The organism is Microbacterium resistens, assembly GCF_021172025.1.
In the GTDB taxonomy this organism is placed as follows: Bacteria; Actinomycetota; Actinomycetes; order Actinomycetales; family Microbacteriaceae; genus Microbacterium; species Microbacterium resistens.
Map to the genome: position 1 here is coordinate 2,373,014 of NZ_CP082781.1, position 229,700 is coordinate 2,602,713.

Annotated in this window: 195 protein-coding genes and 3 pseudogenes (2 of these 198 running past the window's edge); 82 read left to right on the forward strand and 116 right to left on the reverse strand. The window is 72.5% G+C overall.

The genetic code is table 11. The features are described 5' to 3' along the window. A protein-coding gene (locus K8F61_RS11305) for an aldehyde dehydrogenase family protein (RefSeq protein ID WP_231819186.1) crosses the window boundary here: on the forward strand, nt 1-53 show its 3' end. It extends 1,693 nt beyond the left edge of the window; the window shows 53 of its 1,746 coding nt (coding positions 1,694-1,746); its start codon lies off the left edge, out of view; it ends in the stop codon at nt 51-53. Between the two features lie 36 nt (nt 54-89). Here K8F61_RS11305 and K8F61_RS11310 read toward each other — a convergent pair whose 3' ends face one another. Continuing rightward, nucleotides 90-506: a VOC family protein gene (locus K8F61_RS11310; protein ID WP_067250813.1), complete on the reverse strand. Its 417-nt coding sequence runs from the start codon at nt 504-506 to the stop codon at nt 90-92. A 73-nt stretch (nt 507-579) separates the two neighbouring features. Between K8F61_RS11310 and K8F61_RS11315 the strand changes: the two genes are divergently transcribed. After that, a complete protein-coding gene (locus K8F61_RS11315; RefSeq protein WP_219085353.1) occupies nt 580-1,158 on the forward strand; it encodes a TetR/AcrR family transcriptional regulator in 579 nt (192 codons plus the stop codon). A gap of 3 nt (nt 1,159-1,161) precedes the next feature. Here K8F61_RS11315 and ypfJ read toward each other — a convergent pair whose 3' ends face one another. After that, a complete protein-coding gene (gene ypfJ / locus K8F61_RS11320; protein ID WP_067249883.1) occupies nt 1,162-2,061 on the reverse strand; it encodes a KPN_02809 family neutral zinc metallopeptidase in 900 nt (299 codons plus the stop codon). A 54-nt stretch (nt 2,062-2,115) separates the two neighbouring features. On the opposite strand from ypfJ, the gene K8F61_RS11325 reads away from it, so the two are divergent. The 3 genes from K8F61_RS11325 (at nt 2,116) to K8F61_RS11335 (ending at nt 4,886) form a co-directional block, all read left to right on the forward strand. Continuing rightward, a complete protein-coding gene (locus K8F61_RS11325; RefSeq protein WP_231819187.1) occupies nt 2,116-3,117 on the forward strand; it encodes a malate dehydrogenase in 1,002 nt (333 codons plus the stop codon). Between the two features lie 142 nt (nt 3,118-3,259). Continuing rightward, entirely contained in the window at nt 3,260-4,324 is a 1,065-nt protein-coding gene (locus K8F61_RS11330; protein ID WP_231819188.1) for an LmeA family phospholipid-binding protein, read from the forward strand. 88 nt (nt 4,325-4,412) lie between these two features. Then, nucleotides 4,413-4,886, forward strand: coding sequence for a recombinase family protein (locus K8F61_RS11335; RefSeq protein WP_067249889.1), 474 nt, complete (start codon nt 4,413-4,415; stop codon nt 4,884-4,886). 28 nt (nt 4,887-4,914) lie between these two features. On the opposite strand, the gene K8F61_RS11340 is transcribed toward K8F61_RS11335, so the two are convergent. The 17 genes from K8F61_RS11340 to K8F61_RS11425 form a co-directional block, all read right to left on the reverse strand. Continuing rightward, nucleotides 4,915-5,751, reverse strand: a complete 837-nt coding sequence (locus K8F61_RS11340) for a hypothetical protein (protein WP_418888089.1) — start codon at nt 5,749-5,751, stop codon at nt 4,915-4,917. Nucleotides 5,752-5,888: 137 nt separating this feature from the next. After that, nucleotides 5,889-7,508 (reverse strand): serine/threonine-protein kinase, encoded by a 1,620-nt coding sequence (locus tag K8F61_RS11345; RefSeq protein ID WP_231819189.1) that lies wholly within the window; start codon nt 7,506-7,508, stop codon nt 5,889-5,891. Continuing rightward, nucleotides 7,505-9,094, reverse strand: coding sequence for an FHA domain-containing protein (locus K8F61_RS11350; RefSeq protein WP_231819190.1), 1,590 nt, complete (start codon nt 9,092-9,094; stop codon nt 7,505-7,507). Before K8F61_RS11350 ends, K8F61_RS11345 begins: the two co-directional genes overlap by 4 nt. After that, nucleotides 9,094-9,909 (reverse strand): PP2C family protein-serine/threonine phosphatase, encoded by an 816-nt coding sequence (locus K8F61_RS11355; RefSeq protein WP_067249870.1) that lies wholly within the window; start codon nt 9,907-9,909, stop codon nt 9,094-9,096. Before K8F61_RS11355 ends, K8F61_RS11350 begins: the two co-directional genes overlap by 1 nt. Continuing rightward, nucleotides 9,906-11,222: an RDD family protein gene (locus K8F61_RS11360; RefSeq protein ID WP_231819191.1), complete on the reverse strand. Its 1,317-nt coding sequence runs from the start codon at nt 11,220-11,222 to the stop codon at nt 9,906-9,908. Before K8F61_RS11360 ends, K8F61_RS11355 begins: the two co-directional genes overlap by 4 nt. Next, nucleotides 11,219-13,693, reverse strand: coding sequence for a transglutaminase-like domain-containing protein (locus K8F61_RS11365; RefSeq protein WP_231819192.1), 2,475 nt, complete (start codon nt 13,691-13,693; stop codon nt 11,219-11,221). The genes K8F61_RS11360 and K8F61_RS11365 overlap by 4 nt, the downstream gene beginning before the upstream one ends. Next, on the reverse strand, nt 13,690-14,934 hold the full coding sequence (locus K8F61_RS11370) for a DUF58 domain-containing protein (RefSeq protein ID WP_219085347.1): 1,245 nt from the start codon (nt 14,932-14,934) through the stop codon (nt 13,690-13,692). Before K8F61_RS11370 ends, K8F61_RS11365 begins: the two co-directional genes overlap by 4 nt. A 35-nt stretch (nt 14,935-14,969) precedes the next feature. Next, nucleotides 14,970-15,941, reverse strand: coding sequence for an AAA family ATPase (locus K8F61_RS11375; RefSeq protein ID WP_067249895.1), 972 nt, complete (start codon nt 15,939-15,941; stop codon nt 14,970-14,972). Nucleotides 15,942-16,026: 85 nt separating this feature from the next. Continuing rightward, entirely contained in the window at nt 16,027-22,107 is a 6,081-nt protein-coding gene (locus tag K8F61_RS11380; protein ID WP_231819193.1) for an Ig-like domain-containing protein, read from the reverse strand. Between the two features lie 186 nt (nt 22,108-22,293). After that, complete coding sequence (gene eccCa / locus K8F61_RS11385) at nt 22,294-26,262, reverse strand: type VII secretion protein EccCa (RefSeq protein WP_231819194.1); 3,969 nt, start codon at nt 26,260-26,262, stop codon at nt 22,294-22,296. Further along, the gene (locus K8F61_RS11390) at nt 26,259-27,368 is read right to left on the reverse strand and encodes an RDD family protein (RefSeq protein ID WP_231819195.1); all 1,110 of its coding nucleotides are present in this window, start codon (nt 27,366-27,368) and stop codon (nt 26,259-26,261) included. Before K8F61_RS11390 ends, eccCa begins: the two co-directional genes overlap by 4 nt. 137 nt (nt 27,369-27,505) lie before the next feature. Continuing rightward, complete coding sequence (locus K8F61_RS11395; RefSeq protein ID WP_231819196.1) at nt 27,506-28,906, reverse strand: hypothetical protein; 1,401 nt, start codon at nt 28,904-28,906, stop codon at nt 27,506-27,508. Nucleotides 28,907-28,951: 45 nt separating this feature from the next. Continuing rightward, nucleotides 28,952-30,313 carry a WXG100 family type VII secretion target gene (locus K8F61_RS19055; RefSeq protein ID WP_269456622.1) on the reverse strand — a complete coding sequence of 454 codons (1,362 nt, stop codon included), beginning with the start codon at nt 30,311-30,313 and terminating at the stop codon, nt 28,952-28,954. Then, entirely contained in the window at nt 30,310-31,743 is a 1,434-nt protein-coding gene (locus K8F61_RS11410) for a S8 family peptidase (RefSeq protein WP_231819198.1), read from the reverse strand. The genes K8F61_RS19055 and K8F61_RS11410 overlap by 4 nt, the downstream gene beginning before the upstream one ends. Then, the gene (locus K8F61_RS11415) at nt 31,740-32,069 is read right to left on the reverse strand and encodes a hypothetical protein (protein ID WP_067250554.1); all 330 of its coding nucleotides are present in this window, start codon (nt 32,067-32,069) and stop codon (nt 31,740-31,742) included. The genes K8F61_RS11410 and K8F61_RS11415 overlap by 4 nt, the downstream gene beginning before the upstream one ends. A 135-nt stretch (nt 32,070-32,204) precedes the next feature. Next, nucleotides 32,205-32,492, reverse strand: a complete 288-nt coding sequence (locus K8F61_RS11420) for a WXG100 family type VII secretion target (protein ID WP_067250558.1) — start codon at nt 32,490-32,492, stop codon at nt 32,205-32,207. Nucleotides 32,493-32,517: 25 nt separating this feature from the next. Then, the gene (locus tag K8F61_RS11425; RefSeq protein WP_067250562.1) at nt 32,518-32,835 is read right to left on the reverse strand and encodes a WXG100 family type VII secretion target; all 318 of its coding nucleotides are present in this window, start codon (nt 32,833-32,835) and stop codon (nt 32,518-32,520) included. Nucleotides 32,836-33,061: 226 nt separating this feature from the next. Between K8F61_RS11425 and eccD the strand changes: the two genes are divergently transcribed. The 3 genes from eccD to K8F61_RS11440 are packed head-to-tail and all read left to right on the forward strand — an operon-like array spanning nt 33,062 to nt 37,083. Further along, nucleotides 33,062-34,393, forward strand: coding sequence for a type VII secretion integral membrane protein EccD (gene eccD / locus K8F61_RS11430; RefSeq protein WP_219085341.1), 1,332 nt, complete (start codon nt 33,062-33,064; stop codon nt 34,391-34,393). A 3-nt stretch (nt 34,394-34,396) separates the two neighbouring features. Beyond that, nucleotides 34,397-35,707 (forward strand): type VII secretion protein EccB, encoded by a 1,311-nt coding sequence (gene eccB, locus K8F61_RS11435; RefSeq protein ID WP_231819199.1) that lies wholly within the window; start codon nt 34,397-34,399, stop codon nt 35,705-35,707. Then, nucleotides 35,704-37,083: a S8 family serine peptidase gene (locus K8F61_RS11440; protein WP_231819200.1), complete on the forward strand. Its 1,380-nt coding sequence runs from the start codon at nt 35,704-35,706 to the stop codon at nt 37,081-37,083. The genes eccB and K8F61_RS11440 overlap by 4 nt, the downstream gene beginning before the upstream one ends. Before the next feature lie 277 nt (nt 37,084-37,360). Here K8F61_RS11440 and K8F61_RS11445 read toward each other — a convergent pair whose 3' ends face one another. From K8F61_RS11445 to K8F61_RS11485, 9 genes are all read right to left on the reverse strand, one after another. Continuing rightward, on the reverse strand, nt 37,361-37,822 hold the full coding sequence (locus K8F61_RS11445; protein ID WP_231819201.1) for a hypothetical protein: 462 nt from the start codon (nt 37,820-37,822) through the stop codon (nt 37,361-37,363). Then, nucleotides 37,819-38,514 carry a hypothetical protein gene (locus tag K8F61_RS11450; RefSeq protein WP_067248981.1) on the reverse strand — a complete coding sequence of 232 codons (696 nt, stop codon included), beginning with the start codon at nt 38,512-38,514 and terminating at the stop codon, nt 37,819-37,821. The genes K8F61_RS11445 and K8F61_RS11450 overlap by 4 nt, the downstream gene beginning before the upstream one ends. Nucleotides 38,515-38,548: 34 nt before the next feature. After that, on the reverse strand, nt 38,549-38,857 hold the full coding sequence (locus K8F61_RS11455; protein WP_231819202.1) for a hypothetical protein: 309 nt from the start codon (nt 38,855-38,857) through the stop codon (nt 38,549-38,551). A 73-nt stretch (nt 38,858-38,930) separates the two neighbouring features. Continuing rightward, on the reverse strand, nt 38,931-39,674 hold the full coding sequence (locus K8F61_RS11460) for a YbaB/EbfC family nucleoid-associated protein (protein WP_231819203.1): 744 nt from the start codon (nt 39,672-39,674) through the stop codon (nt 38,931-38,933). A 120-nt stretch (nt 39,675-39,794) separates the two neighbouring features. Beyond that, nucleotides 39,795-40,793, reverse strand: coding sequence for a DUF5684 domain-containing protein (locus K8F61_RS11465; protein WP_231819204.1), 999 nt, complete (start codon nt 40,791-40,793; stop codon nt 39,795-39,797). Then, a complete protein-coding gene (locus K8F61_RS11470; protein WP_219086850.1) occupies nt 40,786-41,229 on the reverse strand; it encodes a hypothetical protein in 444 nt (147 codons plus the stop codon). The genes K8F61_RS11465 and K8F61_RS11470 overlap by 8 nt, the downstream gene beginning before the upstream one ends. 101 nt (nt 41,230-41,330) lie before the next feature. Then, complete coding sequence (locus tag K8F61_RS11475) at nt 41,331-42,374, reverse strand: NAD(P)-dependent alcohol dehydrogenase (RefSeq protein WP_219086849.1); 1,044 nt, start codon at nt 42,372-42,374, stop codon at nt 41,331-41,333. A 50-nt stretch (nt 42,375-42,424) separates the two neighbouring features. Further along, the gene (locus tag K8F61_RS11480) at nt 42,425-42,988 is read right to left on the reverse strand and encodes a DNA-3-methyladenine glycosylase I (protein ID WP_067248998.1); all 564 of its coding nucleotides are present in this window, start codon (nt 42,986-42,988) and stop codon (nt 42,425-42,427) included. A gap of 55 nt (nt 42,989-43,043) precedes the next feature. After that, a complete protein-coding gene (locus K8F61_RS11485) occupies nt 43,044-43,823 on the reverse strand; it encodes a GntR family transcriptional regulator (protein WP_067249002.1) in 780 nt (259 codons plus the stop codon). A gap of 190 nt (nt 43,824-44,013) precedes the next feature. On the opposite strand from K8F61_RS11485, the gene K8F61_RS11490 reads away from it, so the two are divergent. Together K8F61_RS11490 and K8F61_RS11495 are read left to right on the forward strand one after the other, a co-directional pair. Further along, nucleotides 44,014-45,402 carry an MFS transporter gene (locus K8F61_RS11490; RefSeq protein WP_231819205.1) on the forward strand — a complete coding sequence of 463 codons (1,389 nt, stop codon included), beginning with the start codon at nt 44,014-44,016 and terminating at the stop codon, nt 45,400-45,402. 31 nt (nt 45,403-45,433) lie between these two features. After that, complete coding sequence (locus K8F61_RS11495) at nt 45,434-46,390, forward strand: nucleoside hydrolase (RefSeq protein WP_231819206.1); 957 nt, start codon at nt 45,434-45,436, stop codon at nt 46,388-46,390. Between the two features lie 164 nt (nt 46,391-46,554). On the opposite strand, the gene K8F61_RS11500 is transcribed toward K8F61_RS11495, so the two are convergent. After that, nucleotides 46,555-48,624 carry an acyl-CoA dehydrogenase family protein gene (locus tag K8F61_RS11500; RefSeq protein ID WP_231819207.1) on the reverse strand — a complete coding sequence of 690 codons (2,070 nt, stop codon included), beginning with the start codon at nt 48,622-48,624 and terminating at the stop codon, nt 46,555-46,557. 298 nt (nt 48,625-48,922) lie between these two features. On the opposite strand from K8F61_RS11500, the gene K8F61_RS11505 reads away from it, so the two are divergent. Next, entirely contained in the window at nt 48,923-49,567 is a 645-nt protein-coding gene (locus K8F61_RS11505; RefSeq protein ID WP_067249012.1) for a type IV toxin-antitoxin system AbiEi family antitoxin domain-containing protein, read from the forward strand. Next, nucleotides 49,560-50,327 carry a nucleotidyl transferase AbiEii/AbiGii toxin family protein gene (locus tag K8F61_RS11510; protein WP_231819208.1) on the forward strand — a complete coding sequence of 256 codons (768 nt, stop codon included), beginning with the start codon at nt 49,560-49,562 and terminating at the stop codon, nt 50,325-50,327. Before K8F61_RS11505 ends, K8F61_RS11510 begins: the two co-directional genes overlap by 8 nt. 22 nt (nt 50,328-50,349) lie before the next feature. Here the strand turns inward: K8F61_RS11510 and K8F61_RS11515 are convergent, their stop codons facing one another. The 4 genes from K8F61_RS11515 to recQ all read right to left on the reverse strand — a co-directional run bounded on the left by K8F61_RS11515 (nt 50,350) and on the right by recQ (nt 58,429). Then, nucleotides 50,350-51,666 (reverse strand): HTTM domain-containing protein, encoded by a 1,317-nt coding sequence (locus K8F61_RS11515; protein ID WP_231819209.1) that lies wholly within the window; start codon nt 51,664-51,666, stop codon nt 50,350-50,352. Next, nucleotides 51,663-52,463, reverse strand: a complete 801-nt coding sequence (locus K8F61_RS11520) for a DUF5819 family protein (RefSeq protein ID WP_067249019.1) — start codon at nt 52,461-52,463, stop codon at nt 51,663-51,665. Before K8F61_RS11520 ends, K8F61_RS11515 begins: the two co-directional genes overlap by 4 nt. 87 nt (nt 52,464-52,550) lie before the next feature. Then, a complete protein-coding gene (locus K8F61_RS19060) occupies nt 52,551-56,000 on the reverse strand; it encodes a choice-of-anchor G family protein (RefSeq protein WP_269456623.1) in 3,450 nt (1,149 codons plus the stop codon). Between the two features lie 389 nt (nt 56,001-56,389). Next, on the reverse strand, nt 56,390-58,429 hold the full coding sequence (gene recQ / locus K8F61_RS11530) for a DNA helicase RecQ (protein ID WP_231819210.1): 2,040 nt from the start codon (nt 58,427-58,429) through the stop codon (nt 56,390-56,392). A gap of 185 nt (nt 58,430-58,614) precedes the next feature. On the opposite strand from recQ, the gene K8F61_RS11535 reads away from it, so the two are divergent. Next, on the forward strand, nt 58,615-58,932 hold the full coding sequence (locus K8F61_RS11535; RefSeq protein WP_231819211.1) for a GNAT family N-acetyltransferase: 318 nt from the start codon (nt 58,615-58,617) through the stop codon (nt 58,930-58,932). Next, a complete protein-coding gene (locus K8F61_RS11540) occupies nt 58,929-59,873 on the forward strand; it encodes a pirin family protein (RefSeq protein WP_231819212.1) in 945 nt (314 codons plus the stop codon). Before K8F61_RS11535 ends, K8F61_RS11540 begins: the two co-directional genes overlap by 4 nt. Nucleotides 59,874-59,941: 68 nt before the next feature. On the opposite strand, the gene K8F61_RS11545 is transcribed toward K8F61_RS11540, so the two are convergent. Further along, entirely contained in the window at nt 59,942-62,971 is a 3,030-nt protein-coding gene (locus K8F61_RS11545) for a S8 family serine peptidase (protein ID WP_231819213.1), read from the reverse strand. A gap of 147 nt (nt 62,972-63,118) precedes the next feature. Between K8F61_RS11545 and K8F61_RS11550 the strand changes: the two genes are divergently transcribed. The 4 genes from K8F61_RS11550 to K8F61_RS11565 all read left to right on the forward strand — a co-directional run bounded on the left by K8F61_RS11550 (nt 63,119) and on the right by K8F61_RS11565 (nt 67,341). After that, entirely contained in the window at nt 63,119-63,661 is a 543-nt protein-coding gene (locus tag K8F61_RS11550; RefSeq protein WP_231819214.1) for an ECF transporter S component, read from the forward strand. 128 nt (nt 63,662-63,789) lie between these two features. Beyond that, nucleotides 63,790-65,592, forward strand: coding sequence for an ABC transporter ATP-binding protein (locus tag K8F61_RS11555; protein WP_231819215.1), 1,803 nt, complete (start codon nt 63,790-63,792; stop codon nt 65,590-65,592). Continuing rightward, nucleotides 65,589-66,446 (forward strand): energy-coupling factor transporter transmembrane component T family protein, encoded by an 858-nt coding sequence (locus tag K8F61_RS11560; protein WP_231819216.1) that lies wholly within the window; start codon nt 65,589-65,591, stop codon nt 66,444-66,446. The genes K8F61_RS11555 and K8F61_RS11560 overlap by 4 nt, the downstream gene beginning before the upstream one ends. A gap of 19 nt (nt 66,447-66,465) precedes the next feature. After that, nucleotides 66,466-67,341: a siderophore-interacting protein gene (locus K8F61_RS11565; RefSeq protein ID WP_067248113.1), complete on the forward strand. Its 876-nt coding sequence runs from the start codon at nt 66,466-66,468 to the stop codon at nt 67,339-67,341. 133 nt (nt 67,342-67,474) lie between these two features. Here the strand turns inward: K8F61_RS11565 and K8F61_RS11570 are convergent, their stop codons facing one another. Further along, nucleotides 67,475-68,638, reverse strand: coding sequence for an acyl-CoA dehydrogenase family protein (locus K8F61_RS11570; RefSeq protein WP_219087031.1), 1,164 nt, complete (start codon nt 68,636-68,638; stop codon nt 67,475-67,477). Between the two features lie 190 nt (nt 68,639-68,828). Further along, complete coding sequence (locus tag K8F61_RS11575; protein WP_231819217.1) at nt 68,829-69,794, reverse strand: M15 family metallopeptidase; 966 nt, start codon at nt 69,792-69,794, stop codon at nt 68,829-68,831. Nucleotides 69,795-69,891: 97 nt separating this feature from the next. Between K8F61_RS11575 and K8F61_RS11580 the strand changes: the two genes are divergently transcribed. Continuing rightward, nucleotides 69,892-72,003: an intein-containing Rv2578c family radical SAM protein gene (locus K8F61_RS11580; RefSeq protein WP_231819218.1), complete on the forward strand. Its 2,112-nt coding sequence runs from the start codon at nt 69,892-69,894 to the stop codon at nt 72,001-72,003. Nucleotides 72,004-72,053: 50 nt separating this feature from the next. Next, on the forward strand, nt 72,054-72,512 hold the full coding sequence (locus K8F61_RS11585; protein WP_231819219.1) for an ASCH domain-containing protein: 459 nt from the start codon (nt 72,054-72,056) through the stop codon (nt 72,510-72,512). Here the strand turns inward: K8F61_RS11585 and K8F61_RS11590 are convergent. Next, complete coding sequence (locus K8F61_RS11590) at nt 72,502-74,403, reverse strand: DEAD/DEAH box helicase (protein WP_231819220.1); 1,902 nt, start codon at nt 74,401-74,403, stop codon at nt 72,502-72,504. The genes K8F61_RS11585 and K8F61_RS11590 overlap by 11 nt on opposite strands. 326 nt (nt 74,404-74,729) lie before the next feature. On the opposite strand from K8F61_RS11590, the gene K8F61_RS11595 reads away from it, so the two are divergent. Next, entirely contained in the window at nt 74,730-75,632 is a 903-nt protein-coding gene (locus K8F61_RS11595; protein ID WP_231819221.1) for an aldose 1-epimerase family protein, read from the forward strand. 179 nt (nt 75,633-75,811) lie between these two features. Here the strand turns inward: K8F61_RS11595 and K8F61_RS11600 are convergent, their stop codons facing one another. Next, nucleotides 75,812-79,054: an efflux RND transporter permease subunit gene (locus tag K8F61_RS11600; RefSeq protein WP_231819222.1), complete on the reverse strand. Its 3,243-nt coding sequence runs from the start codon at nt 79,052-79,054 to the stop codon at nt 75,812-75,814. Nucleotides 79,055-79,069: 15 nt separating this feature from the next. Continuing rightward, the gene (locus tag K8F61_RS11605) at nt 79,070-79,678 is read right to left on the reverse strand and encodes a TetR/AcrR family transcriptional regulator (protein ID WP_231819223.1); all 609 of its coding nucleotides are present in this window, start codon (nt 79,676-79,678) and stop codon (nt 79,070-79,072) included. 205 nt (nt 79,679-79,883) lie between these two features. On the opposite strand from K8F61_RS11605, the gene K8F61_RS11610 reads away from it, so the two are divergent. Continuing rightward, nucleotides 79,884-80,267 carry a nucleoside deaminase gene (locus K8F61_RS11610; RefSeq protein WP_231819224.1) on the forward strand — a complete coding sequence of 128 codons (384 nt, stop codon included), beginning with the start codon at nt 79,884-79,886 and terminating at the stop codon, nt 80,265-80,267. Next, on the forward strand, nt 80,264-81,571 hold the full coding sequence (gene codB, locus K8F61_RS11615; protein ID WP_231819225.1) for a cytosine permease: 1,308 nt from the start codon (nt 80,264-80,266) through the stop codon (nt 81,569-81,571). The genes K8F61_RS11610 and codB overlap by 4 nt, the downstream gene beginning before the upstream one ends. 177 nt (nt 81,572-81,748) lie before the next feature. Here codB and K8F61_RS11620 read toward each other — a convergent pair whose 3' ends face one another. The 7 genes and pseudogenes from K8F61_RS11620 to K8F61_RS11645 all read right to left on the reverse strand — a co-directional run bounded on the left by K8F61_RS11620 (nt 81,749) and on the right by K8F61_RS11645 (nt 85,846). Then, a complete protein-coding gene (locus tag K8F61_RS11620; RefSeq protein WP_067245349.1) occupies nt 81,749-82,114 on the reverse strand; it encodes a fluoride efflux transporter FluC in 366 nt (121 codons plus the stop codon). After that, nucleotides 82,111-82,491, reverse strand: a complete 381-nt coding sequence (locus tag K8F61_RS11625; RefSeq protein WP_067245367.1) for a fluoride efflux transporter FluC — start codon at nt 82,489-82,491, stop codon at nt 82,111-82,113. The genes K8F61_RS11620 and K8F61_RS11625 overlap by 4 nt, the downstream gene beginning before the upstream one ends. A gap of 177 nt (nt 82,492-82,668) precedes the next feature. Further along, the gene (locus K8F61_RS11630) at nt 82,669-83,466 is read right to left on the reverse strand and encodes a MerR family transcriptional regulator (protein ID WP_067245346.1); all 798 of its coding nucleotides are present in this window, start codon (nt 83,464-83,466) and stop codon (nt 82,669-82,671) included. A 102-nt stretch (nt 83,467-83,568) separates the two neighbouring features. Beyond that, a complete protein-coding gene (locus K8F61_RS11635) occupies nt 83,569-84,027 on the reverse strand; it encodes a hypothetical protein (protein WP_231819226.1) in 459 nt (152 codons plus the stop codon). 259 nt (nt 84,028-84,286) lie between these two features. Further along, nucleotides 84,287-84,391 (reverse strand): annotated as a pseudogene (locus K8F61_RS19155) (J domain-containing protein); the annotation flags it as partial. A gap of 29 nt (nt 84,392-84,420) precedes the next feature. Beyond that, the gene (locus K8F61_RS11640; protein WP_231819227.1) at nt 84,421-85,104 is read right to left on the reverse strand and encodes a hypothetical protein; all 684 of its coding nucleotides are present in this window, start codon (nt 85,102-85,104) and stop codon (nt 84,421-84,423) included. A 25-nt stretch (nt 85,105-85,129) separates the two neighbouring features. Then, nucleotides 85,130-85,846 carry a hypothetical protein gene (locus K8F61_RS11645; protein WP_231819228.1) on the reverse strand — a complete coding sequence of 239 codons (717 nt, stop codon included), beginning with the start codon at nt 85,844-85,846 and terminating at the stop codon, nt 85,130-85,132. A 166-nt stretch (nt 85,847-86,012) separates the two neighbouring features. Here K8F61_RS11645 and K8F61_RS11650 point away from each other — a divergent pair, with 166 nt between their 5' ends. Continuing rightward, the gene (locus K8F61_RS11650) at nt 86,013-86,864 is read left to right on the forward strand and encodes a DUF4097 family beta strand repeat-containing protein (protein ID WP_231819229.1); all 852 of its coding nucleotides are present in this window, start codon (nt 86,013-86,015) and stop codon (nt 86,862-86,864) included. Further along, nucleotides 86,861-87,496, forward strand: coding sequence for a PadR family transcriptional regulator (locus K8F61_RS11655; RefSeq protein ID WP_231819230.1), 636 nt, complete (start codon nt 86,861-86,863; stop codon nt 87,494-87,496). The genes K8F61_RS11650 and K8F61_RS11655 overlap by 4 nt, the downstream gene beginning before the upstream one ends. A 38-nt stretch (nt 87,497-87,534) precedes the next feature. Here K8F61_RS11655 and K8F61_RS11660 read toward each other — a convergent pair whose 3' ends face one another. Next, entirely contained in the window at nt 87,535-88,002 is a 468-nt protein-coding gene (locus tag K8F61_RS11660; protein ID WP_067245364.1) for a universal stress protein, read from the reverse strand. Nucleotides 88,003-88,226: 224 nt separating this feature from the next. Between K8F61_RS11660 and K8F61_RS11665 the strand changes: the two genes are divergently transcribed. Next, complete coding sequence (locus tag K8F61_RS11665) at nt 88,227-88,415, forward strand: DUF3073 domain-containing protein (RefSeq protein ID WP_067245335.1); 189 nt, start codon at nt 88,227-88,229, stop codon at nt 88,413-88,415. A 122-nt stretch (nt 88,416-88,537) separates the two neighbouring features. Beyond that, nucleotides 88,538-89,392 carry an MOSC domain-containing protein gene (locus tag K8F61_RS11670; RefSeq protein WP_231819232.1) on the forward strand — a complete coding sequence of 285 codons (855 nt, stop codon included), beginning with the start codon at nt 88,538-88,540 and terminating at the stop codon, nt 89,390-89,392. Between the two features lie 127 nt (nt 89,393-89,519). Here the strand turns inward: K8F61_RS11670 and K8F61_RS11675 are convergent, their stop codons facing one another. The 3 genes from K8F61_RS11675 to purM are packed head-to-tail and all read right to left on the reverse strand — an operon-like array spanning nt 89,520 to nt 93,394. Then, nucleotides 89,520-90,857, reverse strand: a complete 1,338-nt coding sequence (locus tag K8F61_RS11675; RefSeq protein WP_067245328.1) for an MFS transporter — start codon at nt 90,855-90,857, stop codon at nt 89,520-89,522. A 10-nt stretch (nt 90,858-90,867) separates the two neighbouring features. Beyond that, nucleotides 90,868-92,346: an amidophosphoribosyltransferase gene (gene purF / locus K8F61_RS11680; RefSeq protein WP_067245325.1), complete on the reverse strand. Its 1,479-nt coding sequence runs from the start codon at nt 92,344-92,346 to the stop codon at nt 90,868-90,870. A 10-nt stretch (nt 92,347-92,356) separates the two neighbouring features. Then, a complete protein-coding gene (gene purM, locus K8F61_RS11685) occupies nt 92,357-93,394 on the reverse strand; it encodes a phosphoribosylformylglycinamidine cyclo-ligase (protein ID WP_231821548.1) in 1,038 nt (345 codons plus the stop codon). A gap of 147 nt (nt 93,395-93,541) precedes the next feature. On the opposite strand from purM, the gene K8F61_RS11690 reads away from it, so the two are divergent. Next, nucleotides 93,542-94,141 (forward strand): zinc-binding alcohol dehydrogenase, encoded by a 600-nt coding sequence (locus K8F61_RS11690; protein WP_067245319.1) that lies wholly within the window; start codon nt 93,542-93,544, stop codon nt 94,139-94,141. Nucleotides 94,142-94,498: 357 nt separating this feature from the next. Here K8F61_RS11690 and K8F61_RS11695 read toward each other — a convergent pair whose 3' ends face one another. Further along, on the reverse strand, nt 94,499-94,807 hold the full coding sequence (locus K8F61_RS11695) for a hypothetical protein (protein ID WP_067245316.1): 309 nt from the start codon (nt 94,805-94,807) through the stop codon (nt 94,499-94,501). 139 nt (nt 94,808-94,946) lie between these two features. Between K8F61_RS11695 and K8F61_RS11700 the strand changes: the two genes are divergently transcribed. After that, nucleotides 94,947-95,315, forward strand: coding sequence for an ArsR/SmtB family transcription factor (locus tag K8F61_RS11700; RefSeq protein WP_231819233.1), 369 nt, complete (start codon nt 94,947-94,949; stop codon nt 95,313-95,315). A 107-nt stretch (nt 95,316-95,422) separates the two neighbouring features. Next, on the forward strand, nt 95,423-96,085 hold the full coding sequence (locus K8F61_RS11705; protein WP_231819234.1) for an SRPBCC domain-containing protein: 663 nt from the start codon (nt 95,423-95,425) through the stop codon (nt 96,083-96,085). Nucleotides 96,086-96,128: 43 nt separating this feature from the next. Here K8F61_RS11705 and K8F61_RS11710 read toward each other — a convergent pair whose 3' ends face one another. Then, on the reverse strand, nt 96,129-96,497 hold the full coding sequence (locus K8F61_RS11710) for a sterol carrier family protein (RefSeq protein WP_231819235.1): 369 nt from the start codon (nt 96,495-96,497) through the stop codon (nt 96,129-96,131). Between the two features lie 65 nt (nt 96,498-96,562). Between K8F61_RS11710 and K8F61_RS11715 the strand changes: the two genes are divergently transcribed. Both K8F61_RS11715 and purD read left to right on the forward strand, forming a co-directional pair. After that, nucleotides 96,563-97,261, forward strand: coding sequence for an NUDIX hydrolase (locus K8F61_RS11715; protein WP_067245298.1), 699 nt, complete (start codon nt 96,563-96,565; stop codon nt 97,259-97,261). 117 nt (nt 97,262-97,378) lie between these two features. Next, nucleotides 97,379-98,656 carry a phosphoribosylamine--glycine ligase gene (gene purD, locus K8F61_RS11720; RefSeq protein ID WP_231819236.1) on the forward strand — a complete coding sequence of 426 codons (1,278 nt, stop codon included), beginning with the start codon at nt 97,379-97,381 and terminating at the stop codon, nt 98,654-98,656. A gap of 166 nt (nt 98,657-98,822) precedes the next feature. Here purD and K8F61_RS11725 read toward each other — a convergent pair whose 3' ends face one another. From K8F61_RS11725 to K8F61_RS11760, 8 genes are all read right to left on the reverse strand, one after another. After that, nucleotides 98,823-100,049, reverse strand: coding sequence for a saccharopine dehydrogenase family protein (locus K8F61_RS11725; protein ID WP_231819237.1), 1,227 nt, complete (start codon nt 100,047-100,049; stop codon nt 98,823-98,825). Next, nucleotides 100,049-101,587, reverse strand: a complete 1,539-nt coding sequence (locus K8F61_RS11730; RefSeq protein ID WP_067245362.1) for an APC family permease — start codon at nt 101,585-101,587, stop codon at nt 100,049-100,051. The genes K8F61_RS11725 and K8F61_RS11730 overlap by 1 nt, the downstream gene beginning before the upstream one ends. Nucleotides 101,588-101,764: 177 nt before the next feature. After that, the gene (locus K8F61_RS11735; RefSeq protein WP_418888048.1) at nt 101,765-103,306 is read right to left on the reverse strand and encodes a DHA2 family efflux MFS transporter permease subunit; all 1,542 of its coding nucleotides are present in this window, start codon (nt 103,304-103,306) and stop codon (nt 101,765-101,767) included. Then, nucleotides 103,303-103,905 (reverse strand): PadR family transcriptional regulator, encoded by a 603-nt coding sequence (locus tag K8F61_RS11740; RefSeq protein ID WP_231819238.1) that lies wholly within the window; start codon nt 103,903-103,905, stop codon nt 103,303-103,305. The genes K8F61_RS11735 and K8F61_RS11740 overlap by 4 nt, the downstream gene beginning before the upstream one ends. A gap of 188 nt (nt 103,906-104,093) precedes the next feature. After that, nucleotides 104,094-104,684, reverse strand: coding sequence for a TetR/AcrR family transcriptional regulator (locus K8F61_RS11745; RefSeq protein ID WP_067245282.1), 591 nt, complete (start codon nt 104,682-104,684; stop codon nt 104,094-104,096). Continuing rightward, nucleotides 104,681-105,223, reverse strand: a complete 543-nt coding sequence (locus K8F61_RS11750) for a TetR/AcrR family transcriptional regulator (RefSeq protein WP_231819239.1) — start codon at nt 105,221-105,223, stop codon at nt 104,681-104,683. The genes K8F61_RS11745 and K8F61_RS11750 overlap by 4 nt, the downstream gene beginning before the upstream one ends. 96 nt (nt 105,224-105,319) lie before the next feature. Beyond that, on the reverse strand, nt 105,320-107,125 hold the full coding sequence (locus tag K8F61_RS11755) for an amidohydrolase (protein ID WP_231819240.1): 1,806 nt from the start codon (nt 107,123-107,125) through the stop codon (nt 105,320-105,322). A gap of 115 nt (nt 107,126-107,240) precedes the next feature. Continuing rightward, nucleotides 107,241-107,798 carry an APC family permease gene (locus K8F61_RS11760; RefSeq protein ID WP_231819241.1) on the reverse strand — a complete coding sequence of 186 codons (558 nt, stop codon included), beginning with the start codon at nt 107,796-107,798 and terminating at the stop codon, nt 107,241-107,243. On the opposite strand from K8F61_RS11760, the pseudogene K8F61_RS11765 reads away from it, so the two are divergent. After that, nucleotides 107,761-108,666: pseudogene (locus K8F61_RS11765) on the forward strand (agmatine deiminase family protein); the annotation flags it as partial. The gene K8F61_RS11760 and the pseudogene K8F61_RS11765 overlap by 38 nt on opposite strands. Continuing rightward, nucleotides 108,630-110,351, forward strand: a pseudogene (locus tag K8F61_RS11770) (amidase); the annotation flags it as partial. The pseudogenes K8F61_RS11765 and K8F61_RS11770, both read left to right, overlap by 37 nt. A 481-nt stretch (nt 110,352-110,832) precedes the next feature. On the opposite strand, the gene K8F61_RS11775 reads toward K8F61_RS11770, so the two are convergent. Continuing rightward, nucleotides 110,833-111,396 (reverse strand): GNAT family N-acetyltransferase, encoded by a 564-nt coding sequence (locus K8F61_RS11775; RefSeq protein WP_067245267.1) that lies wholly within the window; start codon nt 111,394-111,396, stop codon nt 110,833-110,835. Between the two features lie 94 nt (nt 111,397-111,490). On the opposite strand from K8F61_RS11775, the gene K8F61_RS11780 reads away from it, so the two are divergent. The 3 genes from K8F61_RS11780 to K8F61_RS11790 all read left to right on the forward strand — a co-directional run bounded on the left by K8F61_RS11780 (nt 111,491) and on the right by K8F61_RS11790 (nt 114,924). After that, the gene (locus K8F61_RS11780) at nt 111,491-112,375 is read left to right on the forward strand and encodes a phosphoribosylaminoimidazolesuccinocarboxamide synthase (RefSeq protein ID WP_231819242.1); all 885 of its coding nucleotides are present in this window, start codon (nt 111,491-111,493) and stop codon (nt 112,373-112,375) included. Nucleotides 112,376-112,495: 120 nt separating this feature from the next. Further along, nucleotides 112,496-113,449, forward strand: a complete 954-nt coding sequence (locus tag K8F61_RS11785; protein ID WP_067245262.1) for an aldo/keto reductase — start codon at nt 112,496-112,498, stop codon at nt 113,447-113,449. A 128-nt stretch (nt 113,450-113,577) separates the two neighbouring features. Then, nucleotides 113,578-114,924: a uracil-xanthine permease family protein gene (locus K8F61_RS11790; RefSeq protein ID WP_231819243.1), complete on the forward strand. Its 1,347-nt coding sequence runs from the start codon at nt 113,578-113,580 to the stop codon at nt 114,922-114,924. A 223-nt stretch (nt 114,925-115,147) separates the two neighbouring features. Here the strand turns inward: K8F61_RS11790 and K8F61_RS11795 are convergent, their stop codons facing one another. Then, complete coding sequence (locus K8F61_RS11795) at nt 115,148-115,900, reverse strand: TetR/AcrR family transcriptional regulator (protein WP_231819244.1); 753 nt, start codon at nt 115,898-115,900, stop codon at nt 115,148-115,150. 125 nt (nt 115,901-116,025) lie between these two features. Between K8F61_RS11795 and K8F61_RS11800 the strand changes: the two genes are divergently transcribed. After that, nucleotides 116,026-116,571 (forward strand): hypothetical protein, encoded by a 546-nt coding sequence (locus K8F61_RS11800; RefSeq protein WP_231819245.1) that lies wholly within the window; start codon nt 116,026-116,028, stop codon nt 116,569-116,571. Nucleotides 116,572-116,631: 60 nt separating this feature from the next. Here K8F61_RS11800 and K8F61_RS11805 read toward each other — a convergent pair whose 3' ends face one another. From K8F61_RS11805 to K8F61_RS11820, 4 genes are read right to left on the reverse strand one after another with little or no spacing between them, the layout of a single operon-like run. Next, nucleotides 116,632-118,350 carry an acetyl/propionyl/methylcrotonyl-CoA carboxylase subunit alpha gene (locus K8F61_RS11805; protein WP_231819246.1) on the reverse strand — a complete coding sequence of 573 codons (1,719 nt, stop codon included), beginning with the start codon at nt 118,348-118,350 and terminating at the stop codon, nt 116,632-116,634. Then, nucleotides 118,347-119,996 carry a 5-oxoprolinase subunit B/C family protein gene (locus K8F61_RS11810; RefSeq protein WP_231819247.1) on the reverse strand — a complete coding sequence of 550 codons (1,650 nt, stop codon included), beginning with the start codon at nt 119,994-119,996 and terminating at the stop codon, nt 118,347-118,349. Before K8F61_RS11810 ends, K8F61_RS11805 begins: the two co-directional genes overlap by 4 nt. 57 nt (nt 119,997-120,053) lie before the next feature. After that, complete coding sequence (locus K8F61_RS11815; protein WP_067247934.1) at nt 120,054-120,824, reverse strand: LamB/YcsF family protein; 771 nt, start codon at nt 120,822-120,824, stop codon at nt 120,054-120,056. 1 nt (nt 120,825) lies between these two features. Further along, nucleotides 120,826-122,115 carry an NRAMP family divalent metal transporter gene (locus K8F61_RS11820; protein WP_231819248.1) on the reverse strand — a complete coding sequence of 430 codons (1,290 nt, stop codon included), beginning with the start codon at nt 122,113-122,115 and terminating at the stop codon, nt 120,826-120,828. Nucleotides 122,116-122,238: 123 nt separating this feature from the next. Between K8F61_RS11820 and K8F61_RS11825 the strand changes: the two genes are divergently transcribed. Further along, complete coding sequence (locus K8F61_RS11825) at nt 122,239-122,880, forward strand: GntR family transcriptional regulator (RefSeq protein ID WP_067247928.1); 642 nt, start codon at nt 122,239-122,241, stop codon at nt 122,878-122,880. Between the two features lie 10 nt (nt 122,881-122,890). Here the strand turns inward: K8F61_RS11825 and K8F61_RS11830 are convergent, their stop codons facing one another. Next, nucleotides 122,891-123,895 carry a LacI family DNA-binding transcriptional regulator gene (locus K8F61_RS11830; protein ID WP_231819249.1) on the reverse strand — a complete coding sequence of 335 codons (1,005 nt, stop codon included), beginning with the start codon at nt 123,893-123,895 and terminating at the stop codon, nt 122,891-122,893. A gap of 139 nt (nt 123,896-124,034) precedes the next feature. After that, the gene (locus K8F61_RS11835) at nt 124,035-125,483 is read right to left on the reverse strand and encodes a glycoside hydrolase family 1 protein (protein ID WP_231819250.1); all 1,449 of its coding nucleotides are present in this window, start codon (nt 125,481-125,483) and stop codon (nt 124,035-124,037) included. Between the two features lie 200 nt (nt 125,484-125,683). On the opposite strand from K8F61_RS11835, the gene K8F61_RS11840 reads away from it, so the two are divergent. The 6 genes from K8F61_RS11840 (at nt 125,684) to K8F61_RS11865 (ending at nt 131,588) form a co-directional block, all read left to right on the forward strand. Further along, complete coding sequence (locus K8F61_RS11840; RefSeq protein ID WP_231819251.1) at nt 125,684-126,220, forward strand: adenine phosphoribosyltransferase; 537 nt, start codon at nt 125,684-125,686, stop codon at nt 126,218-126,220. Between the two features lie 201 nt (nt 126,221-126,421). Next, entirely contained in the window at nt 126,422-126,670 is a 249-nt protein-coding gene (gene purS / locus K8F61_RS11845) for a phosphoribosylformylglycinamidine synthase subunit PurS (protein ID WP_231819252.1), read from the forward strand. Continuing rightward, complete coding sequence (gene purQ, locus K8F61_RS11850) at nt 126,667-127,374, forward strand: phosphoribosylformylglycinamidine synthase subunit PurQ (protein ID WP_231819253.1); 708 nt, start codon at nt 126,667-126,669, stop codon at nt 127,372-127,374. Before purS ends, purQ begins: the two co-directional genes overlap by 4 nt. Nucleotides 127,375-127,444: 70 nt before the next feature. Continuing rightward, nucleotides 127,445-128,392, forward strand: a complete 948-nt coding sequence (locus K8F61_RS11855) for a 2-hydroxyacid dehydrogenase (protein WP_231819254.1) — start codon at nt 127,445-127,447, stop codon at nt 128,390-128,392. 265 nt (nt 128,393-128,657) lie between these two features. After that, nucleotides 128,658-130,319 (forward strand): glycoside hydrolase family 13 protein, encoded by a 1,662-nt coding sequence (locus K8F61_RS11860; RefSeq protein ID WP_067247909.1) that lies wholly within the window; start codon nt 128,658-128,660, stop codon nt 130,317-130,319. Between the two features lie 267 nt (nt 130,320-130,586). Then, entirely contained in the window at nt 130,587-131,588 is a 1,002-nt protein-coding gene (locus K8F61_RS11865; protein WP_067247905.1) for a LacI family DNA-binding transcriptional regulator, read from the forward strand. Nucleotides 131,589-131,643: 55 nt separating this feature from the next. Here the strand turns inward: K8F61_RS11865 and K8F61_RS11870 are convergent, their stop codons facing one another. After that, on the reverse strand, nt 131,644-132,864 hold the full coding sequence (locus tag K8F61_RS11870) for an MFS transporter (RefSeq protein WP_231819255.1): 1,221 nt from the start codon (nt 132,862-132,864) through the stop codon (nt 131,644-131,646). Nucleotides 132,865-133,020: 156 nt separating this feature from the next. Here K8F61_RS11870 and K8F61_RS11875 point away from each other — a divergent pair, with 156 nt between their 5' ends. Further along, nucleotides 133,021-134,235 carry an amidohydrolase gene (locus tag K8F61_RS11875; RefSeq protein ID WP_231819256.1) on the forward strand — a complete coding sequence of 405 codons (1,215 nt, stop codon included), beginning with the start codon at nt 133,021-133,023 and terminating at the stop codon, nt 134,233-134,235. 21 nt (nt 134,236-134,256) lie between these two features. On the opposite strand, the gene K8F61_RS11880 is transcribed toward K8F61_RS11875, so the two are convergent. Continuing rightward, the gene (locus K8F61_RS11880) at nt 134,257-134,958 is read right to left on the reverse strand and encodes a GTP pyrophosphokinase (RefSeq protein WP_067247899.1); all 702 of its coding nucleotides are present in this window, start codon (nt 134,956-134,958) and stop codon (nt 134,257-134,259) included. 10 nt (nt 134,959-134,968) lie between these two features. Then, on the reverse strand, nt 134,969-136,069 hold the full coding sequence (locus K8F61_RS11885) for a VanZ family protein (protein ID WP_231819257.1): 1,101 nt from the start codon (nt 136,067-136,069) through the stop codon (nt 134,969-134,971). A gap of 131 nt (nt 136,070-136,200) precedes the next feature. Between K8F61_RS11885 and K8F61_RS11890 the strand changes: the two genes are divergently transcribed. After that, a complete protein-coding gene (locus K8F61_RS11890; RefSeq protein WP_231819258.1) occupies nt 136,201-138,285 on the forward strand; it encodes an APC family permease in 2,085 nt (694 codons plus the stop codon). A gap of 46 nt (nt 138,286-138,331) precedes the next feature. Here the strand turns inward: K8F61_RS11890 and K8F61_RS11895 are convergent, their stop codons facing one another. Continuing rightward, the gene (locus K8F61_RS11895; protein ID WP_231819259.1) at nt 138,332-139,132 is read right to left on the reverse strand and encodes a MerR family transcriptional regulator; all 801 of its coding nucleotides are present in this window, start codon (nt 139,130-139,132) and stop codon (nt 138,332-138,334) included. 61 nt (nt 139,133-139,193) lie between these two features. Between K8F61_RS11895 and K8F61_RS11900 the strand changes: the two genes are divergently transcribed. From K8F61_RS11900 to K8F61_RS11935, 8 genes are all read left to right on the forward strand, one after another. After that, nucleotides 139,194-139,790 carry a GNAT family N-acetyltransferase gene (locus K8F61_RS11900; RefSeq protein ID WP_231819260.1) on the forward strand — a complete coding sequence of 199 codons (597 nt, stop codon included), beginning with the start codon at nt 139,194-139,196 and terminating at the stop codon, nt 139,788-139,790. Nucleotides 139,791-139,930: 140 nt separating this feature from the next. Beyond that, nucleotides 139,931-140,071, forward strand: coding sequence for a hypothetical protein (locus tag K8F61_RS11905; protein WP_157518199.1), 141 nt, complete (start codon nt 139,931-139,933; stop codon nt 140,069-140,071). Further along, nucleotides 140,068-140,157 (forward strand): potassium-transporting ATPase subunit F, encoded by a 90-nt coding sequence (locus K8F61_RS11910; protein ID WP_067247885.1) that lies wholly within the window; start codon nt 140,068-140,070, stop codon nt 140,155-140,157. The genes K8F61_RS11905 and K8F61_RS11910 overlap by 4 nt, the downstream gene beginning before the upstream one ends. Beyond that, nucleotides 140,157-141,839, forward strand: coding sequence for a potassium-transporting ATPase subunit KdpA (gene kdpA, locus K8F61_RS11915; RefSeq protein WP_231819261.1), 1,683 nt, complete (start codon nt 140,157-140,159; stop codon nt 141,837-141,839). The genes K8F61_RS11910 and kdpA overlap by 1 nt, the downstream gene beginning before the upstream one ends. A 1-nt stretch (nt 141,840) precedes the next feature. Next, nucleotides 141,841-144,030, forward strand: coding sequence for a potassium-transporting ATPase subunit KdpB (gene kdpB / locus K8F61_RS11920; protein ID WP_231819262.1), 2,190 nt, complete (start codon nt 141,841-141,843; stop codon nt 144,028-144,030). Between the two features lie 21 nt (nt 144,031-144,051). Beyond that, nucleotides 144,052-144,684: a potassium-transporting ATPase subunit KdpC gene (kdpC, locus tag K8F61_RS11925; RefSeq protein ID WP_231819263.1), complete on the forward strand. Its 633-nt coding sequence runs from the start codon at nt 144,052-144,054 to the stop codon at nt 144,682-144,684. Then, nucleotides 144,681-147,368, forward strand: a complete 2,688-nt coding sequence (locus K8F61_RS11930; RefSeq protein ID WP_231819264.1) for a sensor histidine kinase — start codon at nt 144,681-144,683, stop codon at nt 147,366-147,368. Before kdpC ends, K8F61_RS11930 begins: the two co-directional genes overlap by 4 nt. Further along, nucleotides 147,365-148,045, forward strand: coding sequence for a response regulator (locus K8F61_RS11935; RefSeq protein ID WP_231819265.1), 681 nt, complete (start codon nt 147,365-147,367; stop codon nt 148,043-148,045). The genes K8F61_RS11930 and K8F61_RS11935 overlap by 4 nt, the downstream gene beginning before the upstream one ends. A 36-nt stretch (nt 148,046-148,081) precedes the next feature. Here the strand turns inward: K8F61_RS11935 and K8F61_RS11940 are convergent, their stop codons facing one another. The 3 genes from K8F61_RS11940 to K8F61_RS11950 all read right to left on the reverse strand — a co-directional run bounded on the left by K8F61_RS11940 (nt 148,082) and on the right by K8F61_RS11950 (nt 152,227). Continuing rightward, entirely contained in the window at nt 148,082-150,217 is a 2,136-nt protein-coding gene (locus K8F61_RS11940) for an iron ABC transporter permease (RefSeq protein ID WP_336246418.1), read from the reverse strand. Between the two features lie 7 nt (nt 150,218-150,224). Beyond that, nucleotides 150,225-151,253 (reverse strand): ABC transporter substrate-binding protein, encoded by a 1,029-nt coding sequence (locus tag K8F61_RS11945; protein ID WP_157518363.1) that lies wholly within the window; start codon nt 151,251-151,253, stop codon nt 150,225-150,227. A gap of 65 nt (nt 151,254-151,318) precedes the next feature. Then, the gene (locus K8F61_RS11950; RefSeq protein WP_372449963.1) at nt 151,319-152,227 is read right to left on the reverse strand and encodes an ABC transporter ATP-binding protein; all 909 of its coding nucleotides are present in this window, start codon (nt 152,225-152,227) and stop codon (nt 151,319-151,321) included. A gap of 48 nt (nt 152,228-152,275) precedes the next feature. On the opposite strand from K8F61_RS11950, the gene K8F61_RS11955 reads away from it, so the two are divergent. Then, nucleotides 152,276-153,250: a siderophore-interacting protein gene (locus tag K8F61_RS11955; RefSeq protein ID WP_231819266.1), complete on the forward strand. Its 975-nt coding sequence runs from the start codon at nt 152,276-152,278 to the stop codon at nt 153,248-153,250. Between the two features lie 237 nt (nt 153,251-153,487). Here the strand turns inward: K8F61_RS11955 and K8F61_RS19065 are convergent, their stop codons facing one another. After that, on the reverse strand, nt 153,488-156,370 hold the full coding sequence (locus K8F61_RS19065; RefSeq protein ID WP_269456624.1) for a helix-turn-helix transcriptional regulator: 2,883 nt from the start codon (nt 156,368-156,370) through the stop codon (nt 153,488-153,490). Between the two features lie 322 nt (nt 156,371-156,692). Continuing rightward, nucleotides 156,693-157,133: a hypothetical protein gene (locus K8F61_RS11970; protein WP_231819267.1), complete on the reverse strand. Its 441-nt coding sequence runs from the start codon at nt 157,131-157,133 to the stop codon at nt 156,693-156,695. Nucleotides 157,134-157,300: 167 nt separating this feature from the next. Between K8F61_RS11970 and K8F61_RS11975 the strand changes: the two genes are divergently transcribed. Then, nucleotides 157,301-158,335, forward strand: a complete 1,035-nt coding sequence (locus K8F61_RS11975) for an FUSC family protein (RefSeq protein ID WP_067247987.1) — start codon at nt 157,301-157,303, stop codon at nt 158,333-158,335. Nucleotides 158,336-158,341: 6 nt separating this feature from the next. Here K8F61_RS11975 and K8F61_RS11980 read toward each other — a convergent pair whose 3' ends face one another. Next, complete coding sequence (locus tag K8F61_RS11980; protein ID WP_231819268.1) at nt 158,342-158,899, reverse strand: nuclear transport factor 2 family protein; 558 nt, start codon at nt 158,897-158,899, stop codon at nt 158,342-158,344. Nucleotides 158,900-159,175: 276 nt separating this feature from the next. On the opposite strand from K8F61_RS11980, the gene K8F61_RS11985 reads away from it, so the two are divergent. Next, entirely contained in the window at nt 159,176-160,537 is a 1,362-nt protein-coding gene (locus K8F61_RS11985) for an MFS transporter (protein ID WP_231819269.1), read from the forward strand. Here the strand turns inward: K8F61_RS11985 and K8F61_RS11990 are convergent. Continuing rightward, nucleotides 160,479-161,567, reverse strand: coding sequence for a PucR family transcriptional regulator (locus K8F61_RS11990; RefSeq protein WP_231819270.1), 1,089 nt, complete (start codon nt 161,565-161,567; stop codon nt 160,479-160,481). The two genes, K8F61_RS11985 and K8F61_RS11990, sit on opposite strands and share 59 nt — an antisense overlap. 112 nt (nt 161,568-161,679) lie before the next feature. On the opposite strand from K8F61_RS11990, the gene K8F61_RS11995 reads away from it, so the two are divergent. Beyond that, entirely contained in the window at nt 161,680-162,252 is a 573-nt protein-coding gene (locus K8F61_RS11995) for a TetR/AcrR family transcriptional regulator (RefSeq protein ID WP_231819271.1), read from the forward strand. Here the strand turns inward: K8F61_RS11995 and K8F61_RS12000 are convergent. The 8 genes from K8F61_RS12000 to K8F61_RS12035 are packed head-to-tail and all read right to left on the reverse strand — an operon-like array spanning nt 162,249 to nt 170,335. Then, a complete protein-coding gene (locus tag K8F61_RS12000; RefSeq protein WP_231819272.1) occupies nt 162,249-163,436 on the reverse strand; it encodes a lipid-transfer protein in 1,188 nt (395 codons plus the stop codon). The genes K8F61_RS11995 and K8F61_RS12000 overlap by 4 nt on opposite strands. Continuing rightward, a complete protein-coding gene (locus K8F61_RS12005; RefSeq protein WP_231819273.1) occupies nt 163,433-163,909 on the reverse strand; it encodes a MaoC/PaaZ C-terminal domain-containing protein in 477 nt (158 codons plus the stop codon). Before K8F61_RS12005 ends, K8F61_RS12000 begins: the two co-directional genes overlap by 4 nt. Continuing rightward, a complete protein-coding gene (locus K8F61_RS12010) occupies nt 163,906-164,325 on the reverse strand; it encodes a Zn-ribbon domain-containing OB-fold protein (RefSeq protein ID WP_231819274.1) in 420 nt (139 codons plus the stop codon). Before K8F61_RS12010 ends, K8F61_RS12005 begins: the two co-directional genes overlap by 4 nt. Beyond that, nucleotides 164,322-164,855, reverse strand: a complete 534-nt coding sequence (locus K8F61_RS12015; RefSeq protein WP_231819275.1) for an FAS1-like dehydratase domain-containing protein — start codon at nt 164,853-164,855, stop codon at nt 164,322-164,324. Before K8F61_RS12015 ends, K8F61_RS12010 begins: the two co-directional genes overlap by 4 nt. Beyond that, entirely contained in the window at nt 164,852-166,537 is a 1,686-nt protein-coding gene (locus tag K8F61_RS12020; RefSeq protein ID WP_231819276.1) for an AMP-binding protein, read from the reverse strand. The genes K8F61_RS12015 and K8F61_RS12020 overlap by 4 nt, the downstream gene beginning before the upstream one ends. Continuing rightward, nucleotides 166,534-168,033 (reverse strand): MFS transporter, encoded by a 1,500-nt coding sequence (locus K8F61_RS12025; protein WP_231819277.1) that lies wholly within the window; start codon nt 168,031-168,033, stop codon nt 166,534-166,536. Before K8F61_RS12025 ends, K8F61_RS12020 begins: the two co-directional genes overlap by 4 nt. Further along, nucleotides 168,030-169,157, reverse strand: a complete 1,128-nt coding sequence (locus K8F61_RS12030; RefSeq protein WP_231819278.1) for an acyl-CoA dehydrogenase family protein — start codon at nt 169,155-169,157, stop codon at nt 168,030-168,032. The genes K8F61_RS12025 and K8F61_RS12030 overlap by 4 nt, the downstream gene beginning before the upstream one ends. After that, entirely contained in the window at nt 169,154-170,335 is a 1,182-nt protein-coding gene (locus K8F61_RS12035; protein ID WP_231819279.1) for an acyl-CoA dehydrogenase family protein, read from the reverse strand. The genes K8F61_RS12030 and K8F61_RS12035 overlap by 4 nt, the downstream gene beginning before the upstream one ends. Nucleotides 170,336-170,474: 139 nt before the next feature. Between K8F61_RS12035 and K8F61_RS12040 the strand changes: the two genes are divergently transcribed. Next, on the forward strand, nt 170,475-171,728 hold the full coding sequence (locus K8F61_RS12040; RefSeq protein WP_231819280.1) for a hypothetical protein: 1,254 nt from the start codon (nt 170,475-170,477) through the stop codon (nt 171,726-171,728). On the opposite strand, the gene K8F61_RS12045 is transcribed toward K8F61_RS12040, so the two are convergent. The 4 genes from K8F61_RS12045 to K8F61_RS12060 are packed head-to-tail and all read right to left on the reverse strand — an operon-like array spanning nt 171,648 to nt 175,181. Further along, the gene (locus K8F61_RS12045) at nt 171,648-172,139 is read right to left on the reverse strand and encodes a hypothetical protein (protein WP_231819281.1); all 492 of its coding nucleotides are present in this window, start codon (nt 172,137-172,139) and stop codon (nt 171,648-171,650) included. The two genes, K8F61_RS12040 and K8F61_RS12045, sit on opposite strands and share 81 nt — an antisense overlap. Beyond that, the gene (locus K8F61_RS12050; protein WP_231819282.1) at nt 172,136-172,696 is read right to left on the reverse strand and encodes a hypothetical protein; all 561 of its coding nucleotides are present in this window, start codon (nt 172,694-172,696) and stop codon (nt 172,136-172,138) included. Before K8F61_RS12050 ends, K8F61_RS12045 begins: the two co-directional genes overlap by 4 nt. Beyond that, complete coding sequence (locus K8F61_RS12055) at nt 172,693-173,349, reverse strand: hypothetical protein (RefSeq protein ID WP_231819283.1); 657 nt, start codon at nt 173,347-173,349, stop codon at nt 172,693-172,695. Before K8F61_RS12055 ends, K8F61_RS12050 begins: the two co-directional genes overlap by 4 nt. A gap of 53 nt (nt 173,350-173,402) precedes the next feature. After that, nucleotides 173,403-175,181: a glycoside hydrolase family 35 protein gene (locus K8F61_RS12060; protein WP_231819284.1), complete on the reverse strand. Its 1,779-nt coding sequence runs from the start codon at nt 175,179-175,181 to the stop codon at nt 173,403-173,405. 164 nt (nt 175,182-175,345) lie between these two features. Between K8F61_RS12060 and K8F61_RS12065 the strand changes: the two genes are divergently transcribed. Beyond that, entirely contained in the window at nt 175,346-176,023 is a 678-nt protein-coding gene (locus tag K8F61_RS12065; protein WP_067247993.1) for a DNA alkylation repair protein, read from the forward strand. A 138-nt stretch (nt 176,024-176,161) separates the two neighbouring features. Here the strand turns inward: K8F61_RS12065 and K8F61_RS12070 are convergent, their stop codons facing one another. Both K8F61_RS12070 and K8F61_RS12075 read right to left on the reverse strand, forming a co-directional pair. Next, the gene (locus K8F61_RS12070) at nt 176,162-177,790 is read right to left on the reverse strand and encodes a SulP family inorganic anion transporter (protein WP_231819285.1); all 1,629 of its coding nucleotides are present in this window, start codon (nt 177,788-177,790) and stop codon (nt 176,162-176,164) included. Next, entirely contained in the window at nt 177,787-178,149 is a 363-nt protein-coding gene (locus K8F61_RS12075) for an ArsR/SmtB family transcription factor (RefSeq protein WP_067247999.1), read from the reverse strand. The genes K8F61_RS12070 and K8F61_RS12075 overlap by 4 nt, the downstream gene beginning before the upstream one ends. A 62-nt stretch (nt 178,150-178,211) precedes the next feature. Here K8F61_RS12075 and K8F61_RS12080 point away from each other — a divergent pair, with 62 nt between their 5' ends. Next, on the forward strand, nt 178,212-178,565 hold the full coding sequence (locus K8F61_RS12080) for a zinc ribbon domain-containing protein YjdM (protein WP_067248002.1): 354 nt from the start codon (nt 178,212-178,214) through the stop codon (nt 178,563-178,565). Nucleotides 178,566-178,614: 49 nt separating this feature from the next. Next, on the forward strand, nt 178,615-181,137 hold the full coding sequence (locus K8F61_RS12085; RefSeq protein ID WP_231819286.1) for a DEAD/DEAH box helicase: 2,523 nt from the start codon (nt 178,615-178,617) through the stop codon (nt 181,135-181,137). Nucleotides 181,138-181,400: 263 nt separating this feature from the next. Here K8F61_RS12085 and K8F61_RS12090 read toward each other — a convergent pair whose 3' ends face one another. From K8F61_RS12090 to K8F61_RS12125, 8 genes are all read right to left on the reverse strand, one after another. Further along, nucleotides 181,401-182,510: a DUF998 domain-containing protein gene (locus K8F61_RS12090; protein ID WP_231819287.1), complete on the reverse strand. Its 1,110-nt coding sequence runs from the start codon at nt 182,508-182,510 to the stop codon at nt 181,401-181,403. Nucleotides 182,511-183,039: 529 nt separating this feature from the next. After that, on the reverse strand, nt 183,040-183,954 hold the full coding sequence (locus K8F61_RS12095; protein ID WP_231819288.1) for an ROK family protein: 915 nt from the start codon (nt 183,952-183,954) through the stop codon (nt 183,040-183,042). Beyond that, entirely contained in the window at nt 183,951-185,621 is a 1,671-nt protein-coding gene (locus tag K8F61_RS12100) for an ABC transporter ATP-binding protein (RefSeq protein WP_231819289.1), read from the reverse strand. The genes K8F61_RS12095 and K8F61_RS12100 overlap by 4 nt, the downstream gene beginning before the upstream one ends. Next, entirely contained in the window at nt 185,618-186,502 is an 885-nt protein-coding gene (locus tag K8F61_RS12105) for an ABC transporter permease (protein ID WP_231819290.1), read from the reverse strand. The genes K8F61_RS12100 and K8F61_RS12105 overlap by 4 nt, the downstream gene beginning before the upstream one ends. Next, a complete protein-coding gene (locus K8F61_RS12110; RefSeq protein WP_084344699.1) occupies nt 186,499-187,527 on the reverse strand; it encodes an ABC transporter permease in 1,029 nt (342 codons plus the stop codon). Before K8F61_RS12110 ends, K8F61_RS12105 begins: the two co-directional genes overlap by 4 nt. A 10-nt stretch (nt 187,528-187,537) precedes the next feature. Beyond that, nucleotides 187,538-189,349 carry a peptide ABC transporter substrate-binding protein gene (locus K8F61_RS12115; RefSeq protein WP_219086818.1) on the reverse strand — a complete coding sequence of 604 codons (1,812 nt, stop codon included), beginning with the start codon at nt 189,347-189,349 and terminating at the stop codon, nt 187,538-187,540. A gap of 385 nt (nt 189,350-189,734) precedes the next feature. Continuing rightward, nucleotides 189,735-191,180, reverse strand: a complete 1,446-nt coding sequence (locus K8F61_RS12120; protein WP_231821552.1) for a M81 family metallopeptidase — start codon at nt 191,178-191,180, stop codon at nt 189,735-189,737. Between the two features lie 228 nt (nt 191,181-191,408). Next, on the reverse strand, nt 191,409-192,572 hold the full coding sequence (locus K8F61_RS12125) for an ROK family transcriptional regulator (RefSeq protein ID WP_067248015.1): 1,164 nt from the start codon (nt 192,570-192,572) through the stop codon (nt 191,409-191,411). Nucleotides 192,573-192,697: 125 nt separating this feature from the next. Here K8F61_RS12125 and K8F61_RS12130 point away from each other — a divergent pair, with 125 nt between their 5' ends. The 3 genes from K8F61_RS12130 to K8F61_RS12140 are packed head-to-tail and all read left to right on the forward strand — an operon-like array spanning nt 192,698 to nt 194,592. After that, nucleotides 192,698-193,774, forward strand: a complete 1,077-nt coding sequence (locus K8F61_RS12130; protein ID WP_231819291.1) for a M4 family metallopeptidase — start codon at nt 192,698-192,700, stop codon at nt 193,772-193,774. After that, nucleotides 193,749-194,273 (forward strand): protealysin inhibitor emfourin, encoded by a 525-nt coding sequence (locus K8F61_RS12135; protein ID WP_231819292.1) that lies wholly within the window; start codon nt 193,749-193,751, stop codon nt 194,271-194,273. The genes K8F61_RS12130 and K8F61_RS12135 overlap by 26 nt, the downstream gene beginning before the upstream one ends. Nucleotides 194,274-194,310: 37 nt before the next feature. Beyond that, nucleotides 194,311-194,592, forward strand: a complete 282-nt coding sequence (locus K8F61_RS12140) for a hypothetical protein (RefSeq protein WP_174522547.1) — start codon at nt 194,311-194,313, stop codon at nt 194,590-194,592. 9 nt (nt 194,593-194,601) lie between these two features. On the opposite strand, the gene K8F61_RS12145 is transcribed toward K8F61_RS12140, so the two are convergent. Genes K8F61_RS12145 through K8F61_RS12165 form a run of 5 tightly spaced genes read right to left on the reverse strand, consistent with a single transcriptional unit; the run spans nt 194,602 to nt 199,383 of the window. Next, a complete protein-coding gene (locus tag K8F61_RS12145; protein ID WP_231819293.1) occupies nt 194,602-195,513 on the reverse strand; it encodes an ROK family protein in 912 nt (303 codons plus the stop codon). Further along, nucleotides 195,510-196,223, reverse strand: a complete 714-nt coding sequence (locus tag K8F61_RS12150) for an N-acetylmannosamine-6-phosphate 2-epimerase (protein ID WP_231819294.1) — start codon at nt 196,221-196,223, stop codon at nt 195,510-195,512. Before K8F61_RS12150 ends, K8F61_RS12145 begins: the two co-directional genes overlap by 4 nt. Further along, entirely contained in the window at nt 196,220-197,089 is an 870-nt protein-coding gene (locus K8F61_RS12155; RefSeq protein WP_067249031.1) for a carbohydrate ABC transporter permease, read from the reverse strand. Before K8F61_RS12155 ends, K8F61_RS12150 begins: the two co-directional genes overlap by 4 nt. Continuing rightward, the gene (locus K8F61_RS12160; protein WP_084344792.1) at nt 197,076-198,056 is read right to left on the reverse strand and encodes a carbohydrate ABC transporter permease; all 981 of its coding nucleotides are present in this window, start codon (nt 198,054-198,056) and stop codon (nt 197,076-197,078) included. Before K8F61_RS12160 ends, K8F61_RS12155 begins: the two co-directional genes overlap by 14 nt. A 10-nt stretch (nt 198,057-198,066) precedes the next feature. Beyond that, nucleotides 198,067-199,383, reverse strand: coding sequence for an ABC transporter substrate-binding protein (locus tag K8F61_RS12165; RefSeq protein ID WP_231819295.1), 1,317 nt, complete (start codon nt 199,381-199,383; stop codon nt 198,067-198,069). A gap of 94 nt (nt 199,384-199,477) precedes the next feature. Between K8F61_RS12165 and K8F61_RS12170 the strand changes: the two genes are divergently transcribed. Together K8F61_RS12170 and K8F61_RS12175 are read left to right on the forward strand one after the other, a co-directional pair. After that, nucleotides 199,478-200,194 (forward strand): GntR family transcriptional regulator, encoded by a 717-nt coding sequence (locus K8F61_RS12170; protein ID WP_067249035.1) that lies wholly within the window; start codon nt 199,478-199,480, stop codon nt 200,192-200,194. 66 nt (nt 200,195-200,260) lie between these two features. After that, nucleotides 200,261-201,772 (forward strand): DUF4127 family protein, encoded by a 1,512-nt coding sequence (locus K8F61_RS12175; protein ID WP_231819296.1) that lies wholly within the window; start codon nt 200,261-200,263, stop codon nt 201,770-201,772. Nucleotides 201,773-201,808: 36 nt separating this feature from the next. On the opposite strand, the gene K8F61_RS12180 is transcribed toward K8F61_RS12175, so the two are convergent. Next, on the reverse strand, nt 201,809-202,786 hold the full coding sequence (locus K8F61_RS12180) for a hypothetical protein (protein WP_231819297.1): 978 nt from the start codon (nt 202,784-202,786) through the stop codon (nt 201,809-201,811). 86 nt (nt 202,787-202,872) lie between these two features. On the opposite strand from K8F61_RS12180, the gene K8F61_RS12185 reads away from it, so the two are divergent. Beyond that, nucleotides 202,873-203,595 (forward strand): ribonuclease H family protein, encoded by a 723-nt coding sequence (locus tag K8F61_RS12185; protein ID WP_231819298.1) that lies wholly within the window; start codon nt 202,873-202,875, stop codon nt 203,593-203,595. A gap of 319 nt (nt 203,596-203,914) precedes the next feature. On the opposite strand, the gene K8F61_RS12190 is transcribed toward K8F61_RS12185, so the two are convergent. The 4 genes from K8F61_RS12190 to K8F61_RS12205 all read right to left on the reverse strand — a co-directional run bounded on the left by K8F61_RS12190 (nt 203,915) and on the right by K8F61_RS12205 (nt 208,691). After that, a complete protein-coding gene (locus K8F61_RS12190; RefSeq protein ID WP_231819299.1) occupies nt 203,915-205,795 on the reverse strand; it encodes a BCCT family transporter in 1,881 nt (626 codons plus the stop codon). A 401-nt stretch (nt 205,796-206,196) separates the two neighbouring features. Beyond that, entirely contained in the window at nt 206,197-207,180 is a 984-nt protein-coding gene (locus K8F61_RS12195) for an SRPBCC family protein (RefSeq protein WP_231819300.1), read from the reverse strand. 1 nt (nt 207,181) lies between these two features. Next, the gene (locus K8F61_RS12200; protein ID WP_231819301.1) at nt 207,182-207,583 is read right to left on the reverse strand and encodes an ArsR/SmtB family transcription factor; all 402 of its coding nucleotides are present in this window, start codon (nt 207,581-207,583) and stop codon (nt 207,182-207,184) included. A gap of 331 nt (nt 207,584-207,914) precedes the next feature. Continuing rightward, the gene (locus tag K8F61_RS12205) at nt 207,915-208,691 is read right to left on the reverse strand and encodes an alpha/beta fold hydrolase (protein ID WP_219085029.1); all 777 of its coding nucleotides are present in this window, start codon (nt 208,689-208,691) and stop codon (nt 207,915-207,917) included. A gap of 108 nt (nt 208,692-208,799) precedes the next feature. On the opposite strand from K8F61_RS12205, the gene K8F61_RS12210 reads away from it, so the two are divergent. After that, complete coding sequence (locus K8F61_RS12210; RefSeq protein WP_231819302.1) at nt 208,800-209,501, forward strand: hypothetical protein; 702 nt, start codon at nt 208,800-208,802, stop codon at nt 209,499-209,501. Here K8F61_RS12210 and K8F61_RS12215 read toward each other — a convergent pair. Both K8F61_RS12215 and K8F61_RS12220 read right to left on the reverse strand, forming a co-directional pair. Continuing rightward, the gene (locus K8F61_RS12215) at nt 209,498-211,234 is read right to left on the reverse strand and encodes an ABC1 kinase family protein (RefSeq protein ID WP_231819303.1); all 1,737 of its coding nucleotides are present in this window, start codon (nt 211,232-211,234) and stop codon (nt 209,498-209,500) included. The genes K8F61_RS12210 and K8F61_RS12215 overlap by 4 nt on opposite strands. Next, on the reverse strand, nt 211,234-211,824 hold the full coding sequence (locus K8F61_RS12220; protein ID WP_219085026.1) for a PadR family transcriptional regulator: 591 nt from the start codon (nt 211,822-211,824) through the stop codon (nt 211,234-211,236). Before K8F61_RS12220 ends, K8F61_RS12215 begins: the two co-directional genes overlap by 1 nt. A gap of 156 nt (nt 211,825-211,980) precedes the next feature. Here K8F61_RS12220 and K8F61_RS12225 point away from each other — a divergent pair, with 156 nt between their 5' ends. Next, on the forward strand, nt 211,981-212,811 hold the full coding sequence (locus K8F61_RS12225) for a G5 domain-containing protein (RefSeq protein WP_231819304.1): 831 nt from the start codon (nt 211,981-211,983) through the stop codon (nt 212,809-212,811). Nucleotides 212,812-212,932: 121 nt separating this feature from the next. Beyond that, nucleotides 212,933-214,942, forward strand: coding sequence for a DUF6541 family protein (locus K8F61_RS12230; protein WP_231819305.1), 2,010 nt, complete (start codon nt 212,933-212,935; stop codon nt 214,940-214,942). Between the two features lie 12 nt (nt 214,943-214,954). Here the strand turns inward: K8F61_RS12230 and K8F61_RS12235 are convergent, their stop codons facing one another. Next, complete coding sequence (locus K8F61_RS12235) at nt 214,955-216,325, reverse strand: polysaccharide deacetylase family protein (RefSeq protein WP_231819306.1); 1,371 nt, start codon at nt 216,323-216,325, stop codon at nt 214,955-214,957. Continuing rightward, nucleotides 216,322-217,410 carry a lysylphosphatidylglycerol synthase transmembrane domain-containing protein gene (locus K8F61_RS12240; protein WP_231819307.1) on the reverse strand — a complete coding sequence of 363 codons (1,089 nt, stop codon included), beginning with the start codon at nt 217,408-217,410 and terminating at the stop codon, nt 216,322-216,324. Before K8F61_RS12240 ends, K8F61_RS12235 begins: the two co-directional genes overlap by 4 nt. A 244-nt stretch (nt 217,411-217,654) precedes the next feature. On the opposite strand from K8F61_RS12240, the gene K8F61_RS12245 reads away from it, so the two are divergent. The 9 genes from K8F61_RS12245 to K8F61_RS12285 all read left to right on the forward strand — a co-directional run bounded on the left by K8F61_RS12245 (nt 217,655) and on the right by K8F61_RS12285 (nt 228,959). Further along, complete coding sequence (locus tag K8F61_RS12245; RefSeq protein ID WP_231819308.1) at nt 217,655-218,680, forward strand: LacI family DNA-binding transcriptional regulator; 1,026 nt, start codon at nt 217,655-217,657, stop codon at nt 218,678-218,680. 115 nt (nt 218,681-218,795) lie between these two features. Continuing rightward, entirely contained in the window at nt 218,796-219,686 is an 891-nt protein-coding gene (locus K8F61_RS12250; protein ID WP_231819309.1) for an ROK family protein, read from the forward strand. Next, nucleotides 219,683-221,548, forward strand: a complete 1,866-nt coding sequence (locus K8F61_RS12255; RefSeq protein WP_219085020.1) for a class I mannose-6-phosphate isomerase — start codon at nt 219,683-219,685, stop codon at nt 221,546-221,548. Before K8F61_RS12250 ends, K8F61_RS12255 begins: the two co-directional genes overlap by 4 nt. A 170-nt stretch (nt 221,549-221,718) precedes the next feature. Then, the gene (locus tag K8F61_RS12260; RefSeq protein ID WP_231819310.1) at nt 221,719-222,987 is read left to right on the forward strand and encodes an ABC transporter substrate-binding protein; all 1,269 of its coding nucleotides are present in this window, start codon (nt 221,719-221,721) and stop codon (nt 222,985-222,987) included. Nucleotides 222,988-222,995: 8 nt separating this feature from the next. Then, nucleotides 222,996-223,871, forward strand: a complete 876-nt coding sequence (locus K8F61_RS12265) for a carbohydrate ABC transporter permease (protein WP_231819311.1) — start codon at nt 222,996-222,998, stop codon at nt 223,869-223,871. Between the two features lies 1 nt (nt 223,872). After that, nucleotides 223,873-224,685: a carbohydrate ABC transporter permease gene (locus K8F61_RS12270; protein ID WP_067249828.1), complete on the forward strand. Its 813-nt coding sequence runs from the start codon at nt 223,873-223,875 to the stop codon at nt 224,683-224,685. 19 nt (nt 224,686-224,704) lie between these two features. After that, nucleotides 224,705-226,831 carry a hypothetical protein gene (locus tag K8F61_RS12275; RefSeq protein ID WP_231819312.1) on the forward strand — a complete coding sequence of 709 codons (2,127 nt, stop codon included), beginning with the start codon at nt 224,705-224,707 and terminating at the stop codon, nt 226,829-226,831. A gap of 236 nt (nt 226,832-227,067) precedes the next feature. Further along, the gene (locus K8F61_RS12280; protein WP_231819313.1) at nt 227,068-228,234 is read left to right on the forward strand and encodes a DUF4185 domain-containing protein; all 1,167 of its coding nucleotides are present in this window, start codon (nt 227,068-227,070) and stop codon (nt 228,232-228,234) included. Then, nucleotides 228,231-228,959 carry an SGNH/GDSL hydrolase family protein gene (locus tag K8F61_RS12285; protein WP_231819314.1) on the forward strand — a complete coding sequence of 243 codons (729 nt, stop codon included), beginning with the start codon at nt 228,231-228,233 and terminating at the stop codon, nt 228,957-228,959. The genes K8F61_RS12280 and K8F61_RS12285 overlap by 4 nt, the downstream gene beginning before the upstream one ends. 24 nt (nt 228,960-228,983) lie before the next feature. On the opposite strand, the gene K8F61_RS12290 is transcribed toward K8F61_RS12285, so the two are convergent. Then, complete coding sequence (locus K8F61_RS12290) at nt 228,984-229,439, reverse strand: VOC family protein (protein WP_231819315.1); 456 nt, start codon at nt 229,437-229,439, stop codon at nt 228,984-228,986. A 103-nt stretch (nt 229,440-229,542) separates the two neighbouring features. Here K8F61_RS12290 and K8F61_RS12295 point away from each other — a divergent pair, with 103 nt between their 5' ends. Further along, on the forward strand, nt 229,543-229,700 hold the 5' end (the start) of the coding sequence (locus tag K8F61_RS12295) for a helix-turn-helix transcriptional regulator (RefSeq protein WP_231819316.1). 781 nt of this gene lie beyond the right edge of the window; the window shows 158 of its 939 coding nt (coding positions 1-158); the start codon lies at nt 229,543-229,545; its stop codon lies beyond the right edge, outside the window.

Sequence of the window (229,700 nt, forward strand, 5' to 3'; positions counted from 1 at the left end):
GCGGCGGGGTGCTGGCGCTGCTGCGCACGCTCGTCCAGGCGATGCGCGCCTGAGCGCCCCGCTCGCCCGCTCGACGGGCGGGGCGGCGCTCACGCGTACGCCCCCGCGAACTCCGGGGCGGGCTCGATCGGCTGGATGACGTCGACGAGCACCCCGTCGGGCGCGATGACGATGAAGTGGCGCTGGCCGAAGGCCTCGTCCCGCAGCGGCAGCGCCACGTCGCATCCCCTCTCTCCCACGAGTCGCGCGTGCACGGCGTCCACATCGTCGACCTCGACGTTCACCAGCACGCCCTGCACGGCGGCGCGGAAGGAGGCCGGGATCGTCTCGTGCGCGCGGTCGAGGATCGCCAGCTCGAACACGGCGCCATCCCTCCCCGGCACACGCAGGCTCACGTACCAGTCGCTCTCGAAGGAGACCTCGAAGCCGAGCTCGTCGCGGTAGAACCGGGCGGCCACGGCGACGTCCGAGGACATGAGCACGGGGTACAGGCTGGTGACGGACACGTCTGCTCCTTTACGTACACTGAGTATGTATCACGCTCGAGTTTACATACACGCTGTACGTAAAGGAACCCCCATGCCCCGCGCCTCCGCCGACGACGCCGCACGCACGGCGCAGCAGATCCTGGACGCCGCCCGCGCGCTGTTCGCCGCGGACGGGTACGCCGCCGTCGCCGTGGAAGACGTCGCACGGCGGGTCGGAGCCACGCGCGGAGCCGTCTACCACCACTACGGGAACAAGGCCGGGCTGTTCGAGGCGGTCGCCGCTCGGCAGCAGGAGCTCGTGGCGGCGGCGGTGGTGGCGGCCGCCGACGCGGCCGGGGACGACCCCTCGGCGCAGCTCCGCGCCGGCAGCCACGCCTTCCTCGACGCGATCACCGACGACGCTGCGGTGCGCGTGCTTCTGATCGAAGCGCCGGCGGTGCTGGGGTGGCAGCGGTGGCGGCAGCTCGACGCGCAGCACTCGGGGGCCCATCTCGCGGAGGCGCTGGCCGCGGCGGGCGTGGAGCCCGCCCTCCGCGAGGCGATGACGGCGATGCTGTCCGGCGCGATGAACGAGGCGGCGCTGGGACTGGCCGCACGGCCCGGCGACGCCGCCGCGCGCACCGCCGCGCACGCCGCCTTGGACCGGCTCCTGGACGCCGCGCTCGGGTGAGGACTAGAGGTTCGCGTCGGGGACCGCGAAGGTGTCGCAGACCGCGAAGACGTCGCCGGCGGCGTTCTTGTAGCCCTGGGCGAACCATCCCTGGCGCTGCGCGCTGGATCCATGCGTCCAGCTCTCCGGGTTGGAGAAGCCCGACTGCTCCTGGATGTGGTCGTCGCCCACGGTGAACGCCGCATTCAGCGCGTCGTTGATCTGGGCGTCCGTGGGCTTCTCCAGGAACGGCACTCCGTTCTCGTCCGTCTGCTGCGTGATCGCGCCCAGCCAGGCGCCCGCGTAGCAGTCCGCCTGCAGCTCGATCCGCACGCCGTTGCTGTACGGACCGGTGCCGTTGTTCGGGTGCTCGGACATGACGCCCGTGATGTTCTGGATGTGGTGTCCCCACTCGTGGCCCACGATGTAGAGCTGAGCCAGCTCGCCGGCCGAGGCCCCGAACTGCTGACGCATCAGCTGGAAGAAGGTGGGGTCCAGGTAGACGCCCTCCTCGGGCGGGCAGTAGAACGGCCCCACCGCGTTCGACGCGGTGCCGCACTGCGTCGCGGTCTGGCCGTCCACGACGGTCATCTGCGGCGGCCGGTAGCCGTCGAGCTTCGCCGTCCAGTAGTCGTCCAGCACGACCTGCGCCCCCGCCATGCGGCAGTCGTCGTTCGTGTTCGCGTCCTGCCCGGTGTTGCACTCGTCCAGCAGCGCCCCCTCGGAGGACGACGGAGCCGTCCCGCCCGCCGGCGCCCCGGCCCCGCCGCCCAGCAGCCCGCTGAGATCCACCCCGGTGAACATGCTGATCAGCATCACGGCGAGCGCGCCGACGCCGACCACGCCGCCGCCCGCGATCGCAGCGGTGCGCCCGCGTCGTCGCGTCGTGTTGCCGCTGATGTCCGCATCGGGATTGAACGTCATGGCACGAGGGTACTCCGCGGATCGGTCGTCGTCCCGCGGTCGTAGGCTCGAGTCATGACGACGACGATCACGATCACCGGTGCCGGCGGACAGATCGGCTACGCCCTGCTGTTCCGCATCGCGGCCGGCGACATGCTCGGCCCGGACGAGCACGTGCGCCTGCGCCTCCTGGAGATCCCCGCGGGCCTCGGCGCCGCGGAGGGGGCGGCGCTGGAGCTCCAGGACGGCGCGTTCCCGCTGCTGGACGACGTGGAGGTCACCGACGACCCGGCGGTCGGCTTCGCGGGCGCCGACCACGCGCTGCTCGTCGGCGCCCGCCCTCGCGGCCCCGGGATGGAGCGCGCGGACCTGCTCGCCGCGAACGGCGGGATCTTCGGCCCGCAGGGAACGGCGATCGCCGCGAACGCCGCCGCCGGCGTCCGCGTCACCGTGGTCGGCAACCCCGCGAACACCAACGCGCTCATCGCCGCCGCCCACGCCGACGGGGTGCCCGCCGAGCGGTTCAGCGCGCTGACCCGCCTCGACGAGAACCGGGCGCGCGCGCAGCTCGCCGCGACCCTCGACGCGCCGGTCGCCGACGTCCGGCATGTGCCGATCTGGGGCAACCACTCCGCCACGCAGTTCCCGGACGTCTCCCGCGCCACCGTCGGCGGGCGCCCGGTCACGCAGGCCCTGGCCGAGCGGGTGGGCGACGTGCGCGCCTGGCTGGAGTCGACGTTCATCCCCCGCGTCGCCCGGCGCGGCGCCGAGATCATCGAGGTGCGCGGATCGTCTTCCGTCGCCTCCGCCGCGAGCGCGACGATCGACCACGTCCGCAGCTGGGCGCTGGGGACCGGGACGACCGACGCGGACGTGACCAGCGCCGGGGTCGTCTCCCGGGGCGAGTACGGCGTCCCCGAGGGACTGGTCAGCTCGTTCCCGGTGCACGCCGTGGACGGCGAATGGCGCGTCGTCGAGGGGATCGAGCTCGACGAGTGGGCACGATCGCGCGTCGACGCCTCCGTCGCGGAGCTCGCCGACGAGCGCGAGGCGGTGCGGGCGCTCGGCCTGCTCTGACCGCCGGGCGCCCCGCCCCGGAGAGGCGCACGCCCAGGCCGGAGCGGACACGGACGGCGTTCAGGCGGGAGACTTAGACTGATCCGGCCATGACGCCGGATGCCCTCCCTGCCGCCCCTCGCGCAGCGCGACGAGGAGGACGATGATGGCCCCGCACGAGCCGCGCATCCCCGAGGCGCACGGCGCCGAGGGGCAGGACGCGCCCACCGCGCCCATCGAGATGCGCGCCGACGGCCGCCCGGCGATCGACGACGCCGCCCGCTCGGACGCGCCCGCGCCGCGCCGCGAGGACGAGACGCCGACGCTGGAGATCCCGGTTCAGGCCCCGGCGCAGACCTCGCCGCCGACCCGCTCGCAGCAGTACGTCGTGGAAGGCGGGGGCGCGCTGTTCGCGCCGGAGCAGACTCCCGTCTCCGATCCCGGGGCCGGTGCGCCGGTCCCCGTCCCGCGTCGACGGCGTCGCCGGGGTCCCGTCATCGCCGCCGCCTCGCTCCTCCTGCTCGCGGGCCTGGCCGCCGGCGGCTGGTTCTTCGGCGAGAGCTGGGCGGAGGGAGAGGTCGTCCGCACCGCGCAGCAGGAGGCGCGGGCGGCGCTCGGCCTCCCGGACGACCATCCGGTCGACGTCGAGGTCCCGACGCCAGTCCTTCCCCAATACCTCGCCGGCGCGCTCTCCGCCCTCGACATCGCCGTCGCCGACGTTCCGGTCGGGGGCGTCCGCGGCGACCTCACCATGCATGCGGAGAACGTCGCCGTCCGCGGCGAGACCACGATGGGGGATGCCCGCGCAGAGGTCTCGCTCTCGCCGGATGCGGCGCGGCAGCTGCTGGCCACCAGCTCCGGACTCCCCACGGTGGGCCTGGAGCTGACGCCGCCGGGCGTGCGGGTCTCGCTGGATCCCGGGCTCTTCGACTCCGGCGTGGACGTCGACGTCGACCTGTCGCCCTCCGTCGGCTCCGGGGAGCTGCTGCTGAGCCCGCAGGCGTTCTCGGTCGGGGGCGCGGACATGTCGGCCGACCTGGTGCGCGACCGCTTCGGCGACTACGCCGAGCCCATGCTCTCGCCGCGCTCGGTGTGCCTGGCCGCCGCGCTGCCCCGGGCGTTCACGCTCACCGCCGTGGCCGTCGACGACGCCGGGCTGACCGCCCGCTTCGACGTGGACGGGGCGATCGCCGAGAACGAGGCGCTCCGGGCTCCCGGAGCCTGCTGACCGGTCCGGGCAGGATGTCCGTGGGCGGGGAGAGAATGGGCGGAACGGTCCTCGACAGGGCAGAATGATGGTGGACGGAGGTGCACGGATGAACGGCGCGCAGCAGGATCAGGTCTCGACGGCAGGGCCCGGCGAGGATGCGCTGACGAGCCCCCTGCACCTGCCCCATGCGGCGGCGGAGTGCCCCAAGTGCTTCACCGAGCTGCAGCAGAACCGCGACTGGTGGTCCGCGCGGCCGGACGGCTCGCGGCTCGTCGGCCTCGTGGTGGCCCGTGAGGGGATGCCCTCCGTGGTGCAGCAGCGCGAGGACCTGACCCGCTTCGGCGTTCCCATCGAGGGCTTCCGCCACCCGGCGCCGGACATCCTGGAGAGCTGGGGCGACCGCATCGCCCGCCTGATCGACACCCTCGGCCCCGGCGACGTGCTGGTCGTGGCCAACATCCACGCGCTCGGCCGGGACATCGACGAGGAGTCGCGGACGGTGGCGGAGCTGCGTCGGCGCGGAGTGATGGTCAAGGTGCTCAGCCACCACGCACGGCACCTCGCTGACGCGGGACGCTGATCCGGCGGGAGTCCGTCGGCGGCGGGCGTCAGTCGGCGCCGTTGTCCTCGCCCTGAGGCGCGTCCAGCAGCGCCAGGTCCTCCTTCGTCACGAGACGTGACGAGATCACGTGCTCCACGAGACGGGCGCGGCGGTTGGTCGCGAACGAGCGCGCGCCTCCGCGCATCCCGGGGACGCCGATCCGGTCGAACTTGTCGCACACGTTGTCGAGCTTGCGGTTGAACCGCGTGACGGTCCATCCCAGGCGCTCGGCCGCGGCCGCGCTGGTCGGGATCGCGCTCATCCCGGTGCCGTCGCGACGCAGCAGCGGCTCGGCGAGCGCGACGAGCAGCAGCTTCTGGCTCTCCGTGAGCGGCACCTCGCCGATGGTCGACACCCCGTCGCCGGCCAGATCGCGACGGGTCGCGTGGAACGTCGGGTTGGTCGCGTGGATCGTGAACTCGTAGGTGGTCGGGCCCGCCGAGAACACCACCGTCGTGATCTGGAACACGAGCGGCAGGCGTGCGCCCGGAGCCAGCCACGCCTGGACGCCCCCGGACACGTCCGTCACTGTGGCGGTGAGGCGCGAGCCGATGTTGGCCAGCCACCACAGTCCGTTCTCCTGCGCGATCTCCAGGAAGTGACGGTGCAGGAACAGGTTGTCGTCGATCGCGAGCTCGCCCTCCCGCCCGACCACGAACCGGCCGCCCTCGGCCACCGGGAAGTACTCCCCCGCGAACTCGACCGTGACCGTGCCGGTCGGCGCGGGAGCCGGCTCCTGCGCCCCCTCGCTCGCGGCGGGCTCCGCGTCATCCACCGCCGAGGAGTCGCCCGCGTCCGCCGGATCGCTCGGTTCCGCCCCTGCCGCCTCGCCGTCCCCGATCATCAGGTCGGCGACGCGGATCCGGCGGGCGGCGTCCTCGGGGTCGGGAGCCTGGCTCATCAGGTCGGCGATCCGCGCCGCCTGGTCCGGGAGCGCGTCGGCCGGAGTCTCGTCGGCCGGGGAGGACCGGCGCTCCCCGCTCACGGGGTGCACCCCCGTACCGCCTCGGAGGTGCGCCCGTCGGCGCGCCGCAGCATCACGTCGATGCAGGTCTGCGTGCCGGAGAACGGCACGGCGACCGTGGTCTCCGTCGTCATCGACAGCTCCTCCTCCCCCGACAGCGTGACGATGTTCCACACATAGCCGTCCCCCTCCTCCGGTGCGCGGTTGGTCCAGGTGAACGTCGCCTGATCGCCCGCGACGGTCGCGGACAGGTCCGCCACCCGGGGGACCGCTCCGCTGATGACGTCCTGCGGCACGACGTCCGCGCTCTCGCTCGGCGACGGCACGGGCGGCGCGGCGTTGAGCAGGTTCACGGCCACCACCGCTCCGGCCGCGAGCGCGATCACGGCGACGACAGCGAGCACGATCCACAGCGCGCGGCGTCCGCGGGGCCTCTCGTCCGGCGACGTCGGCGCGGGCTCCGCGACGACGGCGGACGGCGCGGACGACGCAGCGGTCCCCTCCGGCGCCACCACGCGCGGCGGGCTGACGACGGTGGCGTCGTCCTCGGGCACCGGCCGGGGCGTGCGGATCACGGTGTCGTCGGCGACCGGGACCCCGCCGGGGTCGAAGCGCGGACCGGGGGCGGCGGACGGCTCCGCGGTGACGGGACGCGTCTTCGCCGAGGGCCGGGTCGCTCCGGTGCCTCCCGGGCCGTCCTGCGCGATCGTGACGACCTGCCGGACCCGGGTGAGGCCGTCGTCGTCGTTCTCGGGCTCGTCGTCGACCGGGTGCTCGTCCACGATGTCGATGGGCGTCACCGAGTGCGCGAGCTCGATCTGCACTTTCTGCAGGGCGCGCGCGAACGAGACGGCGCTCGGGTAGCGCTGCGCCGGGTCCTTCGCCATGGCGCGCTCGAGCACGCCGCGCAGGCTCTCCGGCGCATCCGGACGGCCGAGCGGGGGCAGGGGCTCGCGCTCGATCCGCGCGATCAGGTCCGCGCCCCGGTTGCGCTCGCCCGTCTTCTCGAACGGCGAGCGCCCGGTCAGCAGCGTGTACACGGTCGCGCCGAGGGCGTACACGTCGGAGCGCACCCCGCTCGTGGGCGGGTCCGCGAACGACTCCGGCGGCGACCACGGGATCGACATGCCCGAGGCCTCGGAGACGGCCCCCGTCGTGGACGCGATCCCGAAGTCCGTCAGCGCGGGACGGTTGTACTCGGTCACGAGGATGTTGGCCGGCTTGATGTCCCGGTGCAGCACCCCGGCACGGTGGGCGGTCTCCACCGCCCCGGCCACCTGCACGCCGACGCGCAGCGCCTCGGCGACCGTGAAGGGCTCCTTGCGCGCGCGCTGCTGCAGATTCGGCCGCGGGCAGTACTCCATGACGAGGTACGGACGCCCGTCCTCGGCGACGCCGGCCTGGTGGATGGTGACGATGGCGGGGTGCGTGGAGAGCATCGCCATGACGTTGGCCTCGTCGGAGAACTCCTGCGCCGCGCCGCTGGCCAGCCGGTCAGCGAGCAGCACCTTCACCGCGACGCGGCGCCGCGGCAGCTCCTGCTCGTACAGGAACACGTCCGCGAACCCGCCCGTCCCGAGCGGCTCGACGTACGTGAACCCCGCGAGCCGCGGCGGCGGCGAGGGCGGTCTGCTCACGGAAGATCCTCGAAGCGGACCGTCACTCCGTCTCCGAGGTCGATCACGTCGCCGCTGACGACCACCGTCGGCTCCCCGGGATGCAGCCGCACCGGCTCGACGCCGGGCCGAAGCAGCGTCGAGCCGTTGGTGGCGTGCAGATCGACCACCACCACCGCGTCGGGCTCGGGACGCACCTCCAGGTGGCTGCGGGAGATGTCGTGCTGAGGGCTCTCGACGGCGATCAGGTGGGGCAGGGTCGCCCCGGTCGCCCGCGGCGAGCGCGGCCGTCGCCCGATCACAGCGGGGCGGTCCAGCGTCACGATCTGGCCGGTCGAGAGGACCAGGCGGGGCCCGGTCGCGGAGGTCGGGATGGCCTCCGTCGCCGCGTCCGACGGGGCCACCGGCGAGGACGGGGACGCGGTCCTCGGGTCGGGCAGCACCGCGGGGCTGAACGAGAAGACCGGGGCCGGGGCGGACACGACCGGGGCCGGCACCGCCGGGGCGGGCGGAACGGGCGCCTCCGCGCCCCGCAGCTCCCGCGCCTGCGCCACCGAGATGGTCGCGCCGTCGTGGTCTCCGGCCGGCTCCGGGTCGGCGGGCGGCGAGGACCCTTCCGGGTCGGCGACCGTCTCGGGATCGGCGACGGCGATCGTGTCGATCGGTGCGGACTCGACGCTCGAGAAGCCGCCGTGGGCCGTGTCGGTCGGCCCGTCCGCCGAGGCCACCGGTTCCCGGGGCTCGTCCTCCGGAACCGCGACCGGCTCGGGGAGCTCGTCCGCGGGGTCATCCGCCGGATCCACGGGCTCATCCGCCGGATCCACGGGCTCGTCCGCGGGCTCATCCGCCGGATCCGCGGGCTCGTCCACCGGATCCGCCGGCTCATCCGCCGGCTCGAACGCCGCAGTCGCAGAAGGCTCGGACCCAGGGACCTCCTCGTCCGCCGAGGCTCCGCCCGACGCACGGCCCTCCGCCATCGGCTCGGCCTCCGGCCCGGACTCCGGCTCCGGCTCCGGCTCCGGCTCCGGCTCCGGCTCCGGCTCCGGCTCCGGCTCCGGCTCCGGCTCCGGCTCCGGCTCGTCGAGCGGAGCCGGGTCCTGGGCGTCGATCGACCCGTCGGCCGGCACCGCGGCGTCGGCGTCGTCGGGTCGGGCGATCTCGCCGTGGCGGAACAGCGCGCCGCGCACGACACCGGCGACGATCGGCAGCGCCTCGTCCTCCGCTCCGGGCTCCTCGGCGGTGCGCAGCTCGAACCCGTGCACGCCGCCGGCCACCCGTTCGCTCCAGGTCGTCACCTCGGCGCCGCTCGCCTCCTGCTCGCCGTCGGCGTCGGCGAAGCGCACCGAGACCCGCCCCCGCACCGCGATGCGGATCGTCGCGTCCGTCCCCTCCAGGACGACGGCCCCGAACGGCGGGATCGCGGCGAAGGACCCGCCTCCGGCGGCGGTGAGCGCGTCCACGATGTCGGCGAAAGCGGCCTCCTCGCCCGAGGCGCGACGCCAGACCTCGGCGACGAGGCCCGCGTCCGCGTCCGGGGGAAGCGCGACGACGGCGCGCGGTCCGACGAGCAGGTACCAGGTCCCGGAGTGGTAAGCGGTGATGGGCATCAGCGGACTCCTCCCGTCGCTCCGGCACGCGGACGCGTGTCGGAATCGATGTCCGATTCGTCGTCGGCGGCGCCCAGGGCGCGCGCCGAGACATGGACGGCGTCGATCACGATCGCCGTGACGTTGTCGCGCCCGCCGCGCTCCAGCGCGAGGGCGATGAGCCGGTCGGCCGCGGCCTGCGCGTCCTCGGAGCGGCGCAGGACGTCGTGGATCAGGGCGTCGGGCACCTCGGAGCTCAGGCCGTCCGAGCAGACGAGCAGCCGATCCCCGGCCTCGGCGGGGATCATCCAATAGTCGGCCTCGCCGTCGCTGCCGGCGCCGAGGGCGCGGGTGATGATGTTGCGCCGTCGATCCCGCTGCGCGTCGTCGGAGAGCAGCTCGCCGGCGTCGATCAGCTCCTGCACGACCGAATGGTCCACCGAGATCTGCTCCAGCCGACCCTCCGCGAGACGATAGGTGCGCGAGTCCCCGATGTTGACCGCCAGCCAGTAGCCGACGCCGTCCACGGCGGTGATGGCCACGCCGCTCAGCGTCGTCCCGGCGCGCGAGGCGCCGTCCCCGGCGATCGCCTCGACGGCGCTCCGTGCCCGCGCGACCGCGAAGCCCACGTCGTCCACCGTCAGCACCGCACGGCCCGCCAGCGGACGGAAGACGTCGATCACCGCCGCGCTGGCGACGTCGCCCGCCTGGTGCCCGCCCATCCCGTCCGCGACGAGGAACAGCGGCGCCTGTGCGAGGAAGGAGTCCTCGTTGAGCCGTCGCCGCAGTCCGGTGTGCGTCGCCGCGCCCACCGAGACCACGACCGGCGCGATCATGCGTAGCCTCCGACGGTGACGATCCGCTCGCCGATCTGGATCGCATCCCCCAGCCGGATACGGACCCGCTCGCCGGGCGGGCACGCGATGCGTACGCCGTCGCGGACGATCGTCAGCCCGTTGGTCGAGTGCCGGTCGAGCACCCAGCCGCCGACGGCCTCCGCCGCCGCCTCGAAGTGCGTCTTCGACAGCGACAGCGTCTCGTCGCGCACCGCGACGAGCGTCGCCCCGTCGTCCTCGGCGGGGTTGCGGCCGAACACGGTGCGGCCGGAGACGAGCGAGCGGGTGCCGTCGTCCCACACGAAGACGAGCCGGTGACCGGGCACGCTCAGCCGCGTGTCCTCCAGGTCGTCCTCCTCGCCGGGGATCTGCGGCGCGGGAGCGGGCGGCGCCTCGTCGGACGGCGCGTCGTCGGTCGGCGGGATCGACGGCACGACGGGCGCGGGGGCGGGGATCGCCTCCGGTCCCGTCACCGGCGGCTCGGGGCGCGGGGCCACGGCCGGGCTGATCCCGGGGACCGTCGTGATCATGACGTCGGCCTCTGCCGGCGCGGCCGCCGCGGCGGCTCGGCCCGCATCGTCAGGAGCCGCAGGAACAGGAGCCGCAGGAACGGGAGTCGCAGGAACAGGATCGGCGGACTCGGCGACGGCGGGACCCGAGACGACCGTCTCGTCCGGGAACTCCGGATCCTCCGCCGGAACCGGCAGGGGCGGCCGCGGCGGCACGGGCGGCAGGCCCGGGATCGCCACGGTCTCCGTTCCCGGGGCTTCCGCGGGCACGACCGACGCGGCCTCCCCCGCCGCCGGTGTCGCCGCGGCGACGGCGGGGGATCGCAGCGAACGGACGTCGAGCATGAGCGCCCGTCCCGCCCGGTCGTGCCACCCCTGGAACCGCCCGCTGCCGTCGAACAGCGGCGTGAAGTAGCCGACGACGATCGCCGCCGTCACGGCGAACAGGAGGTTGCGCACCAGCGCCCGCCCGAAGCCGAGAGGCTCCGCGGGCGCCTCCTCCCGCACCAGCCGCAGTCCCAGCAGGCGCATGCCGACCGACCCGCCGGAGGAGCCCTGCAGGGCGGTGCAGACGAGGAACCAGGCCAGCAGCGCGAGACCGACGATGCCGAGCCCGAGGCTCATCGTCGCCAGCAGAGCCGTGAGGTCGGTCGCGCCGAGCACGGATGCCAGCGTGATCCCGTAGCCGACGCCGCCGATCACGGCGCCGATCCCGGCGTCGACGAGGTACGCGAGCGCCCGGCGGGACGGGGCGGCGACCGGCACCGCCGTCGCGGCGCCGGTCGGGGCGGCCGGGTTCGTCATGATGTCTCGCTCTCGCTGTCGCCGTCATCGCGGGCGGCGTCACCGGGTCGGGCGGCGGCGCCTCCCCCGATCGTGCCAGGTCTGCGGCGCACGCGCTCGGTCGCCGCGGCGCGCAGCGCGCCGACGCCCCGCGACAGCCGGGAGCCGCCCAGCAGCGAACGCAGGCTCAGCCGGGCGGCGAGTCTGCGCCGCAGGCCGGCCTGCCTCCCCATGCCGCCGACGATCTCGTCGACCTCGCCCCAGAACGCGTCGATGTCCTCGGGCGTCGGGTCCGTCGGACCGAACACGCTCGCATCGGCCCGGTCGGCGAGGACGGTGGCCGCAGGCAGCGTGAGCGACTGCGCCACGTGCTCCGCCTCCTCCGCCCTGGTCGCTCCGGCGGGGATCCGCGCTCCGTAGTCGACCGCGCGATCGGCCAGCTCGTCCCAGCCTCCGCTGATCCGGTCGGCGGCCGCCTCCGCCGTGCGCCGCTTGCGCCGACGGGCGGCCTTCCACGCCCCGATGACGATGAACGGCGCGAGCAGGATCGCAAGCAGCAGCAGGACGCCGCCGGCGACGGCCAGGATGATCCCGATGATGCCCAGGATCTCGGAGCTGCCGTCCTCGCCCTCGCGCTGGTCCGGAAGCGTCGGCGGGAGGTCCACCGGCTCCTGGGGCGGGGGCGGCGGCTGCAGGACCTGCGGCTTCGGGTTCACCTTCGGCTTGGTGGTCTGCTCGTTCGGGACCTGATCCTCCGGCGGCGTCGGATCGAACACGACCCATCCCGCACGATCGAAGTTCACCTCGACCCACGCGTGCACGTCGTCGCCCGTCGCGGCGAACGTGCCGCTCTCCTTGCCCTCCTCGGGGTAGAACCCCATGACGACGCGGGCCGGCATGCCGAGCTCGCGCGCGAACAGCGCCATCAGCGCGGCGTACTGCTCGTCGTCGCCGATCATCTGGTCCCCGGCGAGGAGAGTGCTCAGCCGCTCCGCGGTGTGCCCGGCGCGCGAGAGCACCTCGCCGTCGAGGCCGTGGCTGAAGAAGCCGCCCTCGTGGAAGTAGGTCTCCAGCGCCCTGACCTGCTCGATCGGCGTCTTCGCGTTCTCCACCGCCTCCGACGCGAGGGTCGCGACGTCGTCGGGGACGCCGCTCTGCTTCGGCATCACGACGTGGCCGAACCCCTGATCCGCCAGCTCCTCGTCGGAGAACTCGCGCGGCAGGATCGTCTCCACGGTGTAGGAGTCGCCCTCGCCGAGGCGAGCCGTCGTGACGGCGGTCCCGGTGGCGTCGTTGTAGTAGGTGCTGCGGCGAAGCTCCTCGCCGCGGGTGCCGCCATAGGCGATCTCGCGCACCGCGCCCGCGTCCGGGACCCAGACCCCGCGGTAGTCCTGGACCGAGAACCGCAGGGTCACCGGCGTCCCCTCGGCGTCGGCGGACATGTTGCCGCGCAGCGGGGTGAACCCGCCCGAGGAGCCGATGCCCCGATCCGAGACGTCGTAGACGACGCCGGTGTACTGGTCCATGGTGCCCAGGCGCACACGCGCACCTTCGGGCAGCCCCTCGACGGTGAAGAGCGTGTCCTCGCGATGGTCCTTCACGTAGCCGCGGAAGCCCTGCAGCGGGCTCGGGTACTGGTGCACGTCGAACGGCGGGATGACGACGTCGCGGAACACGTGTCGCGGCTCGGTCGGCGCCGCGACCGCCGCGGTGGCCGCGCCGACGCCGCCGGCCAGTGCCAGCACCGCCGCGCCCGCGATCAGGCGGCGACGACGGAGTGCGGAGCCGAGGACCCCTCGGCCCGGCTCGTCGGTGTCCGCAGCCGACGCGATCGGCACGGCCGCGCCCTCCCCGGAGGGGGCCTGACGCAGCGCGAGCCAGGTGATCGCCGTGATCGCGAACACCCCGCCCTGCACCACCGGGGCGGCCGGCTCCGGCGTGCCGAGAGCGAGGACCAGGAGGAGGTGCGCGCCGGCGGGGATCAGCGCCCAGCCCGCACGACGGCGGCGCAGCGCCAGGGATCCGGCCAGCACCGCCGCGACGAGCGCGAGCAGGAACGGCACGAGCAGGTGCCCGTCGGCCCCGGAGAGCGGCGCGACGGTCGTGAGCAGGCGCTTCCAGGCCGTGACCACGCCGACCACGAGCTCCTGGACCGTCCGCAGCGTCGGCACGACGCCGGCGATCATCGTCTGCGGCAGGGCGAGGGGGCCGCCGAGGACGAGGTAGGCGGCCGCCGTGAGTCCTGCCGCCGGAAGGACGCCCCACCGGCGCCACGCGCAGACGACCGCGATCGCGAGGCCGAGCACGGCGCCGCCGATCGCCGCGGGGAGGAACGCGGGGCCGCCGAAGGAGGGCCACCACCCGGCGATCCCGACGCCGAGCAGCAGGCCGACGGCGACGAGGTCGAGCACCAGGCGGCGGGTCGGCGGAAGCGCGCCGCGTCCGCGCGCGCCCCGGGCTCCGGCACGCGTCGTCGCTCCCGCGCCGCTCACGAGAGCACCTTCCCGAGCGCCAGCGGGAGCTCCTCGAGGGCCCCCACGGTCACCACGTCCGCGTCCGCGATCCGCCGCAGGGACGGCGCGGCGCCCGCGTCGGCCACGAGGACGAGCACGCGCGAGCCGTACGGCAGCCGCGCGCACGCCGCGCGCAGGTCCTCCGGATCCACGCGCCCGCCGCACACGAGCACGACGACGCTGGCGAGCGGCATGTTCGCCGCCACGACGCCGGCGAGCGTCGCGATGCCGCCCTCGCGCGGGCGGGACGACTCGACTCCGGCCAGGGAGTCCAGCAGCTGCTTGCCGGTGCCGGCGGGGAGGGCTCGCCCCTGCACCCGCAATTCGACGTGCTGGGAGTCGCGGATCGCGCGGAGCCCGACCGACCCGGCCAGCGACACGGCGAGCTCGAACTCGTCGGGGTCGGCGTAGTCGCCGGCGGACCGGCTCAGCCCGATGACGAAGTGCGACCGCCGGGTCTCCTCGTACTGGCGGACCATCAACGTGCCCGTGCGCGCCGTCGAGCGCCAGTGCACGCGACGGAGGTCGTCGCCGGGCTGGTACTCGTTGAGCGCGTGGAACGACACGTCGTCGCGCGAGAGGTCGGCGGCGGGGAGGCCGTCGAGATCCCGGAGGAAGCCGAGGGACTGGCCGTCGAAGAGGATGGTCCGCGGGTGCACGTACAGGTCCCGCGGCTCGTCGCGGCGATGCGCCCGCTCGAACAGGCCCAGCGGATCGCCGCGGACGATGCTGACCGGTCCGACCTGCACCACGCCGCGGCGCTGGGTCGGGATCGCGAACAGCTCCTCGGCCTCCTCCCCGGGCGCGAGCCGCTTGATGCCGAACTCGCCGCGACCGGCGCCGACGGGCAGCACCACGCGGGACGGCAGGATCGCGCGCGTCCCCGGATTGGACAGCAGGAGTCCGCCGTAGGCGCGCTCCCCGACCACGACACGCGTGCGGGCGAGGTCCAGGCGGATGTCGTACGTCGTCCGACCGATGAGGAACAGCGCGCACAGCGCGAGAGCGGCAGCGATCACCACGGCGGCGACGGTGAGCTCCGACCATCCGAGCACGCGGCCGAGGATCCAGAGCCCCAGCGCGAGGCCGACCAGCACCCAGGCGAGCGGCCGGAACACCGCCGTCACGGCACGCAGACGCGCGCCGACGCGCGCGAGGACGAGGGCGGCGACGTCGCGCCAGCCCGCCTCGCGTTCGGGGGCGGCGGTCTCGATGCTCACGGGGCTCCGTTCGGGGACTCGGGGACGGCCGGCGGTCAGGCCGCGGTGCGGGCCTGCGGCGCGGGGACCGCGTCGACGACCCGCGCGATCACGGTCTCGGCCGTGGTGCCGGAGAACTCCGCCTCCGCGTCCAGCAGGAGCCGGTGCATCCAGACCGGGCGGGCGAGCGCCTTGACGTCGTCGGGGAGGACGTAGTGACGCCCGTGCGCCGCCGCCCAGACCTTCGCGATCCGGGCCATCGCGAGCGCGCCTCGGACGGACACGCCCAGCCGGATCGCCCCGTCGGCGCGTGTGGCCTCGACGAGCTCGGCGATGTAGCGCAGCACCGCCGGCTCGACGTGCACGGAGGCGGCCAGGTCGGCCATGTCCGCGACGGCGTTCGTCGTGATGATCGGCGTCAGGTGCGCCGACGGGTTCCGGTCGGCGGAGCCGGCGAGGATCGCCGCGGTCACGTCGAGGTCGGGGTAGCCGATCGAGGTCTTGATGAGGAAACGGTCCAGCTGCGCCTCGGGCAGCTTGTAGGTGCCCGCCTGCTCGATGGGGTTCTGCGTCGCGATCACGAGGAACGGGCGCCCCGTCTCGTGGGCCGTGCCGTCCACGGTCACCCGGGACTCCTCCATGACCTCCAGCAGCGCCGACTGCGTCTTCGGCGAGGCGCGGTTGATCTCGTCCGCCAGCACGATCGAGGCGAACACCGGCCCGCGGTGGAAGGTGAAGGTGTGCGACTGCTGGTCGTAGATCGTCACGCCGGTCACGTCGGAGGGCAGCAGGTCCGGCGTGAATTGGATGCGCGTGCTCGTTCCCTGCACGGTGGCGGCGAGCGCCTTGGCGAGGCTCGTCTTGCCGGTGCCCGGCGCGTCCTCGAGCAGCACGTGGCCCTCGGCGAGCATCGAGGCCAGCACGAGGCTCACCACGTCGCGCTTGCCCTGGAGCGCGCGGTCGACGTTGTCGACGAGGCGCTGGAACGTGCCCTGGAACCAGGCGGCCTGTTCGGGGGTCATGGTCATCAGGAGGGGATTCCTCTCGTGTGCGTGGTGAAGCGCGTGGGCGTGGGGGAAGGAAGGCGCGGCGTCCGCGCGTCGCCGGGCGGGATCACGCCCATGGGACGTTCTTCCATTTGACGGGAGTGGTCTCGCCCCAGCCGTCGATCTTCACCGAGGCCATGGACTCGGGGAACCCCTGGTAGCAGGTGAGGTTGACCTTGCCGTCCGACGGGACGTACACCACGTCCGGCCGGTATCCGCCGCCCATCATCGCGCCGTCGATCATGCAGGTGACCAGGTAGTTGCCCGCGGGGAAGTTCTTCGTGTTCACGACGTAGAGGCCGCAGGAGGAGTTCCCGCAGTTCGGGGTGTCCCCCTTCCGACGGGTCAGCCAGGCCTCGGCGGGCGGAGGCGGAGGCGGAGGATCGTTCGTGACCGCGGACGCCGAGATCTCCCTGGACCACTGTCCCTCGGTGTCCATGGCCTTCACCGCGATCGTGTGGCGCTGCTGGTACCCGTTGCCGACGTCGCGGGAGCCGTCGCGCCCCACGTTCTCCCATGCGCCCCCGTCGATGCTGATCTGCATGACCTGGATGGTGCGGCCGTTGTCCGGCGGTGCCGACCAGGTCAGCCGGACCGACGTGCCGAGGTTCGTCGCCGTGGCGCCGGGGTCCTTCACCGGGCCGAACGGCCGGAGCGGCCCCGCCGCCGCGGACGGCTCCCCGGGCTGCGACTCCTGGCCGCCGACGGCGGAGTACGCGCGCACCTGCACGTAGTACTCGCCGTTGTTGGCGGCCGCGATGCGCGTGCCGTCCCAGTCCCGGCTCCACCCGTTTCCCAGGCTGTACTCGTAGTGGACCTCGCCTGGGTTCGCCCCGTTCGTGTTCTCCAGCGCGTACTGCACCTCCACGTACCCGTCGCGCTCCGCCGTCGCCGTGATCGTCGGCTGCCCCGGCGTGCCGAACGCGCGCTGCGGGTTCGAGGCGCCGGACAGCGCGCCCCACCCCGCCTTGTTGTGCGCGCGGACGCGGAAGGTGTAGTCGGTCGTCGAGGTGTCAACGGTCACCGTCTGCTGGAGGCCGGTGACGCGCGGCACGGTCTGCACGACGGTGCCGCCGCGGACCACCTGGACCTCGTACGAGTCGACGGCGTCGCCGTTGGCGAAGGCCGCCTCCCAGCTCACGGTCATCTGCGCCTGGGCGCCGACGGAGGGCGCGCTCTTCGCGGTCGGGGTGCCCGGCGCGCCCGGAGGGCCCGCGGGGATCTCGTCCGCCGACCACGCGCTCCAACTCGACGGCTCGGGGGCGCGGTTGTGGGCCCGCACGCGCACCTGGTAGGAAGCGCCGTTCTCCAGGCCCTCCCACGTGTAGGAGTTGCCCGTGATCCCCGTCTTCGTCGCGACGCCGTTCGGCGGCGCGGGAGAGATCTCCAGCGTGTAGGACGAGACCGGCGAGCCCGGGGTGGACGGCGTCGCCCACGAGATGCCGAGGGACTTGTCGCCGAACTTCAGCGCGGGCGGGTTCGGCGTGTCCGGCCGCGCGTCCGGACGCGCCACCTCGGACGGGCGCGAGGGCTCGCTGTCGCCCACGCGGTTCGTGGCGACGACCTGGAACGTGTACTCGACGTTGTTGGTCAGCCCGTCCAGCGTGCACGTCGTCGAGCCGCACGCCTTGGTGTAGTTCCCGGCGAGCGAGGTGACCGTGTAGCCGGTGATCTCGGCACCGTTGTTCGCCGGCGGGGACCAGGACAGCACGGCGGTGCGGTCCTGCACGCTCGTGACGCGCGGGGTGCTCGGGGCGTCGGGCACGCCCTGCACGGTGATCACGATGCGCCCGTCGACCTCGCGGTCTGGGTCCTTCGTGGCGTCCTGGATCCGGTAGCGCACGATCAGCGGCCCCACGTAGGTCGCTGCCGGCTGGACGACGATGTTGTCGCCGTCTCGCCGCACGGTGCCGCTGCCCGTCTCGGCGTTCGCCGCGGTGATCACCAGCGGTGTCTCCGGGAACGGGTTGACGTCGTTCGCGAGGACCGGGATCGAGATCTCCTTGCCCTGGTCCGCCTGGGGCACGGTGTCCTCGTTCGCCACCGGCAACGGCCGGGTCGAGGCCGAGACCGTGACCGAGATCGAGCCCTCGATCGGGTCGGTCGTGCCGTCGTCGACCCGGATGCGGACGGTCCCCGTCGTGCCCTTCGGCACGCTGGAGCCGGCCTCCACGGACAGCGTGGAGCCCTCGACGCGCGCGGTGATGCCGCCGCGGGGCTGACCGACCAGGGTGTACGCCATGCCCTTCATGTCGTCCGGGTCGGGGTCCTCGGTGAGGGCGGCCAGGTCCACCGTCACCGGCTGCTCGCCGGGGGCGACGGTGGCCTCGCCGTTGGTGAACGTCGGCGGCTGGTTGTCGGGCGGGAGGACCGAGATCGGGATCGTCAGCGTCGCCTTGCGTCCCTCCGGGTCGTCCGGCCCGGTGCCGTCGGTGACCTCGAAGGTCAGCGCGTCCCTGCCGAAATAGCGGTTCTTGGACGCGTACGTCAGGGTCGTCTCGTCCTTGATGAGCGACGAGCCGTCGGAGTTCACCGCGCTCACCTTGGCCGCCTCGGTGATCCGCGCGGTCCCGCCGCCGGCGACCGTGACGTACTCCGACAGCGGCAGGTCGACGCGCTCCCCGCTCTTGACCTCGACGGGCTTCGTCGAGGTCAGCGTCGGGCGCAGCTCGTCGCGGGCCGGGACGAAGATGAACGCCGAGGCCTGCTGGTCGTCGAGATCGGTCACGGTGTAGCGGATGAGCTGGCGCTCCTCGCCCACGGTGACCCGGATGGACCGGTCGCCCCGGATGACCCCTCCGTCCTCGACCTCGAGCTCGAGGTCGTCCACGACGCCGTCCGGGTCCTCGTCGTTGTCGAGGACCGCGACGTCGACGGTCAGGTCGTCGGTGACGTCCTCCACGAGCACGCGGTCGTCGCGGGCGATGGGCGCGACGAGCGGCACGTCCTCGGCCACGGTGATCTGCAGCGGCGCCGTGGCCGTCGCACCGCGCTCGTCCGCGATCGTGTACTGCACCGACGTCTCCATCGGGGAGTCGGGCGCGGTGACGAGCAGGCGGTCGCCGGAGACCTCGGCGGACAGCCCCGCCACGTCGGGCACCTCGACGCCGTCCGTCACGAGGCCGATCGGGTCGCCCTCGGGGTCGGAGTCGTTGGCCAGCACCGGCACCGCGACCGTGCGCCCCGGCCGGGTGACGATCGAGTCCTTGACGGCGTACGGCGCCTGGTTCGTGTCGGTCCCCGGGGCGATCCCCACGCGGATCGACGCCGTGCCCTCCTTGCCGAGCCGGTCCCGGACGCGGTAGGTGAACGTGTCCGCGCCCGCGGAGTCCGCGAACGCCTCGTAGACGAGGTAGTTGGTCCCGACCTCGGAGACCTCGCCCTTCTTCGGCGCCGACGCGAGGCCCAACAGCTCCACCGAGTCGCCGTCGGCGTCCAGCCCGTCCAGCGGCACCGCGACGCGGACGCTGGAGCCGCTCAGCGCACGGACCGTGATGTCCTTCGGGCGCGGGGCCGTGTTCTCCTCCGCGTCCAGGGGCAGGATCTGGATGGTCACGTACCCGGCGTCCTTCTGCCCCGTCGTGTCGATCGCCTCGTAGGTGGCGTAGACGGTCTTCGCCTCGGGCCCGGCCCGGAAGCGGAGCAGGTCCTGGGAGACGAACGCCTCGCCGTCCGCGGGGTCGACGAAGGGCTCCACGAGGTCCGGCGCGAGGTGCAGCGCGTCCCCGTTCGGGTGCGTGTCGTTGTCCAGCACGGGGATGTTGACGACGTCACCGGCGCGGACGACCACCTGGTCGTCGTTCGCGACCGGGGGCAGGAGCTTCTCCGGGGCCGGGATGGGGATGACGATCACGTCGCCCTCGGCCGTCTTCGAGCCGTTGGAGATGCGGTAGCTGATCCGCACCTGGTCCTCGAGGGCCCCCTGGTCGGTGATCCGCAGCGTCTCGTGGTTCAGCACGGACACGCTGATGCCGCTCTGCGGGGGCACGGTGACGGACTGCACCACGAGGATCCCGCCGGACGGCTCGGTGTCGTTGTTCAGCACGCCCACGAGCACGTCACCGCCGGTCGGCAGCAGCGCCACGTCGCGGACCGCCACGGGCGGCAGATCCTCCTGGGACTTGTCCAGCACGTCGACGCGGACCAGGCCCGGCACCGCGTTCGGGCCCGCGCTGACGAGGTACTGCGCGTAGTACACCCCGGGGGCGTCCGCCTGGAACGTGAACGTCTTGTTCGGGAAGTCCGGTGTGATCGTCGCGCCGGGGACCTCGTCGATCCGGGCGAGGCGCAGCGCCTCCCGGCCGGAGCTGGTGTCGTTGGTCAGCGGGGCCACCGTGACGGACTCCCCCGCACGCGTGACGACGTGGTCCGCGTTCGTCTTGGGCATGGTGGAGCCCGCGGGCCGGACGTCCAGGCGGAGCACGCCCACGGCCGACTCGTTCTGCCCGTCCGCGACGACGATCTCGATGTCCTTGCGCCCCTGCAGGCTCGCCACCGCGCGGTAGGTGATCTGCCCGTCCGTGGTGAAGTCCACCTCGTCGCCCTCGGCCGCGGTCACCGCCTTGAGGTAGACGTCGTCGCCGTCCGGGTCGATCCAGTCCGGCAGGACGTTGTACGAGACCGTGCCGCCCGTCTCGACCGCCAGGGACGTGGTCCGCTTCGGAGTGGGGGCGGCGTTGACACTCCAGTCGTGCACGGAGAGCTGGACGTTCGCCTGCGCCGTGCCCCCGCGCCCGTCGTCGATGCCGTAGCGGAAGGACCCGCCGCCCGTGGCGTCCTCGGGGACGGCGATCTGGAGGGCGCCGCCGTTGTTGATCGGCTCCACGCGGCCCAGGCCCGGCTGATCCCCCTCCAGGGCGGCGACGAGGACGTCCCCGTCCGCGTCGGTGTCATTGTCGAGCACCGGCAGGAGCGTGGTCCGGCCCGGGCGCACGCCGAACTCGTCGTCCGTCGCGATCGGCGGGGTGTTCTGCTCGCTGCGCTCGGGGAGCGTCGTCTCGACCGTCTCCTCCGAGGTCTCCTGGTTGTCCTCCGACTCGCCCTCGGGCGGAGTGATGACCTCCCAGTTGTCGACGCGCTGCAGGCTGTCGGCGGCGAGCCAGGCCGCGCCGCCGATGATGTCGTTGAGCACGACGACGTCGCGGTTCACGCGGAACGTGAGGGAGGTGCTGCCCTCGGCGCCCTCGATGGCCGCCTCGAGATCGGCGTCACCTCCTGCGCAGTCGCGGACGAACCGGGCGGAGCCGGCCCACGCACCGTAGGCGCAGCCCTTCACCACCGCGGGAACCGCCGGCGCCCCTTCGCCGCCGGCCTCCCGGACCACCGGCTCCGCGCCGTCGAAGGGCACCGTCACGAGACTCTTCGGGGTCGCGATCGTGACGCCCGGCGCGTCCGCGGACGGCCACTGCAGCACGGCGCCGTCGGCGTCCTCGATCTCCGCCTCGATCCCCGGGCCGCGCAGCGCGCCGGACGCGGCGTCCAGCACCACGGGACGGGTGCCGACCACGGTGATGCGCGGCTCGGCGTCCTTCGGGAGCTCGATCGGAGTGGAGGACGGCTTCTCCGCCTCGCCCTGCGGGCTCATGGCCACGGTCACGACCGTGCCGTCCTCGGCGGACACGCCGTACACGGTGCCGTCCTGCCCCACGGCCACGTCGGCGCCCTTGCCGAGGGTCGCGACCGGATCGCTGCCCGCCGCCTTGAAGGCGCCGAGGCCGCCGGCCTGCACCGCCCAGAGCTTGCCCTCCTTGGGCTCCAGGATCGCCACGGTCGTCCCGCCGAGCGCGATCTTCGCGCCGCCGGGGACCGGGACGGAGTCGTTCATCGCGACGCGCGCCGGGTCCACGGCGGTCAGCGTCGAGGCGCTCGTGTCCGAGACGAGGACCGTCCCGCCGTCCTGCAGCACGTCGTACTGGTCGCCGGCCGCGCGCAGACCGCCGTCGAGCACGCGGGACTCGTTGTTGAAGTGGCCCACGAGCATGCTGGAGCTCTTCGTGATCCAGACGCCGCCGTCGTGCAGATCGACCTCGGCGGTGGGGTTTCCCTCGTACGCGAGCGCCATGCCGGTGACCGCGACGGCGGCCACGGTGACGCCCGCGATCGACGCGATCGTCTTCGGGCGTGCACGGCCCCATCGCAACGACTTCACGACGCAATCCCCCTGCGCTCTGCTGATCTCCGGTCGGCATGGCGAGACCGCGCGATCGCTCCGCCGAGGATGGCGGAGGACGCGAGGACCCGGAGGACATCCTAACCGCCGCCTTAAGGGATGCCGATGGGGAGCTCTCCCCATCGGCATCCCTCATCGGGCGACGGCGCCCGCGCGGGAGCCTGCTCAGCCGTACTGCGGAGGCACCCAGAGCATCTGCGCGGCGATCACGCCGCGGTCCCGGCTGACGATCTGCGCGCGGCCCGGGATCGCCGGCACCGGCTTCACCTTGCCGATGAGCTGGCCCTCCTCGGGATTCCCGCTGAGGAGGATGCCGGTGGCGCCGAGATCGGTCATCCGCTGGATGATCGGATCGTACGCCGCGCGGCTCGCCCCGCCCGTGCGCCGGGTGAGGATGACGTGCAGGCCGAGGTCCCCCGCCTGCGCCAGCAGCGGCGCGAGGACCGCGATCGGGTTGCCCTGCGACGTGGCGACGAGGTCGTAGTCGTCCACGAGCACGAACCCCTCCGCCCCCGTCCACCACGACCGGCTGCGCAGCTGCTCGGGCGTGACGTCCGGCCCGGGCATGCGGCTGCGGAAGAACGCCGCCAGCTCGCCCATGCCGCCCTCGGCGAGCTCGTGCGAGGTGAGATAGGCCCCCAGGTAGTCCTCGGGGATCTCGCCGAGCAGCGCGCGCCGGTAGTCGACGACGAAGATCTTCGCCTCCTTCGGCCCGTACAGCCGCATGATCTCGTGGACGACGCCGCGCAGCATCGACGACTTCCCGGAGTCCGCGTCGCCGTACAGGTACAGCAGGGGCTCGGCGATCGGGTCGATCGAGACCGGGGCGAGATCGGCCTCGTCGATGCCCAGGAGCATCTCCCGCGGCTCCACGCCTCCGCCGCGCTCCGCGGCGAGAGCCCGCAGCTCGGCATGGGTGATGCGCTCCGGAAGCAGTCGCAGCTTGGGTCCCGCCGCGCCCGGCCATGCCGCGCCGACCCGCTCGACGAGCTGCGCGATGCCGTCGGCCAGGGTCGAGGCGTCCTCGACCCCGTCGACGCGGGGGATCGCGGTGAGCATCTGGAGCCCGCGGGCGTCGAGTCCCCGTCCGGGGAGGCTGGTGACGTTCGCCGCCGCCTTGCGGTCGACCTCGGAGTCGCTCGGGTCCCCCAGCCGGAGCTCGATGCGGGTGCCGATCAGGTCCTTGATGTTGGCGCGCACCTCCATCCACCGGGCGGCGGTGAGGATCACGTGCACGCCGTAGGTGAGGCCGCGGGCGGCGATGGCCTGGATCTGCGGCTCCAGCAGCTCGAACTCGGAGCGCAGGGTCCCCCACCCGTCCACGACGAGGAAGATGTCGCCGTAGCCGTCGTCGACGAGGCCCTGCGCCCGCCGCTGGCGGTAGGTGTCGATCGAGTCGATGCCGTTCTGCCGGAAGTACACCTCGCGCCGGTTGAGCAGGCCGGTGATCTCCGACACCGTCCGGCGCACCACATCGGGCTCGGACCGCGTCGCCAGGCCGCTCAGATGCGCGAAACGCTGCATGCCGGCGAAGCTGCCGCCGCCGAAGTCGATGACGAAGAACTGCACCTCCCGCGGCGTGTGGGTCAGCGCGAGGGCGGCGACGGTGGTGCGCGCCAGGGTGCTCTTGCCGCTCAACGGCGCCCCGACGATCGCCATGTGCCCGGCCGCGCCGCCCAGGGAGACGACGAGGTTCTCGCGGCGCTGCTCGAGCGGCACGTCGACGATGCCGAGCGGCACGGTGAGCCCGCCGACGGCGCGCCAGCGCGGCGAGACGAGCCCGAGCTGCGGGTCCTCGACGAGGTCGCCGAACAGCGCGTCCAGGGTGGTGGGCGTCTCCAGCGGGGGGAGCCACACCTGGTGCGCGGCCGGGCCGCGGCCGCTCATCCGCTCCACGGCGAGCTCGAACGTGCTGCGCTGGCTCTCGGGCTCGGCGGCGGGTGCCGGCTCCTCCGGCTGCGGGGCGGGGGTCTGCGGGACGCGCACGGGCGCGGCGGTGAACAGCTCGACGGCGGCGGCCTGCGCCCCGCGGCGGCTTCCCGGAGTCGCGCGGCGGCGCCGTGGCGGCGGGCCGGAGACGTAGGCCGCGCGGAACCGGGTCATCGACTCGGTGTCGGACTTGAGGAATCCCACGCCGGGCTGGGGCGGCAGGTGATAGGCGTCGGGGACGCCGAGGACGGCACGGGACTCGGAGGCGGAGAACGTGCGCAGGCCGATCCGGTACGACAGGTGCGAGTCGAGACCGCGGAGCTTGCCCTCCTCCAGACGCTGCGAGCTCAGGAGCAGGTGCACCTGCAACGACCGGCCCAGGCGTCCGATGTTCACGAACGTCTCCACGAACTCCGGCTTCGCGGCCAGGAGCTCCGAGAACTCGTCCGCGACGATGAGCAGCGCCGGCAGCGGCGCGAGATCCGTGCGCCCCGCACGGCGCGCCTTCTCGTAGTCGGCCACGTTCGCGAAGGGACCGGTGGCGCGCAGGAGCTCCTGGCGGCGGACCATCTCGCCCTGCAGGGCGTCCTGCATGCGATCGACCAGCGAGATCTCCTCGCCGAGGTTGGTGATGATCGCCGACACGTGCGGCATGCCCGCCATGCCCGCGAAGGTCGCCCCGCCCTTGAAGTCGACGAGCACGAAGTTCAGCTGCTCCGGCGAGTGGGTCAGCGCCAGTGCCAGCACGAGAGTCCGCAGGACCTCGGACTTGCCGGATCCCGTGGCGCCGATGATGAGGCCGTGCGGCCCCATGCCCTGCTGGGCGGACTCCTTGATGTCGAGGATCAGCGGCGTGCCGTCGTCGGCCTGGCCGATCGGGACGCGCAGGCGGTCGCGCTCCAGGCGGCCCGCCCACGCGGCGTCGAAGTCGATGTCCCGGACGTCGGGGAGACCGAGCAGGTCGACCAGCTCCGCCTGTCCCCGCGGGGTCGCCGACGCCTCCGCCGGGGAGTCCGAGGCGGCCTGCTGCACGGAGATGAGCCGGCGCGCTGTCGCCTCGGCCTCCACGATGCTGATCGCATCCGGCACGAACTCCCGCGCGGGCACCTGCCTGCTGACGAGCTCGGCGGCGCCGCCGGCGCCGGCGGCGAGCGCGACGCGCAGCGTGTTGTCGTCGTCCAGCTCGTCCCAGCTGTGGGGCAGATCGATGACGGTCACCCCGGTGACGCCGTCCGGGCTCAGCAGCGCGCCGGTCGCCGGCACGCCGTCCGTGAGGACGATGACGTGCGGCAGGGCCGGGGCGCCGGCGCTGCGCGTGAAGCGGGAGCGCTCACGGACCTCCGGGGAGAGCATCGCCTCCAGCTCCGCCAGGTCCGACCCGATCATCCGCGCCGCGCCCAGGGCGTCGCGGACCGTGCGCGAGTGCGTCTGCGGCAGCCACTTCGCCCACTCCCACTGCGGCAGGACCCCCGGCTCGGCGGCGATGACGATCTGCAGGTTCTCGGGGTCGTGGAGGGTGGCGGCGTGCAGGAGCATCGCCCGCGCGAGGCCCCGCGCCTCCTCCTCGTCGCCGGTGATCTCGACGCGCGCGTAGTCGCCGAGCGTGACGCCGAGCGGCAGCTGCTTCTGAGTCTCGTGCGTCAGCATGAACCGGTGCGCGGCGGAGGCGGCGACCGGATCGAGCTGCGCGAGCGGGGGCAGCTCCGGCGCCTCCAGCGTGATGCACAGCGGCTGATCGCTGATCCCCACGCGCACCGAGAGGAAGTCGGGATCGGTCGGGGCGCGCTCGCCCACGCGGGTGCGCTCCTCGGCGATGTACGGCAGGGCCGAGGGTGCGGGAAGCTGCCAGTTCGCGCCCCGGCGCTGCTGGTGGGCCGCCACCCGGATCGAGGTGCGGAGCTCGGTGAGATAGGCCAGATACTCCCGCCGCGCGGCGAGCGTCGCCGCCTGTCGCTGCGCCCGCTGCCGCCAACCGTTGACCACGACGAAGCCCAGGGACGAGACGAGCACCATGCCGCCGATGAGGAACCCGGTGGGCCCGGCGTTGGACATGCTGACCATCACGACGGCGCCGACGCTGCCGAGCATCGGCAGCATCGAGGCGAGCATGTTCGAGCCGCCCTCGCTGGGCTGCAGCTCGGGCGGCGCCTGGACGGTGAGCCGCCCCGAGGGGACGCGCGGCGGCGCGAGCCGTGGTCCGGTCATGGCTGTGCGCCCCTCTCCCGGTCGGCGGCGCGACCGCGTCGTGCGCCGCGCAGCGGCTGGTCCGCCGCGCCCTCCGCCTCGGGCATCAGCAGGTTGATCGTGAAGACCCGGTCGCCCACGCGCACCCGGTCGCCGTCGTCGAGCACGAGGCGCGTGCCCGCGGGGAGCTCGGTCCGGCCGCCCTGATCGGCGAGGATGTCGGATCCGTTGGTCGAGCCGAGGTCGGTCACCCAGGTGCGACCGCGCGAGTGCTCCAGGCGGAGGTGGCTCTTGGAGACCGTGCTGTCCGGGTCGTCGATCACGACGAGCACGTCGCCGGGCTCCGTCGGCGCCGGTCGGCGTCCGAGCGTGACGGCGGCGGGAAGGTCGATGCGCACCCGCTGCCCGGTGTCGAACACGAGGAGCAGGGCGCCCCGCGCCGGATCCGGGGATGCGGCGGGCGTCGCCGCGACGGGCGCGGACACAGCCGGCGAGGACATGGCGGGCGAGGACACGACGGGAGCCGGAGCGGCCGGGACGCCGGACGGCGCGGCGCGCAGCGGCGCGGGCTCGTCGTCCTCCTCCTCGTCCACCGCCGGGCGAGCCGACATGCTGATGAGCTGCGGCGGGGCCAGCGTCGCCCCGCCGCCCACGGCGGCCGGGGCGGAGGCGCCGCCGCGACGGGGCGCCGCGACGACCACGGTGTCTGCGGCGCGGTCCGCCCAGGAGCGGCGTCGCCCGAGCGGATCCCAGGCGCTGGAGGCGACGACGATCCAGGACCCGACGCCGACGACGAAGCCCGCCCCGGTGATGAGCGCGCGGACGAACGCGCGCCCTGCCCCCGGGGAGAAGGGCCCGTCACTGCGTGCGGCGCGCAGGCGCAGCAGCAGGTTGCCCGGGGTGGCGCCGGTGCGGGCGAGGGCGACCGCGAGCCCGACGGCGACCTGCAGGGCGACCACGACGGCGAGGGTCGGGCTGCGCGTCGCCCAGAGCACGCCGCCGGCGAGCAGGGCGACGAGCACGACGTCGATCGTGAAGGCCGCCAGCCGGGCACCGGTCGCCGCGGGGACGCCGGCGAACGCGGGTCCGAGGGCGCTCTCGCTCGCGGTGGGGCGGGGGCGGGGCACAGGCGCCGTTCCGCGGCGCCGGCGGGACCGCGCAGCACCGGGCGACGAGGCAGGCGGAGCGTCGGGGATGATCACGGAGACGGGTTCGGGGATCCCGGCTCCCCGGGCGCGGCCCCCCGGGGGCGTTCCGATTCCGCTCACGCTGCCATCATTCCACGCAGGAGAGTGAGTACATCCGCGTGCAGCAGGGCGGCGGGCAGGGCCAGCGCGACGGCGATCGCCTCGAACGCATCGCCCACCCGGGACCAGGCGAGCGAGCGAGCGCCGCGGGACACCGGCCGGATCACGAGGACGGCGAGGAGGGCGAGGAGGAACAGGCCGCTCGCGACGATCAGCAGCAGCGTCGGCGGGGGAACGGCGCCGGCCCCCGACCAGGGTCCTGTCCCGGCGGCGACGGCCGCCGCCGCGAGGACGAGCACGCCGACCGCCGACGCCCGCGGCGCCCAGCGCAGCAGGCGCGAGCCGGTGTGCCGCGGCACGAGCAGGAGGGACAGCACCAGGCAGACCAGCAGCGCGATGCCGCCGCCGACGACGAACGGGTCCGAACCCCAGGGCCGCAGCAGGACGACGGGAGCCAGCGCCAGGGCGACGAGGCTGAGCACGACCGTGCCCGACCCCAGCCGCGCCCAGGAGTCGGCCACCACCTCGCGTACGCCCAGGGCATCCACCGTCGTCGGGGACTCGGGGATCGCGCCGCGCACGGTCCAGCGGTTGCTCATGAAGTGCCGATAGTCGATGAACGCCCCGTCGGGGAGGTTCACCAGGGCGCTGGGGAGCGCGCGCAGCAGCAGGGGCACGAGGCCCAGGCAGATCGCGGCCGCGTCGGGCGGGGCCCAGCGCAGCAGCAGCGCGATCCCCCACACCGCGCCGAACACGACCAGCAGGATCGCCACGGTCCCCGCGGCCGCGCGGATCGCGCGCGTCCCGGTGAGCAGGGCGACGAGCGCCGTCCCGACGGCGGCGGCGAGGAAGCCGGAGGCGACCGACAGGTGCGCCGCTGCCTCGAGCGACGCCGGGATCAGCAGTGCTCCCGCGGCGAAGGACAACGCCGCCGGGGCGACCACGCCCCGCAGCGCCAGAGCGTCGGTGTCCGTGTCCGCAGTGCGGCCGGTCCAGGCCACCGCGGACACGAAGGCGCCCGCCGCGGCCACCAGACCGGCGATCAGGCGCAGCAGGGGGTCGATCGCGCTCGCTGCGCCGGCGGCCACGAGCAGCACCGCCGCGACCGCCAGCAGCACCCAGCGGGCGCCATGGTCCGCGCGCCCTTCGTCGGCCCGTCCCCGTGCGACGTCCGCATCGCCCGCGACCGCGTCGGGGTCGACCAGGGTGTACAGCCCGCCCTCGACGAGATCCTCGCCGAGGGTGTCCGCATCGATCTCGTACCCGTCCGGACCGAGCACCGTGGGACGGGCCGATCCGGCGAGACCGCTGACCCGCAGGGCCTGCGCCAGGCTCTCGTCGACGGGCAGCGCGAGGTCGGCGCGTCCCCGCCCGCCCGCCAGCGCGATGCGCCGCCGCTCGATCACTCCCCCGGACACAGCAGTACCCTACTCGTCCGGTGCGCGCCGACCGGCGGGCACGGCTCACTCCCGGTCGTCGCGTGAGCCCGCACGGGAGCCCTTCGACCGCGGCAGCGGCTCCTCGTCGTCCTCGATGCGCGGCGCGATCGGGCCCCCCAGCCCGGCGCGCGGACGCTTCTTCTCGTCCGATCCCGTCCCGCCGGCTCCCATGATCATCCCGCCGCGGGCGCCCGCTCCGGCTCCGGATCCCGTACCGGCAGCGCCGTTCGATCCGGTTCCGCCGAGGCCGAGCAGCCCGCCGGTCTTCGCACCGGCCAGGCCGCCGACACCGCCCACGCCACCGAGCTTCGCGCCGGCGCCGAGCGCGAGCGCTCCCGCACCGCCACCGCCGATCGCCCCGGGCAGCGCGCCGCCGCCGATGCCGCCGCCCCCGCCGGGGGCGTGACCGCCCGGCACGGATCCTCCGGGTCCCGTGCCTCCGGGTCGCAGACCGCCCGGCCCCTCGGGACCGCCGGGGACGCGTCCGGTCGGGTTCGGGTCGTCGACCGAAGGATCGTCGGGGACGTCGGGACCGTCCGGATAGTCCGGGTAGTCCGGATCCCGGGGGCCGTCCGGCTCGTCCGGGTAATCCGGGTAGTCAGGATCCTGCGGCCCGTCCGGGTCATCCGGGTGATCCGGGTCGCTCGGGCCGTCCGGCTCGTCCGGGAAGTCGGGGACATCCGGATCCCGGGGGCCGTCCGGGTAGTCCGGGACCGAGGGCGGCGGGACCCCGGGACCGCCGGTCCCTCCGGGGCCGCCGGTCCCACCGGGGCCGCCGGTCGGTCCGACGGGGACGCCGCCGGTGCCGCCCTCGTTCTCGGTGGTGCCGCCAGGGGGCGGCGGGGGCGGGGTCTTCCCCCCGCTCGAGCTGAAGTCGATCTGCGCGAGCCGGGCCCGGGCCTCGACGACCTTGCGCCGCGGCTCCTCGATCGCGGTCTCGACGCTCTTCACCGCCGCACGCGCCTGCTCCTCGCGCTGACCGCCGAGGAAGTCGCCGATGAGGTCGAGCGCCTTGTCCGCGGCCAGCGGGCCGAGGATGGGGTGCACCACGACCGACGCCCCCTTCACCGCGTTCGCCCAGAACGGGTCGACCTCCGCGCTCGGGAGCTCCGCCGACACCGCCGTCCGGCGCGCGGTGTTCGCCGCCTCGATGGACGAGGCGATCGTCGACACGAGTCCGTCGACCTCCGTGAACTTCGCCCGCAGCTGGGTCACCCGTGCCCGTACTGCCGCCCCCGACTCGCCCTCCCAGGCGCCCTCCGCCTCGGTGAGCGTCTTCAGCACGGCGTCCAGCGACTGCAACGACAGCCGCAACGCGCCCGCCTTGGGGATGCGCCAGTCCTCGATCGCGCGGATCCGGTTCAGTTCGTCCTCTGCCTCGCTCATCGCTTCCCTCCGTCGTGTCCTGCTCCGGCGTAGCCCCCCGGCACACCGTGGCTGTTCTCGTCCGCCGCCGTCGCGGCCGTCGGCGTCGGCGGCGTCGTGGCGGCCGCGGCCCGGCGGCGCCGCGACGCGCCGAGCCCCAGGACCAGCGCGAACGCGCCGCCCACGACCACGAGCGCGCCGCCCGCGACCGCCCACATCCCCCACGGCGCCGGCGCCGCCGTCTCGGCCGGCGCGGTCGTCGAGGCCGTCTCCGGTGCTGTGGCGGGTGCTTCTGCGCCCGCCGCCGCGACCTCGTCCGCCGTCGGCCCGTACGCCATGGCGAGCTCGAACTGCGGATTGTCGAAGAGCGGGTTGACGTCCGGATAGGACAGCGGGTCGTCCGCCAGCATGCCCGTGAGCGAGATCGGCCCGTAGCCGACGTCGTCCCGCCATGCCGGCTCGTGCCGGGATCCGCCGGTGGTGCCCAGCATCGTCTGGATCAGCTGGTTGCCGCTCGCCTCGGGGAACCTGCTCTTGAGCACCGCCAGGGAGCCGGCGACGATCGGCGTCGCCAGGGACGTGCCGTCCACCAGCGCCTGTGCCGTCCAGCCCTCGCCGGCGTCCGGCACCAGGATCCCGATGCCCGGCGCGGCGACGACGACCGACTCGCTCGTGTTCGGGGTGAGCGGCGCACCCTCGATGCCCTTGTCCCCGGCCATGATCTGCCCGGCCTCGTCGAGCGCCTGGACCGTGACGACGCCGTTGCGGCCCGCGGGGAAGGTCACCGCGCCCGTGTCGTTCGGCATCGCCGCCAGCACGACGACCCCCTCGGCGTGTGCGCGCGCGATCGCGTCCTGGAGGACGCCGGAGATCGGGCCGCTGAGCGAGATCGAGACGATGTCGGCTCCGGCGTCCAGCGCCGCCTCGAACGCGTGCCCGGCCCCGTCCAGACGGATGTTCGTCCCCTGGTCGTCGAGGCACTCCAGGCTCGCGGCGTCCGCATCCGCGGTCCTCCCGGTCATCCCGGCGTAGTACAGGACCGTCGCCTCCGGTGCGACCCCCCGCACCGGCCACTGTCCCTCCCCTGCGGCGCCGGTGCCGAGGATGGTCGACACGACCTGCGTGCCGTGATCGGCGACCTGGCCGTCGGTGGACACGGCCGGGATCTCAGCACCGCCGGCGCCGCGGCAGAACGCCGGCTCGGTCACCCGCAGGTCCGCGCCGCGCAGGGCGGGCACGTCGGGGTTGATCTGCGAGTCGATGACCGCGATCGTCACGCCCTGACCGCGAAAGCCCGCGGCGTGGGCCTCGGGCACGCCCCCCTGGTCGATGTACCACCCGCCGGGGACCGGCTGGTCCGCGGCGTGCGCGGGCGCGACGACCCCGACCGCGAGCACGGCGGCGACCGCCGCCAGACCCGCGGCCGTGCGACGCGCACGCGCGGAGGTCACGGACGGCTCCCCCCGCCCTGTTCGGCGGACTCCAGCAGCGCCAGCAGGCGGCGCCCCTCGTCGGCGAACTCGGCATCGGTCTCCATGAGCCTCTTCACGGCGGCACGGATCTCGTCCTGGGTCTCGTTCACGACCGTGATGATCTTCGCGGTGACATCGCTCATCTCCTGTGCGGCGTACCGGACCTCGTCGCGGAACGGCTTGGTGACCGTGCTCGTCCCGCCCTCGGAGATCGCCACCTCGACCGCGGCGGGGAACTCCTCCATCGCCTGGAGGATCTTGGTCAGGGCGCCGGTGACGCCCTCGACGAGGATGCTGATCGTCATGTCCGTGTCCGCCTCTCACTCATGTCCGTCGACTCGTGTCCGCTGCACGCCCCGGGGCCTCGCTCTGGCCGGGGCGTGCACCGGACACGCCACGGGTGCGGATCCCGAAGAGCCGCACCCGTGGACGTCGTCACCCTACGCGAAGCGACCCGCCGACGAGCGGTCGCGGGAGACGTACTCCTCGCTCATGCCCTGGGTCTTCGTCGCGATCTGCTCCAGCAGCTGCTGCAGCTCGGTGAGCTTGGCGTTCCACTCCCGCTGCGCCCGGTCATAGGCGGTCTGCGCCTCACCGTTCCAGGCGGCACGGAGCTTGCCGACCTCGCTCTCCAGGGTGTCCAGCTGCGAGCGGATGCCGTTCGCACCGCCGCGGATCTGATTCGCCAGAGCAGTGACCTGCTCCGGACGCACCGACATCGACTGCATCGTGATCTCCCTCGTTGTCTTTCGCTCAGGCGCCCGACATCATCGAGCCGAGGCCCGAGATGGTGGCACGGTGCTGCTCTTCGGTCGCGGCCTGGTCGCGCTCGGTGCCCGCCAGGGCCTCCTCGAGCGTCACCAGCACCTCGTTGAGCTGGCGGGTCTTCTGGTCCCACTGGTTCATCAGGCCCTGGAACGAGTCCGAGGCGCCGCCGGTCCAGTAGCCACGGACCTGCTCGATCTCGCCCCGGACCTTCTTGACCTGCTGGTCGATGCCCGCCTTGGCGGTGTTGACGGCCTGTGCGCCCTTCCTGAGCGCGCCTTCCTCTGCAGAGATGACCTCAGCCATTACTCACTCTCCTCCGGTTGGGTGCGGAAAGAGGACTCGAGGCCAGGTGTCCGAAGCGCCCGGTGATGTCCCCACGGAAGACAGTAGGCGCTGCCACGGACGGAATCCATGGGGAGAACTCCCCATGGATCCCCTCCGGCCTCCGGGCGTGCTCCTTATAGAGTTGTCGCTGTCCCCGGCGCGGTTTCCGCCGGGGCACAACGACCGCGTGGGGGAACCGGATCCAATGGACCAGGGCAGCAGCGCTGCGGGTGCCGTGCTGAGGCTGTCGATCGTCAGCGACGACCGGCGCCTCGACGCGGGCGTGCCCGCGCAGGTGCCGCTCGTCGAGATCATCCCGGGCTTCGCGCGGAGCCTCGGCGTCCTCGACCCCTCCCTCGCGCACGGCGGCTACGCCCTGCACCGCGCCGACGGGACGCCGCTGAACCCCGCTCTCGGCGCCTCCGCGCAGGGCGTGCACGACGGCGAGCTGCTCACCCTCGTGCGCGGCGGCCTCGTCTCCGAGCCTCGGGTGTACGACGACGTCGTCGAGGCCGTGATCGACGCGACCGCCGCGCAGCACGGGAGCTGGACGCCCAAGGACAGCGCCCGCACCGCGCTGGCGATCAGCCTCACGTTCCTGGCGCTGTGCGGCCTGCTGCTCGTGGCCAGCGGCGCCGGGCTCGTGCCGGCGATCGTCGCCGGCGCCGGAGCGGTCGTGCTCCTCGTCGTCGCCACGGTGCTCCTGCGCCTCGACCAGCCGGAGGCGGGCCATGCCCTCGGGCTCGCCGCCGCCGCGTACGGCGGGCTGGCCGGCTATCTCGCCGCCCCCGCGACGACCCTCTGGGGCTGGCCGCTGGCAGCCGCCGGGCTGGGTCTGCTCGTCGTGGGCGGAGTGAGCCTCGCTCTCGCGAAGGACAGACCCGAGATCCATCTCATCCCGATCGTGCTGGGCACCGTCATCGGGATCACCGCGGCGTCCGCCGCGCTGTTCGGCAGCGTCATCGCCCCCTATGCGCTGATGCTCGCCGTGAGCGCCACGCTGGCCAACGGGATCCCGTGGCTCGCCCTCGGCTCCACCCGCATCCGGGTCATCTCGCCGCAGAGCGACGCGGACGTCTTCAGCGTCCCCGAGCCGATCGACGGCGAGGACGTCAAGCGGCGCGCCGCGGCCGGGACGCGCACCCTCATCTCCCTGCGCGCCGCGCTCGGACTCGCCGCGCTCGCGGCCACGCCGCTGGTGGCCGCCGAGGGCTTGGCTGGTGCGCTGCTGTGCCTGCTCGCGTTCGTCGGGATGATGTTCCAGTCCCGTCAGATGCACGCGCGGCTCGGGGTGCTCGCGCTGATGATCCTCGGCGCGCTCGGGCTCGCCGCCGCCGGGCTCACCGTCGCGCTCACGCAGCCCGGGCTCCGCCTGGGCCTGCTGGTCGTGCTCATCGCCGCCACCGTGGTGCTCGTCGGCCTCACCCTGCTGAGCCCGCGCGCGCGGCTGCGGCTGGCCCGCCTCGCCGACACGGTCGAGATCCTCGCGATGGCGCTCGTGCTGCCGCTCGGCGTCGTGACGGCGGGACTGCTGTAGCCGATGGCGACGAAGAAGGAGCTCATCGAGGCGCAGGGCTTCAGCCGCCGCCGCCTGCTGTCGGCGTTCACCGGAGGGGCGCCCGGAGGCAAGGAGCTCGAGCCGGCCAAGCCGCTGCGGGCCGTCGCTGCCGGCATCGCCCTGACCGCGATGCTCCTGCTGGGCGGCCTGTTCTTCGGGATGCTCCGCCCGGGGCTCCCGCAGGGATGGGAGAACAACCGCCTGATCATCGCCACCGACACCGGCGCGCGCTACGTCTCCGTCGAGGGCGTGCTGCATCCGGTGATCAACACCGCCAGCGCGCGCCTGCTCATCCCGGCGAAAGAGTTCTCGGTGGTCAGCACGGACAAGGGCACGCTGGAGGGCATCGAGGTCGGGGCCCCGATCGGCATCCTCGGCGCCCCGGACGACCTTCCCGCGCCCGGCTCTCTGCACAACACCGGGTGGACCGCGTGCGTGGACCAGGACGCCGGCGCCGCGGTGTCCGTCGCCGCCTCGCCCATCGCGACCGCGCAGCCGGGCGCCGGCGTCGTCGTCCGCCGCGACGGCGACCTGTTCGTCATCGCCGGCGGACTGCGGTACGCCGTTCCCGCCGACGAGGCGGACGCCGTCCTGCGCGCCGCAGGGCTCGGCACCGCCGGGATCACGCGCGTGGACGGCCGCTGGCTGAATCTCTTCCCTCCCGGCAGGAACCTCTCCCCCATCGTCCTGCGGGACGTGGGGACGCGCATCCCGGACAGCGACCTCGTCGCGGGCGAGATCGTGCACGTGCAGGGACGGCCGGCGGACGAGCGCTACGTCATCACCAGCCGGGGCGAGGCCGCGCCCCTCACGCCGCTCGCGTTCCAGCTGTACCTGCTCGGGAGCGGGGCGACGGCGGGTCCCGAGCGCGAGGTGACCCCGGCGGAGCTGGCGGCACTGCCCACGGGCTCGCCCGCCGGCGGAGACGACTGGCCCGCGGAGCCGCTGACCGCGCTCGCGGAGCCGCTGGCCGCCTGCGCCCTCCTGGACGACGAGGGCCGCACCGTGCTCGCCGCGACCGGCGCCGAACTGCCGGCGGATCGGGCCCGGCCGGCGGTGGCGATCGGCTCGGGAGCCCTGGTCCGGGTGGGCGACGGCGAGGCGGCGGCGCATGTGCTGGTCGACGAGTCGGGGACCGCCTACGCGATCCCGGACGGCGCGGAGGCCGTCGACCGTCTCGGGTACACGACCGACCAGGCCGGCCCGGTCCCGGAGTCGTGGCTGGCGTACTTCGCGGGCGGCCCGGCCCTCGCCATCGACGCCGCAGGACGCACGCCCGCGAGCGACGGATGAGACGCTCGCCCGGCACGTTCGTCGCCGCGCTCCTCGCCGCCGGAGCGATCGTCGTCGGATCCGTTCCCGCCTCGGCATCGGCCGCGTCGCCGGTGCGGTCGGCGGCCCCCGTGACGGCCGCGGGCGACGCCTGCCGGCCCGGCGAGGTCGTGCTCACCCCGCAGACGCCGCCCGCGCTCCTCGCGCTGGAGGCCGAGCGGGTGGCGGAGCGGGCGACCGGCCGTGGCGTGACCGTCGCCGTCGTGGACTCCGGGATCGACGTGGCCAATCCGCATCTCGCGGACGCGGTCGCCGGCGGCGTGAACCTCGTCGGCGACGGCGAGCGCCCCGACGGTCTGAGCGACCCGCACGGGCACGGCACCGCGATCGCGGGCGAGATCGCCGCCCGGCGGATCGCCGGTTCCGGCGTGGTGGGTCTGGCCCCCGACGCCGTGCTGCTGTCGGTGCGCGTGTTCCGCAGCGACAGCGAGGAGGACCGGGACAAGGGGTTCGGCCCCACGCCCGAGCGCATCGCGGCCGGCATCCGCTGGGCCGCGGACAACGGCGCACGGGTGATCAACGTGTCCATGAGCATGCAGCAGGACGCCCCGGAGCTCCGCGCCGCCGTGGAGTATGCGGACGCCGTCGGCGCGCTGGTCGTCGCCAGCGCCGGGAACCGCGCTGCGACGCCGGACGCCCCCGACGATGTGCGCTACCCCGCGGGTTACCCGCAGGCGCTCGGGGTCACCGCCGCCGCCGCGAACGGCCGCGCCACCGACGATTCGGTGCACGGCCCGCAGGTGGACGTCTCGGCCCCCGGGTCCCACGTGCTGAGCACCGCGACCGGCGCGGGGGACTGCCAGTTCAGCGACGACGCGCCCTCCGCCAGCTTCGCGACCGGCTACGCGAGCGCCGCGGCGGCCCTCGTGGCACAGGCGCATCCGTCCGAGCCGCCCTCGGCGTGGGCGTACCGCCTCGCCGCCACCGCGGTGCGCACGGATCCCGACCGGCGCGACGATCGCGACGGGTGGGGATTCATCCGTCCGCTCGCCGCGATCGATCTCCTCCCCGACGCCAGCACGCGGGGGCCGGCGAGCCCGTTCTTCGACACCGGCGACAGCGCGGTCCGCCCGGAGCCGGCGGAGATCGGATCCGCCCCCACGGCGACGCCCTTCGCTCTCACCCGGGAGGCCGCGCTCCTCGTCGGCGTCGCCACGGCGGCGCTGCTCGCCGTCCTGGCCGCGCTCCTGCTGCTCCGCCGTCGCCCGAACACCTCCCGCCCCGCCACCGGGCCGGACGCCGCCGGACATCCCGCCGCCGGGCCGGACGGCGCCGGGCCGGAGCGCGCCGGCTACACGGGCGGCCTGCTCGAGCGCCCTCCCGTGTCCCCGTTCTGACGCCCTCCCGCGGATTCCACACCCTCCCCCGGAGGATGAGCAATCGATCGTCCGCACGAGCACGTGTTCTCCGCCCCCGCAGCCTCCACCGACGCGGACATCGTGCATTCCGGCGGAGACCACGCCCTCCCGGGGACAACGCACCCTCATGCGGACAACGCGCGCTCCTGCGGACAACGCACACTCGCGCGGAGGGTGGCCACCTCACACGTCCGCAGGAACAGGCATCGTCCGCCGCAACGGCGTCCGGGCATCGACCTCCGTGGGCCCGGTGGGCTCAGGCGCGAGGACCCGCGTTGCGTGCACGACGGACGTCGCGGTGGTTGGCGCGGACGTACACCGCGAGCTGGATCCCCAGGACGAGCATCAGGGCGGCGAGCACGAGCCCGAGCGTCAGCCGGGTGCCGTCGAGGAGGCAGAGCACCGCGCCCACGCCGGCGACCGCTCCGCCCAGGAGGCCGGCGAGGAGGTTGGGGCCGCTGATCGACGCGACGTCCGGATACCGGCGGCCGATGGTCCGCGCGAGCCCCGCCACGATCAGCGTGAGCACGCCGATGACCGCGCTCACGAGCGCGGTCGCGCGGATGGCGATGCCTCCGGGCCACCCGGCGAACGCGACGGCGGCGACGCCCAGGACGAGCACGCCGACGACGAATCCGCCCGCCGCGCGCCGCCGCGCGCCGCTCGCGACCCCGGCCGGATCGTCGGCGGGGTCGCGAGCGCCTCCGGCAGCGGTCATGCCGACGCGAACTTCGGCCAGGTCTGGATTCCGGACGAGGTCCCCTTCAGCGTGCTCCGCGCCGAGGCGGCCTTGCTGTACATGACGGCCAGCGCAGCGCCGAGCGCCCCCAGCGCGATGGCGATCGCACCGAGCGCCGTCGGCGGAGCCAGCGGGATCCCGACGACCGTGACGGCCTCCCCGGTCGCGGTGGTGAAGCCGACGATGACGGAGATGATCGCCGCCACGACGCCCGCCCAGAACGCGACGATCGCGACCTGCAGGTCGTCCATCATCGACGCGATCTTCTGCGCGTAATCGGTGTCGAGGGACTTCATCGCGGCCTGCTGGAGCGGGACGCGCTGGCGGTACTGCTCGGCCCCGAACTCCTGCCAGCGGTCGTCGGCGGCGAGCATGCCGCGGTCGACGTTGCGGCTGGCCTCGGTCGCCGGGCCCCCGACGCTCTCCTTCCATCCGTTGGCCGCCCCGCTCAGCATGAAGGGGTTGCCGACGTAGGAGAGCTTGTCGACGAACCAGTCCCAGAACTCCTGGACGCGCTCGACGAGCCAGTTCCAGCCCTCGATCACGCGGTCCACGACCCACTGGAAGACGCCGGGCACGTGCGACAGGGTGTCGTTGATGACGCGACGCAGCTCTTCGAACTGTCGCTGGAGCTGTTCGAGCAGTCTTCTCGCCTCGGCTGCGGGATCCATGTCCTTGTTCCTCTCTCCTGATGACGGTCGGGCGCTACTGCACCGGCGCCCACATGCCGCCGAACTCGTTGATCGCGGCGTTCTCGTCGGCCTCCAGGTCCGTGCGGATGCGGCGCAGCGCGGTGGCGGCGCCCGCCGTCTCGCCGGCGCCCTCACGAAGGAGGCGCAGCACGTGATCACGGACCTGCACGTACTCGTCGAAGACGTCCATCGCGGCGAACGAGAACGCCCCGCGGTACACGTCGATGCCGTTGAGCGCCGTCTCGATCGCGCCGAGCTGTTGCGCAGCCCCGTCCCATTTCGACGCGTCCTCCGTCAAGGCGTTGAACTCGACCAGTCCCATGTCCTGTCCTCCCTCTCCCTGCTGCCGATCTCGTGCTTCGTGCTTCGTGCCTGCGGGTGCCGCCGTGGTCCTGCTACCGTCCGAGCAGTCTCTTCACGAGTGCGTCCGGATCCTCCGCGAGCGCGGCGAACTCCGCCAGCGGCGTGCCCTCGAGCGCGCCCGCCGCCGTCGCCGGCGGGATCTGCTCGACCGCCGCGTCGATCGCGGCGTTGATCTCCGTCGCGATGCCGCTCGCCCTGGTCCGCCCGAGCCACTGCGGGCTCAGGACGAGCCGGACGAGGTGCCCGGCTCCATTGACGGTGGCGGTCACGTGCCCCCCGTAGGTGGATCCGTCGTACTCGGCCGTCGCCCGGTGCCCCACGGCCTCGGCGGCCTCGGCGAAGCCGGCGCTGAGCTGCTGCAGGATCTCGGTGACGTTGTGCATGACGGCGTGGATGTCAGGACGCTCCGCCCCGGCGGCGAACGCGTCCTCCACCCGGGAGGCGACCGAGGATCCGAGCGGCGGGAGCGGGGTCGCGCGCGTGGGCTCCGGCGCCTCGGCCACGCTCTCGCCCCAGGCGCCGAGCGCCGCGTACGCGATCTGCGCATAGGTCGCCACGATGGCGGCGCCGAGAGCCTCCGGCTCGTGCGCGTCCTCCCAGCGGTCGCCGAGGTGGACGCGGATGTGGTTCTCCGAGCGCCGGGCGACGACACGGATCGCACCGGACGGATCGCTGGCCTCGCCCTCGTCCTCCGGAGGCGTTCCCTGTGCGAACCGCTGCCTGCCGAGATCGATCTCGTCCCGGAGGTCGTACAGCCTGTCGATGTCGTCGGTCACGTGCGCCGCTCCCCTTCTCGCTGCCTCTGGCCGATCCTCTCCCGAGGACCGACGCCGCGTCGATGGGGCGAATTCCCCATCCGCGGCGTCGTCGCCGTGCGCAGCCGAGGGGAGGGGCGGTCACGCGCTCCGGATGAGTCGCAGGGTCAGGTCGCCGAGCCGGAACGCTCCGTCCACGACGACGCGTTCGCCCGCGCTCAGCGCCTGCCAACCGCCGGAGGCATCCTGGACGCCCGAGCCGTTCGTCGAGCTCAGGTCGGTGAGGTGCCAGCGCGTGCCGTCGTGCTCCAGGCGGGCGTGCGTCTTCGACACCGTCCGCGTGGCGTCGGGGACCGCCAGCGGCTGATCGCCCGCCGCGCCCGCCGGTGCGCGACCGAGCACGATCCGGGGCCCGGGGAGGGGCAGCCGGGTGCCGTCGTCGAGGACGAGGTGCCAGGACACCGGCGCGGGGTCCGGGACGACGGGAGCGCGGGCGGGGTCCGGGACAGCAGGAGCGGGCGCGGGGCCCGGGGCGGCAGGAGCGGGCGCGGGGTCCGGGTCCGGGGCCTGCTCCGGCGCGGCGGGCACGGAGGCGGACGCTCCGGGACGCTCGATCGGCACGTCGTCGATCAGCGTCGGCTCGAGCGGGGCGGGGATCGGGATCGCGTACCCGGAGGCGTCGCGGGCGAGCGTGGTCCGTCGCGGGTCCGGGAGCGTGCGGATCCCGCCCGTCCGCGGCTTCGCCGGGTCGTGGGGCGGCGCGGTCTCGGCGTCGGGAGCCTCCGCCCGGGCCAGCAGCGTCGCCCACAGCGGCGGGAGGAGCACGCCCAGGACCGTGAACCCCGCGCCCCGGCGAAAGCGCACCGTGATCCGGTGGACCGCGACGATCCTCAGGTACAGCCCGTAGAACTGCACCAGCGGGATGAAGAAGAACACCACCGACCAGGCCGGCACGCCGCCGCGGGCGAGGATCTCCGCCTCGTTGAGGACGGGGACCCATCCCTTCCATCCCTCGCCGCCCAAGCGCGGGAAGAGCCGGGAGAGCGCGACCGCGTACCAGACGAACAGCGCGGCGGCGACGAGGACGCCGACGGCCGCACCGGCGACGAGGGCGACCGGTGGGAGGCCGAGGTCAGGCATCCGGTCCCCGGCGCACGAGGACGCCGCCGACCGAGCCGGCGACGTTCGCCAGGAGGAGGGACATCAGCATCAGGGCGCCGGCGGAGAGCATGCCGATGACGCTGCCGCGCAGCCCCGCCAGCAGCAGCGCGACGCCGCCGCCGCCGATCCCGACGCCGAGCACGACGACCGTGAGGATCCGCACGGCGCGGCGCGTGGCCAGGGCCGCCGGGCGCAGACGCGGCAGCGGCACAGCGATCGCGCCGAGCAGGAACATCAGCACGGCCAGCACGCAGGACACGACGGCAGCGCCCAGGAACGCCGCATCCACCGTCACGCCCCAGAAGAACAGCGCGGCGACGATCGCCAGCGTGACCGTGCACACGAAGCAGGTCGCCCCCGTCGTCCGCGCCCGCGCCGCCAGGGACGACGACGCCGTCTCGCTCTCCTGCGACATCCGATCCCCTCCGTCGTCCTCCGCGTCGCCTCGACCCTAGCGAGGCCCGCGCCGCTCGCGCCGATGCCCCGCCGTGTCACGACGGCGAGGCGTCGCGGCGCTCAGCCGAGGGTGGCGGCGTCGATCACGAACCGAAAGCGCACGTCCGAGGCGAGGACGCGCTCATAGGCGTCGTTGACGTCGTCCGCGGCGATGAGCTCGATCTCGGCGGCGATGCCGTGCTCGGCGCAGAAGTCCAGCATCTCCTGGGTCTCGGCGATCCCGCCGATGTTCGAGCCGGCGAGCGAACGGCGCCCGGAGATGAGGTGGGACACGTCGAAGCTCATCGGCTCCGGCGGGGCGCCGACGCACACGAGCGTGCCGTTCGTGTCGAGCAGCCGCAGGTACGCGTCGATGTCGAGCGGCGCGCTGACCGTGTTGAGGATGACGTCGAACGAGCGGCGCAGGCCGCGGAAGGTCTCGGGATCGCTCGTGGCGAGGTAGCGGTCCGCGCCCAGGCGCAGCCCGTCGTCCTTCTTGCCGAGCGACTGGGACAGCACCGTGACCTCGGCGCCCAGCGCGTGCGCGATCTGCACGCCCATGTGGCCCAGTCCGCCCAGGCCGATCACGGCGACGCGGCTGCCGGGCCCGACGCGCCAGTGCCGCAGCGGCGAGTAGGTCGTGATGCCGGCGCACAGCAGCGGCGCGGCCCGATCGAGCGGGATCGCGTCCGGGATCCGGAGGACGAACGCCTCGGTCACGACGACCGACGTGGAGTACCCGCCCTGCGTGACGGTCCCGTCGCGGTCGATCGCGCCGTACGTGCCGACCGCGCCGCGGCGGCAGTTCTGCTCCTCGCCGCGCAGGCACCCGTCGCACTCGCCGCACGAGTTCACCAGGCAGCCCACGCCGACGCGGTCGCCCACGGCGAAGCGCGTCACGTCCGATCCCACGGCCGACACGACGCCCGCGATCTCGTGGCCGGGAGCGAGGGGGTACTGCTGGTCGCCCCAGTCGCCGCGGACGGTGTGGATGTCGGAGTGGCAGATGCCGGCGAAGGCGATCTCGATGACGACATCGAGCGGACCCGGTTCGCGGCGTTCGATCGTCGTGCGTTCCAGCGGAGCGCCCTCACGGGGCGCGGCGAATGCGGTGACCTGGGGCATGGCTCCACGTTAGCGGGCACGGCGCGCTCGGGACCCGGCGCGGCCGCGATTCAGTCCGCGGCGCGCCAGCAGCCCTCCAGATGGTCGTCCACCATCCCGGCGGACTGCATCAGGGCGTACATCGTCGTGGGCCCCACGAAGCGGAACCCCCGCGCGCGCAGGGCCTTGCTCATGGCCTCGGACTCGGGCGTCACCGCGGGCACGTCCGCCATCGTCCTCGGGCGCGCACGGGGCCCGGGGGCGAAGGACCACATGAGCGCGTCGAGCTCGCCGTCGGCCATGTCCCGGACGAGCGCGGCGTTCGCGATCGTCGCCTCGATCTTCGCGCGGTTGCGGATGATCCCGGGATCGGCCATCAGCCGCTCCACGTCGTCGGGGCCGAAGGACGCCACCGCCTCCGGTTCGAACCCGGCGAACACCTCGCGGAAACGAGGACGCTTGCGCAGGATCGTGATCCAGGAGAGTCCCGCCTGGAAGCCCTCCAGCGCCATCTTCTCGAACAGCGCGCGGTCGCCGCGCAGCGGCCGCCCCCACTCCTCGTCGTGGTAGCGGCGGTACTCGGGGTCGTCCCCGGCCCAGGCACAGCGCGGGCGGTCGTCGATCGGTGCGGTCACTGCTCCAGCGTAGGGGCCGGCGCCGACACCGCCGGCGGGCGCCGGGGGTCGCGGATCACTGGGTCGTCTGCACGACCGACAGCACCCCGGCCCGCCCGGAGACGATGCACTTGGCCAGGTAGAGGGGCGCGCCCGCCACGGTGGCCGTCTGCGTGAGGATGAGGACGGGGTCGCCGGCCTTCAGGCCGAGCAGCTCGCCGCGCGAGCGGCCGACGACGTTCACGGTGATCTCGCACCGGCCCGATCCGAAGACCACGCCGCGGGCCAGGAGCGCGGCCATCAGGCTGGACGGGTCATCCGCCGCCTCCGGCACCGCTGCGGCCACCTGCGGGCTCGCATCGCTCAGATAGCGTCCGGCGGGCAGGTGCTCCTGGAGGATGGCGATGGGCTCGCCGGCGCGTTCGACCACGCTCTCGCGGAACCACGTGTTGGCCTCGGCGTCGAGCCCGAGGTGACCGGAAACGTAGTCGGTCGTCGGCTGGACCACGAACTCGAGCGGGCGCACCGTGATGTCCTCGCCGCCCTCGGCGAGCGCGGCCTCCAGCGGGCGCAGCTCCTCCAGGCCGACGGTCGGCAGGTCGTCGGCGACGAACCGGCCCACACCGCGCCGGGTGACGATCAGGCCGTCCTCCTCCAGGAGCATCAACGCCTCGCGGACGACGGTGCGCGACACCCCGAGCGCGACGCCGAGCTCGGTCTCCCTCGGCAGCATGGAGGCGAGCGGGAAGACCCCGCTGCGGATGCCCTCCGCCAGCCGGGAGTAGACCGCGACCCGGAGCGGCTGGCCGACCGGTGCGGTCAGCGGGCGGTCCAGGAACGGTGCGACATCCGTCATCGGTCCTCCTCCCGAGCGTCCTCCCGGCGTCCGGCATGGCTCCGGGGCCGGCGGTGGTCTCGCGGTTCATCCAATCACAGTCCTACCCGATTGCAGATGTTGTACCCGAGAGGTATAACATCATACCCATTGGCGGGGATCGTCCCGCCGGGCCGCAGCGCACGCGGCCCTCCCCGACGAAGGAGTCACCGTGCCGACCTCCCCCGAGACCCTCGCCCCCGCATCCACCGGCGGACTGCGCGGCGGGCGCGCGTTCGCGCTCGTGGCGACGCTCATCCTGACCGTGGTCGCCTTCCAGCTGAACTCGAGCATGATCACCCCCGCGCTCCCGGACATCGCCGCACAGCTGTCCGCACCGATGGACGCCGTCTCGCAGGTGTCGTCGCTGTTCTTCCTCGCCGGGGCGGTGGGCGGCGTGGTCCTCGCCCGGTGGAGCGACTTCATCGGCCGCAAGCGCGCGCTGCTCATCGTGCTCGTCCTCATCGCGCTCGGCACGGTGCTGTGCATCGCCGCGCCGAACCTCCCCCTCCTCCTCGTCGGCCGCGTGCTCCAGGGCGCCTCCAGCGCCGCCTTCCAGATCGCGTACGTGATCCTCGCCGAGACGCTCCCGGCCGCGGTCTTCCCCACGGTGCTCGGGGTCCTCACCGCCATCAACGGCGGCGTCGGTGGCGTCGACGGCTGGATCGGCGGGCTCCTCGCCGACGCGTTCGGCTTCCGCTCGCTGTTCGTCGTGATCCTGGTCGTCGCCGTCGTCGCGATCGGATGCGTCGTGCTCGCCGTGCCCCGGGACGGCGAGCCGTCCTCCCGGGGCCGGATGGACTGGTGGGGCGCTGCGGCGCTGTCGGCGGGGCTCATCTGCATCACGTACTTCGTGTCCCAGGGATCCGCGCGCGGGTGGCTGAACATGGTCACGCTGCTGTTCCTCGCCGGGGCGATCGCCGCGTTCGCGGTCTTCGTGGTCATCGAGCGCCGCCGCCGCACGCCGCTCATCGCCGTGCACCACCTGCGCTCCCGCCAGGTCTGGCCCGTGCTCGCCACGACCGTGCTGACCCTGTCGAGCGTCTTCACGGTCATCAACTTCACGATCGTCGTGCTCAGCCAGGACGCCGAGGCCGGGTACGGTCTGCCCGCCTCGACCTCGGCCCTCCTCTACCTCGCGCCTCCGGCCCTGATCGGGCTGGCCGCCGCGCCGCTGTCCGGCTGGCTCGCCGGGCGCATCGGGTGGATCCCCGTGCTGCGGGTCGGCCTCGTCGCCTGCGTCGTGATCCTCGCTCTCGTCGCGCTGTTCCCGCACAGCCTCTGGACCGTGTTCGCGCTGTTCGCCCTGCTCGGCGTGACCTACAACGGCGTCGTGCTCACCACCACGAACGGCCTCGGCGTGCTGCAGTCCCCGGACGACGCGCCGGCGATCCTGCCGAGCATGAACAGCACCGCCTTCGGCTTCGGCGCGAGCCTCGGGATCGCGATCGTCGCGCCGTTCGTCGCCTCCGGCGGCTACGGCCTGGCACTGTGGATCTCTGTCGGCATCAGCGCGCTGGCGCTGGTCGCGAGCCTGTTCCTGCAGCCCAAGTCGGCCTGACCCTCCCCACCCGAGCTCCGAAGGAGAACCGATGACCTCGTCCGCCCGCCCCCTCTACTTCGACTGCGACACGGGGATCGACGACTCCCTGGCGCTGGCGTACCTGCTGGCGTCGCCGGAGATCGCGCTCGCGGGGATCGGCACCGTCAGCGGGAACACCAGCGCCGCTCAGGCCGCCCGGAACACGCTGGGCCTGCTGGCGCTCGCGGAGCGGACCGACATCCCCGTCGCCGTCGGTCGTCATGACTTCCTCGCGCACGCCTATGACGGGGGCGCGCCGCACGTGCACGGCGACGACGGCGTGGGCCACGTGGCCCTGCCGGCGCCGGTGCAGGAGGTCGACGCGGCCAGCGCCGCCGAGCTGCTCATCCGCCTCTCGCACGAGCACGCCGGCGCGCTGGAGGTCGTCGCCGTGGGTCCGCTGACCAACCTCGCCACGGCGCTGAGCCTGGACCCGACGCTGCCCGAGCGCGTCGCCTCCGTCACGCTGATGGGGGGTGCCGCACTCGTCCCCGGCAACATCTCGCCCGTCGCCGAGGCGAACATCGGCAACGACCCGGAGGCGGCCGCCGCCGTGTTCGCCGCCTCCTGGCCGGTGACCGTGGTGCCGCTGGACGTCACGATGGAGAACGTGTTCGAGGACGCCCACCGCGAGCGCCTCCTGGCCTCCGACTCGGCGCTGGCGCGGACCGTGGGGGCGATGCTCGACTTCTACATGGACTTCTACGTCTCCGCCTACGGCCGCCGCTGCAGCGCGCTGCACGACCCGCTGGCCGCCGCGATCGCCGTCGGGACCGTCACGGCGACCCGCGCGCCCGCCGTCCCCGCCCTCGTCGACCACTCCGACGGCCCCGGGCGCGGCCAGACGATCTTCGATCTGCGGTCGCAGCGGGCGGGTGCGCTCGACCACGAGGGAGCGAACGTCCGCGTGGTGCTGGCCACCGACCGCCCGTTGCCGGACCACCTGGCCGACCGCGTCGCCGGCTGAGCGTCCCGCCTCCCGCAGAGCATCCCGTCTCCCGCAGAGCGTCCCGTCTCCCGCACGCGAGACCCCCTCGCATCGCCGAAACCCCTCCGCAGATACGTATCTGCGGAGGGGTTTCGACGCGTGGAGGGGGTCTCGGCGGCCCCGAGGGAGGGATCCCGCCGGGGCTACTTCCGCTTCGCAGCCTTCTTCAGCGCCTTCTCCGAGATCGGCGCCTCGCCGGACGCGGCGAGCGCCGCGTAGTGCGCACGCGCCTCGTCCTGGCGCTGCTGCTCGATGCCGGACGCGATCGGAGCCCGCACGTGCTCCGGCTCATAGCCGAAGGCGTTCACGAGATCCAGCGCGTGCGGCCGCAGACGCGTGCAGAGACGGTCGATGTAGCGCGACACCGCGGCGGCGCGCTGGGCGGAGAGACGCCCGTTGATGAGGTACCAGGCGAGGTGCTTCTCGATGAGCTGGAGCCCGAACAGGTCCCGCAGCCACGTGAGCACCGCCTTCGTCTCGGCGTCCTGGATCCGGTGCACCGCGTCGGTGAACGCCTCCCATTGGAGCAGCTCGCCATGCGCGCGGGCGGCCTCGATCAGCTCGGCCTGGTTCTCGTTGAACAGCTTCTCGCCGAGGACCTTGTCCTTGCCGGCGGGGCGCAGCCGCCCGGCGATGTCGGCGATCATCTGCTGCACACGGTCGGCGAGCAGCTCGTGCTGCTGCTCCTCGCGAAGCCCGTTCTCCACCGACCGCGCCGTGGAGCCGAAGTCCGCGACCGCCTGCCCGAAGGCCCGCAGGCCCGCACCGTGGAAGACCTTGCCCGCCGTCTGGCCGACCGCGAACTTGGCCAGCGCGGCCGCGTCCTTGCCCTGGAACTGCTTCGCGTAGTCGGTGAGCAGGCGCTTGCCGACCAACTGCAGGAGGACGTTGTTGTCCCCTTCGAAGGTGACGTAGACGTCCAGATCCTGACGGAGCCCGACGAAGCGGTTCTCGAACATGAACCCTGCGCCGCCGCAGGCCTCGCGGCACTCCTGCAGGGTGTCGAGGGCGTGCCACGTCGACAGCGGCTTCAGGGCCGCCGCGAGAGTCTCCAGGTCCTCCCGGTCGTCCGGGGTGTCCGTCGCGCCGGAGAAGACCCCGTCGAACTTCTGCAGGAACTCGTCGTGCGCGAACAGCTGCGCGTAGGTGGTGGCCAGCCGCGGGAGCAGGCGGCGCTGGTGCTTGCCGTAGTCGAGCAGGACCGTCTCCTGCCCGTCCGCCCCGTCGAACTGACGGCGCTGCGTGGCGTAGGTGATCGCGATGTACAGCCCGAGCGCCGAGGCCCAGGACGCGGCGCCGTCCAGCGACACCCGCCCCTGGACGAGGGTGCCGAGCATCGTGAAGAAGCGTCGTCCGGGGCTGTCGATGGCGCTGGAGTACGTGCCGTCGGGGGCGACGTCGCCGTAACGGTTCAGCAGGTTGGTCCGGGGGATGCGCACGTGGTCGAACGACAGCCGCCCGTTGTCGATGCCGTTGAGCCCGCCCTTGAGGCCGTCGTCCTCGCGGCCGATGCCGGGCAGATCCACACCGTCCTCGCCGCGCAGCGGCACGTAGAAGCAGTGCACGCCGTGGTTGACGCCGTTCGTGATGAGCTGCGCGAAGACGGTCGCGGCCACGCCGTGCAGCGCGGCGTTACCCAGGTACTCCTTCGTCGCGCCGCGGAACGGCGTGTGGATGACGAACTCCTCGGTCTCCGGGTCGTAGGTCGCCGTCGTGCCGACCGCCGCGACGTCCGAGCCGTGACCGATCTCGGTCATCGCGAACGCGCCGGGGATCGACAGATCCATGACCCCGGGGAGCCAGCGGTCGTGGTGCTCGGTCGTCCCGAGCTGCAGGATCGCGGAGCCGAACAGCCCCCACTGCACCCCCGACTTGATCTGCAGGCTGGGATCCGCCGCGACGAGCTCCTCGAAGCCCGCGATGTTCGCACCGTTGTTCTCCTCGCCCCCGAAGCGCTTCGGGAACGCGCGGTGCACGGCGCGGTTCTGCACGAGCAGGTGGAGCTGGCTGAGCACGCGCTCGCGGTGCTCGTCCTTGGCCAGGGAGTCGTCGCGCCAGAACGCGGGATCCTTGATCATCTCGCGGGCCTGACGGCGGGTGTCCGCCCAGGTCCCCAGGAGCAGGTCGCCGACCGCCTCGACATCGATACGGTGCGCGTCGGCGTCTCCGGCGGCGGGGGTGGAAGCGTTCATTCGGACGGCTGCGTCGACCATGAGCATCCTCTCAAGACACGGGTGGGAGATGATTCCACGGTAGGACTCCGACAACACCGACCGAAGTCGGCTGTGGCTTTCGTCCAACCGCCCCCGGCCGCACGCGCCCCCGCGATTGTGCCGTGTCCACAGGAGCCGCTACGCCGCGGCGGGCGGGGGCGCGGCCGGGGCCTTCCCCGCCGCGCGCCAGCGACGCACCCGCTTGACGCGCGCAGACACCGAGAGCAACGCATTCCTTCCATTTAGGTCATCTATTCTCTACCCTGAGAGTAGACAAACGATAACTCAAGGGCGAACTATGACTGATCTCGAGCTCCTCATGTCGATCGCCCGCGCACCGATGCGCACCGCGACGCTCCGCGACGTCTCCCGCGAGGGCGAGAACACCTGGCGAGCGCTCGAACGCCTGGTCGATCGCGGAGCTCTGGTCAGGCTGGCGAGGGGGATCTACACGGCCCCTCCGGACTCCGCCGACGGTCGCTCCTGGATCCCTCCCCTGGAGGCGGCGGCCGCCGCGGTCGCAACCGCGCGGTTCGGCGAACGGACCATCGCCCTCACCGGCGTCTCCGCCGCGCGGCATTGGGCCGCGATCCCCCGGGCGATCGGCGTGGCCACCGTCGCCGTCCCCCGGAGGGGCTATGCCCCCGTTGTCCTGTCCCACGGAGGCTCGGTCCGTTTCGTCCCCCGAAGAAAGTGGGATCTCGACCTCGTCGTCGAGCCCACGGTGCTGGGCGAGGTGCTCGTCACCTCCCCGGAACAGACCCTGTTCGACCTGATCCGGAGCGTCGCGCCGGAGGGCCTGGAGGCGGATGCCCGCGACGCTCTGGCGAGCCTCGCCGCCCGCTCGTCGCCCGACGTCTTCGACGAGATCGTGCATGCGGCACGCCGCGTGCCGCCGGCGGCACGAGAGATGGCGAGCGCGCTCCGGAGGGCACATGGATGATCCGGTAGCCGGTGTCCTGTCCGACGAAGACCGGGAGAGCGTACAACTCGCCTTCGGCGTCGACTCGGCGCAGGTCGTCCGTGACCACATCATCTCGCACGCGCTCGCCGCCATCGCCGCGCTCGGGTCCGAGGACCTGATCTTCTTCGGCGGGACCGCGCTTGCGCGCACGCTCCTGCCGGCTCTGCGGTTGTCCGAAGACATCGATCTCATCGCCGTCCGGCACCGCGACGAGGCCGCGGAACGCATCGAACGATCGATCACGAGGAGCTTTCGGCGGACGCTCGGCGCGGCGACATTCACTCCGTCGCTTCGCGAGACGAGAGGCTCGGTGCCCTCGATTCTGGAAGCACGCGCGACCCGGGTGCAGATCCAGCTGCTCTCCGCCACCGGTCGTGCCCCATGGCCGACCGAGGTCGTCTCCATCGAGCAGAGATATCGCGACGCTCCGGCTGCCGCGCTCCGCGTCCTGACCCCTCCCGCCTTCGTCGCCGCGAAGCTCTCCGCGTGGGCGGACCGCGCCGCACCACGAGACCTCTACGATCTCTGGGCGCTGGCCGAGGCCGGACTGTTCACCGAAGAGGCGGCTCACCTCTTCGCACGGCATGGCCCGTACTCGGACATCCGGAGAGTCCCCTTCAGCCATCTGCCCACCCCGGTGCAGTGGGAGCGGGCGCTCGGCCATCAGGGACGACTTCGAACGACGCTGCAGAATGCCGCCGCCGTCGTGGCGTCTGCGCTCGCCGCGCTCACCCGGTGAGCGGACCCACCCTGCGCCGCCGCTATGCCGTGGCGGGCGGGGATGCGGCCGGGGCCTTCCCCGCCGCGCGCCAGCGACGCACGACGCCGTCGTGCAGACGCTCCCAGCTGCGGTCGCGGATGAAGATCGAGTCGATCGCGATCATCGTCAGCGAGAACCACGGCAGGCCCATCAGCACCGCGATCCCGATGTGGAACGACAGGATGCCGACGAGCGCCACCAGACGTGTGGGACGCAGCAGCAGCGCCAGCGGGAAGGCGACCTGCAGGATGATGGATCCCCAGGTCATCATCGTCACCGCCGGCCCCCACGCGGTCACCAGGTCGCTGAGGACCGGCCACGTGCCGAAGCGCATGGTGTGCAGCGGGTTGTAGACCGCGTACCCCTCCGACCAGGGGGAGCCCGCAGCCTTGAACAGGGCGCCGGAGGCGTACACGAAGCAGACCTGCGCGGTGAGCGCGACGAGCGCGAGGTTGTGGAACACCGTGCCGAGGATCGCCGGCTGGCTGCCGGGCTCGAACCACTCGCCCTTCCTCGCGCGACGCCGGGCGTCGAGCGACCAGCGCGCCGCAGGATCCGCGAAGAACAGCAGCAGCAGCGCGATCCGGAACATGTTGTCGCCCTGGTCGCCCACCATGTCGTTCGCCTCGATGAAGCCGACCCACAGGCAGAAGAACACCGGAAGCACGATGCGGAACCGCCACCCGAGCACGAACAGCACCGCGAGGACGCCCAGCAGCAGATACATCAGCGTGTAGAGGACATCATTGCCCATGACGGCGTGGAAGGTGCTGAAGATCCAGATCTTCGGGAAGTCGCTCACCGGCTCGGCCATCTCGCCGTTCCAGGCGGAGCCCGACCCGAACGTGTACAGGCGGGTGCCGAAGTTGGCCGCGAGCAGGCCGAGGGCGGTGACGCCGAACAGGATGCGGGTCACCGCGAGCCCGTACAGCGCCTTCTTCTCGCCGTAGAGCCAGGTCTCGATCCAGGCGAAGATCGCCGCGAGCCCGGTCACGACCATGTTCCACAGGCCCGCGATCATGCTGCCGGCGAAGGTCAGCACGCGAGTGGTCGCGGTGACCTCCGCGGCCGCGCCCGCGCGCTCGATCCCCGGAGCGGGTGTGCCCGCGCCGGGGGTCTCGGTCGGCGTCGGGGTGGCCGGTTCGGTCTCGGCGGGGACCTCGGCGGGGCGCACCGGGGCGGCCGTGGTCGCTCCGGTCGCGGCAGCGTCGGCGGTCTCCGCGGCCTTCGTCTTCCTCGCCGCCTTCGCGTTCTTCGCGTCGGACGCGGGGGCGTTCGCGGTCGTGCGGGCATCGGAGGTTCCGCTGGGCCGGCTCATCGCTGCGTCCTCTCGAACTGGGCACGGAACACGTCGCCGAAGGCGGAGCGACTCTGCCCCTGCTCCTCGATGGGCAGTCGCCATCCGCTCGGGGAGAACGACGGGTCGGGCCGCTGGGCACCAGGCGTGTTGCGCTCGGCAAAGGGGACGACGTTCTGCCGGCTGACGCGATACTGCACCTTCCGGACGTCATCGCCCCAGATGGCGTATGCGACCTGGGTGGCGTAGGTCGTCGCCAGGTGCTCCTTCTTCATGTAGGCCTCGGCCAGAGCGGCGTTCTGGTCGCCCTCGAGCTTCTCGAAGGCCCGGCGCATCCAGGCCTCGCCGTCGTCCTTGTCGAAGTCGAGCGCGACCACGGCCTTCTGCTCGTCGGAGAGCTTGTTGAAGGCCGACATCTGCCCGCTCGCGACCTCGCTGGACTGGATGCCCGCCCGCGGAGGGAAGAGGTTGTACCGGATCATCGACAGCTCGACATCGGTCGCGCTGACCCATCCGGTGGTGATCTCCTCGCCGTCCTTCTCGATGACGGCGCGGACGTTGAAGTGGTAGTCGCCGTTGATCGGCTCCGGGGCGAACACGCTCCAGGACTGCCCGAACATCGGGAGCATGTAGGCAGAGAGGACCTGCTGCGTCGGGATCTCCCGCAGCGGCGACGGGGGCGCGATCCAGAGGAACGATGCGAAGACGTGCCAGGCGGTGAACGCGCATGCCCCGAAGGCGATCAGGCGCACCCACCAGGTGGGCTTCGGCCGGGCGGGAGCGGAGCGCGCAGGGGCGCTCGTGGTGTCCTCGGTCATCCGGGTTCCCCTCGTGGATCGGGAAGGTGTGTCAAGAAAAGGTCGGGGTCGCCACCAAGGACGACCCCGACCCTTGCTACCGAATCGTCACTCGACGTCGGCGGTCGCCCGGCGCTTGGCGACGCCGAGAACGGCGGCTCCGATGCCGAGCATAACCAGCAGACCGCCCAGGGCCAGCAGGCCCAGCGGCACGTCCGCACCCGTCGGAGGAAGCGGCTTGCCGTTGGCGGTGGCGGTTCCGTTCGCCGAGGCGGATGCGCTCGACGTGGCCGAGGCCGTGGCGCTCGACGTGGCCGAGGCCGTGGCCGCCGACGTGGCCGAGGCCGTGGCGTCCGCCGTCGCGGTGGCGCTCGAGGTGGCCGAAGCGGTGGACGAGGCGTCCGCCGTCCCGTCCGGAGCCCCGCGCGCCGACGAGTCCGCCGCCGCAGCCGACGAGGCGTCCGCCGAGGCCGTGGCGATCGCCGCCGCGTCCGCTGCCGCCGCCGTGTTCGCGGTGGCCGCGGCCGAGGCCTCAGCCGCCGTGTTGGCGGTGTTGTCGGCGTTGGCCGCCGCCTGCGCCGCCGCCGTGGCCGAGGCCGTCGCGTCGGTCGTGGCGTCCGTCGAGGCGTTCGTCGACGCCGAGGCCGTGGCCGCCGCCTGAGCCGCCGCCGAGGCCGTCGCGTCCGCCGCAGCCGAAGCCGTGGAGGTCGCGTCCGCCAGAGCCGCCGCCTGAGCAGCAACCTGCGCCGCCGGGTTCGCGTTCGCGTCCGCGGTGGCCGACGCGGATGCCGAAGCCGCCGCGTTGGTGTTCACGTCCGCGGTCGCCGTCGCCGAAGCGTCCGGATCCGCCGTCGCCGTCGCGTCCGCCGTCGCCGCGGCCTGCGCCGAGGCGTCGTTCGACGAGGTCGCGGTCGCCGCGACCTGCGCCGCCGCCGCCGTGTCCGCCGTCGCCGCCGACGACGCGTCCGCGTTCGTCGCCGAGGTCGCGTCCGCCAGAGCAGCCGCCTGAGCCGCCGCCGTGGCCGAGGCCGTGGCGTCGGTCGTGGCGTCCGTCGAGGCGTTCGTCGACGCCGTCGCCGTGGCCGCCGCCTGAGCCGCCGCCGAGGCCGTCGCGTCCGCCGCAGCCGAAGCCGTGGAGGTCGCGTCCGCCAGAGCCGCCGCCTGAGCAGCAACCTGCGCCGCCGGGTTCGCGTTCGCGTCCGCGGTGGCCGACGCGGATGCCGAAGCCGCCGCGTTGGTGTTCACGTCCGCGGTCGCCGTCGCCGAAGCGTCCGGATCCGCCGTCGCCGTCGCGTCCGCCGTCGCCGCGGCCTGCGCCGAGGCGTCGTTCGACGAGGTCGCGGTCGCCGCGACCTGCGCCGCCGCCGCCGTGTCCGCCGTCGCCGCCGACGACGCGTCCGCGTTCGTCGCCGAGGTCGCGTCCGCCAGAGCAGCCGCCTGAGCCGCCGCCGTGGCCGAGGCCGTGGCGTCGGTCGTGGCGTCCGTCGAGGCGTTCGTCGACGCCGTCGCCGTGGCCGCCGCCTGAGCCGCCGCCGAGGCCGTCGCGTCCGCCGCAGCCGAAGCCGTGGAGGTCGCGTCCGCCAGAGCCGCCGCCTGAGCAGCAACCTGCGCCGCCGGGTTCGCGTCCGAGTCCGCATCCGCCGACGCCGCCGCCGACGCAGAGGCGTTGGTGTTCACGTCACCGGGGTCGCCCGCGGTCACGGTGACCGTGTCCTGAGCGGTGACGGTCGGGTCGTCGACCTGCGTGCCCACGAGCGTGTAGTCGCCGGGGACCGCGTCGGCCGGGACGGGGTACGCCGTGCCCGCAGGCAGGGATCCGTCCGGCTCCACCGTGACGGTGACCGGCGTGCCGACCACAGCGCCGGTGCCGTCGCGCAGCTCGATGGTGACCTGGGTGCCCGGAGCCCATCCGTCGCCCGCGACCGGGAGGCTGGTGCCGGCCTGGACCGGGTCCGTTCCCGTGATGGTCGGGGTGAGCGCGGCGAGCGCCTTGACCGTGGACGAGCCGAGGTCCAGCTTGATGGCGTTGATCGCCGGCAGCAGCTCCACGCTCAGCGCGCGAACGGTGAAGCTGTCGCCCGGCAGGTCGCCGGTGCCGTTGATCGGGGCCTCGGTGGGCTGCTCGTTGATCGTGATCGCGACGATGCTGTTCAGCACCGGCTCGATCGCGTTGTCGAGCAGACCGGTCACGATCGGCTGCACGACGCCCATGAGGGTCGGCTGCAGCTGGTCGATGACGTTCGTCACGACCGGCTCCAGAGCACCGCCGATGTCGGTGACGAGGCCGGACAGGGCGTCGATGATCGGCTGCAGGACCGTGCCGACGGGGATCCCCGCGACGTTGATCTGGCTGGTGTCGATCACGGGGGCGGCGAAGCCGTCCATGCCGAGGAACCCGCCGATGCTGCCGATGACCGTCACCGGGGCGTTCACCAGCGGACCCACGATGGGGAGGCTGATGTCGGCCTGGATGTCGACCGTGAGCTCGACGTTGTAGAGCCCCTGGGTCACCACGTCGACGACCTTGGAGATCAGCGAGTTCTCACCCGCGCCCGTGACGGCGTCGGTGATGCCGTCGAGGATGCCGTTGACCACCGCGTCGTCGAGCACCGGGGTGTTCGGGTCGAGGCTGTTCAGGCTGGTCGCGCCGGTGCGGTCCACCACGAGCTCCGCCAGGTCGACGTGGATCGTCCCGGTCGAGAGGTCGATGACGAGGCTGCCGTCGGTGTTGGACAGCGGCTCGTTCAGCAGGACGTCGCGCACCTCGTCGGTGAGCGGCTGCGTGTCCAGCGACAGCGCGTTCAGCTCGGCGTTGGTGAGCGGGAGCGCGTCGATGACGCTCAGCACGCCGTCGACGAGCTGCTCGATCTGTCCGTCGGGGCCGATGAGGGCCTCGATCGGCAGGAGCGCCGTGCCGACCGCCGTGTCCACGACGTCCGTCAGGCCCGCCACCGTCGGGCTGTGCAGGTCGAGGCCGAGGCCCGCGATCGCGTACTCCGAGGTGAGCGTCCCGGCATCCGACGAGGCCGTCGAGGCGAGGGCCCCGACGCTGAGCGACGCCTGGTCCAGCAGCTGGTCCGTGAGCGTGTCGATGCCGAGCTGGCCGAACAGGTCGGTCAGATCGATGTGGGCCGGGTCGACGCTCGACCCAATCCCGCCGACGTCGATGCCGCCGTCCTCGGTGATGAGGCCCGACGCGGCGAGCGACGAGGTGACGCTCGGCGACTCGCTGTAGCTCTGGGCCGCACCCAGATCGCCGAGGTTCAGCAGGCCGGGCGTCGTGCCGTCCGTCAGCAGCGGGATGTTGATCCCGTCGCCGAGGTCGATGGTCAGCGCGCCGCCGAGCACGCCGAGATCGAGCGCACCGTTGTCGGCGCCCGGACCACCGGGGTTGCTGGTGAGCGTGTGGCCCAGCGCGGCGACGTCGATGCTGCTGCCGAGCAGGCCGATGGGCAACTGCAGGATCTGCCCCTGCGCGGCCGATGGATCGTTCGGATCGGCGCCCGGCGCGGTCGCGGCGGCAGGCGCGGCGAATGCGATCGCGCCTCCGAATGCCACGGCCCCTGCCAGGCCCAATGCCGCTGGGCGCCGCAGACGCGACCACCCACTTCTGTTCGTTGTCACGAACCCCTCCCTGATGTCTGGATCGCTCCGGAGCAACAAGGCCTCCCCAGGACCGACGGGTGTCGGCAGGCGCAAGTAGCGCCAGTATGCCGGTAGTTCACAGCGAATGTCCAGCATTCCGAAAGGACCGGGATATCAATCGACATTCGGGGATTCGGCTCGTTTTCCCGTACCAACGGGGAGTCGGAACCGGGGACGACGGACGCATAACGATCTGGTGACGACGACCACGACGTCGGGCGGCGCGGAGACGACGAGAAGGCGTGCGATGCCCGTGCGAGAGCACGCACGAGCACCTTCCCCGAGGGGCGTACGACTCCGCGTCAGGCGCCGACGGCGGCGATGACCTCGAGCAGCGCGGCGCCGTAGGCTTCGCGTTTGCGTTCTCCGATGCCGCTGATCCCGATCAGGTCCTCGCCACGGGTGGGCCGGTGCTCCGCGAGCGCGCGCAGCGTGGCGTCGCCGAACACGACGTAGGCGGGGACCCCCTGCTCCTTCGCCGTCCGCGCGCGCCAGGCGCGGAGCTCCTCGAACAGCGCGCGATCGGCCTCGGACAGGTCCGCCGCCGCCGAGCGCTTGGCGCCGCGGCCCTTGCCCGCCGCCCCCGCACGGCTGACCACATCGTGGCGGAGCTGCACCGGTGTCGTGCCGTTGAGGACGCCCGCGCTCGCGTCGCTGAGGGCCAGGGTGCCGTAGTCGCCCTGGGCCTGCATGAGCCCCTGGGCCAGGAGCTGGCGGATCACGGAGCGCCACTGCGCGTCCGAGAGGTCCGCCCCGATGCCGTACGTGGCCAGCTCGTCGTGCCGCATCGAGCGGATCCGCTCCGTCGACGCCCCGCGCAGGATGTCGATGAGGTGACCCGCCCCGAACGACTGCCGCCGCTCGCGCTGGAGACGCACGATGGTGGACAGCAGCTTCTGCGCCGGGATCAGCCCGTCCCAGCTCTCCGGAGGCGTGAGGCACGTGTCGCAGTTGCCACACGGCGCCGAGTCCTGCCCGAAGTAGCCGAGCAGGTTCTGCCGCCGGCACGAGACCGTCTCGCACAGGGCGAGCATCGCGTCCAGATGCTGGTTCTGGCGCTGCTTGATCGCGCGGTCGCCCGCGGACTGCTGGATGAAGCGGCGCTGCTGGACGACGTCGCCCAGCCCGTACGCCATCCACGCGACGGACGGTTCGCCGTCGCGCCCCGCGCGACCGGTCTCCTGGTAGTACCCCTCGACGGACTTGGGGAGGTCGATGTGCGCCACGAAGCGCACGTCCGGCTTGTCGATCCCCATGCCGAACGCGATCGTCGCGACGACGACCACGCCCTCGTCCCGCAGGAACCGCGCCTGGTTGGCGGCGCGGACCTCCGCGTCGAGCCCCGCGTGATAAGGGATCGCGTCGATCCCCTGGTCCTGGAGGAACGCGGCGGTCTGCTCCACGGACGAGCGGCTGAGCGCGTACACGATTCCGGCGGACTCCGACCCCATCGTGTCGCGGACGGAGCGGATGAACGACACCAGCTGTCGTCGGACGTCGGTCTTCGGGTCGATCCGGTACTGGATGTTCGGGCGGTCGAAGCTCGCCACGAAGTGCCTCGCGGACGGCAGGCGCAGCCGCTCGGTGATCTCGCGGTGCGTCTCCCGGGTGGCGGTCGCCGTGAGGGCGATCCGGGGGACGCCGGGGAACCGCTCGCCCAGATCCGACAGGGCGAGGTAGTCGGGACGGAAATCGTGCCCCCACTGCGACACGCAGTGCGCCTCGTCGATAGCGATCACGCTGAGCGCGCCCCTCTGCAGGAGCGCGGTGGTCTGCGCGCCGGACAGCCGCTCCGGCGCGACGTAGAGGAGGTCCAGCGAGCCGGAGAGGTAGGCCCGCTCCACCTCCGCCCGCTCCGCGGGGGACTGCGTCGAGTTGAGATAGGCCGCGTTCACGCCGTTGGCGCGCAGCGCGTCGACCTGGTCGTGCATGAGGGCGATCAGGGGGCTCACGACGAGCCCCGTGCCCTCCCGAACGAGCGCGGGGATCTGGTAGCAGACGCTCTTTCCGCCGCCGGTCGGCATGAGCACCACGGCGTCGCCGCCCGCCACGACCTGGTCGATGATCGCCGCCTGGTCGCCGCGGAAGGCGTCGTACCCGTACACCGTGCGCAGCGCCTCTGCCGCGGTCGCGAAGCGGGAAGGCGCGGGCACCGAGGGTGCGTGGGGCGCGGGGAAGCTGCCGCGCGGAGCGCTCCCCGGCATCCCGGCCCAGTCCTCCTCGACGGGCGGAGGGGCGTCGTCCCAGGGCACGTCGGCGTAGGGATCGCCGTAGGGATCGCCCGGCGGAGGCTCGGACGGCGGCAGGTCGGCATACGGGTCGTACGGATCCTGCGCGGGCATGTCCCCAGCGTAACGAGAAGCGGCGACATCCGGCCGCTTCCCTCCCCAGCTCCCGTTTCGGGGTCCATTCCGGTCGTTCGGGGTCGGTCCCGGGGTCACTTCTCCCCACGACGGACCCCGAGACTCCACGTCGGAGCTCACCGCGTCGGACGGGCGTAGGTTGGGTCCAGGACCGAGGAGGACGCATGGCCGACATCACCGTCACCCGAGACGACGACGCTTCCCGCTACGAGCTGCGCCGCGACGGAGTCCTCGCGGGCTTCGCCGAGTTCGACCGGCGGCCGGGCGAGATCCGATTCACCCACACGGAGGTCGATCCGGCGTTCCAGGGGCAGGGACTGGCCGGGATCCTCGCCGCCGAGGCGCTGGCGGACGCCGCCGCCTCCGGCGACGAGATCGTGCCCTACTGCCCCTACATCGCCCGGTATCTGCAGACGCATGAGGTCGCGGACGCCCGCATCCGCTGGCCGAGGGTGCCCGGCGCGGAGACGACCGAGGGATGAGCGCCTACGGCCCGCGCTCGGTCGCGCTCTCGCCGCGCGAGGTCCCGCTCGGCGGCGTCCGCGCGATGAACGTCCGTCGCACGCTGCCGAGCAAGGAGCTGCCGACAATCGGGGCGTGGTGCTTCCTCGACCGCTTCGGCCCCGACGAGGTGCGCATGCGCGTCGAGCCGCATCCGCACATCGGCCTCCAGACCGTCACCTGGCCGCTGGTCGGCGAGGTCCGTCACCGGGACGCGGTGGGCAGCGACGCGGTCCTGCGGCGGGGCCAGCTCAACCTGATGACCGCGGGCAGGGGCATCGCGCACTCCGAGTACTCGGTGGGCGACGACGCCGTGCCGCTCGACGCCCTCCAGCTCTGGGTCGTGCTGCCGGACGGCGCGGCGACCGGAGCCCCGGGATTCGAGCAGCACACGGAGCTGCCCGCGCTGTCGATCGATGCGGAGGAGGGCGACGACGCCCGGGCGACGGTCGTGCTCGGCGAGCTCGCCGGCGTCCGCTCCCCCGCCTCCGCCCACACGCCGATCGTGGGCGCCGAGATCCGGCTCGCCCCCGGCTCCCGGGTGAACCTGCCGCTGCGCGAGGACTGGGAGCACGGCGTGCTGGTCGTCGAGGGGGACGCGCGGGTCGCGGCCGTCGACGTCCCGCGCGGGGATCTGCTGTTCCTCGGCGACTCGCGCGACGAGGTGGAGATCAGGACGCAGGACGGCGCGCTCCTCTTCCTGCTCGGCGGCGAGCCGTTCGAACAGGACCTCGTGATGTGGTGGAACTTCGCCGGCCGCACGCACGAGGAGATCGTCGAGGCGCGGACGGCCTGGGAGGCCGAGGGCGAGGGTCCGCAGGAGGACCCGCGTTTCGGGCCGGTCGTCGGGCACGGCGGCGAGCGGATCCCCGCCCCGCCGATCCCTCCGGTGCGGCTCATGCCGCGTCGCCGCAGGATCTGACGCCTTCACCGTGACGAGGACGCGAGAAGGGCGGGCGCCCGAGGACGCCCGCCCTTCCGTCGCCGCCGTTACCGCGCGTCGACCGTGACGACCGTGCGGACGGCCGAGTCGCCGTACTGCACCAGGCCGAGGTAGCGGTTCGACGCCAGCCCCGTCCAGGAGAGGTCGTACGACGTCGGCACGCCCCGCGTCGCCGCGAGCGGGTTCGGCGTGGCCGTGAACGATCCCTCGCCGCCCTCGAGCACCGTTGCGTAGGTCATGTCCCACGTCATCGGAGCCGACGTCGAGTAGATGTTCGCGACCACGACGTACGTGCCGGCCGTCGGCGTCGGGATGGTGACCTGCTCGTCCGCCGAACCGGTCGCCGACTGCCAGCGCTGGTAGTAGCGCAGGTCCGACGGGCTCACGACGTGGTAGACGGACAGATCGAGGTCGCTGCCGGCGTCGTCCGACGAGTCGAGGTCGAAGCGGGACAGCTGGGCGCCCTCGGGCACCTCGATGACCCACGCGACGTCCTTGTTCTCGTCGCCCGACTGCTCGTTTCCGGAGTGCCCCTCGACCGGGTTGTCCGGATCGGCCAGCATCGTGAACGGCGTCAGCCCGGCGAGGTTCAGCGGCAGCTCGCCGTCGATGCCCGGCGTGACCTCGACGGTGGCGGATCCCGCCGCCCCCGAGGCCGTGACCTCGGACGGGGCCGCGGCCGTCACCGGGAACACGGCCAGCGGCGAGCGCACGACGTGCTCGTCGCTGCGCCAGGTGAGCGCTCCGGTCGCCCACGTCTCCACGGGCGCGTCGTCGTTGTCGAACGTCACCGTGAAGCTCGCGGTCTCGCCCGCCGCCCCGAACGTCAGCGTCGAGGGCTCGACCGAGACCTCCACGCCCGGGAGGTCGACGGAGGCCGTGTACGTGCCGGGGCCGGTCGCGGTGACCGTGCGCGTGACGCTCTGCTCCGCCGCCAGCGTGCCGATCCCGATCGAGGCGAGGTTGAGGTCGCTGCCGTCGATCGGCTCGACCTCGTCGAACTCTGCCAGCCCCGTGCCCTCGATGTACGCCGCCCAGTCGCTCGGGCCGTTGAGGTACAGCAGTCCCGGGTCGAAGTATTTCCCCGGGTCGACCTGTCCCGCGCCCTGGGCGAACGGATCGGGCGTGGGCTCCCCGTCGGCGCCGACGGTGTCGTAGGCCGTCGTCATGAGCGCCGACTTGATCTCCGCCGGCGCGGCGTCGGGCCTCTCGCCCAGGTACAGCGCGCCGAGACCGGCCACGTGCGGAGACGCCATCGACGTCCCGGAGAGGATGCCGAAGGTCGGCTCCGCCTTGCGCGCGTTGTTCGTCGCCGCGAGGATCGCGACGCCGGGCGCCGCGACGTCGGGCTTGATCACGTCCGCCCCGTTGGCGTTCATCGGGCCGCGGCTGGAGAAGCCCGCCACCTGGGGCACCGGGGTCTCCACGCCCGTCACGTTCTCGCCGATCAGCGTGACGGGACGATCCGCCCCGCCGCGCACGTACGCGAGCACGGCGTCGTGGTGCGCCGCGGCCAGGTGGACGGTCGGCACGGCGTGGAAGTCGTTGTCGAGCGAGTCGGCGCCGCCCGGGACGTTCACGAGGATCATCCCCATGCCCCCGGCGTCCTTCACGACCTGCGACTTCTCCGCACGGGCGTTCTCGCCCCGCTCGCAGACGACGATGCGTCCGGACACCTTCGCCGCGTCGAGGCTTCCCGGCAGGCACAGCGCCGCCCCGTCGGCGGCAGCGGCGTCCCCGGCGAAGACGGACGGCCCGGTCACCTCGGTGCCGAACGGCACGCTGACGGTGGCGCCGGCCGCCTCGAAGCCCTCGAACCGCACCGTGCCCTCCCACGTCGGGATGGTCGAGGCGGCGACGGTGGTGTACCAGGGCGACGCGTGGTCGGCCGTGACCGGGTCGGGCCCGTTGTTGCCGGCGCTGACCGACACGAAGACCCCGGCCGCCGCCGCGTTCAGGAACGCGATGTCGTCCGGCTCCAGCACGCTCGGGGCGGATCCGCCGCCGATGGAGTAGTTGATGACGTCGACGCCGTCGGCGACGGCCTGGTCGATCGCGGCGACGAGGTCGCTGAGCGCGCAGATGTCGTCGTCCGTCACGGCCGGGTCCGGGCCCTCGTAGCAGGCCTTGTACGCGGCGACCTTCGCGGCCGGGGCGACCCCGGAGACGGTGCCGAAGTCGACACCGTTCACCTGGGCGGGGACGCCGAAGTTGCCCGCCGCGGTGCTCGCGGTGTGCGATCCGTGCCCGGCGCCGTCGCGCGGGGAGAGGTAGTCGTACTGGAAGTCGAAGCCCGCGGCCTCCGCACCGGCGGAGAAGTACTGGGCGCCGACGAGCTTCGTCGAGTAGTCGTGCTTGTTCCAGTCCTGGCCCTGCACGATCGTGCTGCGGAACTGGCCGCCGTCGGATTTGTCGAAGATCACCGAGGTGCCGTCCGTGTACGGCTCGGAGCCGCTGTGCTTCTGCTTGCGCAGCTTCTCCCCGGCGAACGACGGGTTCTCCGGGGCGATCCCCGTGTCGACGACGCCGACGACCACGCCCTCCCCCGCCGTGCCGACGCCGCCGGTCGCCTCCCAGACGCCGCCGGCGCCGGTGGCGTCGTCCCCGAGGCCGAGGAAGTCGGTCGAGGACTGCGCGTCGGGGTGCCGGATCTCGTCCGGATACACGCCGAGGACGTCCTTCGACGCGCGCAGCGCGTCGACCTGGCTGCCGCTGAGCTGCGCGCTGAAGCCGTTGAGCGTGATCCGGTACTGCGCCTCGGGGGCGGCGCCGACCTGCTGGGCGAGGGTGCGCTGCGCGTCCTCGAGATGCGCGATGTACTTGCGCGAGTTGTCGGAGTGCGCGTCGAGCTGTCGGCCGCGGTCCGGCTTGGTCCGCGGCAGGCCGGCGGTGTCGCCTTCGTACGTGGCCAGGGGCGCGTCCTTCATCACGACGATGTAGTGCCCGGGTGTGCCCGTCACGGGTGTGGGCGGTGTCACCCCCTCTCCGCTCGCGTGCGCTGCCGTGGCGAAGGTCCCGGTGATCAGGGCGGTCAGGGTGACGACCGCGGCTGCCGACCGGAGGGGTGTTCGGCCCATGGGTTCTCCGATGCTCATCCGGCGCGGCCTCGTCGCCGCACCGCCGATCAAGGTAGCGCGATGGCTCCGGACACGCCAGAGGCCGCGCCCGGTATATCACGGTCGCCCTCACCGCCGGCGCCCGACCGGGGCCAGTACGCTGGACGGGTGCCCACCCGATCCGCTCTCCCCACCCGGGTGCTGCTCGTCTGCGCCGCGATCGGCGTGGCCACCGGCCTCGTCGGGGGGATCGCCGGCTGGATGACCCTCGTGGTGCTGCCGCTGGCGCCCTGGGCGTACGGACTCGTGCTGGGCTCGCACGTGCTCCCCGGGATCGTGGCGCAGGAGGTGCTGCGCCGCCCGCTCGTGGCCCTGCTGTCCCATGTGCTCGCCGCGCTCGTCGCGAGCGCGTTCAACCCGGTGTGGTTCCCGCGGTTCCTCGGCACCGCGCTGCTGTTCGGACTGATCCAGGAGGGCGTCGCCGCCCTCACCCGGTACCGCGCGTGGGGCCCCTGGCGTTTCTTCATCTCCGCGGTGGTGATCGGCGGGGTGATCGCGGTGGTCGTCTTCTTCGCGGTCGATCTCGGGTCGATGATGCCGTGGGCGCAGATCGCCTACCTCACGATCGCCGTCGCCGGACCGGTCGCCTGGACCGCGGTGGGTCTCGGCGTCGGCACGGCGTTGCGTCGCGCCGGCGTCGCCCAGCGCTGAGCCGTCCGCCGCCTGCCCGTCCGGGGCTTTCCGCCGACTGCTGTTCGCGAATCAAATTAGGACAGGCTAACCTAGGATCACCCGCAAGATCGAGGTGACCCGTGCCGTCGTCCGCTCCCCTGATCCGCGTGCGCGAGCTCTCCCTCACCCACGCGGGCGAGAACGACCCGTCGCCGCACGACCTGACCGCCGACATCCGGCCCGGCGAGGTCGTCCTCCTGCTCGGCCCGAGCGGTTCGGGCAAGTCGACGTTCACTCTGGCCCTCAACGGCCTGATCCCGCACTCCGTCCCGGCCGCCGTCGACGGCACGGTCGAGATCGCCGGGCACGACACCGCGACGACCCCGGTCGCCGTGCTCAGCACGCGCGTGTCCATGGTCTTCCAGGACCCGGACGCGCAGCTGGTGACCGGATCCGTCCTCGACGAGGTCGCGTTCGCGCTGGAGAACCTGCGGCTCCCCGTCGACCAGGTGCTCAGCCGATCCGAGCGCGCGCTGCGGCGCCTCGGGCTGTGGGAGCGCCGTGCCGAGAACCCGGACCGGCTGTCCGGCGGAGGACGCCAGCGTCTCGCGATCGCGGCGGCGGTCGCGATGCAGTCGCCGATCTGCGTGCTCGACGAGCCGACCGCCAACCTGGACCCCGCGGGCGCCGCGGAGGTCTACGCGGCCCTGCGCGATCTCGCCGCGGACGGGGACCGGGCGATCGTCCTGGTGGAGCACGACCTCGACGCCGCCATCGACCTCGCCACGCGCGTCATCGTCCTGGACCAGTCGGGCCGCCCGGTGTTCGACGGCCCGCCCGCGGAGATCCTGCGCGCGCACGCGGACGAGCTCGCCGAGCTGGGCGTGTGGCTCCCGACGGCGACGCTCCTCGCCCGGCGCCTGCGCGCCCGCGGCGTCGTCCTCGATCCGCTCCCCCTGACGGCCGACGACCTGCGCACGGCCCTCGCTTCCTCCCCTTCCCCCTCCGTGCCCCCGTCCCCCTCCCCGTCCGTGCCCCCGTCCCCCTCCCCGTCCGTCGAGTGGTCAGTTTCTGTGGGTTCCGAGGCGGGGAACCCGCAGAAACTGACCACTCGACAGGGGGCGCAGGAGGACGCGCTCATCCGGGTGCGCGGACTCGATGTCGTGCGCGGCCGCACACCCGTGCTGCGCGGCGTGGACCTCGACGTCGCGAGCGGGTCGATCACCGCCGTGGTCGGTCCCAACGGATCGGGCAAGACCACGCTCGTGCAGGCGATCGCCGGGGTCGTCCCGCCCCCGCGCGGGCGGATCCGGGTCGCCGACCTCGACCCGGCGACGGCGACGCCCCGGGACCTGACCGACCGGATCGGGTTCGTCTTCCAGAACCCCGAGCACCAGTTCGTCGCGGCGTCCGTGTTCGACGAGCTCGCACACGGGCTCCGGGTGCGGCGGGTCCCCGCCGACGAGATCCGCGCGCGGGTGACCGCGATGCTCGCCCGCTTCGGGCTGGAGCGGAAGGCGCAGGTGCACCCCTTCCTCCTCTCCGGCGGAGAGAAGCGACGCCTGTCCGTCGGCACCGCCCTGATCACCCGGCCCCGGGTGCTCGTGCTCGACGAGCCCACCTTCGGTCAGGATCGGGCCCGGGCCGCGCAGCTGCTCGCCCTTCTGCACGAGCTGCGCGACGAGGGGACGACGATCCTGCTCGTGACGCACGATCACGCGCTCGTCGCGGAGCACGCCACGCACGTGGTCGTCATGGACGGCGGTCGAGTCCGAGCCGCCGGGACCACGGCGGAGCTCCTGCAGGCCGGCCCGGAGAGCGGCTTCGCCCTGCCCGCCGCCCTCGCCGCCGTCCCCGCCGCGCTGCATCCCCTCCTCGAGTGGTCAGTTTCTGCGGGTTCGACGGCGCTCAACCCACAGAAACTGACCACTCGACGCTCCGGTACCGCGTCGACGGAGGGCGCCGGATGAGCGCCGACACCGCGCCGGTCGCGATCCCCCGCGCCCCGTCGTCCGCGGATCCGTACGCCGAGCCCGCGCCGGCGCCGCGCCGCGCCTTCCTGCACGCCCTGAACCCGCTCGCGAAGCTCGGCGCGGCGGTGCCGGCCATGATCGTGCTCGCGTTCGTCCGCGACCTCGCGACGCCGGCCGCGTTCCTCGCCCTCGCCTACGCCCTCATCCTGACCGGGGCTCGGCTCACGCGGCGCGCGCTCCTCCTGCTGCTCGTGGGCCTGCCCGTCGGGATGCTCCTGCTCGCCGCGACGTTCGCGGTCTGGGTCGACGCGTCCCTCGTCGACGACACCGCCGCCGTGCTGACCGTGGGCCCGTGGACCCTGTTCGCCGGCGCGCTGCAGATCGGCGCGGCCACCGCCCTGCGCCTCGGCGCGATCCTCGCCCTCGCGCTGATCGGCGGCCTCACCACGACCGGTCCCGACCTGGTCCGCGCCGGGGTCCAGCAGCTGCGCATCCCGTACCGCGTCGGCTACGCGGCGCTGGCCGCCTACCGCTTCGTCCCGCGGTTCGGCACGGAACTCTCCGTGATCCGCGCCGCCCACCGGGTGCGCGGGTACGGCGCCGGGGGCGGACGGGGTCCGTTCGCCCGCATCGCCCGGGGGTGGGGGTACATCGTGCCCCTGCTGGCCGGAGCGATCCGTCACGCCGAACGCGTCGCCCTGGCGATGGACGCGCGCGCCTTCGGGGCGTACCCCACCCGCACCGAGCGCCACCTCGTGCCCTTCCGGACGCGGGACGCCGTCTTCCTCGTCCTCATGATCGCCGCCTCGGCGGTGATCTTCACCGTCTTCTTCCCCTGGCAGCTCCCCTGAGCGCCGCGAAAGGAACGCCATGGCATACAGCAAGCAGGTCAAGCCCGCCTCGACCGACCTCATCCCGCTCACCGTGCTGCGGACCGAACGGTTGTCCCCGCACTGGATGCGGGTCACGCTGGGCGGCGGAGGGATCGATCGGTTCCGCCCCCTCGGCTACGACCAGTGGTTCCGCCTGTTCCTGCCGCTCGGGGGCGAGGAGGGGCTGGCGCGCGTGCCCGCGAAGGCGAACAGCGTGCTCGGATACCTGAAGTTCCTGCGGATCCCGGACGGCGAGCGGCCCGTGATGCGCAACTACACCGTGCGGGCGTTCCGGCCCGCGACGGCCGGCCGCCCCGCCGAGCTCGACGTCGACTTCGTGCTGCACGGATCGGCGGCGGACGGCACCTCGGGCCCGGCCGCGCGGTGGGCGGAGACCTGCACCCCCGGGGAGAACGTCCTCATCATCGACGAGGGGCTGTGGTTCAACCCCGAGCGCGGTCAGGAACGCGTCCTGCTCGTCGGCGACGAGACCGCGCTGCCGGCGATCGCCTCGATCTGCGCCTCCCTGCCCGACACGGCCGCCGGCGTCGCGCTCATCGAGGTCCCCTCCGCCGAGGACGCCCTCGACTTCCCGCATCCGCCCGGGGTCACGGTGGAGTGGATCGTGCGCGGCCACGACGAGGCACCCGGCCGGCCCGCCCTGGAACGGCTGCGGGCGCGTGAGCTCCCGCCCCAGCCCTTCCACGCCTATGCCGCCGGGGAGCAGTCACTCGCGTCGGGCGTGCGCAAGCTGCTCGTCGGGGAGAGGGGCGTCGACAAGCACCAGGTCAGCTTCTGCGGCTACTGGCGGATCGGCGCCGCCTCTCCCTCGTCGAAGGCCGCCCGCGAGGCGGCGGCCGAGCCGCTCGCCTGACCGGTCCGACGCCCCCCCGACCGGTGCCGAGTCGGCGGTCTCGGCCGTCCGGGCGGGCAGCGGTCAGCGCGACGCCGAAGCGCCCTCGGATCCGCGGATCCGAGGGCGCTTCGTCGGCGATATCGCCCGGCCGTCAGCGCTTGCCGGCGATCTGGCGTCCGACCAGCTCGCGCATGATCTCGTTCGTGCCGCCGTAGATGCGGTGGACGCGCGCGTCGAGGAACGCCTTCGCGATGGGGTACTCGGTGATGTAGCCGTAGCCGCCGTGGAGCTGCACGCCCGTGTCGAGCACCTCCCACTCGCGCTCGGTCGCCCAGAACTTGAGCTGAGCGGCCTCCTCCGCGCTGAGCCTCTCCGCCGCGTAGAGCTTCAGCCCCCGGTCGACGTACGCCCACAGCGCGTCGACCGCGGTCGCCATGTCCGCGATCTTGAACCGGGTGTTCTGGAAGTCGATGATCCGCTCGCCGAAGGCTTCGCGGTCGCGGGTGTAGTCGACCGTCCAGGTCAGCGCGGCCTGCGCGGCGGCGGCCGCGGAGACGGCGATGGAGAGGCGTTCCAGCGGCAGGTTCATCATGAGCTGGATGAACCCCTGTCCCTCCTTGCCGCTGATGAGGTTCTCCTCCGGGACGAAGACGTCGGTGAACGACAGCTCGGCCGTGTCCCAGCCGTGGAAGCCCATCTTGCTGAGCTTCTTGCCGTGCTCGAAGCCCTCCATGCCGTTCTCGACGATCAGCAGGCTGAACGCGTCGGGGCGATTGCCCTCGCCGGTCTTCACGAACGTCACCACGATGTCCGCGGTCTTGCCCGAGGAGATGAAGGTCTTCGCGCCGTTGAGGATGTAGCCGCCGTCGACCTTCTTGGCGTTGGTCTTGATCCCGCGCAGGTCGCTGCCCGCACCGGGGTCGGTCATGGCCAAGGCGCCGAGGACCTCGCCGGTCGCCATCCGGGGCAGCCACTTCTCCTTCTGCTCCTGTGTGCCCATGTGCACGAGGTACGGCACCGCGAGGTCGTCCTGGATGCCGAGGGCTCCGGCGAGCGAACCGGCCCCCGCCCCGATGACCTCCTCGTTCACGATGGCGCGGAAGCGGTAGTCCTGCAGCATCCCGGCTCCGCCGAACTCCTCGGGCACCGAGAGCCCCAGGATGCCGGCCTCGCCGGCGGCGAGCATGGTGGCGCGATCGATCTCCCCGTCGGCCTCCCACTTCTCGATGGTCTCGTTCGAGACGTGGCGCTTCACGAAGTCCTTGACGAGGTCGCGGAAGGCCTCGTGGTCGTCGTCGTAGATGTCGCGTTCCATGCGCGCTCCTCCAAGTCGATCCGGTGCGTCGTTGCTCCCGTGATTCTAAGCGGGAGGCACGGTCCGGACGGAGCACATTGTGGGAATGCGTTCCGCGAAATGTGACACTGGGTATCGCGGTTGTGGGAAGCCGCCAGACGCGCCGTCGCGCACCGGCGACGGGCGCGGGCGGCGCCGGGCGCCGACCGCCTCAGCCGACGTAGTCGGGAGCCGGGGGGAGGCCGAAGAACTCCTCCAGCGAGGTGTATCCGGCCTCGTGGTACGCCCGCGCGATCTGCGGTCCGACGTACCGGAGGTGCCACGGCTCGGGGGCGTAGCCGGTCGCGTAGGTCTGGCCCTCGATGTAGCGCACGATGAAGCCGTGTTCCCAGCTGTGCTCCGCGACCCAGGCCCCCGCTGCGGTCTCCCCGAAGCCGTTGATCCCGGTGCACTCGCCCCAGATGCACTCCTCGACGTCGGCGGCGAGCCCTGTCTGATGCTCGCTGAAGCCGGGGCGCGCCGAGAGCGCGTCCGCGTCGTTCTGGCCGTACATCTGGACCTGACCCGAATACGTGGCGACCTGCATGTCGTACGACCGGTAGCCGCTGCCGAGCCCGAGGGCGCCGACGCCCGCCTCCTGGGACGCGGCGGACATCGCGTCCAGAGCGGTCGTCACGTCCGCGCGCAGCGGCCCGGCGAGGTCGTCCCCGATCAGGGCCGGCTCGCTCAGGGTCGACGGGGCGTACTGCACCGGGTTCAGCGGGCGGGTCTTGTTGACGACGACCCACAGCCGAGCCGGATCGGACAGGTCGATGCACGGGGCCGCACCGCTCACGACGGCGGCGCGGAAGGCCGCTCCGCCGCCGAACGCGGCGACCGCCGTGTCGTCGTCGCCCGCGGCCAGCGCCTGCTGCACCGCCGGATCCGCACACGGATCTGCCGGCGCCACCACCGTGAACTGCACCGCCGGGAGCTCCTCGACGACGGCCGGTCTCGGCGGATCCATCGACGCGACCGCGGCGACCGAGGCCTCCGGCCGCGCGCCCGCCGCGGATCCGTCGGCCAGCGACCAGATGACGCCGAGCACGGTCACCGCGAGGCCCAGCGGGACGAAGACGCGCAGCTTCGCCGAGCCCGCCAGGGCATGGCGAGCCACGGGTCGGTGCGGGGAGGTCACGCCCCCATTCTGGTACGGCTGCCTGCGATCTCGCCGAGATCGAAGATGATCACGACGACTTCTTGACTCAGTTTCGTTCTTATGTTCGAATGAGGGCATGCGCTGGCAGGGACAACGGATCGACGACACGGACGAGACGGCCCTGCCCGGGTTCGAGAACCGATCCGGGTTCCTGCGCAGCGTGACGACGCCCGAGTTCGACGGGATGACGTTCCACGAGGTGCTGGCGAAGTCGGCGCTCAACCACGTGCCCGGCCCCTCCAAGATGCCGTTCTCCTGGACGATCAACCCGTACCGAGGCTGCAGTCACGCATGCGTCTATTGCGTCGATCCACGCACACTCATTCTGTGCGCGGACGGTACGCAGCGTCGGTTGAGCGACCTCTCCGTCGGGGACGAGATCATCGGCACCCGGATCGAGGGCTCCTACCGGCGATACACCAGGACACGGATCAAGGCGAAGTGGCATACCCGCAAGAAGGCCTATCGCGTGACGCTCGCCGATGGAACCGAACTCGAAGCCAGCGGCGACCACCGTTTTCTCACCGACCGCGGGTGGAAGCACGTCGCGGATGCCGAGCGGGGACAGCGTCCGCACTTGACTCTGAGCAATCGGCTCCTCGGGTTCGGAATCGGCGGTCTGCGCGAAGCCGTGGCCACGGAGCATGCCATCGACGACGACCGCGACTACCGCCTCGGCTACCTCAGCGGGATGATCCACGGCGACGGGATGATCTTCCATGGTGTCTACCCCGGGGAACGACGCACTCGCCGAATCAATCTCTTCCGACTGGCGCTCAAGGATGAGGAAGCCCTTGAGCGAACCCGACGGTATCTGGAGGCCGAGTCGGTGCCGACGAGGACTCGCCCCTTCTCGGTGGCGACACCGACAAGGGCCGCGATGACAGCGATCCACTCCGGAGCCGTGGCACAGGTGGCCCGGATCGAGGAAATCATCCGCTTTCCCGAGTCGCCGTCGAGGACCTGGCGAATCGGATACCTGGCTGGAATCTTCGATGCCGAAGGCAGTTGTTCACGAGGAGTGCTGCGAATCTCCAACACTGATCCGCGCCTGCTCGAGATGGTGTGTTCATCACTCAGGTGTCTCGAGCTTCCCCACGTTCTGGAACCGCCACGGCCCAACGGCGTCCGAAGCGTACGGCTGACGGGCGGCCTTCCCACGCGCATGGCGTTCTTCGCGGAGACCAGGCCCGCGATCACGCGCAAGCTCAGTGTCGAGGGCCTGGCGGTGAAGACAGCGGCTGACCTTCGGGTCGTCAGCATTGATCCGCTGCCCGGTGAACGCGACCTCGTCGACATCACGACGGGAACAGGCGACTTCATCGCCAACGGTGTGATCAGTCACAATTGCTTCGCCCGGGGGACGCACACCTATCTGGATCTGGACGCGGGGCGGGACTTCGACACCCAGATCGTGGTGAAGGTGAACGTCGCCGAGGTGCTGGAGCGGGAGCTGCGACGCGGGTCGTGGCAGCACGAGACCGTGGCTCTCGGCACCAACACCGACCCGTACCAGCGCGCCGAGGGCCGGTACCGCCTGATGCCCGGGATCCTGCGCACGCTGGCGGAGTCCGGGACGCCGTTCTCGGTGCTGACCAAGGGCACGTTGATCCGCCGGGACATCCCCGAGCTCGTCCGTGCGTCCGCGGACGTGCCGGTCGACGTGCAGATGTCGATCGCGATGTTCGACGAGGGGTTGCGTCGGGCGATCGAGCCGGGCGCTCCCACGACGCAGGCGCGCCTGGACACGGTGCGGGCGCTGTCGGACGCCGGGTTCCGAGTGGGCGTGTTCCTCATGCCCATCATGCCGCACCTGACCGACTCCGTCGCCGCGATCGACGACGCCCTCAGGCGCATCGCCGCCGCGGGTGCCGACCACGTGATCCACGGCGCGCTGCATCTGCGCCCCGGCGTGAAGCCCTGGTTCTTCCAGTGGCTGTCGCAGCATCGTCCCGATCTGCTCTCCTCCTACCGCGCGCTGTACCCGGGAATGGCCGCGGAGGCGCCCAAGGCCTACCGGCAGTGGCTGGCGAAGCGGGTGCGACCGCTGGTCCGTGTGCACGGGCTGACGGCGCAGCACAGCGACGACCGCCCCCGGCGCCGTTCCTTCGCCGAGCCGCCGAGACACGACGCGTCGACGACCACACCGCCGAAACCCGCGACCCCGGCGGCGCCGATGCTGTTCTGAGCCGTGCCGGGAGCATCGTCGCCGCGGAAGGGCGCCCGTAAGCTGGCGGAATGGCTTCCCACGAAGACCTGCCGCTGTCGGAGTACGCCTTCCCCGGACCGCTGCGCGATCTCCTGGTCGGCGCGATCCTCGCCGGTGACAAGACGACCACGACGTTCCTGGTCCGCGAGATCGAGGTCGGCGTCGAGACGATGCCGACCGTCGGCGAGCGCTTCTCGGTGATCGACTCCGAGGGCAGGCACGTGGGGATCGAGACGATCGAGGAGGTGCGCGTCGCCCGGATCGCCGACATCGACCTGGAGCATGCGATCGGGGAGGGCGAGGGCTACACCACGGTCGCGGAGTGGCGCACGGCCCACGAGGGGTTCTGGCACGGCGAGCAGTACCGCGCGTTCATCGGGGACCCGGAGTTCCGCATCGACGACGACACGATGGCGGTGCTGGTGCGGTTCGGTTTCGAGCCCGCCGGAGCGATCGTCCCGGCGGGCCCGTCCCCGGTCAGCGGGTGAGGTCGGAGTCGGACGGCATCCGCCCCGCGATCTCCTCGATCACGTCGTCGCCGGGACGCGCCTCCTGGAACGGCGCATCGATCTCGGCGCGCTGCAGCAGCTCGCCCATCCGGCGCCGACGCTGACGCGTGATCAGCGTCACGACCCGACCCTCGCGCCCGGCACGCCCCGTGCGCCCCGCCCGGTGCAGGTAGGTCTTGTACTCGTCGGGGGCGTCCGCCTGGACGACGAGGTCGATGTCGTCGACGTGGATTCCGCGGGCGGCGACGTCCGTCGCCACGAGCACCTGGACCCGGCCGGACGTGAGCTTCTGCAGATTGCGCGTGCGCTTCGCCTGGTTGAGGTCGCCATGGAGCGAGACGGCGGGGATGCCGGCGTCCTCGAACTGCTCGGCGAGCATCTCCGCGTACGCCCGGGTCCGGGCGAAGACGAGGGTCTGGCCGTCGCGGTCGACCAGCGACGAGAGCACCTCCGCCTTGTCGCGGTGCTCGATGACGAGGACGCGGTGCTCGATGGTGCTGGTCTCCTGGCTCTCCCCGGCGACCTCGTACACGGCCGGGTCCACGAGGAACTCGTCGACCAGCGCCGCGACCTCACGGTCGAGCGTCGCGGAGAACAGCAGCTTCTGGCTGCGCTGGTCCCCGGGAAGCGCCGTCCCGGTCTTGCGCAGGATCCGCTGCACGGGCTCGACGAATCCCAGCTCGCACATGTGGTCCGCCTCGTCCAGCACCGCGATGCGCACCTCGGAGAGGTCGAGCTTGCCCTGTTCGATGAGGTCCTCGATGCGCCCCGGGGTGCCGATCACGATGTCGACGCCCTTCTTCAGCGCACCGACCTGTCGCGCCTGGGGCACGCCGCCGTAGATCTGGGTCGTGAACAGTCCCACGCTGCGAGCGATCGGCTGCACCGTGCGGTCGATCTGCAGCGCCAGCTCGCGCGTGGGGGCGAGGATGATCGCCCGCGGCGCGCGGCCGAACTCACGGCGCTTGCCCTTCTGGGACAGCAGGATGCTCTCCACGAGCGGCGCCCCGAAGGCGATCGTCTTGCCGGATCCGGTGCGTCCGCGTCCGAGCACGTCGCGCCCGTCCAGAATGGCCGGGATGGTGGCCGCCTGGATGGGGAACGGCGTCTCGGCGCCCATGCCGGTCAGGATCTCGGTGATGTTGGAGCCGAGACCGAGATCGGCGAAGCTGACGCCGTCGACCTCGGCCGCCACGACCGCCTGCGCCTGGAGCCGCTCGTGGACGACGTCCTCGATCGGCACGGCCGCGGCGGACGCGGGTGTGCGGGTCCAGTCATCGCGGCTCGGTCGGGTCTCCCGGGACGGCCGACGAGCGCCGCCCGCTGCGCGCGGACGCTCATCCCGACGCGGACGCTCATCCCGACGCGGACGCTCATCCCGACGCGGACGCTCATCCCGACGCGGACGCTCATCCCGCTCGAACCGCGGACGCTCATCCCGACGCGGGCGCTCGTCCCGACGCGGACGCTCGTCGAATCGGTCACGGTCGCCCCTGCGGTGCGGGGCGTCGATGCGTCCCGACTCCGCGCGGTTGCGGATCGTGCGCGCCTCGTCGCGTCCGCTCTTCTCCTGTGCCGTCCACCGCCGCTTCGGCGCCGAGGCGCTGTTCTCCTCCGCAGCGCGGTAGCCGCGATGCTTCGGCGACCGGCTCCCGGCGCGCGCGGAAGGCGTCCGCTCGGTCCGCTCGGTCCGCGTGTACCGCTCGTCCCGGTCCGGACGGTCGGCGGCGTACGCGTCCGCGCGACGATCGTCGCGCCCGGTCGCCGGGCGACCCTGGCGATGCCGGTCGTGGAAGCTCGTCTTCTTGGCGTAGCGCGGCTCGAAGTTGCGCGACGGGCGTCCGCCCTTGGGCTTGTGGTTCTTGGGCATGGGGTGTCCTTCTGGTTCTCGCACGAGAACAGCACCGCCGGCGCGCTCGTGGCGCGACCGCGGTTCACCCGGGCTGTCGTCGGCCGGGGGCCATTCCTGTGATGGTGGTCATGGCGCCGCATCTCTTCGACGACGCTCACCATCGGCCCCTGGGCTCACACTTCAGGAACAACGATCCCCGCGCCTCGACGTACGAGGGTGAGCGGGTGCCCGAAGCCGACCGCCCCAGTCTACCCGTCGGACCTGAGCGGCCGCTGGCGGTGCCGGCGACGCCTCGATCTGACCGGGCCGCGTGCACCAGGGGAGCGCGGTCGTACGATGACGGGATGACCTCTCCCACCGGCTTGCAGATCGACCTTCGCCGTGGCGACGTGACGGCGCGGGTCGCACAGGTCGGCGCCTCGCTGCGGCACCTGACGGTCGGCGGGACGACCGTCGTCCCGCCCTATCCGGACGACGAGCCGACGCCGCTGTGCTCCGGCGTGGTCCTGGCCCCGTGGCCCAACCGGATCCGCGACGGCGTCTGGCAGGACGGGGAGGTCACGCGAGCGCTGGCGATCACCGAGCCGAAGCTGCGCAACGCCAGCCACGGTCTCCTGCGCTTCGCGGCGTACGAGGTGGCCGAACAGGATGACGCCCGCGCCCTGCTCCGAGCGACGATCGTGCCGCAGACGGGATACCCGTACCTGGTCGAGACATCCGTGGAGTACGTCCTTGCCGAGGACGGGATCACCGCGACCCACGCGCTGACGAACCGTTCCGCCGCGGACGCGCCCGTCGCGCTGGGCACGCATCCGTTCGTCACCATCGGGGTCGCCGATCCGCGATCCCTCGTCCTGCGGATCCCGGCGGAGACGTACTTCGAGACCGACGAGCGACTGCTGCCGATCGGCGAGTCGCCGGTGACCGACGGCACGGATCTGCGACAGGGCCAGCGGCTCGGCGACGTCACGCTCGACACCGGGTTCGCCGCGCTGCGCCGAGACGCCGACGGCCGGGCCCGCAGCACGCTCGAGGCGCCCGACGGCCGCCGGGTGACGCTCTGGCAGGGCGAGGGATTCGACTTCGTCCAGGCGTTCACGACCGATCGCTATCCGGGCCAGGACCTCGCCGTCGCGATCGAGCCGATGACAGCTCCCGCCGAGGCGTTCAACTCCGGCCGGGGGCTGCGCCGCCTCGCCCCCGACGAGACCTGGACGCTGGAGTGGGGCATCGCCCTCACGTCCTGACCGCTCGCTCCCCTCCGCGCCCTCCCCGCCCGTCGAGTGGTCAGTTTTTGTGGGTTCAGGGCCGTTCAACCCACAGAAACTGACCACTCGATGAGGTGCTGGCGGGTCGGAGAGGGCGAGGCGGGCGGGGGCGGCGGTCGGCGACAGGAAGGGGCCGGTGGGGCTCGCCGCCGTGGGGGTCAGTCGAGATCGTTGGCGGCGGGGAGACCGCGCTCGCGGAGCTCTCGCCGCGTGAGCACCGGAGCCGAGCCTCCTTCGGCTGAACCGCCCGTGCCGCCTGCGTGCGGAGCGTCACCGCCCGCGGCGCGCGCACCCGCGACCGCGCCCTCTGCGCCGTCGCCGCCCGCGCCGCGTCCGTCCGGGGCGTCGCCGCGGCGCGCCCGGCGGCGCTCCCTCGCGCCCTCCACGAGGTTGTAGAGGGTCGGGAGGACGAGCAGGGTCAGCACGGTCGAGGACACGAGTCCGCCGATCACCACGATCGCGAGCGGCTGGGAGATGAACCCGCCGTGGCCGGTGATCCCGAGTGCCATCGGGGTCAGCGCGAAGATCGTCGCGAGCGCGGTCATGAGGATCGGGCGCAGTCGCCGCGATCCCCCCGCGATCGTCGCGTCGTGGGCGCTCATCCCCTTCTCGCGGTACTGGTTCACAAGGTCCACGAGCACGATCGCGTTCGTCACGACGATGCCGATGAGCATCAGCACGCCGATCAGCGACGCCACACCGAGGGGGACGCCCGTCACGATCTGCAGCAGGATCGCCCCGGTCGCAGCGAACGGCACCGACACCAGCAGCAGCAGCGGCTGACGGAGCGAGCGGAACGTCGCCACCATGACGATGTACACGATGAGGATCGCCGCGAGCATCGCGATCCCCAGCTGGACGAACGCGTCCTGCTGCTGAGTGAGCACCCCGCCCAGCTTCGCGTCTGCGCCGGAAGGCAGCTTCGCGTCGTCGATCGCGGCGGTCACGGTCGCGGACGCGGCGTTCAGGTCGTCGCCCTCGGGGGTGACGGTGATGGTCGCCGTGCGCTGCCCGCGCTGGGTGGTGATCGACGCGGGGCTCTCGCTCTCCTGCACCGCAGCGATCTGGTCCAGGCGCAGCATGCCGAACGGCGTCGGCACGGCGAGGGCCTTGAGCTCGTCGATCGTCGCAGGCGGGTTCGCCGACTGCAGGTAGACCGTCAGCGACGATCCGTCGATCTCGACCGTGCCGACCTGCTGCGGGCGCATCGCCTGGGAGACCATCCCGCCGACCGCGACCTCGCTCAGACCGTACGTCGCCGCCGCGGCCCGATCGACCTGCACGGCCACGAACGGCAGGGACGCGGACAGGTTGCTCGAGACCTGACGCACGCCGTCCGCATCGGTAAGCTCGGCGACGAGGGCGTCGGTCGCCGTCGCGAGCGTCTCGGAGTCCGGCGCGGACACGTCGATCTCCACGTCCGAGGACGCGAAGCCACCTCCGCCGGCGGCGACCGTGATCTCGCCGACGTCCGCCAGGTCCTTCACCGCTTCCTGGACGTCGGCGCGGACCGTCTCCTGGTCGGCGTCGGCATCGGTCGTGATGGAGTACGTGACGCCCGACCCTCCCCCGGAGAACGCGTCGCGCAGCGCCGAGCCGCTGGAGCCGATCGAGACCTGCACGGTCTCGATCCCGGGGACGTCCTTCAGCGCCTCCTCCACCTTCTGCGCGGCGGCGTCCTCCGCCTCCAGACTCGGCGCCTCCCCGAGCGACTGCGTCATCGTGAACGTGTTCTGCCCGGAGTCGCCGAGGAAGTTCACCTTCATCAGCGGCGCGGCGGCGATCGTCCCGACCAGCACGACGACGGCGAGGCCCAGGGTCGCCCAGGAGTGGCGGAGCGTCCATGCCAGGATCGGAATGTACGACTTCTGCAGCCGCGAGGGCGGCGCGTCCGGGTGCTCCGGATCGATCGCCCGGCCGTCCGCGTCGAGCAGCGGCTTGCCCGGTCGCAGGAACCAGTACGCCAGCACGGGCACGATCGTCAGCGCGACGAACAGGGACGCGGACATCGCGATGGTGACGGTGAGCGCGAACGGACGGAACAGCTCGCCGGTCATGTCGCCCACGAACGCGATCGGCAGGAACACAGCCACGGTGGTCAGGGTGGACGCGGTGATCGCCATCGCGACCTCGCGCACGGCGAGGAGGATGGACGCCTTCTTGTCGGCGTCGCCCACGTAGTGGCGTTTGATGTTCTCGATCACGACGATGGAGTCGTCCACGACCCGCCCGATCGCGATGGTGAGCGCGCCGAGCGTGAGGATGTTGAGGGAGTAGCCGAAGGCCTGGATCCCGATGAAGGTGATGAGCACGCTGGTCGGGATCGAGATCGCGGTGACGAGCGTCGAGCGCACCGACAGCAGGAACACGAGGATCACGACCACCGCGAAGACCAGGCCGAGCAGACCCTCCTGCGCGAGCGACTCGATCGACTGCTGGATGTACGGCGCCTGGTCGAAGACGGTCGTGAACGTCGCGCCGTCCAGGTCGTCCGCGAGGCTCGGGAGCAGCTCCGTCACGGCGCGCGAGACGTCGACCGTGTTCGCGGAGGGGAGCTTGGTGACGGCGATCGTCAGTGCCGGCTCCCCGTCCACCCGCGAGATCGACGTGACCGGGTCGTCCGCGAGCTCGACGCTCGCCACCGCGCCGAGAGTCGTGGTCGTCCCGACCAGCGGCAGCGCCTGGAGCTGCTCGACGGAGGTGAGCTTGTCCCCCGTCTGCACGGTGAGCGTCTCGTCGCCCTGCGTGATGGAGCCACCGGGGAAGAGCACGCCGTTCTGCTCGAGCGCGTCCCGGATCGCCTGCGGCGTCGTCCCGGCCTGGGCCAGCGCCGGCTGATCCGGCGTGATCGTGATGCGCTTGCCCTGACCGCCGACGAGCGACGCGGCGTTGACCCCGTCCAGGTCCTCGATCTTCGGGATGACCGTGTCGGTGATCCGCTGCTGCGCGGCGTCGGCGTCGTCGAAACCGGTCACGGCGAGCTGGATGACGGGGAAGTCGTCGATGCTCGCGGCGATCACCTGCGGATCGACGTCCTCGGGCAGCTGCGCCTTGATCCGGCCGATGGCCTGCGTGATCTTCTGCTCGGCGGTCGCGAGGTCCGTGCCGTACGCGAACGAGGCCTGGATGATCGAGGCGTTGGCGGTGCTCGTCGCGGTCGACGAATCCAGTCCGGGCACGCCCTGGATGGCCGTCTCGATCGGCGTCGACAGGTCGTTCTCGACGACCTCCGGAGAGGCGCCGGGGTACTGCGCGACGATCGCGAGCTGCGGGAACTCGATGGACGGGATGAGCTCCTGCTTCAACGTGGTCAGGGAGATCCCGCCGAAGACGGCGGCGACGATGGTGATGAGCGCGATGAGCGCGCGGTTGCGGAGACTGAGGACGGCGAGCTTGGACACGGATGCTCTCTCGGTTCAGGATGCGCGGGCGGGGATATCGGACGCGGAGGGGTCCGCGGCGCCGGGGGAACGTCCCGTCTCGCCGAGGATCGCGGCCAGGCCGGCCTCGATCGTCGGCTCGTCGGGGGGAGTGTCGCTGATCAGAGAATGCCACAGGACGCCGTCGATGAAGATCGCGGCGGTCTCGGCGCGACGCGGACCGTGCACCGGCTCGAGGAAGCCGGCCATGCGGGCCCACCAGCGCCGCGCGAGCTCACGCACGGACGGGTCGTGCACGGCGGCGGTCACCACCGCACGGTCGGCCTGGAGAGTGCGGGCGTCGGCGAGCGCGGCGACGAGAAGGCGCGTGATCGACCGTGCGCTCGCCCCCTGCTCCTCCAGCGCGACCCGGACGCCGTCGACGCGCGCGTCGATCTCCTCGGCGAGGTGCGCGAGGGCCGCCGCGCGCAGATCGTCGAGCGTGTCGAAGTACTGGGTGGTCGCGCCGAGCGGGACGCCGGCACGGGCGGCGACCATCCGGTGCGTCATGGCGTCCACGCCGACCTCGGTCACGAGCTCCGCGGCGGCGGTCACCATCGCGCGGCGGCGCGCCTCGGGATCGCGCCGTCGCCGCACCTGTCCCATTCCGCGCCTCCCCTGGTCTGTACGTTTGTACATTAGGCGCTTGTGCACGGGCTGAGAGCGGTCCCGCCCGCGGGGTCGAGGTCGGGTCGTCGATACGATGGAGACCATGCAGCTGAGCGCGGACGACCGACGGTTCCTGGATCTGGCGATCGAGCAGGCCCGGACCGGATGAGACGAGGGCGGCATCCCGATCGGCGCGGCGCTCGTGCACCGCGGCGAGGTGCTCGCGGTCGGCCGCAACCGCCGGGTGCAGATGGGCAGCGTCATCCGCCACGGGGAGACCGACTGCCTCGAGAACGCCGGGCGCCTGCCCGCGAGCGTCTATCGGGAGAGCGTCCTCTACACCACCCTCTCGCCGTGCTACATGTGCGCCGGGACCGCGACGCTCTACGAGATCCCCCGCATCGTGATCGGTGAGAACCGCTCCTTCCAGGAGTCGGAGCACTGGCTCCGCTCGAACGGCAAGGAGCTCGTCGTCGCCGACGACGAGACCTGCATCGCCCTCATGGACCGGATGATGACCGAGCGTCCCGAGCTCTGGGCCGAGGACATCGGCGTCGAGGCGAGCGACCTCGGCCCCCGCGCGTGAGCGCTCCCGGTCGGACCACCGGTCCCTCCGAGGAGGAGGCCGCCCCGCCCGCTCCCATGGATCCGGACTATCCGGTCACCCCCGTGCCGCGACACGCGCGCAAGGGGTTCTTCTCCCTCATGGTCGTGCTGCTGGGCTTCACGATCTTCACGCCGACGATGCTGGCGGGGGCGACGCTCGGCACGTCCTTCGGACTCAGCGACCTGCTGCTCATCATCCTGCTCGGGTCCCTCGTGCTGGGCGCCTATGTGGCCGTGCTGGGCTGGATCGGAGCCCGCACGGGGCTCACGACGGTGGTCATGGCGCGGTACGCGCTCGGCACCCGCGGCTCCAAGCTCGCCTCCGTCCTTCTGGGCGGGACGCAGATCGGCTGGTACGGGGTGGTGATCGGGACCATCGGCGACCTCACGGCGCAGGCGTTCGGGTGGGACTCGTATCCCGCCCGTGCCGCGATCATGGTCGCCGTCAGCGCGCTGATGTGCGCCACCGCCTGCTACGGGTACCGCGGCATGTACTGGGTGTCGCTCGTCTCCACGCCCCTCATCCTGATCCTCGCCTTCTGGGTGATGTTCCGCTCCCTCGACGAGGTGGGCGGCTGGGCCGGGCTCGCCGCGATCCACCCGACCGCGTCGATGTCCCTCGCCGCCGCCGTGACCACCGTGGTGGGCACCTTCGTCTCCGCGGGCACGCAGGCGCCGAACTGGACCCGGTTCGGGCGCACGGGCGGACAGGCCGTCGTCGCGTGCCTCGTCGGGTTCCTCATCGGCAACGGCCTCATGATCTTCTTCGGCGCGATCGGGGCGATCACGTTCGGCGAGGGCGACTTCGTGCTGGTGCTGTACCAGTTGGGGCTGGTCGGCTGGGGGCTGTTCCTGCTGTTCGGCAACCTCTGGAAGTCGAACGCGGACACCGCGTACGCGTTCGGGGTCGCGGGCGCGGAGCTCTTCGAGAAGCCGAGCAAGATCCCGTTCGTCATCGGCGGGTCGGTCATCGGCACGGTCCTGGCGCTCGTCGGCGTGCACGAGCACCTGCCGCAGTATCTGGGCCTGCTCGGCACCTTCATCCCGCCGCTCGGCGGCGTGATCGTCGGCGACTACCTGGCCCGCTGGCGGCGGACCCAGATGCCCGAGGGCGAGCCGCTCCCCCGGGTCAATCCGGTGAACCTCGCCGCCTACGCGCTCGCGTGCGCAGCCGCCTGGGTGTCCGGGCAGACTGGGTTCGGGATCCCGCCCGTGATCGGCATCCTCGTCGCGCTCGTGCTGTCGATGGCGCTGTCCCGCCTCTCGCCGCGTCGTCCGCGCTGACCCGCCCACCGGTCGCCGACCGAGGAGGGCAGCGAGTCCCGGTCGTTGAGCGAGGAGCGCGGCGACGAGACGAAACGCCCCGGCTCAGCACGTTTCGACTCGCTCCGCTCGCTCAACGACCGAGGGGATCACCGCACCGGTCGTTGAGCGAGGAGCGCAGCGACGAGACGCCCCGGCTCAGCGCAGCGCGGCGCCGGTCGCGAGTCCGGCGATGGCGGCGAGGATTCCGGCCACCAGCATGCCGGCGGAGTGGAACAGCGCCGCGCCGCGCTCCCCGTCGCGCCACAGCGCGACGACATCGAGCATCGCCGTGCTGAACGTCGTGTACCCGCCGAGGAATCCGGCGCCGAGGACGAAAGTCGCGTCCGACGGCAGCTGGGCGGTGATCCAGCCCAGGGCGAAGGATCCCGAGACGTTGATGAGGAAGACGCCCCACGGGAAGCGCGCGCCGACGAGGCGGGCGACACCCCGGTCGACGAGGTAGCGGACCACGGCCCCGGCTCCCCCGGCGAGCGCCGCGACGGCGAACAGCAGCGGCGTCATGCCCGCCCCCTCCGCGGCCGGGCGATGCGCAGGCCCGCGGCTGCGGCGGCGATCCCGAGGATCACGCTCCCGACCGCGTACGCAGCCGCGAGCCAGGGCGCCGTCTCGGCGAGCGTGATCGTCCCGACGGTGAAGGCACTGTAGGTCGTGAACCCGCCCAGCAGCCCGGTGCCGAGGAACAGCCGCATCCCCGACGAACCGGGAAGGCGCGCCGCGACGAGCCCGAGGCAGAAGGCACCGAGCAGGTTCGCCACGAGGATGGGGACGGGCAGGCCGTCGGACTCGGGGATCACGAGCCCCAGACCGAGTCGCGCGGCCGTCCCGATCGTGCCCCCGGCTGCGACGAGCAGCACGGGCGCGAGTCGGGAGCGGGTCACGCCCGCCACTCTATTCCCGCGGGCGGCACAGACCCGACCCGACCGACCCGGTCCGCAGAGGGAGGACCGGAGCGAACCGCGCCGATGTCCACGGCGCGGACGCACGAGGCGACGACGCAGGACGGGGCGTCGCAGGCTCTCGGCCCGCGGCGCCCGTCCTGCCACGCCGGTGCACGGCTATAGGTTCGCCTCCGCGTAGACGCGGAGCGCGTCGCGGACGAACTCGGCGCCGCGGGTGCTCCCGTCGGACGTCGCGTAGTTCGCGCCGAAGCGCGGGTCGGCGACGTACATCTCGCCGAGGCCGATCACGTACCCCTTCACGTCTCCGCCGGGAACGGCGGCGGGCGTCCCGGGGACCCCCGTGAGCCACTCCACGTGGCGGCGGGCGAGGCTCTGCGCCTCCTCGGAGGCCGGATCGATCCCGCTCTCCGCGGCCGCGATCCAGTCGCGACCGAGGTCGGAGACGCGCTGCTGCCACGCGGCGCGCTCCTCGTCGGACATCCCCCGCCACCAGCGGTCGCCGTCGGCGTACGCCTGGGTGCCCCAGCGCTGCTCGACCTCGTCCTTGTACTGCGTGTGGTCGAAGCCGTCGAACATGTTCTCTGCCATGAGGTTCTCACCTCCTCTCAATGCGGTGATGGTGTTCTCGACCGACGCGATCTGCCGCGTCAGCCGGTCCTGCTCCTCGCGCAGCCACGCGAGGTGCGTCTCGAGCGCGGAGGCCTCGGAGTCCGAGGCCCGGGACGCGCGCGACGGATCGAGCACGGTCGCGATCTGCGGCAGTCCGAGCCCGAGCTCGCGCAGCAGGAGGATCCGCTGCAGACGCACGAGCGCGCGCTCGTCGTAGTGCCGGTACCCGTTCGGGGCGATCCGCGTCGGCGGGAGCAGCCCGATGTCGTCGTAGTGACGCAGCGTCCTGCTCGTCGTGCCGGCGAGGCGCGCGATCTCCTGGATCGACCAGTCCCGACCTGCCATCTCGTCTCCTTCCCGTGTCGTTGTCTCCACGGTAAAAGTTGACGTTACGTCAATGTCAAGCCCGGCGCTGGTCTATCTTCGAGGCACTCGTGTGGCCGAGGATCATGCTCGGCGGGCGGCGCGGACTCGGGTCTCCACGGCCGCGATGTAGAGCGCGACGCACAAGGCGATGTATGCCGTGAACCACCCGTACCAGGCAACGGTTCCCATCACGATCGTCAGCACCGCCCCGGCCAGCAGGAGCAGGCTCACCACCACCCACGTGATGTACAGGCCCCGGGCTCCGCTGCGCGCGCGGCGGACGCCGATCACGACCGACACCAGCACGGGGACGCCGATGTATGCGAGAACGGTCATGGCGTCGGCCCAGCTCGACAGACCCAGGAGCACGGTGCCGAACATGACGAAGAGAGGTGCCAGGCTCACCACGAGCCAGACCGCCCCGCACACGCGCGCCATCGTCGTGATCCCGATGGCGGTCCGCCACCATCCCGGGCGCGCGCCCGCGAGCGATGTTCCCGGCGGCGGGGCATACGCGCCGTTCAGCGAACGCCGCGGCATACGCACCGCCGGCGGAGGCCCGGAAGCGGGAGACGGCACGACATAGCTCGGCGCCGGTCGGGGCGGCGGTGCGCTCCCTGGATGGCCCGAGGACGGCGCGGAAGGCTCGTCGTCCACGACTTCTCCCCAAAGCGGTGTCCCCTCTCCGTCGCGGGTGTCGGGCGCATCTCGCTCGTCGTCCACTGCCGTGCAGCACCGCGTCGTGACGGCGGCGGAGATCCGGATCGGACAACGTCGCGTAGGCCTCATGGATCGCGGCTGCGACGGATGGATCACCGCCGCGATCCGGATGGTGAACCTTCATCAGGCTGCGGTAGGCGGCGCGAATGACGTCATCGGACGCCGACCGGCTGATCTGCAGCATCTCGTAGTGATCGGGCGTTGCCCTGGCGCTCACTGTGTGATCTCCTGCCTGGCCTCGTCGAGAAGGTAGTCACGCTGCTCCACCTGCCATGCGGACGCGCCGCCCTGACGCGCCGCGATCAAGAGCACGGCGTGCGTCGGCGTGGACCGAAGGGCGACGGTACGAAAGAACTCGCTTCCATCGGCGCGCACGTGCCGCACAGTCTCGGCCTCTGTGTACCGCGCGTCGGCGAGCGCCCCGGCGAACCCTTCACGCACGACCCGGGGAAGATAGGCGAGCTCGGCCAGAGATCTGTCCTGAGCGCGCTCGGTCACCGAACGGCCGGAACGCTCCTTCGCCCCACCCCCGATCTCATCCGCCGGGACGTCGCCGCGACGCAGAACCGGCCGATCTCTCGCCTCGGCGAGGGATATCTCCGCGCGCCACGGCCCGTTCGGGGAGAATTTTCCGTCCGCGCGGGGCACGACGGGCTGACTCACGTCCACGAACTCGATCCGCCTCGGGTAGGCCCGCCACCCCACACGCCGCCGCCGGTACGAGCCACCTCGGCGAACGATCCCGTTGACGGCGCGGAGCATTTGAGCGAGAAGATCGTCCTCCGGCGGTGGCACGTGGTCGGACAGATCGAGGACGTCGCCGTTCCACTCGGTGTCCGCGACGGCCCGTGTCGGCCCCTGACCACGGTGCCGACGCGCCACGGAGGCGGACGGCATGCGCATCATCTCCGTCATCGCACCCTCACCCGAGGATCTCGCGGAGCTCGGAACCCGAGACCAGATGTGCCGGAAGGGGCACATCCATCGCCGCCACCCGGTCGCGCCAGCCCGGAGGCACCCAGGCACCGTTCACGAACTGCTCGTGATGCGGGTGACGGACCCGGCACCAGAACGTGAACACGAGTTCAGCCCAGTCGGTTGCAAGGATCCACGAGACCGGCCCGTTCACTGACTCACCCGAGAACCATAACGCCGCGGGACCGACAAGATGCGCGGCGCTGATCGCCCCGAACCCCCAGGAGAAGAACTGCCCCGTCGCGGTGAGAAACGAGAACCCGTGATCAGTGACCCAGACCTGCCCACGGTCGATCTCCCGCCACGACGGCTGTGCCGCCCGAATGGCGGCCCTCCGCCGCCGGGAGTTGCCGATCGCCCGTCCCGCGGCAAGTCCCGCCGTCAATGCCAGACCCACGCCACCGGTCGCGAAGAAGAACCCGCCATCGTGTGCATAGCTGCCGTCGCCGTCCGCCCCGAAGTCGTACAGCGAGAACGGACCGTTGGCGAAGACATGTTCATCCGGTGCGTGCACGGGAGCGAAACTCGTCCGCAATGCCGGCCAGGCGTCGCTCGCTCCCGCGTCGAGCAGCTCGTTGATCTGACAGGTATGCCAGATTGCGACGTCATGCGCGGTGGGATGACCGGCCTGATAGTGCGGCGGTTGTGGCAGTTCTGTGGTCATCTGGTCCCCCCGGACACGGTCGCAAACCGACATTGATCCTCACGATAGCTTGCCAGATCGACGCCGCCTCAAGCCCGGCTCCGCGCACCCTCTTGACAAGATCGAGATATATCGTGTTACGCTCATCGGACACGATATATCTCGATCACCACGACAGGAGAACCCCATGACCGAGAAATGGCTCATCGCCCCCGGTGAGGAGCGCGTCATCGACATCGAGAGCGCCGCCCGCCTGAAGATCGGCCTCGTCGGCGGCCAGATCGACGTCATCGCCCACGACGAGCCGGGCATCCGCATCGAGGTGCACGGCGTCACGACCAAGGACCTGCGGATCGAGTCCGACGGGTCGGAGGTGGAGATCGACCACCCCCAGCTGGGGTGGGACAACTTCCTCGAGGTGTTCCGCAACTTCGGCTCCGGCGGCCCCAAGGCGGAGGTCAGCGTGGCCGTCCCCCGCGGCATCGCCCTCACCCTCGGCGTCGTCAGCGCCGGCGCCCTCGTCTCGGGCATCGAGAAGGACGCGCGCCTGAACACCGTCTCCGGCGACATCATCGTCGACACCCACACGGGCGACCTCACGATCAACTCCGTCTCCGGCGACGTGCAGGTGCGCGGGCTGGCCGGCTCCGCCAACGCCAACAGTGTCTCCGGCGACATCGCGCTCACCGGCACGCTGCGCAAGGCCACCATCGACACGGTGTCCGGCGCGATGGTCATCGACGCGACCGGCCCCGTGAACACGGTGAACCTGAACAGCGTCTCCGGCAACGCGACCATCCGCCTCGACGAGGGTCTGGCCGCCAACTACGTCCTGCGCTCGATGAGCGGACGCCTGCTCGTGGACGGCGTGGATCGCGGATCCAGCGGCCCCACGAACTACGCGGGGCGCACCGGCGAGCTCGCAGGATCCTTCGTGGACCTGCGCACCAACACCGTCTCCGGCGACGTGACCGTGCTGCGCCGCAGCGCCGCCGAGGCCCCGGTCGCCTTCACCGCCGACGGGGAGGACCTGCTGTGAGCCCCGCGGTCTTCTCTCACGGCGACCTGCGCCTGTACCTGCTGTCGCTGCTCGCGGAGTCGCCGCAGCACGGCTATGGCATCATCCAGGCGCTCACGGATCGCACGGGCGGGACGTACACCCCGAGCGCCGGCACCATCTATCCCCGGCTCGCGAAACTGGAGGAGGAGGGGCTGGTGACGAAGACCGTCGACGGACGCACCTCGATCTACGCGATCACCGACGCCGGACGCGCCGAGCTCGCCTCCCGGGAGGACGACATCGCCGGGATCGAGGCGGGGCTGGCGGACTCTGTGCGCCTGATCGCCAACGAGGTGCGCCAGAGCGTGCAGGACGCCATGAAGAGCCTCCGGGCCGATCTCGCCTCCGCCGCCCACGACGGGCGCATCGCCTCGGCGTCGCGCCCGCGTCCGCGCTCCGCGTCCGACGACGCCCGGTTCACCAGCCGGGAGCAGCTCCACCGCGCCGACGCCGCGATCAACGCCTTCCGCGCACGGGTGCGCACCGATCTGCGGACGCATGTGGCCCGCGGCGGAGTGCTGTCCGAGTCGGTCGTCACCGATCTCGAGGAGGCGCTCGACGCCGCCGCCCGCGCGGTGACGATCGGCATCACGCCCCCGCCCGGTCGGTGAGCGAGCGCCAGCGAGACGAATCGCCGACCCGGCGCGCGCTACTCCGTCCAGATCTCCTTCTGGTCGTCCGGGACGGGGTCCTCCAGCGGCACGACGAGGATCGGGCGGGACTGACGATGCGAGAGCCGCGCGGCGACGGATCCGGTGAAGAACTCGCGGATCGACTCCCCGAGTCCGCGACGCCGCGTCCCGACCACGATGAGCTGCGCGTCGAGCTTGCCGGCGAGCTGCTTGATGGCCAGGGCGGGATCGCCCACGAGCTGACGGGCGGTCCAGGTGAGGCCGGTGCCGGCGAGCGCCTCCTCGGCGGCGGCGCGGACGCTCTCGAACTCCGCGACGCCCGCGTCGATGTTCATGTCGATGGGGGCGGAGTGGACGTAACCGTCGGGATCCTCGTAGGTCACGAACCGCGTGACGTCGACGTGCACGACGACCAGCGGGACGTCGAGGAGACGGGCGTAACGGATCCCCTCCGACAGCACGCGCGCCGGCTGATCGGGCTGCATCGCGACGATCACGGCGTGGTGCAGCCGGGGGTTCTGGAGGTCGTCCTCGTTGGGGGTGGGGGCGGTGTCGGACACGTCATCACTTCCCTTCGCTGGCGCGATCGAGGCCGGGGGCCCTGGCCTCCGTGCTATCCTGAATGCTACTCTTACCGGCCGCGAGCCGGTGCCGTGAATAAACATCGGGCCCCGTTCCGCCCGCTGCTTACAGTAAGGGGGTCTCGCGCATGGGCCGTGGCCGTCAGAAGGCAAAACACACGAAGATCGCCCGCGAACTCAAGGCGTACAGTCCGGACGTGAACTACGCCGCGTTGGAGCGCGAGCTCGGTCACCCGCAGAGCGACGAGGACGCCTACGTCGACAAGTGGGCCGACCAGTACGCGGACGAAGACGAGGACGAGCTCGAGCGGGCGTGACCTCCCTCGACCCGTCGCCCTGACCGGCGAGCCGCAGCGCTCACCGGTCAGGGCTTCCTCGTTGTCCGGGACAGAGCGCCCCTCGTCCTCGGCGCCGCCCGGCGCCTGGGAGGATGGACGACATGCCCCACCGCGCCACCGCTCGCGTCGTCGCCCTGTATCGCCATCCCGTCAAGAGCTTCACTCCGCAGTCGTGCGACTCCCTGACGGTCCAGGCCGACGGCCGGATCGCAGGCGACCGGGTTCTGGCGTTCCGCTTCGCGGACGCGACGCAGCCGGAGGACCGGGACGGCCTCGACCGGTGGGCGAAGTCCAAGGGCCTGGCGCTGCAGGAGTTCCCCTCCCTCGCCGCGCTCCGGCTCGACTACGACGACGAGGCGCTCCGCGTCCGCATCAGCCGGGACGACGCCGTGCTCGTCGACGCCGGGCTGGATGACGCCGGCCGCGCCGAGATCGAGTCCGCGGTCACCGACTACGTCCTGGCGTCACCGGAGGGCAGGCGCCTGCAGCGTCCCGGCCGCCTCCCGCTCTCCCTCCTCGGCGACGGCATCGCCTCGCGTTTCCAGGACCAGGCCCGTGGGTACGTGACGCTGCACAGCAGGGAGAGCGTCGCGGCGCTCGGCGGAGCGCTCGGCCAGGAGGTCGACGACCGGCGCTTCCGCTCGAACGTCGTGATCGAGGGCGTCGGCGCCTGGGACGAACTGGAGTGGCAGGGGCGCCTCCGGATCGGCGAGGTCACGTTCACGCTGGAGGGCACGCTCGCCCGATGCCTCGCGACCCACGCGAACCCCGACACGGGCATCCGGGACGCGAAGGTGCTGACGACCCTGACGACGGCGTTCGATCAGCCCGAGCCGACGCTCGGCCGCATGCTGCTCCCCGTCGGCGACAGCAGCGGCCGCGTCGGCGACGCCGGCAGCGCGGACTCCCCGGTCAGCGGCGTGATCCGCGTCGGCGACGAGGTCCTCCTCGCCTGACCCCGCCCCGAGCGCTCGCCCCGCTCCCCTCGCCCGCGCTCGCGACATCAGGCGATCACGCGACATCAGGCACACTCACCGCAGATCTGCCTGTTCTCGCGCGTCTGCCTGTTCTCGCGCGGGGGCCTCACCACTGGCGGGCGTGCCGGCGCTCCCAGTCGTCCTCCACCGTGCGGCGGCGGCTGACGTAGATGCCCGCGGGCACCGAGACGACGAGCATGGACGCCACGACGATCAGGGGCACCTGCCACCCGCCCGTGGTGTCGTGCAGCATGCCGATGAGAAGGGGGAAGATCGCCGCCAGCGTGTAGCCCGCGCTCTGCGCGAACCCGCTGAGCGCGACGGCGCTCGCGGGGGTCCTCGCCCGGATGCTGATGAGCACGAGCGCGAGGGGGAAGAGCATGCCGACCAGGCCGTACAGACCCACCCACAGCCACACGAGCGTCGGCGACGGCGCGAACAGCAGCCCCATGAGCCCGACGAAGCCGCCGAGCACCCCGAACAGATACAGCGGCAGGGTGGCCTGCAGGCGGACGATCAGCACCGGCACGATCAGGGAGCCGGGAAGGCCGATGAACGCGAAGAACGACAGCAGCAGTCCCGCCGTCGCCGGGCTCACCCCGGCCTGGTCGATCACGATCGTCGGAAGCCACGCGAACGCGACGTACGCCATCGTCGACGACGTCCCGAACACGAGGGCGATCGCCCAGGACAGCGGCACGCCCGCGACCCGCGCGAAGATGCGTGAGCTCGCCGGGACCACGACGATCGGGCCGGTGCCCACCACCGCCGGGTCCAGCTCCGCCTGCTCGTCCTCGATCTCGGCGAGGAAGCGCTCGTCGTCCGCGCGCTTCGCCGGCGCCGGAGGGGCGGCGGCCTCGACCCGGCCGACCGCGCGCTCCCGGAGGATCAGCAGCAGCCACGGGATGAGCCCGGTGACCGCGAACGCCGCCCACAGCGCGAGGGAGAACCGCCAGCCCGCGGCATCCGCGACCGGCACGGCCACGAGCGGAGGAAGGAAGGTCGAGAACGCCATCGCCGTCGTGTAGACGGTCATCATGGCGCCCAGCCGGTCGGGGAAGTACTTCTTCACCAGGGGCGGCAGGAGGATGTTGCCCATGCCGACGCCGGCGAACACCAGGGCGGTGGCCAGCAGCAGCGTGATCGAGTCGACGGCGAAGCCGCGCAGGATCAGCCCCGCCGTGATGGCGATCAGCGCGATCACGGCCACCCGCTCCAGCCCGAGCCTGCGCTCGAACAGCGGGGTCAGCAGGCCGAAGACCGCGAAGCAGATCGGCGGCGCCGTGCCGATGAGGCCCACGACGGCCGAGGACAGGGGGAAGTCCACGGCGATGTGATCCACCACCGGCGACAGGGACGCCACGGCGGAGCGCAGCGAGAACGCGCACAGCACGATCCCGAGGAGCGCCAGCACGCGCCCCCCGCGCACCTGGGCGCCGCTCACCGAGCGCCCCTCACGAGGTCTGCGACCCCTCGAGCCAGGCGAGGTACTCCTCCGTCACCGTCCCGGTCACGTAGCGCCCATCGAAGGGGCTCATGTCCAGATCCTCGAGGTCGGAGCCCTCGATGATGGCGGCCTTGAGGTCCTCGACCTCCTGATAGACCATGCGGTCGGCGCCGAGCACCTCCGCGATCTCCGGGATCGTGCGCCCGTACGCGACGAGCTCGTGCTTGGAGGGCATGTTGATGCCGTACACGTGCGGGTGGCGGATCGGCGGAGCCGCCGAGGCGAAGATCACCGACTTCGCCCCCGCGTCCCTCGCCATCTGGATGATCTGCTGGCTGGTGGTGCCGCGCACGATCGAGTCGTCGATGAGCAGGACGTTCTTGCCGCGGAACTCCGTCGACATCGCGTTCAGCTTCTGCCGCACGCTCTTCTTGCGCACCGCCTGCCCCGGCATGATGAACGTCCGCCCGACGTAGCGGTTCTTGTAGAACCCCTCGCGGTACTCGATCCCGAGCTTGCGGGCCACCTCCATCGCGGCCGGCCGCGACGAGTCCGGGATCGGCATGACGACGTCGATCTGGTCCAGCGGCACGTGCTTGGCGATCGTGTCCGCCAGACGCTCTCCCATCCGCAGCCGCGACTCGTAGACCGAGACGCCGTTCATCACGGAGTCGGGACGGGCGAGGTAGACGTACTCGAACGCACAGGGGGTGAGCCGCGTCTCCCGGGCGCACTGGCGCGTGAACAGCTCGCCGTCGTTCGTGATGAACACGGCCTCGCCCGGGGCGACCTCGCGCACCACCTCGTAGTCGGCGTTCTCGAGGACCAGCGACTCGCTGGCGACCACCCACTCGTGCTCCGGGCTTCCCGCCTGCGCGTCGCCCGACGCGGGGCGACGGCCCAGGATCAGAGGCCGGATGCCGAACGGGTCGCGGAACGCGAGCAGGCCGTAGCCGGCGATGATCGCGATCACGGCATACGCGCCCTCGATCCGGTCATGCGTGCGGGACACCGCCTCGAAGATCCGCTCCGGATCCAGGTCCTCCGAGGAGGTCGTCGTCTGCAGCTCATTGGCGAGGACGTTGAGCAGCAGCTCCGTGTCGCTGGAGGAGTTGAGGTGGCGCCGGTCGCGTTGCTCCATGTCGGCGGTGAGCTCGCGCGTGTTGGTGAGGTTGCCGTTGTGGATGAGGATGATGCCGTACGGCGCGTTCACGTAGAACGGCTGGGCCTCCTCCTCACTGGAGGCCGTGCCCTTGGTGGCGTAGCGGACGTGGCCGAGGCCGACGCTTCCGAGCAGGGAGCGCATGTCCCTCGTGCGGAAGGCCTCCCGGACCATGCCGGACGCCTTGGCCATGTGCATGACGCCGCTCGGCTCCGCCGTGGCGATGCCGGTCGCATCCTGTCCTCGATGCTGGAGCAGCAGGAGCGCGTCGTAGATGTCCTGGTTGACCGGGCCGGACCCGACCATTCCGACGATGCCGCACATAGGGGTGGTTTCACTCGCCTTCTCGATAGGTGCCGACCAGGCGCACGGCTCCGCCGTCCACGCCTTTCGCCCCCTGTTCGAACTCGCCGTCCGGACGGGCGCCGGTGCGCACCGTCGCGACCTGCCAGGTGTCGATGCCGTCCGCCGTCAGCGCGGCGGCGATGTCGCCGGCGGCGGTCTGGTCGACCACCGCGAGGAACCCGATCCCCAGGTTCCAGGTGCCCTCGCTGGACTCCAGCGTCGTGCCGGCGATGTCGCCGAGCACCCGGAAGACCGGAGCAGGAGACCACGTGGAGCGATCCACCTCGGCCCAGCTGCCCTGCGGGAGGACGCGGGCGAGGTTCGCCGCGATGCCGCCGCCGGTGACGTGGCTGAGAGCGTGCAGCCGGTCGCCGTACGTCTCCGCGATGCCGAGCAGCGGCGTCGTGTACAGGCGCGTGGGGGTCAGCAGGGCCTCGCCCCACGTCGCGCCGAGGTCCGCGGCGTTGTCGCCGTACGAGATCCCCGCGTTCGCGATGATGTGGCGCACGAGCGAGTAGCCGTTGGAGTGCAGGCCGCTGGACGCCAGGGCCAGGACGGCGTCGCCGTCCTGGACGCGCTCGGCGCCGAGCAGGCGATCCGCCTCGACGACGCCCGTCGCCGCACCGGCCACGTCGTAGTCGTTGATCCCGAGAAGGCCCGGGTGCTCCGCCGTCTCGCCGCCCACGAGCGCCGTGCCGGTCAGCGTGCACGCCTCGGCGATGCCGCGGACGATGTCGGCGATCCGCTCGGGGAAGACCTTGCCGCAGGCGATGTAGTCGGTCATGAACAGGGGCTTCGCGCCGACGACCACGATGTCGTCGACCACCATGCCGACGAGGTCGTGGCCGATGGTGTCGTGCTTGTCGATGGCCTGCGCGATCGCCACCTTCGTGCCGACGCCGTCGGTGCTCGACGCGAGCAGCGGACGGGTGTAGCCGAGCAGCGCCGAGGCGTCGAACATGCCGGCGAATCCGCCGACGCCTCCGAGGACCTCGGGACCGTGCGTGGCACGGACGGCGGACTTCATGAGCTCGACGGCGCGATCGCCGGCGGCCGTGTCGACGCCGGCCGCGGCATAGGTGTGGGACGACACCCTGCAAGCCTACCGGCGCGGGCCGCGGGTGCGGTCCGCGAGACGTGGCCCGCAGGGCCCGACGATCCGTACGATGGGGCCATGAGCGACAAGCCGCAGTGGCTCGTGCGGGAAGACGCCGGCGTTCCGGTGCTGGTCGCGCTCGCCCTGCGTCAGGAGCTCGGGATCCGAGTGCCCGCCGACCTGCCGTCGCTGCGGGATCGCGCCGTCCGCCCGCCGGACGCCCCGGAGGCCGGCGCAGAGCTCGAACGGCAGTGGCTCGCCTACTGGGAGATGACCGTCGAGCCGCGGGCCCACCGGGCCTCCGTGCCGCTGGAGCTCGTCGACGGCTTCGACACGCTGGTCGCCCTGCCCGCGGAGGGCGCGGAGGAGCTGCGGGCGGCGATCGCGCCCCACGGCCCCTCCGTCGTCGCCTACGCGCGGGAGGCCCAGAGCCGGTACGCGCGCTCGATCAGCAGCGGCGGCGACGCCTACCGCGCCTATGCCGGGGCGATCGCCGAGTACGAGCGCGACACCGGCCGGCGGGCGCACTCGTTCGAGCTCAACGTGCACGTGCTGCCGTTCACGCAGCGCGGCATCTGGTGGATCGGCGCCCTCAGCGTCGCGGTGACCGACGGCCTGCGCCGGGACGTCGTGGCGTTCGACGACGCGATCCGTCCCGTGATCGCCGAGCTCGCCTGACCCCGCGTGCGCGACCCCGCGGGATCAGGCACCCGCCGCGCTCGCTCGCCCTCGTCGCGTTCGCTTCACACATCGCGACAACAGGCACACACGCGGGAACAGGCAACCCCGCGGCAGATCCGCCTGACCCCGTGCGATTGCCTGACCCGACGCGACTGCCTGATCCGACGCGAGGGGTACGACCCGACGCGAGAACAGGCGAACACACGAGAACAGGCGGTTACGCAGCAGACCCGCCTGATTCCGCGCGATTGCCTGACCCGGCGTGCGGGCGTGGGGCGGCGGCCGGGACGCGCGGCGCCGTCGCGGGGACGCCGGGGCGCAGCGAGCGAGCGAGCGGGCAGGGACCGCGGGGGATTACTCGGCGATGCGCTCGTGGTCGACGCGGACGACGCGCTCGGTGCGTCGCGCCAGCCGGTCCAGCAGCAGGGCGATCAGGCCGCCGACCGCGATGCCGATCGGCACCGTCCACAGCAGCGCGAAGCCGAACACCTGGCCGGGCGGGTACACGACGCCCAGGGCCTCGGACTCCTCGTAGCTGCCCACGGCGGTGAGGATCGCGGCAGCGATCACGCCGAGCACGACCCCGATCCCGAGGAAGACACCCCAGCGCGGCGCGCGGCGCACGCGGGCTTCGACGGTCTCACGGCTCTCGGAGGGGGACATGCCTCCATTCTCCCACCGATCCCGGTGTCCCGCCTCCGCGACCGCAGGCCGCCCCTGGCTCTCGCGCTCCGCATCCGGCCAGGCCGCCCCCACTACTTCATCCTTGACTTATATAAGCCAAGGATGAAACAGTGGATCCATGCACGCACTCGATGTCCTGGGCGATCCCGTCCGCCGGCGCCTGCTGGAGCTCCTGGGAGACGGCGAGCGCAGTGCGGGGGAGCTCGCCGGCGAGGTCCACGCCGAGTTCGGGATCTCCCAGCCCGCCGTCTCCCAGCACCTGAAGGTCCTGCGGGAGCACGGCTTCGCCTCCGTCCGCCCCGAGGGCACCCGGCGCCTGTACGCCCTCGATCCCGAGACCCTGCACGACGCCGCGACCTGGTTCGAGCCGTTCCGCCGCTTCTGGCAGCCGCGGCTCGACGCCCTCGGCACCGAGCTCGCCCGCGGACGACGCCGGCAGCGGCTCGACGACGCCCGCCCCGGATCCGCGGACGAGGCGCCCCGCTGACCGGAGGCCCCACGGACCGGCACGGCGCACCCGACGGACCCCGACCGACGCCGCCGGCCCGACCGAGACACCGAAGAGAGAACGAGACACCGAACAAGGAGGAGACCATGGTCGATGTGAACGCACAGGTGGACGCCGTGACGCGCGGCGTCCGCACCGAGGACGTGGACGGCGTGCTCTCGCGCGTACAGACGCTGTCGCAGGAGTATCCGAGCCCCATCGAGGACGTCTGGGACGCGGCGACGAGCGCCGATCGGATCCCGCGCTGGTTCCTGCCCGTCAGCGGCGACCTCCGACTCGGCGGCCGCTACCGGCTGGAGGGCAACGCCGAGGGGAAGATCTTGGAGTGCGCCCCGCCGGCCGACGGCGCGGCGGCCTACCGGGTGACCTGGGAGTACGGCGGAGGCGTCACCTGGGTCACGGTCCGGCTCACGGCGACCGGAGCGGCGAGCACGCGCTTCGAGCTCGAGCACGTCGCCCGTGTCGACGAGGTGCCGCCGGGCTTCTGGGAGCAGTTCGGTCCCGGGGCGACCGGCGTCGGATGGGACGGCGGGCTGCTCGGCCTCGCCCTCCACCTGACCGGCGGCGACGGGCCCTCGCCCGAGACCGCGGAGGCGTGGGCCGGGACCGACGAGGGCCGCGCCTTCTACCGCGCGGCGGCCGATGCCTGGGGAGCCGCGCACGAGGCCGCCGGGGCGGGTGCCGACCAGGCCCGAGCCGCCGCGGCTGCCACCTACGCCTTCTACACCGGGACGCCCGCCGAGGGCTGATCCCGCCCTCCCTCGCGCCGCCTGCCCGTGCGGGCGCGCACGGTCAGGGACGCAGCGGGAGCAGGTCCGTGAGGTCGGCGCGGGTGCCGGACGCGTGGATCCGCCCGTCCGCGGCCGCATCCGCCCACGCGCGGACGCCGGTCGCCACGTCGATCCATGTCTCCGGATCCATCTCCACCACGTTCGGCGGCGTCCCCCGGGTGTGCCGCGGCCCCTGCACCACCTGGACGGCGCCGAAGGGCGGGACGCGCACCTCGACGCTGTTGCCGGGGGCCTTCTCCTCGAGCAGCTGCAGGAGGTAGCGGACGGCGGCGGCGTAGGCGGTGCGCGGCGGCCGCTCCGCCGCCTCGCGGGCGACGCCCACCGCGGCCAGGGCCTCCCGCCCCGCCGCCGTGTCGATCTTCCGAGCCATATCCCCACCCTACGGTTCCCGACGAGGCCGACCCCGGGAGCGCGTCGCCCCCGTACGCTGGGGGGATGTCCGACCTGACCCAGGACTCGACCGCGTCGCGGCCCGCCACCGCCGCCGGCGCTCGGCGCGACCTGATCGAGGCCGCCCGCTCCGAGGCGTGGCGCACGCTGCTGCCCGACCTTCCGACGGCCTCCGAGCCGCGCGCCGCGGCGGTCCTGGTGCTGTTCGGGGTCCTCGACGACGTGCCCGCACCCCCCGACGCGGTGCTGGCGCGCGACCTGGACGTGCTGCTGGAGAAGCGCTCCCCCACGCTGTCGTCGCACCCCGGCCAGGTCTCCTTCCCCGGGGGCAAGGCCGAGCCGGAGGACGCGGACGTCGCCGCCACCGCCTTGCGCGAGGCGCAGGAGGAGACCGGCGTGGATCCCGCGGGAGTCGAGATCCTCGCGGTGCTGCCCGATCTCCCCCTGGTGGCGAGCAACCACCGCGTGACGCCGGTGCTGGGGTGGTGGCGGGAGCCGTCGTCGGTGGTGGCCGTGGACCACGCCGAGACGGTCGAGGTGTTCCGGATGCCGGTCGCGAAGCTCCTGGATCCGGCCAACCGGTACGTGTCCGTGCGCCATCACGGCGTGCACACCTTCCGCGCGCCCGCGTTCGAGGTGGACGGCACGGTCGTGTGGGGCTTCACGGCGATGGTGCTGGACGGGCTCTTCGAGGCGGCCGGCTGGACCGTGCCCTGGGACCGCTCGATCGAGCGCGAGGTCTGATCCGCCGCGGTCGCCGAAACCCCCCTTCCCCCGTCGACACCCCCTCGCAGCTGCGCGTCTGGGAGGGGGTCTGGGCGGGCAGAGGGGGTTTCGGCATGCGCTCGGTAGGCTGGCCGGGTGAAGATCCTCGTCCTCGGTTCCGGTGCCCGCGAGCACGCGATCATCCTCGCCCTGCGCGCCGAGGAGGACGCGCACGACATCCTCGCCGCGCCCGGCAACGCCGGCATCGCACAGGACGCGACGATCGTCGGCGTCGATCCGCTCGACGGCGCCGCCGTGACCGCGTTCGCCAACGAGCACGCCGTGGACCTCGTCGTCGTCGGCCCCGAGGCGCCGCTCGTCGCCGGCGTCGCCGACGCGCTCCGCGAACGCGGGATCCCGGTGTTCGGGCCGGGCCGGGCCGCGGCGCAGCTGGAGGGGTCGAAGGCCTTCGCGAAGCGGATCATGGAGTCCGCGTCCGTCCCCACGGGGCGCGCCGTGCACGCCGCGACGGCAGAGGAGGTCGAGGCCGCGTTCGACGAGCTCGGCTCCCCCTACGTCGTCAAGGCCGACGGCCTGGCCGCCGGCAAGGGCGTCATCGTGACGGAGGACCGCGCCGAAGCACGGGCCCATGCCGCCCAGTACCTGCCGACGGGGCCGGTGCTCGTGGAGGAGTTCCTGTCCGGCCCGGAGGTCTCCCTCTTCTTCCTCAGCGACGGCGACACCGTGCGCGCGCTGAGCCCGGCCCAGGACTTCAAGCGGGCCCTGGACGGAGACGAGGGCCCCAACACCGGCGGCATGGGCGCGTATTCGCCGCTGCCCTGGCTCGCCGAGCGGTTCGGATCCGAGGAGGCGTTCGTCCAGCAGGTCACCGACGAGATCGCTCTCCCCGTCATCCGTCAGCTCGACGCGGAGGGGACGCCGTTCATCGGCCTGCTGTACGCCGGCCTCATCCTCACCGACAAGGGCGTGCGGGTCATCGAGTTCAACGCGCGGTTCGGCGACCCGGAGACGCAGGTCGTGCTGCCGCGTCTGCGCACGCCGCTGTCCGCGCTGCTGCTCGCCGCCGCGTCGGGCACCCTCGAGGACCAGCCGCGTCCGGAGTTCTCCGACGACGTCGCGATCACGGTCGTCCTCGCCAGCGAGGGCTACCCCGAGGCACCGCGGACCGGTCGTCCCATCGAGGGCCTGGAGGACGCCGCCGCCGTCGAGGGCGTGCGGATCGTGCACGCCGCGACGGCCGGCCCGGATGCGCCGGGCGGATCGCTCATCGCGACGGGCGGCCGCGTGCTGAACGTGGTGGCCACCGGATCGGGCTTCCGCGACGCCCGCGCGCGCGCGTACGAGGCGATCGGTCGGATCCGCCTCGACGGAGCGCACCACCGCACCGACATCGCAGCCCGCGTCGCCGACTAGCCCCGGGCCACACGAGACCCCCTCGCCCCGCCGAGACCCCCTCGCCCCGCCGAGACCCCCTCTGCCACGCGCTTGTGGGAGGGGGTCTGGGCGGGGCGAGGGGGTCTCGCGGACGGGAACCGGGAACCGGGACCGAGGACCGGGAACCGGGGACCGGGAACCGGGGTCAGACGGGCTTCTCGACCAGGCCCCAGGGCGAGCCGTAGCCGGCGGGCGCCGGGGCCGACAGCAGGTCGAGGAAGGGGCGGGCGTCGAACGCCTCGGGACCGAGGACGCCCGCACCGGACCAGTCCCCGCGGGCGAGCAGCTCCAGCGCCACGACGGGGTTGATCGCGGTCTGCCACACCACGGCCTGCGAGCCGTACTCCGCCATCGTCCGCTCGTTGTCCGCGACGTGGTACAGGTACGTCGACCGGGGAGCGCCGTCCTTGCCCGTGCCCCGTACCCACACCCCCGCGCAGGTCTTCCCCGTCATCCGGTCCCCCAACGCGGCCGGATCCGGGAGCACCGCCGCGACCACGTCGCGGGGAGACACCTCGACGCCCTTCACCGTCACCGGATCCGTCCGGTCCAGCCCCAGCTTGTTGAGCACGGACAGGACCTGGATGAACTCGTCCCCCAGCCCGTACTTGAAGGTGACCCGCTTCGCGGTCGTCCAGCGCGGCATGAGGAGGACCTCCTCATGCTCGACGTTGACGCACTCGACCGGGCCGATCCCCTCCGGGAAGTCGAACACTTCGGGCTCGGAGAACGGCGCCGTCGTGAACCACCCGCGATCCGCCTCGTAGATCACCGGCGGGTTCAGGCATTCCTCGATCGTCGTCCAGATCGAGAAGGACGGAGCGAAGTCGTAGCCCTCGACGACCAGGTTCGCACCGTCGCGCACCCCGATCTCGTCGATCTCGTCGAACAGCTCGTCCTCCGCGTACCGCGCGAGCACGTCCGACAGCCCCGGCTCGACGCCGATGCCGACGAGCGCCAGCCGTCCGGCGGCCTCCCAGCGCTTGGCCAGCGCGAACTGCTCGTCCCCGAGCTTGACCCCGGTGAGCTCGTGGGGGCGCTCGGGGTGCGGGCGGGACAGGCTCATCGCCATGTCGAGGTATGTCGCCCCGGCGTCGAAGCAGCCCTCGAAGATGGGCATCACGAAGCGCGGATCCACGGCGTTGAGGACGTGCGTCGCCCCGTGCTCGCGGATGAGGGTCGCGACCGACGCGGCGGAGGAGGCGTCCACCCGCGCCGCGACCAGGCGGGGATCGGAGAGCTCCGCGACGAGCGCCTCGGGCCGAGCGGGGTCGTAGTCCGCCACGACCAGCGCCTCGACGAAGTCGCGGCGCACCGCGATCCGCACGGCTGCGGATCCGACGCCCCCGGCGCCGATGACGAGGATCCGCATCAGATCCCCCCGTCCACGGAGCGGATGAGATCGCCTGGCTCGTCCGGCACGAGCACGGGGGTGTCCCGGTTCAGGCTCTCGCCCCGGAAGAACCGCTTCGCCCGCGGGAACAGGAACCAGACGAGCATCAGCACCACGCCGATCAGCAGCGACCCGATGCCGACCACGAAGGTGCCTCCGATCCCGAAGAGCACCGTGTAGCCGTAGTCCACGTCCCACATGTCGATCGCCGACTGCACGAACGCGTACGTGAGCATGAGCGCTCCCAGCAGCGGCATGAGCCCCTTGACCAGGAAGGCGTTCACGGAGGTGAACAGCTCCCGGCGGAAGTACCACACGCACGCGTAGCCGGTGATGGCGTAGTAGAAGGCGATCGCGAGCCCGAGCGAGAGGATCGAGTCCTGCAGGATGTTGTCGCTGACCAGGGTCATCCCCACGTAGTAGGCCGAGGCGACGACGCCCATGACCAGCGTCGAGAACGACGGGGTGCGGTAGCGCGGGTGCACGTCCTTGAACTTGGCCGGGAGCGCCCGGTACACGCCCATGGCCAGGGTGCCGCGCGCGGTCGGGAGGATCGTGGTCTGCGTTGACGACACGGCCGAGATGAGGACCGCCACCACGAGGACCCAGCCGAACGGGCCGAGCAGGCCGTCACGGATCGCGAGGAAGAAGTCGTCCGCGTTCGCCTCGTTGCCCAGACCCGTGCCGTCCTCGCCGAGACCCGCGTACATCATGGCGGCCACGGTCACCCCGACGTAGGTCACCAGCAGGATCACGCAGGTCAGCAGCGCGGCCGCGCCGGGCGTGCGCTTCGGGTCCTTCGTCTCCTCGTTCAGCGCCAGGCACGTGTCCCATCCCCAGTAGATGAACAGGGCCAGGAGGACGGCCTGGGTGAACCCGCTCCACGAGGTGAACGCGAACGGGTTCATCCACTCGAGGTCGAACGGCGTGGGGTTCGGCGCGGTGCCGGCGAAGAACTGGACGAGGGCCGCCACGACGAACACCGCCAGCGCGATGTACTGGATCGCCAGGAGGAGGTTCTGGATCTTCTCGCCGATCTCGACTCCGCGCCAGCTCACCCAGGTCATCGCCGCGATGAACGCCACGGCGACGAGGATGACCCGCCAGTCGTTGTTCTCGAACGACAGCCCGAACAGCGCCCAGAAGTAGATGCTCGCGATCTGGGAGAGGTTCGCGAGCACCACCATGCCCGCGACCGCGACGCCCCAGCCGCCCATCCAGCCGACCCACGGACCGAACGCCTTCGTGCCCCAGGTGAAGGTCGTGCCGCAGTCCGGGATCTCGCGGTTGAGCTCCCGGTATGCGAACGCGATGAAGAGCATCGGCAGGAACGCGACGATGAACGCGATCGGCGCCTGGGCTCCGACCGCGAGCACGACCCAGCCGAGCGTCGCGACCAGCGAGTACACCGGGGCGGTCGAGGCCAGGCCGATCACCGTGGATCCCCAGAGCCCCAGGGTGCCCTGGGCGAGGCCCTTGCCGTCTCCCCGGGTGAGGTGAATGGGCGTCGTCGTCATCGAGGACCTTCCCTCCGGCGTCGACATCCGCACGCTCGATGCATCGGGGCGACGCCGGCCCGATGCGCGCTGTGGCGATGTCAGCCTAAGGCACGATCGGGAACGAATCCAGTCGTTTGTCTGGCGATGCCCTTCGGAATCCGTTTCAGGTCACCGACCTGGCCACCGTTTCCATCCTCACTGGGCAGGATCCTGGGGCTTGTGCCTGGTCAGGAAAAGCGCCGCGACGAGGGCGACCGCCAGGACCGCCGCCGGCAGCAGCATCGTCTGCGCCATGCCCGTCGAGAACGCCGCCCCCACCGCCTCCGGGAGTGCCCCGCCCCCGCCGATGCCGCCCGGCGCCTCGTCCATTCCGGGCAGGTTGGCCTCGAGACGCGCCTGCATGAAGGCCGCGATCGCCGACGAGCCGACGACGGATCCGATCGTGCGGGTCGTGTTGTAGATGCCCGCCCCGGCTCCCGCCTGCCGCGGCGGCAGGTTTCGGGTGGCCGTCGTGGCGAGCGGACCCCACATCCCCGCGTTCCCGATGCCGAGCAGCGCCGAGGGCAGCAGGAACATCCAGATCGGCGAGTCGAGGTTCATCAGCGCCGCGTTCCACAGCAGCCCCGCCCCGACGAAGAGGAGGCCGGGCACGAGGATGAACCGCGGGTCCACCCGGTCCAGCAGCGAGCCGGCCAGGGGCGCGAGGGCGCCCGAGATCACCGCCATCGGGATCATCAGCAGCGCCGCCTCGGTGGGGGTGAGTCCCCGGGCGAGCTGCAGGAAGAACATGAACGGCAGCGACATGCCGGTGACCGTGAACCCGACGGCAGCGATCGCGACGTTCGCGCCGGAGAAGTTGCGGTCGCGGAACAGCCCCAGCGGGACGAGCGGCTCGCTGCGGGTCCGAGCCTGCTGCAGGACGAACACCGCCAGCAGCACGACACCGGCGATGATCAGGCCCCAGACGGAGATCGGGCCCGCGATCACGCCCCAGTCGTACTTCTCGCCCTCCTGGAGCCCGAAGACGATGAGGAACAGGGCGGCGGCGCTGAGCACGACCCCGACGACGTCGAAGCGGTGCGGGTGCGTCTTCAGGCGCGGGACCAGGATCGCGGCCAGCACGAACCCGATGATCCCGACAGGCACGTTGATGAAGAAGATCCACTCCCAGCCGAGACCGTCGACGAGCAGGCCGCCGACGAGCGGCCCGACGAGCGTCGCGACGCCGGCGGTGGCGCCCCACAGCCCCATCGCCGCACCGCGACGACCGGCGGGGAAGGTGCGGGTGATGACCGCCATCGTCTGCGGCGTCATGAACGCCGCGCCCAGTCCCTGGACGGCGCGGGCCGCGATCAGCCCCTCGAGGGTCGTGGACAGGCCGCACCACAGCGACGCGCCGGTGAAGACGACGAGCCCGATCAGGTAGATGTTCTTCGGCCCGAACCGGTCGCCGAGGCGCCCCGTGATGAGCAGCGGCACCGCGTACGCGAGCAGGTAGGCGCTCGTGACCCACACGACGTTGTCGAGGTTGTTGGTCTGCGGATCCAGTGCGGCCTTGATCGCCGGGTTCGCCACCGAGACGATCGTGGTGTCCACCAGGATCATGAAGAAGCCGATGACGAGGGCCCAGAGGGCGGGCCACGGGCTGGTCGGCTTGTGGCCGATGGCATAGGTGCCGGTCGAGGTCGGGACCCCGGCCGGTGCGGTCGCCTGCTCGCCGCCGTTCGATTCGGTCATTCGTGCGCCTTTCGCTCTGCAAGACAGTGATCCGGGTCCGCGCCCCACGCGAACGCGGGGTCGCCCAGACGCGGGAGGAGTTGGTCGAGCCAGTCGAGGTCGGCCTGCAGCAGCATCCGCTGCCGGGTGATCTCGAGGATGTACTGCTCGGGGATCCGGCGCTCGGCGGCCGAGGCGATCCCCTCTTCGTGGTGCGCGAGGTCCTCCTGGACCAGGGCGCGGCGCTGCTCCAGCAACGCGATGACCTCGGCGCGGTCGAGGTTGTGCGCCTCCGCCACGGCCACGCGGAACCGTGCCGGGTGATCCAGGCGACCGAGCTCCCGGCGCACCCAGTCGCCGACCGCGTCGGCTCCGGCGGACGTGAGCGTGTAGGTGGTGCGCTCGGGGCGATTGCCCTCGCGATCCGTCCCCACCTCGGCCAGGAGTCCCTGCTCGTTGAGGCGCGAGACCGTGTGGTACAGCGTGCCGTTGGTGATCGAGATGAGCCGGTCGTCACGACGCTGACGCAGCAGGCGCGCCATCTCATAGGTGTGCATGTCGCGCTCGCGCAGCAGCGCGAGCACCATGACGCCGAGGGGCGTGAGCGCCGGGTCCTTCACGAGTCCTCCATTTCGATTAGTCCATATGGACTATCCGAAGAGGACTATACACGCCCTTGCCCCCGCCCGCTCGCCGCGTTCCGACCCGCCCTGTCGAGTGGTCAGTTTCTGTGGGTTGAACGGCGCTGAACCCACAGAAACTGACCACTCGATAGACGGCGGCGCGAGGATGCGGCGGCGGGGCGGGGTTACGCGGGCGCGGGGGCCTGGAAGGCGGTGAGGAGGTGGTCGAGCGCCTCGCGCGCCTCCGCCACGTCGAGAACCCCGGCGAGCCAGCGCTGGCTCAGCCCCTCGACCATCGCGGTGAGCATCGCGGCGAGACTCTCGGGCGCGAGGTCGCTGCGCATCGACCCCTCGGCGATGCAGCGCAGCACGCCGATCATCACCTGGTCGTTCCAGTCCTCCGTCACCGCGCGCAACTGAGCGTGGAGGGCGTCCTGGGCGTTGGGCAGCGCCGCGACCTCGTTCCACACGAGGTTCAGCTCGCGCACGGACGATCGCTCGTCGAACTCCGCCAGCAGGGCCGTGCGCAGCGTCTCCCGCGCCGCCACCCCGGGTGTCCGGTGCAGGAGGTTCGTCGACGGAGCGCGCCGCGCCGCATGCTCGAGGGCCGCGGTCAGCAGCGCCTGCTTGCTGGGGAAGTGGTACGCGAGCAGGTGCGGGGTCACGTCCGCGGTGGTGGCCACCTCCGACATCCGCAGCGCCTGCAGCCCCTTCTGTGCGATGAGCGACGAGGCGGCGGCGAGGATCCGGTCCCTCCTGCTGGCCGACTCGCTCACGGGCGCCCCGCCCCGGTCCGGGACGAGAGATCCAGATGATCCGCCGCCGCGGCCAGCAGGATCCGGGCCTCCTCCTCGGACATGAGGTCGGTCGCCACGCGCTGACGCAGTCCGTCGGCGAGGCTGCTGAGCACGCGGACGGTGCGCGCATCCGCGCCCGAACGCTCCGCCACGGCCGTCTCCCATCGGGTCGTCGCCGCATCCAGGGCTCGCCGCACCTCGGCGTCGAACACGGCCTCGCGCAGGGCATCGGCGCGCAGCCGGGCCCACGCGCCCGCCGTCATCGGGGCGCCGACGAGCGCGGCGGCGTCCTCCTCCGCCGGGAGGCCGTCGAGCGTGTCCAGCGCGCGGACCAGCGCCGCGCGCAGGAGGGCGAGCCGACCGCCGAAATGGTAGTTGAGCAGCCCCAGCGACACCCCGGCGGCCCGAGCGATGTCCTCCACCTTGGCGGCATGGATCCCGTCGCGAAGAAGCACCGACGCCGCCGCGTCGAGGATGCTGTCGCGCGCGTCGCCGGTCGGTGACGTGGGGGTCGGCACCGTTTCCACCCTCCTTGCGGGATCGGCACGGCACACCCGTACGAGCGGGTGGGAGTTCGGTGCCATCCTATGCTCCCACCCGCCCGGCCTCGCGGGTCAGATGCCGCCGTGCACCACCCGGCCGCCGACCATCGTGAGCAGCACCTCGGTGTCGACGATCCGACTCGGGTCGATCTCCGTGATGTTCTGGTCGATCACGATCAGATCGGCGTACTTGCCGGTCTCCAGGGATCCCGTCACGTCGTCGGCGAGCATGGCCGCAGCACCGTTGAGGGTCAGGACACGGATGGCCTCGGCCACGGTGAGCCCGCGCTCCTCGCCGAGCCTGCCGGTGTACGCCTCGCCGCCGTCCGGGTTCTCCCGGGTGACCGCGACCTGCATCGCGAGCCACTCGTCGAGACGGTCGACCGGCCAGTCGCTGCCGAGCGCGACGGCCGCACCGGCGTCCGTGAGGGATCCGATCGGCTCCGAGCGCGCGAACCGCTCCGGCCCGAGCCGGTCCTTCGTGCCCTCGATGGAGTCGAACGAGGGCTTGGCCCACTGCAGTCCCATGACCGGCTGCACGTTCAACTCGGCGAAGCGGGGCCAGTCCGCCGGATCCACGTTCTCGGCATGGCCGATGAGCAGCGGCAGGTCGCTGTCCACGTCCGCGCGCACCGCCTCGTAGGCGTCGAGGATCTCGCGGACGCCGCGGTCGCCGATCGCGTGGGGCTGCGCGGCGATCCCCTCCTTCAGCAGAGCGCCGGCGACGGCAGCGAACTGGTCGGCCGTGTAGTACGGCTCCGGTCCGGCGCTGGTCCCGGGCGCCCACGCCCCGTCGGGGCCCTCGACGAGATACGGCGCGAGCATGCTCGCCGTCTGCGCGGGCGCCTGCGTCACGCCGTCGATGAAGATCTCCCCCACGCTCGTCACGGAGATCCCCGGCGCCGCGCCCTCCTCGGCGCGCGTCCAGGTGTCGCGGTAGTCGACCACGTCCGCCACCGCGGCCTCCGGGTCGGTCGCGGCCGCAGCCATGTCGACATCCGGCGACAGGTGCACGCGCGCCGTCAGCTCGCCGTCCTCATGCAGGGAGGCGTACGCCTGCGCCGTGCCGGCACCGGCGATCTGGTCCATGAAGGCCACCACGCCCTGGGCGGCGAACGCCTCCAGCGCCGCGGCGGCGGAGGCACGGGTGTCCTCCTCGGTGGGCGCGGGCAGCAGCGTCCGCACCGCGTCGATCGCACCGTCCTCGAGGATTCCCGTGGGCTCGCCCGCGGCGTCCCGGGCGATGTGGCCGCCGTCCTGGTCCGGGGTGGCCGCGGTGATCCCCGCGGCGGCGAGCGCCACGCTGTTGACGACGGCGCTGTGCCCGTCCGTGGAGTTGACGATGATCGGCCGGTCCGCGCCCAACGCGTCCAGGACGCCGCGGTCGGCGTCGGTCCCCGCGGGCTGCATCGCCTGGCGATACCAGCCGCGGACGCTGAGAGCCACGTCGGACGGCTCGTCCGCCATGTCGTCGAGGCACTCCTGGATCCGCGCCTGGAACTCCGCGACCGTCAGCGGATCGTAGGTCAGCGAGCACCCCGCGAGGTTCCCGCCGCCGCCGATCGAGTGCGTGTGTCCGTCCTGGATGCCGGGCATGACCATCCGCCCGTCGAGCTCGACGACCTCGGTGCCCTCACCGATGTACGGCTCCGCTCCCTCGTCGTCGCCGACGTAGACGATGAGGCCGTCGCGGATAACGATCGCCTCCTGGACGCTGTCCTCCGCGTCCACGGTCCAGATGAAGCCGCCGCGGAGGACGGTGTCGGCGCGATCCATGGAGGGTCCTTCCTGTGCCGCGGTGCAGCCGGCCAGCAGCCCGGCGGCGACGAGCACGGCGGCAGCGCCGGCCGTCGCGCGAGAACGGGGTGTGAGACGCATGACGATCCTTTCATTGGGGGTGGTGAGAGGGGTGCACGAGGCACGGGAGCGCAGCGGCGCCCCCGGGGACAGGAAGGGGTGGAGGTGGACGGGCTCTCGGAGCCCGTCCCGACGATCAGCGGGTGAGGCCCGGCTCCGGTTCGCCCTGAGGATCGCGCTCGGCCTCCTCGATGCCGAGGGAGACGACCGGGCGGCGGAAGCCGCGCGTGAGCACGATCAGGTAGACGAGCCCGACCGCGGCCCAGACGACGCCCGCGATCATCGCGTCCGGACTGAGGTGGATCCACAGCAGGCCCGTCCCGATCGCCCCGATCACGGGGAGAACGAGGAAGCGGACGATGTCGGCCGGCGTCCGGCGCCGCCCCTGCCGGACGGCGTAGTGCGCGATGACCGAGAGGTTGACGAACGTGAACGCGACGAGGGCGCCGAAGCTGATCATCGACGACATCAGCTCCAGCGACATCCCGACCGCCAGGAGGATCACGGCACCGGAGATCACCGTCGCGTACAACGGGGTGCGGCGAGTCGGATGGATGACGCCGAACACCCTGCGGGGAAGGACGCCGTTGCGCCCCATGACGTAGAGCAGGCGCGAGACGCTCGCGTGCGAGGACAGCCCGGAGGCCACCGCCGCGGCGAACGCCACCGCCGTCGCCGAGTTCGAGCCGGTCACGATGGTCGTGGACCCGACCGAAAGCGCTCGTGCGCGCCGCATGCTCGGCGCCGAGATCGAGATCGTCGAGCGGACGGTCGACGACTTCTGGATGCGGGACGCGGGACCGACCTTCGTGCACGACGCCGACGGCGCCGTCGCCGCCGTGGACTGGATCTTCAACGGCTGGGGCGGACAGGAGTGGACCGACTGGACGCACGACGCCGGGCTCGCGCGGTTCGTGGCGGAAAGGGCGGGAGTCCCGGTCGTGTCGTCGCTCCTGGTGAACGAGGGCGGCGGCATCCACGTCGACGGCGCCGGGACGGTGCTCGTCACCGAGACGGTGCAGCTCGATCCGGGCCGCAACCCGCTGGCCGACAGGGCGCGCGTCGAGGCGGAGCTGCGCCGGACGCTGGGCGTCACGAACGTCGTCTGGCTCTCCCGCGGCCTCACCCGGGACTATGACGCGTTCGGCACGCGCGGCCACGTCGACATCGTCGCCACTCTGCCCGAGCCGGGCCGGATCCTCCTCCACGCGCAGCGCGACCCGGCGCATCCGGATCACGCGGTGACGCGCACGCTGCGCGAGGAGCTCGTCGGCGCGCGAGACGCCGCCGGGCGACCCTTCGAGATCGTCGACGTCCCCGCGCCCGCCACCCTGCGCGACGACGAGGGATACGTCGACTGGAGCTACATCAACCACCTCGTCGTCAACGGCGGCGTCATCGCCTGCGCCTTCGGCGACGAGCGCGCGGATGCCGAGGCCCGCGAGATCCTGTCGGCCGCCTATCCCGGACGCCGCGTCGTGTCCGTCGACGCACGGGAGCTCTTCGCGCGTGGGGGCGGCGTGCACTGCATCACCCAGCACCAGCCGACGGCGCGCTCGTGAACGTCGTCGAGGCGGGGATCGCCGAGCTGCGTGCAGCCCTGGAGTCGGGCCGGGTCACCAGCACGGCCCTCGTGGCCGCCTATCTGGAGCGGATCGCCCGGTACGACCGGCACGGCACCGCCCTCGGATCCGTGCCCGTGCTGAACCCGGAGATGTTCGCCGAGGCGCGCGCCTCCGACCGGCGGCGGCGGGAGGGGCGGGTCCGCGGCCCCCTCGACGGCATCCCCTACACGGCGAAGGACAGCTATGCCGTCGAGGGCCTGCCGGTCTCGGCGGGCTCCCCCGCGTTCGCGCGGCTGCGCGCCGGTCGCGACGCGTTCGCGATCTCGCGCCTGCGTGAGGCGGGGGCCGTGCTCGTCGGCCTCACCACCATGCCTCCGATGGCGAACGGCGGTATGCAGCGCGGGCTGCACGGCCGGGCGGAGTCCCCGTACAACGCCGACTACCTGCCCGCGGCCTTCGGCTCCGGGTCGTCCAACGGCTCGGGCGTGGCCACGGCGGCCAGCTTCGCGGCGTTCGGGCTCGGGGAGGAGACCTGGTCGAGCGGCCGCGCCCCCGCGTCCAACAACGCGCTGTGCGCCTACACGCCGAGCCGCGGGGTGATCTCCGTGCGCGGGAACTGGCCGCTCGTGCCGACCATGGACGTTGTCGTGCCGCACACCCGCACGATGGCCGATCTGCTGGAGGTCCTGGACGTGATCGTCGCGGACGACGAGGACGCGCGCGGCGACCTGTGGCGCAGCCAGCCGTGGATCCCGATCCCGTCCGCGTCGTCCGTGCGCCCCACCTCGTACCGCGCGCTGACCGACGAGGCCTCGCTGGCCGGCGTGCGCCTGGGCGTCCCGCGGATGTACATCAACGCCGACCCGGACGCGGGCACTGCGCCCTCCCCCGGGATCGGCGGGCCGACCGGGCAGCGGATCGTCGCCAGGGCCACCGTCATGGACCTGTGGCGAGACGCGCGCCGCGCGCTGGAGGCCGCGGGCGCCGAGGTGATCGAGGTCGACTTCCCGATGGTGTCGCGGTACGAGGGCGACCGACCGGGGATGCCCACGATCGCCACCAGGGGACTCGTCTCGCCGGAGTACCTGGCCCGGGAGATCCTGGACCTGTCCGCGTGGGCGTGGGACGACTTCCTCGCCGCCAACGGGGATCCCGCCTTCCCCGGTCTCGCCGGCGTGGACGGCGCACGGATCTTCCCGGCGCCGACCGGGGCGCTCCCCGACCGCTACGACGGCTTCGACGACGACATCGCCGACTATCCGGAGCAGGTGCGTCGCGAGCCGCGCCACAGCTTCCTCGAGATCCCGCACCTGGAGGACGGGATGCGCGGGCTGGAGGAGACCCGGCGCGTCGATCTGGAGCAGTGGATGGACGAGCGGGGTCTGGACGCCGTGGTGTTCCCGGCCGTCGCGGACGTGGGGCCGGCGGACATGGACGTGGACCCGGAGTCCGCCGATCTCGGCTGGCGCAACGGCGTGTGGGTGGCCAACGGCAACCTCGCGATCCGGCACCTGGGGGTCCCCACGGTGACCGTCCCCATGGGCACCACCACCGACATCGGAATGCCCGTCGGCCTGACCTTCGCGGGCCGCGCCTATGACGACTCCGCGCTGCTGGCGCTGGCCGCCGCCTTCGAGCGCACCGGCGAGCGGCGTACCGTCCCGCCCCGCACCCCCGCCCTGGATCCCGTGCCGGCGCCGGCCGCCCCGACCCCGGCGGACGACGCCGAGCTGGACCTCGAGGTCGAGTGTGTTCCGGCCGACGAGGACCACGACGTGTTGCGCATCGCGGTCCGCACGGCGGAGACGGGACTGCGTCTCACCGTCGACGGACGCGAGGTCGAGACGGCCCGGGACGGCGACGCCCACCGGGTCGCGGTCGTGGTCTCGCACGAGCAGCGCCGCCACAGCGAGTGGCAGCCGCCCTTCGGGCACCTCGTCGTGGCGGTCGCGGGCGGTCACGCCGGCGCCTTCCGCGTCGTGGGCGGCGCCTGACCCCGCCCCGCGGAGACCTCGCGCCCCTGCGGACGACGCACGTCCCTGCGGAGGACGCGAACCCGGGCGGATCGAGAACACGATTCCCTCCGTCGGAGCATGAGAACTCCGGGTTGACGGCGATCCGGGCGCGGGCGCGGAGCGCGCGGTCGGAGGACAGGGAGGGGCGTCAGGACAGGGCCGTGGCGAGCTGCGCGGGAGTCAGGGGACGATCCGCGTAGACGAGCCGCTGCACGAAGGGATCCGGATTGCCGACGTCCGGAGCACGGTGGACCAGGGTCAGGCCGACCTTCTCGGCCACCGCCGCCGAAGCGCGGTTGTGCTCGACGAGGAAGGCGATGACCGGCCGCTCCGGCGCGATCTCGGCGGCTCGGGCCAGAGCCGCACGCGACAGCTCCGTGGCGTATCCGCGCCCGTGATGGTCGGCCGAGAGGCGGTAGCCGAGGTTCCACACGGCGGCCGCTGCGCCCTCGCCCGGACGGATCGTGCAGCCGCCGTTGCCGATGACGGCACCGGATTCCGGCAGACGGACGACCCAGGACCCGAGCCCCGCATCGCGCCAGCTGCGCCGCCACGACTCCAGCAGGCGCGCGGTCTGCGCCCGGTCTGTGTGCCGCAGGCTCGGGAAGTGCGTCCACACGCGCTCATCCGCGTAGATGGCATGGACGGCGTCGAGATGCGACTCGTCCGGGGCGCTGAGGAGAAGTCGGTCGGTGCGGTGCTCGGCGTCCATCGTCCGGAACGATACGCCGCCCCACCGACACACGGCTCCCAGGAACGCGTCGACCCGGTTCCGCGGCGGGCGGCGCGGCCGGGATAATGGCCAGGTGAGCCTCCCCACCACCGCCCTGCACCTGCCCGGCTGGCGTCATGTCTATTCCGGCAAGGTCCGCGACCTGTACGCGTCCGAGGATCCGGCCGACACGCGCATGCTGGTCGTCGCCTCCGACCGGGTGAGCGCCTTCGACGCCGTGCTCGAACCCGGCATCCCGCAGAAGGGGGCGCTGCTCACCCGACTCAGCCGCTGGTGGTTCGACCGGCTGGCCGAGGGGGACGACCCGATCGCCCACCACCTCGCCGCGGGCGAGATCCCGGCCGCGGTCGCGGACCGCGCCATGCTCGCCCAGTCGCTGGAGATGCTCCCGATCGAGTGCGTCGTGCGCGGCTACCTCACGGGGTCCGGCTGGGCCGAGTACCAGGCCGAGGGAACGGTCTGCGGCATCCCGCTTCCGGAGGGCCTCACCAACGGCGACCGCCTGCCCGAGCCCCTCTTCACCCCCGCGTACAAGGCGCCGCTCGGCGAGCACGACGAGAACATCACGTTTGCACGGACCGAGGAGCTCGTCGGCGCCGACCGGGCCGCGCAGCTCCGCGCCCTCTCGCTCGAGATCTACCGCCGCGCCTCCGCGATCGCCGAGTCCAAGGGGCTGATCCTCGCCGACACCAAGTTCGAGTTCGGGATCGACGCCGACGGCGTGCTCCGCCTCGCCGACGAGGTGCTGACCAGCGACTCCTCCCGGTACTGGGACCGCGAGTCCTGGGAGAACAGCACGACGCCCGAGGAGCGGATGGCGAGCTTCGACAAGCAGATCGTCCGCGACTGGCTGGCGGCGAACTGGGACAAGCAGGGCGAGCCCCCGGTCCTGCCCGAGCGCATCGTCACCGAGACCGCCGCCCGCTACGCCGAGCTCATCGACCGCCTCACCGCGTAGCCACCGCGGCGTTCGGGGACTCTCCGGCGGCCCGAGCGCTGTCCCGCCCCGCGAGGCCGAGGACGACCGCGCCGCCACGGACGCGGAAATACTCCGCGACGCCCACGAGTTGGGACGCATATGACCCGCATCGGATCCAGTGACCTCGACGTCCTTCCCCTCTCGCTCGGCGGCAACGTGTTCGGCTGGACCGCCGACCGCGACGCCTCCTTCGCCGTCCTCGACGCCTTCGCGGCAGGGGGCGGCGATTTCATCGACACCGCGGACTCCTACAGCGCGTGGGTCCCGGGGAACGAGGGCGGTGAGAGCGAGACGATCATCGGCGAATGGCTCGCGTCGCGCCGGCCCGAAGGCGTGGTCGTGGCGACCAAGGTGAGCCAGCACCCGGCTTACAAGGGTCTCTCCGCGGCGAACGTGCGCCGCGCCGCCGAGGCGTCGCTGTCGCGGCTCGGCGTCGACACGATCGACCTGTACTACGCGCACTTCGACGACGAGTCGGTGCCGCTGGAGGAGACGGTCGGCGCCTTCGGACAGCTCGTGACCGACGGCCTCGTGCGCCACGTCGCCGTGTCCAACTACCGCGCCGACCGCATCCGGGAGTGGATCGACATTGCCCGCCGCACGGGCGCCGCGCTGCCGGTCGCCGTGCAGCCGCACTACAACCTCGTGCATCGCAACGAGGTCGAGGAGACGATCATCCCGGTCGCGGAGGAGTTCGGCCTTGGCCTCGTTCCGTACTACTCCCTCGCGAGCGGATTCCTCACCGGCAAGTACCGGTCGACGGATGCGGCGGGGCAGAGCTCCCCTCGCGCGGAGGGAGCGGCGAAGTACGCCACCCCGGCGGGACTGCGCATCATCGACGCCCTCGAGGAGATCGGATCGGCCCATGGCGCCTCGATCGCCGCGACCGCGCTCGCCTGGCTCCGCGCCCAGCCGACCGTCGTGGCGCCCCTCGCGAGCGCCTCGACGGTCGACCAGGTCCCGGACCTGCTCGCCGGCGCCCGCCTGGAGCTCACCGCCGAGGAGGTCGAGACGCTGAACAGCGTCTCCGCGTGGACTCCGGCGGGCCGCTGACGCGGGAGCGCTGGCGCGTATCGGGCGGGCCTCGTCCGACGCGCGCCAGCGAGACCCGGCCTCTCCGCCGGGATCGGTGCCACGGTAGGGTTTCCCCAGCCCTCCGCCCCTGATCCCGAGGAGTCCCCATGCCCCTGTGGACCCTGCACGGCAACGGCCGCACGGTCGAGCCCGGCGCCGTCGTCCGTCCCGAAGAGCGCCTGAACTGGCCGGCGACCATCGCGATCGGCGTGCAGCACGTGGTGGCGATGTTCGGAGCGACCTTCCTCGTGCCGATCCTGACCGGGTTCCCCGTCCCGACGACGCTCCTGTTCAGCGGCCTCGGCACGATCCTGTTCCTCCTGGTGACGCGGAACAAGCTGCCCAGCTACCTGGGCTCGTCGTTCGCGTTCATCGCGCCGGTCACCGCCGCGACCGCCGCCAATGCCACCGGGCAGAGCGACGGGATCGGCGCGGCCCTGGCGGGGATCGTCGCCGTCGGCGTGCTGCTGACGGTCATCGGCGTCGTGGTGCACACCGTCGGCGTGCGGTGGGTCGACCGGTTCCTGCCGCCCGTGCTCGCCGGCACCATCGTCGCCCTCATCGGGTTCAACCTCGCCGGCGCCGCCCACAACAACTTCGCGCAGTCGCCGGTCACGGCCACGTTCACGCTCGCGGTGACGATCCTCTTCGCCGTTCTGTTCCGCGGCTTCCTGGGGCGGATCTCGATCTTCCTCGGCGTGATCGCCGGATACGTCTTCGCCGGGATCCGGGGCGAGCTGGACTTCGAAAAGGTCGCCGCGGCGCCCTGGGTCGGGCTCCCCACCTTCCATCTGCCGGACTTCGCCTCGCCGGGCACCTGGTCCGTGATGGCGATGTTCCTGCCGGTGGTCCTCGTCCTCATCGCGGAGAACGTCGGGCACGTGCGCGGCGTGGCCACCATGGTGGAGGACCCCACGATCAACCGGCAGACCGGCAAGGCGCTCATCGCGGACGGCCTGTCGACCACCGTCGCGGGGTTCTTCGGCGGATCCGGAACCACCACCTACGGCGAGAACATCGGCGTGATGGCGTCGACGCGCGTGTACTCCACCGCGGCCTACTGGGTGGCGGGCATCGCGGCGATCCTGCTGAGCCTCTCGCCGAAGTTCGGGGCCGTCATCAACTCCGTGCCGCCGGGGGTGCTCGGCGGCATCACGACCGCCCTGTACGGGCTGATCGGGATCATCGGAGTGAAGATCTGGGTCGACAACCGGGTGGACTTCTCGCGGCCGGTCAACCAGTACACCGCAGCGGTCGGCCTGATCATCGCGGTCGGCGGGTTCATGATCAAGGACGAGGGATCCGGCTTCGAGCTGGGCGGCATCGTGATCGCGACGCTCGCGGCGATCGTGATCTACCACGGCGGGAACCTGATCGCGCGGCTGCGCAAGTCGGGCGCCGACGATCCGCGCCCGCTCGAGGCCGTCGGCCCCCTGGGCGGCGACCCCGCGTAGCCCGTCCCGACGCCGGGTCACCACGTTTCGTCTCGTCGCTGCGCTCCTCGCTCAACGACCGGAGGGTGACCGGAAAGGGGTGACCCGGAGCCGAGCGGAGCGATGGCCTCATCCGACGCGCCGGCATCGGGCCTGGCGGGAGCCGACCGAAGGACGGCGGGGGACCGCGCGACGGACGAGGCCATCGCGCAGCGGACCGCACCCGACATGACGGTGGGGCGGGTCAGGGGGCGGTTCGCGGGCGCGGCTCGTCCGCGGATCCGGATTCCGCTGACGCCGCATCCGACGCCGCCGCACCCGGAGCCGCTGCTTCCGACTCCGACGGCGGGATCGTCGCCGCGGAGACCCCGGCGCCCTCGCCGAGCGGAAGGAGCGCCAGCGGCAGCGGGCTCGTCGGCTCGGGCAGGCCGTACAGGCGGTGCACCCAGCCGCGCGCGGACTCGAGCGGATACGAGTCGCCGTACACGATGCACTTGCCGAGGATCCCCTCGAGGAGGCTCCGCAGCATGATCTCCTCCACCGCGGGGTCCGCGGCGCCGCGCTCCCGGAAGATCTCGCGCACGGCGTCCTCCGCGGCCGTGACCGCGTCGGCGTGACGCGCCTCGGACTCGGCGAACATCCGCCGGGTGGACGGCTGCTGCTGGATCGCGAGGACGACCCGCTGCAGCGGCAGGGCGACGGCGGTCATCGCGAGCGCCGAGTCGATCACGGCGGTCAGCCTCTCGTCGGCGGTGCCGCGCACCCGCGCGATCCCGACGAGAGCGTCGAACCACAGATCGATGACGGCGGCGACGAGCTGGTCCTTCCCGCCGAAGTAGTAGTTGACCAGGCCCTGCGCGACCCCGGCGCGACGGGTGATGTCGGAGATGGTGGCGCCGTCGACCCCGCGCTCGGCGAACACGTCGATCGCGGCCTCGATGATGCTCTGCCGCGAGCGCTCGCGGGCGCGGCGGTTGTGCTCGGCGGAACGTGCCATGCCGGTGCGCCTCCCTCCATCCGTTTCGGGATTGCGGACGTACCCGCTACGTTACTCACTGAATATTCGTTCAATCTAAGAGAGCCCCCAGCCTCGCTAGGAGTCCGCAGCGCCCGTTCGGGTTCGTGGAGCTGCCGCTGCCGTCGAAGGTGCCGCACATCGTGCTGCGCAACCGGCGTCGCAGCATCGTGCCGACGCTCGGTCTGCGCGGAGCGCGGATGGAGCTGGAGGGCGACTTCGCGAAGACGTTCCTCCTGCTGGTCCCCGAGGGCTATGAGCAGGACGCGCTGTACGTGTTCACCCCCGACCTCATGGCGCGCGTGCAGGATCTCGGTTCCGGCGCGGAGCTGGAGCTCGTCGAGGACCGCGCCTACGTGTACCTTCCGGGCGGCACCCGCTTCGACCGGCCGGAGGTCATGCGTCGGACGATCGAGATGGCCGAGGAGCTGCACCGGCGCCTCGCCGACCGCACCGCGCGCTACCGTGACGACGCGGCCGGGGCCCTGGCGGCCCGGGCGGGTGTCGCGGTCGGCCTCGGCGGGCAGCGTCTGGGCGGTCGGGGGATCTCCCTGATGGCGGTCGCGGCCACCACGGGCGTCGTGATCCTCTCCGCCGGCGTCACGGCCTTCGCCCTGTTCGGCGGAGACCTGCTGCGGTCCCTGGGGGGCTGACCGCGCAGGCAGGGCCGGGAGGGAGTGCCCCTCGGGGATCCCCTCCCGCGCCCTCGGACGTCAGTCGATGACGGCGACGGCCTCGTCCGCGCCGACCGCGTCCCCCTCCTGGAGCTCGCGACGCAGGACGCCGGCCCGGTGCGCCACGACCGTCGTCTCCATCTTCATCGCGTCCAGCACGGCGACCGCGTCCCCCTCGGCGACCTCCGCCCCGTCGGCCACGAGCCAGCGCACGAGCACGCCGGGCGCGGGGGCGGCCAGTCGCGCGGGGTCCGGTCCCGGCACCGGTCCGGGCTCCGCAGGATCCGCCGCCCCGGCGAGGCCCGCGAGCAGCGCCTCGGGGATCCCGACCCGGATCCGGCGGCCGTCCACCTCGACGGCGAACCGCCGCATCCCGCTCTCCTCGGCGGGCTCCGGACGCTGCTGCGCCTCCGACCGCGGGAGGAACTCCGCCTCGATCCACTGCGTGTGCACGCCGAATCCGTCGGTGGCGAACTCGGGGGCGTCGACGACGAGCCGGTCGAACGGGACCACGGTCGCCGGCCCCTCGATGTCCAGCTCCCGCAGGGCGCGGCGGGCCCGGACCAGAGCCGCGTCCCGCGAGGGCGCGTGCACGACGAGCTTGGCGATCAGGGAGTCGAAGGCGGCAGGGATCGTGTCCCCCGCCTCCACACCGGCGTCCCAGCGCACGCCGGGCCCGCCGGGCACCCGCAGCCGGTCGACCCGCGCGGGGCTCGGCAGGAAGCCGCGGCCGGGATCCTCGGCGTTGATCCGGAACTCGAAGGCGTGCCCCTCGGAGACCGGGGTCTCGGTGAACGAGGGCCCGTCGCCCGCGGCGATCCGGAACTGCTCGCGGACGAGATCGACGCCCGTCACGGCCTCCGTCACGGGGTGCTCGACCTGCAGGCGCGTGTTGACCTCCAGGAAGGAGATCGTCCCGTCCGCGGCGAGGAGGAACTCGACGGTCCCCGCGCCGCGATAGGCGACCTCCGCGCAGATCCGGCGTGCGGCCTCGTGGATCCGGTCCCGCTGCGCGTCGGACAGCCCCGGCGCCGGAGCCTCCTCGACGAGCTTCTGGTTGCGACGCTGCAGGGAGCAGTCGCGGTCGCCGACCACGACCACCGTCCCTCGACCGTCGCCGAGCACCTGCACCTCGATGTGGCGGGGCGATTCGAGGAAGCGCTCGACGAAGCACTCCCCGCGCCCGAAGGCGGCGACCGCCTCGCGCGTCGCCGCCTCGAACGCCTCCGCCACCTCCGCGGCGTCCCGGACCACCTTGAGCCCCCGGCCCCCGCCGCCGTACGCGGCCTTGATCGCGATGGGAAGGCCGTGCTCCTCGGCGAAGGCCACCGCCTCGGCCGGACCGCGCAACGGCCGGTCGGTCCCCGCCGCCAGCGGTGCCCCCACCCGCTCGGCGATGCGACGGGCGGTCATCTTGTCCCCCAGCGCGTCGATGCTCTCCGGCGTCGGGCCGATCCAGGTGAGCCCCGCGTCCTCGACCGCTCGTGCGAACGCGGCGCTCTCGGACAGGAAGCCGTACCCGGGGTGCACGGCGTCCGCGCCGGCGTCGGCCGCGGCCCTCAGCAGCGCCGGCACGGACAGGTACGTCTCCGCGGCGGAGGAGCCCCCCAGGCCCACCGCCTCGTCGGCGAGCCGCACGTGCATCGCATCGGCGTCCTGGTCGGCGTACACGGCGACCGAGGCGTACCCGGCCTCGGCGCAGGCGCGGACGACGCGCACGGCGATCTCGCCGCGGTTCGCGATCAGGATCTTCTTCATGACGGGTCCTCCTCGGACGATGCGCCGCGGCGCGGCGCCGCGCGGAAGCGGATGCGGGCGCCGGGCGGCAGCTGCCCGGCGAGATCGAGATCGCGGTCCACGACCGCCCCGATGATCGGGTAGCCGCCGGTGAGCGGGTGGTCCGGCAGGAACAGGACCGGCTGCCCGTCCGGGGGGACCTGGATCGCACCGGTCACCGCGCCCTCGCTCGGAAGCTCCCCCGGCACCGCGCGCTCGAGCGCGACCGCGCCCCGCAGCCGGATGCCGACGCGGTCCGACCGCGGCGTGACCTCCCACTCCTGCCCGAGGAGCGTGTCGAGCGCGTCGGGACGGAACCAGTCGTCACGGGGACCCCAGGTGATGCCCAGCTCGACGACCTCGCCGGCGGCGGGGAGCGCCCGGGGCACCGGCGCGGGATCCACGGCGTGCGGGGCGCGGCGGGGATCCCCGATCCGCACCGCATCCCCGGCGCGCAAGGGCGCCGGCCCCAGCCCGGCGAGGGTGTCGGCCGCACTGCTACCGAGGGCCGGCTCGGCCGCCACGCCGCCGCGGACGCCCACGACCTGACGGAGCCCCCGCACCGGGTGTCCGAGGTGCAGTTCGTCCCCGTCGTCGAGAGCGAAGGGGACTCCGTGGCGGAGAGTCGCCCTGCCGCCGTCGGCGGCGGTGCGGACGAGCTCCGACACGGCCCCCGTCACCGCGGCGACGGTCGCGGGCCCGCGGTAGCGCAGCTGCGCCGCCCCGACGATCTCCAGCGCCGCCGCGCCCGCGTCGTTCCCCACGGCGCGGTTGGCGTCCCGCAACCCCGTGCGGTCCGCGGCGCCCGACGCGGAGACCCCGAGCGCGGCGTGGCCCGGACGCCCCCCATCCTGCACGAGCGTCTGCAGCCCGGGCCGGACCACCTCCAGGACCCCGGACCCGTCGTGCATCCGTTCCCGGGTCGCGCGGCGGTCGCCCGATCCGGCGGCGGCCCCGGCCCCGGCCCCGGCCCCGGCGACAGTCCCGGCCCCGGCGGCAGCCCCGGCCCCGGCGGCCGCCTCCCGGTCCGCGCGCACGAACCGCACGAGCGTCCCCGGTGCGAGCAGCGCCGGCGGGTCCCGGTCGATGTCCCACATGACCGCGTCCGTGCGCCCGATGAGCTGCCAACCGCCGGGGCTCTCCCTCGGGTAGACCCCGGTGAAGTGCCCGGCGAGCGCGACGGACCCCGCCGGCACGCGCGTGCGCGGGGACGACCGTCGCGGCACGTCGAACAGCGGATCCGACCCCACCGCGTACCCGAAGCCGGGGGCGAAGCCGGAGAAGGCCACCTGCCACTGCGCCGCGAGGTGGCGCGCCACGACCTCCTCGGCCGAGACGGCCAGCAGGTCCGCCACGTCCGCCAGGTCCTCGCCGTCGTACCGGACCGGGATCGTCGCCTCCCCGACGTGCGGCACGTGCGCGGCGTCCACGGCCGTGTCGGCGAGCACCGCGGCGAGCGCGTCCGCCGTCGTGCGGGCCGGGTCGAACCGGACGAGGACGGTGCGCGCGCCCGGGACGAGCTCCGCGATCCCCGGGACCTCGGCCCAGGCGAGGTTCAGCCGCATCGCCTCGTCGAGGTCGGCGGCCTCGACGAGCAGGGCGCGGTCGGAGGCGGTGAGGATGCGCATCAGGAACCGCGCCTCATCCCCAGGCGGTCCGTGCCCGGGTGCTCTGTGCCGGCCATGTCAGGACGCGGATCCGGCGAAGGGCGCGATGGCGACGCCCGCCTGCTCCAGGAGACGACGGGTCTCCGCGGCCATGGCGACGGAGCCGGGGCTGTCGCCGTGGACGCAGATGGACTGCGCCTCGACGCGGACGTCCGTGCCGTCGACCGCCCGGATCACGCCCTCCTCCGCCAGCCGCACCATGCGTGCCGCGACCGCCGCCGGATCGTGCAGCACGGCGCCCTCCTGCGTGCGGGAGACGAGCTGCCCGTCTGGCTGGTAGGCCCGGTCGGCGAACGCCTCGGCCGCGACGCGGAGCCCCGCGCGCTCGGCGACCTCCAGCACGACTCCCCCCGCGAGGCCGAGCAGGACCAGATCCGGGTCGATCGCCCGGATCGCAGCCACGACGTCCTTCGCCTGGCGCTCGTCGCGCGCGATCGTGTTGTACAGCGCGCCGTGGGGCTTCACGTAGGCGACGGCGCCGCCCGCGCCGCGGGCGAGCCCGTCCAGCGCGCCGAGCTGGTACTCGACGTGCGCCTGCAGGGTCGCGGAGTCGATGTCCACCGCGGTGCGCCCGAAGTTCTCGTAGTCGCGATAGCCCGGGTGCGCGCCGATCGTCACGCCGTGCGCGACGGCCGCGACCAGCGTCTCCCGGATCCCCTCGGGGCTGCCGGCGTGGAAGCCGCACGAGACGTTCGCGCTCGTGACGATCGCGAGCATGCTCGCGTCGTCGCTGACGATCCGGTCCGGGACGTTCTCGCCGAGGTCCGAGTTGAGGTCGATCACGGGCATGTCAGGCTCCGATTCCGAGGAAGGCGAAGATGGGGCCGATCGAGACGGCGCCCATGTACCAGGTGAGGGCGGTCACGAGGGTACCGGCGACGAGCAGCCAGCGCGGGTAGCGCGTCACACCGAGCAGATCGGCACGGAACCACCCGATGTACATGAACACCGTCAGCCCGATGGGGAGGATCAGGCCGTTGAAGCCGCCCACGAAGACGAGGATCGCGGCCGGGGCGGTGCCGATGAGCAGGTACACGACGAGCGAGACCACGATGAAGACGACGGTCGCCCACTGCAGCGACCACCCGCCGAGGAAGCGCTGGTGGAAGGTGGACAGGAAGGTCGCCGACGTGTAGGCGGCGCCGATGACGGAACTGATCGCCGCGGCCCAGAAGATGGCGCCGAAGATCCGCAGCCCGGCCTCGCCGAGGACCGCGCCGAACGCCTGGCCGGCGGGGTTGGCGGCCTGGCTGGACAGATCCAGTGCCACGCCGCTGGCCACGACGCCCAGGATCGCCAGGAACAGGACGTACCGCATGATGCCGGTGACGAGGATCCCGTTCGCCGCGGCGCGCATGACGGGACCGGCCGCCTCCGGGCCGACGTGCCCCGACGCGAGGTAGCGGTGCGCCCCGGAGTAGGTGATGTAGCCGCCCACGGTGCCGCCGACGATCGTCGTGATCGTGGCGAAGTTGAGCTGGTCGGGCACGATCGTCTGCCGGAGCGCGTCGCCGATCGGCGGCTGGGCGATGATCGCGACGACGACGGTCATCACGATCATCCCGACGCCGAGGACGACGAGGACCACGTCCATGACACGGCCCGCCTTCTTGATGAGGAAGATCATGATGGCCAGCGCGCCGGTGATCAGCCCGCCGATCTTGGGGTCGATCCCGAGGAGGGCGTTCAGGCCCAGACCTCCGCCGGCGATGTTGCCGATGTTGAACGCGAGGCCGCCGATCACCACGAGCACGGCGATGACGTGACCCGAGAACGGGATGGCGCTGTTCGCGAGCTCCCCGGCGCGTCTGCCGGACGAGGTGATCATCCGCCAGATGTTGAGCTGGACGGCGATGTCCACGAGCACGGAGACGAGGATCGCGAACGCGAACGCGGCGCCCATCGTGGCGGTGAACGTCGCGGTCTGGGTGATGAAGCCCGGTCCGATGGCGCTCGTGGCCATGAGGAAGATGGCGCCGATGACGGCGCTGCGGCCGGCGCGCTTCTTCGCGGCGGCGGCGCGCGCGTGCTCCTCGGGAGCGAGGGAGGCGGCGGAGGTCTGCGGGGAGGAATCGGACATACGTGGTTCCCAACGTCGTCGGTGGGGCGGTTTCGTCCGAGTGTAGAACAGATGCGCCCAGATTGTTCAACAATATTAGGGGCAGATCCAACCGCCGTCCGACCGCTCGCCTAGCATGTGGGGGTGACGACGCATCAGGGCCCGCTCGCCGACGAGCTGCGGCGACGCATCATCGACGGCGAGTTCGCCCCGGGCTCCCGGCTGTCCGAGTCGGCGCTCGCCGAACGCCTGGGCGTCTCGCGCAACACGCTCCGCGAGGCGTTCCGGGTCCTGTCCGAGCAGGGCCTGATCGAGCATGTCCCGCACCGCGGCGCATCCGTGGCCTCCCCGTCCATCGCCGACGTCGTCGACATCTACCGCGCGCGCCGCGCGATCGAGTGCGCGGCGCTGCGCGCCTCCGAGCCCGAACACCCCGCGGTGCAGCGCATGTCCGATGCCGTCGCCGAGGCGGAGGCGAACATCGCGAGCGAGGACTGGCGAGCGGTCGGCAGCGCCAACATGGCGTTCCACGACGCGATCGTCGCGCTCGCCGACAGCCCCCGGCTCGCGCGCACGTATCGCGACGTCGCCGCGGAGCTGCGTCTGGCCTTCCTCGAGATCGACGACCCCCGGGCCCTGCACGAACCGTTCGTGCGGAAGAACCGCGCGGTGCTCACCGCGTTCCTCGCCGACGGCCCCGAGGCCGGCGTGCGCGAGCTGGAGAAGTACCTCCTCCAGTCGGAGCGGACGGTGCTGGGCGCCTTCGCGCGGATGGGGCGCTCCTGACGCGACGCGCTCAGGACGAGGATCGGACGACGAGCTCCGTCGGCAGGATGCTCACCCGGGGCGGCTCCCCGCCCGACAGCACGTCGAGCAGGATGCCCGCCATGATCTCCCCCTGTGCGTGCATGGGCTGGCGGACGGTGGACAGCGGCGGATCCGCGGCCGCCGCCGCGTGCGAGTCGTCGAACCCGATGAGCGCCACGTCCTCCGGCACCCGCAGCCCCGCGGCGCGGAGCACCGAGAGCGCCCCGCGCGCCATGAGGTCGCTCGCCGCGACGATCGCGTCCGGGCGGGGCCCCGGCGCGGCGAGGATGCGGCGGGCCGCCTCTGCGCCGCCCTCCTCGCTGAAGCCGCCGTCCTCCACCGCCGCCGGTGCGAGCCCGGCCGTCCCGAGGGCGTCCCGGAAGCCCTGGAGCCGGTCCTGCGCGGCGGGCATCGACAGCGGACCGGTGATCGTCGCGATGCGCCGCCGCCCGCGCTCGACGAGGTGCGCGGTGGCGTCGCGTCCGCCCGCGACGTTGTCCACGTCCACGACGTAGTCGGTCGGTCGCGCACGGCTCGGGCGGCCTCCGAAGACCACCGGCACGCTCTCCGCGATCCGGTCCACGAAGGTGTCGCTCGTGTGATGCGAGACGATGATCGCCCCGTCCACGCCGCCGTTGCGCACGAAGCTCGTCATCTTGTCGCCGGGGTCGTCGCTGGCGATGAGCAGGTTCAGGAGGTAGTCCGACTTCGCGATGCGCGCGCTGATCCCGGAGACGACCGCGGCGAAGAACGGGTCCCCGAAGAAGCGCGACGTGTCCTCCGGAACCACCAGCGCGATCGCGTGGGTCTGGCGGCTGGCCAGGGAGCGCGCCGCGCGGTTGGGCGTGTACTGCAGCCGGGCGATCGCGTCGGTCACCGCGGCGAGCGCGGACGGACTCACGGCGCTGGACCCGTTGACCACGCGCGACACGGTCGACCGCGACACTCCGGCCGCGGCCGCCACCTCCTCGATCGTCGCCCTCGACGCGCTCATGGCGTGCCCCTCATCCCTCCATTCTCGCGCACGCGGGCCCGGTCGCCGCCCCTCTGCCGAGTGGTCAGTTTCTGTGGGTTCACGGCCGCCATGGCCACAGTTTCTGACCACTCGGCGAGGGGTGGGGCCGCGCAGGGGATCAGATCGCGCGCGCGGCGATGATCCGGGCGTACTCGCGGCCGGAGTCCTTCACGATCCGCTCCTGGGTTTCGTAGTCGACGCGGACGATCCCGAACCGCTTCTCGTACCCCCACGCCCACTCGTAGTTGTCGAGCAGCGACCAGGCGAAGTAGCCGCGGACGTCGACGCCGGACTCGAGCGCGTCCCACGTCGCCGCGACGTGCGCGCGCAGGAACCGCGTCCGCTCCTCGTCGGGGACCCGCCTCACCCCCGCCGCACCTCCGGCGCCCGGCTCCTCCACCACGACGTCGTCGTACGCCGATCCGTTCTCCGTGACGTAGAGCGGCAGGCCGGGGGCCTCGTTCGCGACGCGCTGCAGGAGCCGGGTGAGCCCCTCGGGCTGCACCTCCCAGTCCATGCCGGTGCGCGGCAGCCCCCGCTCGACCCAGTGCACGCCCTCGGCGGCGGGGAACGGCGAGCCGGTCGGCCGCGTCACGCCGGCGCCCGGGTCGTGGACGTCCCGGTCGCCTCCGGGCTGCGGATGACCCGACAGCAGCTCGCCGTGGTAGTAGTTGATGCCCAGCACGTCCAGCGGCGTCGCGATCGTGGCCAGGTCGCCCGGCCGGACCGCCTCCTCGAACGCGGACACGGCGTCCGCGTCCGCCTCCCGGATGTCGGACACCACGTCGGCCGGATACGCGCCCCGCAGGATCGGGTCCAGGAACCAGCGGTTGAACTGGCCGTCGATCCGCCGGGCGGCGTCCAGATCGGCGGGATCGTCCGGGTCGGCGGGATCGGCCACCGTGAGGTTCAGGGTGAGGCCGAGACTGAGCGCGGGATCGCGTCGGCGCAGCTCCTGGAGCGCCCGGCCGTGGGCGAGCAGCAGGTGGTGGGAGGACAGCAGCCCGTCGCGGATGCTGCGGCGGCCCGGGGCGTGGACCCCGGCGGTGTAGGAGAGGAAGGACGAGCACCACGGCTCGTTCAGGGTGGTCCAGTGCGCGACCCGATCACCCAGGGCGTCGTGCATCGTCAGCGCATACTCGACGAAGCGGTCCACGGTGTCGCGCGCCGTCCATCCGCCCCGCTCCTCCAGCGCCTGGGGGAGGTCCCAGTGGTAGAGCGTCAGCCACGGCACGATCCCGTTCGCCAGCAGGCCGTCCACCAGCCGGTCGTAGAACGCGATCCCGGCGGGGTTCGGCGCGCCGCCGTCCGGACGCACCCGCGCCCAGGACGTGGAGAACCGGTACGACTGCAGGCCCAGCTCGCGCATCAGGGCGATGTCCTCGTCCGCCCGGTGGTAATGGCCACAGGCCACGTCGCCGGTGTCGCCGTTCGCGACCGCGCCCGGGACGCGGGCGAACGCGTCCCAGATCGAGGCCGTCCGGCCGTCCTCGAACGCCGCCCCCTCGATCTGGTAGGCGGCCGTGGCCGCTCCGAAGAGGAAGCCGGCGGGGAACGAGCGGGACATGCGGTCCTCCTTCATGGCCCGTGCGGGCGTCGCGCCGGGAGCCGATCGTTGAGAGCGCTCCCACGGTACCACCACGGCCCGACGCCGGGAGGTCCTGGCGGCCCTCGGCGACCGCGCGGTCCCGGGGACCCGGCCGGGCGCGGCCCACGGCCCGGGCGGCCGGACACCGGGCGGCCGACGCGACCCCCTACGCTGGATCGGTGACCTCCGCCGCACCCGCCCCCGACGCGCTCGCGCACGCCGAAGCCCTCATCCGCTCCATTCCGGACCATCCGGAGCCGGGCATCGTCTTCCGCGACATCACCCCGCTGCTCGCGGACGCGGAGGCGCTGCGGGCGACGACCGCCGCTCTCGTGGCACCGTTCGCCGGGCGCTTCGACGTCGTGGCCGGGGTCGAGGCGCGCGGGTTCATCCTCGCCGGGGCCGCCGCGATCACGGCGGGAACCGGCTTCGTCCCGATCCGCAAGGCGGGCAAGCTCCCGCAGCCGGCCGCGTCCGTCGACTACGCGCTGGAGTACGGCACCGCGACGATCGAGATGCACGACGACCTGCCCGCCGGATCCCGCATCCTCCTCATCGACGATGTGCTCGCGACGGGCGGCACGCTCGCCGCCGGTCGCCGCATCATCGAGGAGCTCGGACACCGGGTCGCCGGCGTCTCCGTGCTCTTCGAGATCGCGGACCTCGGCGGTCGCGACGTCATCGGCGACGTGCACACGGTGTTCCGCTCCTCCTGACCCGCGCTCCGCTCCGGCAGCCCCGCGCTGCCCGATCCGCACACTCCGTCCCGATCCGCACACGTCAGCCCGCCGTTCCTGTGCAGATCGGGTTCTCCTGTGCAGATCGGGCCGCGGAGGACGGCCGGAGGCGAGCGGGCGTCGCGCATCCCGCGCGATAGACTGGCCCCGCCCTCCCGCCCGCGACTTCCGGAGCCGTTCATGCCCACCATCGTCGTCGACGTCATGCCCAAGTCCGAACTGCTCGACCCGCAGGGGAAGGCCGTCAGCGGCGCCTTCGCCCGCCTGGGCGTGGACGCGTTCGCCGACGTCCGCATCGGCAAGCGCTTCGAGCTGACGGTCGAGGGCGAGGTGACCGAGGACGTGCTCGCCGAGGCGCGCCGCGTCGCCGCCGAGGTGCTGTCCAACTCCGTGATCGAGGACGTCGTGGGCGTCGAGGTCGTCGAATGAGCGTCCGGATCGGAGTCGTCACCTTCCCGGGCTCGCTGGACGACCGCGACGCGCAGCGCGCCGTGCGGATCGCCGGCGCCGAGCCGGTCGCGCTGTGGCACGGCTCGCACGACCTGGAGGGCGTCGACGCGCTCGTCCTCCCGGGCGGCTTCAGCTACGGCGACTACCTCCGCTCGGGCGCCATCGCCGCCCTGTCGCCGATCATGACCGAGGTCAAGGCGGCCGCCGCCGCCGGCATGCCGATCCTCGGGATCTGCAACGGCTTCCAGATGCTCGTCGAGGCGCACCTGCTGCCCGGCGGCCTGATCCGCAACGACCACCAGCACTTCGTCCGTCGCGACCAGAAGCTCATGGTCGAGAACGCCGACACGGCCTGGACGAGCGCTTTCGCCGCCGGCCAGGAGATCGTCATCCCGCTGAAGAACGGCGAGGGCGGCTACATCGCCGACGAGGAGACCCTGGATCGCTTGGAGGGCGAGGGACTCGTGGCGTTCCGCTACGCCGGGGTGAACCCGAACGGGTCGCTGCGCGACATCGCGGGCATCACCAACGCGGCGGGCAACGTCGTCGGCCTGATGCCGCACCCGGAGCACGCCACCGAGCCCGGCTTCGGCCCGGACACCGCCGCCGCCATGCGCAGCGGCGTCGACGGGCTGGGCTTCTTCACGAGCGCCATCGCCGCCGTCGCCCGCGTCGCCGCCTGACGCACCTCTGCACGCGCGGTCGATCGCCATCGCCTCCTCGGTCCCCGGTACGGCGGCTACGCTCGGGAGGGTGAGCCTCGTCGTGACCGTCCCCACCGAACGCCTCGCCGCGAACCTCCGCGCCCTGCCAGGCGCCGAGTGGCAGAGCGACGTGGACCTGCGGATCTGGGACTTCCGGGACGCCCCTCCCGCCACCCGGATCGACATCGTCGTGCCGCCGTACATGGGCGGGCCGGGGGCGCTCGCCGCCCTCTCCGGGCTGTCGGTCGGGCTCGTCCAGGGCCAGTCGATCGGCTACGAGGGGGTCTCCGACCATCTGCCCGCCGGCGTCCCGTTCGCCAACGCCGCGAGCGTGCACGAGACCTCCACCGCCGAGCTCGCCGTCGCCCTGACCCTCGCCGCGCAGCGGCAGCTCCCGCGGTTCGTGCGTGCCCAGGAGCAGGGCGGCTGGTCGCCGGTCTTCGCGGAGAGCCTGGCCGACCGGCGCGTGCTCCTCGTCGGCTTCGGCGGCGTCGGCACGGCGATCGCCCGGCGCCTGGCCCCGTTCGAGGTCGAGCTGTCCGCCGTCGCGCGCACCGCCCGCCGGGAGGACGTCGACGGCCTGGGAGCGATCGACGTGCACGGGATCGACGAGCTCCCTGCGCTCCTGCCCGACGCGGACATCGTCATCCTCAGCCTCCCGGGCGGCGACGAGACACGGCATCTCTTCGACGCGGAGCTGCTCCGCCGTCTGGCGGACGGCGCGCTCCTCGTCAACGTGGGCCGCGGATCGATCGTGGACACCACGGCGCTGGGCGCCGAGCTCGAATCCGGACGACTCCGCGCCGCGCTCGACGTCTTCGAGCAGGAGCCGATCCCCGAAGGCGACCCGCTCTGGTCCGCGCCGAACCTCCTGATCAGCCCGCATGTCGGCGGAGCCTCCACGGCGATGAACCCCCGGATCGCCCGCCTCGTCAAGACCCAGATCGAGCGGATGCTCGCGGGCGAGCCGCCGATCAACGTCGTCCTCGGCGACTGACGTCCCGCCCGGGCGTCCCCTCCGGACTCCGGGTCCGGGACCCGATGTGCCGTGGTGCGGCATCGGCTCAGCGTCGGCCGGGATCGCCGCGCACTTCCGCTCGCGCGGAGAACCACCGCAACAGCGGAGCAACCCCGCCGCATCCTCCGCCGCAACGGCAGAACTCCGCAGGAATGAACCGCGGAACCTGCACGCCGCACGCCGGCCCGAACCGATTCGACGCGCCTGCTGGCGGGGGTGTAAGCGTTTGCACTAGCCTGGGCGCATGGCAGAGCTCGAGCAGAAATCCGCACCCGGTTCCGAGTGGTGGCGGTCCGCCGTCATCTACCAGATCTACCCCCGCTCCTTCGCGGACGCCTCCGGCGACGGGATCGGGGACCTCCCCGGCATCACGTCCCGCCTCGACGACCTGAAGGAGCTCGGGATCGATGCGATCTGGCTGAGCCCCTTCATGACCAGCCCGCAGCGCGACGCCGGCTACGACGTGGCCGACTACCGCGACGTCGATCCGCTCTTCGGCACGCTCGCCGACTTCGACGAGATGCTCGCGCAGGCCCACGCCCGCGGGATCCGCGTGATCGTCGACCTGGTGCCCAACCACTCCTCCGACCAGCACCCGTGGTTCCAGGCCGCACTGAAGGCGGGACCGGGAAGCCGCGAGCGCGCCCGCTACGTGTTCCGCGACGGCCGCGGCGAGAACGGGGAGCTCCCGCCCAACAACTGGGAGTCCGTCTTCGGCGGCGGAATGTGGGAGCGGATCACCGAGGCCGACGGCACGCCCGGTCAGTGGTACCTGCACATCTTCGACGCCACCCAGCCCGACTTCGACTGGACCAACGAGGAGGTGCGCGAGGAGTTCCGCTCCATCCTGCGCTTCTGGTTGGATCGGGGCGTCGACGGCTTCCGCGTGGACGTCGCGCACGGCATGGTCAAGGAGGCGGGCCTTCCGGACTACGCCCCCGTCGCCGACGCCGACTCGATGGGCGGCGGCGAGGAGAACGTGCCGTACTGGGGGCAGGACGAGGTCCACGACATCTACCGCGACTGGCACACGGTGCTCGCCGAGTACGACGGCGACCGCGCGCTGTGCGGCGAGGCGTGGCTGCCCACCCTCGCCAAGACGGCGCTGTGGGTGCGTCCGGACGAGATGCACCAGACCTTCAACTTCCCCTACCTGATGACCCCCTGGGGCGCGAGCGCGCTGCGGGACGTCATCCGCGAGTCGCTGGACGAGTTCGGCGCGGTCGGGGCGCCCAGCACGTGGGTCCTCTCCAACCACGACGTCGTCCGGCATGCCTCGCGCCTGGCGCTGACGGCGGACAACCCGCAGGGCGAGGGGATCGGCCCGAACTCGCCTGGGAAGCCGGATCGCGCGATCGGCCTGTCCCGCGGCCGGGCCGCGACCACGCTGATGCTGGCCCTGCCCGGATCCGCCTATCTGTACCAGGGCGAGGAGCTCGGCCTTCCCGAGGCGATGGAGATCCCGGACGAGTTCCGGCAGGACCCGACCTGGTTCCGCACCAACGGCGAGCGCTACGGCCGCGACGGCTGCCGCGTGCCGCTGCCCTGGGTCGCCGACGCCCCCGCCTACGGCTTCAACGACACCGGTGCCTCGTGGCTCCCCCAGCCGCCGGAGTGGGCCGAGTACGCGCGCGACGTCGAGCGGGGCGTCGAGGGATCGACCCTCTCGCTGTACCAGGAGCTGCTGCGGGTGCGCCGCGAGCGCGGCCTCGGCGCGGGAAGCCTCGTGTGGGAGGACCTGGACCCGAACGCCGTCGCGTTCCGCCGCGGGGACCTGCACGTGGCGGCGAACCTCGGCGACGACCCGATCGAGCTGCCCGCCGATGCGCGCTTCGTCGTGCAGAGCGAGCCGTTCTCCGGTACCGCACTGCCGCCGAACACCGCCGCCTGGTACGTGCGGGGCTGACCGCGTGAGCGCCGGACCGCACCGTCGTCCCGGGACCGCCGAACCGTCGCGCGGCCCCGGGGCACTCGTGCGGTCCGGCGTTCCTGACCCGGGGCGGCGCACCCGGAACGGGGTCCCGATCCGCGGACGTCGGCCCGATTCGCGGAGGTTCTTCACCGAAACCTGTGCAGATCGGGACCGAGTGTGCAGATCGGGACGGCACCGCCCGGGCGGGCAGCGGGGCGGTCGACACCGCACCGGGGGGCGGCGAGCGGACGGGGACCGGACGTGGTGAGCATCGACGAGGTCGCACGGCGGGCCGGCGTCTCCACCGCGACGGTGTCACGGGCGCTCAGCGGGCGCGGCCACGTCTCCGAGGCCGCACGCGCGAAAGTGCAGGAAGCGGCGGACGCGCTCGGCTACGTGGTGTCGTCGCGGGCCTCCAGCCTGGCGTCCGGGCGGACCCGCAACGTCGGCGTGATCGTGCCGTACCTCGACCGCTGGTTCTTCAGCACCGTGCTGTCGGGGGTGTCGAGCACGCTCATGAAGGCGGGCTACGACATCACGCTGTACAACATCACCGCGGACGCGGAGGTGCGCAGGGACGTCTTCTCGACGTTCCTGCGCCGGCAACGCGTGGACGCCCTCATCGCGGTCTCGATCGAGCTCGACGAGGAGGAGACCCAGAGACTGCGGGATCTCGCATTGCCGGTGATCGCGATCGGCGGGCCGAACCCGTCGCTGACGACGCTCACCGTCGACGACCTGGCCGTGGCCGAGCTGGCCACGGAGCACCTCCTCAGCCTGGGGCACCGCGACATCGCGCACATCGGCGCGAGCCCGGAGTTCGATCTGGACTTCCACATCCCCACGCAGCGCAGGCAGGGGTTCGAGAAGGCGCTGGAACGCGCCGGGATCACCCCGCGACCGACGTTCCTCGAGCCCGCCGACTTCACCGTCGAGGGAGGCTTCCGCGCGGCCAAGCAGCTCCTCGGACGCCCCGGGCGCCGACCGACCGCGATCTTCGCCGCGTCGGACGAGATGGCGATCGGCGCGATCCTCGCGGCCCGCGACCTCGGCTACCGCGTCCCGCAGGATCTGTCCGTCGTGGGGATCGACGGACACGAGCTGGGCGGGTTCTTCCAGCTCACCACGGTCGACCAGTTCCCGCTGCTCCAGGGCCGCCGCGCCGCCGAGGCGCTGCTGCGCACGCTCGCCGAGCCGGGCACCGCCGGTCCGACCGCGCTCCCCTTCGAGCTGGTGGTCCGCGGAACGACGACCCGCCGCTGAGCCTCCCCGGCGTGTCCGATCAGCAGCCGGCGGGCCCGGTCAGCGGCGTGCCCCGTCAGCAGCCGGCGGGCAGCAGTCGGCGTTCGCGCTCGTCCTCGCGCGCGGACCAGCGGACGCTGACGACGTGCAGCAGGAGCGTGACGGCCAGGATCCCGGCGGAGAACGGCAGCAGTCCGTCCGGCGGCACCCCCGTCGCAAGGGCCAGCCCGCCGCTCGCGCTGCCCAGGGCGCTGCCCAGCAGCATGCCGCTCGTGTTGAGCGCCAGCACGAACGCCGCGGACTCCGGCGCCATCGCCCCGAGCCGCGCCTGCAGCGCCACCCCGGACCCGCCGTTGAAGAACGCCGTGAAGAGGAACCAGAGCACGGCGGCCGCCGCACCGAGCATCCCCGGCAGCAGCAGGCCGAAGGACCCGAGGACCGCGACCGCCAGCACTCCGACGATGATCGTCGTGATCACGCGCACCGGGGTGGTGCGATCCGTCATCCACCCCGACACGAGGTTCCCGCCGAGGCTCACGATCCCGTATCCGAAGAGCACCGCGACCATCCCGAGCCCCGCGCCGATCCGCGGCTCGAAGATCAGTGCCGCGTAGGTGAAGCAGAAGTAGCTCGCGCACATCAGCCCGGCCGGGATCAGCAGCGCGAACAGGATCTTCGGCTCCGCGAGAGGACGCAGCGATGCACGCAGGCTCAGCGGCGGCAGGCGCAGGTGCGGGACCTTCAGCGCGATGCCGACGAGCGCCGCCGCGCCCACGACGACGACCATGTACAGCGGGATCCGCCATCCCGTCTGACCGACGACGAGCCCGATCGGCACGCCCAGCGCCGTCGCCGCGAGCCACCCGCCCTGGACGAGAGCCAGCGCGCGCCCGCGCCGCTCGGGCGGGGCCTTGGCGATCACGTAGGCGGCCACCATCGCGTTGAGCAGGCCGCCGCCGAGTGCGGACACGATGCGTCCGGCCATGGCCCACGCGTACGTCGGCCCGATCGCCACGATCAGGTTGCCCAGCACGAACACCGCGAGCGACACGAGGATCGTCCCCTTGCGCTCCCAGCGCCCGGTCAGTGCGCCCAGCACCGGGCCGGCGACGGCGCTGGTGAGCGCGAAGACCGACATGAGCTGCCCGGCCGCGGCCTCGGTGACGCCGAGATCCTCGGAGATCTGCGGCAGCAGACCCGCGAGCACATACCCGTCGATGCCCATCGAGAACGTGGCCACGGCGAGCCAGAGGAGAGCCCCGGTCCCGGCCGTCCGCGCCTCGGGTGTCTTCTGCACCCGCTCATCCAAGCAGAGACGTCGGACATCCGCAGGCGGATTCCCTCGCCGCTCGCCGCCCGCACCGCGCGATCCGCCGTCCTCGCCTCCCGCCGAGGGACGCCGGGACGGGCGACGGCACGCGAGCGCCGGACACCCCGGCGATAGGCTCGCGGCATGACGATCGATCTCGAAGCGCTGTTCATCGACCTGCACCGCCATCCCGAGCTGTCGTTCCAGGAGACGCGCACCGCATCGATCGCCGCCGGGCACCTGCGCGATCTGGGCCTCGACGTGACCGAGGGGATCGGCGTCACGGGCGTGATCGGGGTCCTGCGCAACGGCGACGGACCGGTCGTCTGGGCGCGCGCCGACATGGACGCCCTCCCCGTCACCGAGCTCACCGGGCTCCCCTACGCGAGCACGGCCACGGGGCTGGACGCCGAGGGGCACGCGGTCGGCGTCATGCACGCCTGCGGCCACGACATGCACGTCACGGCCATGATCGGCGCCGTCGAACAGCTCGTCGCTTCGAAGGACGAGTGGTCGGGCACCCTGGTCGTCGTGATCCAGCCCGCGGAGGAGTTCGGCGCGGGCGCCAGGGCCATGCTCGACGACGGCGTCCTCGACCGCTTCCCGCGACCGGACGTCGTGATCGGCCAGCACGTGACGCCCCTGCCCGCCGGGGTCATCGGCGTGCGCCCCGGTCCGCAGATGTCGGCGTCCGACGGGCTCACCGTGACCCTGCACGGTCGCGGCGGCCACGGCTCGCGGCCGCACTCCACGGTCGATCCGGTGGTGATGGCCGCCGCGACCGTGATGCGCCTGCAGACGGTCGTCTCCCGGGAGGTCGACCCGCACGACCTCGCCGTGGTGACCGTCGGATCCATCCACGCCGGGACGAAGAACAACATCATCCCCGCCGAGGCCACGCTGGAGCTGAGCCTGCGCTACCCCGACGAGGTCCTGCGCGAGAAGGTCCTCGCGAGCGTCGAGCGGATCGTGCGCGCGGAGGCGCTGGCCTCAGGCGCGACGGCGGAGCCCACCATCGAGACCCTGCACACCCTGCCCGCCACGATCAACGACGCCGACGCCGCGGAGCGCGCCATCGGCGCGTTCCGCTCCGCGTTCGGGGAGGACAACGTCATCGATCCCGGCCTGTTCACCGGCAGCGAGGACGTGTCGTGGTTCGCCCGCGACGCGGGGGTCCCGCTGGTGTTCTGGTTCTGGGGCGGCATCGATCCGGCGCGCTTCGCCGAGGCCGTCGCCAGCGGCACGCTGGACAGCGCCATCGCGACCAACCACTCGCCGTACTTCGCCGTCGAGATCCATCCGACGATCGAGGTCGGCGTGAAGGCGCTCACCGTCGCCGCGCGGGAGTTCCTCGGCTGATCCTGCGCCGCGCCGGAGCCCTCAGACCTGGACGATCCGGGTGCGGGGGGACGGCAGGGCTCCGACCGGCGTCCCGTGCGCCTCGTGGTGGAGCTGCTCCATGCGGGCGTCCAGCGCGCTGGCCGCCTCGGCGGCGGACGTGAGGCTGTCGACGAGGTGCGCGGGCACGGCCCCGGCGAACTTGTAGTGGATCTTGTGCTCCAGGCTCGCCCAGAAGTCCATCGCGATGGTGCGGAACTGCACCTCGACCGGCACCGTGATCGGCCCGGTGGAGAGGAAGACGGGGACCTCGAGGATCGCGTGCAGGCTCCGGTACCCGTTGGGCTTAGGCGTGGCGATGTAGTCCTTGACGATCCGCACCGACACGTCGTCCTGGGCGGTCAGGAGGTCGAAGAGGCGGTAGACGTCGGCTACGAAGCTGCAGGTCACGCGCACGCCCGCGATGTCGGTGATGTGCGTGCGGATCGAGTCGAAGTCCGGCTCGATCCCCCGCCGCGCCACCTTCTCCACGATGCTGTCCGGAGACTTCAGCCGGCTCTTCACGTGCTCGATCGGGTTGTACGAGTGATGGTGGGTGAACTCGTCGCGCAGGATGGAGATCTTCGTCTCGATCTCGCGCATCCCGAACTCGTACTCGTGGAGGAAACGCTGGAACTCGTCGCGGAGCTCCCGCGCCTCGTTCAAGGTCTCGTTCAGCGCATCGTCGACGGGGACCGTGCTCATGCGCTCGACGTTACGCACCCGTGATCTGATTCGGCTGTGCGTTCGTCCTGGGCGAACGAGCCGGCTCGCGGGCATCCGTCAGCTCCTGTCGGGACACGAGCCAGGGCAGTCCCCGCCCGCCGCGGGTGAACAGGGCGAGCACCACGGCGAGGGCCATCAGCGGCCACACCCATGCCTCCCCCGCCGCGCCGACGAGGGCGAGCGCGGAGATCCCGCCCACGCCGGCCGCCCAGCGCAGGACTCGCGCGAGCGCGGCCGGGAGCGGTCCGCCGCGATACCGCAGCTGCACCGCCGCGTCCCCCGGCGACTGGCCCGTGACGAGGATCCAGATCAGCCACACCAGACTGGTGCCGCCGGTGCCGATGAGCGTCGTGAGGCCGTCGTCGCCCTGCGCCGTCGACTCGCCGAGGATGTAGAGGCGGGCGAGCAGGATCACCACCCCGGCGCCGAACGCGACGATGCTGTAGCCGATCGCATCGCACAGCATCGCCAGCAGGCGCCTCCCCCGCGTCACGGGGCGCGGCCGATCCGCATCCGGCGACGCCGCGGAGCCCCGCAGCCGGGCGGGCACGACGAGGGACAGGAGCGATCCGAGCACGGCGCCGGCCGTGTTCGTCATGAGGTCGCCGACGTCGAAGAAGCGGTAGGCGCACGGGTAGATCGTCCAGACGCCCGTGAGCTGCGTCGTCTCGATGAACAGCGACAGCCCGAACCCGACGGCGAGCGCGGTGACGACGCCCCGTCCGCCGAGCACCCGCAGCAAGAACCCCAGGGGGAGGAACAGCAGCACGTTCAGCGCGAGCTGCAGGATCGCGGGGTCGGTGAGAGGGTTGGCCGAGCGGGCGAACGCCTTCTGCACGTCGTGCACGACCGACATCGGATCCAGGATCGCTCCCACGCAGCGGATGTCGTCCGGATCCGGCAAGGGAAGCAGAGTGTATGTCCAGATCGCCCAGAAATAGATCAGCGCCGCGAGCCAGAGCACCAGGCGCCCGACCGTCAGCCGCCCGCGGCGGCGGTAGCTGATCGCCACGAACGGCACGAAGAGGAGGACGCCGAAGACCAGGCCGATGGCCGTCGCGAGGAAGCCGAGAAGCACCTGATCCTGCACCCGTCGAGCCTACGCGGCCACGGCGGCCGCCCATGCTCACGGCCCGCACCGAGGCGGCACGCCGCGGGCCGTGAGCGGATCGTGAGGGAAACGTACGGATCCCGCATTGCACGCCGCCGCGCGCAGGCGTAATGTCGCCGCTCGTGGCAAATGAGAGCCGTGAGAGCGCGGACGCCCCGCAGCTGGCCAAGCGCATCCTCCTGGGGGATCCGCTCACCTCCGAGCAGGCCGACGAGCAGCTGCTCCCCAAGCGCATGGCGCTGCCGATCTTCGCGTCGGACGCGCTGAGCTCGGTGGCGTACGCGCCGCAGGAGCTGCTGATGATCCTGCTCGTGGGCGGCATGGCCTTCCTGTCGTTCACCCCGCTGGTCGCCGGAGCGGTGGTGCTCCTCCTCGTCGTCGTGGTGCTCAGCTACCGCCAGCTCATCAAGGCCTACCCGTCCGGCGGCGGCGACTACGAGGTGGCGTCGACGAACCTGGGCGAGATCCCCGGGGTGGTCGTCGCGGCGGCGCTGCTCGTCGACTACGTGCTCACGGTCGCCGTCTCCATCGCGTCGGGCGTGGACAACATCATCTCCGCCGTGCCGGAGCTCAACCCGTGGCGGGTCGAGCTCGCGGTCGGCTTCGTGATCCTCATCGTGATCGTGAACCTCCGCGGCGTGCGGGAGGCGTCCACCGTGTTCGCGATCCCCACCTACGTCTTCATCGGCTCGGTCGCCGTCATGATCGTGACGGGGCTGGTCCGCACGGTCCTGGGCGACGCACCGGTCGCCTCCAGCGCCGAGTTCGCGGTGCAGGCGGAGGACCTCAGCCAGGCCGCCGTCATCCTGCTCGTACTGCGCGCGTTCTCCAGCGGCTGCTCGGCACTGACCGGCGTCGAGGCCGTGTCCAACGGCGTGCCGGCCTTCCGGATGCCGAAGATCCGAAACGCCCAGACGACCCTCGCGATGATGGGCGCGATCGCCGCGCTGCTGTTCGCCGGCCTCACCGCCCTCGCGCTCATCTCGGGCGTGCACTACGCGGAGGACCCGTGCGCGCTCGTCGGGTTCGACTGCGCGAACCCGCAGCCCAGCCTCATGGCTCAGGTCGCCGCGGCGACCTTCGGCGGCGGGAGCATCCCCTTCTTCCTCATCCAGGCGGCCACCGCCTGCGTGCTGCTGCTCGCCGCCAACACCGCGTTCAACGGGTTCCCGCTCCTCGGGGCGGTGCTCGCCCGCGACGGCTATGCCCCCAAGGCGCTGAACACCCGCGGCGACCGGCTGGTCTTCTCCAACGGGATGATCGTCCTCGGCATCGCCGCGGTCACCGTGCTCGTGGTGTTCCAGGCGAACCTGACCACCCTGATCCAGCTCTACATCATCGGCGTCTTCGTCTCCTTCTCCCTCGGGCAGATCGGGATGGTGCGGCACTGGCGCCGCGTGCTGCGGGGCACGCGCGCCAAGACCGTGGCCGAGGCCGCGCCGCTGCGCCGCTCGGCCTACACCGGCCTCGTCATCAACTCCGCGGGCGCCACGCTCACCGTCCTCGTCCTGCTGATCGTGACGATCACGAAGTTCACGCACGGCGCGTGGATGGTGTTCTTCGCGATCCCCGTGCTCGCGGTCCTCATGGTCGGGGTGAAGCGCTACTACCGGGACGTGGAGCACGAGATCGCCGTCGACGACGCCACCCACTTCGGATCCGCGGGAGATGTGGCGATCGTCCTGGTGAACCGGCTGCAGAAGCCCGTCGTCAAGGCGCTCGACTACGCCATCGCGGCCAACCACGACAAGACCGTGGCCCTGCACGTCGCCCTCACGCCGGAGGACGGTACGCAGCTCCAGCGCGAGTGGCAGCGGCACCGGATCCCCGTGCCGCTCGTGATCGTCGACTCGCCCTACCGGACGTACGCCCAGCCGGTGGAGCACTTCATCCGCGAGTACCGGTCGAAGCACGGGCCGTCGGTGGTGACCGTCTACCTGCCGCAGTACATCGTCGGCCACTGGTGGGAGAGCCTGCTGCACAACCGCCGCGCGCGCCGCATGGCGAACCAGCTCATGCTCGTGCACGGCGTGACGATCACGCTCGTGCCGTGGCTGCTGGACTCGTCCGAGCTGATCTACGGGCGACGGTCCCGGCCCGTGCCCGGACAGGAGCGCGCCGGACGCCCGGTCGCCGTCTACGGCTCGTCGGGCCGGCGCGCCCAGCGCCCCGCGGGCCCGCCCGACGCCGGCTGACCGGGACCGTCTCCGGCGGGTCGACCCGCTCCGGGGAACCCGGCGGTCACTCCCACCGCGCGCGGGCCGGATCGATGCCGCGGGCGCGGGCGGACGCCTCGACCGCGGCGCGCAGCCACTCCCCGAGACCGGGAGCGTAACCGTCGTAGTGCGCCGCGTGCTCCCCGGAGAAGGTCTGCGCCATGATCACGTGCATCGACGGCGTGCAGTGGAAGTAGGCGCTCATCGCCTGCCGGTGCCGCTCCACGAGCGCGGCCGCGCGGCCGTCCTCGGGCCGGATTCCCGCAGCGAACGCCTCCGCGCAGGCCGTCAGCACCTCCTCCAGCTCGCCCACGACGGCCCGCCAGTCGTCGGCGTCCCGCTCGGCCGCCCGCTCGGCGTACTCGGCCCACTGCGGGGAATCCCCCCAGCGCTCGCGCGCCCCGGTCGTCCACGCCGGGTCCCAGTCCTCGCCGAACACCTCCGTCGCCTTGTCGGCGGGAAGGAGCGGTCCGGTGGCGTCGGCGGCGATGAGCCGGTCGACCGCCGCGGCGACCTCCTGCAGCCGGGCGATCCGCTCGTCCAGCTCCGCGCGGCGCCGCATGAGCTCCGCGCGGCGCTCGTCGGCCCCGGCGGACAGCAGGGTCCGGATGCCCGCGAGGGGCACGCCGAGCTCGCGGAGAAGCACGATGCGCCGCAGGAGCGCGACATCGGCCGGGTCGTACGCGCGGTATCCGCCGGACGTGCGCCGAGACGGCGAGGCGAGTCCGATGGCGTCCCAGTGGTGCAGGGTCCGCACCGTCACGCCGAGCGACGCCGCGACGGCGCCGACCGTGGCGAGCTCGTCGGGATCGGCGGCGGAGGGCATGCATCGAGACTGCCACGTCGGGACGCCCGCGTCTGTCCCTGCCGGTCGATAGCCTGGCGCCGTGACCTCATCGACCGCCGCCGAGCCCTGGCCCCTGCGCACCGAGCGCCTCGAGATCCGTCGCTGCGTCCCCGCCGACCTCGACGCCGTCTGGGCGTACCGCCGGCTCCCGGAGGTGAACCGGTGGCTGGGTCGCGCGCCGGCCACCCGCGCGGCGTTCCACGAGACGTACTCGGACCCCGAGCGCCTGGCGACGACGTTCGTCATCGTGCGCCGCGAGCCCGGGAAGGACCCCGTCATCGTCGGCGACCTGATGGTGCGCGTCGAGGACGGCTGGGCGCAGGCCGAGGTCGTCGACGCGGCGCGGGGCACGCAGGCGGAGCTCGGCTGGGTGCTGGATCCCGCCCACGCCGGGCGCGGCTACGCCACCGAGGCCGTCCGCGCGGTGATCGACGCCTGCTTCGGGCCCTTGGGGCTGCGCCGCGTGCACGCGGGGTGCTTCGCCGCGAACGAGCCGTCGTGGCGGCTCATGGAACGGATCGGGATGCGCCGCGAGGAGCACAGCCGGCGCACGGCGCTGCACCGGTCCGGCGAGTGGATGGACGGCATGGACTACGCCGTGCTCGCCGAGGACTGGCCCACCGCGCCCCCGCGCTGACCGCCCCTCGCACCGGTCCGCGGCTGCCGCGGGCGACGGGACCGGGTCCGCCGTCAGGGATCCGCATGGGTCCGCCCGGCCGCCGTAGGGATTCCGTGAGGATCGCCGTTCGCGGCCCGCCCGGGCAGTGAGATCGATCCGTGTTCGATCTCCTCTATCTGGCGCTGACGCTCGCGCTGTTCCTGCTCGTCGCGATGGCGGCGAGGGGCGCGGAGCGCATCGGCGCCCCCGCCCGCCGCCCCGCCCGTCGCGAAGCCGTGGACGGAGGCGAGCGCGGATGATCGTCCTGCAGATCCTCGCCGCCGTCCTGGCCGTCGCCGCCATCGGCTACCTCCTCGTCGCGCTCATCGCCCCGGAGCGGTTCTGATGGACGCGGCCGCCATCGGCTTCGGCATCCTGCAGGCGGGCGTGCTCCTCGTCGCCCTCGTCCTGCTCTACCGCCCGCTGGGCGACGCCATCGCCCGCATCTACACGGGGGCGAAGGACCTCCGCGTCGAACGCGGCATCTACCGGCTCATCGGCGTCGATCCGACGGCGGAGCAGACCTGGCGCTCCTACGCGCGGAGCCTGCTCGCGTTCTCGGTCGTCGGGCTGATCCTGCTCTACCTGCTCCAGCGCGCGCAGGCCGTGCTCCCCCTCTCGCTGGGCCTTCCGCCCGTGCCCGAGCCCATCGCGTTCAACACCGCCGCCTCGTTCGTCGCGAACACCAACTGGCAGTCGTACTCGCCGGAGCAGACCGTGGGGCACCTCGTGCAGCTCGCCGGCCTCACGGTGCAGAACTTCGTCTCCGCCGCCGTGGGGATCGCGGTGGCGGTCGCGCTGGTGCGCGGCTTCGCGCGGCGCGGCAGCGGCACGATCGGGAACTTCTGGGTCGACCTGATCCGGGGCCTGGTCCGGCTCCTGGTGCCGGTCGCGGTCCTCGGCGCCCTCGTGCTGCTCGCGGGCGGCGTCGCGCAGAACCTCGCCGGGTTCACCGAGGTGCAGACCCTCTCCGGAGGCACGCAGGCCCTGCCGGGCGGCCCGGTCGCCTCCCAGGAGGTCATCAAGCTCCTGGGCACGAACGGCGGCGGCTTCTACAACGCGAACTCCGCGCACCCGTTCGAGAACCCCGCGCCCTGGACGAACCTCGTCGAGATCCTGCTGATCCTCGCCATCCCGTTCTCCCTTCCCCGCGCGTTCGGCCGGATGATCGGCGACGATCGCCAGGGATACGCGATCGCCGGGGTGATGGCCGGGATCTTCCTCGTCTCGACCGCCGCGCTGACCGCGCTGGAGGCGGCGGGGAACGGCGCGGCCCCGGCGCTGGCCGGCGGCGCCATGGAGGGCAAGGAGCAGCGGTTCGGGATCTTCGGGTCCACGCTGTTCGGCAGTGCGTCCACGCTCACCTCGACCGGCGCCGTGAACTCGATGCACGACTCCTACACGGCACTCGGCGGCATGATACCGATGCTCAACATGATGCTCGGCGAGGTCGCCCCCGGCGGCGTCGGATCCGGACTCTACGGGATGCTCGTGCTCGCCGTGCTCGCCGTGTTCGTCGGCGGTCTGCTCGTCGGGCGGACCCCGGAGTACCTCGGCAAGCGCATCGGCCCGCGGGAGATCACGCTCGCGAGCCTCTACATCCTCGTCGTGCCGACCCTCGTGCTCGGCGGGACCGCCCTGAGCTTCGCCCTCCCCGGCATCCGCGAGGAGGTGGTGTCCACCAGCATCCTCAACCCGGGGCCGCACGGTCTCAGCGAGGTGCTCTACGCGTTCACCTCGGCCGCCAACAACAACGGCTCGGCCTTCGCGGGACTCACCGCCAGCACGCCGTGGCTCGCGACGGCGCTCGGTGTGGCGATGATCCTCGGCCGGTTCCTGCCGATCGTGTTCGTGCTCGCGCTGGCCGGCTCGCTCGCCGCGCAGGACCGGGTCCCGGAGACCGCGGGCACCCTGCCGACCCATCGCCCGCAGTTCGCCGGGCTCCTCGCCGCGGTGACCGTCATCGTCACCGCTCTCACCTACTTCCCCGTGCTCGCGCTCGGGCCCCTCGCAGAAGGACTCGTCTGACATGACCCTCACCGACACCGACCGCGCCCCGGTCCCCGACCCCACGTCCGTCGCAGACCCGTCCGCGCCGGACCATTCCTCCCGCACGCCGCGCGCGTTCGGGCCGCGGCAGCTCGTCGCCGCTCTCCCGGGCGCGCTGCGCCGCCTCAACCCCGCGCGGCTCCTGCGCACCCCCGTGATCCTGCTCGTCTGGGCGGGCGCGGCCCTCACCACCGTGCTCGCGATCGCCGAGCCGTTCCTCGGCTCGGACGCGTCCGGCGGAGCCGCGGTGCCCGCCGGCTTCACGGCCGCGATCGCCGGATGGCTGTGGGTCACGGTGCTGTTCGCGAACCTCGCGGAGTCCGTGGCGGAGGGCCGCGGCAAGGCGCAGGCCGCGACCCTGCGGAAGACCCGGACGAGCACGACCGCGCGCCGCGTCGTCCGCTACGACGAGGCCGCGGATCCGGACGCCGTGCACGCCGCGACCGAGGAGGTGTCGTCGGCGGCCCTGCGGCTCGGCGACGTGGTCGTCGTGACCGCGGGGGAGCCGATCCCCGGCGACGGCGACATCGTCTCCGGGATCGCCACGGTGGACGAGTCGGCGATCACGGGCGAGAGCGCCCCGGTCGTGCGCGAGTCCGGCGGCGACCGCAGCGCCGTGACCGGCGGGACGCGCGTGCTGTCGGACCGGATCGTCGTGCGCATCACGTCCCAGCCGGGGGAGACCTTCGTCGACCGCATGATCGCGCTCGTCGAGGGCGCCGACCGCCAGCGCACCCCCAACGAGATCGCGCTGAACATCCTGCTCGCGAGCCTGTCCATCGTGTTCCTGGTGGTCGTGCTCGCGCTCGGCCCCATCGCGGCGTACTCGGCCTCCCCCGTGGGGATCCCGGTCCTCGTGGCCCTCCTCGTCTGCCTCATCCCCACCACCATCGGCGCGCTGCTGTCGGCCATCGGCATCGCCGGCATGGACCGGCTCGTGCAGCGCAACGTCCTGGCCATGTCCGGGCGGGCGGTGGAGGCGGCCGGCGACGTCACGACCCTCCTGCTGGACAAGACCGGCACCATCACCTACGGAAACCGGCGGGCGACGGACGTGCGCCCCGTCGGCGACGTGCCCGCCGAGGAGCTGCTGCGGGCGGCCGCGTTGTCCTCCCTCGCAGACCCGACGCCCGAGGGAGCCTCCATTGTGGAGCTCGCCGCCGCGCGCGGGGTCGCCGTCCAGGCCCCCGAGGACGCGGTCGCCGTGCCGTTCACGGCGCAGACGCGGATGAGCGGCGTGGACCTGCCGGACGGCACGCGCATCCGCAAGGGCGCCGCCTCGGCGATCCGCGCCTGCCTGGCGGAGGAGGGCGGGGCGGAGGACGCGGCCGCCGCCGAGGCGGCCCGGTTCGCGGACGAGATCGCCGCCTCCGGCGGGACCCCGCTCGTCGTCGCCGTCGCAGCTCCGGTCGTCGAGCGAGCGGCGACCGGGGGCGTGCTGGGCGTGGTGCATCTCAAGGACGTCGTCAAGGAGGGGCTCGCCGAGCGCTTCGGCGAGCTGCGCCGGATGGGCATCCGCACGGTCATGATCACCGGGGACAATCCGCTGACGGCGAAGGCGATCGCCGCCGAGGCGGGCGTCGACGACTACCTCGCCGAGGCCACGCCCGAGGACAAGCTCGCACTGATCCGCCGGGAGCAGGAGGGCGGGCGCCTCGTCGCCATGACGGGGGACGGCACGAACGACGCGCCGGCGCTCGCCCAGGCCGACGTCGGCGTCGCCATGAACACCGGGACCTCCGCCGCCAAGGAGGCCGGGAACATGGTGGACCTCGACTCGGACCCCACCAAGCTCATCGACATCGTGCGGATCGGCAAGCAGCTGCTCATCACGCGGGGCGCGCTCACGACCTTCTCGCTCGCCAACGACATCGCGAAGTACTTCGCGATCATCCCCGCCATGTTCATGGGGGCCTTCCCCGGGCTCGGCGCGCTGAACATCATGGGCCTGCACTCGCCCGCCTCGGCCGTGGCCAGCGCGATCGTGTTCAACGCGATCGTGATCGTCTTCCTCATCCCGCTCGCCCTGCGCGGGGTGCGCTACCGGCCGGCCGGCGCCGCGCAGATCCTGCAGCGCAACCTCCTCGTGTACGGCATCGGCGGCGTCATCGTCCCCTTCGTGGGCATCAAGCTCATCGACCTCGTCGTGAGCCTCTTCCCCGGCTTCTGACCCCTCTCCGAAAGGCCTCCCATGAACCTCCGCACCTCCGTCCGCACCGGGGCCGTGGCCCTGCGGGCCATGCTCGTGCTCACGCTCCTGCTCGGCGTCGGGTACACGCTCGCCCTCACCGGCATCGGTCAGCTCGTCTTCCCGTGGCAGGCGAACGGCTCCCAGGTCGACGCCGCCGGGGAGCGCACCGGGGGCTGGCCCGGCGGGGAGGAGCCCGTCGGCAGCGCGCTGATCGGGCAGCTCCCCGCCGAGGACGACCTCTCGTCCTTCTTCCCCCGCCCCTCCGCCGCCGGCGACGGCTACGACCCGTCGTCGTCGAGCGGATCCAACCTGGGCCCGACGAATCCGGAGCTCGTCGAGGCGATCGCCGCGCGGCGCGCCGAGATCGCGGTCCGCGAGGGGGTCTCGGAGGACGCCGTCCCCGCCGACGCGGTCACGGCCTCCGGCTCCGGACTTGATCCGGACATCAGCCTCCCGTACGCGCTGCTGCAGGTCCCCCGCGTGGCCGAGGCGCGCGGGATCGCCGCCGACGACGTGCGCGCGCTCGTCGAGTCGCGGGTGCAGAATCGAGACCTGGGATTCCTCGGCGAACCACGGGTCAACGTCCTGGAGCTCAACACCGCGCTCGACGCGCAGGACCGGGAGGGCCGATGACCGACGCAGGCGGATCGCCGCCGCGCGGGCGCCCCGGCGGGCGGCCGCGCGGTCGCCTGCGCGTCCTGCTCGGCGCGGCCCCCGGCGTCGGCAAGACGTTCGAGATGCTCACGGAGGGACGGCGCCTGCGCGACAGCGGACAGGACGTGGTCGTCGCGGTCCTGGAGACCCACGGGCGCGCCGCGACGCGCGCGCAGGCCGAGGGGCTGGAGGAGGTCCCGCGGCGGACGGTCGCGCACCGCGGCGTCGTGCTCGAGGAGATGGACCTCGACGCCGTGCTCGCCCGGGCTCCGGAGCTCGCGCTGGTCGACGAGCTCGCGCACACGAACGCCCCCGGCTCCCGGCACGCCAAGCGCTGGGAGGACGTCCAGGACCTCCTCGACGCCGGGATCGACGTGGTGACGACCGTCAACGTGCAGCACATCGAGTCCCTGAACGCCGTCGTGGAGAAGATCACCGGCATCGCCCAGCAGGAGACGGTGCCCGACGAGGTGGTCCGGGCCGCCGACGGCATCGAGGTCGTCGACCTGGCGCCGGAGTCGCTGCGGGACCGCCTCTCCGCCGGTCTCGTCTATCCGGCCGAACGGATCGACGCCGCGCTGTCGAACTACTTCCGCCTCGGGAACCTCACGGCGCTGCGCGAGCTCGCCCTGCTGTGGCTGGCCGACGAGGTGGACAGCGCCCTGCGCTCGTACCGCAGCCAGCACGGGATCGACGGCGCGTGGCAGGCCAGGGAACGCGTGGTCGTCGCCCTCACCGGGGGCCCGGAGGGGGAGACGCTGCTGCGACGCGGAGCGCGGATCGCCGCCCGCGCCGCCGGCGGTGAGCTTCTCGCGGTGCACGTGTCCACGCAGGACGGCCTGCGCGCGGACGCGCCGGGCGCCCTGACGGCTCAGCGCGCCCTCGTCGAGTCCCTGGGCGGGACGATGCACCAGCTCGTCGGCGACGACGTGGCGCGGACCCTGGTGGAGTTCGCCCAGTCCGTGGACGCGACGCAGCTCGTGATCGGCGTGAGCCGCCGGGGCCGGTTCGCCGCGGCCCTCACCGGCCCGGGGATCGGGGCGGAGGTCATCCGCCTGGCCGGGGCGATCGACGTGCACATCGTGACGCATGCCGCGGCGGGCGGACACGGTCGGCTCCCGCGGGTCACCGGCGGCGCGCTGGGGTGGCGGAGGCAGATCCTCGGGTTCGCGATCGCCCTCGTCGGCGGGCCGCTGCTCTCCTGGCTCCTGTTCTCCCTGCGCTCGGAGGCGTCGATCACCTCGGACGTGCTCGCCTACCAGCTGCTCGTCGTCGTGGTGGCGCTGGTCGGCGGTCTGCGCCCCGCGCTGTTCGCCGCGGTCCTCTCCGGCCTGACCCTGGACTTCCTCTTCGTCGAGCCGCTGTTCACCGTCACGATCGCGGATCCGCTGCACGCCCTCGCGCTCGTCCTGTACGTCGTCATCGCGGTGCTCGTCAGCGTCGTCGTGGACCAGGCGGCACGCCGGGCGCGCGCGGCGCAGCGGGCCGCGGCGGAGGCGGAGCTGCTCGCCGGGGTCGCCGGGAACGTGCTGCGCGGCGACAGCGCGCCGACGGCGCTGGTGAGCCGGATGCGCGAGGCGTTCGGCCTGAGCGGCGTACGCCTCGTCGCGGCGGACGGGACGATCCTGGCCAGGGACGGCGAGCCCCTCCCGGACGGCCGGTCCACGTCCGTCCCGGTCGGGCGCACCGCGGACGGGCAGCCGCGGGCGACGCTGGAGCTGCACGGCGACCCGCTCGACGCCGCCGGCCGGCGGCTGCGCGACGCGATCGTCGCCCAGCTCGCGGCGGCCATCGAGCATTCGGAGCTGCGGGAGACCGCCCGCGAGGCGGAGGTGCTGGCCGAGACCGACCGCGTGCGCAGCGCGCTGCTGTCCGCGCTCAGTCACGACCTGCGGCGCCCCCTCGCCGCCGCGATGGCGGCCGTGGGCGGGCTGCGCGGAACGCACGGGCTGTCGCCCGAGGACCGTGCGGAGCTGTTGGCCACCGCGGACGAGAGCCTGGACACCCTCTCCCGGCTGGTGACGGACCTCCTCGACGTCAGCCGGGTCGAGGCCGGGGTGCTCGCCGTGTCCTGGGGACCGGTCGACGGCGCGGGGATCGTGGTCGCCGCCCTGGACGAGCTGTCGCTCGGTCCGGATGAGATCGAGCTCGCGCTCGACGCCGACCTCGCGCCGCTCTGGGCCGATCCGGTCCTGCTCCGCCGTGTCCTGGTGAACCTGCTCACCAACGCCGTCCGGCACGCCCCGGCGGGCACCCGGGTGCTCGTCTCGACGAGCAGCCTCGGCGCGCGGGCGGAGATCCGGGTCGTCGACCGCGGCGCGGGCATCCCCGAGGACCGTCGCGAGAGCGCGTTCCTCCCCTTCCAGCGCCACGGCGACACCGACAACGCCACGGGCCTCGGCCTGGGCCTGGCCCTGTCCCGCGGGTTCACCGAGGGCATGGGCGGCACGCTCACGGCGGAGGACACCCCCGGCGGCGGGCTGACGATGGTGGTCTCCCTGCCCCTGGCCACGGCTCGCGAGGATCAGACCGGGTCGTCCCCTCGCCCGACGGCCGGCGAGGACGGGGACGAGATCCTGGCCGCCGGCCCCGGCGCGTCGCGCCTCGGACCGCTACGGCCCCTGGACCACCGCGCATCCCCCGACCCCGAGGAGGGACGATGAAACTGCTCGTCGCCGACGACGACCCCCAGCTCGTGCGCGCGCTGCGGATCACCCTGGCCGCGCACGGGTACGACGTCGTGGGGGTGCCGGACGGCGCCGCGGCCGTGACCGCCACCGTGCAGTCGCGGCCGGACATCGTGCTGCTGGACCTGGGGATGCCGCGGCTGGACGGCATGGGCGTCATCCAGGCGATCCGCGGGTGGAGCGACGTGCCGATCCTGGTGGTCTCCGGACGGACCGGATCCGCCGACAAGGTCGAGGCCCTGGACGCCGGAGCCGACGACTACGTGACCAAGCCGTTCCAGATCGACGAGCTCCTGGCGCGGCTGCGCGCCCTCGCCCGGCGCCGGACGACGGCGCCCGCGGAGGCGGTCGTGTCGTTCGGGGACGTGGAGGTGGATCTGTCCGCCAAGACCGTGACGCGCGCCGGGGAGCGGGTGCACCTCACCCCCACCGAATGGCGGATCCTGGAGCACCTCGCCCGCCACCCGGGCTCCCTCGTCACGCGGCAGGAGCTGCTGCGGGAGATCTGGGGCACCGAGCAGGTGGCCGACACCGGCTATCTGCGGCTGTACCTCTCGCAGCTCCGCAAGAAGCTCGAGCGGGTGCCCGGGTCGCCCGTGCACCTGCTCACCGAGCAGGGCATGGGCTACCGGCTCGTCCTCGATCCGTCCTGACCGATCCGCCGCGGCCGAGCCGGCGCCCGCGACGCGTCAGACGTCGCGCGAGCGCCAGAGCAGCCAGACGAAGTACGGCGCGCCGAGCAGCGCCACGATCAGCCCCGCCGGCAGCTGCGCCGGCGCGATGACCGTCCGCCCGAGCACGTCGGCGGCCCCCACGAGCACCGCGCCCAGAAGGACGGCCACGGGGATCACCCGGGTGTGCCGCGCGCCCACGAGGGCGCGGGCGGCGTGCGGGGCGACGAGCCCCACGAACCCGATCACGCCGACCGCGACCACGCTCAGCGCCGCCAGCAGCGCCGCGACCACGAGCAGGAGGAGCCGGGAGCGCTCCAGGCCCACGCCGAGCAGGCGCGGGGTGTCCTCGTCCAGCGCGATCACGTCGAGGTCCCGACGCTGGGCGAAGACGAGCGGCAGCGCGATGAGCAGGGCGATCCCGAGCGGGATCACCTGCTCCCAGATCCGTCCGTAGGTGGTCCCGGACAGCCAGGTGTACACCTTCGGGGTGTTCCACGGATCGCTGCGCAGCAGCACGAACGTCGTCAGCGCCACGGCGGCGTAGGAGATCCCGATCCCGATGAGGATGAACCGGTCGGCGCTGATCCCGCCGCGCCAGGCGAGGAGGTACACGAGCACGAAGGCGGCGAGCGCGCCCACGACCGCGCCGACCAGCATGCCGAACGTGGAGGCGGCCGCACTGGTCACGACGAGCACCGCGCCGAGCCCGGCGCCCCCGGTGATCCCGAGCAGGCTCGGGTCGGCGAGCGGGTTGCGGCTGACCGCCTGGGTGAGCGCGCCGGCGAGGGCGAGGGCCGCGCCGGCGGTGACCGCGGCGATGACGCGGGGCGAGCGCTCGTCCAGCGCGAAGGCGATCTGCGGCGGGGCCTGACCCTGCAGCCACAGGGCGATGTCGCCGGTGAGCAGGGCCGTGCTCCCCAGCAGCAGCCCGGTGAGGATCACCGCCGCGAGCGCGACGACGCCGAGCACGAGCACGATGCGGAACCGGCCGGCGCTGCGCACGCCGGAGCGGATGCTCGGCGGCTGGCGGGTCGGCCCCGAGTCCCGCAGGCGCCGCGCCATGAGGACGAGGACGATCGCGCCGAGGACCGTGGTGGCCACACCGGTCGGCACCGCGAGGGCGCCCTCGGCGCCGATGAGGGCCCGCAGCACCGCGTCCGCGAGGATCACGACGACCGCGCCCAGCAGCCCCGCCGTCGGGATGAGCAGCATGTGCCTGCCGAGCGCCGGGACCAGCCGCGACAGCAGCCTCGCGAGCACCGGCGCGCACAGCCCGACGAAGCCGATAGGCCCCGCGAGGGTCACGGCCGTGGCGGTGAGCACCACCGACAGGAGGATCCCGATGATCCGGGTGGAGCGGACCGGGATGCCGAGGGAGGACGCGGTGTCGTCGCCGAGGGAGAGCACGTCGAGCCGCCGCGCGAGGACGAGGGCGAGCGCGATCGCGATGAGCACCACCGGCGCCGCCTGGAGGAACGCGTCGATGCCCAGCTGGGAGAGGCTGCCGCTTCCCCAGGCGAGCAGTCCCTTCGTCTCCTCCTGGAACAGGATCAGCAGCGTCGAGGTGCCGGCCTGGAACGCCAGCGCGAGCGCGGATCCGGCGAGCACGAGGCGCGTGGTCGAGGATCCCGCGCCGCCGGCGAGGCCGAGCACGAGCGCCGCCGCGCCGAGACCTCCGGCGAACGCGACCCCGCCCGAGGCCCACACCGGCACGGAGATCCCGAACGCGGCGACGGCCGTCACGGCGAGGTACGACCCCGCCGTCACCCCGAGGGTGTCCGGCGAGGCCAGGGCGTTGCGCGACAGGGACTGCATGAGCACCCCCGCCGCGCCCAGCGCGACGCCGACCGCGACCCCGGCCGCCAGCCGCGGCAGGCGGGAGCCGAGGAAGAGGTCCGCGTCCACGAGGGCCGCGCCGCTGGTGCCCTGCGTCAGGTGCCACGCGCCGACGAGGATCAGCACCGCGACCAGGCCCAGCAGCACGCCGACCCCGGCGAGCAGGGAGCCGGGCCGGGGGCCGGATGCCGCGGCGTCCGTGCCCTCCCCCGGTTCCCGGCCCTCCCCCGGCCCCTCCGGTCCCGCGGGAGCCGGGCGGCGTGGGGACAGGACCGCGCCCACGCTCACCGCGGCGGACTCGTCTGGCTGCGGCACGCGCGGGTCACTTCGTGATGACGTCGACGTACGCGTCGATGATCTGCTGCGCCGAGCGCGGCCCGCCGAACATCCAGATCCCCGACGGGAACGCGAGCACGCGGTCCTCCTTCACGGCCGGGATCGACGCCCAGGCGGGGTTCTTCGCCGCGGCGGTGAGGAAGTCGTCCTCGGCGCCGGCCTCCGTGCCGGTGTGCAGGATGGTGGCGTCGCCGATCGTGGTCATGCCCTCGATGTCGGTGGTGCCGAGGCCGTAAGCCGGGTCCGTCTCACCGGTCCACGCGTTGGTGAGACCGAGCCGGATGCCGATCGCGCCCACGAGGGATCCGTCGCCGTACGGGCGCAGGGCCACGTTGCCGCCGTCCACCCAGCCGTCGAGGAAGACGAACTCCGTCACCGCCGGGTCGGCGTCCGCGACCTTCGCCTCGGCGTCCTTCAGGTGCTTCTCGAACTCCTCGGTCACGACCTCGGCGCGCTCCTCGCGACCGGTGGCCTGCGCGATGGTGTCGAATGTGGACAGCATCTGCGCGATCGGGTCCTTCGCGTCCGCGCCGATCGTGGCGAGGACCGGGATCCCGTACTTCTCCAGCTGGCCGATGATCGCGTCGTCGCGCGTGTTCGCCTCGACGATGACGAGGTCCGGCTTCGCGCTGACCAGCGTGTCCAGGTTCGGCTCCTGCCGGGTGCCGACGTCGGTGACGCCCTCGGGGAGCTTCTCCGCCGTGTCCCAGGTGGCGAAGCCCTCGGCGTCGGCGACGGCGACCGGAGTCACGCACAGCGTCAGCGCGTCCTCGATCTGCTGCCACTCCAGCACGGCCACGCGCTCGGCGGGCTTGTCGAGCGAGACGGTGCGGCCGAAGGCGTCGGTCACCTCGACCGGGCCCGTCGAGGTCTTCGTCGTGTCGTCGGCGCAGCCGGCGGCCGTGGCCGCGGCCGGGGCGTCCGAATCCTGCGGGGCGACGGACGTCGTCCCGCATCCGGCGAGGGCGAGGGTCACGGCGCCGAGGACGGCGAGGAGGGCGAGGGGTTTGCGCATGAGGGCTCCAGCTCGGGGCATCCGCGGGTTCGGATGCGGTCGGGTGTCGGGAAGAGTCGGTCGGGTCAGGCGGGGACCGCGGCGCGCACGGGCCGCAGCCGTTCGTGGTGGCGTCCGCGCGGGATGACGCGCACCCGGCCGGTGTCCGCGTCGTGGACCGTGTCGATGGTCAGGCCGTAGGCGTGCGAGAGGTTCTCACCGGTGAGCACCTCCGCCGGCGTGCCGGCCGCGAGCACTCGCCCCTCGTGCATGAGCACGACGTGGTCCGCCACGGACGCCGCGTGATCCAGGTCGTGCAGCACCACGCCGAGGGCCGTGCCCCGGTCGGCGAGGTCGCGGACGAGATCCAGCGTCTCGATCTGGTAGCGCAGGTCGAGGTGGTTCGTGGGCTCGTCGAGCAGCAGGATCCCCGTGCTCTGCGCGAGAGAGGTCGCCAGCCAGACCCGCTGGAGCTCGCCGCCGGAGAGCTCGTCCACGGGGCGATGCGCCATCCGGGTGAGGCCGGTGAGCGCGAGGGCCCGCTCGATCGCGTCGCGGTCCGCGTCGGTCAGCCCGGAGAACCGCCCCCGGTGCGGGTGGCGGCCGTGTGCGACGACGTCGCGCACCTCGAGGCCGGACGGGTGCGGGCGCGACTGGGACAGCATGGCGACGGTGCGGGCGAAGGCGCGCGCCGACAGCGTCGAGGCGTCCTCGTCGCCGACGCGCACGCGGCCGGACTCGATCCGGTGCAGACGCGCGATCGCCCGCAGGACCGTGGACTTGCCGCTGCCGTTCGGGCCGATGAGCGCGGTGACGAGGCCCGGGCGGAGCCGGAGCGACACGTCGTGCACGACCGGGGTCCGTCCGTAGCGCAGCGCGAGCGCCTCCGCGCTGAGGTCGCCGGGGGCGGTCGGCCCGGCCTCGGCGAGCGGTGCCGGACGCCGGGGCGCCGCGGAGCCGACGCGGTGCGCGGGCTCGGGCGTCGAGGTCTGGATGTCGGTCACGTTAGGGAAGCCTAACCTATAGGTGCCTATAGTGGAACCGTGACCGTTCAGCCCTACCGCAGCTTCCGGACCACCGTCTCCCGTGTGACCGCGCTCAGCCCGCACTTCACCCGCGTGACGCTGACCGGCGAGGACCTCGTCCATTTCGGCACCGACGGCCTCGACCAGCGGATCAAGCTCATGATCCCGTTCGAGGACGGCACGGTCACCGACGTCGGCCAGTTCGACGAGACGGCACCGCTCGGTGAGTGGTACGCGCGCTGGCGGACGCTCCCGGACGCGCAGCGCAATCCCATCCGGACGTACACGGTGCGGGCGGTCCGGCCCGCACAGCGCGAGATCGACGTCGATTTCGTCCTCCACGGCACCGAGGGGCCGGCCTCCGCCTGGGCGTCCGCCGCGGCACCCGGGCAGCCTCTCGTCGTCGTCGGTCCCGACGCCCGCGCCGAGGAGCGCGGAGGATTCGAATGGCGCCCCGGCGACGCGGACACCGTCCTGATCGCGGGCGACGAGACCGCGGTCCCGGCGATCTGCGCGATCGTCGAGACGCTCCCCTCGCACGTGCGCGGCGACGTGCTGGTCGAGGTGCCGGCCGAGGCCGACGAGCTCCCGCTCAGCGCGCCGGACGGCGTGCGTGTGACCTGGCTCGCCCGCGGCAGCGCGGCGCACGGCGTCCGCCTCAGCGCCGCCGTCCACGCGTGGGGCCAGGAACGGGCCGAACGCCGCCGCGCCCGGGCGCTCGTCGGCGCCGGAGCGGCGGCGGCCGGGGTGGCCGGATCGGGGGCCGGTTCAGGGACCGGTGCGGTCGCGACGGCAGAGGCTCTGAGCGAGCCGGACCCGGACGACATCCTGTGGGAGGTGCCGGAGGAGAGCGCCGGCGGGGAGTACGCGTGGCTCGCGGGGGAGGCGGGCACGATCACCGCCCTCCGCCGCCATCTCGTCCGCGACCTCGGGATCGACCGCCGCTCGATCGCCTTCATGGGCTACTGGCGCCACGGCCGCGCGGAGAACTGACCGGCCCGGATCCCTCCCCCGCCCGCCACGTCGAAACCCCCTCTCCCCACCGAAACCCCCTCCCACATCGCGTTCTCAGAGGGGGTCTCGACGGGCCGAGGGGGTCTCGACGGAGTCACACACACGAACGGGCGACGGGCGACACAGGGACGGGATCCTTCGGGACGGGATCCTTCGGGACGGGATCCTTCGGGACGGGGTCCCTTCGGGGCGAGGCTCCCGCACCGTGGACGGGGCTCAGCGGGCGTCGGCGGTGAGTCTGGCGGCGGCGACCGCCGCCTCCGTCCGCGACGAGACGCCGAGCTTGCGCAGGATCGCCGAGACGTGGACGCTCGCCGTCTTCACGCTGATGAAGAGGCGCTCCCCGATCTGGCGGTTGCTGAGCCCCTCGGCGATCAGCTCGAGGACCTGCCGCTCGCGGGCCGTGAGCTCGGCGCCCCCGCCGGCCTCGCTCTCGCGACCGCCGGATCCCGCGCCGAGCAGGCCGGAGGCGACGCCGAGATCGGCGACCTCTCGAGCGAGGCCGACGTGTCCGAGGGCGTCGACGAAGTCCGCGGCTTCGCTCAGCACCGCCGCAGCCTCGGCTCGCTCGGGCCTGCCGCGCTCGGCGGCGAGGACGCGGGCGAGCTCGATCCGTGCGATCACACGATAGATCGCCGGGACCTCGCCCTCGTCCGCCGCGTGCACGGCCTCGCGGAGCCGGGCCGGGTCCGGGAACGCCAGGGCCAGGGACACGACCCGCGCGGTGCCGCACAGCTCTTCCGGCATGCGCTCCCACGCGGATCGCAGCTCTCCCGTCAGTTCCGCCGCCTGGTCGTCCTCGCAGTCACGAAGCTGTGCCACCGCCCAGGCCGCGTCCAACAGCGGTCGGCGTCGGTGTGCGTGAGACGGTCCTTCGTCCGCCACCACGAGACGGGCCGCTTCGACGGCACGCGCGAAATCGCCCCCGCCGATCGCGATCGCGAGCTCGATCGCACGGTGGGAGTACCAGGTCTGCGATTCCAGCCGGGAGATCGACTCGATCGTCGCGCGCCATTCGGCGAGCAGCGCCTCGGCATCGGCGATCCGTCCTCGCCAGGCGAGCAGCCGGATCCGGGACATGGTGGCGTAGACGCGGTTCAGGTGCAGGGTGCGGAAGGAGACGTCCTTCTCCTGGATCTCCTCCGCGCGCGCGATCTCGCCCAGGTCGATGAGGGGCTCGATCATGTTGTGCGCGAGCAGCGACCCCGTCGAGCGGCCGACCCCGAGGCTGCGCGCGTGCTCGACACCCGCCTCCGCGATCTCGACCGCCTCCCGGTAGCGCCCGAGCAGCGCGAGGATGTCGGAGTAGTTCACCCAGTACCGCAGGCGCGCGTCGCTGTCGACGGCGTGCTCCCACGAGGAGCGGAAGTCCGCCATCCCCTCGTCGACCCTGCCGATCTGCACGCGCATCGTCCCACGCAGGTTGAACGCCACCGACAGCGGGCCCTCGAGTCCGCAGCGCTCCGCCAGTGCGGCGGCCTCGTCCGCGCGCTCGAGGCCCTCGGTGACGCGGGCCGTGATCATCAGGCGCCCCGTGAGGTGGTTCAGCAGCGTGGCACGCAGACGGTCGTCGTCGACCCGGCCCTCCATCTCCTGCAGCGCCTGCGAGAACAGCTCGATCGGTCCGGGACGGCCGAGGTTCTGCAGATAGTGGGCCTTGTCGCGCAACAGCCGCACGTACACCGCGGGGTCGGTGGCGGACGGGTCCGCCTCGTCGAGCGCCAGGTTGACGACCGCCAGCGAACGCTCGCCGTCTCCCGCGTTGCGCAGGATCGACCCGAGGCGTGCGAGCAGGGTGATCCGCTCCAGCCCCACCGCCTCCGCGGCGTCGGGGACCTGCTCCCACAGCTCCAGGGCCAGCTCGCCGAACCGCGCCGCCGTGGAGAACGCATAGCTGGCCTTGGCCTGCATCATCGCCTCGACGGCGGCGATCAGAGCCCGCCGGGCGTCGTGCGCCTGATGCCAGTGGAACGCCAGGGCAGGCGCGAGCGAGACCGCGGTCTCGGCGGCGATCGCCTCCAGCGCCTCGCCGTAGGCCCGGTGGAGACGGGCCCGCTCCCCGGGCAGCAGATCGTCGTGCACGGCCTCTCGGAGCAGCGCGTGGCGGAATCCGTAACTGTCGTCGCCGCGTACGGCGAGCACGGCCGCGGTCGTCGCCTCGCGGACCGCCTCGTCCAGCCGCTCGTCGTCGAGGCCCGCCAGGCTCGCCAGCAGTGCGTGGGGTACCGCGCCGTCGGATCCCGACACCGTCCGGACCACGCGCTTGGCGTCGTCGGAGAGCAGATCGAAGCGGGCCAGCAGGAGGTCGCGGAGGGAGTCGGGGATAGGGCCCTGCGCGTTGCAGGCGAGCTCCTCGACGAAGAACGGCACGCCCTCGCTGCGTTCGAGCAGCCGCTGGAGCGCCGCCTCGTCGACCGGCCCGGACAACGCCTGCAGCAGCCGGCGCACCGCGGCACGGCCGAGGCGCTGCAGGGCGAGCCGGTCCAGAAGCCGGGCCCGCTCGGCCTCGACGAGGAACCGGCGCACGGCACCGCCGCGACGCACGTCGTCGATCCGGCAGGTCAGCACGAAGAGCACCGGTCGTCCCGCCAGGACGCGCAGAAGGAAGGAGAGCAGGGACAGGGTCGCCGCGTCCGCCCAGTGCAGATCCTCGATGAGCACGACCACGGGCGTCCGCGCGGCGGCCGCCTCGAACAGGTTCGCGATCGCCTCGCGCAGCCCCTCGGGCCCGGTGACCGTGCGGTCCACGGGCGCGCCGCCGAGCTCCGGGAGCAGCAGTCCCAGTGCATCGCGGCCCGGTCCGGCGGCATCCGCCGCCTCGGCGCCCAGCTCGGCGAGCAGGCCCCGGAGGATGGCGGGCACCGGACCGTAGGGCGCCGGCGTCGAGCCGTAGTCGAGGCACCACCCGGTGAGCACCGCGGCCTGATCGCCCACCGTGTCGCGGAACTCGCGGAGCAGCCGCGACTTCCCGATCCCCGCCTCGCCCGCCACGAGGACGGAGGCGCTCTCGCCCGCGCGAGCCCGCCCGAGGGCGGTGATCAGCCGCTCGAGCTCGGCATCGCGACCCACCATCTCGGCGGCGGGAGCGTTGAGGGACATGGAATCATCGTCCCACCAGCCACCGACATCGGGGCCGACTCCGCCGACAGCAGACCGATGGTCGTTCCCCGATGTCGTCACACGAAACCCCCTCCCCTCGCCGAAACCCCCTCCCACACCGCGATCTCAGAGGGGGTCTCGGCAGGCAAAGGGGGTCTCGAGAATTCTGGAGGGCTTGAGAACGGGGAGTGGGACGCCGTCCCGGGGCGGCTCAGGTCCAGACCGCCCCGGGACGACGACCGGGGTCGCATCCCGCGAGGGATGCGACCGGACGTGCCATCCCTGAGCACGTCGGTCTCGGAGTTCGTGTCGCGGATCGGGGTCACGCCGCTCCGACACCGCACGGCACACGCTCGGAGGACTCCGCGGAGGCTTCGGATCCGGCGGTGAACGCCCCGGATCCGGCGACGGCCGCGGCCGGCGCCGCGGCTCCGGCGGCGTGGGCGGACGTGCGGGCAGGCGTCGACCGGGAAGCCGCACGCGGGTCCGACGCGGGAGCGGCCGGACGCGCGGACGCCGAGGACGCCGCGCGGACCGCCGACGCCCGCGGCGACACCGACGCAGCCGGTGCGGCCTCCTGCGTGGCCGGGCGGCGCACGGCAGAATCCCGGCCGAGCCAGCGGCGCAGGCGGGTGCCGAACCGCTCCGTGGTGAGGGTCTGGTCGGCGTGCTCGGCGGCCATCCGGGCACGCTCGGCGCGACGGGCGGCCTCCTCGATCTCGAGGGTCGTCACGCGGTAGCTGAGGTAGGGGTGCACATCCACGGCCTTCTCCTTCTGCTTCTTCTCTTCTTCGACACCCCTACGCTCCTCGCTAAGGCCCCCGTGCGGGATCGGGCGGATGCCCTATCTTCGGCTCCGGGCGCCTCAGACGACCCGGCCCGCGGATGCGGGGACGGGCGCGGCCGGGGCCGGCGCACTAGCGTGGAGCCATGCGCATGACCGCGATCCGCAGCGCCCGCCGGGGCCCGCTGCTGCAGGTCGTCAAGTCGGCCGCGGCGACCATCGCGGCGTGGCTGCTGGCGGGCTGGGTCGTGCCGGGGCAGCTCCCGGTGTTCGCCGCCATCGCCGCGCTGCTGGTCGTCCAGCCGAGCGTGAATCAGTCCTTCGCGAAGGCGATGGAGCGCAGCTTCGGAGTGATCCTGGGCGTCGTCATCGCGATGGCCCTCAGCCTCGTGCTCGGGCGATGGAGCTGGATCGTCCTGCTGGCGGTCGTGGTCGCCATGATCGTCGCGTGGGCGTTCAAGGCGACGCCGGGAACCGCGAACCAGGTGGCGATCTCGGCGATGCTCGTGCTGGCACTCGGGTCGTCGAGTCCGGACTATGCCGTCGCCCGCATCGTGGAGACGCTCATCGGTGCCGCGGTCGGCCTCGTCGTGAACCTCCTCGTGGTGGCGCCCGTGCTCGTCGCACCGGCGCGCCGCGACCTGGCGCTCCTCGGCGGAGAGGTGGCGGCGAGCCTGGACCGCCTGGCGGAGGCGCTCCCGCAGACGACCAGCCCCGCCCGGCTCCAGGAGCTCATGCTGGAGGCGCGGCTGCTGCGCCCGATGAAGGCCGCCGCCGACGCCTCCCTCGCGGCGGGCGAGGAGTCGCTGGCCTTCAACCCGCGCGGATCCCGGCACCGCGACGAGCTCGCCGCCCTGCGCGCGCTCCTGGATCGGATCGGCCCCGTCGTGACCCAGGTGATCGGGATGACCCGCGCCTATCTCGACCACTACGACGACGCGCTGCCGGAGGAGCCGGCGGTCGCGGCCATCGCCGAACAGCTCCGCCGCGCCGGGCACGACGTGCGCCTGGCGGTGCAGCTCGCCGAGATCGCGCCCGAACCGGAGGCCCTGACCTCGACGATCCCCGCGCTCACCTCGCCCCTGTCGCTGCGGCCGCCGTCCTCCGCCCACTGGGTCCTCATCGGCTCTCTCACCGAGGACCTCCGCCGGATCAGGGCCGAGCTGCGCGACGAGGACTGATGCGGGTCACGGGCGCACCCCGCCGTACGCGAGATCGACGTAGCGCTGGGGCAGCTCGTCCCCCGCGAGCCGGGTGACACTGGTCGGCTCGTCGGAGTAGGAGTCCTCGCCCGCCACCCGTCCGCTCTCGTCGATGGGCCAGAGCAGGAGCTGCCGGGCGACGACGAGATAGTCCGCGTCGGGATCGTCTGCCGCGAAGCCGGCCGCGGCCGCCGCCGCCCCGCGGTAGATCATCTTGAGCGTGCCCTCCGTGACGAGGGTCTCGTCGTCGAGAACGAGGCGGTCGATGACGTACTCCAACACGTTCGACCGGCTGCCCACGAACGCGGCGTAGTAATCCCGTACCGCGTCGCGGCCCTTGGGCCCGACATCCGCGCCGCCCACCCAGAAGTGGTACTGCGGATCCGCGGACACGGTGGCCATGAGCGCCTCGAGGTCGCCGTCCGCCTCGGCCTTCATGTGCGCGATCACCACCTCGAGCATCGCGCGATGCCGGGCGTCCGAGGTTCTCGCGAGGCGCTCCTCGAGCGGTCGCCAGGTACGGGTGGGGTCGATCACGGCCATGGTCACTCCTCTGCCATCGTGCGGTCCGGTCGGATGCGGACGTGCCCCCATGCTCTCGGCGAGCCAGGCCGGAATCATCCGACGCACGTCGGATGATCGGCCGCTGTTCCGTCCGCGCGTCGGATCCTCCGCCCGAATCGGGCCGGATCCGCCGACCCGGCGTCACCGGCTCTGGACAGCGCCTCGTTCGTGCTGCCAGAGTCATCGCGGCCGATGGCCACAGCGTCAACCACCGAGAAACAGGACGCCACCGCCGAAGACAGAAGGAGCTCCGCCATGTCGACCGATCCGAACGTCATCGCCCGTCCCCCACGGCGTCTCGTCCGCCGCGCGGCCATGGCGGGGTTCCTCGGCACCGCCATCGAGTCGTACGACTTCTTCCTCTACGCATACCTCGTCGTCTACACCGCCCCGCTCTTCTTCCCGAGCGAGGACCCCCTGCTGGGCATTCTGAGCGCGCTGCTCGCCCTCGGCAGCGGCTTTCTGAGCCGACCGCTGGGAGGCCTGTTCTTCGGGCGGCTCGGCGACCGACGTGGCCGTCGTCTCGCCCTGATGACGACCATCATCGGCATGGGGGTGGTCACCACCGCGATGGGATCGCTGCCCACCTACGCGACGATCGGCGCCGCCGCCCCGGTGCTCCTCGTCCTCCTCCGGCTCCTGCAGGGGTTCTCCGCGGGCGGCGAGCTGGCCGGTTCCACCACGTTCGTCTCCGAGCACGCGCACCGGGGCAACCATGGGCTGCTCAGCACCGTGACGCCACTGGGCACCTCGTTCGGCGCCGTCCTCGCGCCGGGAGCCGTGGCCCTGACCACCCTTCTGCTCTCCGAGGAGGTGATGCGCACGTGGGGATGGCGGGTGCCGCTGCTGCTCTCGCTCCCGCTCACGCTCGTCTGCCTGGTGATGCGGATGCGGCTCGAGGACTCGCCGGAGTTCGAGCGCCTGGTGAGGAACGACCGCATCCCGCCCGCGCCCGTCCGCGAGCTCCTCACCCGTCATCCCGGCGCGCTCGCGAAGGTCGTCGTGCTGAGCGCCACGGTGCTGATGATCGGCTACCTCATGGCGACGTACGTCCCCCTCTTCCTCCAGGAGCAGGTCGGGTTCAGCGCCGGCGCGGCCGCCGGACTCGCCTCCTTCTATGCGCTGGCAGCCATCGGGCTGACGATCGGGGCGGGACTGGTCATAGACCGCGTCGGCCGCCGCAACACGATGGTGATCGTCATGGGTTCCCTCGCCGTCCTCTTCGTGCCCGTCCTGATGCTGGCGAAGGCCACCGGCGGCCATCTCCTCGTCACGGGGGTCGGATTCGCCGTGCTGAGCGGGCTCGGCGGCGCGGTCGGAGCGCCGATGTACGCGACGCTGACGGCGGTCTTCCCCGCCCGGGTGCGGTACACCGGCGCCGCGTTCGGCTTCGGTCTGGGCTCGGCTCTCGGCGGCGGTGTGGGGCCGTGGCTGGCCGCCCAGCTCTCCGCGAGCACCGACAATCCGTACGCGGGCGGCCTGCTCGCCTCGGGGGCCGCGGTGGTCGCCGTCGTCGTGGTCTTCACCCTTCCAGCCCGGGGCGTGACGACGGACGCCGTCACAGGCCCCCGCGCTGCCGCAGATCGGCCCGCGTCAGCGTCATCCGCCTCATCATGAGCGCGAGGGTCGCCATGAACCTGTCGACGGCGCTCGTCATGTCCCACCCCATCGCCCGGGAGACCCTCTCGACCCGCGACGCGACCGTGCTGTGGTGCAGGTGCAGATCCTCTGCCGTGCGTCGCAGTGAGCCGAACACGCAGAACGCTTCGAGCGTGTACACGTCGATCCGCCCGGACCGCGTCGCGGCGAGCTCGTTCAACCGCGCGATCACGGGGATCTCGTCCAGCCGGCCGACCGGGATCTCCGCGAGCGCGGCCACCGCGCCGAGGTTCCCGAAGGCGATCGCCCGCCACCCGTAGACCATGGAGGTGGTGAACGAGAGGGCGTGGCGGGCCTGCCGCCAGGACTCCGCCGCGGCTGACGCGGGTCCGGCCTCACCGATCCCGACCCAGGGCGGACGGGCGGGCCCGTCCGGTCGCTGCGCGGGATACGCCCTCGCGAGCGCATCATTCAGCTCGCGGGAGAGCCGACCGGATGCGCCGTCGTCCTGGATGACGAGTGACGTGACGTCATCGACCGCTCCCGATCGCCACAGACCGCCGGGCGAGCAGCGACCGAGGACGTCCGCGATGGCGTCGTCGACCGCGGTGACCGCGAGCACACGCACGGGTCGTCGCAGGTCCAGCCCGAGCAGCTGGGCCGCGCGCACGCGCGCCTCTCGCCCCTCGCGCGCGTCGAGCAGAACCTCCACGAGACCGGCCTCCCCGCGGCGCACCTGCCCGTGGACCCTGGCCGCGATCCTCAGGCAGTGCCGCAGTCGGCTGCGCACGACGGTGTCCGTGGGCGGCGCGTCACCGCGGCGCTCGATCACGATGTCCTCGCCCCGGGGATGGGCCGTGCCGCCGCCGAATCCCCCGTCCGGGTCGCACCGTCGAATCGCGCCGTCCTCGCCGCGCACCGAGACCGGACACCCGGTCAGACGCGCCGTGGCGCGGATGCACTCGTCGGAGTCGGCTCCGGCCTCGCTCAACGCGTCGAAGTATCGGATGACGTCCGCGACGGTCAGTGCCCGGTCCCGTTCCGGCATGCAAACCTCCTCCTTCCCCGCTCCGAGAGCGCCCGATCATGCGGACGCGACCAGGCGCCGCGCACTGCTCCTACCATGGGTGGGCACGCACGCCGGCCCCGAAAGGAACCCCATGCCACCGAACGCTCCCCGCACGGCGGAACGCATCCTCGACGTGGCGGCCGACCTGTTCGTCACCCGGGGGTACGGCGAGTCCCCGCTGAGCCTGATCGCGAAGGAGGTCGGCATCACGAAGGCGTCGCTCTACTACCACTACCCCAGCAAGGAGAGCATGCTGCAGGCGCTCGTGAGCCCGCTGCTGGACGACATCGACGCCCTCCTGGAGGAGACCCCCGAGCACTTCGACGATCCCGAGGAGCGCCGGCGCTTCCTCGCTGCCTACGTCGCGGTGCTGCGCGCGCACCCCCGCGCCGTGGCGGTGATCGCCAGTCGGCCCTGGGCACAGAACGCGCTCAGCGCGGACCCGCGGATTCGCCGCCACCGGGACCGCACCATCGACCTGGCGACGCCGCCCGACGCCACCGACGAGGAGCGGGTGCGAGCGCTCCTCGCGATGGACATCATCCATCGCGAGCTCGTGTTCACGGAGGAGCGCCTGGTGCTCGCCGACCTCCCCGTCGCCCGGCGACAGGCGCTGGCGCTGGAGGTCGCGCATCGGCTGCTGGACGGCCCGGCTCCGGTCTAGCCGCATCCGTCCTCCGCGCCGAGGACGAGTGCGCTGGTCGGCACCCCGGTCCCCGCGCTGACGAGGACGTTCCGCACATCCGGAACCCCGTTCACCGCGGTGCCGCGCACCTGTCGAACGCCCTCGGCGATCCCGTTCATGCCATGGATGTACGCCTCGCCGAGCTGGCCGCCGTGGGTGTTGAGCGGGAGCAGCCCGCCCGGGTCGATGTGGCCGTCGCGGACGAACTCCTTCGCCTCGCCCCGCGCGCAGAAGCCGAACTCCTCCAGCTGAGTGAGCACGAACGGCGTGAAGTGGTCGTAGAGCACCGCCGTGTCGATGTCCGCGGCCGTCAGCCCCGTGTCCGCCCACAGCCGCGCGGCGACGTTCCCCATCTCCGGCATGATGCGGTCGCCGTCGCCGCGGTAATAGCTCGTCATGAGGTGCTGGTCGTACCCGGCGCCCTGGTGGGCCGAACGGATCACGACCGCATCGCCGGCCAGGTCCCGCGCACGCTCGCGGGTGGTGACGATGAACGCCTGCCCGCCGTCGGACTCCTGGCAGCAGTCCAGCAGGTGCAGCGGCTCGGCGATCCACCGGGAGGCCTGATGCTCCTCCAGCGTGATCGGGCGCTCGAAGAACCAGGCTCGCGGGTTGGTCGCCGCGTACGCCCGCGAGGAGACCGCGACGCGGCCGAAGTCCTCGCTCGTCGCCCCGGACACGAAGGCGTACCGCTGCGCGAACATGGCGACCCAGGACGCGGGGGTGAGCAGTCCCGAGGGGAGGTACCAGGAGAAGTGGGCCGCACGCGCATCCGGATCGGCGCCGTCCTGCTTCACCGCCTGCCCGAAGCGGCGCCCCGAGCGTTCGTTGAACGCGCGGTAGCACAGCACGGTCGTCGCCTGCCCCGTCGCGACCGCCATGGCTGCGTGGGCGATGGTGCCCGCGGCCGCGCCCCCACCGAAGTCGACGAGGCTGAAGTAGTCCAGCCGCTCGCAACCGAGCCCGCGCGCCACCTCGATGACCGGCGAGGTGTCGAGGGAGTACGTCACCATGCCGTCGATCGATCTCGGTTCGACGCCGGCGTCGGCACAGGCGGCCAGGCTCGCCTCCAGGGCGAGCTGCAGCTCCGACCTTCCGGAGTCCTTCGAGAACTCCGTCGCCCCGATCCCGACGATCGCCGCCCGGTCCACGATGGCGCTCATGACCGCTCCTCTCCCTGTTCTCGGACTCTCGGCTCTCCGGTTCTCGGCTCTCCGTCGGAGAAGACCAGCTCGACGGCGCCCGTCACATGTGCGCCGCGGCCGTGGCGGCCCGCCACCGCGAGGCGGACGCGATCGCCGGAGCAGTCCGTCACCTCCCCGCTGAACACGAGGACGTCCCCCGGGAAGCACGGGGCTCCCAGCCGGATGTCGATGCGCGTGACCCGGCCGGACAGGCCCGCCCAGGCGCAGACGTACCGGTTCACCAGCGCGTTCGTGGTCAGGATGTTCATGAAGATGTCCGGCACGCCGCCCGCCGTCGCCGCGTCGCGGTCGTGATGGACGGTCTGGAAGTCGCGCGTGGCGATGGCGCCGGCGACCACGAGGGTCGCGGTCACCGGGACGGCCAGCTCCGGCAGCGCCGTCCCGACCGACAGGTCGGGACGGCTCGCCGAGAGGGACGGGGACGGGGTCATGACGTCTCCTTTCCCCGTGGTCGCGCCACCGGGAGGATCTGCTCGTCATCCACCCGCTCGGGGCGGACGAGCACCGGCAGCCCGATCCCGACCCGGTCGGATCCGATTCCCTCGAGGTTCATCACGATCCTCGGCCCCTCCTCGAGCTCGACGAGTGCCACCACGTAGCCCGGCTCGAACGGCGGGACGACCGGGTGGTGCATCACCACGTAGCTGAACACGCACCCGCGGCCGGACATCTGCTCGCCATGCCAGGCCAGGCTGTGGCACTGCGGGCACACGGGCACGGGCGGGTGACGCAGTTCTCCGCATCCGTCGCACTGCTGGACGACGAGCCGTCCTGCACGGAGCGCGTCGAAGTGGAACGCATTGTCCCGGTTCACCACGGGTCTCGGACGACGGATCGCCCCCATCATCGGTCCTCCGTCCTGTCCGCCTGCGGGACCGGTCGATACCACAGCGTGCGGAACCGCATGGTGCCCACCTGCTCGCCGTGCTGGTCGGTGTAACGGGTGACGGTCGTGAGGAAGAACCCCTCACCCAGCCCCGTGCGCTTCGGCCCGGCGACGGACTCGATCCGCTCATGCGCCGTGAGGAGATCCCCCGGCACGAGGGCACGGTCGTACTCCTGGTCGCAGTTCACGGCCACGACGGCGGAGTACCCGCCGTCGGCCAGTGCCGCGTACGCCGCCTCGACGGCGCTCGCCGTCCGCGCCTCGCCGGGGTTGGCCATGTTCCAGACCTGCAGCGAGGACGCCGGAGCGATCACGTCGGGGTAGCCGGCCGCGCGCGCGACCTCCCTGTCGAGGCAGCGCGGATCCCGGTCCCCGACCGCGTCGCACAGGTGATGGATCATGGGCACGTTCACGGCGTCGCGCGCGATGCTCACGCGTTCGCTCCGCCGCTCGATGAGCCCGCGGATGACGTTGAGGGGATCCGCGGTCATGACGCCGCCACCCGCACCGACCCGGTCGGCAGCAGATGCCGCCGCTCGCTCCGCGCGAACCGCTGCGCGATCGCCGCACGCAGGGCGTCGTCGAGAAGCACGTAGTCGAGGGCCGCCGCCGGCCGGTAGTAGACGGGATCCTCCACATCCCAGCCGTTCTTGCGCAGCCGTGGCTTGTCCACCTTGCCCGTCGCCGTGACGGGCACCTCGGTGACCAGTCGCACGTAGCGGGGAGCCCACTTCGTCCCGAGATCGGGCTGTTCGGACAGGAACAGGGCGAAGCGATCGGCGTCGAAGACGCACGGGTCGCGCATCTGCAGCGCCGCCATCACCTGGTCCCCGGTGCGCTCGTCGGCGACGGCGTAGACGAGGGCGAGATCGACCCCGTCGAACCGCCCGAGGATCCGTTCGACGGGTCCCGCGGAGAAGTTCTCGCTGTCGACGCGGAGGCGGTCGCTGCCGCGTCCGGCGAAGTAGAAGTACCCCGCCTCGTCCCGGTAGCCCAGGTCGCCGCTGAAGAAGATGTCGCCGTGCACGCGCTCGGCGAACGCCTCCGGGTTCTTGTAGTACCCCTCGAAGCTGCGGGCGCCCATGAGGTTCGCCAGCTCGCCGGTCGCCTCCTCCTCGTTGCGCGGAAGGCCGTGCTCGTCGAACACCACGCGCGGGCATTCGGTCAGCGTCTCCCGGTCCATCACCACCGCCGGCATGCCCGTAGGAGGAAGGCCCAGCGCCTCGGCGGGCGTGTCCGGCGTGCGCATGATCGCGAGCCCGCCCTCGCTGGAACCGTAGGACTCGGTCGGCCATACACCGAACCGACGGTGGAACTCGCGCCGGTCCGTCTCCGACGCCTCCGTGCCGAAGCAAGCGCGAAGGGCGGTGTGCCGCTCGTCCTCCCGTTCCGGTTGCGCCAGGATGTAGGCGAGCGCCCGGCCGACGTAGTTGAAGTACGTCACCCCGAACCTCCGCAGATCGTCGACGAACCGGGATGCGGAGAAGCGACGGGCCATGGCGAACGCCGCGCCGACGTTCACCGCCGGCGCCCAGCAGGCGAACAGGGCGTTGCCGTGGAACAGCGGCATGCAGTTGTACGGCACGTCGTCGCGCGTCACTCCCATGTGCCCGATCGCGATCGTGCGGGCCATCCGACCGGTCGAGCAGACGACCGCCTTGGGCGCCCCGGTCGAGCCCGAGGTGAACATCAGCAGCAGCTGCGTCGTCGGATCGCCCGCCGCGGGGACGTCCGGCCGCTCGTCCCCGTGCCCGGCGAGGAGCCCGGCATAGGACGCCTCGTCGACGAGGAGGATCCTCGACGGATCGATCCCCACGTCCACGCCGTCGAGATGGGCGAGGAGCGCGGAGGTCGTGACGAGGATCTCGACGTCGGTGAACCGGATGTCCCGGGCAAGCTCCTCGCCGCGCCGGGTGAGATTCACGCCCACGACGGTCGCCGCCGCGTAGGCCGCGGCGCCGATCATGAAGAGGTACTCGGGCTCGTTCTCCAGCATCACTCCGACGTGGAACGGCCGCCCCTCGTCATGCATGCTCCGCAGCAGGTGCGCGCGCCGGCGGCACTCCGCCACCACCTGAGCCCAGGTCCACGACCGGTCCTCGAACATCAGGCCGACGTGGTCGTCGTCCGCGCGGCGATCGAGGGCGTCGCGCGTCGTCAGGATGGTGTTCATCGTGTCTCCTCGGTGACGGATCGGTTCGGATCGGCGACGCGCGGCGGGGACGCCGGCCCGCGAGGGATGCGCGACACGACCAGGACGGTGAGCACGCAGGTGGCGACGCAGACGCCGACCACGAGGGTGAGACCGGTCCGGGAGACGAAGGAGCTGTCGCCGACGAGCACCGGAGCGGTCGTGAGCAGAATCGCCACGAGGGACGAGGAGACGGCCTGGAACGTGGTGCGGACGACGGCGTTCATCCCCGTGGCGGTCGAGGTCAGCTCGGCCGGCACGCACTCGACGATCACGGTCGGCATCCCGGAGTAGAGGAAGCCCGTCCCGAGCACGCTGATGACGAACCCGGTCACCACCACGGGCATCGAGGTGGGCGCGGAGACGATCACGAGCTGGCCGACGGTCGTCAGACCCGCCCCCGTCATCAGTCCGACCCGGGCGCCGAACCGCTCGCTGACACGACCGATGATCGGCGCCAGCCCGAAGGCGACACCGGAGGTCAGGAATCCCAGGACACCGGCCATCGTCGCACTGAGGCCGAGTCCGACCGGGAGCGCGATGTCCCCGTCGGGACCGGCGATCGTGTTCGGCGTGCGGTACAGCGTGAACGTCAGCACGGTGGACATCCCGATCGGGCCCAGGGCGATGAGCGCGGTGGCGAACATGCCCAGGGAGAACTTCTTGTCCTGGAACATCCGCACGTCGATCATCGGGGTGGCGACGCGACGCTCCCAGAGGTACCAGAGGACGACGGCGACGATCCCGAGCGCGACGAAGCCCAGCACGGACGGAGAGGACCATCCGGCCTCCTTGCTCCTGGTCGCGCCGTAGAGCGCCGCCGCGATCCCGCCGCCGAACAGCAGGCCGCCGAGCCAGTCGATCCGCGTGGACGAGGCGAGCGTGCTCCGCGGGTCGGGGTGGATCATGACGAGGACCAGCACCGAGGCCAGCGCCGCGAGGATGGCCGCAGACCAGAAGATCCAGTGCCAGCTGGCGTTGTCGAGGAGGAGGCCGCCGACAAGGCCACCGCCAGCGCCGGCGACCAGGGCCGAGGTGCTGACCACGGCGACGCCCAGTGCGACCTTCGGCGCCGGGAACCCCGCCCGCACGATGCCGATGCACAGCGGAAGCACAGCCCCGCTGACGCCCTGCAGCGCGCGGCCTGCGACGAGCACTCCCAGCGTGGGCGCGACGGCGCTGACGACCGAGCCGACGAGGGACAGCAGCAGGACGGCGATGAGCACGTTGCGACGGCCGAACTGATCGCCGAGGCGCCCGACGAACCCGGTGGCGAGCGCCGCCACGAGAGCGTAGGCGGTGACGATCCAGGCCAGGGCGGTGAGGTCCTTCGTGAAGAACTCTCCCGGGGCGTAGAGCAGCTGCACCGCCATGGTGGTCTCGAACGCCGCGACCACCTCGGCGATCACGAGCGCGACCAGGGTGCCGAAGATCCCTGCCTTCAACGCCGGTCCGGGACGATCGATCGCGGCGCTCACGAGACGCTCCCGTCCGCGACGACGCGCCCCAGCTCCTGCCGGATCTCCTCCGCCGCGACCCACAGCACGTCCAGCTCCCGCACCCAGGTGAAGAAGCGGTGGATCGGGTTGTCGAGGTCGGCGCCCATGCCGCCGTGGAGGTGCTGCGTGGCGTGGACGACCCGGACTCCCGCCTCCCTCGCCCACCATGCGGCGATCAGCGGCCCCTGAGCCACCCGGGCGTCGTTCCGGCCCTCGTCCAGGTGGAACGCGGCGTCGAGCATCGTGAGCTCCATCGCCTCGGCGTCGATGGACGCGTCCGCAGCGCGCATGGCCACCCCCTGGTTCGTGGACAGCGGCCGACCGAACTGCTCCCGCTCAGAGACATAGGCCGCCGTGCGGCGGACGGCCTCCTGGCACGCACCGGCTTGGAGCGCGGCAGCGGCGACGAGCAGCCTCGAACGGATCCAGGTCGCGGCATCCCCAGTTGGGCCGATGAGTTCGTCCTCGGCGACCCGGACGTCGGAGAAGCGGACCGCGGCGTGCCGCTGTCCGCTGATCCCGACCCAGTCGTCCCGGTCGACCCCGTCGCGGTCCGCCGGGACCATCGCCACGTTCGTCTTCCCCTCGCTGCGGAAGAAGACGAGGTGGTGCGTCGCGGAGGGGGCGAGATACCCGAGCTCGACGGCGCCGTCGAGGACGATCTCCGATCCGCGTCGTGTGGCCGCGATCGCCGATCGGGTCTCCGGCAGCAGCGCGGCGACCCTGACGGTGCCGTCCAGGATTCCGGCCAGCGCACCCGCCGGCCCTCCGAGAGCAGCGATCGCGAGCGCCGCGACCCCGGTCGTCGCCAGGGGGATCCGTCCGAGGCGCCTGCCCTGCTCGCGCAGGACGAGCGCGAGGCCGGTGATGCCCAGCCCGGCGCCTCCCGCGGCCTCCGGAAGCACGGCTTCGAGGATCCCGCTCTGTGCGACCGCCGCCCAGAGCCGCTCGTCGTGCGACGCGCCCGAGCGCTCGACCTCGACGAGCCGCTCGTCGGAGCTCTGGTCGGCGAAGAGCCGGGACGCGATCTCGACGAGCCCGGCCTCGTCCGCGGAGAGCCCGAAGTCCATGCACGGCGCCGTCGCCGTCGCCGTCGCGCTCATCGCGCGCTCCTCGCCATGCCGAGTCGCGTCCACGCGACGATCTCCCGCTGGATCTCGGCGACGCCGCCGCCGAAGGTGTTGATCTGCGCGGCGAGGTTCATCAGCGCGAGCCTCCCCGAGTCGAACCGCCACGGCCGGTCGGTGACCCGCAATCCGCGCGGCCCCATGATCTCGAGCAGTTGCCGGTAGACGGCGACCACGGTCTCCGTCGCGAACACCTTCGCCGCCGAGGCGTCGCCGGGGGTGATGGAGCCGTCGGAGGTCTTGCCGACCAGGCGCCAGTTCATGAGGTTCATGGCCCGCAGCCTCGCGGTCGCCTCGCCCAGCAGGGTGCGGACCCATCCCTGGTCCGCCAGCGCCTCGCCGTCCGAGGTGCGCTGGGCTCCGGCCCAGAGACGCACGTCCTCCAGCATCCCCTCGCAGATGCCGGAGAACGCGGCCAGCCCGACCCGCTCGTGGTTGAGCTGTGTCGTGATCATCCGCCAGCCTCCGTTCTCCTCGCCGACGAGCGACGACACCGGCACGCGGACGTCGTCGTAGAACGTGGAAGTCGTGATCTGTCCGCCGACGACGGGCAGCGGGGTCACGGAGAAGCCCGCGGACGTCGTCGGCACGAGGATCAGCGAGATGCCCTTGTGCTTCGGGGCATCCGGATCGGTCCGCGCCGCCAGCCAGATCCAGTCGGCGCCGTCTCCGCCGGAGGTGAAGATCTTGTTCCCGTTGATCACGTACTCGTCGCCGTCTCGCACCGCCCGCGTGCGCAACGATGCGAGGTCGGTGCCCGCAGACGGCTCGGTGTATCCGATCGCGAAGACCAGCTCGCCCGCCAGGATCCGGGGAAGGAAGTACTCCTTCTGCGCCGGGGTGCCGTGCGCGATGAGCGTCGGCCCCACCGTGGTCAGGGTGATCATCGGGATCGGCGCCTCGGCCCGGTAGGTCTCCGTGAAGAAGACGAACTGCGCGGCCTCCCCTCGCCCCTGACCGCCGTACTCGACCGGCCAGCCGAGGCCGAGCCAGCCGTCGGCGCCCATCCGGCGGCGGATCCGGTCGTGGACGGGTCCGCCGCCCTCGCCCTCGGCGCGCAGCCCCGCTCTCACCTCCGGGGTGAGCAGCTGCGCGAAGTACTCCCGTAGCCGTGTCTGGAGCTCCCCGAGCTCGTCGGACAGATGAAGGAACATCGCATCACGCCTTTCGTCGTCGTTGACAGAAACCGTCGTCTTTACCCGCGGGTTTATAACCTACCTACCGGGCGGCAGGTCGTCAACGGTCCGCAGGGAAGTCTCCGTCTCCGAGGAAGCGACCGGCTACGGTGGGCACATGCGGCAGGCACTGCGGACGTTCGGGCGGATCCTCGCCCGGCACGCACCGGCGCTCGTGGCGTGGTACCTCGGCGGCGAGGCCGTGCACCGGGTCCTCGTGCAGGTCGCGGGGTTCGTCGGGGGCCACACGACGCTCGGCGGGCTCCTGCTGCTCCCCCTGGCCGTCGCGGCCCGGCTCGTCTCGTACGTCGCGATGTACCTGACCGTGCGGTCGTCCCTCCCGAACAGCCTCGCGGAGGGCGCCGGCACGGGCTATCGGAGCTTCGGGCGCTCCGTGGTCGGCGCGATCCTCCCGTTCACGCTCTTCTATGCCGCCTGGGGCATGCTGGACGCCGACCTCAGGGCCTTCTTCGCCGTCGCCAGCTCGGTGGCCTTCGCGCAGACCGGCAACGGCGTGGACGAGGCGCTCGGCGACCGCGGAGGACTCATCTCCGCCGGGCCCCTGCCCGTCCTCGTGCTCGTGGCGGCGCTGGCGCTCCGACTCGTCCTGGACCGATTCCGCGACCGACTCCCCTCCTGGGCCCTCGTGCTCGCCGCGTACGCCGAGGTGCTGTGGACGTTCATGCTCTTCACCCTCGTCGGACAGTGGTGGTCCGGCGTGCGCGCATGGTTCTCCGGGCGCGCCGGCGCACAGTGGCTGGAGGGGATCGGCGCACAGATCGCCGCGGCCGTTCCCCCGTTGGGCGCGCTCTGGGAGGGCGGGGTGTGGCTCGTCGGCATCGTCGCCGCGGCCGTGATCGTGCCCGCCGCCTGGCTCGCCGTCGCCGGTGTGATCTTCGGCGCGGACCTGGACACCACCCCCTCCGTGCTGCACCGCCGGGCCGAAGCCCTGCGGGGAGCGGCGGGAGGGCTGTCCCGCACGCTGCTGCGACGTCTCGAGGATCTCTGGGCCGCGCTCGCGGCGATCTGGCGCGGCGGACCGCTCCTGTTCGGGCTCTTCGCCGCCGGCTACGCGATCTGGGCGGCCGCGGAACGGATCGGGACCCGTGCCCTGCTGCAGGCGGTCGGCGGGCACGAGTCGAACTTCTGGGCCGCGTTCTTCCCGCTCCTGCTGGTCGCCGTCGCCGCCATCGCCGAGCCTCTGCGCGTCGCCCTCGTGGCGACCGCCTTCGACGCGGTCGTCGGCAGGCGCCAGGCCGGCGTCGGCATTCGCACCGCGCCCGCGACCGACTCACGGATCGATGCGGAAGCGGGCGACCTCGTCCTCGACGGGGACGTCGAGCCAGAACGGCCCCCGGGCGTCGTCGGGTAGCAGGAACACGGTGAGGATGCGGTACCCGCCGTTCCCCTCCCGACACCCGGTCTCCGTGTCCTCGTCGTCGATGTCCACGTCCACGGCGGAGCCGGCGTCGAGCCAGAGCCGACTCCCTTCGCGCTCCGAGAGGCGGAAGGTCCCACAGGATTCGGCGCCCTCGTCGCTCCGGGCGTCGAGGACCACGGTCAGCGTCGTCGAGCCCTGCGGCGCATCGAACTCCCCCCAGCGGCTCGCGGCGACCGACAGGGTGTGGCCGTGCACCTCCGCGCGCTCGTCGACGACGATCGTCCGCACGGAGACCCTGGGGGCGGCGGGGATCACGTCCAGCCACACGTGCACGCCCACGACAGCGCCGATCGCGAGGAGCAGCCCGATGATCGCCCGTCGCTGACGCCGCCACCACGTCATGGCGCCCCCACCACCCGCGGCTCGGTCAGCTCGACGCGCGGCACCGCTGCGACCGCGTCGAGCGGGATCTCCAGCGCGATCACGTCATCGAGCTCCGGCGTCAGGTACTCGGTCGTCAGTCGCAGCTCGGCACGACCGCCACGCGCCCCCTCCGGAAGCTCGAACGCGAGGATGCCGACGGTGTCGGTCCCGACGCGCAGCGGCGTCCGCAACAGGGAGTCCTCAGGCCGTTCGCTGGCGTGGACGACCAGGCCGCCGACGTGCAGAGCGGCGAACGGGATCTCCGCATCCTCCTCGGTCGTCGGCGCTGATGCCGCCACCTCGACGACCAGCCAGTTGCCCGCGGCCGACCATTCGCCGTCCGCGGAGACGATCTCGTCCGCGAATGACGCCGCGAGGACGGATGCGGTCAACGTGCGCGAGGTGACCGTGTCGGTGGCGCCGCCGTGGCGGAGGAACGGTCCGTACAGGGAATCGACGGAGGGCGTCACCGCGGTCAGGAGACCGGCCCCGAGCACGAGCACCGCCCCCGCCGCCCACGCCGCGCCCCGCCTCACGGCACGACCTCCACGTCGATCCGGGCCGCCTGCCCGGTCCGCTGCCAGGTGATCGCGGACGCCGAGAGGATGAGCTGACCCGCCCGCTCGCGGGCGTCATAGACGTCCAGTCCGGCCTCCCCGTCGGCGAACGAGCCCTCCGGCACGGGCCACGCGATCTGCACCTCCGCCGGCACCCGGGGCTGCAGGACAGGGCTTCGCGTCGTGCCGTCCGTGCGCCAGGCGCGCGCCTCGCGCGTCGGGCTGACGCCCGTCGGTGTCAGCAGCGGCGACGACGAGCCGACCAGGCGCGACGTCACGCGGTCGACGAACTGCACGACCCCGGCCGGTCTCGACGTGAGGTTCTCCAGCCGGAGCGTCACGACGAAGAGCTCCTCTCCGGGGTCGGCCTCGAAGCCGGGCTCCTCGACCTCGTCCGTCAGCTCCGCGTCGAGGACGGTCACCGCGAACAGGGACGTGCGCACCTCGGTGTCCGCCGAGACGATCGCCGCCCGCGACGCCGCGGGCGCCAAGCCTCCGGCGAGGACGAACGCGGCGAGCGCGGCGAGGGCGACGAGACAGAGGATCCCGACCGGCAGCGTCGAGCGCGAGACCAGCGCGCGTAAGAGGTCACGGGCGATCGCCCTCCCCCTGCTGCGCACCGGTCCTCGCACGGGGCCAGCCTAGCCAGGCACGCGGCGGAGTCCGGGCGCCGGCCCGCGCCGCCTCAGGAGCCGATGAACTCCTCGGCCGGACCGAGCTCGGGCTCCTCCCGGATCTGCACGGTCGCGCCGAGACCGTCCGCATCCAGGACCCGCAGCTCGTTGCGGCCGGCGCGCCACAGCGGCTCGGGCGCGTAGAGCGTGACCTGCGGGCCGCGCGCGTCGTAGCGGCCGAGGAGGAAGCCGTTCAGCCACACCATGCCGCGGACGCCGCCGGGGAACGCGAGCCAGGCGTCGGCGATCTCGTCCTCGCCGCGGTCGAACACCGCGATCCCGACGCCGCCACGGTCAGCCACTACCGGGGCGGGAGCGGTTGCCGGGGCGGGAGCGACCTCCGGCGCGTCCTGCGGGAGGGTCCGGTGCGTCCAGCCGTGGACGAGCCGGCGGCCGATCCGCACGCCGCGCAGGATGCCCTTGCCCTCGCCCGTGCGGGAGCCGTAGTTGATCCGCCCGAGGCTCTCGACCAGGATCGTGAGCCGCCCGGTCCCGCCCTCGGCCGGCAGCGGGAGCGTCTCCTCACGGTCGCGGGCGAGCGTGCCGAGCCGGACGCCGTCGAGGAAGACGACCGCACGGTCGTGCAGCCCGTCGATCGCCAGGGATGCCTCCGCCGGGAACGACACGTCGGCCTCGTACGCGACGATCCCGTCCTCGGCGCCGAGCTCCTCGAACGTGCGCGGGATCGGCGACAGGAGCGCGGCCGGCAGGGCTTCGACGAGGTCGAGGACGGACCGCCGCCGCTCCAGCGGCGCCTCGCCGGCCGCCTGGCGGCGGGGCGGCTCCGGGATCGGCGGCAGCTCGCCCTCGTGGAACCGAGCGAGCGCCGCCCGCAGCGCGTGGAACTTGGCGTTCAGCGATCCGTCCTCGCTGATCGGGGCGTCCGAGTCGTAGCTCGTGACGGTCGGCTGGAGCACGCCGTCGTGGTTCGCCCCGTTCCACAGGCCGAAGTTCGTGCCGCCGTGGGCCATGTACAGGCTGAGCGAGCCGCCCGCCGCGAGGAGCGCGTCGACCGTGGGCATCATGCTCTCTGCGCTCCGCACGTGGTGCCGCTCGCCCCAGTGGTCGAACCATCCGCCCCACAGCTCGGCGCACAGCAGCGCCTCGCCGCCGCGGCGCAGCGCCACCGCCCTGTCCACCCCGGTGCCGAACGTGAAGGAACCCATCGCCCCGTCCACCCCGCCATGCGCGACCATGTCCGCAGTCGTGCCGTCCGCGGTCGTCAACAGCTCCACGATCCCCCGGGCGCGCAGTCCGTCGCGCAGATGCGCGAGGTAGGCGGCGTCGCTGCCGAAGGATCCATACTCGTTCTCGACCTGCACCGCGACGACGGGTCCGCCGTGGGCCGCCTGCAGCGGCGCGAGGCGCGGGATCAGCGCGTCGTACCAGGCGTCGACCGCGGCGAGGAACGCCGGGTCGCTCGTGCGCAGCGCCCTCGTCCGCCCGCTGAGCCAGAACGGGATGCCGCCGTTGGACCACTCGGCGCAGATGTACGGACTCGGGCGCAGGAAGACGTCCAGCCCGATCTCCCCGGCCAGGAGGACGAAGCGCTCGACGTCCCGCCACTGGGCGAAGTCGGGCTCCCCCTCGACGCGCTCGTGGAAGTTCCACGGCACGTAGGTGTCCACGGTGTTGGCGCCCATCGCCGCGAGCCGGCGCAGGCGATCCTCCCACTGCGCCGGATGGACGCGGAAGTAGTGGACGGAGCCGGCGAGCATCCGATGCGGTCGCCCGTCGCGGAGAAGCGTTCCGTCCCGCCAGGTCAGGACGGGCGTGTGCGGCGTGGTCATGGGCGGCTCTCCATCCGGGATGTTGACGTCACCATCCTTGCATCCGCGGACCATCTGCGCACGCGGAGGCCGCGACCGAATCCTGATCCCCTCCCGCGCGACCGGCGCCTCGCCCCCGTCGATCCGGTCGCGGGGACGGCACGCGCGCGACGTACGCTGGAGCCATGCCGGACCCCGCTCTCGCCACTCTGGACGCCGTCCTCGCCGAGCTGGCCGCGCTCGAGGACCCGAAGGCGCGCGCCGTCAACGAGCGGCACGGCGACGCCCACGGCGTGAACCTCACGAAGATGCGCGCACTGGCCAAGCGGATCGGCACGGACGACGCCCTGGGTCGCGAGCTGTGGGCGTCGGGCGACGTCGCCGGGCAGCTCCTGGGTCTCCTCCTCGTCAGGCCCCGCTCGTTCGGACCCGACGACCTCGACGCCATGGTCCGCGCGACGGACAGCGCCAAGGCGCACGACTGGTTCGTCAACTACATCGCGAAGAAGTCCCCGCACGCCGAGGAGATGCGTGAGCGGTGGATGACGGACGAGGATGCGGACGCCCGGGCCGCGGCCTGGTCCCTCACGACCGATCGCGTCGCGAAGAAGCCGGAGGGCCTGGATCTGGACGCCCTGCTGGACACGATCGAGGCGGAGCTCACGGAGGCACCGGCACGGCTGCAGTGGGCCATGAACGAGACCCTGGCGACGATCGGCATCCATCACCCTTCCCGGCGCGAGCGCGCGATCGCGATCGGGGAGCGCCTCCAGGTGCTGGCGGACTACCCGACCCCGCCGAACTGCACGTCTCCCTTCGCGCCGATCTGGATCGCGGAGATCGTCCGCCGCCGCGAGGGCTGACCTCCCCCTCCCCTCCCCTGCTGTTTCCCCTGCCTTCCCTGCCGTCGAAACCCCCTCGCCGCGCCGAAACCCCCTCCCAGAAGCGTGTTTCCGAGGGGGTCTCGGCGGCAGGAGGGGGTTTCGACAGTCAACTGCCGCTCAGACAGCGCGGCCGATGTGACTGCGCGCGTGGGCGACGGCCGTGCCGAGGTCCTCGAAGAGGTGGTTCTGATGCCGCAACGACGAGAGCACGCCGACGCGCTCGGCGAGCGGGAGATGCTGCGGCGGGATGCCCTTGACCAGCACCGTGATGCCGCGGCGTTCCAGCGAGACGATGAGCTCGCTGACCACCTGGGCGCCGGTGGCGTCGAGGATCTGCAGCTGCGACATCCGGATCACGACGACCTCGATGTCGCGCAACGCCGCCACGCGCTCGAGCATCCGCTCGGCGGCGCCGAAGAAGAGTGCACCCTCGAGGCGGAACACGGCGATGCGCTCGTCACCGGGCTGCGCGGCGCCGGGAAGCTCCTCGCGGTGCACGCCGCTGGTGCGGGCGAGCTGACGCAGGGCGAAGAAGCCCGCGGCGAGCAGGCCGATCAGCACGGCGTAGATGAGGTCGATGCTGACCGTGACCACGGCGGTGAGGCAGAACACGATCGCGTCCGCGCGCGTGGAGCGCAGAACGATGCGCACGGTGGAGGGCGCGATCATGCGGCCGGCCGTGACCATCAGCACGCCGGCGAGTGCCGCGAGCGGGATGTGCGCCACCACGGGCGCACCGACCAGGGCGATCACGAGCAACAGCACGCCGTGCGTCGTCGAGGCGAGTCGGGTGCGGGCGCCGGCGCGCACGTTCACGGCGGTGCGGGCGATCGCTCCGGTGGCCGGCATGCCGCCGAACAGGCCGGCGGCGAGCGAGGCGAGCCCCTGACCGACGAGCTCGCGGTCGGCGTCGTAGGGGCCGGTGTCGGCGAGGGTCGCGGCGACCCGAGCCGACAGCAGCGACTCGATCGCGGCAAGCGCGGCGACGGCGACCGCAGGGCCGGTGAGGGCGAGCAGGGTGGCCGGATCGACGGCGGGGAGGGCGGGAGCGGGGAGTCCCGCGGGCAGCTCGCCGATGGTGTCGACCGGCAGCCCGGCGATCCCGGCGACGAGCGACGCGACGACGATCGCGAGGAGCGACCCCGGGAACCGCGGATGCAGCCGCAGTGACACCAGCATGATCACGACGATCAGCCCGACCAGCAGCAGCGACCAGCCGATCTTCGGCCATGACGCGGACGCCAGCGACTGCACCGCCGCGACCACCGCGTTCGTGCTCTCCCCCGGTGCCGTACCGGTGGCGGTCGGGATCTGCTGCAGGAAGATGATCACCGCGATGCCGAGGGTGAATCCCTCGATCACCGGCCAGGGGATGTACCCGACGGCGCGGCCGAGGCGCAGCATCCCGGCGACGAGCACGATCGCTCCCGCGAACAGGCAGACGGCGGCGAGAGCGCCGGCGCCGTGAGTGGCGAGGATCGGCGCGAGGACGACGACCATGGCGCCGGTGGGTCCGGAGACCTGCACGTTCGAGCCGCCGAACACCGCGGCGACGATGCCGGCGACGATGGCCGTGATCAGCCCGCTCTCGGCTCCCGCTCCCGAACTCACCCCGAAGGCGAGGGCGAGGGGCAGCGCGACGATGCCGACCGTGACGCCCGCGAGCAGATCGCCCCGCCAGGCGCGTCGCAGGCCGCGGTAGTCGGAGGCGGACGGCAGCAGCGTCCGCAGGGACCAGGTGTTCATGCCCGGACCGGGATGTCCGGCAATCCGCCCTGCTCGACGAGCTGCTCCTGCGTGGTCCGCAGGATCTCGCCGAGCAGGGCGCGAGCGACCCGCAGCAGGTCGGCGACCTGCGGGTAGGCGAGTCGGTAGTAGACCAGACTGCCGCGGCGTTCGGAGACGACGAGACGGTTGCGTCGCAGCACGGCCAGGTGCTGCGAGACGTGCGAGGCCTCGAGATCGATCACGTCGAGCAGTTCGGAGACGGAGACTTCGGGAGCGGCTGAGAGAACCTCGAGGATGCGGATGCGGATCGGGTGCGCGAGCCCCTTGAAGAGCCCGGCCTTCACCTCGTAGAGCGGGCGGTTCGGGTCACTGAGCATTCGGACTCCCCCTCCGGCCGCGCTGGTCTGATGAATTCATCATATCGCGATACGATCGACGCATGTCCGACACGCTGCCCCTGTGCCCCGGGTGCTCCAGCGAGCACGCCTACGAGATGGGCGCGCTGCTCGTCTGCCCGATGTGCGGCCACGAGTGGTCGCCGTCCGACGCCGCATCCGACGACGCCCCGGTCGAGCGCGTCGTGAGGGATGCCGTCGGAAATGTGCTGGCCGACGGCGACACCGTCGTCGTGACCACCGGCATCAAGGTCAAAGGGTCTCCGCAAGGCATCAAACAGGGCGCCAAAGTACGCGGGATCCGCCTCATCGACCCGGTCAACGGCCACGACATCGACGGCAGGGTCGACGGCTTCGGCGCGATGCTGCTGAAATCCGGCCTGGTCAAGAAGGCCTGAGCCTCGACGTCGCGGCAGCAGGGACCGCGCGTGAAAGGATCGAGACATCATGTCTCTCGATCCCTCCCTGCTCGGTCCGGCGGACGGCACCGCGCCGGATCCGGACGCCGTGTACGCCGCCTTCGTGGAGTGGGCCGAGAGCACCGGCATCCGCCTCTACCCCGCGCAGGACGAGGCCGCCATCGAGATCGTCTCCGGGCAGAACCTCATCCTGTCCACCCCCACCGGGACGGGGAAGTCGCTCGTCGCGGTCGCCGCGCACTTCGCCGCGCTCGCCGACGGACGCCGGACCTACTACACCGCTCCGATCAAAGCGCTGGTGAGCGAGAAGTTCTTCGCCCTCGTCGACGTCTTCGGCGCGGAGAAGGTCGGGATGGTGACGGGAGACTCGGCGGTCAACGCCGACGCCCCGATCGTGTGCTGCACGGCCGAGATCCTCGCGAACCTGGCGCTGCGCGAGGGACCGCAGGCCGACGTCGGCCAGGTCGTGATGGACGAGTTCCACTTCTACGGCGACCCGGATCGCGGCTGGGCCTGGCAGGTCCCGCTCCTCACGCTCCCCCAGGCGCAGTTCGTGCTGATGTCCGCGACGCTCGGCGACGTCACAGCCCTCGCCGCCGATCTCACCCGCCGCACGGGACGCGAGACGGCCGTCGTCACCGGGGTCGAGCGGCCGGTCCCCCTGCACTTCTCCTACGAGACGACCCCGATCCACGAGACCATCGACGATCTGCTGCATACGGACCGCGCCCCTGTCTACGTCGTGCACTTCGCCCAGGCCGCCGCGATGGAGCGGGCCCAGGCCCTGGCCAGCGCAAAGATCGCCACCCGCGAGCAGCGCGACGAGATCGCGGACCTCATCGGCGGGTTCCGCTTCACGACGTCCTTCGGCAAGACGCTCTCGCGGCTGCTGCGGCTCGGGATCGGCGTGCACCACGCCGGCATGCTGCCGAAGTACCGCCGCCTCGTCGAGCAGCTCGCCCAGCGCGGGCTGCTGCGCGTCATCTGCGGCACCGACACGCTCGGCGTCGGCATCAACGTCCCCATCCGCACCGTGCTGCTCACGGCGCTGACGAAGTTCGACGGCACGCGGATGCGTCATCTGACCGCCCGCGAGTTCCACCAGATCGCCGGGCGCGCCGGACGGGCGGGCTTCGACACGGCGGGCACCGTGATCGCCCAGGCTCCCGAGCACGAGACCGAAAACCTGGCGGCGATCCGCAAGGCGGGCGACGATCCCAAGAAGAAGCGGAAGATCATCCGCAAGAAGGCACCCGACGGCTTCGTCTCCTGGGGCGAGCCCTCGTTCCAGAAGCTCATCGCCGCCGAGCCCGAGACGCTCACCTCGCACATGCAGATCACGAGCGCCATGATCCTCAACGTGATCGGCCGTGGGGGCGACGTGTTCGCCAATATGCGCACCCTGGTATACGACAACCATGAACCCCGCTCGCGGCAGCGGATCCTCGCCCTCCGCGCGATCGGGATCTACCGGACGCTTCGCGAATCCGGCGTCGTGGAGCAGGTCGTCGACGAGGAGACCGGGCGCACGAGCGTCCGGCTCACGGTGGACCTGCCGCCGAACTTCGCGCTGAACCAGCCGCTGTCGCCGTTCGCCCTGGCTGCCTTCGAGCTGCTGGATCCGGATGCGCCGTCGTTCGCCCTGGACATGATCTCCATCGTGGAGGCGACGCTCGACGACCCGCGCGCCGTGCTCAGTCAGCAGGAGTTCCTCGCCCGGGGAGAGGCCGTCGCTGCGATGAAGGCGGAGGGGATGGAGTACGACGAGCGCATGGAGGCGCTTGAGGAGATCACCTACCCGAAGCCGCTGGAGGAGCTGCTGGGAGCGGCCTTCGAGACGTTCAGCGCGGCGCAGCCATGGATCCGGGACTTCGCCCTGCGCCCGAAGTCCGTGGTGCGGGACATGTACGAACGGGCCATGTCGTTCGGGGAATATGTCGCCCAGTACAAGGTCGCCCGATCGGAGGGCGTGGTGCTGCGCTACCTGTCGGACGCATACCGTGCGGCGTCGCAGACGATCCCGGAGCACCTGAAGACCGAGGATCTGCGTGACCTGATCGAGTGGCTGGGCGAACTGGTCCGCCAGGTCGACTCGTCGCTGCTCGACGAGTGGGAGGAGCTCGTCGCGGGACACCCCGTCGATCACGAGGACGGGCCCGTCGTGCCGCCGGCGCCGAAGCGGGTGACCACGAATCTGCGGGCCTTCCGGATCCTCGTGCGCAACGAGCTGTTCCGCCGCGTCCAGCTCGCCGCGCGCGAGGACGTCGATGCCCTGGCGGCGCTGGACCCGGAGTTCGGAGCGGAGGCGTGGGACGCGGCGCTCGACGGCTACTTCGCCGAGCACGACGAGATCCTCACCGGTGCGGACGCCCGCAGTTCGACGCTGCTCCTCATCGACGAGACGGACGGCGGACGCCGGTGGCGCGTCCGCCAGATCCTGGACGATCCTGCGGGCGACCACGACTGGGGGATCGCCGCGGAGGTCGACCTGGACGCCTCGGACGAGGCGGGCGAGGCCGTCGTGACGCTGACGTCCGTCGACCGCCTCTAGGTCAGCGAACGGCCGGAGGACGGCGCCCACGCACGGCGCACGGTGCTGCAGGGATCTGTCGTTTCCGCGGAGTCCTCCCCCTCCCACGGAGATCTCACCCTCCCGCGGAGATCTCACCCTCCCGCGGACGCATCCCCGCGATCCCTCCGCCGCAAGCGCAGAACTCCGCGCGCACGGCGATCGCTGCGCACGGCGATCGCTGCGCACGGCGGGCGCTGCGACCGGCGAGCGCTGCGACGGATGGGCGCCCGGCGGACTCGGGATCAGGCGCGCAGGTGCGGGCGCGCCGAGACGCGAGAGGTCTCCGGGGCGAGGATCGCGAGCACCCGCACGATGGTCGTCATGCCGAGGAGCCCGAGACCCACGGCGATGCCCTCGAAGACGGTCGCGGTGGCGAAGCCGACGGGCCACCAGAGCAGGATCCCCGCGGTGAGGACCACGAGCAGCCCGCCCAGGGTGACGCCGAGGTACCGTGGGCGCCGCGGCAGGACCCGGACGGTCTGCACCGTTGCCGCGGCGAACAGCACGAGCGCGGCCAGGGCGAACGCGAGGTGCACGATCGTGCGGACGTCCGTCGCGCCCCCGACCGACGGCGGGTCCGCCGCCGACGCCGTCGCGATCTCGGCGGGCAGCGGCGTGATGCCGGTGCCCGCCAGTGCCGCGCCCGCCAGCGCCCACAGCACCACGGTGCGGCCGATCCGCCCGATGTCCGGGTCTCCGCAAAGGCGGTGCAGATCCCGGCCGATGTAGGAACCGACCGTGGCGACGAGGAGACCGGCGACCACCAGGGTTCCGTTGAACGCCCACCCGCCGGGTCCGATCCCCAGCTGGGAGAAGTTGCGCTCCCACCACCGTGGGTCCGACGCCGTCAACATCGCGAAGAGCGTCCCGATCGCGAGGAACGCGAACAGCAGCGCGGACAGGTCCCGCGTCCGAAGCCCGACGCCGGCGAGGAACCCCGCACGCCCGCCCGCGGCCGCGGCAGCTCCGACGAGCAGAGCCCCGCCGAGCGGCGAGAGCTCGAGCCCGCGGAATCCCGTCGCGAGCACGGCCCCGGCGAGGAGGACGGCGTAGCCCGTCACCGCGCCGATCGCGACGGCGAGGGCGACGGCGGACACGTTCGACACCGTCGCCTGCCAGCGCGGCATGGCGGCGGTCTCACCGCGGTGGTGACGCACGGCACTCACCGCGAAGGCGAGCGCGGCCGTCACCCCGGCGATGACGGCCGCGGGAGTGCTCAGCGACCCGTCTCCGCTGAGCGGACGAGGCGCGCCCTGAAGAACCGGCACCGCGACGATCGCCGCCGCGACGAAGGAGACGGCCGTCGCCACGATCGCCTGTCCCTCGCGTCGGAGCCTCGCCTGCACGTCCATGCGGCCATCGAAGCACGCACCGCCGACGCCGAACGCCCTCGACGCGGCGCGCCCGGGGGAGTCGGCCGTTGAGCGATCGACGCCGGGTCACCGCGTTTCGTCTCTTCGCTGCGCTCCTCGCGGTCGGTCGTTGAGCGAGCGAAGCGAGACGAAACGAAGCAGGGTTGGGTCACCACGTTTCGTCTCGTCGCTGCGCTCCTCGCTCAACGACCGGAGGGAGGGTTGTCGGTCGTTGAGCGAGCGCAGCGAGACGAAACGCCCCCACCCCGGGTCGCCACGTTTCGACTCGTCGCTCCGCTCCTCGCTCAACGACCGGAGGGAGGGGTGACCCGGAGCTGAGCGGAGCGATGGCCTCGTCCGACGCGCTGGCATCGGGCCTGGCGGGAGCCGACCGAAGGACGGCGGGGGACCGCGCGACGGACGAGGCCATCGCGCAGCGGCCGCACCCACGCCGCAGCCCCGGGTCGCCACGTTTCGTCTCGTCGCTGCGCTCCTCGCTCAACGACCGGGAGGCCGACGCGGGGGCGCGTCAGGGGAGGGCGACGCGGGCGTCGGCGAGGCCGCGGAGCACCGTGCCGTAGGCGCCGGCCCATCCGCCGAGCGCCGCGGGGACGATCGCGGGGATCCGGTGGAAGCTCGCCCGCGCCATCGCCGCGTCTCGGGCGAGGGAGACGAGATGGTGCGGCGCCGCCGCGAGTCCCCCGCCGACCACGATGCACCCCGGATCCACCAGGGCGCAGAGCGTCAGGATCGCCTCGGCCAGGCCCTCCGCCGCATGCTCGACGACGCTCGCGGCCTCGCGGCTCCCCTCGCCGTACGCGGCGAGCAACTGCTCCGGACCGCCGCTTCCTCCCGCCGCACGCCAGGCCTCGGCCAGGGCGGGAGCGCCGATCACGGTCTCCAGGCACCCACGCCGACCGCACGAGCAGACCCGCCCGCCGGGCTCGATCGTGATGTGCCCGAGCTCGCCGGCGGACCCGTGCGCCCCGGGGACGACCTCGCCGCGGACGACGTGCGCCCCGGCGATCCCGGTCCCGAGCGCCAGGACGAAGACGTCCTCGTGTCCCGCACCGGCGCCCCACGCGGCCTCGGAGATCGCTGCGGCGTGGCCGTCGTTGATGACCGTCACCGGGACGCCCGTGCGCGCGCCGAGCTCCTGCGCGAGCGGGGTGTCGTCCAGAGCGGGCACGTTCGTGGAGCGGATGACCGCGCCGCGCTCCTCGTCGACGATGCCGGGGATCGACACGACGATCCGCGCCGGCTCCGCGCCGGTCCCGCGCACCTCCTCGGCGATCGCGCGCAGGCCCTCGACCGGATCGTCCGCCGGGGTCTCCCTGCGGCCGCGGAGGATCGGCTCCGGGCGCTCCCGCACCGTCCCGTCCGCGAGCAGGAACTTGACGCTCGATCCGCCGACATCCAGACCGAGCACACCGCCCGAGCTCATCGGGCGGCCGCCCGCGCGGCGAGCCGCTCCTCCCGACGCCGCGCCTGCTGGTCCGGATCCGGCACGGGGACAGCGGCGAGCAGGCGCCGGCTGTACTCGTGCTGCGGGGCCAGCAGCACCTCGTCCGCGGAGCCGAGCTCGACGATCCGCCCCTGCAGCATCACCGCGACCCGATCCGAGATCTCGTGGACGACGGCGAGGTCGTGGCTGATGAACAGGCAGGCGAAGCCCATCCGCTCCTGGAGGGAGCGCAGCACCTCGAGGACCGCGGCCTGCACGGAGACGTCGAGCGCGGAGGTCGGCTCGTCCGCGATGATCAGCTCCGGCTCCAGGGCGATGGCCCGCGCGAGGCCGATCCGCTGCCGCTGTCCGCCGGAGAGCTCGTGCGGATACCGGTTCGCGTAGTCGCGCGGCAGCTCCACGGCCTCGAGCAGTTCGGCCACCCGCGCCCGGCGCTGCGCCGGCGTCGTGGCGTGACGACGCCGCTGCACGAGCATCGGCTCCGCGATCGCCTCGCCGATGGTCATCCGCGGGTCGAGGCTGGATCCGGGATCCTGGAAGATCGCGCCGGTGCGTCCGCGGAGCTCGCGTTCCCTCCGCCGCGACACCCCTCCGCGCCCGATCCGCTCGCCGAACAGCGTCATGCTCCCGCCGGACAGGGGAAGAAGTCCCAGCGCGGCCCGGCCGAGCGTGGACTTGCCGGATCCGGACTCGCCCACCAGCCCCAGGATCTCGCCGGGTGCGATCCGGATGTTCACGTCGCTGAGGGCCTGGAAGGACCGCCCGCCGCGACGGTAGGTGACGGCTGCGTCCGTCAGCTCCAGTACCGGCGCGGGGATCGATGCGGACTCGGGCTCCCGCTCGACGACGGAGGCGAGATCCGGCAGGGTCGGCACGGCGGCGAGGAGCCGCTTCGTGTAGTCCTCCTGCGGGTCGGTGAGCACGCGCCGCGTCTCGCCGACCTCCACCATGTCGCCCCGGTACATCACGGCCACGCGGTCGGCGATGTCCGCCACGACGCCCATGTTGTGGGTGACCAGCAGGAACGCCGTCCCGAGATCCGCGGCGAGGCGACGGATGAGGTCCAGGATCTCGGCCTGCACGGTCACGTCGAGCGCGGTGGTGGGCTCGTCCGCGATGATGAGCTGCGGCTCGCACGCGAGCGCGATCGCGATCACGACGCGCTGACGCTGACCGCCCGACAGCTCGTGCGGGTAGCTCTTCGCGCGCCGCGCCGGGTCGGGGATCCCCACGCGGCCCAGCAGCTCCACCGCGCGCTCCCACGCCTCCGTCTTGGAGGGGGAGCCGTGGTTGAGGATCGCCTCGGTGATCTGGTCGCCGATCCGCATGCTCGGGTTGAGGGCGGTCATCGGCTCCTGGAAGACCATCGAGATCTCGCCGCCGCGGACGCGGTTCATCTCCGCCTCGGGAAGACCCAGCAGCTCGCGTCCGCCGAGCGTCACGGATCCGGTCACCGTCGCGGTGCGCGGCAGGAGCTGCAGGACGGCCATGGCGGTGACGGACTTGCCGGATCCGGACTCGCCGACCAGCGCCAGCACCTCGCCAGGGCGCACGTCGAGGTCGATGCCCTTGACCGCGTGGACCGGTCCGTCCTCGGTGCGGAAGACGACCGACAGGCCGGAGAGGGAGAGGAGTGCGTCGCTCATGCGGTCCGCCCCTTCACGTCGAAGAAGTCGCGCAGGCCGTCGCCGATGCTGTTGAACGCGCAGACGGTCAGCACGATGCAGAAGCCGGCGGGGAAGATGAGCCACCATGCGCCGGCGTAGGTGTAGGTGATGCCGCTCGTGAGCATCGCGCCCCAGTCGGTCGCGGGCTTCTGCAGGCCCATGCCGAGGAAGGAGATGTAGGCGACGAGGAGGATGGCGTCCGCCACCTGGAACGTGGCGTTCACGACGATCGTGCCCACGGTGTTCGGCACGATGTGGCGGAGCACGGCCCGCGAGTGGGACCCGCCCATCGCCTTGAGCGCGAGCACGTACTCCCGGGACTTCAGCGAGATGGACTCGGCGCGCACCAGCCGCGCGGGGACGAGCCACGACACGAGCCCGATCACGCAGATCATCAGCGGGACGCTCGGGCGCAGGATCGCGGAGAGGATCAGCAGCAGGAAGGTCGCCGGGATCGCGATGCCCGCGTCGACCACGCGCATCATGACGGTGTCCACGACCCCGCCGACGTATCCGGCGATCGCGCCCCACAGCGTCCCGATCACGGTCGCGAGGATGCCCGCGGCCAGGCCGATGAGGATGGAGATCTGTCCGCCGACCATGAGGCGCCCGAGCACGTCGTAGCCGACGTCGTCCGTCCCGAGGGGGTGGCCCGCGGTCCCCGGGGGCAGCATCACGCTCTTGAGGTCGGTGTGCACCTGGTCCGTGGGGTGCACGAGGGGTCCCAGGAAGCAGAAGATGAGGAACAGGACGATCGTGACGATGCCGAAGACGGCGAGCTTGTTCTGCAGGAAGCGGCGCAGCGCGCGGCGGCGCGGGCCCATGGTCCGCGGGGCGGATGCGGCGGCGGTCGTGCTCACGAGAGCTCCTCTCGGGTGCGCGGGTCCAGGAGGGCCTGGATGATGTCGGCCAGGAGCGACCCGACGACCGTGGCGAGCGCGATCACGAGGATGCAGCCGAGCAGCACGGGGTAGTCGGAGGTCTGCGCCGAGGTCCAGAACAGCAGCCCCATGCCCGGGTAGTTGAAGAGCGACTCGACCACGATCATCCCGCCGAACATCACCGGCAGGTAGTAGCCGAGCATCGCGATCACCGGCGTGAGCGAGTTGCGCACGACGTGCCGCGTGATGACGACCGGCACCGGCGTGCCCTTCGCGCGGGCCGTGCGGACGTAGTCCTCGGAGAGGTTGTCGATCGTCGAGGAGCGCATGTACCGCGAGAAGGTCGCGATGATCGCGAGCGCGGCCGTGGCGACGGGCAGGACGAGAGCGGCCGGGTTCGCCAGCACGTCCCCGACCGTGTCCCCCTGCGGGGCCTGCGCGGGGAACCACGGCAGCCACTGGGAGAAGACGATCACGAGGATGAGGCCGAGGAAGAACGACGGCGTCGAGTAGACGATGAAGTTCCAGGTGGTGAGCGCGTAGTCGCTGGGCTTGCCCCGGCGCACGGCCTGGAAGATGCCCATCGGGATGGCGATGATGAGCGCCACGATCATCGAGATGAGGGCGAGCACCAGCGTCTTCGGCAGGCGCTGGCCGATCGCGTCGGCGACCGGGCGGTTCAGCTTGAACGAGTCCCCGAGGTCGCCGGTGGCGAGCTGCCCGAGGAAGTGGAAATACTGCTGCCAGACGGGCAGGTCGAAGCCGTTCTCCCGGTTGAAGGCGTCGATCTGCTCCTGCGTGGCCTGCATCCCGAGGACCCCGACCGCGGGGCCCTCGGGGAGGGCGAGGTGGAGCAACGCGAACACGATCAGCGTCACGATGAGGATGACGACGACCCCCTGGCCGATCCGCCTGAGCAGATACCACCAGAACCGGTTCCGGGTCCGCTGTTCCTTCGTCGCTCGGTCCGTCGTCGCTGTGCGCGTCGCTTCCACCCCGCTCATCCGTTCTCTCTCAGTCGGTCCAGGACCAGCGCTGCGGCAGGAACGACGCGCCCGGGTCCTGGTGGGCGATGTCGAGGCCCTCGCGCACGACGGACACCTGGTACACCGGGTTCGGCATCCACATCACCGGGAGGTCCGTGGCGAGGAACTCGGAGTACTTCTTGGCGATGTCGGGGTCGGTCGAGTAGGCCATCTCCTGGACGAGCTTCTCGGCCTCCGGGTTGTCGTACTGGCCCGCGTTCCACTTGGTGTCCTTCGCGAACACGCGCTCACCGGTGGCGTAGGGCGGGAAGTACCAGCTGCCTGCGGTGCCGAAGAAGACGAGCTCCCACGTGCAGGTCGATCCGGTCTTGCACTCCTGGGCCTGCGTGAGAACGCTGTCCAGGGGCTTCGAGTCGATCGTCATCTTCACGCCGATCTTGGCGAGGGACGACTGGATCTCGGCCATCATGTTGTCGGTCTCCTGCGAGCCGCTCTGGGTCGTGACGACGATCTCCGCCTTCGCGCCCGCCGCGATGCCCTCACCGCACTGGTCGGCGCCTGCTCCGGCGTTCACGCACTCGAGGGTGCCGTCCTTGCCCTTCTCCCAGCCGTGGTCGGTGAAGAGCTTCTCGGCCTTGTCCAGGTCGAACGGGTACGGGTTGTCCTTCTGCACGTCCGAGAGGCCGTCCGACTCCGCGGTCTGCGGGATCGGGCCGTAGTCCGGGGTGGCCGCGCCGTGCCAGATGACGTCCGAGATCGTCGGCTGGTCGACGGCGTGCTGCAGCGCCTGGCGGACGTAGAGCTGCTTGTAGAAGGCGCCCTTCTCCGGGTTGGCGAAGTTGTAGGGCATGTAGGTGATCGACCAGCCGGCCCACGGCTCGACGCGGTAGCCGAGGTCGGTGAACTGCTTCTCGTTCGTGAGCTGCGAGCTGGTGATGTAGCCGTAGTCCACATCGCCCGAGCGCACGACGTTCATCTCCGCGTCGGCCGAGGTGAACGGCAGGAACTTCACGTTCGGGATCTTCGGCTTGTCGACGCCCGTGTACTTCTCGTTGGCGGTGAGCTCCACGACGCCGGAGTCGGACCAGCTCTTGACCGTGTACGGCCCGGAGACGGTCTTCCACAGCGGGTTCGTGGCGTAGGTCTTCATGTCCTTCGCCTCGCTGAAGAGGTAGTCCAGGACCTGCGCGGCGCCGGCGGCGTCGCGGTCGTGGTCGCCGATCTCGCCGTCCGCGCTGGTCTTGTCCCACACGTGCTGCGGCATCGGGTACATCAGGCTGAGCTGGTTGCCGACGAGGAACTCCTCGTTGTACACCTTGTCCATCGTGAGCGAGAAGGTCTTCTCGTCGATGGTCGTGAACGCCGTGATGTTGTCGGGCATGAGGCCCGCGGAGTAGCCGCCGGTCTTCTCGCCGTTGAACCGGACGAGGTTGTACCAGAACTCCACGTCGCGCGAGGTGACGGGCTCGCCGTCGGACCAGTCGAGGTCGTTCAGCGTGATCGTGATGGTCTTGAGGTCCTCGGAGAACTCGTAGGACTTGGCCGCCGAGGCCGCCTCGTCCCAGCCCATCTCCCCGTCGACGCCGTTGTACTCGAACAGGCGCGGCCACATGGTGGCCTTGATGGCGCTGTTGTGCGTGGCCATCGTGTCCGGCGTCGAGATCGGCAGGATCCAGTTCGGCCCGGTCCCCACCTGGAGAGCGAAGCTGACGCTGTCCTTCTTCTCGCCGCCGCCCTGGCCGGCCTGGGCGGTGCCCTGGCAGGCGGTGAGGGCGAGCGTCGCGACCGCCAGCGCGCCCACCGGGGCGAGCAGCCGTCGTCGCAGCGACTGAGTACGCATGAAACCTCCTTGTTTGTGGACGCGGGACGCCGAACGAGATCGTCCTGCAATCAGCGTACTTAGAATCATTGCCGAAGTAAGTACGCCAAGAATAGCCAGATTGGTTACGTTTCCGTCACAAAGACGGAGGAAGCCGTTTCATCCCTGGGCCGGGAAGCACCGGTCGTTGAGCGAGGAGCGCAGCGACGAGTCGAAACATGGTGAGCGCGTTTCGTCTCGCTTCGCTCGCTCAACGACCGGAGGAGGAGATCGTTTCGTCTCGCGGAGACCTGCACGGAGCGAGCGCAGCGAGTCGACGTGTCGCTCAACGACCGAGGCGGCAAAGCACCGGTCGTTGAGCGAGCACCGACGAAGGAGGACCGAGACGAAACGCGCCGACCCGAGATCAGCGGACGATCTCGGCGGTGAGGTCGGGGTCGGACGGGAACGCGTCGAAGGGGTGCATGGGGCGCTGGATGCGGTGGTGCCCCAGGCGCTCGAGGTCCTGGTCCACCCCGCCGGGGGTGAGGGCGAGCGTCCACCCGCGCATGATCGCGTACAGCTCCGGCTCGAGGTATCCGATCTTCGTCACCACGATCTGCGCCGCCTCCGGGTCGAGCCCGATGGAGGTGAAGTCCGAGACGTCGTGATAGGCCTTGCGGAACTCCGTCACGATCACGTGGAGCCCGCCGACGCGGATGACGGCGATGCCGCCCGCGTCGGGGTCGCCCTCGTGCAGGCTGTGCAGGATCCCCTCGATGCGGACCGGCCCGTGCGGACCGTGGTCGACGCGTGCGCCGGCCTCGACCGAGACGGCGTCGCCGACGGCGTGCGTGCGCAGGATGTCGATCGCGCCCTTGTCGAAGACGGAGGCGCAGAGCACGACCGGGGCGTCGGGACCGGTGAGCTCCGGCTTCTGCAGCAGCTGCGCGAGCGTCCAGGTCACGTCGCCGGTCCCGCCGGCGCCCGGGTTGTCGCCCGAGTCGCTGATGAAGTACGGCGTGTCGGTGGCCGCGAGTCCCGCCGCGACCCCGTCATCCAGAGTCCCGGGAGGGCCCACGAACTCGAACTCGTCCCGGACGTCCCAGAACGCCCGGCCCAGCTCCTCGGCCGCCGCGGCGGTGACGGCCTCGTCGGTGCCGGTGACGACGACCGTCGCGTGGCAGCGCGGCTCGTCCGCCCAGGCGTAGCCGATCCAGATCGCCGCGTCGATGACGCCGTCGCGAGCCTCCACCTCGGGGATCCGCGCGTACAGGCCCTTCGCGGGCTCCACCCGGGTGCTCGTCTTCTCGCCGGGAAGGAGGATGGGCACGCGTACCCACGCCTTGTGGGTCTCCGCGTCCGTCTCCAGCGCCTCGACGAGGTTCCGGATCGCCCGGTCGCGGGTCTCCCAGGTGTCCTCGTGCGGAGCGAGCCGGTAGCAGGTGATGAGGTCGACGTTCTCGATGAGGGTCCGGGACACGTTCCCGTGCAGGTCCATGGACGCCGAGACGACGACGTCCTGGCCGATGACCTCGCGGATCGCGGTGATCAGGTCGCCCTCGGCATCGTCCATCCCGACGACGCTCATCGCGCCGTGGATGTCGAAGAACAGACCGTCCAGGCCGCCCTCCTGGGCGACGAGCTCGGCGAGCCCCGCGCAGATCCGCGCCTTGATGGACGTGTAGACCTCCGGCAGCACCGCGCCGCCGGGGATGGACCGGGCGTAGTAGACGGGCAGCCACTCGGCGCGATCCGTGAGCTCGCCCCCGCGCAGCGCGTCGTAGCGCTGGACGAGGTCTTCGCCCTCGATCCGCTGGAAGTCGCGCTCACCGGCGCGGTGCGGCGAGAACGTGCTGGACTCGATCGCCATGCCGGCGATCGCGATTCGGGGAAGGGGAGCGCGATCGGTCACCCGGCCAGCTTAGTGCGATCATCGATCTTAGTTCGACTACTTTTGTCGATCCTGGCGCTGGCGGCGATGCCCGATCTGCACACCGGGGTCCGATCCGCGCACGGATCCGCGAGAAACCTGTGCAGATCGGGACGGGATGTGCAGATCGGGACAGGGGTCGACGAGGCAGGGACGGGCGGGAGCGGGTCAGGCGGAGGAGGCGTCGATGCGCGAGGGCTCCAGGAGCTGTTCCAGGAGGGACCACGCGACGCCGCGCGCCCCGGCCAGCACGCCGGCCCGGCTGGTCGAGATCTCCAGGAGGTCGGTGGACATCGGCAGGCAGAGGGTGAACAGCGCCTGGCGCACGCCCGCGACGAAGGCGTCCGCGGTCGGCAGCCGCCCGCCGAGCACCAGAGTCTGGGGATTGAAGAAGTTGATGATCGTGGCCAGGACCTCGCCGGCTCGGGTCCCGGCCTCGCGCAGCAGGGACGTCGCCTTCGGATGGGCGTCGCGCGCGAGCACGAGCACGTCGTCGAGGTCGGCGACCTCGACGCCCGCATCCCTCAGCGCGTCCACGATCGCCGCGCCGCTCGCGACGACGTCCAGGCACCCCACGCGCCCACAGGAGCAGATCACCGGGGGCGCGTTGTGCAGCGAGACGTGGCTGATGTCGCCGGCGACGCCGCGGAAGCCGCGGTAGACCGCGCCGTCCACCACGACGCCGCAGCCGATCCCGCTGCCGGCCTTGACGAAGACGAGCTGCTCGTCCGTGCCGCCGCGGGCGACGTACTCCCCCACGGCCATGGCGTTCGCGTCGTTCTCGACGAGGACCGGCAGCCCGGTCATCGCACGCAGGACCTCGCCGACGTCGACGCCGTTCCAGCCCGGCATGCGCGACGGCGCCAGCAGCCGCGACGTCCGGGAGTCCACCGGCCCGGGAACCGTCAGCGCGACCCCCTCGACGACCCGATCCCCGTGTGCGGCGGCGAGCTCGCGCGCCCGCTTCCACAGCAGCGCGACCACCGTCTCCACCCCGTCGAGCAGCGAGATCTCCTCGACCGCCGAGGAGACCACGTCCCCGCGGCGGTCCAGCAGCGCGAACGTCGCGTGGCGCTCGCCCAGGTCGATCCCGACGACGACGCCGCCGCCCGCCTTCACCGCCAGGACACGGGGACGCCGGCCGCCACGGGACTCGCCGTGGCCGGTCTCCTCCACGTAGTCCCGGGCGATCAGCTCCTCCACCCGCAGGGCGACCGTGGAGGCGGACAACCCGGTCAGCCGGGCGAGGTCCGCGCGCGACTGCGCCCTCCCCGTGCGGATGAGCTGAAAGAGGTCACCCGCGGAATGGGGGGTGTGTGCCGCCGCGTTCACGCTGCCTCCGCATGATCTTCGTCCTTGGATCACACAAAGATACTCGGATGGACGAGCGTCCCGACCTGTCCGCATGTCGGCGGCGCGGCGTATCGTCGGCACCGGGGAACGAGACCGGAGGCGACATGGACGGACGACACATCACCGGACCGGGCATCGTCCCGGGTTATCTGCTGGCGAGGCTCGCGGAGTCCGAACGCTTCCCCCAGGCCGCGCAGGCGGCGCGCCAGACGCTGACCGCGGGGCGCCCGCCGCTGCGGCGACAGCTCGAGCTGTCGATCGGCGAGGACGGCACGCTCGTCGCCGAGGTCTCGGCGGCTCCGGACCGCACGATCAGCGACGCGGGCGGGACGGAGGAGCTGCCGGGCATCGTGGTCCGCCGCGAGGACGATCCCCCGGTGGCCGATACCGCGGCCAACGAGGCGTTCGACGGCCTCGGCGCCACCTTCGACCTGCTGCTCGACGCGTTCGCCCGCGACTCCCTCGACGGCGCCGGCGCGCCGCTGCACGCGACCGTGCACTACGGCGTCGACTACGACAACGCGTTCTGGGACGGGGAGCGCATGGTGTTCGGGGACGGCGACGGAGAGGTGTTCCGCGGCTTCACCGGATCCGTGTCCGTCATCGGGCACGAGCTCGGGCACGGCGTGATCCAGGCGACGGCCGGGTTGGCGTACCAGGGCCAGTCCGGAGCCCTCAACGAGTCGATCGCCGACGTGATCGGCGTCCTCACCGAGCAGCATCTGCGCGGCCAGAGCGCAGAGGAGGCCACGTGGCTGGTGGGCGAGGGGATCTTCACGGAGGCGGTGCAGGGCCGGGCTCTGCGCTCGATGATCCAGCCCGGCACGGCCTACGACGACGATGAGCTGGGGCGGGATCCGCAACCCGCTCACATGCGCGACTTCGTGGACACGACGGAGGACAACGGCGGCGTGCACATCAACTCCGGCATCCCGAACCGCGCCTTCGCGCTGTTCGCACAGGCACTCGGGGGCAACGCCTGGGAGGCCGCCGGCGGTGTCTGGTACCGTGCGCTCACCGGCGGTCTCCCCGCGACCGCGACCTTCGCGACGTTCGCGCGGGCGACGCTCGACGCGGCCGCCGAGGCCGGGGAGAAGACGGTCGCGGCCCTGCGCGCCGCGTGGACCGACGTCGGCGTCCTGGAGGAGGACCACGATGCGCGAGCCGACACCGCCCGATGACCGGGTGAGTCCGGAGGATGCGGATGCGTCCGACGAGCGGCGCCCGGACCCCAGCCCCTGGCCCGACTCCAGCCCCGCGCCCGACTTGGGCGCAGGCCCCGCGCCGGGCCCCGAGGACGACGAGTCGGGGAGCGCCGGGCCGCGGCCGGGGAACGGGGCGGGGCCGGGGAACGAATCGGAGCCGGGGAACGGATCCGAGCCGGGGAACGCAACGGCCTCCGCGGTCGTGGTGATCGTCATCCGTACGGGCGGGATCGCCGGTATCCCGCGGCGGTGGCGGGCGATGCCCGCACCGGACGAGGAGGAGCGCTGGATCTCCCTGGTCGAGCGGTGCCCGTGGGACGCGCCGGACCGGGACGAGCCCGGCGCCGACCGGTTCCGCTGGCGCATCGAGGCGCGCACCCCGGCGGGCCGGCGCGAGCGCGAGCTGCCCGAGACGCAGCTCGACGGTCCCTGGCGCACCCTCGTCGACGCGGTCCGTCAGGCCGACCCGGCCTGACCGCCCCGACGTCGCCCGCCGGGCGCACAATGGAGGCATGGGACTGTTCACACCGCGACCGCAGCACGAACAGCAGGAGTGGGCGGGCCTGCCCTCGGAGCCGCTGGACACGCAGAGCGCGGCTGAGCGCCTGGATCCGGCACCGGCCGCGGACCCGACGGGCATCGGCCTCGCCGCCGGCTCGACGTCGATCGTCTTCCCCGTCGCCCCGCCTGCCCCGGAAGCCGCGGACGCCGCCACCGCCGCTCCGCCGGATCCCGCCGACGCCGACGGGTCTGCGGCCGCGAGCGCGAAAGACCACCCCGCGGACGAGGGCTGAGGGGCGCGCTCAGGCGGCCAGCGCGAGCAGCGCCGCACCGGTGAGCGTCGCCTCGACGCCCAGAGCGGCGGCCCGCACACGGGCCGCCCGCGGGCCCGGCATCGCCCGTTCGCGGTAGGCATCGGCCACCGCGGCGCGATAGCGGTCCCCGATCTCGGCGACGCCGCCGCCGACGACGATCGTGTCCGCGTCGATGAGTGCGTTGGCGCTGGCCAGCGCATGCCCCAGGAGACGCGCGCCCTCGGCGATCACGTCGAGAGCGACCGGGTCGCCGGCCACGGCGAGGGCGGCCACCTCCCGCAGGGGCCGTGGGGACCCGGATCTCTCCGCGAAGCGGCGCTCCAGCGCGGGCCCGGACGCCATCGCCTCCACGTGGCCCTCGACGCCGCAGGAGCACCGCCGCGTCGCCAGCCGCTCGGGGGCGAGGACGTCGACGTGCCCGAGGGATCCGGCCGTGCCGGTGGCCCCGCGGTGCAGCTCGCCGTCGATCACGACGGCGCCGCCGATCCCCGTGCCCACCGTGACGACGAGCAGCGTCCGCGCCCCGGCGCCCGCTCCGATCCGCGCCTCCGCCACGGCGGCTGCGTGCACGTCGTTCACGACCGTCGTCGGGACGCCGGTCCGCTCGGCCAGGAGCGCGCCGAGGGGGAAGCCGGTCCACTCCCGGATCGCGTCCGTCGCCGAGGCGACGGATCCGGCGGCGTCGATCACGCCGGCCGTGCCGACCCCGATCGCCGTCGGGGTCGAGGATCCGCACGCGGCACGGACGAGGTCGGTCACGGTCTCCAGGATCGCGGTGCCTCCGGCGAGCGCCGGCGTGCGCGCGGTGACGGTCGCCGTCGCTCGGCGCACGTGGTCGCCGTCACGGTCGAACCCGGCGACGGCAATCTTCGTGCCGCCGATGTCCACGCCGACGATCACCGCACCCCTCCGGCCGCCAGCGCGTCGCGGGCGCGGGGCGTGGCGGCGACGAACCGCGCGGTGATGGCGATCGGATCCGTGATCGCCCCGCCCACCACCACGGCGAGCGCGCCGGCGTCGAAGGCCCGCGCGACCTGGTCGACGGTCTGGTACCGCCCTTCGGCGATGGTGGGGATCCCCGCGGCGACGAGCTCCGCCACGAGCGCGAGGTCGGGCCCGTCGCCGCGCCCGGCGGACTGGGGCGTGTACCCGGACAGCGTGGTGCCCACCACCGCGGCGCCGTGCTCCCTGGCCCGGATCCCCTCGGCGAGGGTCGAGACGTCGGCCATCACGGGCACGCCGGTCTCCTCGACGATCGCCGCGAGGAGCCCGAAGTCGTCGCCGAGCGCCTCTTCCGTGGCGTCCACGGCGATGAGGTCGGCCCCGGCCCGGGCCAGGCCCCTGGCCAGCTCCAGGGTCGGCGTGATGATGTTGCGCACGCCGTTGTCGACCTTGTGCAGGCCGATGAGGGGCACATCGGTGCGCTCCCGCGCCCGCGCCACGTCCACCGGTCCGTTCAGCCGGAGCCCGCAGGCCCCGCCGAGGAGCGCCGCGCCGGCGAGCGCGGCGATCACGTCCGGGTCCCGGACCGGGCTCGCGTCGGTCGCCTGAACGGACGCGACGAGACCGCCGGCGAGCCGGTCGAGCGGGGAGAAGAGGGGTTGCGTCATTTGAGGGCTCCTGCGCTGGCACCGCCGATGAAGAACTTCTGGCCGATGAGGAAGATGATGACGGCGGGCAGCGTGAACATCGCGCACGCCGCCATCAGCGGACCCCAGGCCACGTCGTTCTCACCGAAGAAGGCGTACAGCCCGATGGACAGCGTGTAGGTCGATTCGTCGTTCAGATAGATGAGGGGATTGAGGAAGTCGGTCCAGGCCCAGACGAACTGGAAGATCGCCGCCGTGACGATCGCCGGTCGCGCCAGGGGCAGCACGATCGTCGCATAGGTGCGGAACTCGGACGCGCCGTCCAGCCGGGCCGCCTCGATCAGCTCGTCCGGCACGGCGAGGAGGAACTGGCGGATCATGAAGATGAAGAACGGCGTCCCGAGGAACGTGGGCACGATCAGCGGCAGGTAGGAGTTCGTCGCGTCCAGCCCGTTCCAGACCAGGAACAGCGGGATGAGCGTCACCTGCGGCGGCAGCATCATGGTCGCCAGGACCAGGATCAGCAGCGGACGGGCGCCCCGCCAGCGCACCTTCGCCAGGGCGTAGGCGACGAGGGGGCAGGACACGACCGTGCCGAGGATGCTCATCCCGGAGACGAACAGCGTGTTGGCGAGGTAGCGCCACACCGGGATCTGCTCGAACGCCTGGGCGAAGTTGTCGAGCGTCCATTCCCGCGGAAGCAGCGTCGGCGGGGAGGAGAACACGTCCGTGGGCGTCTTGAACGCGGTCGACAGCATCACCAGCAGCGGGAAGAGGAACAGCAGCGCGAGCAGCGCGACCGAGACCTGCTGCCGGATCCGCCGCCAGGTGCGACGGGAGCGAGGCCGACGCGCGACGGCGACGACGGGGGAGTCAGCGCGAGCCATCGTGCACCCACTTCCGGGAGGACGCGAGCACGATCAGGCTCACGACGAGCGTGACGAGGAACAGCGTCCAGGCCATCGCGGAGGCGTAGCCCATCTTCAGGAACACGAACGCGTTCTGGTAGAGGTACATCGCGTAGGAGAGCATCGACTGCCCCGGCCCCGATCCCGCCTGGTTCAGCCGTTCCTGGGACAGGATGTACGGCTGCGTGAAGATCTGCAGGAACCCGATGATGCTCACGATCACCTGGAACAGCGTCACCGGCGAGACGGTCGGCCAGGTGACGTTCGTGAAGCGACGCCAGATGCCGGCGCCGTCCAGCTCCGCCGCCTCGTAGAGCTCCTTGGGCACCTCCTGGAGAGCGGCGAGGTAGATGATCATGGTCCCGCCCACCGTCCACAGCGACATCAGGATGATCGCGGGCTTCGTCCAGTCCGGCTCCTGCAGCCAGGCGGGTCCGGTGATCCCGAACCAGGACAGGAAGTGGTTGATGAAGCCGTACTCGGCGTTCAGCAGCCAGCGCCACAGGTACCCGCCCACGACCACCGGCACGATGGAGGGCAGGTACACGAGGGCGCGGTACAGCGGCTGACCGCGCACCGGGGTGTTGAGCAGGTGCGCCCCGGCCAGGGCGATCCCGATCGCGAGCGGCACGCCGAAGACCGTGAGGATCGCGGTGTTGGCGAGCGACTTCCAGAAGACGCCGTCGCCGAACATCTGGACGTAGTTGTCGAGGCCCACCCATTCCGGGGCCTGGAAGAGGTTGAAGTCGGTGAAGCTGTAGAAGGCCGACGCCGCGATCGGGTAGGCGAACAGGAACAGGAACCCGACGATGAAGGGCGCGGCGAAGGCCAGGCCGATGAAGGTCGTCCTCCTGCTGCGCCGGGATCGCGCCCCGGCGTGCCCGCCCCGGGGCCGGGCGGACCCGGTGCCGGGGCGGGCGCGCTCCCGCGACAGTGCGCTGGTCATCGGGGACCGGTCACTTCGCGGAGTAGTTCGCCATGCGCGACTCGACCGTGGCGATCGCCTTCTCCGGCGTCGCGGTCAGCCGCACGACCTCGTCGAAGGCCGTCGCGAGGTCGGTCGCGTACTCGGCGCTGTAGGGCTTGCTGGCCAGCGAGCGCGCGTTGGGCGAGGACGCCGCGTCGGCCCACACGGAGAAGTCCTTGAGGTCGCTGTAGGCGTCGCTGCCGGCCACCGACGTGCGCGCGGGGAGGTTCCCGAGCGCGAGGCTGAACTTCTCCATCGGCTCCTCGCCGACCAGGTAGGCCAGGAACGTCGCGGCCTCCTCCTTGTGCTGCGAGTTCGCGGGGATGAACAGCGTGCTGGAGGTCACCTGCGTGCTGCCGGCGAGCGCCGGGGTCGCCGCGGGGATCGCCGTGACGCCCCAGTCGAGCTCCGGAGCGACCTTCGCCGCGCTGGCCGAGCGCCACTCGCCGTCGATGATCATGGCGACGCGTCCGCTGAAGAACGGGTCCTGGGCGGACAGGTACTCGCCCTGCCCCGAGACGAACGCGGCCATCTTGTCCGCGCCCACCGGCTCGACCACGTTCTGCTGGTACCACTCCAGCGCCTGGAGGTTGCCGGGCTCTGCGGGCGTGGGGCCGTCCGCGCCGTCCCAGCTGCCGCCGAAGGCGAACCCGAGGGTCGTGAGCGTGGTGCTGTCGTTGGCGGACCCGAGACCGAGCTGGGTGATCCGACCGCCCTCGACCTTGGTCAGCGCCTTCGCCGCCGCGGCGAGCTCGTCCATGGTGGTGGGGGGCGTGATGCCGGCCTCGTCCAGCAGCGTCTTGTTGTACAGGAGCTGGAAGCTGTGGATCGCGATCGGGAGGGCGTATGTCTTGCCCTCGTAGGTCATCTGCTCCATGGCGCTGGGCACGAAGTCGTCGACGTCGATCTTCTCGGCGGCGATGGCGTCGTCGAGCGGGGCGAGGATGCCCTTCGAGGCCCACGCGCCGACGGAGTTGCCGAAGTTGTCGGAGATGTCGAAGGACCCCTTCGACGACGACATGGACGTGAGCTGCTTCTGCGTGTCGGGGCTGGAGACGCCCTTGACGACGATCTCGTCCTGGCTCGCGTTGAAGTCGGCGATGATCTCCTCCAGCGCCTTGGCCTCCTCTCCGCCCCAGAGGTAGGAGAAGGTGATCTCCGTCTTGCCGTCCGCGCCGGCATCGCCGCCGGAGCAGCCCGCGAGCGCCGCGACGGTCGCGACGGTCACCGCGCCGGCCACGAGGCCGCGCCGCGTCTTGTTCAGGGTGTGGTGCATCGCTGATCTCCGCTCGTCCTTGAGGAACATGAGATTGGAATAGACCAATCACGGGGTGTTGGAGAACGACATTGACACAGCACAGACCTTGTCGTCAAGATTGGTTCGAACCAAAGGAGGATCTGTGGGCGCATCCGAAGCCGGGACGAAGCACGAGCGCGTACGTCGGCACCTGGAGGAGGTGATCGACCAGGGTCTGGCGCCCCACGAGCGCCTCCCCACCGAACGCGAGCTCGCCGAGGCCCTGGAGGTCAACCGGCAGACCGTCCGCCGCGCCCTGGACGAGCTGGAACGGGACGGCCTCGTGTACCGGCTGCAGGGCGCCGGCACCTTCGTCAGCGCCACCCGGATCAGCAAGACCTTCGAGCTCACCTCGTTCTCGGAGGACATGCGGATGCGCAACATGCGCCCCGGATCGCAGTCCGTCGACATCGCGCTCGCGACCGCCGGACAGACCGCCGGATACGCGCTGCAGCTCAGTCCCGGGGCGCCGGTGGTGCGGATCCGCCGCATCCGCACCGCGGACGACGTCCCCATCTGCCTGGAGGAATGCGCGCTCGCGGCGAGCGCGGTCCCGGGCCTGGAGGAGGGCATCCACGGCGACTCCCTCTACGACGACCTGCGCTCCCGCTACGGACTGACCGCCGTCCGCGCGGATCAGGAGATCCACGCCATCGTGCTCGACGAACAGCAGGCCGAGGCGTTGCAGACCCCCGCCTTCTCCCCCGCCTTCCTCGTCAAGCGCACGACCTACGACGCCCGCAGCCGACCGATCGAGTACGCCGAGTCCGTCTATCGCGGGGACCGCTACTCGTACCAGGTCTCGATCGCCCGCCCCTGACTCCCGGCCCCTGACTCCCGGCCACTGACCCCTCGCCCTCCGCCTCGCCCGCTCAGAAAGGCCCTCGTGTCCGCTTCCCCCGCCTCCGCCCGTCGCCCCCGGATCGCGCTGCTCCCCCTCGACGACCGGCCCGTCAACGTCCGCCTCCCCGCGGACGTCGCGGCGGTCGCCGGCGTCGCGCTGGACGTGCCACCGGCCTCGATCCTGCCCTCCTACCGCACGGCAGGAGACGCCGACGCGCTCGGCGCCTGGCTGCGCGAGCGCGCGCAGGATCCGGACACCGTCCACCTCGTGGTCTCGATCGACATGCTCGTGCACGGCGGGCTCATCGCGAGCCGCACCAGCCACGACTCCACCCGGACCGTGCTCGCCCGGCTCGACGTGCTGCGCGAGATCCGCCGGTCCCGACCGGACCTGCCGATCTCGGCCGTGTCGCTGGTGACCCGGGCGAGCAACTCCTACTCCGCCGCCGAGGAGCCGGAGTACTGGACCGCGCACGGCAAGGAGCTGCACGCCCTCGGCGGCGACGCGCACCGCCTGCTGGACGCGAACGATGTGCTCCCTTTGGAGGAGCTGACGCCGGTGCCCGCGCATGTCGTCAGCGACTACTCCCTGCGCCGCGTCCGCAACCACATCGTCAACCTCTCCGCGCTCACGCTCGCCGAGGACGGCACGGTGGGCTTCCTCGCCATCACCGCCGACGACACCGCGCCGTTCGCGGCCGGCAGCGCCGAGCAGGTCTGGCTGCGCCACTGGATGCGGATGCTGCCGTCCGGTCGCGGCGTCCTCATGTACCCGGGCGCGGACGAGGTCGGGGCCGTGCTCGTCGCGCGAGCGCTCGCGACGCTCGCGGGCGCCCGGGCGTCCTTCTCGGTCGCCTGCGCGGATCCGGAAGGGCTGGACCGCGTCCCGCCGTACGAGAACATGTCGCTGGCCGCGTCGGTGAGCCGGCAGATCCGCGCCGCGGGGGCCGACGAGGTCCCCGACGGTGCCGACGTGACCCTCGTCCTGCACGCGCCGGACCCCGATCGACACGACATGTTCCGCGGGCGGCCGGAGGCGATCGACGAGGACGCCGTCGCCGGTACCGTCGCACTCGTGCGCGAGCGGGTCGCGCGCGGCGAGCGGGTGGCCCTGGCCGACGTCCGCTATCCCAACGGCGCGGACGAGGCCCTCGTCCGCGCGCTGTCCGAGGCGGGCCTGCTCGACGCGCTGGAGGCCTTCGGCGGCTGGAACACCGCGGGCAACACCCTCGGCAGCGTGATCGCCGTCGCCGCCGCCGCGGTCATCGGCCGTCGCTCCGGCGGGTTCGATCCCGCCGCCGCCCGGGTCGCACTGCTGACGCGCCTCCTCGACGACTTCGCCTACCAGTCCGTCGTCCGCGTCGACGCCGGTCCGCGGCTGTTCCCGGATCATTACCCGATGGCCGACGACGCGCGGGTGGCCGAGGCGGAGCGCGTGGTGCACGAGGAGCTCACGCGGATCCTCGACGCCGACCTTCCCGCGGGAGGGGTGCGGATCGCCGCGCTCACGCTGCCGTGGCGGCGCTCCTTCGAGGTCGGGCTCGTCCTGGAGTGACGCCGTCCGTCGCCGGAGCGCGAGGACCCGCTCCGGTCACTCGGCGCGGGAGGCGCCCGGGGCCGTCCCCGCGACGGTCTCGGCGTTCGGCGCGGGGTGGGCCGCAGGGCGCACGCCCCGGACGACGAGCCCGGCGATCCCCATCACGACCGCGAGCGTGACGAGGGGGATGCCGACGGCGAGCGCCTGCACGAACACCTGGCCTCCGGCTGCGGCCATCTCCGTCAGATCGCCGTCGAGCACCCGCAGGCCCAGGGCGTAGCGCACCGCGGTCAGCAGAGCGGGGATCAGCAGCAGCCCGGCGAGGACGAGGAGCCAGGTCAGGACGCGCCCGAGAGGACGCAGCCCGCACCAGGCGAGGGCGGCGCCGGCGATCACGGCGGGCAGCCAGCGGAGCAGGAACAGCAGGAGCGGCGGGACGGCCGCGGGTCCGGCCAGCATCACCGCCCACAGCCCGGCCCACGACGCCAGCGGTGCCGCGACGAGCCCGAGGCCGAGGGCGGCGACGCCGACCGAACGGCGGGAGATCGTCCAGAACGCCGCCTGGGCGACGAGCGCGCTGGCGATCGTGCCGCCCAGCAGCCCGGCGAAGTACAGCGCGGCGCGGTCGTCCGCCGCCTCGGATCCGATCCTCAGGCCCCGTCCCACCACCGAGAAGCTCTGCGCGATGACCCCGGCGTGACCGACGAGCAGCCCCAGGGCCGCCGGCCACGCGGCCCACCCGCTGCGGCGGGCGAGGACGTGGATGCCGAGGCCCGCGAGCGCGCCGCCCGCCACCAGCATCGCGAAGATGGCGGTCGACTGGTACTGACTCACCGGCAGCACCGAGAAGGGCATCTCGCCGGGGCCGACGGCCTCCGGCCAGAGGTTCTGCAGGGGGAGCCGTCCGCCTCCGACGACCTGCGGGAGGACTCCGATCATCGCCCCGAGAACGCCGAGGCAGAAGGCCGCCACGCCCGAGCCGCCGGTCGTCGGATGCGGTGCGAACGACGACGGAGGCGGCACGGCGGTCATGTCCGGCATGCTTCCAGAGGATCCTGGGACGCGCCTGGCGGACCGGGGCTTTCGTCCGCGTCGGCGCCGCGCCGTACGGTGGAGGGATGACGATCACCGCCGCCGCAGACGGCTCCGCACTGGGCAACCCGGGCCCCAACGGGTGGGCCTGGTACATCGACGAGGACACCTGGGCCGCGGGCGGATCCGCGCACGGGACGAACAACCAGGGCGAGCTCCAGGCGGTGCTCGAGCTGCTGCGTGCGACGGCGGGGATCCAGGACGAGCTCGTCATCGAATGTGACAGCCGCTACGTGATCGACTCGGTGACCAAGTGGATGCCGGGCTGGAAGCGCCGGGGCTGGCGGAAGGCCGACGGCGGGCCCGTGCTCAACCGGGACCTGCTGGAGGGGATCGACGAGGCCATGCGCGGCCGCGAGGTGTCGTTCTCGTGGGTCAAGGGCCACGCCGGGCACCCGCGGAACGAGGCCGCCGACGCCCGTGCCAACGCGGCGGCGAAGGCCTATCAGAAGAAGGAGGAGCCGCAGCGCGGTCCGGGCTTCCGCCGCGTCGAGGCCCCAGTCGGTGCCCCCGGCTCCGGGGTGTCGGCTCCCGCTTCCGCCGCGACCGCCACGGGCGCGGCTGCTCCGGCTGTCGCGGCGACCCCGCTCTGGGCCGAGACCGCGGATCTGCTCGACGGGCTCGACGCCGCGGTCGTGCCGCCGATCGAACTGCGGGTCACCCTGTCCTCCGACGAGCACGCGCGTCTTCGCGATCGCGCCGACGCCCAGGGGATCCCCCTGGAGGAGGCGTTGCGCCGTCTGATCTGAATCGCGTCTCGCCTCGCGGAGACCCGCACTGAGCGAGCGAAGCGAGTCGAAGTGTCCCTCAACGACCGGTCAGGGTCACCACGTTTCGTCTCGCGGAGACCCGCACTGAGCGAGCGAAGCGAGTCGAAGTGTCGCTCAACGACCGACGCCGGGTCACCCCTGACGCGGAGAACCGCGCCTCCCGCGGAGGGAACCCACACCAGCGTCCGCCGCAACGCGCGAACTCCGCGTCCGGTCGTTGAGCGAGGAGCGCAGCGACGAGACGAAACGCGCCCACCCGCACTGCGCGACGACGGCGTCCGAGCGACACGCACGCGTGTCAGGGGGCGGGCGGGCGCTCCTCCTCCGCCGCACCAGGCTCCGCACCGGGCTCCGCCGCACCGGCCGCCGGGCCCGATCCGGTCTCGTCGGCCTGGACCTCCTCGGCGTCCACCGGGATGACGTCGATCGCCTCGGTCGCCGCCTGGTACACCTCGGCGAGGCTGTCGTCGACGTCCTCCTCGTCCACCCAGGCGATGTCGTCCGTCGAATGGTCGTACTCGACGGGGACGAGGGCGAAGTCGTCGCCGTACTCCTCCAAGCCCGAGCGGACGCTGTGCCGCACCGCGCGCACCGCGTACTTGTCGCGGAGGATGAGCGGATCACGCTGCAGGTCGCGGAGGAACGAGATCATCATGAACGCCATGATGATCGCGAAGGGCAGGGCCGCGATGATGGTCACGTTCTGCAGCGACTTCAGACCGCTGCCTTCCTCCCCCGAGACGAGCAGGACCGCGGCGATCACACCGACGAGCGTCCCCCAGGTCGCGGCCACCCAGCGGGCGGGCTCCGGACGGCCCTGCTGCGACAGCGTCCCCATCACGAGCGACGACGAGTCCGCGCCGGTGATGAAGAAGATCGCGATGAGCAGGATCAGGGCGACGCTCGTCACGAGCGGGAAGGGCAGGTTCTCGAGGACTCCGAAGAGGACCTCCTCCGGCGGGTTCGTCTTCAGCCCGGCGCCGTCGCGCTGCTGGTCGATCGCCGTGGTCCCGAAGATCGCGAACCAGATCAGCGAGATCACCGAGGGCACCAGGATCACGACGGACACGAACTGCCGCAGCGTCCGCCCCCGGGAGATCTTCGCGATGAACATGCCGACGAAGGGCGACCAGGAGATCCACCACGCCCAGTAGAAGATCGTCCAGCTGGACAGGAACGCCTGCGCCGCCTCGCCCTGGGATCCGGATCGTCCGATGAGCTGCGGAAGGTCCCCGATGAACTCCGCCGCCACCGCGGGGATGACGTTGAGGATCAGAAGCGTCGGCCCGACGAAGAAGACGAACAGGGCCAGGAGGATCGCGGCGACCGAGTTGATGTTCGACAGCGCCCGGATCCCCTTGGAGACGCCCGAGACCGCCGAGGCGATGAAGCACGCGGTGAGCACGGCGATCACCATGATCAGGATGCCGTTGCCGATCTCCCCGATCCCGGCCACGATCTCGATCCCGTGGCCGATCTGCAGTGCGCCGAGCCCGAGGGACGCCGCCGTGCCGAAGAGCGTGACGATGATGGAGAAGACATCGATCGTGCGGCCCACGGCGCCGGTCGTGCGGTCCTCGCCGAGCAGCGGCGCGAAGATCGACGAGATGAGCGGCGTGCGGCCCCGCCGGTAGGCGCCGTAGGCGATCGCGCCGCCTACGAGCGCGTAGAAGGCCCACGCCTGCGGGCCCCAGTGGTAAAGCACCTGCGCCTGGGCCTGGTGCATGGCCTCGAGCGTGTTCGCCTCGACGGTGCCCGGCGGCGGGCTCTCGTAGAAGGTGAGCGGCTCGGCGGCACCCCAGAACACCAGGCCGATGCCCATGCCCGCGGCGAACAGCATCGAGATCCAGGAGAACAGCGAGAACTCGGGCTGCTCGTCGTCGCGGCCCAGCGGGATCCGCCCGTAGCGGCTGAATCCCACGAACAGCATGAACACCAGCACGACGGTGGCGATCGTGGTGAAGAAGAACCCGAGGTGCTCCACCACCCAGTCCAGCACCGTCTTGGTGGTGCCGGAGAGGTTGTCGCCGGCGAAGACGCCCCAGGCGATGAACGCGAGGGTGAGCGTGACCGCGATGCCGAAGACCAGCGGATCCGTCCGGTAGGTGCGCCCGGTCTCCTCGACGGCGACGCCGGGGATCAGGGCCGGATGGACGCTTCGCGGCGGGACGGCGGACATGTCCCGGACGATCTTGCGTGCCGCTTCCGTGGCCTTGTTGGCGGGACGAGCTGGAGGAGCGGGCGAGCCCGGCGGGACGCTCGGCGGCGGGGCAGCGGATCCTCGGACCACCGGGGGCCGGGGGCCCGCCGGCGTGGCGTGAGCGTCGGAGCGCGTCGTTTCCTTCTCGTCCGGGGTGTCCATGGAAATCCATCCTGACACGCGGTCACCGCCGCTCCCAGCCCGGCCGCCGTGGCGGCGGACGGGTGCGGGTCGCGACGTTTCGTCTCGCTACGCTCGCTCAACGACCGGAAGCCCACACACCGTTTCGTCTCGCTCCGCTCGCTCAACGACCGGGAACCCACACCGGTCGTTGAGCGAGGAGCGCAGCGACGAGACGAAACGCGCGCACCGGCCCCGGATCAGGCCGGGGTCAGAACCGTGTCCTCCAGACGCGAGTACGACGCCTCCATGCCGTCGGCCATGCCGGTGGCGAGGATCATGTCGCGCGTCTCCTTGTCCGGGTACTCGATCAGGACGGTGATGAGGGTCGCCCCGTCCTCCTCGTACAGGTTGAGGTCGTTGACGGTCGTCGGTCCGTCCGTCCCCTGCATGCGCTCCGTCGTGACGGCCCGACGCGGGGCGTCCACGAGCAGCACCTCGCCCTCGAACCCGAACGCCTCGCCCTCGGTGCCCTCGACCGGGGCCCACGCGGTGCGGTGCGTCTCTCCCACGGTCGTGGCGGGGACGCACTCGGTCATGACCCAGCCGTCCGGACCGGTCATCCACTGCCGCACGAGGTCGGGCTCGATGTGCGCGCGCCACACCAGCTCGCGCGGCCCTTCCACGAGCCGGGTGATCCGCACGTGGGTGTCGTCGAGGAGTTCGACGCGCGTGCCCTTGCCCTGCGCGTACTCCCGGAGGTCCTGCAGGACGGCGTCGAGCTGGGCCATGGCCATCTTCGTCCCCTCGACGGCGCCCATCTCGACCACCTGGTCCAGCGCCTCGACCGAGTCGAAGTAGCTCGTCGTGACCATGCGCGTCCCGTCGCCGGCGGGCTCGAAGGTGAAGGTCATCCGCATCGCCGGGAATCCGTCGAGCGGCGCGCCCTCGTCGTCCACGAAGCTGTCCAGGACCTCGAACCGGTTCGGTGCCTCGATCGCGAGGAACTCCCAGGATCCGGACGACTTCTCCCCGCGCGGGCCGTTCATCGAGTAGACGGCCCGGCCGCCGACCCGGTGGTCCCAGGCGGTGAACGTGGCAGGCCACCCGGGAGGGCCCCAGAAGCGCTCGAGCTGACGCGGGTCGCTGTACGCGTTCCACACGCGCTCGACGGGTGCGGCGAAGTCAGCCGTGACGGTCATCGTCAGGGCTTCGGGATCGGTGGTGACGTCGATGACGGGCATGTCATTCTCCTCGGTGGGGTGATGCGGAATCGGATGAGGGGGAGGGCCCGCCGGTCGGGCCGGTGAAGCCCTCGGCGGCGAGCAGGTCGTCGAGGCGCGAGATGCGGGCGCGCCACAGCTCCTCGTACCGGGCGAGCAGAGCGCGGGCGCGGGCGATCATGTCCGGATTGGCGCGGACGAGCCGCGCGCGTCCCTCGGCGCGCTTGATGATGAGCCGCGCCTCTTCCAGGACGGCCACATGCTTCTGGACCGCGGCGAACGACATGTCGTAGTCACGGGCCAATGCGGAGACCGACTGCTCGCGGTCGATGGTCCGGCGCAGGATGTCGCGCCGGGTCGAGGCCGCCAGTGCGTGGAAGACACGGTCGATCTCCGTCTCGTCGAGTTCTCGTTGTGCAACCATTTGGTTGTACGTTATGCCCGCGACCTCCGGGTGTCAAGACCCTCGTCGGACCTGGCCGAGACGGCGGGGCCGGTCGGCGCACGGGAGAACAGCGCCGTCGGCATCGGGGCGGGTCCGTGACGACGTGTCGTGATTACCCCCCCTCGCGATACCGCCGACGGGCGAGGTGGAGAAGGGGATCCTCTCAGGTGCACGCCGCCCACGAGCGACGCGCCTCCGCCACGGCGGGGACGTGACGACGTGCGCGCGGTCACCTCGTTCGGCGACCTCGCTCACGCGCGTGGCCGGGACGGGCTCCGCGTCCGCGAACCCGCAACCCGCGGACGAGGCGTCAGAGTCGTGCGGAGATCACGCGAGCCGTCGCGGTCGGGTCGACCCGGTGCATGACCGACTCGGGCACGATGACGAGCTCCGCACCGGGGATCTGCCCAGCGGCCCAGTCCGACGCGGCGATCAGGAAGGGGAAGGTCTGCTCACCGCGCAGCACGGTGACGGGACGCTTCACGTCCAGCAGCTCGGCGCTCGGCTGGCGCATCCGATACACCAGTCGTGTGTCGTACACCGTGGACTGCGCGAGCGCCGTGAGGGCGGCGAGCATGCCGTTCGTGCGGCCGGCTTCGACCATCTCGCGAGGCAGCCCGACCGCTTCGATCTGGAAGGTCTCGATCGCGTCGCCGGGCCGCCCGTCGCTGACGAGCGCCTGCAGTCGCTCCGCGAGCTCCGGCGTTTGCGCACCGGAGCCGTCGAAATCGATCGGCGGCTCGGAGAGGAAGAGCGCGCCGGTCGGGACGCCCTGCGATGCGGCATAGAGCGCGAGCACGGCCCCGGAGGAATGGCCGAGGACGGCATCGGCCCCGCCGGCCGCCGTGATCACCGCCGCCAGGTCGGCCACCTCGTCGTCGGGTGTAGAGCCGGACCGGTCGCCGCTCCCGCCGCGGGCACGGCGATCCCAGGTGACCGCACGCAGACCGGCATCGGCGAGCGCCCGGGCGATCGGCGCGGCGTCCTCCGCCCTCGACAGGGCCCCGTTCACGATCACGACGGTTCGGCCGTCTCCGGTCGCCGAGAACTCGATGGGAGTGCCGTCTGCCGACGTTGCGATGCTCATGTCGTCATACAACCACGGGCGTCCGACATCGCCGCGTCGCCGCCCCCTCCGCCACCATCCCGAGGGGATCCCGCGTCCGCGGCCGCAGCGCGGCGTCAGACTGAGGGGATGGACGAGACCCTCGCCGAGCTGGCCGCCTCAGCCGATCACCGCGACGCCGAACGGGCGTTCCTCGACGCCGGGTGGACGCCGTGCGGGGCCGGGGACTGGGCGATCGCCCTGCGATCGCCGGACGGCGAGCTGGCGGTCCGGATCAGCCCGTTCGACCCCACCGGCCCGTACACCGCGGAGCTCTACCGCGCGGCTGCGCACACCCGCCAGGTGCCTCGGCTGCATGCGCACCGGCGGCTCGCCGGCGGCGGCGACCTCCAGGTGATGGAGTGGCTCGCCGCCGTGCCGGAGGAGGAGGCGTCGGCGTTCCATCGCGCCGTGGCGAGCGGTGCCGCACCGGCCGAGGAGCTCGCGGGCATCGTGCAGCGGATCCATGACCGGGCCCGCGCGGAACTGCCCTGGTGCGGCCCGCTCGACGACAACCCCGCGAACGTCATGCGCGGATCGGACGGGCGACTCGTCGTCACCGATCTCTTCTACGCCGACGGCCCCGCCCTGTACGCCCTCGCGGGCAGCGACCCCGACGCGTTCGTGCAACGGATCCCCGAGCCCGAGCGCCGCTTCCTGACCGAGATCCCGCTCGCCGCGTCGGGGCCGTGGTCGCGGGCCGACCGCGACGCGATGCGGGAGGGCGTCGCCGCCGCGGACCGGCGCAAGGACGGCGAGCCTCCCCTCCCCGACACGGAGCGACGGCGCTAGCGCGGCCCGCGGCCGGCGACGCCGGCGAACAGGGCGTGCAGCAGGGGCAGGACCGAGACGCCGACGAGGATCCAGCCGAGCACCGGCACCGGGCCGAGGAGCAGGGTCCCGCCGATGAGGAGCGCCGCGAACAGCACCGCGGAGACCGCCCGCCGCCCGATGCTCACCAGCCGGTCGAGCCGGCGCTCCAGCGGCGACGTGTCGAAGGTGAGGGTCCCGGCGTCGAACCGCGTGATCAGCGAGTCCACCCGCTGCGGCAGCCGCCACAGCACCCCCGCGTTCGCCAGGGCCTGCTTCCCGAGGTCCTGCGCCAGGTTTCCGCTCTCGTCGCGCAGGAGCCGGGTGGCGTAGGGCTCGACCGGATCCCAGAGGTTGAACTCCGGCTCGAGCGCGCTGCACAGGCCTGACGTCAGCGCCACGGCGCGCATGAGCAGCAGCAGCTTCTCCGGGAACTGCACCGGCAGGGCCCGCACGGTGTCGCCGAACTCCACCGCGAAGTCGCGGAACTCCCTCGGGTCCACGTGGCGGAGCTCGCTGAAGCCCATGCCGCCGAAGCGGGCGAACAGCGCGGTGAGCGCGCGCTCCAGCTCCACGGTGCTGGCCGACGGCAGGAGCACGCCGATCTCCTGCGCCGCCGCCACGAGTCCCCGGCTGTCCCGGGCGGCGATGGCGATGACGAGCGTGCGCAGGCCGTCCCGGATGCCGTCGGGGACCTCGGCCATCATCCCGAAGTCGACGAACGTGAGGCGCCAGGGCACCGAGCCGGCCGCATGGCCCGGCGCCGAGCCCGCCGCATCGCCCTGCGGCAGCGGCGTCACGAAGATGTTGCCCGGGTGCGGGTCGGCGTGCACGAACGAGTGCGTGAACACCTGGTCGAGCATCACGTCCGCGAACACGTCGGCGACGTCGGAGGGATCGATCCCCGCGGCGCGGAGGGCGACGGTGTCGTTGATCTTGATGGCGGTGACGTCCTCGAGCGTGAGCACCCGCCGCGTCGTGCGCTCCCACACGACCTGCGGGGCCGCCACGCGGGCGTCGGACGCCACGCACTCCGCGAACCGCTCCGCATTCGACGCCTCGTGCAGGTAGTCGATCTCCTCGCGGCAGGTGGCTGCGAACTCCTCGACGAGCGCCGGGGCGTCCACGCGGTCGGACACGATCCGCACCCGGCTCAGCCACCCGGCGACGCGGCGCAGCGCGGCGAGGTCGACGGCCACGACCGCATCGATGCCGGGCCGCTGCACCTTGACGACGACCGCCTCGAGCCCGGTGTCGGCGGCGTCCTCGGCGGACAGCACGGCCCGGTGCGCCTGCCCCAGCGACGCCGCGGCCACCGGTGTGGGATCGAACGCCGCGAAAGCACGGCTCAGCGGAACCCCGAGCTCCGCCTCGGCCAGCGCGCGGATGTCGTCGAAGGGGACCGCGGGGACCTCGTCCTGCAGATCGGCCAGCTCCGCCGTGATCTCCGGCGGGAGCACGTCCAGGCGCGAGGAGAGGAACTGCCCGACCTTGATCATCAGCCCGCCGAGCTCGACCGCGAGGTCGCGGAACCGCCGCGCGAGTCGCAGCATCCGCCCCTCGCGGGTGCGCTCCGCGACGGCGACCAGACCGAGTCGCGGAAGCACGAGCTCGAACCACCAGGTCTGGACGATGGCGCGCGCCGCGAAGAGCAGGATGCGCCGGTAGCGTGCCCGGTGCGGCCCGCGTGCGGCCTCCGGGACGCGATCGGCCATCAGGCGTCGGCCAGGATCGCGTACAGCTTGCGACGCGCATCCTCGAGCACGGTCACCGCCGCGTCCACCTGTGCGGCCGTGCCGGTGCGGGCGACCTGCGCGGCGGCGCCGGCGAGGTCCATGCCCGCCTTCGGCAGCGCGGTGTGCGAGCGTCCGCGCTCGCCCTCGCGTGTGCCGCCGCCGCTGCCCTCCCACGGCGCGGGCCGGTCGGCCGCCTCGTCGGCGACCTCGCGCCCGTCGTCGGTGAGGGAGTACGTCTTGCGGCCGCGGAGCTCCTCGGCCACGATCAGGCCCTCATCCGCGAGGAGTTGGAGCGTCGGGTACACCGATCCGGCGCTGGGCTTCCACGCCCCGCCGCTGCGCTCCTCGATCTCGTGGATGATCTGGTAGCCGTGCATGGGCTGCTCGGCCAGGAGCGCGAGCACCGCCGCACGCACGTCCCCGCGCGCCATGCGGGTGGGTGCACTGGGGCGCTGATCGAACGCGGATCGGAGCTGCTCCATCGCCTCCCAGATCGCCGCGCCGGGACCGCCCCGACCGCCCAGCCCGCCGAAACCGCCGAACCCCTCGGAACCGAATGCGCCGCTCATCATGACCTCCCGTGTCGGATCGTGAACGATACTCAACGATATGTCGTTAACTGTCGCCGGGGAAGGGGCGGAGCACCTGGCGCTGCCCCGTTCCACGCATCCCCCGAACGATATACCGGAGTGGCGGAAGCACGACGGACGCACGATGATGCCTCTATGACCGCTCCTTCCCCCGCACCGCCTTCGACACGTCGCCGGTGGTGGATCCTGCCGCTGTCCGCCCTCGGCGTGGTCGTCCTCGGCGGTCTCCTCGCGCGATGGGCACTGCCCGTTCTCATCGTCCTCTGCCTCACCCTGGCAGCCATCGCCGGCGTCGTCATCGTCCGAGGCGCAGCGCCGCGACTCGGGGTCCACGGACGCGGTGCCGGGTGGGCGGCGCTCGGCGCCGTGGTGCTGCTCGTCATCGGAGGCAGCACGGGAAACGCCGCGACCACGGGCCCGTCGACGGCGGATCGCCCGGCCTCCGTCACGCCGTCGGCGTCGGCGACACCGCAGGGCTTCGTCGCGGCTGCGCCGAGCACACCCAGCCCGGAGCCGACGACGTACGCCGACGTCGAGGTCCGCTCCGACATCGACTTCCAGCGGACGACCGTCGAGTCCGCCGACCTCGATGAGGGGACGACCGCGGTCATCACGGCAGGTCAGGTCGGGACGAGGCTCACCGTGTTCCGGATCGGCACCGTCGGCGGTGTCGAGGTCTCACGGGAGATCGTCGGAGAGACCGTTCTCGCCGAACCGGTTGCCGAAGTCACCGCCATTGGGACGCGCATCCCGCCCGCGGCCGAGCCTGTCCCCTTCGCCGCCCAGGAACCGACGGGGCCGGAATGCCACCCGAGCTACGCCGGGGTGTGCGTCCCGATCGACTCGGACGTCGACTGCCAGGGAGGAGGAGGAAACGGCCCGTCCTACGTCGCCGGACCGCTCTCCGTCGTCGGCCCGGACGAGTACGACCTCGACCGGGACGGAGACGGGATCGCATGTGACTGATCCACGGGGTCGGTACGGGGAATCCCGCACCCGGCGCCGCGGGGATCGGCGGCGAGGGAGCGCGGCGGGCGAGCGGGCGGGGGCGCGTCGGTAGACTCCGGCCGACGGAAGGGGACGATCCATGGCGTGGGTGGAGGTCGTCCCGCAGATCCTCGTCGCCCTCGCGATCCTGTTCCTCCCGGGGGCGGCGTGCGCCCTGCTGCTCGGCGTCCGCGGGGCGCTCGCGGCGGGCGCCGCCCCGGCCGCGTCCCTCGCCGTCGTGGCGGGATCCGCCGTCGTCGCCGAGCGGCTCGGCGTGCCGTTCGGGTACGGGCCGGTCGCCGCGGGGACCGGCGTCGCGCTCGCGGTCGCGGGCGGCATCGGCCTGCTCGTCCGCCGGATCGCGCCACCCGCCCCGCGCCCCGCACGGACCGGCCCGGCGGACGGCCACGCCTCCGCGGCGAACGCCCGAACCGGGCTCGGCCGCCTCGCGTTCGGCGGCGCGCTCGTGATCGCCGTCGGTCTGCTGACCTGGCGGGTGACCGAGGCGCTGATCGGCCCTCGGAACTTCTCGCAGCGCTTCGACATCGTCTTCCACCTCAACGGCGTGCGGCGCACGCTCGACACCGGCGACGGCTCGTCGCTGACCATGGGCGTGCTCATGGGCCACGCCGACGGCGTGCTGGCGTTCTACCCCGCGGGGTGGCACGATCTGGTCGCCCTCGTCGCACAGACCCTGCCGGCGGGCCCCTGGCAGATCCCGCTCGCGATCAGTGCCGCCAACGTCGCCCTCGCCGCGGTCGTCTGGTCCGTCGGCGTGCTCGCGCTCACCCGGGCGGCCGCAGGACCGCGCCCCCGCGTTCTCCTCTTCGCGGGCGTGTTCGCCGCCGCCTTCACGGTCTTCCCGCTGCGGCTGCTGGAGTGGGGCACCGTGCTGCCGTACTTTTGCGGCGTCGCGCTGGCCCCCGGGGTGCTCGCCCTCGTGCTGTCCGCTCTCCGCCTCGCCCGCGCCGACCGGTCCTCCTGGCTCGGCGCGCTCCTGCTCGGTGTGCTGGCCGCGGCCGGACTGGCGTTCTGCCATCCCAGCGTCGCCGTCGCCGTGATCGGCCTGTCGGTCCCGGCCGTCGGTGCCGCGATCGTCCGCTGGGCGCGGATCCGCCGCGCCGCCGGACGCGGACCGCTGCTCCCGGTCCTCGCAGCGGCGGGGACGGCGATGGCCGTGGTCGGCGTGTGGATCGTCACCCGGCCGCGCAACGGGTTCCCGGGATGGGAGACGCCGCACACGCTCGGCAAGGCCGTCCTCGGATTCCTGGCTTCCGCTCCGGTCGGCGGTCCGGTGGCCGTCGCCGCCGCGGGCTGCATCGCGGTGGCCGTCGTCGTCATCGCCGTGCGCCGGCGCGACCTGCTCTGGCTGGCGCTGTCCTACGCCGTCGCCGGGTTCCTGTACGTCGTCGTGACGGGGTTTCCGCGCTCGGCGTTCCGCACGGCGGTGACCGGCCCCTGGTACGAGGACTGGTTCCGGATCGCGGCTCTTCTCGCGATCCCGGCGGTGCCGCTGGCCGCCCTCGGCGCCGCGGCGATCGTCTCCGCCGCCACCGCGGCCGTCGGCCGCCTCCGCGGTGCGCCCCTGCCCGCGCTCGTGCCCGTCGTGACCGTCCTGGCGGTCGTCGCGCTGATCCCGCTCACGCAGGTCCGGGTGATCGACCACGAGGTGGGCATGACGCGGAACGCGTACGTGTTGACGGAGGACGCGGACCTCGTCGGCCCCGGGGAGATCGCGTTCATGCAGCGCGTCGCCGACGTCGTCCCCGACGGGGAGATCGTCGCGAACAACCCCTATGACGGCAGCGCCGAGCTCTACGCGTTCGCCGGCGTCCCCGTGCTCATCCCGCACCTCAACTACACCTACTCCGAGGACGACCTGCTGCTCATGGCGGACCTCGTCCACGCCCCCTCCCGTCCGGACGTGTGCGCCGCCCTGGAGCGCACCGGCGTGCGGTGGGTGATCCAGCTCGGCCGGGTGGTCGGCGGGTTCCCGGAGGCGGAACGCTACCCGGGGATCGGGACGGTGACCGGCGGCCCCGGATTCGAGGAGGTCCTCGCCGACGGCGAGCGACGCCTGTTCCGCATCACCGCCTGCGGCCTCGGCTGAGGCCCCGACGCGTCAGGGCATCACGCAGCTGCGCCCGGTGTCCCCGGTCCCCTCGCCGAGGCACGCGTACTCCTCGCCCGCGACCAGGTCGATCCCGGCGAACAGCTGAGGGACCGTGACGAACGTGTAGCCGCGCTCCCGGAGCGTGTCGATGAGCTCCTGCTGTCCGGCGATCGTGGACGGATGCACGTCGTGCATGAGCACGACGCCCCCGGGCTCGATCCGGTCCAACACGCGCGGCACGAACACGGCCGGATCCAGGCTCTCCCAGTCGAAGCTGTCGACGCTCCAGAAGATCAGCGGTTTGCCCGCGGCCTCCCGCGCGGCTCCGCCCTCGGAGCCGTAGGGGGCGCGCACCGACGTCGGCGCCGGGACCCCGGCCGCGACCACCGCCTCGTCCGTCGCCGAGAGCTGCTCGCGGACCGCCTCGGCGGGGATCAGCGCGAGGTCGGCGTGATCCCACGTGTGGTTCTCGATCGCATGACCGGCCGCGGCCGCGCGGCGCACGATCCCCGGGTGGGCGGCGGCGTCGCGCCCCTCGACGAAGAACGTCGCCGGGACCCGGGCCGCGTCGAGGAGATCGAGCAGCTGCGGCGTCGTGACGGGATCCGGCCCGTCGTCGTAGGTCAGCGCGACGCACGCGATCAGCGTGCAGGGCACGTGCGGCGCCGCGCCGTCCTCGGGACCGGCGAACGGCGCGGTGCCCTGGGCGGCGGCCTGGACCTCCCGCCCGGCGTCCGTGAGCATCGCCCGCGCCTCGTCCGCCGACAGACCCGCGGCAGATCCCTCGCCGAACACGATCCCGCCGTCCCGGTCGAACGAGAGGCCGTCCAGCGCCGCGGCGCCGACGCGCTCGGTCAGCGCGTCCCGCGCCTCCTCGGTCAGCAGGTCTCGCCCCTCCCAGGTCCCGCCGCGGGTGTTCGCGAACACGGTCCGCCAGGCGACGCCGTCCTCGCGCCGCGCGCTCAGGCGCACGCCGAGGACGGTCCCCCGGTCCTGGACGACCGTGCCGTCGATGCGCAGCGTGGCCTCGGCCAGCTCGCCCGCGGCGATCCCCCCGGCGTCCGGGAGCCGTGCGGCGAAGCCCGGATGGTCGGCCTCGATCTGCGCGCGGACGAAGCCGTCGACCCGGCGGTTGAACTCCTCCGCACCGTCGAGCACGATCCACCGACCCTGGAATCCGAGCTCCGCACTGGCATAGGCGACCTCCCGCGGCTGCGTGCCCGACGGGGCCGCCGTCGCGGTCGGCGACGGGGCGGGCGTCGGCGGGGCGCCCTGCGACGAGGGGACCGGACCGGAGCCCGCCGCGACGGGCGCGCACCCCACCAGGGCCGTCACGAGGAGGACGGCGACCAGCGCTCCCCCGCCGAGCGCCCGTCTCACGCTTCCTCCCGCGCCGGCGGCACGACGGCGACCTCGTCGAGGGGAGTCCGCGCCGACGCCTCGGGCGGCACCGGGACGGAGGCCCGCCCCGCCGTCCGCTCCCGCCGTGCTCGTGCCCGCAACACCGCCCCGACGCCGAGGGCGCCACCGGCCAGCGCGAGGTCGCCGACCGTGAACAGCAGCCGCGAGACGAGGGCCGCCGCCAGCGCCGCACCGGTCCCGACCGCGGGCGCGAGCACGGCGACGATCACCGCCTCCCGTGCCCCGAGGCCCGCGGGGAGGATGAAGAACACCAGACTGGCGATCATCGCCAGCCCCATCGACCCGATGCACAGCAGCAGCGCGGACCCGTCCGCCGCGTGGGGCGGCAGCAGCAGCCACAGGTGCAGCCCGAAGAGCCCGTAGCCCAGCGCGCTCCAGCCCGCGGCGCGCAGCAGCGGGGCGACGCGCAGGACCGCGTCGGGCGGCGTCACGCGGACCAGCCGCAGCGCGAGCAGCAGCAGCCGGTTGAAGACGGCGGGGATCAGCAGGACCACGATCACCGGCACGAACACGAACAGCCACAGGTAGGGGCGGTAGGCGGGCTGGCCGGAGAGCTCCGGGATCGTCAGGATCCCGACCGCGAGGCCCGAGACCGCGACCACCGCGACGTTCGCGAGCGTCGTCGCGAGCGTCTGGGTCCGGCGAATCCCCGCCCGGCGAGCGAGCGCGATCTGGAGGACGTAGGCCCACACGGATCCGGGCACGTACTTGCCGAGCATGCCGACGAAGTACAGCGGCGCCGCCCGGCGGAACCGGACGCGCGTGCCGAGACTGTCCAGCAGCGCATGCCAGCCGAGCGCCGAGCAGAGGATCCCGGCGAGCACGACCACGCCGGCAAGGGCGACGTGCACCGGTTCGTACGAGCCGAGAGCGGCGGTCACGGCGCGTCCGTTGGCGCGCACGGCGAAGCCGGCGGCGACGAAGACGGCGGCGACGGCGGTCCACGTGAGCACCATCCGCACGACGCGCATCGCGGTCCGCGGAGGACGGGCACCGCCGGGCCGCGCCCCCGGGGCCGCCACGGCGGGCGTCGCGTCGCCCATCCCCCGCTCCCCTCGCGTCGTCGTTCCCCTGCACCCTAGGTGGCCCGGCGTCCGCGCCGGACGGCGTGCGGGACGCCGACGACGGCTTCTCCGTGACATCCCCGTCATTCCGGGCGTCGCGGGCCGGCGCGGGCCCGGCTCCCGCTGCCCGGCATACGGGGAAGCCCGTAAGCCGCGGGACCGCATGCGGCGACGGCGTCCTTTGATAACGTTCCCTCAGCGGGCTGCGACGGGAGGGCAGGGCATGGGCGAACGAGCGCATCGTCCGACCGTCAAGGAGGTCGCCCAGCGCGCGGGCGTGAGTCCGATGACGGTCTCGCGCACGCTCTCGGGCGGCCGGAACGTCAAGCCCGAGGTCCAGGAGCGGGTGCTCGCCGCCGTCGCCGAGCTCGGCTACCACCGCAACGAGAACGCCCGGAGCATCCGCCCCGGGCACAGCAGCGGGCTCATCGGCGTCGCGATCACCAACATCGCCAACCCCTACTACGGCACGTTCGCGCTGGGCGTCGAGGAGGAGGCGGCCCTCGCCGGCCGCCGCATCCTCCTGGGCAACACCTCCGAGGACGCGTCCCGGGAGGCCGAACTGGTCGGCGACTTCCTGGGCCGCCGCGTCGACGGGCTGGTCGTCGTGCCCGCCGCGGCGTCCTCGGCCCACCTCGAGCACTCGCAGCGACAGGGGGTCCCGGTCGTGCTCGCCTCCCGGCGGATCGAGGGCCTGGAGGCGGACAGCGTGGTCCTCGCCGACGAGGACGGGGCCTTCCGGGGCACGATCGCACTGATCGACCGGGGTCACACGCGGATCGGGTACCTGGGCAACGCGCTGTCCATCTTCACGGGTGCGCGACGGCATACGGGCTACCTGAGGGCGCTGGCGTCACGCGGCCTCAGGGCGGACCCGCGGCTGGTGGCGACCGCCCAGCAGACGGTGGACCAGGCCAGGGAGGCCACGCGCGCCCTGCTCCGGGCGGAGAACCCGCCGACCGCGATCTTCTGCGCCAACAACCGCAACGCGATCGGGGCGCTCAAGGAGATCGGCGTCCAGCTCGCCACGGGGCTCCGCACCGCGGATGCGTTCCCGGAGATCGTGAGCTTCGACGACTTCGAGCTCGCCGAGCTGTCGCCGGTGCCACTCAGCGTCATCGACCACGATCCGCGCGAGCTCGGGCGCACCGCGGCACGCCTGCTGCTGGACCGCCTGGACGGCGGCGGCGGGGAGGCCGCGCCGCGCGAGATCGAGCTTCCGGTCTCCCTCCGCCTGGGCGTGCGCTGACCGGGGGCGCCCTCGGATCACGCCCCCCTCCCGAGGCGTCGACGGAGCCGGATCCGGTCGTTGACAGAGCCTCTTCCAGCTTGATAACGTTACCAATCACGCGAGAGGAGCACCGATGGAGCTGTGCATCGACTTCGGCGGCACCGGGATCAAGATCGCCGTCGCCGCCGACGACCGGATCCTCTCCTCCGCCCGCCTCGACGCGCGCCGCGACGCGGGCGACCTCGACGCCGCGGCGGCCTCGGCCCGCGCGCTCCTCGCGGAGGCAGGAGACGCTCCCGACGCGGTCGGCATCGCGGTCCCGGGGGTCGTGGATCCGGACTCCGGCCGGATGCTCCATGCGAACGCCAAGTACGACGCGTTCCGGGACCTCGACCTCCGGGCCTGGTCCGCGGCCGAGTTCGGCGCCCCGGCCGTCGTCGAGAACGACGCGCGCGCCGCCCTCGTCGGCGAGACCACGAGCGGCGTCGCCGCGGGCGAGCGCGACGCCGTCCTGGTGACCCTGGGCACCGGGATCGGCACCGCGGCCCAGATCGCCGGCGTCCCGCTCCGCGGTCGCCGCGGGCACGCGGGGATCCTCGGGGGCCACGTCACGATCGACCGCAACGGCCCGGTCTGCCCCTGCGGCAACGTCGGCTGCGGCGAGGCGCTGGCCAGCAGCGCCTCGCTCGCGCAGCAGTCCCTGACGGGCGCCGCCCTCACGCTCCGCGACCTCTTCGCCGACGACGCCCATGCCGGCATCCGCGACGCCTTCCTGCACGTGTGGGGCGCGACCGCCGTCACCCTGATCCACATGTACGACCCCGCCGTGGTCGTCCTCTCCGGCGGAGTCCTGCGCGCCGGAGACGCCGTGCGCGCGCCCCTCGAGTCGTACGCCCGCGCCCACCTCTGGCCGTCCGTGACGGCCCCGCGCTTCCTCGTCCCGCCGGAGCCCGAGCTCTCGGTCGCCCGCGGCCTGAGCGTCCTGGCCCGCACCGCCCTTTCCCGTCCGCAGGAGGATCAGTGACCACCCCCATCAACGACATGCACGACGGCCACACGGTCCGGGGGCGCTACGACACGCAGCCCACCGTCCCGCTGCCGCCGGGCGAGCGGATCCTGCGGGGCCCGGAGGGCTGGCGGGCCGCCGCGGCGATCGCCGAGGAGCGCGCCCGCGCGGCCGGGACCTTCCCCGTGCTCCTCGTCGACGCCTACCCCGGCGCCGACGTCGTCGCGGTGACCGCCCGGATCCGTGCCGCCCTCCCGGACTGGACCGTGCGCGACGTCGAGGAGGCGGCGCACCCCGTCGCCGACGTCGAGCGCCTGATCGCCCCGAACCTCACCGACGACCGCGTCTTCGGCGTGATGAGCCATTTCACCCTCGCCGACTTCTACGACGACGCCGCCCTGGCGGCCCTCGCCGCGGAACTGCGCGGTCCGACCGTCGTCGTCGGCTGGGGAGCGGGGCTGCTCGTCCCGCATCTCGCCGGCCCCTCCGCCCTCGTCCTCGTCGACATGGCGCGCTGGGAGATCCAGCTGCGCCAGCGCGCCGGCGCGACCAACTGGCGCGCGGACAACGCCGGCGAGGACAACCTGCGCAAGTACAAGCGCGGGTTCTTCGTGGAGTGGCGGGTCGCCGACCGGCACAAGCGGGACCTCTTCGGCATCGTCGACGTCGTCGTGGACGGCAACGCGATCGCCCCCGCCGAGCCGCACCCCGATGCGCCGGAGGCCGGGATGATCACCGGCGACGCCTTCCGCGGGGCCCTGCGGGACGCGGCGGCCCGACCGTTCCGCGTCGTGCCGTTCTTCGACCCCGGCGTCTGGGGCGGGCAGTGGATGAAGAACCTCATCGGGCTGGACCCGTCCAAGGACAACTACGCCTGGTGCTTCGACTGCGTCCCGGAGGAGAACTCGCTGCTGCTGCAGGGCGACGGCGGCGTGGTGGAGATCCCCGCCCTGGACCTGGTGTTCAGCCGGCCCGTGGAGCTCCTGGGCGCGAAGACGTTCGCCCGCTTCGGCGCCGAGTTCCCGATCCGCTTCGACTTCCTGGACACGATGGACGGCGGGAACCTCAGCCTCCAGGTGCACCCGCTCACCGACTACATCCAGAACACCTTCGGGATGCACTACACCCAGGACGAGAGCTACTACATGCTCGACGCCGGGGACGACGCCGTCGTGTACCTCGGCACCAAGGAGGGCGTGGATCGCGACGCCATGCTGCGCGACCTCGCCACGGCGCAGGACGGCGAGCACCCGTTCCCCGCGGACGAGTACATCAACGCCTTCCCGGCGCGCAAGCACGACCACTTCGCGATCCCGGCGGGCACGGTGCACTGCTCCGGGGCGAACTCGATGGTGCTGGAGATCTCCGCGACGCCGTTCATCTTCACGTTCAAGCTCTGGGACTGGGGGCGCGTGGGCCTGGACGGCGTGCCCCGCCCGGTCCACCTCGACCACGGCGCGCGCAACATCCAGTGGGACCGCGACACGGCCTGGGTGACGGAGAACCTCATCGACCGGGTCGAGACCGTCCGGTCGGACGACGACGTGGTGGAGGAGAGCACGGGCCTTCACGAACTGGAGTTCATCGAGGTGCGGCGGCACTGGTTCCGTCAGGGCGCCGACCACGACACGGAGGGCACCGTCAACGTGCTGAACCTCGTGGAGGGCGACGAGGTCCGCGTCGTCAGCCCGACCGGGGCGTTCGCGCCGTTCGTCGTCCACTACGCCGAGACCTTCATCGTCCCCGCCGCCGTGGGCCGCTACCGGATCGAGCGGACCGAGCACTCCCGCAGCGCGCGCTTCGCGACCGTCAAGGCGTTCGTCAGGGGGACGGCCATGACGGGGCCGGAGACGGCCCGCGCCGGCACGACCGACAACTGAACACCCCACAACCGAACACCGCACAACCGAACATCGAGGGGATCGCGGGGGCTTCGAGCCACTGCATCCCTTGCACCGCACCGATGCGGCTTGGTAGCGTGAGGCCAGGTTTCTGGTAACGATACCAAGCCGGATGACACCGAACAGCACCATGAACAAGGGAGTTCTGCATGATTTCGCGACGAAGGACCGCCGCCACGGCGGCGGGGCTGATCATCGCCGTCTCGGCGCTCGCCGGATGCTCCGGGGGAACCGGCGAGTCCGGATCCGGCGAGGTCACCGGCACGCTCGACTTCTACACGGACAAGGCCGCGTGGAAGCCCGACTTCGAGTCCCTGAACACCGCCAGCGGAGAGGCCGTCGGCATCACGCTCAAGACCACCGGCTACTCGGATGCGAACCAGTACGACGCGTTCGTCAAGCAGTCGTTCCGCACGAACAAGTCCCCGGGTCTGTTCACCTGGCACACCGGCGAGTCGCTCGCGCAGCTGGTCGAGGAGGGCCTGGTCGCGGAGACCACGGACATCTGGGAGAAGGCCATCGGCGAGGGCTGGGTGAGCGAGGACCTCGCCAAGGGGTACACGTTCGACGGCAAGCAGTACTGCGTGCCGATGAACATCGCCTACTGGGTCATGTTCTACAACAAGGCCCTCTTCGCCGAGAACGGCATCGAGGTCCCGATGAGCTGGGCGGAGCTGAACGCCGCGGCCGAGAAGCTCAAGGCCGCCGGGGTGACGCCTTACTACCAGACCAGCACCCTGTTCACCTTCCCGTGGTTCCAGCACCTCGTCGCCTCGACCGACCCGGACCTCTACGCCGGGCTCACCACGGGCGAGGTGAAGTACACCGACCCGGAGATCGTCGAGGTGATGGAGCTGTGGCTGGACGAGCAGAAGAAGGGCTGGTTCAGCGATCCCGGCAGCACGACGGATCCGGCCGTGGCGCTCAAGCAGGGCGATTTCGCGATGATCGACTTCGGGACGTTCTTCGCCGGCAACCTCGAAGGGGCGGGCATGACGCCCGACGACTTCGGGATGTTCGCGATCCCCGCGGTGAACGACGCGCTCGACACCACGCCGGTGGCGGTCGAGTCCGGTCCGATCTGCGTGGCGGAGAGCTCGACGCAGAAGGACCTCGGGCTCGCCTACTCCGAGTGGTGGATGTCCGCCGAGGCCCAGACCGCGTGGAACGACGCCCACGGCGACGTCGCCTTCAACCCGAAGGCCACGGTCTCCGACCCGGCCCTCGCCGAGCTCGGCGAGCAGATCGCCGGCGAGGGCTACTCCCTGTACGACCGGTTCTTCGAGGCGATGCCCACGGCGATCGTCACGACGGCGATCGAGCAGTTCGGCGCCTTCAACGCCAACCCCGGCGATCCGATGCCGTTCCTCGAGAAGATCCAGGCCACGGCCGACAAGTACTGGGCCGAGCAGGAGTAGACGGGCGGATGGCGCGTCAGACCTCGCCCTACCAGTGGTCCGCCCGGGGCTTCATCGCCCCGGGCGTGCTCCTGGTCGCCGTCCTGCTCTACCTTCCGCTGCTGTGGACAGTGTTCCTCAGCTTCACCCGCTACAACGGGCTCGGCAGCCCGAAATGGGTGGGCATCGACAACTACGTGGAGATGCTCACCGACGGCGACTTCGTCGGCTCCGCCGTGAACACCGTCCTCTGGGTGGTCGGCACCCTGATCATCCCGGTCGGCATCGGCCTGACGATCGCCCTGCTCACCTGGAACCTGCGCGGCGGGGTCTGGCTGCGCCTGCCCTTCCTCATCCCCTACGCCCTGTCCGGCATCGGCGTGGGGGTGGTGTGGTCGTTCATCCTCTCCTCCGGCGGCGCGCTCGACCAGGCGCTGGCGGCGTTCGGCATCACCGACCCGCCGCGGTGGCTCCTGGACGCGCCGCTGAACACGGTCGTGATGATCATCGCCTCGTCGTGGCAGGGCGTCGGCGTCAACGCCCTGCTGTTCACGATCGGCCTCCAAGCGATTCCGAAGGAGCCGCTGGAGGCAGCGCGCATCGACGGCGCGGGCGGGATCCGCCTCTTCGGCAGCATCCTGTGGCCCATGCTGCGTCCGCTGACGGCCGTGGTCGTCGGCCTCTCCATCGTCGCCAGCCTGAAGACCTTCGACATCGTCTGGGGCATGACCAAGGGCGGCCCCGGCACCGTCTCGGAGACGCTCGCGCTGACGATGTACAAGGAGACCTTCGTCAACAGCGACTACGGTCTCGGGTCGGCGATCGCGGTGTTCCTCACCGTGATCACCCTGATCGCCTCGGTGCTCTACCTCCGCCAGCAGCTGTCCCCGAAGAACGAGGTGTGACATGTCCCGCATCATCCGCACCGTCGTCCTCGTCCTCCTCGGGATCCTCTGGCTGCTGCCCGCCTACCTCCTCGTCGTGAACGCGATGAAGGACCCGGCGACGTTCACCTCCAAGGAGTCCTGGATCCCCACCGACTTCCACCTGTTCCAGAACTTCGCCGACGCCTTCGCGCTCTCCGGACTCGGCAACAGCATCGTCAGCACGCTGGTGTACTCGATCGTCTCCCCGACGATCGCCGTCCTCGTGGGCGCCGCCGCCGGGTTCGCCATCGTCGCGCTGCGGCTGAAGCGGGGGTTCCTCTGGTTCGTCGTCATCTTCGGCGGCACGGTGTTCCCCCTGCAGATGGTGCTTCTGCCGCTGTTCGACGCGTACTCCCGGATCGGCCTGTTCGACACCCGGATCGGGATGGTGATCATCTACACGGTGATCTCGGTGCCGTTCTCCGCGTTCGTCATGCGGAACTTCTTCACCGGCGTCGCCCACAACGTCTTCGAGGCGGCGGTGCTGGACGGCGCGACGACCTGGCGGATCTTCACGCGCATGTACCTGCCGATGGCGTCGAGCGCGCTCGTGGCGATCTTCATCCTTCAGGCCACGTTCGTCTGGAACGACCTGCTGCTCGGCCTGACCCTGAGCCAGTCCGACGACATCCGGCCGATCATCACGACGCTCTCCGGCATGCAGAGCACCTACGGCGGCGCCCAGATGTCCGTCGTGCTCGCCGCGGCCGTGCTCGTCTCCCTGCCGACGGTCGTCCTGTTCCTCTGCACCCAGCGCTTCTTCGCCAAGGGCCTCGCGCTCGGCCAGTACTGACCTCCCCCGGAAAGGCATCATGCTCCCGCTCATCCCCACCGTCGAGGATCTCGCCGCGGACCCCGTCACCCACCACGACGACGACATGATCGCGCCGTCCGGCCTGACGAACCTGCTCGGGACCGTGCGCGTCGATCACGATCTCACCGCGCTGAGCGCCGTGCAGTTCCCGCCGGTGTCGCAGGGACTGACGCAGACCGCGATGCTGTTCGTCGACGGGAGGCTGTTCCTCTCCCACGGCGTGCCGGTCACGCACGAGTGGCGCCCGGACCGGGTCCTCCGCCGCGCGACGCTCGGCACGCTGGAGCTCGAGACCACCACGGTCTGCGTCCCCGGGCGCACCGCCGTGACCGTCGACATCGTCGTCCGCAACACGGGGGAGGCGGACCGGGACGTGCGGATCGGCCTCTCCGCCGCCGCCCGGGCGACCCGGTCCGCCACGGCATGGCTGGATGCGGAGTCGCCGTCCGAGCAGGACGCGGTGGACACGGACGACGGGCGCCTCGTGTTCTCGTCGGCGGACGAACGCGCCTGGAGCGTGCAGGGGATCGTGGACGGCACGGCGCGGCTGAGCGGCGTCACCGGTGCCGCCACGGGCGGGGAGGACGCGTTCGGCCTGGGGATCGGCGGGAACGGCCGCGGAGGGGAGCTGGGGACGACCCTCCGCGTGCCGGCCGGCGGATCCGCGCGCGCGGGCTATGTGCAGGCGATCGGAACCACGCGGGCCTCGGCCGTCGAGACGTACGACGCCGTGGCGGCGTCCGTCCCCGCGGCCGTCGGTGCGGCCGAGGAGTTCTGGAACCGCCAGCTGCGGGCCGCGTTCGACCCGGACGACGACGAGTTCTCCGGTGCGCTGCCGGTCCTGGAGACCTCCTCCTCGGCGCTGCGGCGGCTGTACTGGTGGGCCGTCCTCGGCGTCGTCTGGTTCCGCCGGGACTATGCGGGAAACGTCCTGGGCCGCTCTTACGACACCCTCATGCCGAACTACTGGGGAACCACCACCTTCATCTGGGACTACAGCCTCAGCTCCGTCAGCCACGCCCTGCTCGACCCGGCCGAGATGCGCAACCAGGTGCGGCATTGGATCTCGCTGGACATCCACTCGCACTTCGGCACGTCCTCCCTCACCGGGGGCCCGGTCGGGCGCTGGTACTCGGTGAACGACTACGCGATGACCCGCCTGGTGCACGACTACGTCCGCTTCACCGGCGACGCCGGGTTCCTCGACGAGGTGGTCGGCGGCGCCACCGTCGCGGAGTCGGTCCGGCAGTGGGCGACCGCGTGGAAGGCGCTCCGCCGCGACTCCCCGCTCGCCGACTACGGCGAGATCGACAACCTGCTCGAGTGCGTGAGCTCGTACACGCACGAGGTCGCAGGGCTCAACGCCGCGAACGTGTGGAGCATGCGGACGGCGGCCGGCCTCGCCGATCTGCGCGGCGAGGAGGCCGAGGCCGCGGAGCTGCGTGCCGAGGCCGCGGCGCTGGTCCCCGCGGTCGTCGCGCGCTACGTCCCCGGCGAGGGGGTCTTCTCGGCGGGGCAGCCGGACGGGACGCTCCTGCCCGTCCGGCACTGCTACGACTTCAGCGTCGTCGGGACGACCATCGCCGGGGACCTCGCACCGGAGGTGCGCGACGAGATGGTGGCGTTCTTCCGCCGCGAGCTGCAGACGGAGAACTGGATGCGGGCGCTCTCCCCGTGGGACCCGGACGCCAGCTACAGCCCGCGGCCGGACCATCAGTGGAACGGCGCGTACCCGGCGTGGCCCGCCGATGCCGGCCGCGCCCTGGCGGCGCTGGGGGCGCCGGAGGTCCTGACGGCGTGGATCGAGGGGCTGTCGCGCACGGCGAACCAGGGGCCGATGGGGCAGGCGCACTTCGTCGAGGAAGCGGTCCCCGGCATCGGCGGCGGCGCTCGCAAGGCCCCGCCGCAGCTGCCCTACATCATCGACTGGGCGTGCTCGTCGTCCGGCGCGTGGATCGAGCTCGTGATCGAGGCGCTGTTCGGCGTCTCCGTCTCGGCCGACGGCACCGTGCGCGCGGCCGGGTGCGTCGCGGCGCTGGACCCGCATGCGAGGCTCCGCGGCCTCCGGGTCGCGGGCCGCGCGTACGACGTGGACGCCGCCGGCGCCGTGACCCCGGTCGGCTGAGCGGACGGAGGAGGACACGAGGATCGGATCCCGCGTTTCGTCTCGTCGCTGCGCTCCTCGCTCAACGACCGACGCCCGCCCCGCCCCCGGTCGTTGAGCGACACTTCGACTCGCAGGCTCGCTCAGTGCAGGTCTCCGCGAGACGAAACGCCCCGCCCACCCCCGCACCCCCGGTCGTTGAGCGAGCGAAGCGAGACGAAACGCAGTACCCCACCGAACACGAAGGAGTGATCGACATGAACAGACGATGGATCGCGGCGGCGGTCGCGACGGCCTCCCTCTGCGCCGGCGTCGCGGTGTCCGCCCCGGCGTCCGCGGCCTCCCCCGCCAGCCCCGGCGGCCGCGGCCCCGGGCAGTGCGCGCTCACCGACGGCACGCTCACGGCCACGACGACCGTCAACGAGGAGCTGACCGACCGCTTCCGCTCGTACGCGGAGACGGGCGGGGCATGGACCGGCGGCGACAGCACGTTCTCGCTGCCTCGGCCCGGCGGCACCACCGGGTGGTTCTTCTCGGACACCTTCCTCGGCACCGTGAACGCCGACGGCTCGCGCCCCGCGGACTCCCCGTTCGTGAACAACTCCGTGGTGCTCGAGGACCGCCGCGGCGGCATGACGACGGTGACCGGCGGAACGCCCGAGGCGCCCGCCGGCATCATCCCGCCCGAGCCCGACGGCCGCTGGTACTGGATCGGGGATCCGACGCCCGGCGCGCACGGCACGGTGCAGGTCCCGCTGCTGCAGTTCGAGCGGACGGGATCCGGGAGCTTCGACTTCCGCTGGACCGCCAACCGTCTGGCGATCCTCGACGGCGACAGCCTCCAGCTCGACACGATCGTCGACCGCCCCTCCGAGACGGGCATCAACTGGGGATCCTGGACGCTGGAGGAGGGTCCGACGACGTACATCTACGGGATCGCCGATCCCGGCGGCGTCCGCTCGGCCTATGTCGCCCGGGCGCAGGGACGGGACGGGATCGCGGGCGACTGGTCGTTCTGGGACGGATCCGGCTGGTCCGGCCAGGAGGCCGACGCCGTCCCGGTCGTCCCGTACGTCGCGAACGAGTTCAGCGTCGCGCGGTTCCGCGACGGGTACCTGCTCGTGACCCAGGACACCTCGGAGCTGTTCAGCACGCGCATCGTCGCCCGGACCTCCTGCTCTCCGACGGGGCCGTTCACCGACCCGGTCGAGCTGTACCGCACCCCGGAGACGGGGCTCGCCGGCAGCTACGGCGACGCGGACGTCTTCACGTACAACGCCCACGAGCACCCGAATCTGCGCACCGGGAACCGGATCCTCGTCACCTACAACGTCAACACCTTCGACAACGTCGGCGACGTGTACGACGACGCCTCGATCTACCGCCCGCGGTTCCTCGACGTGCGGCTGGACGTGCGCCGGTGAGCGAGGACCGCGCGCGGCTGGCGGATGCGCTCGCCGCCGGGACGCCGCTGACCTGGGTGCTGACCGGGGACTCGATCACGCACGGACTGATCCACACCCGCGGGGCGCGAAACTACGTCGATCACCTGCACGAGCTCATCCGCGGCGACCTCGGCCGTGTGCAGGACGTCGTGATCAACACCGCCGTCACCGGGTGGCGCGCGGATCTGATCCTCGACGACTTCGCCCGCCGGGTCGCGGACTGGCACCCGGACGTGGTCACGCTGATGATCGGGACGAACGACTGCACGACCACGTGGCTGGATCCGGTCATCGAGGCGGCGGACTTCGCCGCGTCGATCGGCGAGTTCGTCCGGCGGGTCCGCGGGATCGGCGCCGTGCCCGTGCTCCAGACGCCGCCCTCGATCGACCTGCGGCACGCGCCGGACCGGGAGCGGATCGGGGACTTCGCCCAGGCGATCCGCGACGTGGCGTCCGACGCGGAGGTGATCCTCGTCGACCAGCACGCCGCGTTCACGGAGTTCTCGGCGGGCACCGGGCCGGGCAACGAGGGGATGCCCTGGGGCCTTCTCGACGACGCCTTCCACCCGAGCGCGGCCGGGCACGCCCTCCTCGCCCTGGGGATCGCGCGCACGCTGGGTCTGGAGCCCCGCGATTCTGCGGTGCTCACGGACCTCGCCGCCCGCGTCGCCGTCGCCCGCCACCCGCAGTGGCCGCCCGCATGACGGCCGGCGGCCACCGCGTCGCGTTCAGGCCGCGGGTGCCGGCTCGACGTCGAGCACCCAGGTGACGCCGAACCGATCCGTGAGCATGCCGAATCCGGGGGACCAGGCCGACGCGGCGAACGGCTCCACGACCGTCGCCCCCTCGGCGAGGCCCTGCCAGTAGCGCTCGGCCTCGACGGCGGAATCGGCGCGCACCGAGAGGAAGAAGGGACGATCGGTGATCGTCACCCCGTTCTCGCGACGCGTCGTCCCCGTGTCCGCGACGCCGTGACCCGGGACGTCGTACGCCATCACGCGGAAGCCCTCCGGGCTCTCGACGACCCCGAAGACGATGTCGTCGGCACCGGGCGCCTCGGCGGACATCCCGAGATCGGCGTAGGTGGTGACGACGACGCGTCCGCCGAAGACGGCGCCGTAGAACTCGAGCGCCGCGCGGGCCGTGCCCGGGAGGTTCAGGTGAGTGGTGGTGCGGATCGCCATGGGGTGCTCCTGTCATCGTGTTCGCGCCGCACCGTGCGGCGCGGGATCAACCCTGCCGACCAAAGAGGACGAGATCTGTCCTCTTCTCGGGGAGAATAGGTCCATGGCCGGCAGCTCCGCGCGCATGCTCGCGCTCCTCTCCCTGCTGCAGGCCCCGCGCCGGTGGCCGGGAGCCGTCCTCGCCGACCGTCTGGGCGTGACCCCGCGCACGGTCCGGCGCGACGTGGATCGTCTGCGCGAGCTCGGCTACCGGATCGACGG

Coding starts and splice junctions, on each gene's coding strand:
- K8F61_RS11315 (WP_219085353.1), top strand. CDS start 580: ATGCCCCGCGCCTCCGCCGACGACGCCGCACGCACGGCGCAGCAGATC.
- ypfJ (WP_067249883.1), bottom strand. CDS start 2,061: ATGACGTTCAATCCCGATGCGGACATCAGCGGCAACACGACGCGACGA.
- K8F61_RS11325 (WP_231819187.1), top strand. CDS start 2,116: ATGACGACGACGATCACGATCACCGGTGCCGGCGGACAGATCGGCTAC.
- K8F61_RS11330 (WP_231819188.1), top strand. CDS start 3,260: ATGATGGCCCCGCACGAGCCGCGCATCCCCGAGGCGCACGGCGCCGAG.
- K8F61_RS11335 (WP_067249889.1), top strand. CDS start 4,413: ATGAACGGCGCGCAGCAGGATCAGGTCTCGACGGCAGGGCCCGGCGAG.
- K8F61_RS11340 (WP_418888089.1), bottom strand. CDS start 5,751: ATGATCGGGGACGGCGAGGCGGCAGGGGCGGAACCGAGCGATCCGGCG.
- K8F61_RS11350 (WP_231819190.1), bottom strand. CDS start 9,094: ATGCCCATCACCGCTTACCACTCCGGGACCTGGTACCTGCTCGTCGGA.
- K8F61_RS11355 (WP_067249870.1), bottom strand. CDS start 9,909: ATGATCGCGCCGGTCGTGGTCTCGGTGGGCGCGGCGACGCACACCGGA.
- K8F61_RS11360 (WP_231819191.1), bottom strand. CDS start 11,222: ATGACGAACCCGGCCGCCCCGACCGGCGCCGCGACGGCGGTGCCGGTC.
- K8F61_RS11375 (WP_067249895.1), bottom strand. CDS start 15,941: ATGACCATGACCCCCGAACAGGCCGCCTGGTTCCAGGGCACGTTCCAG.
- eccCa (WP_231819194.1), bottom strand. CDS start 26,262: ATGACCGGACCACGGCTCGCGCCGCCGCGCGTCCCCTCGGGGCGGCTC.
- K8F61_RS19055 (WP_269456622.1), bottom strand. CDS start 30,313: ATGAGCGAGGCAGAGGACGAACTGAACCGGATCCGCGCGATCGAGGAC.
- K8F61_RS11415 (WP_067250554.1), bottom strand. CDS start 32,069: ATGACGATCAGCATCCTCGTCGAGGGCGTCACCGGCGCCCTGACCAAG.
- K8F61_RS11420 (WP_067250558.1), bottom strand. CDS start 32,492: ATGCAGTCGATGTCGGTGCGTCCGGAGCAGGTCACTGCTCTGGCGAAT.
- K8F61_RS11425 (WP_067250562.1), bottom strand. CDS start 32,835: ATGGCTGAGGTCATCTCTGCAGAGGAAGGCGCGCTCAGGAAGGGCGCA.
- eccD (WP_219085341.1), top strand. CDS start 33,062: ATGGACCAGGGCAGCAGCGCTGCGGGTGCCGTGCTGAGGCTGTCGATC.
- eccB (WP_231819199.1), top strand. CDS start 34,397: ATGGCGACGAAGAAGGAGCTCATCGAGGCGCAGGGCTTCAGCCGCCGC.
- K8F61_RS11440 (WP_231819200.1), top strand. CDS start 35,704: ATGAGACGCTCGCCCGGCACGTTCGTCGCCGCGCTCCTCGCCGCCGGA.
- K8F61_RS11445 (WP_231819201.1), bottom strand. CDS start 37,822: ATGACCGCTGCCGGAGGCGCTCGCGACCCCGCCGACGATCCGGCCGGG.
- K8F61_RS11450 (WP_067248981.1), bottom strand. CDS start 38,514: ATGGATCCCGCAGCCGAGGCGAGAAGACTGCTCGAACAGCTCCAGCGA.
- K8F61_RS11455 (WP_231819202.1), bottom strand. CDS start 38,857: ATGGGACTGGTCGAGTTCAACGCCTTGACGGAGGACGCGTCGAAATGG.
- K8F61_RS11465 (WP_231819204.1), bottom strand. CDS start 40,793: ATGCCTGACCTCGGCCTCCCACCGGTCGCCCTCGTCGCCGGTGCGGCC.
- K8F61_RS11470 (WP_219086850.1), bottom strand. CDS start 41,229: ATGTCGCAGGAGAGCGAGACGGCGTCGTCGTCCCTGGCGGCGCGGGCG.
- K8F61_RS11475 (WP_219086849.1), bottom strand. CDS start 42,374: ATGCCCCAGGTCACCGCATTCGCCGCGCCCCGTGAGGGCGCTCCGCTG.
- K8F61_RS11485 (WP_067249002.1), bottom strand. CDS start 43,823: ATGACGGATGTCGCACCGTTCCTGGACCGCCCGCTGACCGCACCGGTC.
- K8F61_RS11495 (WP_231819206.1), top strand. CDS start 45,434: ATGACCTCGTCCGCCCGCCCCCTCTACTTCGACTGCGACACGGGGATC.
- K8F61_RS11500 (WP_231819207.1), bottom strand. CDS start 48,624: ATGGTCGACGCAGCCGTCCGAATGAACGCTTCCACCCCCGCCGCCGGA.
- K8F61_RS11505 (WP_067249012.1), top strand. CDS start 48,923: ATGACTGATCTCGAGCTCCTCATGTCGATCGCCCGCGCACCGATGCGC.
- K8F61_RS11510 (WP_231819208.1), top strand. CDS start 49,560: ATGGATGATCCGGTAGCCGGTGTCCTGTCCGACGAAGACCGGGAGAGC.
- K8F61_RS11515 (WP_231819209.1), bottom strand. CDS start 51,666: ATGAGCCGGCCCAGCGGAACCTCCGATGCCCGCACGACCGCGAACGCC.
- K8F61_RS11520 (WP_067249019.1), bottom strand. CDS start 52,463: ATGACCGAGGACACCACGAGCGCCCCTGCGCGCTCCGCTCCCGCCCGG.
- recQ (WP_231819210.1), bottom strand. CDS start 58,429: ATGCCCGCGCAGGATCCGTACGACCCGTATGCCGACCTGCCGCCGTCC.
- K8F61_RS11535 (WP_231819211.1), top strand. CDS start 58,615: ATGGCCGACATCACCGTCACCCGAGACGACGACGCTTCCCGCTACGAG.
- K8F61_RS11540 (WP_231819212.1), top strand. CDS start 58,929: ATGAGCGCCTACGGCCCGCGCTCGGTCGCGCTCTCGCCGCGCGAGGTC.
- K8F61_RS11545 (WP_231819213.1), bottom strand. CDS start 62,971: ATGGGCCGAACACCCCTCCGGTCGGCAGCCGCGGTCGTCACCCTGACC.
- K8F61_RS11560 (WP_231819216.1), top strand. CDS start 65,589: ATGAGCGCCGACACCGCGCCGGTCGCGATCCCCCGCGCCCCGTCGTCC.
- K8F61_RS11565 (WP_067248113.1), top strand. CDS start 66,466: ATGGCATACAGCAAGCAGGTCAAGCCCGCCTCGACCGACCTCATCCCG.
- K8F61_RS11570 (WP_219087031.1), bottom strand. CDS start 68,638: ATGGAACGCGACATCTACGACGACGACCACGAGGCCTTCCGCGACCTC.
- K8F61_RS11580 (WP_231819218.1), top strand. CDS start 69,892: ATGCGCTGGCAGGGACAACGGATCGACGACACGGACGAGACGGCCCTG.
- K8F61_RS11585 (WP_231819219.1), top strand. CDS start 72,054: ATGGCTTCCCACGAAGACCTGCCGCTGTCGGAGTACGCCTTCCCCGGA.
- K8F61_RS11590 (WP_231819220.1), bottom strand. CDS start 74,403: ATGCCCAAGAACCACAAGCCCAAGGGCGGACGCCCGTCGCGCAACTTC.
- K8F61_RS11595 (WP_231819221.1), top strand. CDS start 74,730: ATGACCTCTCCCACCGGCTTGCAGATCGACCTTCGCCGTGGCGACGTG.
- K8F61_RS11605 (WP_231819223.1), bottom strand. CDS start 79,678: ATGGGACAGGTGCGGCGACGGCGCGATCCCGAGGCGCGCCGCCGCGCG.
- K8F61_RS11620 (WP_067245349.1), bottom strand. CDS start 82,114: ATGACGCCGCTGCTGTTCGCCGTCGCGGCGCTCGCCGGGGGAGCCGGG.
- K8F61_RS11630 (WP_067245346.1), bottom strand. CDS start 83,466: ATGGCAGGTCGGGACTGGTCGATCCAGGAGATCGCGCGCCTCGCCGGC.
- K8F61_RS11635 (WP_231819226.1), bottom strand. CDS start 84,027: ATGCCGCGGCGTTCGCTGAACGGCGCGTATGCCCCGCCGCCGGGAACA.
- K8F61_RS11640 (WP_231819227.1), bottom strand. CDS start 85,104: ATGCCGTCCGCCTCCGTGGCGCGTCGGCACCGTGGTCAGGGGCCGACA.
- K8F61_RS11645 (WP_231819228.1), bottom strand. CDS start 85,846: ATGACCACAGAACTGCCACAACCGCCGCACTATCAGGCCGGTCATCCC.
- K8F61_RS11650 (WP_231819229.1), top strand. CDS start 86,013: ATGACCGAGAAATGGCTCATCGCCCCCGGTGAGGAGCGCGTCATCGAC.
- K8F61_RS11660 (WP_067245364.1), bottom strand. CDS start 88,002: ATGCAGCCCGATCAGCCGGCGCGCGTGCTGTCGGAGGGGATCCGTTAC.
- K8F61_RS11665 (WP_067245335.1), top strand. CDS start 88,227: ATGGGCCGTGGCCGTCAGAAGGCAAAACACACGAAGATCGCCCGCGAA.
- K8F61_RS11670 (WP_231819232.1), top strand. CDS start 88,538: ATGCCCCACCGCGCCACCGCTCGCGTCGTCGCCCTGTATCGCCATCCC.
- purF (WP_067245325.1), bottom strand. CDS start 92,346: ATGTGCGGCATCGTCGGAATGGTCGGGTCCGGCCCGGTCAACCAGGAC.
- purM (WP_231821548.1), bottom strand. CDS start 93,394: ATGAAGTCCGCCGTCCGTGCCACGCACGGTCCCGAGGTCCTCGGAGGC.
- K8F61_RS11690 (WP_067245319.1), top strand. CDS start 93,542: ATGAGCGACAAGCCGCAGTGGCTCGTGCGGGAAGACGCCGGCGTTCCG.
- K8F61_RS11695 (WP_067245316.1), bottom strand. CDS start 94,807: ATGTCCCCCTCCGAGAGCCGTGAGACCGTCGAAGCCCGCGTGCGCCGC.
- K8F61_RS11700 (WP_231819233.1), top strand. CDS start 94,947: ATGCACGCACTCGATGTCCTGGGCGATCCCGTCCGCCGGCGCCTGCTG.
- K8F61_RS11705 (WP_231819234.1), top strand. CDS start 95,423: ATGGTCGATGTGAACGCACAGGTGGACGCCGTGACGCGCGGCGTCCGC.
- K8F61_RS11710 (WP_231819235.1), bottom strand. CDS start 96,497: ATGGCTCGGAAGATCGACACGGCGGCGGGGCGGGAGGCCCTGGCCGCG.
- K8F61_RS11715 (WP_067245298.1), top strand. CDS start 96,563: ATGTCCGACCTGACCCAGGACTCGACCGCGTCGCGGCCCGCCACCGCC.
- K8F61_RS11725 (WP_231819237.1), bottom strand. CDS start 100,049: ATGCGGATCCTCGTCATCGGCGCCGGGGGCGTCGGATCCGCAGCCGTG.
- K8F61_RS11730 (WP_067245362.1), bottom strand. CDS start 101,587: ATGACGACGACGCCCATTCACCTCACCCGGGGAGACGGCAAGGGCCTC.
- K8F61_RS11735 (WP_418888048.1), bottom strand. CDS start 103,306: ATGACCGAATCGAACGGCGGCGAGCAGGCGACCGCACCGGCCGGGGTC.
- K8F61_RS11755 (WP_231819240.1), bottom strand. CDS start 107,125: ATGCGTCTCACACCCCGTTCTCGCGCGACGGCCGGCGCTGCCGCCGTG.
- K8F61_RS11775 (WP_067245267.1), bottom strand. CDS start 111,396: ATGGACGCCGAGCACCGCACCGACCGACTTCTCCTCAGCGCCCCGGAC.
- K8F61_RS11785 (WP_067245262.1), top strand. CDS start 112,496: ATGACCCGCATCGGATCCAGTGACCTCGACGTCCTTCCCCTCTCGCTC.
- K8F61_RS11790 (WP_231819243.1), top strand. CDS start 113,578: ATGCCCCTGTGGACCCTGCACGGCAACGGCCGCACGGTCGAGCCCGGC.
- K8F61_RS11795 (WP_231819244.1), bottom strand. CDS start 115,900: ATGGCACGTTCCGCCGAGCACAACCGCCGCGCCCGCGAGCGCTCGCGG.
- K8F61_RS11805 (WP_231819246.1), bottom strand. CDS start 118,350: ATGAAGAAGATCCTGATCGCGAACCGCGGCGAGATCGCCGTGCGCGTC.
- K8F61_RS11810 (WP_231819247.1), bottom strand. CDS start 119,996: ATGCGCATCCTCACCGCCTCCGACCGCGCCCTGCTCGTCGAGGCCGCC.
- K8F61_RS11815 (WP_067247934.1), bottom strand. CDS start 120,824: ATGCCCGTGATCGACCTCAACTCGGACCTCGGCGAGAACGTCCCGGAC.
- K8F61_RS11820 (WP_231819248.1), bottom strand. CDS start 122,115: ATGTCCGATTCCTCCCCGCAGACCTCCGCCGCCTCCCTCGCTCCCGAG.
- K8F61_RS11830 (WP_231819249.1), bottom strand. CDS start 123,895: ATGAGCGCGTCGAGGGCGACGATCGAGGAGGTGGCGGCCGCGGCCGGA.
- K8F61_RS11835 (WP_231819250.1), bottom strand. CDS start 125,483: ATGTCCCGCTCGTTCCCCGCCGGCTTCCTCTTCGGAGCGGCCACGGCC.
- purS (WP_231819252.1), top strand. CDS start 126,422: ATGCCCACCATCGTCGTCGACGTCATGCCCAAGTCCGAACTGCTCGAC.
- purQ (WP_231819253.1), top strand. CDS start 126,667: ATGAGCGTCCGGATCGGAGTCGTCACCTTCCCGGGCTCGCTGGACGAC.
- K8F61_RS11860 (WP_067247909.1), top strand. CDS start 128,658: ATGGCAGAGCTCGAGCAGAAATCCGCACCCGGTTCCGAGTGGTGGCGG.
- K8F61_RS11875 (WP_231819256.1), top strand. CDS start 133,021: ATGACGATCGATCTCGAAGCGCTGTTCATCGACCTGCACCGCCATCCC.
- K8F61_RS11880 (WP_067247899.1), bottom strand. CDS start 134,958: ATGAGCACGGTCCCCGTCGACGATGCGCTGAACGAGACCTTGAACGAG.
- K8F61_RS11890 (WP_231819258.1), top strand. CDS start 136,201: ATGTCGCCGCTCGTGGCAAATGAGAGCCGTGAGAGCGCGGACGCCCCG.
- K8F61_RS11895 (WP_231819259.1), bottom strand. CDS start 139,132: ATGCCCTCCGCCGCCGATCCCGACGAGCTCGCCACGGTCGGCGCCGTC.
- K8F61_RS11910 (WP_067247885.1), top strand. CDS start 140,068: ATGATCGTCCTGCAGATCCTCGCCGCCGTCCTGGCCGTCGCCGCCATC.
- kdpA (WP_231819261.1), top strand. CDS start 140,157: ATGGACGCGGCCGCCATCGGCTTCGGCATCCTGCAGGCGGGCGTGCTC.
- kdpB (WP_231819262.1), top strand. CDS start 141,841: ATGACCCTCACCGACACCGACCGCGCCCCGGTCCCCGACCCCACGTCC.
- kdpC (WP_231819263.1), top strand. CDS start 144,052: ATGAACCTCCGCACCTCCGTCCGCACCGGGGCCGTGGCCCTGCGGGCC.
- K8F61_RS11930 (WP_231819264.1), top strand. CDS start 144,681: ATGACCGACGCAGGCGGATCGCCGCCGCGCGGGCGCCCCGGCGGGCGG.
- K8F61_RS11935 (WP_231819265.1), top strand. CDS start 147,365: ATGAAACTGCTCGTCGCCGACGACGACCCCCAGCTCGTGCGCGCGCTG.
- K8F61_RS11945 (WP_157518363.1), bottom strand. CDS start 151,253: ATGCGCAAACCCCTCGCCCTCCTCGCCGTCCTCGGCGCCGTGACCCTC.
- K8F61_RS19065 (WP_269456624.1), bottom strand. CDS start 156,370: ATGTCCCTCAACGCTCCCGCCGCCGAGATGGTGGGTCGCGATGCCGAG.
- K8F61_RS11975 (WP_067247987.1), top strand. CDS start 157,301: ATGCGCATGACCGCGATCCGCAGCGCCCGCCGGGGCCCGCTGCTGCAG.
- K8F61_RS11980 (WP_231819268.1), bottom strand. CDS start 158,899: ATGGCCGTGATCGACCCCACCCGTACCTGGCGACCGCTCGAGGAGCGC.
- K8F61_RS11985 (WP_231819269.1), top strand. CDS start 159,176: ATGTCGACCGATCCGAACGTCATCGCCCGTCCCCCACGGCGTCTCGTC.
- K8F61_RS11990 (WP_231819270.1), bottom strand. CDS start 161,567: ATGCCGGAACGGGACCGGGCACTGACCGTCGCGGACGTCATCCGATAC.
- K8F61_RS11995 (WP_231819271.1), top strand. CDS start 161,680: ATGCCACCGAACGCTCCCCGCACGGCGGAACGCATCCTCGACGTGGCG.
- K8F61_RS12000 (WP_231819272.1), bottom strand. CDS start 163,436: ATGAGCGCCATCGTGGACCGGGCGGCGATCGTCGGGATCGGGGCGACG.
- K8F61_RS12005 (WP_231819273.1), bottom strand. CDS start 163,909: ATGACCCCGTCCCCGTCCCTCTCGGCGAGCCGTCCCGACCTGTCGGTC.
- K8F61_RS12010 (WP_231819274.1), bottom strand. CDS start 164,325: ATGATGGGGGCGATCCGTCGTCCGAGACCCGTGGTGAACCGGGACAAT.
- K8F61_RS12015 (WP_231819275.1), bottom strand. CDS start 164,855: ATGACCGCGGATCCCCTCAACGTCATCCGCGGGCTCATCGAGCGGCGG.
- K8F61_RS12020 (WP_231819276.1), bottom strand. CDS start 166,537: ATGAACACCATCCTGACGACGCGCGACGCCCTCGATCGCCGCGCGGAC.
- K8F61_RS12030 (WP_231819278.1), bottom strand. CDS start 169,157: ATGAGCGCGACGGCGACGGCGACGGCGCCGTGCATGGACTTCGGGCTC.
- K8F61_RS12035 (WP_231819279.1), bottom strand. CDS start 170,335: ATGTTCCTTCATCTGTCCGACGAGCTCGGGGAGCTCCAGACACGGCTA.
- K8F61_RS12040 (WP_231819280.1), top strand. CDS start 170,475: ATGCGGCAGGCACTGCGGACGTTCGGGCGGATCCTCGCCCGGCACGCA.
- K8F61_RS12045 (WP_231819281.1), bottom strand. CDS start 172,139: ATGACGTGGTGGCGGCGTCAGCGACGGGCGATCATCGGGCTGCTCCTC.
- K8F61_RS12060 (WP_231819284.1), bottom strand. CDS start 175,181: ATGACCACGCCGCACACGCCCGTCCTGACCTGGCGGGACGGAACGCTT.
- K8F61_RS12065 (WP_067247993.1), top strand. CDS start 175,346: ATGCCGGACCCCGCTCTCGCCACTCTGGACGCCGTCCTCGCCGAGCTG.
- K8F61_RS12070 (WP_231819285.1), bottom strand. CDS start 177,790: ATGAACACCTGGTCCCTGCGGACGCTGCTGCCGTCCGCCTCCGACTAC.
- K8F61_RS12075 (WP_067247999.1), bottom strand. CDS start 178,149: ATGCTCAGTGACCCGAACCGCCCGCTCTACGAGGTGAAGGCCGGGCTC.
- K8F61_RS12080 (WP_067248002.1), top strand. CDS start 178,212: ATGTCCGACACGCTGCCCCTGTGCCCCGGGTGCTCCAGCGAGCACGCC.
- K8F61_RS12085 (WP_231819286.1), top strand. CDS start 178,615: ATGTCTCTCGATCCCTCCCTGCTCGGTCCGGCGGACGGCACCGCGCCG.
- K8F61_RS12090 (WP_231819287.1), bottom strand. CDS start 182,510: ATGGACGTGCAGGCGAGGCTCCGACGCGAGGGACAGGCGATCGTGGCG.
- K8F61_RS12095 (WP_231819288.1), bottom strand. CDS start 183,954: ATGAGCTCGGGCGGTGTGCTCGGTCTGGATGTCGGCGGATCGAGCGTC.
- K8F61_RS12100 (WP_231819289.1), bottom strand. CDS start 185,621: ATGAGCGACGCACTCCTCTCCCTCTCCGGCCTGTCGGTCGTCTTCCGC.
- K8F61_RS12110 (WP_084344699.1), bottom strand. CDS start 187,527: ATGAGCGGGGTGGAAGCGACGCGCACAGCGACGACGGACCGAGCGACG.
- K8F61_RS12115 (WP_219086818.1), bottom strand. CDS start 189,349: ATGCGTACTCAGTCGCTGCGACGACGGCTGCTCGCCCCGGTGGGCGCG.
- K8F61_RS12120 (WP_231821552.1), bottom strand. CDS start 191,180: ATGGCGATCGAGTCCAGCACGTTCTCGCCGCACCGCGCCGGTGAGCGC.
- K8F61_RS12130 (WP_231819291.1), top strand. CDS start 192,698: ATGGACGGACGACACATCACCGGACCGGGCATCGTCCCGGGTTATCTG.
- K8F61_RS12135 (WP_231819292.1), top strand. CDS start 193,749: ATGCGCGAGCCGACACCGCCCGATGACCGGGTGAGTCCGGAGGATGCG.
- K8F61_RS12140 (WP_174522547.1), top strand. CDS start 194,311: ATGGGACTGTTCACACCGCGACCGCAGCACGAACAGCAGGAGTGGGCG.
- K8F61_RS12150 (WP_231819294.1), bottom strand. CDS start 196,223: ATGACGCAACCCCTCTTCTCCCCGCTCGACCGGCTCGCCGGCGGTCTC.
- K8F61_RS12155 (WP_067249031.1), bottom strand. CDS start 197,089: ATGGCTCGCGCTGACTCCCCCGTCGTCGCCGTCGCGCGTCGGCCTCGC.
- K8F61_RS12160 (WP_084344792.1), bottom strand. CDS start 198,056: ATGACCAGCGCACTGTCGCGGGAGCGCGCCCGCCCCGGCACCGGGTCC.
- K8F61_RS12165 (WP_231819295.1), bottom strand. CDS start 199,383: ATGTTCCTCAAGGACGAGCGGAGATCAGCGATGCACCACACCCTGAAC.
- K8F61_RS12180 (WP_231819297.1), bottom strand. CDS start 202,786: ATGACCGCCGTGCCGCCTCCGTCGTCGTTCGCACCGCATCCGACGACC.
- K8F61_RS12185 (WP_231819298.1), top strand. CDS start 202,873: ATGACGATCACCGCCGCCGCAGACGGCTCCGCACTGGGCAACCCGGGC.
- K8F61_RS12190 (WP_231819299.1), bottom strand. CDS start 205,795: ATGTCCGCCGTCCCGCCGCGAAGCGTCCATCCGGCCCTGATCCCCGGC.
- K8F61_RS12195 (WP_231819300.1), bottom strand. CDS start 207,180: ATGCCCGTCATCGACGTCACCACCGATCCCGAAGCCCTGACGATGACC.
- K8F61_RS12200 (WP_231819301.1), bottom strand. CDS start 207,583: ATGGTTGCACAACGAGAACTCGACGAGACGGAGATCGACCGTGTCTTC.
- K8F61_RS12205 (WP_219085029.1), bottom strand. CDS start 208,691: ATGAGCATCGCAACGTCGGCAGACGGCACTCCCATCGAGTTCTCGGCG.
- K8F61_RS12210 (WP_231819302.1), top strand. CDS start 208,800: ATGGACGAGACCCTCGCCGAGCTGGCCGCCTCAGCCGATCACCGCGAC.
- K8F61_RS12215 (WP_231819303.1), bottom strand. CDS start 211,234: ATGGCCGATCGCGTCCCGGAGGCCGCACGCGGGCCGCACCGGGCACGC.
- K8F61_RS12220 (WP_219085026.1), bottom strand. CDS start 211,824: ATGAGCGGCGCATTCGGTTCCGAGGGGTTCGGCGGTTTCGGCGGGCTG.
- K8F61_RS12225 (WP_231819304.1), top strand. CDS start 211,981: ATGACCGCTCCTTCCCCCGCACCGCCTTCGACACGTCGCCGGTGGTGG.
- K8F61_RS12230 (WP_231819305.1), top strand. CDS start 212,933: ATGGCGTGGGTGGAGGTCGTCCCGCAGATCCTCGTCGCCCTCGCGATC.
- K8F61_RS12240 (WP_231819307.1), bottom strand. CDS start 217,410: ATGGGCGACGCGACGCCCGCCGTGGCGGCCCCGGGGGCGCGGCCCGGC.
- K8F61_RS12245 (WP_231819308.1), top strand. CDS start 217,655: ATGGGCGAACGAGCGCATCGTCCGACCGTCAAGGAGGTCGCCCAGCGC.
- K8F61_RS12250 (WP_231819309.1), top strand. CDS start 218,796: ATGGAGCTGTGCATCGACTTCGGCGGCACCGGGATCAAGATCGCCGTC.
- K8F61_RS12260 (WP_231819310.1), top strand. CDS start 221,719: ATGATTTCGCGACGAAGGACCGCCGCCACGGCGGCGGGGCTGATCATC.
- K8F61_RS12265 (WP_231819311.1), top strand. CDS start 222,996: ATGGCGCGTCAGACCTCGCCCTACCAGTGGTCCGCCCGGGGCTTCATC.
- K8F61_RS12270 (WP_067249828.1), top strand. CDS start 223,873: ATGTCCCGCATCATCCGCACCGTCGTCCTCGTCCTCCTCGGGATCCTC.
- K8F61_RS12275 (WP_231819312.1), top strand. CDS start 224,705: ATGCTCCCGCTCATCCCCACCGTCGAGGATCTCGCCGCGGACCCCGTC.
- K8F61_RS12280 (WP_231819313.1), top strand. CDS start 227,068: ATGAACAGACGATGGATCGCGGCGGCGGTCGCGACGGCCTCCCTCTGC.
- K8F61_RS12290 (WP_231819315.1), bottom strand. CDS start 229,439: ATGGCGATCCGCACCACCACTCACCTGAACCTCCCGGGCACGGCCCGC.